Source organism: Citrobacter sp. Ce104, assembly GCF_030334595.1.
Taxonomy (GTDB): Bacteria; Pseudomonadota; Gammaproteobacteria; order Enterobacterales; family Enterobacteriaceae; genus Citrobacter; species Citrobacter europaeus.
This window is the reverse complement of sequence record NZ_JAOWDP010000068.1, coordinates 517566-748251: the sequence shown is the minus strand read 5'-3', so window position 1 is coordinate 748251 and position 230686 is coordinate 517566. Positions and strand designations below refer to the sequence as shown.

Annotated in this window: 208 protein-coding genes and 1 tRNA gene (2 of these 209 only partly in view); 80 read left to right on the top strand and 129 right to left on the bottom strand. The window is 52.9% G+C overall.

All coding sequences use genetic code 11. The features are described from left to right. The 3 genes from yehD to apbC all read right to left on the bottom strand — a co-directional run. Positions 1-17: the 5' end (the start) of a fimbrial protein YehD gene (yehD, locus tag OGW16_RS21975; protein ID WP_286518853.1), read on the bottom strand. The gene continues 523 nt to the left of window position 1, outside the view; the window shows 17 of its 540 coding nt (coding positions 1-17); its start codon is at positions 15-17; its stop codon lies off the left edge, out of view. A gap of 274 nt (positions 18-291) precedes the next feature. Next, positions 292-573, bottom strand: coding sequence for a DUF2574 family protein (locus OGW16_RS21970; RefSeq protein ID WP_075146373.1), 282 nt, complete (start codon positions 571-573; stop codon positions 292-294). A 261-nt stretch (positions 574-834) separates the two neighbouring features. Further along, on the bottom strand, positions 835-1944 hold the full coding sequence (gene apbC, locus OGW16_RS21965) for an iron-sulfur cluster carrier protein ApbC (RefSeq protein ID WP_043016929.1): 1110 nt from the start codon (positions 1942-1944) through the stop codon (positions 835-837). A gap of 164 nt (positions 1945-2108) precedes the next feature. Between apbC and metG the strand changes: the two genes are divergently transcribed. Beyond that, complete coding sequence (gene metG / locus OGW16_RS21960) at positions 2109-4142, top strand: methionine--tRNA ligase (protein ID WP_087051330.1); 2034 nt, start codon at positions 2109-2111, stop codon at positions 4140-4142. Positions 4143-4352: 210 nt separating this feature from the next. Then, positions 4353-4811, top strand: a complete 459-nt coding sequence (locus tag OGW16_RS21955) for a YehR family lipoprotein (protein ID WP_080624929.1) — start codon at positions 4353-4355, stop codon at positions 4809-4811. A gap of 44 nt (positions 4812-4855) precedes the next feature. Here the strand turns inward: OGW16_RS21955 and OGW16_RS21950 are convergent, their stop codons facing one another. The 3 genes from OGW16_RS21950 to OGW16_RS21940 are packed head-to-tail and all read right to left on the bottom strand — an operon-like array spanning position 4856 to position 7774. Then, the gene (locus OGW16_RS21950; RefSeq protein ID WP_043017948.1) at positions 4856-5326 is read right to left on the bottom strand and encodes a YehS family protein; all 471 of its coding nucleotides are present in this window, start codon (positions 5324-5326) and stop codon (positions 4856-4858) included. Positions 5327-5372: 46 nt separating this feature from the next. After that, the gene (btsR, locus tag OGW16_RS21945; protein WP_003840155.1) at positions 5373-6092 is read right to left on the bottom strand and encodes a two-component system response regulator BtsR; all 720 of its coding nucleotides are present in this window, start codon (positions 6090-6092) and stop codon (positions 5373-5375) included. Then, positions 6089-7774, bottom strand: a complete 1686-nt coding sequence (locus OGW16_RS21940; RefSeq protein ID WP_043016932.1) for a sensor histidine kinase — start codon at positions 7772-7774, stop codon at positions 6089-6091. Before OGW16_RS21940 ends, btsR begins: the two co-directional genes overlap by 4 nt. 225 nt (positions 7775-7999) lie before the next feature. Here OGW16_RS21940 and mlrA point away from each other — a divergent pair, with 225 nt between their 5' ends. Beyond that, on the top strand, positions 8000-8731 hold the full coding sequence (gene mlrA / locus OGW16_RS21935) for an HTH-type transcriptional regulator MlrA (protein ID WP_043016933.1): 732 nt from the start codon (positions 8000-8002) through the stop codon (positions 8729-8731). 259 nt (positions 8732-8990) lie between these two features. Continuing rightward, the gene (locus OGW16_RS21930; RefSeq protein WP_003027354.1) at positions 8991-9098 is read left to right on the top strand and encodes a protein YohO; all 108 of its coding nucleotides are present in this window, start codon (positions 8991-8993) and stop codon (positions 9096-9098) included. Here OGW16_RS21930 and OGW16_RS21925 read toward each other — a convergent pair. The 5 genes from OGW16_RS21925 to bglX all read right to left on the bottom strand — a co-directional run bounded on the left by OGW16_RS21925 (position 9079) and on the right by bglX (position 15362). Next, a complete protein-coding gene (locus OGW16_RS21925) occupies positions 9079-9810 on the bottom strand; it encodes an ABC transporter permease (RefSeq protein WP_286518851.1) in 732 nt (243 codons plus the stop codon). The genes OGW16_RS21930 and OGW16_RS21925 overlap by 20 nt on opposite strands. After that, positions 9794-10741, bottom strand: a complete 948-nt coding sequence (locus OGW16_RS21920) for an ABC transporter ATP-binding protein (RefSeq protein ID WP_286518849.1) — start codon at positions 10739-10741, stop codon at positions 9794-9796. The genes OGW16_RS21925 and OGW16_RS21920 overlap by 17 nt, the downstream gene beginning before the upstream one ends. After that, positions 10734-11900 carry an ABC transporter permease gene (locus OGW16_RS21915; RefSeq protein ID WP_043016936.1) on the bottom strand — a complete coding sequence of 389 codons (1167 nt, stop codon included), beginning with the start codon at positions 11898-11900 and terminating at the stop codon, positions 10734-10736. The genes OGW16_RS21920 and OGW16_RS21915 overlap by 8 nt, the downstream gene beginning before the upstream one ends. Before the next feature lie 15 nt (positions 11901-11915). After that, positions 11916-12833: a glycine betaine ABC transporter substrate-binding protein OsmF gene (gene osmF / locus OGW16_RS21910; RefSeq protein WP_075145921.1), complete on the bottom strand. Its 918-nt coding sequence runs from the start codon at positions 12831-12833 to the stop codon at positions 11916-11918. Between the two features lie 231 nt (positions 12834-13064). Then, positions 13065-15362, bottom strand: coding sequence for a beta-glucosidase BglX (gene bglX / locus OGW16_RS21905; protein WP_072033350.1), 2298 nt, complete (start codon positions 15360-15362; stop codon positions 13065-13067). A 232-nt stretch (positions 15363-15594) separates the two neighbouring features. Between bglX and dld the strand changes: the two genes are divergently transcribed. Then, a complete protein-coding gene (gene dld, locus OGW16_RS21900) occupies positions 15595-17304 on the top strand; it encodes a D-lactate dehydrogenase (protein WP_043016938.1) in 1710 nt (569 codons plus the stop codon). Between the two features lie 102 nt (positions 17305-17406). Here the strand turns inward: dld and pbpG are convergent, their stop codons facing one another. Both pbpG and OGW16_RS21890 read right to left on the bottom strand, forming a co-directional pair. Beyond that, a complete protein-coding gene (gene pbpG / locus OGW16_RS21895; RefSeq protein WP_043016939.1) occupies positions 17407-18354 on the bottom strand; it encodes a D-alanyl-D-alanine endopeptidase in 948 nt (315 codons plus the stop codon). Positions 18355-18534: 180 nt separating this feature from the next. Further along, a complete protein-coding gene (locus OGW16_RS21890) occupies positions 18535-19122 on the bottom strand; it encodes a Yip1 family protein (RefSeq protein ID WP_043016940.1) in 588 nt (195 codons plus the stop codon). A 162-nt stretch (positions 19123-19284) separates the two neighbouring features. Between OGW16_RS21890 and OGW16_RS21885 the strand changes: the two genes are divergently transcribed. Continuing rightward, positions 19285-19872 (top strand): DedA family protein, encoded by a 588-nt coding sequence (locus OGW16_RS21885; protein WP_043016941.1) that lies wholly within the window; start codon positions 19285-19287, stop codon positions 19870-19872. Between the two features lie 17 nt (positions 19873-19889). On the opposite strand, the gene mdtQ is transcribed toward OGW16_RS21885, so the two are convergent. After that, positions 19890-21329, bottom strand: coding sequence for a multidrug resistance outer membrane protein MdtQ (gene mdtQ / locus OGW16_RS21880; RefSeq protein WP_286518845.1), 1440 nt, complete (start codon positions 21327-21329; stop codon positions 19890-19892). Between the two features lie 169 nt (positions 21330-21498). Between mdtQ and OGW16_RS21875 the strand changes: the two genes are divergently transcribed. Both OGW16_RS21875 and yohP read left to right on the top strand, forming a co-directional pair. Next, positions 21499-22233 carry a class I SAM-dependent methyltransferase gene (locus OGW16_RS21875; protein WP_087051326.1) on the top strand — a complete coding sequence of 245 codons (735 nt, stop codon included), beginning with the start codon at positions 21499-21501 and terminating at the stop codon, positions 22231-22233. Between the two features lie 71 nt (positions 22234-22304). Beyond that, a complete protein-coding gene (yohP, locus tag OGW16_RS21870; RefSeq protein ID WP_015572324.1) occupies positions 22305-22388 on the top strand; it encodes a small membrane protein YohP in 84 nt (27 codons plus the stop codon). A gap of 103 nt (positions 22389-22491) precedes the next feature. On the opposite strand, the gene dusC is transcribed toward yohP, so the two are convergent. The 6 genes from dusC to mhbT form a co-directional block, all read right to left on the bottom strand. Continuing rightward, positions 22492-23436: a tRNA dihydrouridine(16) synthase DusC gene (dusC, locus tag OGW16_RS21865; protein ID WP_043016944.1), complete on the bottom strand. Its 945-nt coding sequence runs from the start codon at positions 23434-23436 to the stop codon at positions 22492-22494. A gap of 61 nt (positions 23437-23497) precedes the next feature. Next, complete coding sequence (locus OGW16_RS21860) at positions 23498-24691, bottom strand: 3-hydroxybenzoate 6-monooxygenase (RefSeq protein ID WP_075145916.1); 1194 nt, start codon at positions 24689-24691, stop codon at positions 23498-23500. Positions 24692-24705: 14 nt separating this feature from the next. Further along, positions 24706-25350, bottom strand: coding sequence for a maleylacetoacetate isomerase (gene maiA / locus OGW16_RS21855; RefSeq protein WP_043016946.1), 645 nt, complete (start codon positions 25348-25350; stop codon positions 24706-24708). Positions 25351-25358: 8 nt separating this feature from the next. Continuing rightward, the gene (locus OGW16_RS21850; protein ID WP_075145915.1) at positions 25359-26060 is read right to left on the bottom strand and encodes a fumarylacetoacetate hydrolase family protein; all 702 of its coding nucleotides are present in this window, start codon (positions 26058-26060) and stop codon (positions 25359-25361) included. A gap of 15 nt (positions 26061-26075) precedes the next feature. Beyond that, a complete protein-coding gene (gtdA, locus tag OGW16_RS21845; RefSeq protein WP_193145063.1) occupies positions 26076-27113 on the bottom strand; it encodes a gentisate 1,2-dioxygenase in 1038 nt (345 codons plus the stop codon). 11 nt (positions 27114-27124) lie between these two features. Continuing rightward, a complete protein-coding gene (mhbT, locus tag OGW16_RS21840; protein ID WP_200007798.1) occupies positions 27125-28483 on the bottom strand; it encodes a 3-hydroxybenzoate transporter MhbT in 1359 nt (452 codons plus the stop codon). A gap of 126 nt (positions 28484-28609) precedes the next feature. On the opposite strand from mhbT, the gene OGW16_RS21835 reads away from it, so the two are divergent. The 8 genes from OGW16_RS21835 to preA all read left to right on the top strand — a co-directional run bounded on the left by OGW16_RS21835 (position 28610) and on the right by preA (position 35608). Beyond that, a complete protein-coding gene (locus OGW16_RS21835; RefSeq protein WP_043016950.1) occupies positions 28610-29518 on the top strand; it encodes a LysR substrate-binding domain-containing protein in 909 nt (302 codons plus the stop codon). A 131-nt stretch (positions 29519-29649) separates the two neighbouring features. Continuing rightward, positions 29650-30048, top strand: coding sequence for a CidA/LrgA family protein (locus OGW16_RS21830; RefSeq protein ID WP_043016951.1), 399 nt, complete (start codon positions 29650-29652; stop codon positions 30046-30048). Beyond that, positions 30045-30740 (top strand): CidB/LrgB family autolysis modulator, encoded by a 696-nt coding sequence (locus OGW16_RS21825; protein ID WP_043016952.1) that lies wholly within the window; start codon positions 30045-30047, stop codon positions 30738-30740. The genes OGW16_RS21830 and OGW16_RS21825 overlap by 4 nt, the downstream gene beginning before the upstream one ends. A 148-nt stretch (positions 30741-30888) precedes the next feature. Continuing rightward, positions 30889-31773: a cytidine deaminase gene (gene cdd, locus OGW16_RS21820; RefSeq protein WP_043016953.1), complete on the top strand. Its 885-nt coding sequence runs from the start codon at positions 30889-30891 to the stop codon at positions 31771-31773. A 169-nt stretch (positions 31774-31942) separates the two neighbouring features. Continuing rightward, positions 31943-32662, top strand: coding sequence for an outer membrane permeability protein SanA (sanA, locus tag OGW16_RS21815; protein WP_043016954.1), 720 nt, complete (start codon positions 31943-31945; stop codon positions 32660-32662). Positions 32663-32664: 2 nt separating this feature from the next. Continuing rightward, positions 32665-32904, top strand: coding sequence for a DUF2542 family protein (locus tag OGW16_RS21810; protein WP_047409976.1), 240 nt, complete (start codon positions 32665-32667; stop codon positions 32902-32904). A 233-nt stretch (positions 32905-33137) separates the two neighbouring features. Then, entirely contained in the window at positions 33138-34379 is a 1242-nt protein-coding gene (locus OGW16_RS21805; protein WP_043016956.1) for an NAD(P)-dependent oxidoreductase, read from the top strand. Further along, positions 34373-35608, top strand: coding sequence for an NAD-dependent dihydropyrimidine dehydrogenase subunit PreA (preA, locus tag OGW16_RS21800; protein ID WP_075145910.1), 1236 nt, complete (start codon positions 34373-34375; stop codon positions 35606-35608). The genes OGW16_RS21805 and preA overlap by 7 nt, the downstream gene beginning before the upstream one ends. Positions 35609-35666: 58 nt before the next feature. On the opposite strand, the gene mglC is transcribed toward preA, so the two are convergent. From mglC to folE, 6 genes are all read right to left on the bottom strand, one after another. Next, positions 35667-36677 (bottom strand): galactose/methyl galactoside ABC transporter permease MglC, encoded by a 1011-nt coding sequence (gene mglC, locus OGW16_RS21795; protein ID WP_005129205.1) that lies wholly within the window; start codon positions 36675-36677, stop codon positions 35667-35669. Positions 36678-36692: 15 nt separating this feature from the next. Further along, a complete protein-coding gene (mglA, locus tag OGW16_RS21790) occupies positions 36693-38213 on the bottom strand; it encodes a galactose/methyl galactoside ABC transporter ATP-binding protein MglA (RefSeq protein ID WP_286518838.1) in 1521 nt (506 codons plus the stop codon). Positions 38214-38284: 71 nt separating this feature from the next. Further along, complete coding sequence (mglB, locus tag OGW16_RS21785) at positions 38285-39283, bottom strand: galactose/glucose ABC transporter substrate-binding protein MglB (protein WP_043016958.1); 999 nt, start codon at positions 39281-39283, stop codon at positions 38285-38287. Positions 39284-39576: 293 nt separating this feature from the next. Continuing rightward, positions 39577-40602 (bottom strand): HTH-type transcriptional regulator GalS, encoded by a 1026-nt coding sequence (galS, locus tag OGW16_RS21780; protein ID WP_043016959.1) that lies wholly within the window; start codon positions 40600-40602, stop codon positions 39577-39579. A 144-nt stretch (positions 40603-40746) separates the two neighbouring features. After that, a complete protein-coding gene (gene yeiB, locus OGW16_RS21775; protein ID WP_043016960.1) occupies positions 40747-41904 on the bottom strand; it encodes a DUF418 domain-containing protein YeiB in 1158 nt (385 codons plus the stop codon). A gap of 14 nt (positions 41905-41918) precedes the next feature. Continuing rightward, positions 41919-42587, bottom strand: a complete 669-nt coding sequence (folE, locus tag OGW16_RS21770; protein ID WP_003027410.1) for a GTP cyclohydrolase I FolE — start codon at positions 42585-42587, stop codon at positions 41919-41921. A gap of 321 nt (positions 42588-42908) precedes the next feature. On the opposite strand from folE, the gene fghA reads away from it, so the two are divergent. Next, positions 42909-43745 carry an S-formylglutathione hydrolase gene (gene fghA / locus OGW16_RS21765; RefSeq protein ID WP_087051322.1) on the top strand — a complete coding sequence of 279 codons (837 nt, stop codon included), beginning with the start codon at positions 42909-42911 and terminating at the stop codon, positions 43743-43745. Here fghA and OGW16_RS21760 read toward each other — a convergent pair whose 3' ends face one another. Both OGW16_RS21760 and OGW16_RS21755 read right to left on the bottom strand, forming a co-directional pair. Then, entirely contained in the window at positions 43746-44135 is a 390-nt protein-coding gene (locus tag OGW16_RS21760) for a helix-turn-helix domain-containing protein (RefSeq protein ID WP_286518836.1), read from the bottom strand. Further along, a complete protein-coding gene (locus OGW16_RS21755) occupies positions 44132-45496 on the bottom strand; it encodes an L-serine ammonia-lyase (protein WP_087051321.1) in 1365 nt (454 codons plus the stop codon). Before OGW16_RS21755 ends, OGW16_RS21760 begins: the two co-directional genes overlap by 4 nt. A gap of 216 nt (positions 45497-45712) precedes the next feature. Between OGW16_RS21755 and serB the strand changes: the two genes are divergently transcribed. The 3 genes from serB (at position 45713) to OGW16_RS21740 (ending at position 50273) form a co-directional block, all read left to right on the top strand. Then, a complete protein-coding gene (serB, locus tag OGW16_RS21750) occupies positions 45713-46600 on the top strand; it encodes a phosphoserine phosphatase SerB (protein WP_286518834.1) in 888 nt (295 codons plus the stop codon). Positions 46601-46631: 31 nt separating this feature from the next. Further along, positions 46632-47954 (top strand): MFS transporter, encoded by a 1323-nt coding sequence (locus tag OGW16_RS21745; RefSeq protein WP_181634542.1) that lies wholly within the window; start codon positions 46632-46634, stop codon positions 47952-47954. A 333-nt stretch (positions 47955-48287) separates the two neighbouring features. Next, on the top strand, positions 48288-50273 hold the full coding sequence (locus tag OGW16_RS21740) for a ligand-gated channel protein (protein ID WP_047409946.1): 1986 nt from the start codon (positions 48288-48290) through the stop codon (positions 50271-50273). A 72-nt stretch (positions 50274-50345) separates the two neighbouring features. Here the strand turns inward: OGW16_RS21740 and lysP are convergent, their stop codons facing one another. Together lysP and yieE are read right to left on the bottom strand one after the other, a co-directional pair. After that, a complete protein-coding gene (gene lysP, locus OGW16_RS21735; RefSeq protein WP_003027419.1) occupies positions 50346-51815 on the bottom strand; it encodes a lysine-specific permease in 1470 nt (489 codons plus the stop codon). A gap of 194 nt (positions 51816-52009) precedes the next feature. After that, complete coding sequence (gene yieE, locus OGW16_RS21730) at positions 52010-52891, bottom strand: DNA-binding transcriptional regulator YeiE (protein WP_043016966.1); 882 nt, start codon at positions 52889-52891, stop codon at positions 52010-52012. A gap of 315 nt (positions 52892-53206) precedes the next feature. Between yieE and OGW16_RS21725 the strand changes: the two genes are divergently transcribed. From OGW16_RS21725 to OGW16_RS21715, 3 genes are all read left to right on the top strand, one after another. Beyond that, positions 53207-54256 (top strand): YeiH family protein, encoded by a 1050-nt coding sequence (locus OGW16_RS21725; protein ID WP_043016967.1) that lies wholly within the window; start codon positions 53207-53209, stop codon positions 54254-54256. 71 nt (positions 54257-54327) lie between these two features. Beyond that, positions 54328-55185, top strand: coding sequence for a deoxyribonuclease IV (gene nfo, locus OGW16_RS21720; RefSeq protein ID WP_043016968.1), 858 nt, complete (start codon positions 54328-54330; stop codon positions 55183-55185). A 2-nt stretch (positions 55186-55187) separates the two neighbouring features. Next, the gene (locus OGW16_RS21715; protein ID WP_181634541.1) at positions 55188-56276 is read left to right on the top strand and encodes a sugar kinase; all 1089 of its coding nucleotides are present in this window, start codon (positions 55188-55190) and stop codon (positions 56274-56276) included. Positions 56277-56319: 43 nt separating this feature from the next. On the opposite strand, the gene OGW16_RS21710 is transcribed toward OGW16_RS21715, so the two are convergent. The 4 genes from OGW16_RS21710 to hypT form a co-directional block, all read right to left on the bottom strand. After that, positions 56320-57570 (bottom strand): NupC/NupG family nucleoside CNT transporter, encoded by a 1251-nt coding sequence (locus OGW16_RS21710; protein WP_043016970.1) that lies wholly within the window; start codon positions 57568-57570, stop codon positions 56320-56322. Between the two features lie 96 nt (positions 57571-57666). Continuing rightward, on the bottom strand, positions 57667-58602 hold the full coding sequence (locus OGW16_RS21705) for a pseudouridine-5'-phosphate glycosidase (RefSeq protein ID WP_286518831.1): 936 nt from the start codon (positions 58600-58602) through the stop codon (positions 57667-57669). Continuing rightward, a complete protein-coding gene (locus OGW16_RS21700; protein ID WP_286518829.1) occupies positions 58590-59531 on the bottom strand; it encodes a pseudouridine kinase in 942 nt (313 codons plus the stop codon). The genes OGW16_RS21705 and OGW16_RS21700 overlap by 13 nt, the downstream gene beginning before the upstream one ends. 303 nt (positions 59532-59834) lie before the next feature. Then, the gene (hypT, locus tag OGW16_RS21695) at positions 59835-60755 is read right to left on the bottom strand and encodes a hypochlorite stress DNA-binding transcriptional regulator HypT (protein WP_256145798.1); all 921 of its coding nucleotides are present in this window, start codon (positions 60753-60755) and stop codon (positions 59835-59837) included. 344 nt (positions 60756-61099) lie between these two features. Between hypT and cuyB the strand changes: the two genes are divergently transcribed. Beyond that, entirely contained in the window at positions 61100-61819 is a 720-nt protein-coding gene (gene cuyB / locus OGW16_RS21690; protein ID WP_043017952.1) for a cysteate racemase, read from the top strand. A 76-nt stretch (positions 61820-61895) separates the two neighbouring features. Then, a complete protein-coding gene (locus tag OGW16_RS21685; protein WP_043016973.1) occupies positions 61896-63194 on the top strand; it encodes an anaerobic C4-dicarboxylate transporter in 1299 nt (432 codons plus the stop codon). A gap of 61 nt (positions 63195-63255) precedes the next feature. Here the strand turns inward: OGW16_RS21685 and OGW16_RS21680 are convergent, their stop codons facing one another. The 4 genes from OGW16_RS21680 to fruB form a co-directional block, all read right to left on the bottom strand. Then, positions 63256-63492, bottom strand: coding sequence for a YgdI/YgdR family lipoprotein (locus OGW16_RS21680; protein ID WP_043016974.1), 237 nt, complete (start codon positions 63490-63492; stop codon positions 63256-63258). Between the two features lie 146 nt (positions 63493-63638). Continuing rightward, on the bottom strand, positions 63639-65327 hold the full coding sequence (fruA, locus tag OGW16_RS21675; RefSeq protein ID WP_043016975.1) for a PTS fructose transporter subunit IIBC: 1689 nt from the start codon (positions 65325-65327) through the stop codon (positions 63639-63641). A 16-nt stretch (positions 65328-65343) separates the two neighbouring features. Continuing rightward, positions 65344-66282: a 1-phosphofructokinase gene (gene fruK, locus OGW16_RS21670; RefSeq protein ID WP_003834544.1), complete on the bottom strand. Its 939-nt coding sequence runs from the start codon at positions 66280-66282 to the stop codon at positions 65344-65346. Continuing rightward, positions 66282-67412, bottom strand: a complete 1131-nt coding sequence (fruB, locus tag OGW16_RS21665; protein WP_043016976.1) for a fused PTS fructose transporter subunit IIA/HPr protein — start codon at positions 67410-67412, stop codon at positions 66282-66284. The genes fruK and fruB overlap by 1 nt, the downstream gene beginning before the upstream one ends. A gap of 368 nt (positions 67413-67780) precedes the next feature. On the opposite strand from fruB, the gene setB reads away from it, so the two are divergent. After that, the gene (gene setB / locus OGW16_RS21660) at positions 67781-68962 is read left to right on the top strand and encodes a sugar efflux transporter SetB (protein ID WP_043016978.1); all 1182 of its coding nucleotides are present in this window, start codon (positions 67781-67783) and stop codon (positions 68960-68962) included. Here the strand turns inward: setB and OGW16_RS21655 are convergent. Then, positions 68959-69213: a YkgJ family cysteine cluster protein gene (locus tag OGW16_RS21655; RefSeq protein WP_016153739.1), complete on the bottom strand. Its 255-nt coding sequence runs from the start codon at positions 69211-69213 to the stop codon at positions 68959-68961. The two genes, setB and OGW16_RS21655, sit on opposite strands and share 4 nt — an antisense overlap. Before the next feature lie 157 nt (positions 69214-69370). On the opposite strand from OGW16_RS21655, the gene yeiP reads away from it, so the two are divergent. After that, positions 69371-69943, top strand: coding sequence for an elongation factor P-like protein YeiP (gene yeiP, locus OGW16_RS21650; protein WP_005129255.1), 573 nt, complete (start codon positions 69371-69373; stop codon positions 69941-69943). Between the two features lie 462 nt (positions 69944-70405). Here yeiP and torD read toward each other — a convergent pair whose 3' ends face one another. Genes torD through torC form a run of 3 tightly spaced genes read right to left on the bottom strand, consistent with a single transcriptional unit; the run spans position 70406 to position 74669 of the window. Next, positions 70406-71038 carry a molecular chaperone TorD gene (gene torD / locus OGW16_RS21645; RefSeq protein WP_286518827.1) on the bottom strand — a complete coding sequence of 211 codons (633 nt, stop codon included), beginning with the start codon at positions 71036-71038 and terminating at the stop codon, positions 70406-70408. Then, entirely contained in the window at positions 71028-73526 is a 2499-nt protein-coding gene (gene torA / locus OGW16_RS21640; RefSeq protein WP_286518825.1) for a trimethylamine-N-oxide reductase TorA, read from the bottom strand. The genes torD and torA overlap by 11 nt, the downstream gene beginning before the upstream one ends. A 3-nt stretch (positions 73527-73529) precedes the next feature. Further along, positions 73530-74669: a pentaheme c-type cytochrome TorC gene (torC, locus tag OGW16_RS21635; protein ID WP_286518823.1), complete on the bottom strand. Its 1140-nt coding sequence runs from the start codon at positions 74667-74669 to the stop codon at positions 73530-73532. A 165-nt stretch (positions 74670-74834) separates the two neighbouring features. On the opposite strand from torC, the gene pdxR reads away from it, so the two are divergent. Then, positions 74835-76310: a MocR-like pyridoxine biosynthesis transcription factor PdxR gene (pdxR, locus tag OGW16_RS21630; protein ID WP_172863191.1), complete on the top strand. Its 1476-nt coding sequence runs from the start codon at positions 74835-74837 to the stop codon at positions 76308-76310. Positions 76311-76352: 42 nt separating this feature from the next. On the opposite strand, the gene uxuA is transcribed toward pdxR, so the two are convergent. Continuing rightward, positions 76353-77543 carry a mannonate dehydratase gene (gene uxuA, locus OGW16_RS21625; protein WP_043016983.1) on the bottom strand — a complete coding sequence of 397 codons (1191 nt, stop codon included), beginning with the start codon at positions 77541-77543 and terminating at the stop codon, positions 76353-76355. Between the two features lie 202 nt (positions 77544-77745). Here uxuA and OGW16_RS21620 point away from each other — a divergent pair, with 202 nt between their 5' ends. From OGW16_RS21620 to yejF, 9 genes are all read left to right on the top strand, one after another. Continuing rightward, complete coding sequence (locus OGW16_RS21620; protein ID WP_047409917.1) at positions 77746-79212, top strand: mannitol dehydrogenase family protein; 1467 nt, start codon at positions 77746-77748, stop codon at positions 79210-79212. Positions 79213-79331: 119 nt separating this feature from the next. After that, positions 79332-80324 carry a CobW family GTP-binding protein gene (locus OGW16_RS21615; RefSeq protein ID WP_286518818.1) on the top strand — a complete coding sequence of 331 codons (993 nt, stop codon included), beginning with the start codon at positions 79332-79334 and terminating at the stop codon, positions 80322-80324. A 28-nt stretch (positions 80325-80352) separates the two neighbouring features. Next, positions 80353-81072 (top strand): phosphatase PAP2 family protein, encoded by a 720-nt coding sequence (locus OGW16_RS21610; protein WP_087052512.1) that lies wholly within the window; start codon positions 80353-80355, stop codon positions 81070-81072. A gap of 413 nt (positions 81073-81485) precedes the next feature. Next, entirely contained in the window at positions 81486-82055 is a 570-nt protein-coding gene (mepS, locus tag OGW16_RS21605; RefSeq protein ID WP_003027474.1) for a bifunctional murein DD-endopeptidase/murein LD-carboxypeptidase, read from the top strand. A gap of 172 nt (positions 82056-82227) precedes the next feature. Next, entirely contained in the window at positions 82228-83787 is a 1560-nt protein-coding gene (locus OGW16_RS21600; RefSeq protein WP_043016987.1) for a cyclic di-GMP phosphodiesterase, read from the top strand. 99 nt (positions 83788-83886) lie between these two features. Beyond that, entirely contained in the window at positions 83887-85701 is a 1815-nt protein-coding gene (locus OGW16_RS21595; protein WP_199994368.1) for an extracellular solute-binding protein, read from the top strand. Then, positions 85702-86796 carry a microcin C ABC transporter permease YejB gene (locus OGW16_RS21590; RefSeq protein WP_043016989.1) on the top strand — a complete coding sequence of 365 codons (1095 nt, stop codon included), beginning with the start codon at positions 85702-85704 and terminating at the stop codon, positions 86794-86796. Continuing rightward, positions 86796-87821: an ABC transporter permease gene (locus tag OGW16_RS21585; protein WP_043016990.1), complete on the top strand. Its 1026-nt coding sequence runs from the start codon at positions 86796-86798 to the stop codon at positions 87819-87821. Before OGW16_RS21590 ends, OGW16_RS21585 begins: the two co-directional genes overlap by 1 nt. Before the next feature lies 1 nt (position 87822). Next, positions 87823-89412 (top strand): microcin C ABC transporter ATP-binding protein YejF, encoded by a 1590-nt coding sequence (yejF, locus tag OGW16_RS21580; RefSeq protein WP_047409904.1) that lies wholly within the window; start codon positions 87823-87825, stop codon positions 89410-89412. Positions 89413-89415: 3 nt separating this feature from the next. Here the strand turns inward: yejF and OGW16_RS21575 are convergent, their stop codons facing one another. The 3 genes from OGW16_RS21575 to rsuA form a co-directional block, all read right to left on the bottom strand. Beyond that, the gene (locus OGW16_RS21575) at positions 89416-89760 is read right to left on the bottom strand and encodes a YejG family protein (protein ID WP_087051313.1); all 345 of its coding nucleotides are present in this window, start codon (positions 89758-89760) and stop codon (positions 89416-89418) included. A 333-nt stretch (positions 89761-90093) separates the two neighbouring features. Continuing rightward, complete coding sequence (locus tag OGW16_RS21570) at positions 90094-91284, bottom strand: Bcr/CflA family multidrug efflux MFS transporter (protein WP_200000916.1); 1191 nt, start codon at positions 91282-91284, stop codon at positions 90094-90096. A 15-nt stretch (positions 91285-91299) separates the two neighbouring features. Then, positions 91300-92007 carry a 16S rRNA pseudouridine(516) synthase RsuA gene (gene rsuA / locus OGW16_RS21565; RefSeq protein ID WP_087051311.1) on the bottom strand — a complete coding sequence of 236 codons (708 nt, stop codon included), beginning with the start codon at positions 92005-92007 and terminating at the stop codon, positions 91300-91302. A gap of 151 nt (positions 92008-92158) precedes the next feature. Between rsuA and radD the strand changes: the two genes are divergently transcribed. Next, complete coding sequence (radD, locus tag OGW16_RS21560; protein WP_286518810.1) at positions 92159-93919, top strand: DNA repair helicase RadD; 1761 nt, start codon at positions 92159-92161, stop codon at positions 93917-93919. Between the two features lie 124 nt (positions 93920-94043). Continuing rightward, on the top strand, positions 94044-94328 hold the full coding sequence (rplY, locus tag OGW16_RS21555; RefSeq protein WP_003027502.1) for a 50S ribosomal protein L25: 285 nt from the start codon (positions 94044-94046) through the stop codon (positions 94326-94328). Between the two features lie 119 nt (positions 94329-94447). Here the strand turns inward: rplY and yejK are convergent, their stop codons facing one another. Next, on the bottom strand, positions 94448-95455 hold the full coding sequence (gene yejK / locus OGW16_RS21550; RefSeq protein ID WP_043016995.1) for a nucleoid-associated protein YejK: 1008 nt from the start codon (positions 95453-95455) through the stop codon (positions 94448-94450). Between the two features lie 134 nt (positions 95456-95589). Here yejK and OGW16_RS21545 point away from each other — a divergent pair, with 134 nt between their 5' ends. The 4 genes from OGW16_RS21545 to narP all read left to right on the top strand — a co-directional run bounded on the left by OGW16_RS21545 (position 95590) and on the right by narP (position 98615). Further along, positions 95590-95817, top strand: a complete 228-nt coding sequence (locus tag OGW16_RS21545) for a YejL family protein (protein ID WP_003027506.1) — start codon at positions 95590-95592, stop codon at positions 95815-95817. A 31-nt stretch (positions 95818-95848) separates the two neighbouring features. Continuing rightward, the gene (gene yejM / locus OGW16_RS21540) at positions 95849-97609 is read left to right on the top strand and encodes an LPS biosynthesis-modulating metalloenzyme YejM (protein ID WP_286518808.1); all 1761 of its coding nucleotides are present in this window, start codon (positions 95849-95851) and stop codon (positions 97607-97609) included. 74 nt (positions 97610-97683) lie between these two features. Then, positions 97684-97760 (top strand) — tRNA-Pro (locus tag OGW16_RS21535). Positions 97761-97967: 207 nt separating this feature from the next. Next, complete coding sequence (gene narP, locus OGW16_RS21530; RefSeq protein WP_016153764.1) at positions 97968-98615, top strand: nitrate/nitrite response regulator protein NarP; 648 nt, start codon at positions 97968-97970, stop codon at positions 98613-98615. Positions 98616-98711: 96 nt separating this feature from the next. Here the strand turns inward: narP and OGW16_RS21525 are convergent, their stop codons facing one another. The 15 genes from OGW16_RS21525 to napF form a co-directional block, all read right to left on the bottom strand. Further along, the gene (locus tag OGW16_RS21525; RefSeq protein ID WP_043016997.1) at positions 98712-99761 is read right to left on the bottom strand and encodes a cytochrome c-type biogenesis protein CcmH; all 1050 of its coding nucleotides are present in this window, start codon (positions 99759-99761) and stop codon (positions 98712-98714) included. After that, a complete protein-coding gene (gene dsbE, locus OGW16_RS21520) occupies positions 99758-100315 on the bottom strand; it encodes a thiol:disulfide interchange protein DsbE (RefSeq protein ID WP_043016998.1) in 558 nt (185 codons plus the stop codon). Before dsbE ends, OGW16_RS21525 begins: the two co-directional genes overlap by 4 nt. After that, positions 100312-102267 carry a heme lyase CcmF/NrfE family subunit gene (locus OGW16_RS21515; RefSeq protein ID WP_047409894.1) on the bottom strand — a complete coding sequence of 652 codons (1956 nt, stop codon included), beginning with the start codon at positions 102265-102267 and terminating at the stop codon, positions 100312-100314. The genes dsbE and OGW16_RS21515 overlap by 4 nt, the downstream gene beginning before the upstream one ends. Then, positions 102264-102743, bottom strand: a complete 480-nt coding sequence (gene ccmE, locus OGW16_RS21510; protein WP_080626297.1) for a cytochrome c maturation protein CcmE — start codon at positions 102741-102743, stop codon at positions 102264-102266. Before ccmE ends, OGW16_RS21515 begins: the two co-directional genes overlap by 4 nt. Continuing rightward, positions 102740-102952, bottom strand: coding sequence for a heme exporter protein CcmD (gene ccmD, locus OGW16_RS21505; RefSeq protein WP_016157004.1), 213 nt, complete (start codon positions 102950-102952; stop codon positions 102740-102742). Before ccmD ends, ccmE begins: the two co-directional genes overlap by 4 nt. Further along, positions 102949-103686: a heme ABC transporter permease gene (locus OGW16_RS21500; RefSeq protein WP_043017001.1), complete on the bottom strand. Its 738-nt coding sequence runs from the start codon at positions 103684-103686 to the stop codon at positions 102949-102951. The genes ccmD and OGW16_RS21500 overlap by 4 nt, the downstream gene beginning before the upstream one ends. A gap of 75 nt (positions 103687-103761) precedes the next feature. Continuing rightward, positions 103762-104421, bottom strand: coding sequence for a heme exporter protein CcmB (ccmB, locus tag OGW16_RS21495; protein WP_003027542.1), 660 nt, complete (start codon positions 104419-104421; stop codon positions 103762-103764). Further along, positions 104418-105038, bottom strand: coding sequence for a cytochrome c biogenesis heme-transporting ATPase CcmA (ccmA, locus tag OGW16_RS21490; protein WP_043017002.1), 621 nt, complete (start codon positions 105036-105038; stop codon positions 104418-104420). Before ccmA ends, ccmB begins: the two co-directional genes overlap by 4 nt. 20 nt (positions 105039-105058) lie before the next feature. After that, positions 105059-105661: a cytochrome c-type protein NapC gene (napC, locus tag OGW16_RS21485; RefSeq protein ID WP_006683729.1), complete on the bottom strand. Its 603-nt coding sequence runs from the start codon at positions 105659-105661 to the stop codon at positions 105059-105061. A 9-nt stretch (positions 105662-105670) separates the two neighbouring features. Further along, the gene (napB, locus tag OGW16_RS21480) at positions 105671-106120 is read right to left on the bottom strand and encodes a nitrate reductase cytochrome c-type subunit (protein WP_016153772.1); all 450 of its coding nucleotides are present in this window, start codon (positions 106118-106120) and stop codon (positions 105671-105673) included. Further along, positions 106117-106980 (bottom strand): quinol dehydrogenase ferredoxin subunit NapH, encoded by an 864-nt coding sequence (gene napH / locus OGW16_RS21475; RefSeq protein WP_286518806.1) that lies wholly within the window; start codon positions 106978-106980, stop codon positions 106117-106119. The genes napB and napH overlap by 4 nt, the downstream gene beginning before the upstream one ends. Further along, a complete protein-coding gene (gene napG, locus OGW16_RS21470) occupies positions 106967-107662 on the bottom strand; it encodes a ferredoxin-type protein NapG (protein ID WP_043017004.1) in 696 nt (231 codons plus the stop codon). The genes napH and napG overlap by 14 nt, the downstream gene beginning before the upstream one ends. Positions 107663-107668: 6 nt before the next feature. Continuing rightward, positions 107669-110155, bottom strand: a complete 2487-nt coding sequence (gene napA / locus OGW16_RS21465) for a nitrate reductase catalytic subunit NapA (RefSeq protein ID WP_043017005.1) — start codon at positions 110153-110155, stop codon at positions 107669-107671. Then, positions 110152-110415: a chaperone NapD gene (napD, locus tag OGW16_RS21460; RefSeq protein WP_080626296.1), complete on the bottom strand. Its 264-nt coding sequence runs from the start codon at positions 110413-110415 to the stop codon at positions 110152-110154. The genes napA and napD overlap by 4 nt, the downstream gene beginning before the upstream one ends. After that, positions 110405-110896: a ferredoxin-type protein NapF gene (gene napF / locus OGW16_RS21455; protein WP_181634536.1), complete on the bottom strand. Its 492-nt coding sequence runs from the start codon at positions 110894-110896 to the stop codon at positions 110405-110407. Before napF ends, napD begins: the two co-directional genes overlap by 11 nt. A gap of 413 nt (positions 110897-111309) precedes the next feature. Here napF and eco point away from each other — a divergent pair, with 413 nt between their 5' ends. Further along, the gene (gene eco / locus OGW16_RS21450; protein WP_075146372.1) at positions 111310-111807 is read left to right on the top strand and encodes a serine protease inhibitor ecotin; all 498 of its coding nucleotides are present in this window, start codon (positions 111310-111312) and stop codon (positions 111805-111807) included. A 95-nt stretch (positions 111808-111902) separates the two neighbouring features. Here the strand turns inward: eco and mqo are convergent, their stop codons facing one another. After that, positions 111903-113564, bottom strand: a complete 1662-nt coding sequence (mqo, locus tag OGW16_RS21445) for a malate dehydrogenase (quinone) (RefSeq protein WP_043017007.1) — start codon at positions 113562-113564, stop codon at positions 111903-111905. A gap of 278 nt (positions 113565-113842) precedes the next feature. Here mqo and OGW16_RS21440 point away from each other — a divergent pair, with 278 nt between their 5' ends. After that, entirely contained in the window at positions 113843-115090 is a 1248-nt protein-coding gene (locus tag OGW16_RS21440) for a SulP family inorganic anion transporter (RefSeq protein WP_286518804.1), read from the top strand. On the opposite strand, the gene mgtE is transcribed toward OGW16_RS21440, so the two are convergent. From mgtE to OGW16_RS21410, 6 genes are all read right to left on the bottom strand, one after another. Beyond that, positions 115053-116489, bottom strand: coding sequence for a magnesium transporter (gene mgtE / locus OGW16_RS21435; RefSeq protein WP_043017008.1), 1437 nt, complete (start codon positions 116487-116489; stop codon positions 115053-115055). The two genes, OGW16_RS21440 and mgtE, sit on opposite strands and share 38 nt — an antisense overlap. A 105-nt stretch (positions 116490-116594) precedes the next feature. Continuing rightward, positions 116595-118238 carry a multidrug ABC transporter permease/ATP-binding protein gene (locus OGW16_RS21430; protein WP_047409874.1) on the bottom strand — a complete coding sequence of 548 codons (1644 nt, stop codon included), beginning with the start codon at positions 118236-118238 and terminating at the stop codon, positions 116595-116597. Between the two features lie 75 nt (positions 118239-118313). Next, positions 118314-118964 (bottom strand): DNA oxidative demethylase AlkB, encoded by a 651-nt coding sequence (alkB, locus tag OGW16_RS21425; RefSeq protein WP_043017010.1) that lies wholly within the window; start codon positions 118962-118964, stop codon positions 118314-118316. Continuing rightward, positions 118964-120028 (bottom strand): bifunctional DNA-binding transcriptional regulator/O6-methylguanine-DNA methyltransferase Ada, encoded by a 1065-nt coding sequence (ada, locus tag OGW16_RS21420; RefSeq protein ID WP_087052503.1) that lies wholly within the window; start codon positions 120026-120028, stop codon positions 118964-118966. The genes alkB and ada overlap by 1 nt, the downstream gene beginning before the upstream one ends. A gap of 79 nt (positions 120029-120107) precedes the next feature. Beyond that, positions 120108-121160: an FAD:protein FMN transferase ApbE gene (gene apbE / locus OGW16_RS21415; protein ID WP_100194611.1), complete on the bottom strand. Its 1053-nt coding sequence runs from the start codon at positions 121158-121160 to the stop codon at positions 120108-120110. Between the two features lie 115 nt (positions 121161-121275). Next, positions 121276-122400, bottom strand: a complete 1125-nt coding sequence (locus tag OGW16_RS21410; RefSeq protein ID WP_043017013.1) for a porin OmpC — start codon at positions 122398-122400, stop codon at positions 121276-121278. A 739-nt stretch (positions 122401-123139) separates the two neighbouring features. Here OGW16_RS21410 and rcsD point away from each other — a divergent pair. Continuing rightward, on the top strand, positions 123140-125809 hold the full coding sequence (gene rcsD / locus OGW16_RS21405) for a phosphotransferase RcsD (protein ID WP_043017014.1): 2670 nt from the start codon (positions 123140-123142) through the stop codon (positions 125807-125809). Positions 125810-125825: 16 nt separating this feature from the next. Next, a complete protein-coding gene (rcsB, locus tag OGW16_RS21400) occupies positions 125826-126476 on the top strand; it encodes a response regulator transcription factor RcsB (RefSeq protein ID WP_003027592.1) in 651 nt (216 codons plus the stop codon). Positions 126477-126588: 112 nt separating this feature from the next. Here rcsB and rcsC read toward each other — a convergent pair whose 3' ends face one another. Further along, positions 126589-129435 carry a two-component system sensor histidine kinase RcsC gene (rcsC, locus tag OGW16_RS21395; RefSeq protein ID WP_043017015.1) on the bottom strand — a complete coding sequence of 949 codons (2847 nt, stop codon included), beginning with the start codon at positions 129433-129435 and terminating at the stop codon, positions 126589-126591. 120 nt (positions 129436-129555) lie between these two features. Then, positions 129556-132192, bottom strand: a complete 2637-nt coding sequence (gyrA, locus tag OGW16_RS21390) for a DNA topoisomerase (ATP-hydrolyzing) subunit A (RefSeq protein WP_047409857.1) — start codon at positions 132190-132192, stop codon at positions 129556-129558. 158 nt (positions 132193-132350) lie between these two features. On the opposite strand from gyrA, the gene ubiG reads away from it, so the two are divergent. The 4 genes from ubiG to yfaE all read left to right on the top strand — a co-directional run bounded on the left by ubiG (position 132351) and on the right by yfaE (position 137279). Further along, positions 132351-133079: a bifunctional 2-polyprenyl-6-hydroxyphenol methylase/3-demethylubiquinol 3-O-methyltransferase UbiG gene (gene ubiG, locus OGW16_RS21385; RefSeq protein WP_043017017.1), complete on the top strand. Its 729-nt coding sequence runs from the start codon at positions 132351-132353 to the stop codon at positions 133077-133079. 418 nt (positions 133080-133497) lie between these two features. Beyond that, entirely contained in the window at positions 133498-135783 is a 2286-nt protein-coding gene (gene nrdA, locus OGW16_RS21380) for a class 1a ribonucleoside-diphosphate reductase subunit alpha (protein WP_043017018.1), read from the top strand. A gap of 111 nt (positions 135784-135894) precedes the next feature. Then, a complete protein-coding gene (gene nrdB / locus OGW16_RS21375; RefSeq protein WP_286518799.1) occupies positions 135895-137025 on the top strand; it encodes a class Ia ribonucleoside-diphosphate reductase subunit beta in 1131 nt (376 codons plus the stop codon). After that, the gene (gene yfaE, locus OGW16_RS21370) at positions 137025-137279 is read left to right on the top strand and encodes a ferredoxin-like diferric-tyrosyl radical cofactor maintenance protein YfaE (RefSeq protein WP_043017020.1); all 255 of its coding nucleotides are present in this window, start codon (positions 137025-137027) and stop codon (positions 137277-137279) included. Before nrdB ends, yfaE begins: the two co-directional genes overlap by 1 nt. A gap of 172 nt (positions 137280-137451) precedes the next feature. Here yfaE and glpQ read toward each other — a convergent pair whose 3' ends face one another. Together glpQ and glpT are read right to left on the bottom strand one after the other, a co-directional pair. Then, positions 137452-138519: a glycerophosphodiester phosphodiesterase gene (glpQ, locus tag OGW16_RS21365; RefSeq protein WP_075145893.1), complete on the bottom strand. Its 1068-nt coding sequence runs from the start codon at positions 138517-138519 to the stop codon at positions 137452-137454. A 3-nt stretch (positions 138520-138522) separates the two neighbouring features. Next, on the bottom strand, positions 138523-139881 hold the full coding sequence (gene glpT / locus OGW16_RS21360; protein WP_043017022.1) for a glycerol-3-phosphate transporter: 1359 nt from the start codon (positions 139879-139881) through the stop codon (positions 138523-138525). A 270-nt stretch (positions 139882-140151) separates the two neighbouring features. Here glpT and glpA point away from each other — a divergent pair, with 270 nt between their 5' ends. The 4 genes from glpA to OGW16_RS21340 all read left to right on the top strand — a co-directional run bounded on the left by glpA (position 140152) and on the right by OGW16_RS21340 (position 145343). Continuing rightward, complete coding sequence (glpA, locus tag OGW16_RS21355; protein WP_075145892.1) at positions 140152-141780, top strand: anaerobic glycerol-3-phosphate dehydrogenase subunit A; 1629 nt, start codon at positions 140152-140154, stop codon at positions 141778-141780. Further along, complete coding sequence (glpB, locus tag OGW16_RS21350) at positions 141770-143029, top strand: glycerol-3-phosphate dehydrogenase subunit GlpB (protein ID WP_080626291.1); 1260 nt, start codon at positions 141770-141772, stop codon at positions 143027-143029. The genes glpA and glpB overlap by 11 nt, the downstream gene beginning before the upstream one ends. Further along, positions 143026-144216, top strand: a complete 1191-nt coding sequence (glpC, locus tag OGW16_RS21345; RefSeq protein WP_043017025.1) for an anaerobic glycerol-3-phosphate dehydrogenase subunit GlpC — start codon at positions 143026-143028, stop codon at positions 144214-144216. The genes glpB and glpC overlap by 4 nt, the downstream gene beginning before the upstream one ends. A 185-nt stretch (positions 144217-144401) precedes the next feature. Next, complete coding sequence (locus OGW16_RS21340) at positions 144402-145343, top strand: Rpn family recombination-promoting nuclease/putative transposase (RefSeq protein WP_286518797.1); 942 nt, start codon at positions 144402-144404, stop codon at positions 145341-145343. Positions 145344-145381: 38 nt separating this feature from the next. Here OGW16_RS21340 and OGW16_RS21335 read toward each other — a convergent pair whose 3' ends face one another. Then, the gene (locus OGW16_RS21335; RefSeq protein WP_286518795.1) at positions 145382-146578 is read right to left on the bottom strand and encodes a nicotinamide mononucleotide deamidase-related protein YfaY; all 1197 of its coding nucleotides are present in this window, start codon (positions 146576-146578) and stop codon (positions 145382-145384) included. A 79-nt stretch (positions 146579-146657) separates the two neighbouring features. Then, a complete protein-coding gene (locus OGW16_RS21330) occupies positions 146658-147200 on the bottom strand; it encodes a YfaZ family outer membrane protein (RefSeq protein WP_043017028.1) in 543 nt (180 codons plus the stop codon). Between the two features lie 317 nt (positions 147201-147517). Between OGW16_RS21330 and nudI the strand changes: the two genes are divergently transcribed. The 8 genes from nudI to arnF all read left to right on the top strand — a co-directional run bounded on the left by nudI (position 147518) and on the right by arnF (position 155605). After that, positions 147518-147943, top strand: a complete 426-nt coding sequence (gene nudI / locus OGW16_RS21325) for a nucleoside triphosphatase NudI (protein ID WP_043017029.1) — start codon at positions 147518-147520, stop codon at positions 147941-147943. Between the two features lie 282 nt (positions 147944-148225). Beyond that, complete coding sequence (gene arnB, locus OGW16_RS21320; RefSeq protein ID WP_200007917.1) at positions 148226-149365, top strand: UDP-4-amino-4-deoxy-L-arabinose aminotransferase; 1140 nt, start codon at positions 148226-148228, stop codon at positions 149363-149365. Positions 149366-149367: 2 nt separating this feature from the next. Then, entirely contained in the window at positions 149368-150351 is a 984-nt protein-coding gene (gene arnC, locus OGW16_RS21315) for an undecaprenyl-phosphate 4-deoxy-4-formamido-L-arabinose transferase (protein ID WP_043017031.1), read from the top strand. Then, on the top strand, positions 150348-152330 hold the full coding sequence (arnA, locus tag OGW16_RS21310) for a bifunctional UDP-4-amino-4-deoxy-L-arabinose formyltransferase/UDP-glucuronic acid oxidase ArnA (protein ID WP_220771528.1): 1983 nt from the start codon (positions 150348-150350) through the stop codon (positions 152328-152330). Before arnC ends, arnA begins: the two co-directional genes overlap by 4 nt. Then, positions 152327-153229 (top strand): 4-deoxy-4-formamido-L-arabinose-phosphoundecaprenol deformylase, encoded by a 903-nt coding sequence (gene arnD / locus OGW16_RS21305; RefSeq protein WP_075145885.1) that lies wholly within the window; start codon positions 152327-152329, stop codon positions 153227-153229. The genes arnA and arnD overlap by 4 nt, the downstream gene beginning before the upstream one ends. Beyond that, a complete protein-coding gene (gene arnT, locus OGW16_RS21300; protein WP_043017034.1) occupies positions 153226-154884 on the top strand; it encodes a lipid IV(A) 4-amino-4-deoxy-L-arabinosyltransferase in 1659 nt (552 codons plus the stop codon). Before arnD ends, arnT begins: the two co-directional genes overlap by 4 nt. Beyond that, the gene (gene arnE, locus OGW16_RS21295; protein WP_043017035.1) at positions 154881-155216 is read left to right on the top strand and encodes a 4-amino-4-deoxy-L-arabinose-phosphoundecaprenol flippase subunit ArnE; all 336 of its coding nucleotides are present in this window, start codon (positions 154881-154883) and stop codon (positions 155214-155216) included. The genes arnT and arnE overlap by 4 nt, the downstream gene beginning before the upstream one ends. Then, entirely contained in the window at positions 155216-155605 is a 390-nt protein-coding gene (gene arnF / locus OGW16_RS21290) for a 4-amino-4-deoxy-L-arabinose-phosphoundecaprenol flippase subunit ArnF (RefSeq protein ID WP_043017036.1), read from the top strand. Before arnE ends, arnF begins: the two co-directional genes overlap by 1 nt. Before the next feature lie 2 nt (positions 155606-155607). Here arnF and pmrD read toward each other — a convergent pair whose 3' ends face one another. The 9 genes from pmrD to OGW16_RS21245 form a co-directional block, all read right to left on the bottom strand. Next, positions 155608-155871 carry a signal transduction protein PmrD gene (gene pmrD, locus OGW16_RS21285; protein WP_043017037.1) on the bottom strand — a complete coding sequence of 88 codons (264 nt, stop codon included), beginning with the start codon at positions 155869-155871 and terminating at the stop codon, positions 155608-155610. A 95-nt stretch (positions 155872-155966) separates the two neighbouring features. Continuing rightward, complete coding sequence (menE, locus tag OGW16_RS21280) at positions 155967-157391, bottom strand: o-succinylbenzoate--CoA ligase (protein WP_286518790.1); 1425 nt, start codon at positions 157389-157391, stop codon at positions 155967-155969. Next, positions 157388-158350 (bottom strand): o-succinylbenzoate synthase, encoded by a 963-nt coding sequence (gene menC / locus OGW16_RS21275; RefSeq protein WP_087051299.1) that lies wholly within the window; start codon positions 158348-158350, stop codon positions 157388-157390. The genes menE and menC overlap by 4 nt, the downstream gene beginning before the upstream one ends. Then, the gene (gene menB, locus OGW16_RS21270) at positions 158350-159207 is read right to left on the bottom strand and encodes a 1,4-dihydroxy-2-naphthoyl-CoA synthase (RefSeq protein WP_003027671.1); all 858 of its coding nucleotides are present in this window, start codon (positions 159205-159207) and stop codon (positions 158350-158352) included. The genes menC and menB overlap by 1 nt, the downstream gene beginning before the upstream one ends. 14 nt (positions 159208-159221) lie before the next feature. Then, positions 159222-159980, bottom strand: a complete 759-nt coding sequence (gene menH, locus OGW16_RS21265) for a 2-succinyl-6-hydroxy-2,4-cyclohexadiene-1-carboxylate synthase (protein ID WP_043017041.1) — start codon at positions 159978-159980, stop codon at positions 159222-159224. Continuing rightward, complete coding sequence (gene menD, locus OGW16_RS21260; protein WP_043017042.1) at positions 159977-161647, bottom strand: 2-succinyl-5-enolpyruvyl-6-hydroxy-3-cyclohexene-1-carboxylic-acid synthase; 1671 nt, start codon at positions 161645-161647, stop codon at positions 159977-159979. Before menD ends, menH begins: the two co-directional genes overlap by 4 nt. An 84-nt stretch (positions 161648-161731) precedes the next feature. Next, positions 161732-163030 carry an isochorismate synthase MenF gene (gene menF / locus OGW16_RS21255; RefSeq protein ID WP_181634526.1) on the bottom strand — a complete coding sequence of 433 codons (1299 nt, stop codon included), beginning with the start codon at positions 163028-163030 and terminating at the stop codon, positions 161732-161734. Between the two features lie 104 nt (positions 163031-163134). Then, entirely contained in the window at positions 163135-163440 is a 306-nt protein-coding gene (gene elaB, locus OGW16_RS21250) for a stress response protein ElaB (protein ID WP_003027683.1), read from the bottom strand. Positions 163441-163503: 63 nt separating this feature from the next. Then, positions 163504-163965: a GNAT family N-acetyltransferase gene (locus OGW16_RS21245; RefSeq protein ID WP_043017044.1), complete on the bottom strand. Its 462-nt coding sequence runs from the start codon at positions 163963-163965 to the stop codon at positions 163504-163506. Positions 163966-164032: 67 nt separating this feature from the next. Here OGW16_RS21245 and rbn point away from each other — a divergent pair, with 67 nt between their 5' ends. Then, complete coding sequence (gene rbn, locus OGW16_RS21240; RefSeq protein WP_043017045.1) at positions 164033-164950, top strand: ribonuclease BN; 918 nt, start codon at positions 164033-164035, stop codon at positions 164948-164950. A gap of 64 nt (positions 164951-165014) precedes the next feature. Then, on the top strand, positions 165015-166019 hold the full coding sequence (locus OGW16_RS21235; RefSeq protein WP_043017046.1) for a chemotaxis protein: 1005 nt from the start codon (positions 165015-165017) through the stop codon (positions 166017-166019). A gap of 58 nt (positions 166020-166077) precedes the next feature. Here OGW16_RS21235 and nuoN read toward each other — a convergent pair whose 3' ends face one another. From nuoN to lrhA, 14 genes are all read right to left on the bottom strand, one after another. Continuing rightward, positions 166078-167535 carry an NADH-quinone oxidoreductase subunit NuoN gene (nuoN, locus tag OGW16_RS21230; RefSeq protein ID WP_003027689.1) on the bottom strand — a complete coding sequence of 486 codons (1458 nt, stop codon included), beginning with the start codon at positions 167533-167535 and terminating at the stop codon, positions 166078-166080. Positions 167536-167541: 6 nt separating this feature from the next. Beyond that, on the bottom strand, positions 167542-169071 hold the full coding sequence (nuoM, locus tag OGW16_RS21225) for an NADH-quinone oxidoreductase subunit M (RefSeq protein ID WP_003027692.1): 1530 nt from the start codon (positions 169069-169071) through the stop codon (positions 167542-167544). Between the two features lie 250 nt (positions 169072-169321). Next, entirely contained in the window at positions 169322-171163 is a 1842-nt protein-coding gene (gene nuoL / locus OGW16_RS21220) for an NADH-quinone oxidoreductase subunit L (protein WP_043017047.1), read from the bottom strand. Beyond that, on the bottom strand, positions 171160-171462 hold the full coding sequence (nuoK, locus tag OGW16_RS21215) for an NADH-quinone oxidoreductase subunit NuoK (protein ID WP_006683663.1): 303 nt from the start codon (positions 171460-171462) through the stop codon (positions 171160-171162). The genes nuoL and nuoK overlap by 4 nt, the downstream gene beginning before the upstream one ends. Then, positions 171459-172013, bottom strand: a complete 555-nt coding sequence (gene nuoJ, locus OGW16_RS21210; protein ID WP_043017048.1) for an NADH-quinone oxidoreductase subunit J — start codon at positions 172011-172013, stop codon at positions 171459-171461. Before nuoJ ends, nuoK begins: the two co-directional genes overlap by 4 nt. An 11-nt stretch (positions 172014-172024) precedes the next feature. Continuing rightward, entirely contained in the window at positions 172025-172567 is a 543-nt protein-coding gene (nuoI, locus tag OGW16_RS21205) for an NADH-quinone oxidoreductase subunit NuoI (protein WP_003028062.1), read from the bottom strand. Positions 172568-172581: 14 nt separating this feature from the next. Then, on the bottom strand, positions 172582-173559 hold the full coding sequence (nuoH, locus tag OGW16_RS21200; protein WP_003028063.1) for an NADH-quinone oxidoreductase subunit NuoH: 978 nt from the start codon (positions 173557-173559) through the stop codon (positions 172582-172584). Continuing rightward, the gene (nuoG, locus tag OGW16_RS21195) at positions 173556-176282 is read right to left on the bottom strand and encodes an NADH-quinone oxidoreductase subunit NuoG (RefSeq protein WP_047413421.1); all 2727 of its coding nucleotides are present in this window, start codon (positions 176280-176282) and stop codon (positions 173556-173558) included. The genes nuoH and nuoG overlap by 4 nt, the downstream gene beginning before the upstream one ends. A gap of 80 nt (positions 176283-176362) precedes the next feature. Continuing rightward, positions 176363-177700: an NADH-quinone oxidoreductase subunit NuoF gene (gene nuoF, locus OGW16_RS21190; protein ID WP_003834753.1), complete on the bottom strand. Its 1338-nt coding sequence runs from the start codon at positions 177698-177700 to the stop codon at positions 176363-176365. Further along, complete coding sequence (gene nuoE / locus OGW16_RS21185; protein ID WP_003028069.1) at positions 177697-178197, bottom strand: NADH-quinone oxidoreductase subunit NuoE; 501 nt, start codon at positions 178195-178197, stop codon at positions 177697-177699. The genes nuoF and nuoE overlap by 4 nt, the downstream gene beginning before the upstream one ends. 2 nt (positions 178198-178199) lie before the next feature. After that, on the bottom strand, positions 178200-180002 hold the full coding sequence (nuoC, locus tag OGW16_RS21180; RefSeq protein WP_075145879.1) for an NADH-quinone oxidoreductase subunit C/D: 1803 nt from the start codon (positions 180000-180002) through the stop codon (positions 178200-178202). A gap of 85 nt (positions 180003-180087) precedes the next feature. After that, positions 180088-180750 (bottom strand): NADH-quinone oxidoreductase subunit NuoB, encoded by a 663-nt coding sequence (gene nuoB / locus OGW16_RS21175; RefSeq protein WP_003028075.1) that lies wholly within the window; start codon positions 180748-180750, stop codon positions 180088-180090. A gap of 15 nt (positions 180751-180765) precedes the next feature. Next, a complete protein-coding gene (nuoA, locus tag OGW16_RS21170) occupies positions 180766-181209 on the bottom strand; it encodes an NADH-quinone oxidoreductase subunit NuoA (protein WP_003028077.1) in 444 nt (147 codons plus the stop codon). A 627-nt stretch (positions 181210-181836) separates the two neighbouring features. Continuing rightward, the gene (gene lrhA, locus OGW16_RS21165; protein ID WP_043017049.1) at positions 181837-182775 is read right to left on the bottom strand and encodes a transcriptional regulator LrhA; all 939 of its coding nucleotides are present in this window, start codon (positions 182773-182775) and stop codon (positions 181837-181839) included. A 928-nt stretch (positions 182776-183703) separates the two neighbouring features. On the opposite strand from lrhA, the gene alaA reads away from it, so the two are divergent. Both alaA and yfbR read left to right on the top strand, forming a co-directional pair. Continuing rightward, positions 183704-184921, top strand: a complete 1218-nt coding sequence (alaA, locus tag OGW16_RS21160) for an alanine transaminase AlaA (protein ID WP_003028082.1) — start codon at positions 183704-183706, stop codon at positions 184919-184921. Positions 184922-185004: 83 nt separating this feature from the next. Next, the gene (yfbR, locus tag OGW16_RS21155) at positions 185005-185604 is read left to right on the top strand and encodes a 5'-deoxynucleotidase (protein ID WP_003028083.1); all 600 of its coding nucleotides are present in this window, start codon (positions 185005-185007) and stop codon (positions 185602-185604) included. Between the two features lie 63 nt (positions 185605-185667). On the opposite strand, the gene OGW16_RS21150 is transcribed toward yfbR, so the two are convergent. From OGW16_RS21150 to yfbV, 4 genes are all read right to left on the bottom strand, one after another. Further along, complete coding sequence (locus OGW16_RS21150) at positions 185668-187500, bottom strand: SLC13 family permease (protein WP_043017051.1); 1833 nt, start codon at positions 187498-187500, stop codon at positions 185668-185670. A 77-nt stretch (positions 187501-187577) separates the two neighbouring features. Then, entirely contained in the window at positions 187578-188255 is a 678-nt protein-coding gene (locus OGW16_RS21145; RefSeq protein ID WP_087051296.1) for a sugar phosphatase, read from the bottom strand. Next, the gene (locus tag OGW16_RS21140) at positions 188248-188742 is read right to left on the bottom strand and encodes a YfbU family protein (RefSeq protein WP_003028086.1); all 495 of its coding nucleotides are present in this window, start codon (positions 188740-188742) and stop codon (positions 188248-188250) included. The genes OGW16_RS21145 and OGW16_RS21140 overlap by 8 nt, the downstream gene beginning before the upstream one ends. An 83-nt stretch (positions 188743-188825) precedes the next feature. Further along, positions 188826-189281 carry a terminus macrodomain insulation protein YfbV gene (yfbV, locus tag OGW16_RS21135; RefSeq protein ID WP_003028087.1) on the bottom strand — a complete coding sequence of 152 codons (456 nt, stop codon included), beginning with the start codon at positions 189279-189281 and terminating at the stop codon, positions 188826-188828. Positions 189282-189620: 339 nt separating this feature from the next. Here yfbV and ackA point away from each other — a divergent pair, with 339 nt between their 5' ends. The 4 genes from ackA (at position 189621) to OGW16_RS21115 (ending at position 196090) form a co-directional block, all read left to right on the top strand. Further along, the gene (gene ackA / locus OGW16_RS21130; protein ID WP_043017052.1) at positions 189621-190823 is read left to right on the top strand and encodes an acetate kinase; all 1203 of its coding nucleotides are present in this window, start codon (positions 189621-189623) and stop codon (positions 190821-190823) included. A 75-nt stretch (positions 190824-190898) separates the two neighbouring features. Further along, positions 190899-193043 carry a phosphate acetyltransferase gene (pta, locus tag OGW16_RS21125; protein WP_043017053.1) on the top strand — a complete coding sequence of 715 codons (2145 nt, stop codon included), beginning with the start codon at positions 190899-190901 and terminating at the stop codon, positions 193041-193043. A 200-nt stretch (positions 193044-193243) separates the two neighbouring features. Continuing rightward, positions 193244-194764 (top strand): putative basic amino acid antiporter YfcC, encoded by a 1521-nt coding sequence (yfcC, locus tag OGW16_RS21120; RefSeq protein ID WP_193145081.1) that lies wholly within the window; start codon positions 193244-193246, stop codon positions 194762-194764. A gap of 309 nt (positions 194765-195073) precedes the next feature. Further along, the gene (locus OGW16_RS21115; protein WP_199994355.1) at positions 195074-196090 is read left to right on the top strand and encodes a fimbrial protein; all 1017 of its coding nucleotides are present in this window, start codon (positions 195074-195076) and stop codon (positions 196088-196090) included. A 50-nt stretch (positions 196091-196140) separates the two neighbouring features. On the opposite strand, the gene yfcD is transcribed toward OGW16_RS21115, so the two are convergent. The 3 genes from yfcD to yfcF are packed head-to-tail and all read right to left on the bottom strand — an operon-like array spanning position 196141 to position 197994. Next, the gene (gene yfcD / locus OGW16_RS21110; RefSeq protein WP_043017056.1) at positions 196141-196686 is read right to left on the bottom strand and encodes an NUDIX hydrolase YfcD; all 546 of its coding nucleotides are present in this window, start codon (positions 196684-196686) and stop codon (positions 196141-196143) included. A 56-nt stretch (positions 196687-196742) separates the two neighbouring features. Further along, on the bottom strand, positions 196743-197294 hold the full coding sequence (gene yfcE, locus OGW16_RS21105) for a phosphodiesterase (RefSeq protein WP_172863209.1): 552 nt from the start codon (positions 197292-197294) through the stop codon (positions 196743-196745). 55 nt (positions 197295-197349) lie between these two features. Beyond that, positions 197350-197994, bottom strand: coding sequence for a glutathione transferase (yfcF, locus tag OGW16_RS21100; protein ID WP_199994354.1), 645 nt, complete (start codon positions 197992-197994; stop codon positions 197350-197352). Positions 197995-198128: 134 nt separating this feature from the next. On the opposite strand from yfcF, the gene yfcG reads away from it, so the two are divergent. The 4 genes from yfcG to OGW16_RS21080 all read left to right on the top strand — a co-directional run bounded on the left by yfcG (position 198129) and on the right by OGW16_RS21080 (position 200681). Further along, the gene (gene yfcG, locus OGW16_RS21095) at positions 198129-198764 is read left to right on the top strand and encodes a GSH-dependent disulfide bond oxidoreductase (RefSeq protein ID WP_043017958.1); all 636 of its coding nucleotides are present in this window, start codon (positions 198129-198131) and stop codon (positions 198762-198764) included. 54 nt (positions 198765-198818) lie between these two features. Then, a complete protein-coding gene (gene folX / locus OGW16_RS21090; protein WP_043017059.1) occupies positions 198819-199181 on the top strand; it encodes a dihydroneopterin triphosphate 2'-epimerase in 363 nt (120 codons plus the stop codon). Positions 199182-199200: 19 nt separating this feature from the next. Then, complete coding sequence (locus OGW16_RS21085) at positions 199201-200094, top strand: TIGR01777 family oxidoreductase (protein ID WP_047409779.1); 894 nt, start codon at positions 199201-199203, stop codon at positions 200092-200094. 71 nt (positions 200095-200165) lie between these two features. After that, positions 200166-200681, top strand: coding sequence for a GNAT family N-acetyltransferase (locus OGW16_RS21080; protein ID WP_072033921.1), 516 nt, complete (start codon positions 200166-200168; stop codon positions 200679-200681). Between the two features lie 33 nt (positions 200682-200714). Here OGW16_RS21080 and hisP read toward each other — a convergent pair whose 3' ends face one another. The 7 genes from hisP to OGW16_RS21045 all read right to left on the bottom strand — a co-directional run bounded on the left by hisP (position 200715) and on the right by OGW16_RS21045 (position 206803). Beyond that, entirely contained in the window at positions 200715-201488 is a 774-nt protein-coding gene (gene hisP, locus OGW16_RS21075; protein WP_043017062.1) for a histidine ABC transporter ATP-binding protein HisP, read from the bottom strand. A 13-nt stretch (positions 201489-201501) separates the two neighbouring features. Then, the gene (gene hisM, locus OGW16_RS21070; protein WP_043017063.1) at positions 201502-202209 is read right to left on the bottom strand and encodes a histidine ABC transporter permease HisM; all 708 of its coding nucleotides are present in this window, start codon (positions 202207-202209) and stop codon (positions 201502-201504) included. After that, positions 202206-202892, bottom strand: coding sequence for a histidine ABC transporter permease HisQ (locus tag OGW16_RS21065; protein ID WP_043017064.1), 687 nt, complete (start codon positions 202890-202892; stop codon positions 202206-202208). The genes hisM and OGW16_RS21065 overlap by 4 nt, the downstream gene beginning before the upstream one ends. 187 nt (positions 202893-203079) lie before the next feature. Then, positions 203080-203862 carry a histidine ABC transporter substrate-binding protein HisJ gene (gene hisJ, locus OGW16_RS21060; RefSeq protein ID WP_003028120.1) on the bottom strand — a complete coding sequence of 261 codons (783 nt, stop codon included), beginning with the start codon at positions 203860-203862 and terminating at the stop codon, positions 203080-203082. A 247-nt stretch (positions 203863-204109) separates the two neighbouring features. Beyond that, positions 204110-204892: a lysine/arginine/ornithine ABC transporter substrate-binding protein ArgT gene (gene argT, locus OGW16_RS21055; protein WP_043017065.1), complete on the bottom strand. Its 783-nt coding sequence runs from the start codon at positions 204890-204892 to the stop codon at positions 204110-204112. Positions 204893-205179: 287 nt separating this feature from the next. Then, entirely contained in the window at positions 205180-205749 is a 570-nt protein-coding gene (locus OGW16_RS21050; RefSeq protein ID WP_043017066.1) for a UbiX family flavin prenyltransferase, read from the bottom strand. A gap of 40 nt (positions 205750-205789) precedes the next feature. Further along, positions 205790-206803 carry a LacI family DNA-binding transcriptional regulator gene (locus tag OGW16_RS21045; protein ID WP_199994353.1) on the bottom strand — a complete coding sequence of 338 codons (1014 nt, stop codon included), beginning with the start codon at positions 206801-206803 and terminating at the stop codon, positions 205790-205792. Positions 206804-207142: 339 nt separating this feature from the next. On the opposite strand from OGW16_RS21045, the gene OGW16_RS21040 reads away from it, so the two are divergent. Continuing rightward, complete coding sequence (locus tag OGW16_RS21040) at positions 207143-208546, top strand: MFS transporter (RefSeq protein ID WP_075145873.1); 1404 nt, start codon at positions 207143-207145, stop codon at positions 208544-208546. A 7-nt stretch (positions 208547-208553) separates the two neighbouring features. Further along, positions 208554-210515: a glycoside hydrolase family 127 protein gene (locus OGW16_RS21035; RefSeq protein WP_286518781.1), complete on the top strand. Its 1962-nt coding sequence runs from the start codon at positions 208554-208556 to the stop codon at positions 210513-210515. 102 nt (positions 210516-210617) lie between these two features. Here the strand turns inward: OGW16_RS21035 and purF are convergent, their stop codons facing one another. The 9 genes from purF to pdxB all read right to left on the bottom strand — a co-directional run bounded on the left by purF (position 210618) and on the right by pdxB (position 219768). After that, positions 210618-212135, bottom strand: a complete 1518-nt coding sequence (gene purF / locus OGW16_RS21030; RefSeq protein ID WP_016153855.1) for an amidophosphoribosyltransferase — start codon at positions 212133-212135, stop codon at positions 210618-210620. Positions 212136-212168: 33 nt separating this feature from the next. Beyond that, positions 212169-212657: a colicin V production protein gene (cvpA, locus tag OGW16_RS21025; protein ID WP_005129678.1), complete on the bottom strand. Its 489-nt coding sequence runs from the start codon at positions 212655-212657 to the stop codon at positions 212169-212171. A gap of 220 nt (positions 212658-212877) precedes the next feature. Beyond that, a complete protein-coding gene (dedD, locus tag OGW16_RS21020; protein ID WP_043017070.1) occupies positions 212878-213540 on the bottom strand; it encodes a cell division protein DedD in 663 nt (220 codons plus the stop codon). Then, positions 213530-214798: a bifunctional tetrahydrofolate synthase/dihydrofolate synthase gene (gene folC, locus OGW16_RS21015; protein WP_043017071.1), complete on the bottom strand. Its 1269-nt coding sequence runs from the start codon at positions 214796-214798 to the stop codon at positions 213530-213532. Before folC ends, dedD begins: the two co-directional genes overlap by 11 nt. 192 nt (positions 214799-214990) lie before the next feature. Beyond that, positions 214991-215905: an acetyl-CoA carboxylase, carboxyltransferase subunit beta gene (gene accD, locus OGW16_RS21010; RefSeq protein ID WP_043017072.1), complete on the bottom strand. Its 915-nt coding sequence runs from the start codon at positions 215903-215905 to the stop codon at positions 214991-214993. A gap of 149 nt (positions 215906-216054) precedes the next feature. Then, entirely contained in the window at positions 216055-216714 is a 660-nt protein-coding gene (locus OGW16_RS21005; RefSeq protein WP_043017073.1) for a DedA family protein, read from the bottom strand. Between the two features lie 24 nt (positions 216715-216738). Continuing rightward, positions 216739-217551 (bottom strand): tRNA pseudouridine(38-40) synthase TruA, encoded by an 813-nt coding sequence (gene truA / locus OGW16_RS21000; RefSeq protein ID WP_047409760.1) that lies wholly within the window; start codon positions 217549-217551, stop codon positions 216739-216741. Continuing rightward, positions 217551-218564, bottom strand: a complete 1014-nt coding sequence (locus tag OGW16_RS20995; RefSeq protein ID WP_043017075.1) for an aspartate-semialdehyde dehydrogenase — start codon at positions 218562-218564, stop codon at positions 217551-217553. The genes truA and OGW16_RS20995 overlap by 1 nt, the downstream gene beginning before the upstream one ends. Positions 218565-218631: 67 nt before the next feature. Next, positions 218632-219768, bottom strand: coding sequence for a 4-phosphoerythronate dehydrogenase PdxB (gene pdxB / locus OGW16_RS20990; RefSeq protein WP_080626276.1), 1137 nt, complete (start codon positions 219766-219768; stop codon positions 218632-218634). Between the two features lie 108 nt (positions 219769-219876). Here pdxB and flk point away from each other — a divergent pair, with 108 nt between their 5' ends. After that, positions 219877-220878, top strand: a complete 1002-nt coding sequence (gene flk, locus OGW16_RS20985; protein WP_043017959.1) for a flagella biosynthesis regulator Flk — start codon at positions 219877-219879, stop codon at positions 220876-220878. Here flk and OGW16_RS20980 read toward each other — a convergent pair. Continuing rightward, entirely contained in the window at positions 220875-222053 is a 1179-nt protein-coding gene (locus tag OGW16_RS20980) for an MFS transporter (protein WP_003834805.1), read from the bottom strand. The genes flk and OGW16_RS20980 overlap by 4 nt on opposite strands. 289 nt (positions 222054-222342) lie before the next feature. Here OGW16_RS20980 and OGW16_RS20975 point away from each other — a divergent pair, with 289 nt between their 5' ends. Continuing rightward, entirely contained in the window at positions 222343-222861 is a 519-nt protein-coding gene (locus tag OGW16_RS20975) for a YqhG/Tai3 family protein (protein WP_087052484.1), read from the top strand. Between the two features lie 50 nt (positions 222862-222911). On the opposite strand, the gene fabB is transcribed toward OGW16_RS20975, so the two are convergent. Further along, complete coding sequence (fabB, locus tag OGW16_RS20970; protein ID WP_003028160.1) at positions 222912-224126, bottom strand: beta-ketoacyl-ACP synthase I; 1215 nt, start codon at positions 224124-224126, stop codon at positions 222912-222914. Positions 224127-224285: 159 nt separating this feature from the next. Between fabB and mnmC the strand changes: the two genes are divergently transcribed. Next, complete coding sequence (gene mnmC, locus OGW16_RS20965; protein ID WP_286518779.1) at positions 224286-226286, top strand: bifunctional tRNA (5-methylaminomethyl-2-thiouridine)(34)-methyltransferase MnmC2/FAD-dependent 5-carboxymethylaminomethyl-2-thiouridine(34) oxidoreductase MnmC1; 2001 nt, start codon at positions 224286-224288, stop codon at positions 226284-226286. Between the two features lie 110 nt (positions 226287-226396). Here the strand turns inward: mnmC and OGW16_RS20960 are convergent, their stop codons facing one another. The 6 genes in view from OGW16_RS20960 to prmB are tightly spaced (at most 39 nt apart) and all read right to left on the bottom strand, a layout consistent with a single transcriptional unit that may run on beyond the window. After that, entirely contained in the window at positions 226397-226675 is a 279-nt protein-coding gene (locus OGW16_RS20960) for a YfcL family protein (RefSeq protein ID WP_043017078.1), read from the bottom strand. A gap of 32 nt (positions 226676-226707) precedes the next feature. Then, on the bottom strand, positions 226708-227256 hold the full coding sequence (locus OGW16_RS20955; protein WP_181231221.1) for an elongation factor P hydroxylase: 549 nt from the start codon (positions 227254-227256) through the stop codon (positions 226708-226710). Then, a complete protein-coding gene (locus tag OGW16_RS20950) occupies positions 227256-228065 on the bottom strand; it encodes a sulfite exporter TauE/SafE family protein (RefSeq protein WP_043017079.1) in 810 nt (269 codons plus the stop codon). Before OGW16_RS20950 ends, OGW16_RS20955 begins: the two co-directional genes overlap by 1 nt. Next, positions 228065-228889, bottom strand: coding sequence for a penicillin-insensitive murein endopeptidase (gene mepA, locus OGW16_RS20945; protein WP_043017080.1), 825 nt, complete (start codon positions 228887-228889; stop codon positions 228065-228067). Before mepA ends, OGW16_RS20950 begins: the two co-directional genes overlap by 1 nt. 3 nt (positions 228890-228892) lie before the next feature. Next, positions 228893-229978: a chorismate synthase gene (gene aroC, locus OGW16_RS20940; protein WP_043017081.1), complete on the bottom strand. Its 1086-nt coding sequence runs from the start codon at positions 229976-229978 to the stop codon at positions 228893-228895. Positions 229979-230017: 39 nt separating this feature from the next. Further along, a protein-coding gene (prmB, locus tag OGW16_RS20935) for a 50S ribosomal protein L3 N(5)-glutamine methyltransferase (protein WP_043017082.1) crosses the window boundary here: on the bottom strand, positions 230018-230686 show its 3' portion. It continues 264 nt past the right edge of the window; 669 of the gene's 933 nt are visible here — the last part of the coding sequence; its start codon lies beyond the right edge, outside the window; its stop codon occupies positions 230018-230020.

The following is a 230686-nucleotide window of genomic DNA, read 5'->3' as shown; positions in this document are numbered from 1 at the left end:
ATAACTGAACGTTTCATAGTATCTTCCTTAATGAATTGAATTCTATTTATTAAGAGGGTTTAACTCTTGAAATTAAATTCGCACACCAGAAACGTTACCGCAATGTAAACACGTTGTTTTATTGATTTAAAACAAGTTGCAAAGAGCAATATAATTGCAACAAATAAATAGAGTTCTTTATTGTTTATAAATTAATAAATTTAGGAGATTAACTGCCGGAGTGAAATTCTTTGAGGAAATAATTAACCACGCATTATTCACCACAAAAATACATGGTTAATAAAAGACTTTTTAATCATAACGAGTCAGCACAATCTGCCGTGTAGCGTCGCCGGGAACAGTAACAATTTCCGTTACCGCACCTTTTGTTGGTTTGGAGACACCCTCTCTGACGTTTGAAAAGGAAACGGCATTGCCACAGCGTTGCTGCACTTCGTTATTGACAACATCAGTGCTGCAGGTAGGCTCGGTTACTCGACCACTTATATTCACGGTGGCAGTCTCTGCGGCAAAAACAGAAGCGCTCATTCCATACATCAGAGTAATAACTCCCAAGAATAAACTAATTTTCATAGCATTCATTATTCCTGTATTGGGCGGAAACAGCGTGCAAGCCGTCTGGCTGTGAGTAATGGTTAACTCTCTCACCAGAACTAATTGAGATTGTAGATTAATAGGATGAATTTGATCAATTCAAATGATGCATTGAAGCGATTTATTCAGAAAAAGACATGGATTATACAGGCAGGATAAACAATATAACGAAGTTTATTCACCCCATACATTCACCGCATCAATTTATTATGATGCGGTGAATATCTGTCACGCGGTTAATTACACGGCGCGAAAGGCAATCTCGCCCGGAATAACTTCACCCTGCCAGTAAAGCTGGGCAGCTACACGCCCAGCCAGGTCACGGTAAATGGCGGTAAATTCACTGTCAGGACGACTGATAACCGTCGGGGTACCACGATCGAGGTCTTCACGCAGAGAGATATGCAGCGGCATCTGTCCCAGCAGTTGGGTGTGATACTGCTCAGCCAGCTTCTGCGCGCCTCCGGTGCCAAAGATTGGCTCATGATGACCGCAGTTGCTGCAAATATGCATGCTCATATTCTCAACAATACCCAGCACCGGCACTTCGACTTTTTCGAACATCACGATGCCTTTTTTCGCATCGATAAGCGCAATGTCCTGCGGAGTGGTCACCACAACAGCCCCCGTGACCGGAATGTTCTGCGCCAGCGTCAACTGGATGTCACCGGTGCCCGGTGGCATATCCAGTACCAGGTAATCAAGATCCGGCCATAGGGTTTCCTGCAGCATCTGCAGCAGCGCTTTGCTGGCCATCGGACCACGCCACACCATTGCGTTATCGTCAGTGACCAGATAACCAATAGAGTTCGTCGCCAGACCGTGAGACATGATAGGCGCCATGTGGGTACCGTCTGGCGAGGTTGGCCGCTGGTTTTCCGCGCCGAGCATCGTTGGGATAGACGGCCCATAAATATCGGCGTCCAGAATCCCTACCTTCGCGCCTTCCGCAGCCAGCGCCAAAGCCAGGTTCACGGCGGTAGAAGATTTGCCCACGCCGCCTTTACCCGAACTGACGGCGATAATGTTTTTTACACCATTAATGCCTGGCTGGTTTTTCACGCGTTTCAGCGTCGCAATGTTATGCGACAGCTTCCAGTCGATCGCTTTCGCACCGGTAATACGCAACAGATCGGCGCTACATTGCTCTTTTAATTCCTCAAACGCGCTATGCCAGACAAACGGCATGACCAGCTCAACGTGCAACGTGTCATCCATCCAGGCGACGTGGTGCAACGCTTTAAGCGTCGTCAGATTATGCTTCAGGGTTGAATGCTGAAAATTCGCCAGCGTCCCGGCGACCATGGCGCGCAGGGTCTCTGGTGATTTGGCCTGGGATTGTGCGTTCATCCCGACTCCTTTTTGTTGTTCTGAATATACAATAGTCACCAGGTAGTTTACTCCAACCGCAACAATTATTCATTTACGGATAAATGCCCTTATCGCTTGGCGCAGTAATTACCATTTTGGTACTATCAAAGCCCTTTTCACTACAAAAGAAGTAATTGCCCACTATGACTCAAGTCGCGAAGAAAATTCTGGTAACGTGCGCACTGCCGTACGCCAACGGCTCAATCCACCTCGGCCATATGCTGGAGCACATCCAGGCTGATGTCTGGGTCCGTTACCAGCGAATGCGCGGCCACCAGGTTAACTTCATCTGCGCGGACGACGCACACGGCACGCCAATCATGCTGAAAGCGCAGCAGCTTGGGATCACGCCAGAGCAGATGATCGGTGAAATGAGTCAGGAGCATCAGACTGATTTTGCAGGTTTTGACATCAGCTATGACAACTACCACTCTACGCACAGCGAAGAAAACCGTGAGCTGTCTGAGCTGATTTACACGCGCCTGAAGGAGAACGGTTTTATTAAGAACCGTACAATCTCCCAGCTTTACGATCCGGAAAAAGGCATGTTCCTGCCGGACCGTTTTGTTAAAGGCACCTGCCCGAAATGTAAATCACCGGATCAATACGGCGATAACTGTGAAGTCTGTGGCGCAACCTACAGCCCGACCGAACTTATCGAGCCGAAATCCGTCGTTTCTGGCGCGACGCCGGTAATGCGCGACTCCGAACACTTCTTCTTTGACCTGCCGTCCTTCAGCGAGATGCTGCAGGCCTGGACGCGCAGCGGCGCGTTACAGGAGCAGGTTGCCAACAAAATGCAGGAATGGTTCGAGTCCGGCCTGCAGCAGTGGGATATTTCCCGCGATGCCCCGTACTTCGGTTTTGAAATCCCGGATGCGCCAGGCAAGTACTTCTACGTCTGGCTGGATGCGCCTATTGGCTACATGGGTTCATTCAAAAACCTGTGCGATAAGCGTGGTGACACCACCAGTTTTGAAGAGTATTGGAAGAAAGATTCCGACGCCGAACTTTATCACTTCATTGGCAAAGACATCGTCTATTTCCACAGTCTGTTCTGGCCTGCCATGCTGGAAGGCAGCAATTTCCGTAAGCCGACCAATCTGTTCGTACACGGTTATGTGACGGTGAACGGCGCGAAGATGTCCAAATCTCGCGGCACCTTTATTAAGGCCAGCACCTGGCTGAAGCACTTTGATGCCGACAGTCTGCGCTACTACTACACCGCGAAGCTTTCTTCACGCATTGATGACATCGACCTGAACCTGGAAGACTTTGTCCAGCGCGTAAACGCCGATATCGTTAACAAAGTGGTCAACCTGGCTTCACGTAACGCGGGCTTTATCGCTAAGCGTTTTGACGGCGTTCTGGCGGCTGAGCTGGCCGATCCGGCGTTGTATAAAACCTTCACCGACGCCGCAACGGTGATTGGCGAAGCGTGGGAAAGTCGTGAATTCGGCAAAGCTATCCGTGAAATCATGGCGCTGGCCGACGTGGCAAACCGCTACGTTGACGAACAGGCTCCGTGGGTCGTGGCTAAACAGGAAGGCCGCGATGTCGACCTGCAGGCGATCTGTTCCATGGGTATCAACCTGTTCCGTGTGCTGATGACTTACCTGAAGCCGGTTCTGCCAACGCTTGCTGAACGTGTAGAAGCGTTCCTGAACTGCGAACTGAGCTGGGATGCCATTGAGCAGCCGCTGCTCGGTCACAAGGTCAACACCTTCAAGGCGCTCTACAATCGCATTGACATGAAACAAGTTGAAGCGCTGGTGGAAGCATCGAAAGAAGAAGTGAAAGCCGCTGCCGCACCGGTAATCGGCCCGCTGGCGGATGATCCAATTCAGGAAACCATCACCTTTGACGATTTCGCCAAAGTTGACCTGCGCGTGGCGCTAATTGAAAACGCTGAATTCGTGGAAGGTTCCGACAAACTGCTGCGTCTGACGCTGGATCTCGGCGGCGAGAAGCGTAACGTCTTCTCCGGCATTCGTTCTGCTTATCCGGATCCACAAACCCTGATTGGACGCCAGACCATTATGGTTGCTAACCTGGCTCCTCGTAAGATGCGCTTCGGCATTTCTGAAGGGATGGTAATGGCGGCAGGTCCTGGCGGGAAAGATATCTTCCTGTTAAGCCCGGACGAAGGCGCAAAACCTGGCCAACAGGTGAAGTAAATCAGACATCTCAAGCGCTGCAACTGCAGCGCTTTTTTTGCTGAATGATTTTATCCCTAATCTTAAACACACTGCCTCACTCCATTTTCGGACTGCTCAGCCAACGCGATTAGATTTATTCTATACTGCTCTGCTATTAAGGCCGTTCGGTCCCATCAAATTCATTGGCGCTATTATTTAGCATCCAACATTCATGAAATGGAGTTTTACATGAAAGCGTTTCAAAAATTAGTTTCACTTGTCGCTGCGTCGGTTGTCGTTTTTTCTCTGACGGGATGTGGTGATAAAGAAGAGACAAAAACATTCAATGCCAACCTTAACGGTTCGGATATTACCGTCTCTTACACCTATAAAGGCGATAAGGTTCTGAAACAGATCTCCGAAAGTAAAATCAGCTATGCATCGATCGGCGCCAGCAATAAAGAAGAAGCCGCGAAAGTATTCGACGCGCTGAGCGCTAAATATCAAAATATCGCTGGTATAGAAGAAAAGCTCAGCTATACAGATACCTACGCGCAGGAAAATGTCACTATCGATATGGAAAAAGTTGATATAAAAGCATTGCAGGCAATTTCCGGGATGAAGCTTTCTGAGAGTGCCGATAAAAACATCAGCATGAAGCAAATGCAAACGGTAATGGAATCGGCGGGTTTTAAAGAAGTGAAGTAAACCACCGGCGACCCGATATTCATCGTGGTCGCCCGCTTTACGCTTTAAGACTTCGCGTTATGCACGTGGAAGGTCAAACCTCGCAGGAAATAACGTAGAAACTGATCGCCGCATTCGCGATAATTCTTATGGTCCGGCGCGCGCATCATGGCGGTGATTTCCGGCATCGACACACGAAACTTCTGCCCGGTCATAATGGCCAGAATATCATCGGTTTTCAGCGAAAAAGCGATACGCAGCTTTTTCAGTACCGTATTGTTGTTAACACGACGCTCAAGCGCCAGTTCCGGCGCAGAATCATCTTTACCACGCAGATGATAAATCAGTCCGTTTAAAAAACCGGAGAGAATGATATCCGGGCAGCGCACAAACCCGTCTTCATCTTCTTTTGTCATCCAGGTATCGAAACCTGCGGAGGTGGATTCCATGTCAGCAAGCGCAAGAATACGCACCATGTCGTTATTGTTCGCTTTCAGGGTGTAGCGCAGGCTACGAAGAATATCGTTACTTAGCATAGAGCCTTCAACTGTCGGTGATGCAATGGCGCGCAGTGTATCAGTTTTACAGTCCAATCGCCTCTTTTAGACTTTTAAGATAACGGCGGCTTACCGGAACGGTCAGGCCGTTACGCAAAATCAGCTCCGCCTGACCGTTATCTTCCAGACGGATCTCCTGCAATTGCGCCATATTCACCAGATATTGCCGGTGACAGCGCAGCAGAGGAGTACGACTTTCCAGCGTTCTGAGCGTCAGTTCGGTGAACCCCTCTTTACCATCGCTACTGGTCACATACACGCCGCTCATACGGCTGCTGATAAACGCCACATCATCCATTTGCAGCAGATAAATTCGGCTATGACCGCTGCACGGAATAAACTTCAGCGCCTGCTGATTCTCGGGCAGTAGTGATACATCCTGCTTGGTGCGCTCCTGGCGTAAACGGATCAGCGTTTTTTCCAGCCGCGCTTCTTCAATCGGTTTGAGCAGATAATCAAACGCGTGTTCTTCAAAGGCCTTCACCGCATACTCATCAAAGGCGGTAAGGAAAACAATGTACGGGCGATGCTCGGGATCAAGCATGCCGACCATTTCCAGGCCGCTGATACGCGGCATCTGAATATCAAGAAACAGGACATCCGGACGCAGCTTATGTACCGCGCCGATGGCTTCCACCGCATTCGAGCATTCCCCGACAATCTCGATGTCGCTTTGCTCCTGCAACAGGATCCGCAGATTCTCCCGCGCTAACGGTTCGTCATCGACAATCAGCACTTTGATCATGCCAGTTCCTCCAGAGGAAGTCGTAAAGTGATTCGGGTAAAACGGTCAGGTTCACACGCTACGCTGATGCCAAAATCGTCGCCAAACCGCTCGCGCAGTCGTTTATCGACCAGATTCATACCCAATCCGCTGGCCTCAGACGTTGGCTGATACAACCCGGCGTTGTCTTCAATATCCAGCATCAGATACAGCCCTTCGCGGCGGGCGGTAATCGACACTTCCCCGGTATCCAGTAGCTGAGAGGTACCATGCTTGATGGCATTCTCCACGATCGGTTGTAAGGTGAAAGCGGGTAATTGCTGATGAGCAAGCGCATCTGGCACCGTTAAGGTCACCTGCAGGCGCGACTGAAAGCGCGCCTTTTCAATTTGCAGATAGGCGTTAACATGCTCAATTTCATCAGCCAGCGTCACAATCTCCGACGGGCGCTTTAAGTTTTTGCGAAAGAACGTCGACAAATACTGCACCAGTTGACTGGCCTGCTCGCTATCGCGTCGGATCACGGCTTTAATGGTGTTGAGCGCATTAAACAGAAAATGGGGATTCACCTGTGCATGCAGGAGTTTGATTTCCGACTGCGTCAGCATCGCTTTTTGCCGCTCATACTGCCCGGCCAGAATCTGCGCCGAAAGCAGTTGGGCGATCCCTTCCCCCAGCGTGCGGTTGATCGAGCTAAAGAGACGGTTTTTGGCTTCATACAGCTTGATAGTCCCCATCACCCGCTGGTTTTCGCCCCGCAAAGGGATGACCAACGTTGAGCCTAATTTACATTGCGGATGCAAAGAGCAGCGGTAAGGGACTTCATTCCCATCGGCATACACCACCTCGCCGGTTTCTATCGCCCGTTGGGTGTACGAGGAGGAAATCGGTTTACCGGGCAGATGATGGTCGTCGCCAATACCGGTAAATGCCAGCAGCTTCTCGCGATCGGTAATCGCCACGGCGCCGATATCCAGCTCCTCATACAGCACCTGGGCAACCTTCATGCTGTTAACCTCGTTGAATCCCTGGCGCAATATACCTTCCGTGGAAGCAGCAACTTTTAGCGCTGTGGCGGAAAAAGCGGAGGTATATTTTTCAAACATCGCCCGTTTATCGAGCAAAATACGCATAAACAGGGCCGCGCCCACGGTATTAGTCACCATCATCGGCGCGGCGATATTGCTGACCAGTCGAAACGCGTCATCGAACGGACGAGCAATTAACAAGATGATCAGCATCTGCACCAGTTCGGCAACAAAGGTAATAGCCCCCGCGGTCAGTGGGCTAAAGACTTTATCGGTGCGACCGCGACGGGTGAGTACACTGTGCACCAGCCCGCCGAGTAAACCTTCCACAATGGTTGAAATCATGCAACTGAGCGCCGTCATTCCGCCCATGGAATAACGATGTAAGCCGCCGGTCAGGCCGACTAAACCGCCAACCACCGGGCCGCCAAGCAGCCCGCCCATCACCGCGCCAATAGCACGGGTGTTGGCAATAGAATCATCAATGTGCAGCCCGAAATAGGTGCCCAAAATGCAGAAAATGGAAAAGGTGACGTAGCAAAGCAGCTTATGCGGGAGCCGGATCGTGACCTGCATCAGCGGGATAAACAAACGCGTTTTGCTCATGAGCCACGCGATAACGAGAAACACACACATCTGCTGAAGCAGCAGCAACACCAGATTAAACTCGTACATACCCGCCAACCACATATCACTTAAAAGCGCGTAACATACATGGGCTGCGCGTAACTTTCTTTGAAGTGTTGCAAAAAAAAAGGAATTTGTGAGAACGATCACTCGAAAGCGCGAGCATGACTACAAATTCACCCATTCGTTGAACAAAAAACAGACAAAACTACCTGGTTCGCAAAAGAGCGTCTAAAGTAAAACTGGGACCTCGCGAGCATAAGTGAGACGACGATGGCGCTTTACACAATAGGTGAAGTGGCTTTGCTTTGTGATATCAACCCTGTCACTTTACGCGCGTGGCAGAGGCGTTACGGATTACTCAAACCGCAGCGGACAGACGGCGGGCATCGCCTGTTTAACGACGCGGATATCGACAGGATCCGTGAGATAAAACGCTGGATAAACAACGGCGTTCAGGTCAGTAAGGTAAAAATGCTGCTCAGCAATGAGAACATTGATGTCCATAACGGCTGGCGCGAACAACAAGAGACGCTGTTGAGCTATTTGCAAAGTAATAATTTGCATAGCCTCAGACTGTGGATCAAGGAGCGCGGTCAGGATTATCCCGCACAAACGCTCAATACCCATTTGTTCATTCCGTTACGCCGACGCCTGCAATGCCAACAGCCGATCCTGCAGGCGTTACTGGGGATCCTCGACGGCGTCCTCATCAACTACATCGCAATTTGTCTGGCTTCGGCGCGCAAGAAACAGGGTAAAGACGCCCTAGTTGTCGGCTGGAACATTCACGATACCACCCGTTTATGGCTGGAGGGTTGGGTAGCCAGCCAGCAGGGATGGCGCGTTGACGTCCTCGCCCACTCGCTGAACCAATTGCGACCGGAGTTGTTTGAAGGTCGAACCTTACTCGTCTGGTGCGGCGAGAGCCAAACGCCCGCACAGCAGCAACAGTTGAACGAATGGCGCGCGTTGGGTCACGATATTTATCCACTCGGTATTTAGAGCCTGGCCCATTAGGGCTATTTTGCTTGCCATTTCGAACCTGGGCAGTGCTCAGACAACACTCAGAGAGTTTTGAACGCCCTTTAGGGCGGCCCGGAGGGTGAGCGTAGCGAATAATCCTCACGTAGTACGTGTACGCTCCGGTTCTTCCGCGCTGTCCGTGTTCAAACTGTCTGCGCCAATAACGCCTACTGATCCAGGCTCTTAATATTCTATTAACAAAAGTGTACAATCCTTAAATTCACATAAGGAGTGCATAATGAGCGCAGCTAAAATCGGTGTTATCACCCTCTTTCTGCTAATGGCTATCGGCGGTATCGGCGGCGTCATGCTGGCAGGCTACACATTCATTTTACGTGCCGGGTAAGGCGGCTCGCTAATCGCTCAAACCCGCGATCAACTATCACTGCCGCCAGCGCGACCAGCAGCGCGCCCTGAATCACATAAGCGGTATTGAACCCGCTAAGCCCGATAATAATCGGCGTGCCCAGCGTGTTCGCCCCGACGGTTGAGGCGATTGTTGCGGTGCCGATATTAATAATCACCGACGTGCGAATCCCCGCCAGGATGACCGGTGCCGCCAGCGGCAACTCCACTTTGCGCAGCCGCTGGCTCTGACTCATTCCCATTCCGCTGGCTACCTCCATCACGCTGGGAGAAATGCCGCCGAGTCCCGCCAGCGTTGCCTGCAGGATCGGTAACACGCCATACAGGATCAGCGCGATAATCGCGGGTTCAAGCCCAAACCCCATCACCGGTACGGCGATTGCCAGCACGGCGACCGGAGGAAAAGTCTGCCCCACGGCAGCAATCGTTTCCACCATCGGCCTGAATTCCACGCCCCAGGACCGGGTTACCACAACTCCCGCCCCCGTGCCGATGATGACGGCAATAAGACTTGAAATCCCCACCAGCGCAAAGTGGCTTAACGCCAGCGCCGTAAAACTTTCCTGCTGATACACCGGTCGCGGCAACTCAGGAAACAGCGAACTAAACAGGGCCTGACTGTGCGGTAACCCGACCAACAGGATCAGAAACAGCGCAACAAGCCAAAGCAGCGGATCAGCAAGACGTTTCACGGGTCGGCATCTCCGAAAGCAGATCGCGAAAATGAAGCGTCCCGCAAGGCAACCCCTGCGGCGTCACAACCGGTAAAACCTCGCAACCGCGCGCCACAAACACCGACAACGCATCACGAAGCGTCATCTCATCCACCAGCGGTTCACCATCTGAGCGTTCGCCGCAACGGATAAAATCACCTACCGTGCGCAGTGACAACAGCCTTACGCCCAGTTCACTACGGCCAAAAAAGGTTTGCACGAAATCATTCGCTGGCGCAGTCAGCATCGACAGCGGCGCACCTTGCTGCACAACCTTTCCTGCATCCATCAGAACCAGATGCTCCGCCAGCCTCAGCGCCTCATCGATATCATGTGTGACCAGCACAATGGTACGCCCCAGCAGACGGTGAATGCGCGTCATCTCCAGTTGCAGCGCACCGCGGGTGACCGGATCCAACGCGCCAAAAGGCTCATCCATCAATAGCACCTGCGGGTCTGCCGCCAACGCACGCGCAACCCCGACCCGCTGCTGCTGTCCGCCGGAAAGCTGATGCGGATAACGGTGACGCAAACTCGCCTCAAGACCCAGCAGTGCCATCAGTTCATCTGTTCGGTCATCAATACGTGAGCGCGGCCACTTTTGCAGCTGTGGTACGGTGGCGATGTTCTGCGCAACGGTCCAGTGTGGAAACAAACCAATCGACTGAATCGCGTACCCCATACGTCGTCGTAACTCCAGCACCGGCAGGCTGCGGATCTCCTCCCCGGCAAATCGGATCTGCCCGCTGTCATGCTCAACCAGACGGTTGATCATCTTCAGCGTGGTGGACTTCCCCGAACCCGACGTACCAATTAATACCGAAAAGCTGCCCTCCCCTAACTTCAGATTAAGGTCATCGACGGCCCTGTGCTGACCATAGGTTTTACTGACATGGCGAAATTCAATCATTATTCGATACCTTTAGCAGCGCGAGACCTAAATCAAACAGCGCATCAATCAACACTGCCAGCACAACTACCGGGATCACACCCAGCAGAACTAAATCAACGGCGCTACTGAGCAATCCCTGAAAGACCAGCGCGCCAAATCCCCCTGCACCAATCAGCGCGGCAATCACCGCCATCCCCACTGTCTGGATCATGACCACCCGCAAGCTGCGCAAGAAGACCGGCAACGCCAGTGGAAACTGCACCGAGATAAACCGCTGCCGCGCGCTCATCCCCATCGCCCGGGCGCTTTCCAGCACATCGCGTGGAACCTGATTCAATCCAGCCACTACGCCGCGAACCAGCGGTAAGAGCGCATACAGCACCAACGCAATAAGCGCAGGCGTCAGACCGGTTCCGGCGACGCCAAGCGAACCCAACACCGGAAAGTGCTTCACCAGCCCGGCGAGGGGCGCAATTAACAGGCCAAACAGCGCGACGGAGGGAATGGTCTGGATGATATTCAGTGCAGCAAATACCGGCCCCTGGCGAGCGACAGAAAAAGCACACCAGACGCCCAGCGGCACGCCAATGAGCATCGCGGGCACCACGGTAGCGAACAGAATTGTCAGATGTTGCGCCAGTGCGTCATTAAAGACATCCTGACGGTTGGCATATTCTTTAAGCAGAGAAAGATCGTTAAACGTGCCGGAGAACAAAAGCACCAGCGGCAAAATAAACATTTGCGCATGCAACAGCCATCGCCATGATGCCTGTTCGGTGATGCGACGAATGGCGTCACTGGCGGCCAGCAGCATCAGCCCCAGTCCCAACCAGAACCCGCTGCCCAGACTGGTTCTGGCCAGCGGGCTACCGGTCTGGGCCAGATACGTTGCCGTTGCTCCTGCGGTTACCAGCGCCGCAATCACCAACAGCTGGCTAATAACAAGCGTCAATATATTGCCGGACTTTCCCGGTACAAAGCACAGAAGAAACAGCAGCAAGCAAGCCACCGCCAATCCCCACGCCATGTCGGGCCGGATATCCCAGAGTTGACGACCTTCGCCGGAAACCAGGCGATTGGGAGCATAGCTAATGAAAGGAAGCGCTGCCGCCGCGAAGGTAAGAAGCACCAGCAGCAGCAACACCCGATTTACTGAAATTTTCGACAAAACACCCACCCGCTGCAAACTCCGTTACTTCACCCATCCTTTTTGCTTCAGGTAGTCTGCTGCGACTTTTTTCGCATCCAGCCCCTCCACGGCAATACTGGCATTCAGTTGTTGCAGCGTTTTTTCATCCAGGCTGGCAAATACCGGTTGTAGCCATTCTCCCATTTGCGGGTAGTCCTTCAGCACCGATTCACGCACAACGGGCGCAGGGGCATAAATGGGCTGGACGCCTTTTGGATCGCTTAATGTTTGCAGACCGAGCGCCGCAACCGGACCGTCGGTGCCGTAGGCCATCGCCGCATTGACTCCAGAAGTCTGCTGCGCCGCCGCTTTAATTGTCACCGCGGTATCACCACCCGCCAGCGACAACAACTGATTTTGCTTCAGCTTGAAATCATAGGCTTTTTCAAACGCAGGCAACGCGTCAGCGCGTTCGATGAATTCCGCAGAGGCGGCAAGCTTGAACGTTCCCCCGTCTTTCAGGTAACGACCTAAATCAGCAAGCGACTCTAGCTTGTTCTTTTGTGCGATATCCTGGCGTATAGCAATGGTCCAGGTATTGTTGGCGGGCGCAGGCGTTAGCCAGACCAGCTTATTTTGCTCTGCGTCCAGCTTTTTCACTTTGTCGAAACCGGCCTGCGCATTCTTCCACGCAGGATCATTCTCATCTTTAAAAAAGAATGCCCCATTGCCGGTATATTCCGGATAAATATCCAGCTCACCGGAGGTGATGGCTCCACGCACTACCGGAGTGGTACCCAGCTGTACTTTATTGACGGTTTTCACGCCGTGACTTTCGAGCACCTGCAAAATAATGTTGCCGAGCAGCGCCCCTTCGGTATCTATTTTTGAACCGACCGTGACGGGTGACGCGGCCTGTAAGGGTAAGCTTATCGCGGCTAAAAGCGCCAGTGAGCCCACCCATACTTTTGAGATTATCATGCTGTACTCCTCATCCTTTTGCGGCCCTTTTCAGAGACTTGAGGAAAAAGCATAGTCGAAAAATCAAGCCTTAACCTGGCAATTGGGTAGTAACACTGAGAGTTATTAGCGGTAAGGCGATAATAAAATAAAAAAATCCGGCAAACCCAAAGTGAATTTGCCGGATGATTCTATTTAGTCAGCCTGGTAAGCGTAACGCCATCAGGCATGATGCGTGGCTTTATTCATCAATTACAGCAGCTCAAATTCGCCCTGCTTCACTCTGGCAGAATCAACGCCGATAAAGACGTTGAACTTGCCCGGTTCCGCATCGTATTGCATGCGCTGGTTCCAAAACTTCAGCGCTTCAACGTCAATCGGGAAGCTTACGGTCTGGGTTTCGCCCGGCTTAAGATTTACTTTCTCAAAACCTTTCAGCTGTTTTACCGGACGACTCATTGACGCGGTCACATCCTGCAAATACATCTGAATAACCGTCGCACCTTCGCGCTTGCCGGTGTTGGTCACCTGCACGCTGGCCGTCACTGTCCCGTCACGCTTCATCGTTGGGGAAGAGAGTTTCACATCAGAAACCGTGAACGTGGTATAGCTCAGGCCATAGCCAAAGGGATACAACGGACCATTCGCTTCATCAAAGTAGCGCGACGTGTACTTATTCGGCTTATCGGCATTATATGGGCGGCCGGTATTGAGATGGCTGTAATAGACCGGGATCTGTCCAACGGAGCGCGGGAAAGACATCGGCAGCTTACCTGACGGGTTGTAATCGCCAAACAGCACATCGGCGATGGCGTTACCGCCTTCCGTCCCGGCAAACCAGGTTTCAAGGATCGCATCGGCCTGTTGGTCTTCCTTAACCAGCGCCAGCGGACGTCCATTCATCAGCACCAGAACCAACGGTTTACCCGTGGCTTTCAGCGCGGCAATCAGGTCACGCTGACTCTGTGGAATAGTGATATCGGTGCGGCTGGAAGCTTCATGCGCCATTCCCTGCGCCTCACCGACGACCGCGACCACGACGTCAGACTGCTTCGCGGCGTTAACGGCCTCATCGATCATCGCCTGCGGCGAACGCGGGTCAACCTTCACCGCCTCTTCATACAGATTGAGGAAATCAACAATGCCTTTGTCGTTGGTGATGTTCGCCCCTTTCGCGTACACCACTTTACCCTGCTCACCGATGGCGTTTTTAATCCCCGTCAGCACCGTTACCGACTGATCGGCCACACCGGCAGCAGACCAACTGCCCATGACATCACGCTTGCTGTCAGCCAGCGGACCGACAACCGCCACGGTGGCGGATTTTTTCAGCGGCAATGTTTCCAGACGGTTCTTCAGCAGTACCAGACTTTCACGCGCCACTTCACGCGCTTCTTTGCGATGCAATCGGCTTTCAGCATTGGTGTCCTGCGGGTCAGATTCTTTGGCCCCCAGATGGCTGTACGGATCGTTAAACAGGCCCATATCATATTTCACGTTCAGCACGTGGCGCGCGGCGTCATCCAGTTCCGCCATCGTGACTTTGCCTGACTTAATCAACCCCGGCAGGTATTTGCTGTAATACTCATCGCTCATGCTCATGTTGATGCCGGACTTGATCGCCACGCGCACTGCATCTTCAGGATCGGAGGCGGTGCCGTGCTTAATCAGTTCCTTAATCGCGCCGTGATCGGAAACGGTGATGCCCTTAAAGCCCCACTCATCGCGCAGCACGTCTTTTAACAGCCAGGCATCCGAGGTTGCTGGCGTGCCGTTCAGCGAATTAAGCCCTACCATCACCGCACCGCTACCAGCATCCAGTCCGGCTTTGTACGGCGGCATGTAGTCGTTGAACAGACGCTGCGGGCTCATATCGACGGTGTTATATTCCTTGCCGCCCTCAACCGCGCCATAGGCGGCGAAGTGCTTAACGCTGGTCATCACCGAATACCTGTCGGCCGGGCTTTTCCCCTGCATCGCTTCCACCATGGTTTTGCCCATTGTGGCGGTCAAATACGTATCTTCACCAAATCCTTCTGAGGCACGCCCCCAGCGCGGATCGCGCGAGACGTCGACCATCGGCGCCCAGGTCATATTCAGACCATCATCGGCGGCTTCATACGCAGAAACCCGACCAACGGTTCTGACCGCATCGAGATTAAAGGAGGACGCCAGACCGAGGCTAATTGGGAACACGGTACGCTGACCGTGTAATACGTCGTAGGCAAAAAAGAGAGGGATTTTCAGGCGGCTGAGTTCCATCACCTGATCCTGCATTTTGCGAATATCCTGGCGTGTGACGGTATTAAAAATTGCCCCAACCTGCCCGTCTTTGATCATCTCGCGGATGGCTTCTTTCGGATTATCAGGCCCGACGCTTATCAAACGGAGTTGCCCAATTTTCTCATCCACGGTCATCTGCTTGAGTAAATCGGTAACGAAGGCATCCCGCGCTTCTGGCGTCAGCGGATGGTTACCAAACAGAGTGTCCGCCAACGCGGGTTGCAACGCCAGACTCACCGCGACACCTACAGAACATAGCCATTTCATGTTGATTCTCTCTTTATTTTTTCCCGACGAGGCAGCGAAAATATAACAAAAACCGCAGTTTGCCGTAAGACTAAACGGGAGCGATAAAGAAAGCTAAGGTTATTCTCCTAATTTTCAAAACCAGCGCGAATCAGTAGAAGACGAACCAGAGACATTATGAATGAGAAAGCGTATTGTCATACAAAGCGCTATGCTTGTTCCTGATATTGAGTCCCACCACAAGGAGTGGAGAATGTCTTCCATTACAACAGATAATAAAGCTTTTCTGAATGAACTGACCCGTCTGGTGGGTCATTCACACCTGCTCACAGACCCTGCTAAAACCGCCCGCTATCGCAAGGGCTTCCGCTCCGGCCAGGGCGATGCGCTTGCCGTCGTGTTCCCGGGCTCGCTTTTAGAACTGTGGCGCGTTTTGAGCGCCTGCGTCGCCGCAGATAAAATCATCCTGATGCAGGCCGCAAACACCGGTCTGACCGAAGGCTCTACGCCGAGCGGTAATGATTATGACCGCGAGATTGTCATTATCAGCACTCTGCGTCTTGATAAGCTGCACGTCATTGGCAAAGGCGAACAGGTTTTGGCTTACCCTGGAACCACGCTTTATTCGCTGGAAAAAGCGCTCAAACCGTTTGGCCGTGAGCCGCATTCAGTGATCGGTTCGTCTTGCATCGGCGCTTCGGTTATCGGCGGCATTTGCAACAACTCCGGCGGCTCGCTGGTACAGCGCGGTCCGGCATACACGGAGATGTCGCTGTTTGCGCGTATTGACGAACAGGGCAAATTACAGCTGGTTAACCATCTGGGTATCGAGCTGGGCCAGACCCCGGAGCAGATCCTGAGCAAACTTGATGACGAGCGGATTAAAGATGACGATGTCCGCCATGACGGGCGTCATGCGCACGATCACGACTACGTTACCCGCGTCAGAGATATCGAGGCGGACACGCCTGCACGCTATAACGCCGACCCGGATAGATTGTTTGAATCATCCGGTTGTGCCGGCAAGCTCGCGGTTTTCGCCGTGCGCCTGGACACCTTCGAAGCCGAAAAAAACCAGCAGGTCTTTTATATCGGCACCAACCAGCCAGAGGTATTGACAGAGATCCGCCGGCATATTCTGGCAAAATTTGAGCATCTGCCGGTCGCCGGTGAATACATGCACCGCGATATTTACGACATTGCTGAGCAATACGGCAAAGATACGTTTCTGATGATCGACAAGCTCGGCACCGACAAAATGCCGTTCTTCTTCACCCTGAAAGGTCGCACCGATGCGATGCTGGAAAAAGTGAAAATTTTCCGTCCGCACTTCACCGATCGCGCAATGCAGAAATTTGGTCATTTGTTCCCCAGCCACTTACCGGCACGCATGAAAAGCTGGCGCGATAAGTACGAACATCACCTGCTGTTAAAAATGGCCGGCGGCGGCGTGGCTGAAGCGCAAAACTGGCTTAGCGAATATTTCAAAACCGCTGAAGGTGATTTCTTTGCCTGTACCGCGGAAGAAGGCAGCAAGGCGTTTTTACACCGCTTTGCGGCGGCTGGCGCGGCTATACGTTATCAGGCCGTGCATGCCGATGAAGTGGAAGATATTCTGGCGCTGGATATCGCGCTACGCCGTAACGATACCGAATGGTACGAGCATCTGCCTCCAGAGATCGACAGCCAACTGGTGCACAAACTCTATTACGGTCACTTTATGTGCTACGTCTTCCATCAGGATTACATTGTGAAAAAAGGCGTGGATGCGCATGCGCTGAAAGAGCAGATGCTGGAACTCCTGCGCGAGCGTGGGGCGCAGTATCCGGCAGAGCACAACGTCGGGCATCTGTATCAGGCGCCGGAAACCTTGACCCGTTTTTACCGTGAGAACGATCCCACCAACAGTATGAATCCGGGTATTGGGAAAACGAGTAAGCAGAAGTTCTGGAAAGAGTCGTAAAGCAAAAAAAAGATAAGCGCCACCGGGCATGTTGCCGGGGGCGCTTCGCTTGCCCGGCCTACAGCCACATTAGTTTTGTGCAGGCCGGATAAGACGTCTTGTTTAATCGTTCTGTGCGATTTGCTCGCCCGTCGCCGAACCTGCCGCCGCCATCTGCGCGGCTTTTTGCTTTTTATAGCTCAGCGCCGCCGCCGGAACCGGCATCACCTTGCCCGTTTCAATCCAGGTACGTAAACGGCTGGCATCGGCAAAGTGGGTATATTTACCAAATGCATCCATCACCACCAGCGCCACCGGTTTGTTATTAATCACCGTGCGCATCACCAGACAGTGACCCGCCGCATTGGTAAACCCGGTTTTCGTTAACTGAATATTCCAGTTATCGCGGTATACCAAATGGTTGGTGTTACGAAACGGCAGCGTATACGCCGGATTGGCAAACGTCGCCATATCTTCGCGCGTCGTACTTAGCTGGCCAATCAGCGGATACTGTTTGCTGGCAATCAGCAGTTTGGTTAAGTCCCGGGCCGTCGAAACGTTATGAATCGATAAGCCGGTGGGTTCAACAAAGCGTGTCTGAGTCATACCGAGCGATTTCGCTTTGGCATTCATGGCTTTGATAAACGCGTTATATCCGCCCGGGTAATGATGCGCCAGGCTCGCCGCCGCGCGGTTTTCTGATGACATCAGCGCCAGCAACAGCATGTCTTTACGGCTAATTTCGCTGTTAAGTCGAACGCGAGAGTAAATGCCTTTCATTTCCGGCGTCTGGCTAATATCAACTTTCAGCTTTTCATTCAGCGGCAGTCGCGCATCAAGCACCACCATCGCCGTCATTAATTTGGTAATCGACGCAATCGGACGCACAAGGTCCGGATGGTTCGAATAGATAACTTTGTTGGTATTCAGATCAACAATCATCGCGCTACCGGATGCTATCTCAGGTTGAGAAGCCGCTGCGGTAGTTGCCGTTTTAGCCACGGCTTGGGGTGCAAAAGGAACGGCCAGCACCAGGGCAAGGCTTAATAATGAAACTCGGAATTTCAGCATGATGAGATTTCTGATAATGGTTCACGCACGTCACAACGCACACCGCCTGAGACTAAGTATTATCTCAAGCTAGCTCAGGCATCATAGCGATCCGGCAGGTTTGCCGCCACAGGAGAATCGTCTCGAAATGCTGCGTTGCTGACTTTTACGTCAACAACGCAGCGCAGACAGGTTTATCCGTCAGAATAACCGATAGCCGTAACCCCACAGGATTACCGTAATAGCCAGCAAAACTTCCAGTACCAGCACACCGATCGCCAGCGTCGAACTGGAAAAACTTAACCCTTCCTCACGAGTGATATTCAGGAACGTCGGTATACCGAGGTAAAGTAAATAGCCGGTGTAAAACAGCGCGATGGTCCCCACCAATGCGCACAGCCAGACCAGCGGATAAAGTGCGACGAGCCCGCTTAAAAACAGCGGCGTCGCGACATATCCGGCAAACACCATACAATGCGCCAGCGACGGACGCTGCGGGTAATTTCGCGCCATCCACCAGATAACCCGGCCCATGACGGCGACGCCTGCCAGCATCACCCCGTAAAACAGAATCGCCATCGCCAATCCGGTTAACAGGGATAATTTCAGGATATTGCCATCGCCAAAATTCCAGCCGATTTGCGTGGTGCCGATAAACGCGCAAATAACCGGGATTGCCGCCATCAGCAGTACATGGTGGGTATAGTGATGCGAAACACTTTCGTTTTCGCTGTTGATCACGTGCATTTCACGATCGGGATGGGAAAACAGCCCCCAGACATGGTTCATACCGCCCCCTTCTTGTCAGCTCCGGACCTCAACACTTCAAGTATAATTCAGCTTTTGATTATTTTATGTACACAGGAAAAATACCAAAGCGCCAGGTTGTGCTTTTCCGGCATCAAATATTCATAGGGTGTATGCTATTAGTAGTGGAGGTCATACAATCGTATGGATATAAATCATTATGTTGCGCAATACGGCTATGCTGCGTTAATCATCGGCAGCCTGGCGGAAGGCGAAACCATTACCCTGTTAGGCGGCGTGGCGGCACATCAGGGCGTTCTGAAATTTCCGCTGGTGGTACTCTCGGTCGCACTGGGTGGGATGATTGGCGATCAGTTGCTCTATTTACTCGGACGCCGTTTTGGCGGCAAAATTTTGCAGCGTTTCTCGCGCCATCAGGCAAAAATTGATTATGCACAAAAGATGATCCAGCGACGTCCTTACCTGTTTGTGGTCGGTACGCGCTTTATGTATGGCTTTCGCGTTATTGGTCCTTTGCTGATTGGCGCCAGTCACCTGCCGCCGAAGATTTTTTTACCGTTGAATATTCTTGGCGCATTTGTCTGGGCATCGCTATTTACCACTCTCGGCTATGTCGGTGGCGAAGTGATTGCGCCGTGGCTGCACAGCCTTGACCAGCATATCAAGCATGGCATCTGGCTGGTGCTGGTTATCGGGATAGTCGCGGGCGTCCGCTGGTGGATGAAACGGCGAAGCGCACGTAAGCGCAATGAAAATGGCCCGACAGCTTAACACCGCGGGCCGAACAGTCAGGACGCGTGATAACCACCACCCAGCGCGCTGGTCAACTGGATTGAGGCATCCAGCCACTGGCCTTGTAAAAGCAGACCGTTGCACTGCTCGCGTAAAGCCGGGATCTTTGCCTCGCTGACCCGGGAGCCAGCAATAATACCGGCATTAAAGCGCGCCTGCGCCAGACCCACGACGCGCTGGGCATCATGCTCAATCTGCTGCTGATGCTGATTTTTCTGCGCCAGTGTTTCCACCTGCGAAGCTGCTCGCGCCACGTCATTCACTGCATCTACCACGGCTTTATTGTAATTCGCCACCGTCAGGTTGCTTTGGGCTTTGGTTATGTCGAGATTCGCATTTAGTCTGCCGCTGTCGAAAATAGGCAGCGTGAGTCCGGCTGTGACACCCATTTGCTGTGCGGAATGGCGGAACAGGTCGCTCAGATGTAACGCATCCTGTTGTAAAAACGCCATCAGATTCACATCGGGATAAAACGCCGCTTTCGCCGCATCAATGCTGCTCAGCGATGATTCGATGTACCAGTGCGCCGCCTGTAAATCCGGTCGGCGGGCCAGTAGCGAGTAACCTAACTGGGACGGGAGCTGACTTTCGACCGCAGGCAGTTTGGTCGTATGGAGCTTCAGGGCAGTGGACTGGGCATTGGTCAGCGCGCTCAGTCGCGCCTCGATGACCTTCATTTTACCGCTGACGTCGTTTAACTGCTGCTCTGTCTTGCTGGAATCGATGTCGGTTTCAACGCCTTCCACTGAAGAAGTAAGACCGTTTTGATACAGCTGGCGATCGACGGTAATCACGTTTTGCTGCTCAGTTTCGATTTGCGTCAGCACGGTTTTCAGCGCGGCCTGCGTTTGCCATTCCCAGTACAGTCGAGACACGCCGCTCGCCAGCAGCTGTCGGGTTTGCTCACGCTCGGCTTCACGCGCCTTAACGGCCCCTATACGCGCCGTCACTTCAGCCCGATTCTTACCCCACAGATCCAGATTCCAGCCTGCGGTTAAACCAAAGGTGCCGTTGGTGTACCACGGCCCTGTCGTCCCGGCGGCCGGATCGGTAATGGCAAACGGTCCCATCAGCCCTTCGGCTGACATTCTCTGACGCTCAACGTCCGCGGAGAAGTCGATCTCCGGGCCATCCTGCGCCTCCACCGCCTTAGCCTGTGCCTCCGCCAGTTGAATGCGCTGTTCCGCTACCTGCATATCAGGAGAATTTCGCAACGTGCTGTCAATCAACGCATTAAGCTGGGGGTCATGGTATGCCTTCCACCACTGGCTGTCCGGCCAGCCATTTTTTAACGCTGCGGGCAATGTGGTATCGACATTCGCAGCAGGAGCCTGCTGCGACAGAGACTGGCGGTCATCATGCATAGGCGCGCAGCCTGACATCAGAATAAAAAGCGGCAACAATGCCGCCGGGACTAAAACGGAATTACGATTCATGGAGATATACAGGTAAGAAAAGATGTGCAGAGATTACGACTTGTCGTTCCTGCTTTTTTAGTTACGCGTGGCAATACATCTTTGGCAATAAAATTATATAATCGGAAAAATATACATCAGACAAATAATATAGATTAAATAATTTTAATAATTAATATATGGAGACGTTATGTCACAGAATATCTATGACGACCCTGAGTTCTTTGCAGGATACGCCACGCTGGATCGTTCGGTGAAAGGACTCGATGGCGCGCCAGAATGGCCGACAATACAAGCTATGCTCCCCTCTCTGCAGGGAAAAAACATTCTCGATTTGGGCTGTGGATATGGCTGGTTTTGTCGCTACGCGCGCGATAATCAGGCTGCCAGCGTAGTGGGACTGGATATTTCACAAAAGATGTTAACCCAGGCGCACAGTATGACTCAGGGTAGTGGCATCGTTTATCAGCGTGAAGATCTCGAAATGCTTACCCTGTCGCCAAATTCCTTTGATCTGGTTTATAGCTCGCTTGCCCTGCACTATTTGCGCGATATAGAACGATTATTGGTAACGATTTACCAGTCATTAACACCAGGCGGCATGTTAGTTTTTTCTGCCGAGCATCCAATTTATACCGCACCGCTTAACCAGGGCTGGATAAAAGATAAAACCGGGCAACAGTCCTGGCCGGTCAATCATTATCAGCAGGAAGGCGAACGCATCAGTAACTGGTTTGCTGAAGGCGTCAAAAAACAGCACCGTAAACTGGCGACCTGGATTAATGCGTTGGTTGGGGCCGGATTCGACATCGTCTGTGTCGATGAATGGGGACCGTCTGCGCAACAGATTGCTGAAAACCCGGCGCTGGATGAAGAAAAAGAGCGGCCAATGGTGTTTTTGCTCAGCGCACGTAAACCAGCATAACAGTCCCCCCAGGCAGAATGATTGATACTTTCCTATACTCAATCTGAACTTACCAAAAAAAGGGAAAATTAATGAAAATTCTGCTGTGGGTAATTCTGATTATTTTTCTGATTGGGCTGTTGGTGGTAACGGGCGTGTTTAAGATGATTTTCTGATGTTGTCATTTCGCCCAGGCCTGATAGCAGAAATGTCAGGCGATTATTCTCTCTGATGCCGGATGGCGGCGTAAACGCCTTATCCGGCCTACCGGAACTGACGTCAGGCGGTAATCTCGATGGCCTGAATCGCCCGAGCGATATCCGGCGAATTGTTTAACGCACGAATCTCCTGAAACAGTGCAGTTGCCTCTGAATATTCTTTTCGCAAATACCCCAGCCATTGTTTAATCCGCGCCACGTGGTACAGCCCGGTGTCCCCCTGCTTTTCAAGACGGGTATATTTTTGCAACAACCTCACCACATCAGGCCACGGCATACGCGGCTCGTTGTACTTCACCACGCGACTCAGGTTCGGAATATTTAATGCGCCACGTCCAATCATCACCGCATCGCATCCGCTGATGGCCATGCAATCCTGGGCGCTTTGCCAGTCCCAGATTTCGCCATTCGCGATAACCGGAATGGAAAGCCGCTGGCGGATCTCACCGATCGCCTGCCAGTTGATATGTTCGGCCTTATAGCCCTGCTCCTTGGTTCGGCCATGCACGGCCAGTTCGCTGGCGCCAGCCTGCTGGACGGCATCGGCAATTTCAAACTGCCGGTCGCTGTTATCCCAGCCCAGACGCACTTTCACCGTCACCGGGAGATGAGCCGGAACCGCTTCGCGCATGGCTTTTGCGCCCCGGTAGATAAGCTCAGGATCTTTCAATAACGTAGCACCGCCGCCGCTGCCGTTGACCAGCTTCGACGGACAGCCGCAGTTCAGATCGACGCCGTACGATCCCAGTTCAACCGCGCGCGCGGCGTTCTCCGCCAGCCACTGCGGATACTGCCCCAGTAGCTGTATGCGCACCCGCGTGCCGGATGGCGTCCGACTGTCGTTATGCAGTTCCGGGCAGAGCCGATGAAATACTTTTGCCGGCAAGAGCTGATCCACCACGCGCACAAACTCGGTGATGCACAGGTCGTAATCATTCACTTCTGTCAGCAGCTCGCGCACCAGTGAGTCGAGCACGCCTTCCATCGGCGCCAGTAAAACACGCATATCGTCACCCGCAAAAAAAGAGGCGCTATGGTAGCGCCTCCGTTAGGGAGATTAAAGAGGCTCAGCGCGGCAACAGGCAGTTATCTTCTTTCCAGCCATACAGCCATTCCATACCACGATAAAATTCAGCCTGTGATTTCCCTTTCCACAGCAGATTACGCACCTGACGTTCGACTCCCGCAGCGTGATAAACACGGCCCATTTCGCGCGTCGACCAGACAATCCTGGCGGTACGCGGAATACGCACCGACTCATACAGGGCAAAGGCATCAGCCGCATCGCCGTCACACTGCTGTAACGCCCTACCAAGCGTGACGGCATCTTCCAGCGCCATACAGGCTCCCTGCGCCATATATTGCGCCACCGGATGTGCGGCATCACCCACCAGCGTAATACGATCGGTGCCCCATTTTTCTACCGGTTCGCGGTCGGCAGTGGACCAACGCCGCCAGGACGTGGGTTTATCCAGCATCTGGCGCGGTCGCGCGTGAATTCCGGCGAAATAGGAGAGAACTTCCTCTTTACTGCCATCCTTCACTCCCCACTCTTCCTGCTGACGACTGTGGAAGGTCACCACCAGATTGTACTGCTTGCCGCCGCGCAGCGGATAGTGAACCAGGTGGCAGTGCGGTCCGGCCCACAGCACTGGCGCGTTAATGCGCAAATCTTCCGGCATATCATCGCAATCAATCACCGCCCGGTAGACCACATGCCCGGTCACGCGTGGCGCATCGCCAATCAGAGACTGGCGAACGACCGATTTCACACCGTCACAGCCCACCAAAATATCCGCCGTCCAGCTGTTGCCGTGCTCATCAAATACCGTCACGTCATTCTCGGTCTGGCGAATATCAACCACGTTCGTTGAAGTGCGATACTCAACGTTGGGGTGAACCAGCGCCGCTTCCCAGACAGAAGCATGAATATCAACCCGATGGATAACCGCATAAGGGCCGCCGAAGTGATCGCGAAACGCCTGCCCGGTTTCAATATGTACCACCTCTTTCGCGTTTACCGCATCCATCATGGTGATGTGATCGGTAAAAACGGCGCGCCGGCGGGCGACGTCACCCACGCCAAGGCTGTCCAGAGCAGAGAACGCGTTCGGTCCAAGCTGAATACCTGCGCCAATTTCACCAATCTCGTGCGCTTTCTCCAGCAACATCACTTTAATGCCCTGACGGGCCAGCGATAGCGCAGTCGCCGCGCCGCCAATCCCACCACCCACGATAATTGCGCGTGTCACTTTAGCCATTGTCGTTCTCCTTATCAGGCTGGAATTTTGTCTTGTTGATTCTCGGGCGCGGCGGCGATAAACGCCGGAAGCTGGATACAGGCATCATATACCGCCTTACAACGCGGATATCCGCTCAGATCGCAGCCCATACGTAACGCGTTCGCCCACTGTGGGATCAGACAGCAATCCGCCAGCGTCGGCGCATCACCCACGCAGAACGTCCCCGAATGACTCTGGCGCAGCATCTGTTCCACCGCGCTTAACCCCTGCTGGATCCAGTGCGCATACCAGCGTTTTTTATCTTCTTCACTGACCTTTAATTCTTCACTCAGGTAGCGCAATACCCGCATGTTATTCACGGGATGGATATCACAGGCGATGGCATAGACGATTTCCAGCACCTTACTACGCGCCGGGAAATCGGCAGGCAGCAGCGGCGACTGCGGAAAGTGGCCGTCCAGCCAGTCGGTTATCGCCAGCGACTGCCCGAGTGATTCTCCGTCGTCGGTAACCAGCGTAGGCACCAGCCCCACAGGATTCATCCGCCGGTAGGCCAACTCGTTCTGCTGACCAATTCGAATGTTGACGCCCACCGTCTGGTAATCGAGCCCCTTCAGCGCCAGCGCAATGCGTACACGATATGACGCGGAGCTATTAAAGAAACTGTACAGCTTCATCATCCACCTCAGACAATCTTCACGGCGATGGGGGTTAAACCGTCTACGTTTCCGGTGATCACATCCCCTTTCACCACCGCCCCCACGCCTTCTGGAGTACCGGTGTAGATCAAATCGCCCGGCTGCAGTTCGAAAAAGCCGGACAGATAGCTAATGGTTTCATTAACGGACCAGATGAGGTGGCGAATATCGCTCCGCTGATGATCGTCGCCGTTGACCTGCAGCCAGATAGGCGCATGGTTAACATCCACGCTTTCGCTGGCTTTATGCAGCGGCGCGATGGGGGCAGAGAGATCGAACGCTTTGCCGATTTCCCACGGACGCCCCATCTGGCGCATCTCCATCTGCCTGTCGCGGCGGGTCATATCCAGACCGGTGGCATAGCCCCAGATATATTCGTGCGCTTTTTCCAGTGGTATATCGCTGCCCTTTTTACCAATCGCCACCACCAGCTCTATCTCATAGTGATAGTTATCGGTCTGCGAAGGGTACGGCAGTTCGAGGGTTTGACCTGCCGCCACCGGAACCACCGCATCGGCAGGTTTACAGAAGAAGAACGGCGGTTCGCGATCAGGATCAAAGCCCATTTCACGCGCATGAGCGGCATAGTTGCGGCCCACACAGTACACGCGGCGTACGGGAAATTGTTCATCACTGCCAACCACCGGAACGGTAACAGGCGCTTGTGGTTCGAATACGTATTGCGTCATTTTCTCTCTCCCAAATTAATAACGTGCTTCACGGAACAACCCCAGCGCTTCCTGAACCGGTCTGTCCGAAAAACTAAATAAAACGGTATCTTCGTGGGTCTTGAACGACACGCCGTGCCAGGTTGGCACCACGAAGATATCTTTTGGTGAAAAATTGAAGGTTTCGTTGCCGATGGTGACCTGCCCGCTTCCTTCCACCACGTGGTAGATAGTACTGTCGGTGGTACGCGCCATCCGCGAAGCAAAGCCCTTCGGCAACAGTTGCAGGAAGGTCCCCATTGAAGGCATGGGATAACCACCGGTTACCGGGTTCACGTAACGCATCTTGTAACCGTCCCACTCATCGGCGTCGCCCATGTGGGTCAGGTCATGTAGCGCTTCACGGCTGCGATCGTAGCGATAGTTGAAAATGGGCGATGAGTTACCCTTCTGATGACGCAGCGGCAGCATATTGGCCGCATAGCGCGGTAAATAATCCCCTTCTTTGCGCGTGATCGGCTGTTGATCTTCCGGGTAGTCTTCTGCAAAGCCGCAGCCCAGCAGGTTCACCAGCGGCAGATCCAGACCGTCCAGCCACACCACCGGTTCGCTGCCTGGGTTGCCGTGATCGTGCCAGCGCCACTGCGGCGTCAGAATAAAATCGCCTTCATGCATCTGGGTACGCTCACCATCCACGGCGGTAAATGCCCCTTTCCCTTCGACAATAAAGCGCAGCGCAGACTGATTATGGCGGTGACTCGGCGCAACCTCGCCCGGCATGATTAACTGCAATCCCGCGTACAGCGTCGGGGTGATTGAAGACTGTCCGCGTAGCATTGGGTTTTCCAGCACCAGCACGCGGCGAATCGCCTCTTTCGCGCCAATCAGATCGCCGCTTTCCAGCAGTAGCGGACGGATCTCCTGATAGTTCCAGTACGCAGGCGCGCAATTCGCGTTCGGCGTTGACGGCACCAGACGATGCAGCGACTCCCACAACGGGGTCAGATTCTGCCCGGAAATATGCTGGTAAAACTGCTGACGGCTGTTCTTAACATCCTGATTCAGTTCAGACATAGGGATTCTCCTTATTCATTCACAACACTTGCACGTGGCAGAGTATTTGAGGCAGAGGCCGACTGGCGGATAACAACCGTCAGCAGGGCTAGCATCACCGCGCTGATGGCCGCCGGAACGGCGATAATGAAAAACAGGTTATCGAATGAGAAATTCATCGCCATCATCACGCCGCCGGATAGCGAGCCGACAATCGCGCCGCAGCGGCCAATCGCATTAGACCAGCTGACGCCCGTCGCCCGACTCTGCGTCGGATAAAGCGTGGCGGTTAACGCATTGAGGCCCACCTGAGAACCACTGATACCAATGCCGGTGCCAAAAATGGCCAGCGCCATCAGCCACAAGCCGTTTTCGCTCAGGCCAATCATGACAATACACACAGCACCCAGCGCATAGCTCACAGCCAGCACGCGGAAAGGGTTGTATTTATCCATCAGCACTCCCAGCGCCAGCGCGCCGAGCGTACCGCCAATCTGGAAGGCGGCGGTCACCCATGAGGCATGCTGCAGGTCTATTCCGCGATGGTTTAACAGCGTCGGCATCCAACTGGAGAGCAGATAAATAATCAGCAAGCTCATAAAGAACACCACCCATAACATCAGGGTAATGGGTAGCTGTCGCCCGACGAACAGCTGGCGAATGCTGCCTTTAGCAATCGCGGTGCCCTCGTTGAGATAAAATTGGGTATTTTCATAACGTTCCCGGGTGATGGCGCTAACGGTTCTGGCAATCACGTTTTGCGGCAACTGACGACGAACCTGCCAGCGTGGGGATTCCGGTAAGGCAAACAACAGGGCCACAAACAGCATCAGCGGTAGAACGCCTCCCAGCACCAGGATGCCGTGCCAGCCAATGACCGGCACCAGCTGCGCGCTGACAATCCCGCCCATCGCCGACCCCAGGGTAAATCCACAGAACATCATGGTAACCAGCGCGCCGCGCCGACGCGCTGGCAGGTATTCTGACGTCATGGTGATGGTATTTGGCATCGCGCCGCCCAGACCTAATCCGGTAAGGAAGCGCAAAATGACCAGCGTTTGTAGGTCGGGAGAAAAAGCCGATAAAAGGCTCAGTGCGCCGAACAGCGCCACGCAGAGTTCTATCACGCGTTTGCGACCAAAACGATCGGACAGCGGACCGCAGAGCAGTGCGCCAGCGGTCAGACCCAGCAGGCCCGCACCAAACAGCGGCGCCAAATCGCCGGCAGTCAGTTGCCAATGAGTGCGAATGTCGGGTGCGATAAAACCAATCGCCGCGGTATCAAAACCATCGAGCATGACGACCAGAAAACAACAGATGATAACGCGCCACTGGGTCTTGCCGACGGGGGCGGAATCGATCAGTGCTTGTAGATCACGTTGGTGAGTCATAGTGAATGCCTCAGTGCAGGTAGAGTAGATGTCTGTTTTGTTTTAGGTATGTTGCGACTTTGTATGTTTGGAGATGAAATGTACAATGGCTTTTCATGCAGAGGCATAACCTGGAGGTTATAGCAAATGGCTAACTGGGCGCAGAAACTGAAGTTGCACCACCTGCAAACGCTTATCGCGCTGGGCGAACAGGGGAATTTGACTCACGTTGCCCGGATGATGAATATCACCCAGCCAGCGTTGTCAAAATGGTTATCACAGCTCGAAGATGAGATTGGCATCACGCTCTTTGAACGTCACAGCAAAGGCTTGCGTCCTTCCGAAGGCGGTAAACTGCTACTGCAGCATGCCCAACGCCTGATCAATGATATGGAACGTTCGCAGTATGAAATCGCCCGTTTTAAGCAAGGCGGCCTGGTAGGGAGCCTGAAGATTGGTTGCTCGCCGGTGGCGACCGACTGCGTTTCACAGGCGATACTGGGTTTACTCACAGAACTGCCCACCCTGCATCTTAATATTGAAGAAAAGGTGATGACCCCGCTGCTGCACGATCTGCTTGCGGGTTCGGTGGATGTCGTCGTCGGTCGCGTCGGCGGCCGGGCGCTTCAGTTGCCGCTCAATTATCAGGTGCTGTATACCGAGCCGGTCTGCTTCGTCGCGCGTCCCGACCATCCGCTGGCAAAATATCCCCTACTCACCTGGCACGATCTGGCTAACTGGCGCTGGATTGTCTGGCCGACGGGAACGCCCATCCGGATAAGCATTGATAACGCGCTAGTAGATAACGGCGTCATGCTGCCGGAAAACATCATTGAATCGGCGTCGATCAACGTCAGCACCAACCTGCTGCAAAGTAGCGACATGATCTCTATTCTTTCTCTACGCCTGGCGCAGCGTTATGCCGCCCAGGGACAGTTGGCTATTCTGAATCTGCCGAAAATTGAACAAAAAGGCAGCGTAGGCGTATTCTGGCGCAACAATGAAACGCCCACTACCGCTTTGAATCGTTTTCTGTATTACCTGGCACAGGTTTAGCGTGGATAGTTAGGGCCATCGCCCGATGTTCCAGATATCTATTTCCTCTATGCTTAGAATTCATGATGTGATCGGTAGCACGTTTTGAAGTTTAATTGTATGATGAATCAGTCTCGTCAAGGGTTTCAACTATGAGCAAAGCACTGAACACTATCTGGCAATATTTGCGCGCATTCGTCCTGATTTATGCCTGCCTCTATGCAGGTATTTTTCTTGCGTCACTACTTCCTATCACCATTCCGGGCAGCATTATCGGCATGCTGATTCTGTTTGTTTTACTGGCTTTGCAGGTGTTACCAGCAAAATGGGTTAACCCTGGCTGCTACGTGCTGATTCGTTATATGGCCCTGCTGTTTGTCCCAATTGGCGTTGGGATCATGCAGTACTTTGATCTGCTCCGCGCACAATTTGGTCCGGTGGTGGTGTCCTGCACCATCAGTACGCTGGTCGTTTTCCTGGTGGTGAGCTGGAGTTCGCACATTGTGCACGGTGAGCGCAAAATCGTTGGGCAAAAAGGGTCTAAAGAATGATGTCGTATATATGGTGGTCGTTACCTCTGACGCTGGCGGTATTTTTCGGCGCACGTAAGCTGGCTGCACGATTTAAAATGCCGCTATTGAACCCGCTGCTGGTCGCCATGGTGGTGATTATTCCCATTCTGCTGCTGACCGGTATTCCCTACGATCACTATTTCAAAGGCAGTGAGGTGCTGAACGATTTGTTGCAACCTGCCGTGGTCGCGCTGGCCTATCCGTTATATGAACAGTTGCACCAGATCCGCGCCCGCTGGAAATCAATCATCGCTATCTGTTTTGTGGGAAGCATCGTGGCGATGGTTACGGGTACAACAGTCGCCCTGTTAATGGGCGCATCGCCGCAAATTGCCGCGTCTATCATGCCGAAATCGGTCACTACGCCTATCGCTATGGCGGTGGGAGGCAGTATTGGCGGTATTCCGGCTATCAGCGCCGTTTGCGTCATTTTTGTCGGTATCCTCGGAGCTGTGTTTGGACATACGTTGCTTAATGCGATGCGTATTCGCACCAAAGCCGCACGTGGGCTGGCAATGGGCACTGCTTCGCATGCCCTCGGCACCGCTCGCTGTGCGGAGCTGGACTACCAGGAAGGCGCGTTTGGCTCTCTGGCGCTGGTTATTTGCGGGATTATCACCTCGTTAGTCGCCCCATTCCTGTTCCCGATTATTCTGGCGGTGGTCGGTTAACCTTCATTTTTTGGTAATTTATTTGCGATGCGTTGCACATTTTTCATTTAAGTTTCATAAGTTGCACACGCAATGAGATTTGGATCACATATAAAGCCGTAACAGGCCCGTAAACTACGATTCCATTACATTGTTATGAGGCATCGCCATGCATCCACGTTTTCAAACTGCTTTTGCCCAACTCGCGGATAACTTGCAATCAGCCCTGGCGCCTGTTCTGGCGGATGTGCATTTCCCCGCCATGCTGACTGCTGAGCAGGTCTCTTTGCTGAAACGCGAATCGGGACTGGACGAAGACGCGCTGGCATTCGCTCTGCTGCCGCTGGCTGCGGCCTGCGCGCGTACCCCGCTGTCCAATTTCAACGTTGGGGCAATTTCTCGCGGCATCAGCGGTAACTGGTACTTCGGTGGGAACATGGAGTTCCTGGGCGCGACCATGCAGCAAACCGTTCATGCCGAGCAAAGCGCCATCAGCCACGCCTGGTTGCGCGGTGAAAAAGGGCTCGCCGCCATCACCGTCAACTACACGCCGTGCGGACACTGTCGCCAGTTTATGAACGAACTGAACAGCGGACTGGACTTACGCATTCATCTGCCGGGGCGTGCGCCGCACGTGCTGCGCGATTACCTGCCAGATGCCTTCGGACCGAAAGATCTGGAGATCAAAACGCTGCTGATGGACGATCAGGATCACGGCTTCGCGCTGCAGGGCGATGCGTTGACCCAGGCGGCAATTACCGCCGCCAACAGATGCCATATGCCGTACAGCAAATCCCCAAGCGGCGTTGCGCTGGAATGCAAAGATGGTCGAATTTTTAGCGGCAGCTATGCTGAGAACGCCGCCTTCAATCCGACCCTGCCGCCGCTGCAGGGCGCGTTAAACCTGTTGAATTTGAATGGTTATGACTACCCGGACATCCAACGCGCCGTGCTGGCTGAAAAAGCCGATGCGCCGTTGATTCAGTGGGATGCGACCTCCGCCACCCTGAAAGCGTTAGGCTGCGATAATATTGAGCGCGTTTTGTTAGCGTAAAAATTCGTACTGCAGGGCGGATCGGCCAATACCGCCGTCCGGCCTGCAAGACGACCATTCAATATGACCGTTTTGCTGAAAATCCCCTCAATCAGATTGCTGTTTCTTGCGCTACGTCTTCCGGTACAGTAGCCTGATTGAAATTCCATCCAAATAACGAGTTTTCTGCATGTTAAAGCGCGTGTTTTACAGCCTGTTAGTCCTGGTAGGCTTGCTGCTTTTGACTGTGCTTGGACTCGACCGGTGGATGAGCTGGAAGACAGCCCCCTACATCTACGACGAATTGCAGGATTTACCCTACCGCCAGGTTGGTGTGGTTCTGGGCACGGCGAAGTATTACCGCACCGGCGTCATCAATCAGTATTATCGCTACCGCATTCAGGGCGCATTGAACGCCTATAACAGCGGGAAGGTTAACTATCTGCTGTTAAGCGGCGACAACGCGCAGCAAAACTATAACGAACCCATGACGATGCGTAAGGATCTTATTGCCGCAGGCGTCGATCCAGCAGACATCGTGCTTGATTACGCCGGGTTCCGGACGCTTGACTCCATCGTGCGTACCCGCAAAGTGTTCGATACCAACGATTTCATCATTATTACCCAGCGCTTCCACTGCGAGCGTGCCTTGTTTATTGCGCTGCATATGGGTATCCAGGCTCAGTGCTACGCCGTACCTTCGCCAAAGGATATGCTCACCGTGCGGGTACGTGAATTTGGCGCCCGTTTTGGCGCACTTGCCGATCTCTACATTTTTAAACGTGAACCCCGCTTTTTAGGCCCACTGGTGCCTATCCCTACCATGCATCAGGTACCGGACGACGCACAGGGATATCCGGCGGTTACGCCTGAACAACTGCTCGAATTACAAAAGAAACAAGGAAAATAAGCATGGATGTACAAACCCTTTTCGTCGTGTTGGCCTTTCTGCTCATTCCCGTATTTTGTTTTCGCGAAGCCTGGAAAGGCTGGCGCTCCGGGGCCGTAGATAAAATTAAGAAGAATGCGCGCGAACCGGTCTACGCTTATCGCCATGAAGAGCCCCTGCAATTTTGGTCTTATGTACTGGTTTATGCCGGATGCGGATGTTTATCCTTCGGTATGGTTATTTACTTAGTTTTTTATCGTTAAGGATATTGCCTTTATATTAGCATTTGAGAATAGCTAATATTTTGATAATAGTTACCATTTCAATATAAGGGATTAATGCTGTCCCCCAGCATTTCCCTCAAACTATCTTCTATTTGTGAATTCTTTCACAGAATACTCTTCCTGCAGTGCTTAGCCTTAAGAATAGCCTTTCACTTTTTATATTTTGTTATTAACGGTTTGCCTTAATTTACTCAAGCATTAAGGAAGAAAATATGCCACTACAAAATTATCTGGATGAGCTCACGCCTGGTTTTACTCCATTATTAGCAATAAAAGAGGCTTCCCGCTGTTTATTATGTCACGATGCTCCCTGTAGTCAGGATTGCCCGGCGCAAACCGACCCGGGGAAATTTATTCGCTCCATTTATTTTCGTAATTTTAAAGGCGCCGCCGAAACTATCCGCGAAAATAATGCGCTCGGTGCGGTGTGCGCCCGGGTTTGCCCGACAGAAAAATTATGCCAGCGCGGATGCACGCGCTCAGGAATTGATAAGCCTATTGATATTGCGCGTCTGCAGCGTTTTATTACCGATTTTGAACAGCAGACTGCAATGAAAATATATCAGCCCGCAACAAAAACGTTGGGTAAGGTCGCCGTCATCGGTGCGGGGCCGGCAGGGTTACAGGCCAGCGTAACGCTGAGCAATCTGGGTTATGACGTCACCATCTTCGAAAAACAGGCCCAGCCAGGCGGCTGGTTGCGCCATGGCATTCCAGAGTTTCGTCTGCCGCACTCGGTTTTGGATCATGAAATTGCCCGTATCGTTGAAATGGGCGTGACTATCAAGTGCAATTGTGAAGTCGGCAATGCCCTTTCCGTTGAGCAACTCAAAGCAGAATATCGCGCCGTACTGGTTACCGTAGGCATGTCTTACGGTTCCACATTACCCATGTTTGACCATGCGGAAAACGTCGAAATTGCCGTCGATTTTCTGCAACGGGCCCGGCAAGCCAGCGGTGATATTACCGTCGCGCAAAGTGCATTAATCATCGGTGGCGGCGACGTGGCGATGGATGTCGCCAGTACATTGAAGCTGCTGGGTTGCCCATCAGTCACCTGCGTCGCGCGTGAAGAACTGGCCGACTTCCCGGCCAGCGACAAAGAATTCAGCAGCACTCAGGCATTAGGGGTATCGATTATTGACGGTTTCACGCCGGTAGCGGTTAGCGGAAATCGCGTCACCTTTAAGCACGTACGCCTGCCGGGCGAACTCACGCTTGAAGCCGAACACATTATTCTCGCCGTCGGCCAACATGCTCAGCTTGCTAATTTCGCCGCGTTAAAGCCGCAGCGTAATCTTATTGATACGCAAAACTACCAAACCGCCGATCCGGTCCTGTTTGCTGCGGGCGATATTGTTGAAGGCGATAAAACGGTGGTTTACGCCGTGAAAACCGGTAAGGAAGCCGCTCAGGCCATTCATCACTATTTAGAGGGAGCTTGCTCATGTTAACGAAAGATCTTTCTATTACTTTTTGCGGCGTCAAATTCCCCAACCCATTCTGCCTCTCTTCCTCGCCGGTAGGCAACTGTTATGAAATGTGCGCCAAAGCCTATGATAGCGGCTGGGGCGGTATTGTTTTTAAAACGATCGGTTTCTTTATTGCGAATGAAGTCTCCCCACGTTTCGACCATCTCACCAAAGAAGATACTGGCTTCATTGGCTTCAAAAACATGGAGCAAATTGCCGAGCATCCGCTGGAGGAGAATCTGGCCGCGATCCGCCGACTGAAACAGGACTACCCTGACAAGGTCCTGATTGCGTCGATCATGGGAGAAAATGAGCAGCAATGGCAGGAACTGGCCCGTCTGGTTGAAGAAGCGGGTGCAGATATGATCGAGTGTAACTTCTCGTGCCCGCAAATGACCTCACATGCCATGGGCAGCGATGTGGGGCAAAGCCCTGAGCTGGTTGAAAAATACTGTCGGGCGGTTAAACGCGGCTCTACCCTGCCAATGCTGGCTAAAATGACGCCAAATATTGGTGATATGTGCGAGGTGGCGCTGGCGGCAAAACGCGGAGGTGCCGACGGTATCGCGACCATCAATACGGTTAAATCCATCACCAATATCGACTTGAAGCGGAAGATCGGGATGCCGGTCGTCAATGGTAAATCCAGTATTTCCGGCTACTCCGGCAAGGCCGTTAAACCTATCGCCCTGCGTTTTATCCAACAACTGCGCATGCACCCTGAACTGCGCGATTTCCCAATTAGCGGCATCGGGGGAATTGAAACCTGGGAGGATGCCGCTGAGTTTTTACTGTTAGGCGCGGCCACGCTGCAGGTGACCACCGCGATCATGCAATATGGATATCGGATTGTGGAGGATATGAGCAGCGGATTGTCACATTACCTCGCCGATCAAGGGTTTGAGTCACTGGAGGAGATGGTGGGTCTGGCCAATGCCAATATCATCCCCGCTGAGGAACTTGATCGTAGCTACATCGTCTATCCGAACATCCATCTTGATAAATGCGTTGGCTGTGGGCGCTGCTACATCTCCTGCTATGACGGTGGGCATCAGGCGATGGAATGGAATGAGGAAACCCGCACGCCGCACTGCGACACGGAAAAATGTGTGGGATGCTTGTTGTGCGGTCACGTTTGCCCGGTTGCCTGTATTGATCTGGGCGAGGTGAAATTTAAAACCGGAGAGAAAGAACATGCGTTAACGCTGTAACGCTGATAAGAAAAGCCCGGTACAGATTGCGCTGTGCCGGGCTTTTTGCGTTGTACGTTTACTTCTTACGCGCGTACTTCAGTGAGTCCAGCGCGACAGCGAAGATAATAATGCCGCCCTTGATAATATACTGCCAGTATGGGTTCACGCCGATGTAGGTCAGACCATAGTTGATAACGGTGAAGATAATCACACCGGTCACCACGCCAAACACGGTCCCTACCCCGCCGCTGAACGACACGCCGCCAACCACGCACGCCGCAATCGCATCCAGTTCATACATAAAGCCGAGGTTGTTGGTCGCCGAGCCGATACGCCCGGCTTCGAGCAAACCACCGAAGGCATAGAACACGCCAGACAAGGCATAGATAATCAGCAGGTTCAGCGCAACGTTTACCCCGGACACTTTCGCAGCCTCCGGGTTTCCGCCGATGGCGAAAATGTTTTTACCGAAGCGGGTCTTGTTCCACAGCACCCACACAAAGGCTACGGCAATCAGCGCGTAGAAGGTGATGTAGGAGAGTCGGAAACTGCCTAGCGCAATAAAGCCCTGCGCAAAGGTTGAGAATCCGCTGTCAAAGCCAGAAATTGGCGATGCGCCGACGAAGTCGTAGTACAGGGAGTTGATCCCGTAAACGATAATCATCGTACCCAGAGTGGTAATAAACGGCGTCACGTTCAGATAAGCAATGATAATGCCGTTCACCAGACCGATAACGGCGCCAATCACGCAGACAATCAGCACCACTACGATGATTGGCATCGTAGCCATCTCAGGAAACACCTTATTGGCGTTCTCCATCGATTGCAGCAAGGTTGCCGCCACGACCGCCGCCAGGCCGACCTGACGTCCCGCAGACAGGTCGGTCCCCTGGGTAACGATCAGCCCGGCCACACCCAATGCGATAATAATACGCACCGAGGATTGCGTCAGAATATTACTCAGGTTCAGTAAGCTTAAGAAAGTGGGATCCTGGAAAATAATAATTGCCAGCAAAACTAAAAGAACAACGTAAATTCCGCCTTCTTTCAGGTAAGTAAGAAAACTTTTCTTATTTAACGCACTCATAAGGAGCCCCTAATCTTAAAGGTGCAAAGACGCAAGACGGAGGATTTCGTTTTGCGTTGTAGTTTTAGTGTCAACAATTCCGGCAACGAGACCATTGCTCATCACCAGAATACGATCGGTAATTCCCAGCAGCTCCGGCATTTCAGAGGAAATAATAATAATCCCCTTATCCTTTTTCGCGAGTTCGGCAATCAACTGATAAATTTCAAATTTCGCGCCAACATCAATACCACGCGTGGGTTCATCCAGCATCAGAATTTCTGGCTGGGTTAATAACCAGCGGCCAATAACGACCTTTTGTTGATTACCGCCGGATAGTGAACCGATTTGTGTACGATGGCCCGGCGTTTTCACCCTCATTGAGTCAATAACCCACTGGGTATCGCTCTTCATGCGGGAATTATCCAGCAGACCAACTTTATTTTTATAATTTTGGATATTGGAAATTAACGAGTTAAAACCAATATCCAGATACGCATAAATACCGGTTGAGCGGCGCTCTTCCGTGACCAGCGCAAAACCGTGGTTGATGGCTTCATTTGCGCTGTGGTTATTAATCTTTTTGCCGTGGAGCGTAATCGTACCCGATGATTTCTCACGAATACCAAAAAGCGTTTCAACGATATCAGTACGTTTTGCGCCCACCAGACCGGCAATCCCGAGAATTTCCCCTTTGTGCAAATCAAACGAGATATCACGAATCGACGGCTGACGCAGCGAAGTCAGGTTACGCACTTGCAGAATAACTTCACCGGGTTTGTTCTCTTTATCCGGAAAACGTTGGTTAAGTGAACGCCCAACCATCATGGCGATAATCTTATCCATATCCAGCCCTTCCAGTGGCTGAGTCGCTATCCACTGGCCGTCGCGCAGCACGGTAATTTCATCACACAGCTGGAAGATTTCCTCCATCTTGTGCGAAATATAAACAATGCCGCATCCACGCTCTTTCAGCTTACGGATGATGGTGAACAGATGGTTAACTTCTTTCTCGGTTAGCGATGAAGTCGGCTCATCCATGATGACGATTTTGGCGTCATAGGAGAATGCTTTCGCAATTTCAATCATCTGCATTTGTGAAACGGATAATGTGCCAACGCGCGCGCGCGGATCGATATCAATATCCAGTTCATCGAATATCGCTTTGGTATCGCGGTACATTTTTTCCTGATCGACAAACATGCCTTTGGTGGGATAGCGTCCCAACCACATGTTATCCATCACAGAACGTTGTAATACCAGGTTTAATTCCTGGTGGACCATCGAAATACCATTCTCAAGCGCTTCTTTAACAGAATGAAAATCGATTTCTTTACCCTGAAATAAAATACTGCCGGAATCTTTTTGATAGATGCCGAAAAGGCATTTCAATAATGTGGATTTCCCCGCGCCATTCTCGCCCATTAAGGCATGAATCGAATGCGGGCGGACTTTTAAATTGACATTATCAAGAGCCTTAACGCCGGGGAAGGACTTGTTGATGCCGGTCATTTCCAACAAGTATTCGCCTGACGACTGAGTATGTGTGCTGACCATAATTATACCTTGTTGGCCTTGCAGAGTGCATAATTAAGGGCGCAATGAAATTGCGCCCACATACGGAGTATTTATTTGTTGGTAAACTCTGCCAGATTATCTTTATCGACACCTACGTACGGAACGCGAACAATCTTGTTCTCAATTTTCCAGTTGGTGCCATCAGCCGCACCTTTGCCGTCAGCCAGATTTCTCGCCAGATCGAAGGTGGCTTTCGCCTGATTGTTGGCATCGTTCAGCACGGTACCGGCCATTGCGCCAGACTTCACCAACGCCAGTGCTTCAGGCAGCGCATCCACACCAAATACCGGTACGCTGGTTTTATTGTGTGCTTTCAGCGCTTCAACTGCGCCCATTGCCATCGCATCGTTGTTGGCGATAACCACTTCAATTTTGTTCGCGTTTGGACCGGACATCCACGCATCCATCTTATCTTTCGCCTGAGCGGTATCCCACATTGCAGTATCTAACTGCAACTGCTCAGTTTTAATGCCTTTGTCGTTCAGCTCTTTAATCACGTAAGTGGTACGCGCTTCAGCATCCGGGTGTCCCGGTTCGCCTTTCAGCAGAACAAACTGAATTTTGCCGTCTTTGTTCAGGTCCCAGTTCGGGTTTGCAGCCCAGTGTTTGGCAATCAAATCACCCTGAATAATACCGGATTCTTTAGAGTCGGTACCGACGTAATACGCTTTGTCATAGCTGTCCAGCGCCTTACGAGAAGGTTCTTTGTTGAAGAACACGATCGGTACGTTCTGTCCGCGTGCTTTTTCAATGACCGTGCCTGCTGCTGCAGGGTCAACCAGGTTAATCGCCAGTGCTTTCACGCCTTTTGCCAGCAGCACGTCGATCTGATCGTTTTGTTTGGACTGGTCGTTCTGCGAGTCATTCATCAGCAACTGGACATCTGGCGCCGCTTTAGCATCTTTTTCGATAGCCTTACGTACCACGGACATAAAGTTATCATCATACTTATAGATAGTTACACCAATGCGGGTATCAGCAGCGTGCGCAGCCGCGCCGAATAACATGCTTGCCATTACAGCAGACAGGGTCAACACCTTCTTATTCATGGTATCTCCGGTTTTATTATGCAGGGTAGTACTTGAGATAAATGCTCGGCAGGCAGAACGTTACTGAAGTGTTACTGAACGCCGAAGCTCACTTTTAAAAAATATTTCTTCCGTGTCTGGCAACGCTCCAAAAACAGGCTTTAATTTTTGTTTAAGGCACCTATACCTCGGTGAAAGTGATTATTCACCGTTACATAGTAGTTACAGCGCAACAAACAGTGTCATCATAGCTATCGCATTGTTAATATACTGTGAATTTACTCACATATTGAAAGCGGTTACATCGCGCAACGTTATGAGTTAGTGATCGGTGCCGCATTCTGCCGCAGCGCCACCGAATGGCGACGCACCAGCGTCGGCATAAAGCAATGCGTCGCCTGCGGATCCAATGTGCCTGCCGCGCCCTGCAGCGCGAGCTCCGTCGCCATTTTTGCCATTGAGGCAATGGGATAGCGCACAGTGGTCAGCTGCGGATCGGTGTAACGCGCGATGGGAATATCATCGAAGCCAATGATAGAAAGGTGTAATGGAATAGCGATGCCGTTATCTTTTAGCGCAGTCAGCGCGCCGGCAGCCATATTATCGTTGTAGGCGAAGACCGCCGTCAGTTGTAAGTTACGCCCCAACAGTTCCACCATCGCGGACTCTCCGCCCTGCATATCGGGCGAACCGGTGCCGACCCAGCTTTCTGCCGCAACAATCTCCTGCTCTTTTAGGGCTGTTAACCACCCTTCTTTACGCATGGCATCATCTTCAATGCGATGGCTTGATGCCAGATAACCGATGCGTTGGTGACCATTATTCAGCAGCATTCGGGTCGCCATTTTAGCCCCACTGATGTTATCCAGGCAGACGCAACGGTGAGCGTAGCCTGGCACCAGGCGGTTGATCAGCACCATGCCGGGGATCTGATCCATAAACTCGGCCAGCTCCCGATCGCTCAATGCTTTAGAGTGAACAATCAGTGCGTTACAGCGCTGGCGAATCAACACCTCAATGGCATGACGTTCTTTTTCCGCCTCATGATAGCTGTTGCCAATCAGGACGTACTTCTGATGCTGCTGGGCAACCATATCCACGGCTTTTACCAGCGCGCCAAAAAACGCATCTGATACATCCATGACCACAACGCCAATGGTGTCGCTTACCTGCGTCGCCAGCGCTTGCGCGTTGGCATTAGGTCGATAGCCCAATTGCGTGACGGCTTTCATTACCGCTTCACGCGTATCGGGACTTACCAGCGCACTGTTGTTTAATACGCGAGAAACGGTCGCTACAGAAACGCCAGACTGTCGTGCCACATCACGGATGGTTACCATATTCACTGCCCTGTTTTAGATTGTGGTTACCCACAGACACCCCAGGTTGGGTATTTTGTCAGCACAATGAAACGGACTGCGTGAGTGGTGTCACAGGAATGAAAGCGCTTACATCCATTTTGTTAATGAATGTGATCCAGATCGTTATCTGGATGTACGCGGCAATGATGTCCCCGCAGCACGCAGGGTTAATTGACGCCACAGCCATTCTACCGGGCCCTGGCGGTAAAAACGTAGCCATATGATGGAGAAAAGTAGATTCACGGCCCAGACCGGTATGACGAAAAACAGCAGCTCCAGCCGGTCATATTTCATAAATAAGCCGGCCTGGTAAAACAGCGTGGTGCAGATTAAGGTTTGTAACAGATAGTTGGTTAATGCCATGCGGCCCACACAGGCGATGGCAATGACCCATTTAAAGCGGCTAAGCTGCGGCCAGTAACCGAACATCAGCGCGGCGTAACCGATAGTCTGCAACGGCGCGCCCAGCTCTCGCGGGGCTTGCAGCAAGAAGGCACACCAGCGGTAGGTCCAGTCCAGTTGCCACTGAATGATAATAGCAGGCAGGTTAATCGCCATGCCGATAATAACCAGCAGCACGCCGGTGCGTCGGTAATGCTGTAAGCTGTACTGCCCTTTTAGCCAGCCGCTGCGCATTAATGCCGCGCCGAGCAGCATCATCCCCGCCAGTTGCCATCCGTATTGCGCGCCTAACGCCAGCAAGCTATTGGACATCATATCCACGCGATTGCTGACCGCTTCCATTCCGCCGTTCACTTTCCAGTATTTTTCATACAGCAACGCTGAGGCATCCGGCGTCCAGGCGCGACTGGTTTCACTCCCTGAGATAACCCCCAGCAGCAGCAGTACGCCAACCCCCACCAGATAAAGCAGTAAGCCGGTGTTAAACAAGCTTTTTATCGACGGCGCATCCCGGATCAGCCGCCAGCAAATCAGGCCAATTAAGCCATATGCCAGCAGGATATCGCCATCCCAGAAAAGTAAACCGTGTATAAAACCCAACAGCACCAGCAGCGTAAGCCGCGACTGGATCCAGCGTTTGCCGCGCGGGAGCAGCATTTGCAGACCGGCCCCGAACAGCAATGCAAACAGCGTGAGGAATTTTACCTGCGCAAAGAGATCCAGCAGCGCCCAGGTCCAGGCATCGGATAAGGTGATGTTGCCATACCACGCGGGATTGAGGTATGCCGCCTTTGGCAAGCCAAAGGCGCTAATATTGAGAAGCAGGATACCAAGAATGGCGACGCCACGAATAAAATCCAGCGTGACATTACGCTCCATGGTTCCTGCCCTAATCAGTTGTGATGACGTACTGCGCGCAGGAATTCCTGACGCGTGTTCTGGCTGGACTTAAACAATCCGCCAAGAGACGTGGTCGTGGTCGCACTGGTCGCATCACGAATGCCGCGCGCTTTCACACAGTAATGTACCGCATCAATCGACACCGCCACATTATTGGTTCCGAGCAGCGTTTGCAGCGCGGTGAGGATTTGCTGGGTCAAACGTTCCTGAACCTGCGGACGCTGTGCAAAGAACTGCACAATGCGATTAATCTTCGACAGACCAATGACCGAATCTTTCGGGATATACGCCACCGTCGCTTTGCCGTCGATAGTGACAAAGTGGTGTTCGCAGGTGCTGGTCAGCGTGATATCGCGGACCGTGACCATCTCGTCCACCTTCATTTTGTTTTCAATGACGGTGATTTTCGGGAAGTTGGCGTAATCGAGGCCGGAGAAAATCTCATCGACATACATTTTCGCAATGCGATGCGGAGTTTCCATCAAACTGTCATCGCTCAAGTCGAGATTGAGCAACTGCATAATCTCGGTCATATGGCCCGAGATAAGACGTTTGCGCGTTTCGTTATCCATCTCTTGCACGGGCGGGCGTAGTGGCGTTTCAAGACCACGCGCGACCAGCGCTTCATGAACCAGGGCCGCTTCTTTACTGAGTGATGACATTTCTTCTTCTCCTGCAGGTGGGGCGCCTCTGCCCTGCATGGGGCAAAGTTTTTAGGCTGTGTCACAGCCAGAACATTGTGCGTGAGGCGGCGCACATAATCCAGTATTCACCGCGATAATTATTGAAATTGGCGCAGCCTTTCAGCGTAGCGATTTCACTTTTCATTCAACCCGGTGACATCGAGTGTTAATGTAAAGTTATATAGATGATGAAGTATGTTTGCTCAATGCGGAAGTGAAAGTTACTCACAGTGCTATGAATAATCTGTATTATGGTGAGTTCGCAAACACATTCAGGTTCAACACAATAAGGAGCCACGCATGGAAATGCTTGAAGAGCACCGCTGTTTTGAAGGCTGGCAGCAACGCTGGCGTCACGACTCTACCACGTTAAATTGCGCCATGACCTTCAGTATTTTTCTTCCGCCACCCCGCGATAACGCCCCGCCTCCGGTGCTGTACTGGCTGTCGGGCCTGACCTGCAATGATGAAAACTTTACCACCAAAGCCGGTGCGCAGCGCATCGCGGCTGAGCTGGGCATTGTTCTGGTGATGCCGGACACCAGCCCGCGCGGCGAGCAGGTTGCCAACGATGACGGCTACGATTTAGGCCAGGGCGCGGGATTTTACCTCAATGCCACCCAGCCGCCGTGGGCAACGCATTTTCGCATGTATGACTATCTGCGTGATGAGCTGCCGGCACTGATTCAATCGCAGTTTAACGTCAGCGATCGCTGCGCCATTAGTGGACATTCCATGGGCGGTCACGGCGCGTTGATTATGGCGCTGAAAAATCCCGGGAAATACACCAGCATTTCCGCCTTTGCGCCGATCGTCAATCCTTGCCGCATTCCGTGGGGCGAGAAGGCGTTTAGCGCTTATCTGGGTGAAGATAAATCACAGTGGGCCGAGTGGGACAGCTGCGCGTTAATGTTGGCCAGCAAGCCCGCAGATGCGATTCCGACGCTAATCGATCAAGGCGACAGCGACCAGTTTCTTGCCGATCAGCTCCAGCCTGCGGTACTGGCCGAAACGGCCCGTCAAACCGCATGGCCGATGACGCTGCGCATCCAGCCAGGTTACGACCACAGCTATTACTTTATTGCGTCGTTTATTGAGGATCACCTGCGCTTCCATGCCCAGTATCTGCTGAAGTGATCACCAGTAAAGCGTATTTTCTATTGCCGCGCTGTAGCTCATCTCTTCTGACTGCGGCGCGGACGCTTTACGATTTAGATCGGTCGCCTGCTGGCGTACCTGTAATCGCCCCACGCTCTCACCGCCTTCATGACCTTCGTTAAAATTACGCACTTCAGACTCGAATAAGATTGCATCCAGGTGGTGCAACTTTTTCAGCGCCCGCAACAGGGAGATAAGCGTGTCCAGATTGAGGCCACCGCCTTTCTCGATGCGTTTAATGGTCGCAATGCCGACCTGTGCACTGTCAGCAAGCTGCTGCTGTGTTAGCGCCAGAGAAATCCGCGTTTCTCTAATGCGAGCGCATAATGACAAGATGATTTCATCATTATTCATGGTGTGATATTTCATGCCGCCCTCCCCCGATTTTTGGGCTGAATTTTCCCAAGGCAGCCGTGATACGTTTCGCGGTACTTCGCGCTCATGTCTTTACCCGTTTCATACATGGCTGCAATCACCTCATCGAGCGAAACGCATGGCTCGCTGACGCGGCTCATCGCCATCGTTGCGGCGTTAATCGCTTTTACGGACGAAATCGCATTTCGCTCGACACAGGGAATTTGTACCTGCCCGCCAACCGGATCGCAGGTCAGCCCGAGATGATGCTCCATGGTGATTTCTGCGGCATTCAGCACCTGAGCAACTGACGCCCCCATCAGTTCCGCTAACCCTGCCGCGGCCATCGAACTGGCCACACCGATCTCTCCCTGACACCCGACCTCAGAACCCAAAATAGACGCGTTTTGTTTGAACAGTAGCGCAATGGCGCCAGCGGTGAGGAAAAAGCGGATAACCGATGCGCTATCCAGCTTACAGACAAACTTATCGTACCAACTGAGGACCGCTGGGATGATACCGCTGGCACCATTGGTCGGCGCGGTCACCACCCGCCCTCCTGCGGCGTTTTCCTCGCTGACGGCAATCGCAAACGCATTCACCCAGTTGAGGTTGGTGAGAAAGTCGTTAGCAGAGGGTTTCATTGCCAGTAATTTATAGAGCGAGCAGGCCCTGCGCGGCACCTGATACGAGCCGGGCAGTAGGCCTTCAGTATGCAGACCACGATGGACTGCCTGCTGCATTACCGCCCAAACATGCGCGAAATAGTCATGCAACGCCGCCTGAGAATGCATCTGTAACTCATTTTTCATCATTAATGCCGCAACGGATAATCCATTACGCTGGCACAGCGCCTGCAGCTGCGCGGCATTTTGAAACGCAAACGGAAATGCGTTTTTTTGCGCGGCTCTCTCGGGCACCGACTCGCCGGGTTTGCGAACCTGGCCGGCGCCGGTTGAAAACCATGTTTCTTCATACAACGTAAAATAATCATCCCTGGCGCGAAACGTCATCGCATAGGGATGACCAGAATGCGGGTGTTGATTCGGCTTAATCGCGACCGTCACGGTAACTGAAGGAGAAAGCGTCAGGGTGCCGTCCTGTTCAGCACGTTTAATGAGATCCATCTGCTGGCGTAAATCAACATCATCCGGCTGGTTGCCCAACAGCCCCAGATAAAGAGCGATATCAACGTTATGACACTTGCGGCTTAATGAGAGCGCGCCATATAGCTCAACCTCGATTTCTCGCGTTAGCGGTAAGATCTCCTGTAGCTTTAATTGTGAAATGAAGTTAAACGCGGCACGCATTGGCCCTACTGTTCTTGAACTGGAAGGCCCAATAACGACTTTAAAAATATCAATACAACTTTCCATTTCAGACCCATCCCTGTTAGTCAAAATAGAATATACCGCCAGTAGCAGCAGACCGTGACGCGTATATCAAAAACGATACCTTTCAGACTTTGTTTATTTGTTGGTATAAAAAACAATACTATTTTATCTTTTTTTTAACATTCACATCTGTGATAAAGCAGGATTCAATCACCACCCTCTACTATTACAATAATCTTAATTTACAGGAGTGAGATAATGGCAATTATTTATTTTATTAGTGCAAAAGATCCTGAAAAACTTCAGGCATGGCTGCACAATACGTTTCTAAATACCGAGACCAAACAATATCCTTGCGCACTGGAACAGTTATCTATAGCCGCATTCAATAAACCGTATTTAAAATTATCAATACCCGATGAAGTATTCACCGATGACATATACAAGAAACTAAGAGCTACATCGTTCACTCAGCAATTTGATTTTTTCCTAAAACCGCAAATCATCCCGACGAACGGGATCATCGCCTTTGACATGGACTCGACGTTTATCGAGGAAGAAGGTGTGGATGAGATCGCCCACGCGCTAGGCATCACCGATCGGATAACGGAACTGACGCAGCAGGCGATGGAAGGAAAACTGGATTTCAATAGCAGTTTCACTCAGCGCATCGGAATGTTAAAAGGGACGCACATCGATGTCATCAATGCCGTATGCGATCGGATGACGGCCTCTCCCGGCATCACCACCATTTTGCCATTCCTCAAACAGAAGGGATTTAAAACAGCGATCATTTCCGGCGGACTGGATATTTTCACCCGCCGTTTACAACAGAAATATCAGCTGGATTATGTATTTTCAAATACCGTTGCAATCAGGGATGGCATGCTAACGGATAATATTTCCACGCCAATCATGAATGCAGAAAATAAGCAAAAAACGTTGGCCATACTTGCCGAATCTCTACAGATACCTCAGCATAACATTATCGCCTGCGGTGATGGCGCCAACGATATCCCCATGCTGACGTATGCTGGCACCGGTATTGCCTGGCAAGCAAAACCCGCCGTCAGGAATTTAATTGCCAATCAGATTAACTTTCACGGATTCGAGTCGCTTTTGTTCTTTATCGAAAATGGATTATAACCCCACGAGCACTGTCTGAAGGGAAAATCATATGAGCTTGAAATCATTTATATTCAGCCAGGCTGATAAGCCGGTTGTAAAAGAAAAAAAAGAGATCGACCATACTTACAAAAAATTCAGAATAGAGATTATTACCTCAGTTTTTATCTCTTACGCCGTCTTTTATTTAACACGTAAAAACTTCTCAGCCGCCATGCCGGCCATGCTGTCAGATACCGCTCTGACCGCTGAAGATTTTGCCATCATGTCTTCACTGTTTTACATTCTGTATGGCTCAATGAAGTTTGTTGGCGGCATGCTGGTTGATAAAATCAACCCGAAAGCCATGACCGGCCCGGTGCTCATTGGCGTGGGGATCGTTAATATTCTGTTTGGTTTTTCCGACAGCGTTACCGCGTTTTATGTGTTGTACAGCCTCAATGCTATCCTCCAGGGCACCAGTTTTCCGCCAATGGCAAAGATCATGGCATCCTGGTTTTCCAAGAATGAACGCGGACGTTGGTGGGCGGTCGTTGAAGCGGCGCATAATATTGGCGGTAGTCTCGCCCCACTGCTGACAAGTTTCGCGATTGTCTGGAGCGGTAGCTGGAAAATGGGTTTTTATGTGCCGGGCGCGATCTCCTTGCTGATGGGGGTCATTGCGCTCTTTACAATTAAAGACCGTCCCGGGACCTTAGGTTTGCCCAACGTTGGCGAATGGCGCAAGGATCCAACAGAGTTAGCCCAGGTTAAAGCCAGTCCGGTTAACCTCTCCTTTTGGCAGATTTTTGTTAAATATATCCTGATTAACCCGCTGGTGTGGATTATTATCATTGGCGATATGTCTGTTTATATTGCCCGCACCATCCTCAACGACTGGCCACAAATTTACTATTCTCAGGTACATGGCTGGAGCCTGATTAAAGCCAACTCCATTATCTCGTGGTTTGAAGCCGGAGGACTTGCCGGGGGGTTACTGGCGGGTTACTTATCGGACTTTATGTTTAAAAGTAACCGCTGGATGACAGGATTAATATTCGCATTAATGCTCTGCGTGTGTATTACCTTAATCCCACTAGTTCAGGATACTTCATATACCATTACGGCCATTCTCTTCACTATTATGGGTTTTGCCCTGTACGGCCCGCATATGCTTTTTGCCGTAGGTTGTCTGGATGTCACTCACAAAGATGCGGCGGGATCGATAACCGGTTTCCGCGGATTGTTTAGCTATGTTGGCGCGGCATTAGCAGGCGTACCGGTGATATTAGTAAAGAACAACTGGGAGTGGTCTGGAGTCTATCTCTATGCCGTGATCGCAATCCTGTTAACCACCTTGTCACTGGCCTTACTCGCCAAATTCCATCGGCTATAAGCCAGCCATAACAGGACGGTGGCACCATCGCCGCTGTCCTTCGGTTAGGCTCTTTCAGCGTCAAAAAGGTGTCCTTCCTCTTCATTCCTCCATCATTCCTTCACTTTTTCTCCTTTTTTCTTTCCACATTATCCTATTGATTAAAAAAGCTTTTATATCGAAACAATATCAAACACAAATGATTTCTATTATCATTTGTGTTTACAAATATTCATACTTTTGTACAATCCATTCGCTTCTTTACTGAAAAGAGTCCTTAAAAGACAAATACATACAATTGTCATGGCCTTTCATATGACACGCAGTTTGATTCATTTAAATGGAATGATACAAATGACTATACCTCACGTTAAGGCTGTAGCTGCCGCAGTATGCGTCGCCAGTCTCCCATCACTCGGCCATGCCGCTGAACAAGACACCGTAGTCGTTACCGCTACCGGCTTCGAGCAGAAAATTCAGGATGCACCCGCGTCGATATCTGTTATTACCAAGCAGCAGATTGAGGACAAAGCCTATCGCGATGTTACCGATGCGCTAAAAGATGTCCCTGGCGTCGTCGTCACCGGCGGGGGGAGCAGCAGCGATATTAGTATTCGCGGTATGGCTTCGCAATACACGCTCTTCCTGGTCAACGGCAAACGCATTAGCACGCGCGGCACACGTCCTAACAGCGACAACTCAGGTATTGAGCAAGGTTGGCTGCCGCCGCTGGAATCCATCGAGCGTATCGAGGTAATCCGCGGCCCGATGTCATCCCTCTACGGCTCCGATGCGATGGGCGGCGTCATTAACGTCATCACCAAGAAAGTGTCGAATACCAAAGCCTGGACCGGCTCTCTGCACGGCGATGCCACCTTCCAGGAAGACAGAGATTCCGGCGATATTTACCAGACTAACGCCTATGCGTCTGGGCCACTGATTGACGGATTACTCGGCGCGAAGGTGACTGGCTTATTCTCCCACCGGGCCGAAGATAAAATCCTTAATGGCTACAATGAACAGCGTATGCGTAACGGGGGTTTAACCCTGAACTTTACGCCAGATGATAAAAATGACATCGACTTCGATTACGCGCGTGAACTGCAGGATCGCGACAGTACGCCAGGCAAATCCATGGCCGAGGAAAACTGCCGTAACGGGAGCTGTAAGCCCAACAGTAAAAGCGAAAACAAGTATGTGCACACGACGTATTCCCTGACCCACAGCGGTTATTACGACGACTTCAACTCCACCAGCTATATCCAGCAGGAAGAGACCGACAACCCCGGTCGCCAGATGAAGTCTTATAACACGATTTTCAATAACCAGAACCAGGTCTTCCTTGGGGCGCACACCCTGACGTTGGGAGGACAATATCGTTATGAAAAACTGCGCGATAATGGCAACCAGCTACAAGCGGCTGATGGACTGAACAAACTGACTCGCTGGAGCTGGGCGCTATTTGCCGAAGATGAATGGGCCGTTACCGATACCTTCACGCTGACCGGCGGTCTGCGTATGGATAAAGATGAAAACTACGGCGACAACTGGACGCCACGCGGCTATGGCGTATGGCATCTGAGCGATCAATGGACCTTAAAAGGCGGCGTTTCTGCGGGCTATCGCGCCCCGGATCTGCGCCAGTCTTCTGCCAGTTGGGGACAGGTCACCGGCGGCGGTCGTCTGAACGGAATCATTGTCGGCAACCCGGACCTGAAACCGGAGAAAAGCCTCAGCGAAGAGATCGGTTTACTGTGGGATAACGGCAACGACCTCAATGCGGGCGTTACGCTGTTCAATACTGACTTCAAAAACAAAATCACCGAAGTTCGCCGTTGCAACAGCAGTTCCGATCCGGCCTGCACCATCGGCAATACCCATTATGACTTCGTCAGCGATCGCGTTAACGTCGATAAAGCCAATATGCGCGGCGTAGAATCCACCTTCGGCTGGAAAATCACCTCCGACGTCAACTGGACGGCGAACTATACCTATACGGAATCTGAGCAGAAAAGCGGTCAGTTCTCCGGCCAGCCGTTGAACAAAATGCCGAAGCATATGTTCAACACTACGCTGGACTGGCAGGCCACCCAGGATCTCGGTTTCTGGAGCCGTCTGAATCTGCGCGGGAAAACGTCTGAATACCTGAGCCGTACCTCCATGGCCCAGGGCACGCCGTCCTATACTCAGGTCGATGTTGGTTTACGTTACTATGCAACCAAGGATCTGTTGATGACCGCTGGCGTGTATAACGTGCTGGATAAACAAATCGATTACGATACCTACGACACCGTTCTTGATGGACGTCGTTACACGGTTGGCATGACTTACAGCTTCTAAGTCTGGCGCAATAAAAAACCCCGGCACTCATCATGCCGGGGTTTTGTTTTTTCTGCCGTAGCTGGTTAAGAATTATTTCTTCACGCGACCCGGGAATTTCATTTCGCTATAGCGAACAAAATGGGTTCCTTTCGTCAGCTTATAGCCAAACCAGATAATCAGGAACAGCGGGATACCGATATAGGTTGCCATCACGCCGCCCCAGTCAATGCTGTCTTTCAGGAACGCTTCGTAGTTCTGGCCGAGAGTGATAATCAGACACAGCACAAAGGCGAAGATCGGACCCAACGGGAAGAAGCCAGAACGGTACGGCAAATCCTTCACATCGTGACCCTGCAGCACATAACCACGACGGAAGCGATAGTGGCTAATGGCGATCCCCAGCCAGGCGATAAAGCCCGTCATCCCGGAGGTATTCAGCAGCCACAGGTACACGGTCTGGTTGCCAAACATCGAGGTCAGGAAGCACAGCCCCGCCACCACGGTGGTCGCATACAGCGCGTTACGCGGAACGCCGCCACGAGACAGTTTACCGAAAATACGCGGCGCTTTACCGTCGCATGCCAGGGTGTAAAGCATACGCGTGGAGGCGTACATCCCGGAGTTACCCGCAGACAACACTGCCGTCAGGATAACCGCGTTCATCACCGCCGCCGCAGACAGCAGACCCGCATGTTGGAATACCAGCGTGAATGGGCTAACGCTGATGTCTTTCACGTCGTTGCGCAGCAGGCTCGGATCGGTGTACGGAATGATCAGGCTAATAATCAAAATCGCGAACACATAGAACAGCAGGATTCGCCAGAACACCTGACGTACCGCACGTGGAATATTCTTTTCAGGATCTTCAGATTCGCCTGCCGCGATACCGATAAGCTCCGTACCCTGGAAGGAGAAGCCGACGATCATCGCCACGCCAATCATCGCGGCAAAGCCACCGGCAAACGGTGCATCACCGGTCGTCCAGTTACTCCAGCCCACCGGCTGAGCGCCTTTGAAGATACCGAAAATCATCATCACGCCAACCACGATGAAGATAATGACGGTGGTAACTTTGATCAGTGAGAACCAGTATTCCGCTTCACCAAATCCGCGAACGGAAATGTAGTTCAGCAGGAAGATAACGCCGAGGAACAGTGCGCTCCAGATCCAGCCTGGCGTGTCCGGGAACCACCAGCTCATCACCAGCTGTGCGGCCACCAGGTCAACGGCAATCGTTACCGCCCAGTTGTACCAGTAGTTCCAGCCCAGCGCGAAGCCAAAGCCTTCTTCTACGTAGTTCTGACCGTAGGTGGAAAACGAGCCGGAAACCGGCATATAGGCAGCCAGTTCACCGAGGCTGGTCATCAGGAAGTACACCATCAGACCGATCAGTATATAAGAGAACAACGCGCCGCCAGGACCCGCCGCAGAAATAGTTGCACCAGATGCAACAAAAAGACCTGTACCGATGGAGCCTCCAATGGCAATCATCGTCAGGTGACGCGCCTTCAGTTCACGACGTAGCGTGGGCGCTTCTGTGGTTTTAGTTTCGGAAACCATGTGAAAATGCTATCCATCCAAAAAATGAGGCGCGATTGTAGCAGACGAAATGGCATTCTTCTGGCACAAATACGCAGTTATAAGAGACCTTCATGACTGGCCGCGGATTATAAGTAAAGCAGAAAATGGGCGACGCAAGGCGGATAAAACGTAACCGCCAGCATGCTTAGAGGGACCTTTCGACAATCAGCGCTTTAATCGCCCAGTTCTACCTGGTCGCTGTAATGTAAAAAACGCGTAATGGCATTAGAGATATGTTTTTGCCGGTGATGAACGCGCCAGAGAGTGCGGACTAAACGCGGCAGCGGCACAGGAACTTCGCTCAACGTACCCGCCTGTAACTGCTCCGCTATAACCCGGCGCGACAAACAGCTGATCCCGAGACCATGGCGCACCGCATGCTTAATGGCCTCCGAGTTACCCAACTCCATTGCCATCTGAAATCTCGGCAGATGGGACAGCAGCAGGTAATCCACCAGTTCGCGCGTACCCGATCCTCGCTCGCGCAGGATCCACGGCGAAGCCGCCAGCTGTTCCAGCGTAACGGACCCCTTTGTGAGCGGTGACGAGGGTGCGGCAAACACCACCAGTTCGTCTTCCAGCCACGGCTCAGAGATGATTTCCGTGCTGTGACACGGCCCTTCGATCAGCCCAATGTCTACCCGAAAATCCAGCACCGCATTGATTACGTCCTGGCTGTTGCCCACGCTAAGCTCCAGCGGCAAATCAGGGAAATCCTGGCGATAACGGGCGATCATGGCGGGCAAAATGTAGTTGCCAATAGTGCTACTGGCGTAGACCCGAATAGCACCATTATCTTCGCGAAAAAGCTGTTCGATTTCGATCGTTTGCTCAAGCAGCGCCAGCGCGCGTGGATAAAGCAAGCGCCCGTGCTCGTTGACCACCAGCCGTTTGCCCACACGGTCAAACAGCTGCACACCAAGTTGCCCTTCGAGATCGGTTAGCGCCGCACTCACCGCCGACTGCGACAATGCCAACATGACAGACGCCTGGGTCGTTGAGCCGCTTTTTAGTACCTCAGCAAACACTTCAAGTTGTCGCAGGGTGATATGCATAGTCGTTTTCCACCGGATATCCGTTACTTATACCCTAAATAATTCGAGTTGCAGGAAGGCGGCAAGAGAGAGACAAATTCGTCAGGAACGAATTTGACCAGCCAAAGGCTGGCCTCTGGTGAGGGACATGGATGTCCCTCATTAATCCCCGGGAGCGTACTTAAGTACGTGACTGGGGTGAACGAGCGCAGCCAACGCACATGCAACCTGAAGTATGGCGGGTATACCACTTATATAGATTAATTATAAATATATAATCAATTTTATTTTTAAACCACTTCGCCGTACTCTTTTACCCAGATAAAGGAGAAGGATATGACAGAACTCACCTTGCAGACTCATCGTCGTACAGCGTGGCATTTTATTCCGGGGCTCGCCCTGAGTGCAGTTATCACTGGGGTCGCCTTATGGGGTGGATCCATTCCCGCCGTCGCAGGTGCCGGGTTCAGCGCCCTCACCTTAGCAATTTTGTTGGGGATGGTTCTCGGCAACACCGTCTATCCGCACATCTGGAAAAGCTGTGACGGCGGCGTGCTGTTTGCTAAACAACATTTATTACGTCTGGGGATTATCCTCTACGGTTTCCGCCTCACCTTCGCGCAAATTGCTGACGTCGGCGTCAGCGGTATCGTGATTGATGTGTTAACGCTAAGCAGTACCTTTATGATTGCCTGCTTCCTGGGGCAGAAAGTGTTTGGTCTGGACCGCCACACCAGCTGGCTGATTGGCGCGGGGAGCAGCATTTGTGGTGCCGCCGCCGTGCTGGCAACCGAACCGGTGGTGAAAGCGGAAGCCAGTAAGGTAACCGTCGCTGTCGCTACCGTGGTGATCTTCGGTACCATCGCTATCTTCCTGTATCCGGCGATGTATCCGCTGTTGGCGCACTGGTTTAGTCCAGAAACCTACGGCATTTACATTGGCTCCACCATGCATGAAGTGGCACAGGTAGTGGCTGCAGGGCACGCCATTAACCCGGATGCGGAAAACGCCGCGGTTATTGCCAAAATGCTGCGCGTCATGATGCTGGCACCGTTCCTCATCCTCCTGGCCGCTCGCGTAAAACAACTGTCTCCGGCCACAGGCGGTGAGAAGAGCAAAATCACCATTCCATGGTTTGCCATCCTGTTCATTGTGGTCGCGATTTTTAACTCGTTCCACCTGCTGCCGCAGTCGGTAGTGAACATGCTGGTAACGCTGGACACTATTTTGCTGGCAATGGCGATGGCTGCCCTGGGGTTGACCACTCACGTTAGCGCGCTGAAAAAAGCCGGTGCCAAACCGTTACTGATGGCCCTGCTGCTGTTTGTCTGGCTGATTGTGGGTGGTGCTGCGATTAACGTCGCTGTCCACGCCCTGATGGCATAAACGATCACGACTCACCTCCATTAACCCGCTATACTCTCCCTTTTTGTATTTGAGTATGGCGGGTTAAATTTATGAAATATATCGGAGCGCACGTAAGCGCCGCTGGCGGTCTGGCTAACGCCGCTATTCGAGCCGCAGAAATCGAAGCGACCGCATTCGCCCTGTTCACCAAAAATCAGCGCCAGTGGCGTGCCGCGCCGCTGACCACCGACATCATTGATGATTTCAAATCCGCTTGCGAGAAGTACCACTATACTTCCGCCCAGATCCTGCCTCACGATAGTTACCTGATTAACCTCGGTCACCCGGTCAGCGAAGCGCTGGAAAAATCCCGCGATGCGTTTCTCGATGAAATGCAGCGCTGTGAACTGCTTGGCTTATCCCTGCTGAACTTTCACCCAGGCAGCCATTTGATGCAGATCCCTGAAGATGAATGTCTGGCGCGCATTGCCGAATCCATCAACATCGCCCTCGCTCAGACTCAGGGGGTGACGGCAGTTATCGAAAATACCGCCGGACAGGGCAGTAATCTTGGCTTTAAGTTTGAGCACCTTGCCGCCATTATCGACGGCGTCGAAGATAAATCCCGTGTCGGCGTTTGTATTGATACCTGCCATGCCTTCGCCGCCGGATACGATTTGCGTTCCGCCGAGGAATGCGAAAAGACGTTTGCGGAATTTGAACGTATTGTCGGCTTTAAGTATCTGCGCGGTATGCACCTGAACGACGCCAAGAGCGCATTTGGCAGTCGCGTTGACCGTCACCACAGCTTAGGTGAAGGCAATATTGGCCACGATGCCTTCCGTTGGATCATGCAGGACAATCGTTTTGACGGCATTCCGCTGGTACTGGAAACCATTAATCCGGATATCTGGGCAGAAGAGATTGCCTGGCTGAAAGCTCAGCAAACAGAAAAAGCGGTGGCATAATCATGAACGACAGGGAAAAGCAGATCCTTAAGATCCTGCGTCGCAATCCGTTGATTCAGCAGAATGAAATCGCCGATATTCTGCAGATAAGCCGTTCACGCGTCGCTGCGCATATTATGGATTTAATGCGTAAAGGTATGATCAAAGGTAAAGGTTATATCCTTACCGAACAGGATTATTGCGTGGTTGTTGGGGCGATCAATATGGATATTCGTGGTGTGGCAGACATCCATTATCCTCAGGCCGCCTCTAACCCTGGCAGCATTCACTGCTCGGCAGGTGGCGTAGGACGTAATATCGCCCACAACCTTGCGCTGCTGGGTCGTGATGTCCACTTAATTTCCGCTGTTGGCAGTGACTTCTATGGCGAAACATTGCTGGAACAAACGCGTCAGGCTGGTGTTAACGTTTCCAGTTGCATACGTCTGCATGGACATAACACCTCAACTTACCTGTCTATTGCTAATCAGCAGGAAGAGACCGTACTGGCAATCAATGATACCCATATCCTGCAACAATTGACGCCGCAGTTGTTGAACGGTTCGCGAGATTTGATTCGTCATTCCGGTGTTGTACTGGCAGATTGCAATCTCACCGCCGAAGCCATTGAGTGGGTCTTCACTATAGCTGATGATATTCCGGTATTCATTGACACCGTTTCAGAGTTCAAAGCGGCAAAAATGAAGACCTGGTTTACGCGCATTCATACGTTGAAACCCACGCAAAAAGAGCTGGCGATTCTGTGGGGGCAACCTATCCATTCAGATGCCGATCGCATACTGGCCGTCAATAGTCTCCATCAACACGGGGTAAAACGGATCTTTGTCTGCCTGGAAGATGAATCCGTGTTTTGCAGCGAAAAGGACGGGGAACAATTTTTACTGACCCCTCCTGAGCATACGATTGTAGACAGTTTTGGCGCCGATGACGCATTTATGGCGGGATTACTGTACAGCTTTCTGGAAGGGAGCGAGTTTCGTGAAAGCGCTCACTTTGCCATGGCCTGCGCGGCGCTATCGCGAGCCAGCGTCAGTATCAACAACCCAACCCTCTCAGCAGATAACGCCTTGTATTTGCTACAAACAGCTTAAATGTCATGCCGGATGGCGCTACGCTTATCCGGCATGACTCTCGCTATGCTATACCGATAAAGAAACCGGCTATGGTGGCGCTCATCAGGTTTGACAACGTTGCTGCTGCCAGCGCCCGCATTCCAAGCTGCGCGATTTCCGGGGCTCGCTGGGGTGCTATCGCCGAAAACGCGCCGACAACAACGCCAATCGAACCAAAGTTAGCGAAACCGCACAGCGCAAACGAGATAATCGCAATGGTCTTCACATCCAGTGTCCCGCCGGTTTGCAGATACGGTGAGAAGTTGAGATACGCGACAAACTCGTTGATTGCCAGTTTCTGTCCGATCAGGCTACCTGCCAGCGTCGCATCGCTCCAGTCCACCCCCATAATCCACGCCAACGGGGCTAATACATAACCAAAGATCCCTTCCAGAGTGGCGTGTCCAAAACCAAACCAACCGCCAATCCCGCCGATAATGCCGTTAATCAGTGCGATAATGGCGACAAATGCCATCACTACCGTCGCCACGCCTGCGGCAATTTTCAGCCCGGTCATCGCCCCGCTCGCCGCTGCCTCGATGATGCTTTTCGGCGGCGTTTCAGTAAATGACAGATTCTCAAAGGTGACTTGGGATTCTTCAGTTGCCGGACTCAACATACGCGCGAACAAAATACCGCCCGGGATTGCCATCAACGATGCCGCCAGCAGGTAGTCAATCGGAACGCCCATTCCAGCGTAACCAATCATCATTGAGCCAGCAATCGAGGCCATCCCACTGCAGATAGCGGTAAACAGCTCATTGCGATTCAGCCGGTCAATAAACGGTTTCACGATTGCCGGGATCTCGTTTTGCCCGAGGAAAATCGTGGTAACTGCGACAAATGACTCGATTTTACTGATGTTCAAGGCTTTCTGGAAAATACCGCCGAGGATGCGGATCAACAGCCCCATCACGCCAATGTAGTAGAGCAGACTGATTAATGCAGTCACAAAAATGATGGCCGGGAGCACACGAAAGGCGAAGATAAACCCGGCCCCGTCAAACAACACATCCATTTTTGGCCCGACCAGGGAGCCAAAGATAAATGCGCTACCCGCATCACTATATGACATCACCTTGTGGACACCGAGAGCGGCCTGTTCAACCAGCCATTTTCCCGGTGGGAAATACAGCATGATGCCGCCAATTGCAATTTGCAGTACCAGCGCTGCTCCGACCGTACGCAGACTAATACGCTTTTTATTTACTGACAGCAGAAACGCGATGGCCAGTAATACCACCATACCCACTACACTTCTCATTATATCCATAATGAAATTCCCTTCATGCCAGGAAACCCGGCGTTATCGCCAGGTTTTGGTAGGTTTGATATTCGCGGGCGACCGCATGCTGCCCGGAAAATTCTGTCAGGCGAGACGTTGATACTCCTTCGCAATTTCACAGGCCAGTACCGCGTTGTTGAACACCAGTTGAATATTTGATTTCAGGCTGTCACCACCGGTCAGCTCCGCAACTCGCGCCAGCAGGAACGGCGTACTCTCTTTGCCCACAACCCCCTGCTCTTCCGCTTCTTTTACCGCCCGATCGATTGCCGCATTTATTTTCTCCTCTGCCATCGCAAACTGTTCTGGGATTGGGTTCGCAACAACCAAACCGCCGTCAAGACCCGTTTGCCATTTCACCGCCATCGCTCGGGCAATCTCTTTTGCGCTGTCCAGACGGATACTGACCTCAAACGGACTGGTACGGCAGAAAAATGCCGGCAACGCGTTGGTCTGATATCCAATTAATGGCACGCCAAAAGTTTCTAAATATTCGGTCGTTAAACCGAGATCAAGAATAGATTTCGCTCCTGCACAAATAACCGTGACATTGGTATGAGCCAGTTCTTGCAGATCGGCAGAAATATCAAAGGTATGTTCAGCACCACGATGAACACCACCAATGCCTCCCGTTGCAAATACTTTAATTCCAGCCAGTGCGGCAATAATCATGGTTGAGGCAACAGTCGTTGCACCATTTTTCCCTGCCGCGATCACAAACGGTAAATCACGACGGCTGACTTTAGTAACGCTATGACCTTCTCTTCCAAGCAATTCAATTTCATCTTTGCTTAAACCAACTTTCATTACCCCACCAATAATAGCAATGGTTGCAGGAACTGCTCCGTGCTTACGAATAGTTTCTTCTACTTCAATCGCTGTCTGGGCATTCTGCGGGAATGGCATACCATGAGAAATAATGGTTGATTCAAGTGCAACAATCGGTTTTTTACTGTTTAATGCTTCCTGTACTTCTGGAGATATTTGTAATAATTCAGAGGAAAGAGTTAATTCAGACATTCTGTGTTCTCCACTATTGAGCTAACATTCGCAACAGACAAATCAGGGTTATTGGTATATTCACAGGCTAACGCCATTGATGAACAACCCTGAGCAAATCGAACCGAATCAATAAAAGGCATACCGTCTAGCCAGCAGGAAGCCAGTCCAGCCATCATTGCATCGCCTGCCCCGGTAACATTAATGACGTGAGTTTTAATCGGCGGCGACCAACCACTATTCCCCGTAATATCGCTGTAATAAACGCCGTCCCCCCCCATGCTGAGCACCAGCCGATTTAAGCCGCGATCGTGAAACCACGCGGCGACGCTGCCAACGTCATCACGCCCGGAAAGCGCAATACCACTCAGCGTTTCGGCTTCAAGGCGGTTTGGTTTGAGGGTGTGGATTTGTCCCAGACGCTCGCGAATTTTGACGCACTTCCATGCCGACACAGGGTCAACAAACACCGGAACATCCCCGGCATTTTCCAGTACCCATGCCATGGCGTCTTCGCTGATATTGCAATCGGCGACGATCACTTTCGCCTGCCGAATAAAATCATAATGCTGCGATAAAAACGCTGCTGAAATATGTTCGGTAATGCTCATATCATTAATGGCCACCAACATTTCGCCGGTGTTATCAAGCAGTGATAAATAACTGGATGTATTCTCTCCGGAAACGATAAGGCACTTATCAACATGAACTCCGGATTGATTGGTTTGCGCCAATAACGATTGCCCGTAAAAATCATTACCAACCGCCGTTAGCAGCCAGGAATTTTTACCCAATAGCGCGAGATTATGTGCAATGTTACGCCCAACGCCTCCTGGGGTGAATTTTATCTTCCCTGGATTTGAATCCGCATAATTTATAGAAGCATGCGAACACCCGGCAACATCCATATTGGCCGAGCCAATAGTTACTATGTATTCCTTTTCACGCATAGCACGTCCCCTGGCAATTAACTTGCCACAAATGAGTTCGTTAAAAATAACCAACGCCACACACCAGGTTATTAGAGCAAATGTTCACTATCAAACATGTGTTCATAGTAAGCGTGTTTTTGATAAAGTAAATCCATCTGCAAGACCTAAAACCAATAGATATGAACAGAATCACAATTTTTTATAGATACAGTTTGTCAGGAGGAGAGAAAATGAGAGGTAGTACACAAATCAAGCAGGATGAAAAGTATCACTCCGGCATAACCGGAGATTTTTCAGGTGTGCCCGGTGAACAGGCGCATATCAGGTAAGCGAAACCAAATCTTCCGGCATATGGTTGTACAAAATCCGCCAGAAGTGCTCTGCGGTTTTATTTAACCGGGTATCCATCCGGTAAATGTAAGCCTGAATAGGCACCATCAACTCCGGCGTCTGCAGACAAACCAGCCGCTTATCACGCAGTTCGTTCACGATAGTCCATGCCGGCAGCCAGGCGATACCATGCCCATCCAATGCCATATTTTTCAATAACTCACTCATTGAGGACATAAACAGCGTACGAGCTGAGATACCGCCCACTTCCGCCAGATGACGGTTTACCAATCTTCCCATGTATGATGTGCTGGTATAATTCAGAATCGGCGCCTGCGGCTGATAGATATCAAACAACGCCTTACCCTGCGCATCAGCAGCACATACGGGATACAGTTCAGACTCAAAAACCTTCAAGCCGCAGAAAGGTGACTGCATTAAGTCCTCATCCCGAAAGGAGAAAATAAAATCACTTTTTCCCTCGCGCAGAGTATTCACCGCCTGAACCACATCAATAGCTTCGACGTGCCAGACAAACTCCTCCCCCCAGGCCGCCATTGAGTGCACTAATCTGGGCAACATCGTCAGTGACAAAGAATGTGCTGCCGCTATTTTGATATTGGGTACCCCAAGCAAATTGTGGCCGCTTAGCTCATCCAGATTGCACTCCAGCTGTTGCAGCAAGCTACGGGTTTGCGAATGGAATAGCTTGCCCTCCTCCGTGAGTTGCAGTGGGCTCGTCGTGCGATCAAAAAGCAGTACACCCACGGCAGATTCCAGCGCTTTGATCCTCCGGCTAAATGCCGGTTGAGATATGTTGCGCTCCTCAGCCGCCTGGGAAAAATGACGACACGCTTCCAGCGTCAGAAAGTCATATAACCATTTTGTCTCAATGTTTTTCATGCCTGTCACACAGATATTTAAATATGCCAATGAGTCTTTAGCATCATGCCTGAATATTTGCGCGGATGACATTCATCAACAACACCTGGTGATTCGTTTTTTGCATCATGCCTTCGTTTTTAACATTAACATGTTTCTCTCCCAATCGGCCACGACCGCTTCTCCACCGCAATACGTCAGGCCTATGGCTCAAAACCAGCCTGCAGAGGTGGCAAAACAAATCGCAGCTATGCGGTTTTTGCATTAAACCATACATTATTGCATTTCTCCTCACGTCTCACTGCTGTTAAACATTATCTACAGACACAACCCTGCTCTGAATATTAATGATCGGTGAAATTGAGGTATATATTGTGAAAGGTTTAATTGGCGTATTAGGTGGTATGGGGCCTGCTGCAACGGTCGATCTATTTAATAAATTCGTTACTTTTACTGCAGCACAGCGCGACCAGGAACATATCCCGTTAATTATTTCCTCTATCCCGGACATACCTGACCGAACCGATGCGTTAATGCATCATGGTCATTCCCCACTTCCGGCCATGCGCGATTATATGCATAAACTCGAAGATGCTGGCGCCGAGTGTATTGTGATCCCCTGTAATACCGCCCACTTTTGGTTTAATGAATTAAAAGAGTGCTGCCATACAGAACTGCTCAGTATCGTTGAAACGACCATCAACGAGGTTAAAAACTGTGGAAAAACGCGTATCGGACTGCTCGCCACCAACGCCACGTTGTACATGGGCCTCTATCAAAAAGGCATTGAATCTCTTGGGCTAACCTGCATCAGTCCTGACTCTGCCAGTCAGGAAAAAGTGATGGAAAGCATCTATTGCTTAAAGGCCGGTGATGCTAAACGGGCGCAAGTATTGATGAATGAACAGGCTCAAGCACTCTTCTCACGCGGTGCACAAGTCATCGTACTGGGATGTACTGAAGTTCCCGTCATACTTGCTGAAGCAATCAAAACGTCACCTGAAAAATATATTGACTCAACCGGTTCGTTAGTTCGTGCTGGTATTAAATGGTACGAGAAACGCGTTGGCAAAAATCATCTTTTGGCACAATGAAAGCCAACACATGGTTAATTATTGCATTAAATAAACATCCATTTTAATAACAAATTATTCTCTGGCGGAGGCCATTATGATTTGGCTGGAAATTATCGTAGTGTTGGGCGCAATATTTTTTGGCATCCGCCTCGGCGGAATTGGTATCGGTTTATGTGGCGGACTGGGACTGGCTATATTAACGTTGGGATTTGGGCTGCAAATTGGTTCTCCCCCCGTTGACGTTATTCTCATTATTATGACAGTGGTAGTGGCGGCATCAGCGCTACAGGCCGCCGGAGGTATGGATTATCTGGTTCGCGTTGCCGGTAATTTCATGCGTCGTAATCCTAAGTATATCAACATTATTGCGCCGATCATCACCTGGTCGATGACCATTATGGCGGGAACAGGATTTATCGTCTTTTCGACTCTGCCGGTAATTGCCGAAGTTGCCAAAGAGTCAGGTATCCGTCCTTCCCGTACGCTCGCAGGATCCGTAGTCGCCTCTCAGGTGGCGATATCCGGTTCACCGATCAGTGCCGCAATGGCGGCGATGCTGACCATTATGGAAGGTAACGGCGTCAGCTTTATTCAGGTCATGGCGGTATGTCTGCCAGCCTCATTTGTCGCCGCGATGGTCGCCGCTTTTATCGCCTCACGTCAGGGATGCGAACTACAGGATGATGAAGTCTATCTGGAGCGCTTGCAAAAAGGTTTGGTGCGTAAATATGAAGGGCAGAACAGCACCACGCCGGGAGCCAGATTATCAGTCGCCCTGTTTATGCTGGCAACGGTCGTCATCGTTATTCTTGCCGCATGTCCTCAACTACGCCCCGGATTCGATGCAGGTAACCCAATGAATACCCGAGATATTATTATTATCTGCATGCTGGCTGCCGCGTGCCTGATGGTGGTGCTGTGCAAAACATCAACCGACGCGATTGTCCTGACATCCACGTTCCGTGCAGGTATGAGTTCGCTGGCGGTCATTCTGGGGATTGTTACGCTGGGCACAACTTTCATTGACGCCCATTTAACGGGAATTAAGGATATCGCGGGCGATATTCTACGGGCTTATCCAATGCTGCTGGCGCTGGTGCTGTTTGGTACCTGCGCGCTTCTCTATTCGCAGGGAGCTACCACGCCGCTGATTATCCCTCTCGCCGTCGCGCTCGGCGTACCCACTTGGGCGATTCTGGCTTCCTACGTAGCAGTAACTGGCGTGTTTGTTCTACCAACTTACCCCACTTCGCTGGCGGCCATGGAGTTCGACACCACCGGGACAACGCGCGTGGGTAAGTATGTCTTAAACCATCCGTTTATGTTGCCAGGGCTTGGTGGGATCATCGCGGGCGTTGCCTTTGGTTTTATCATCGCGCCAATGATTGCCTGACCCGTTTGATCCAGGGGTGCGAATAAATTTCGCCCCCTGAATGATTACATATCTGGCCAGCTCACCACATCAAAACCGTCTTACCTTTATCTATTTGCTTCACATCGCTGCTCTTAATCACGCGGTGATAGCCATAGGCGTCAGCGTATTTTGTCAGTCCTGTCCCGGAGTCTTGCTCAGGCTTTCCCTGCGTCTCTATCGTTGAACCTGACGTTGTTGTCATCACCCAGGTGGTTGAGCACCCCGTAAGCAGCAGTGTCGCGAGTGACAGAGAGGCAACAATGAGCGTTTTTTTCATATTCGATTTCCGTGATCAGTTTGATTTAAGGGCACTTTATCGAATTTGCTTAAGGCTGGATGGATTATTGTGGCGATGCTGCAACGGTATGGGTAAATGCATAAAAAAGGGGCAGAGAAGTCTCTGCCCCGGCTATCAACGTTTAATCAGGCTGCCTTTGCCATAACCTCTGCTTCCGGGCGTTTCAGCACCGCGTAGGAGAGACCGGCGACCAGCGTACCGGCAATAATAGCCAGCAGGTATCCTACCACCGGCGTGATTGCGCCAGGGATTAACAGCACAAACAGACCGCCATGCGGCGCCATCAGCTTAGCCCCTACCGCCATCGAGATGGCACCGGTAATCGCGCCGCCAACGATACAGCAAGGCAGAACGCGCATTGGGTCACGGGCAGCGAACGGAATTGCCCCTTCGGTGATAAAGCACAGGCCCAGCACCAGCGCAGCTTTACCGCCTTCCTGCTGAGCTTTGTCGAATTTACGACGCGCAACCAGCGTTGCCAGACCCAGCGCCAGCGGAGGCACCATACCTGCCGCCATAATGGCCGCCATCGGCGCATAGGTTTGCGTACTCAGCAGGCCCACACCGAAAGCATACGCCGCTTTGTTAACCGGACCACCCATGTCGGTGCACATCATGCCGCCAAGAATCGCCCCAAGCAATACCGCATTCGCTGTACCCATGGTTTGCAGCCAGTGGGTCAGACCTTCCAGAATGCCGGCTACCGGTTTACCGATCAGGTAGATCATAGCCAGACCCACCACCAGGCTTGAGAGCAGCGGAATAATCAGGATCGGTTTCAGCGCTTCCATACTCTGTGGGAGTTTCAGCTTCGTGCTGATGAGCTTCGCCACATAACCGGCAAGGAAACCGGCAATAATCCCGCCAATAAAGCCAGAACCGGTGCTCACCGCCAACATACCGCCGATAAGACCTGGCGTCAGACCCGGACGGTCAGCGATAGAAAACGCGATATATCCCGCCAGAACGGGCACCATCAGCGCAAACGCTGAACCGCCGCCAATCTGCATCAGCGCCGCTGCCAGCGTCCCCTGCTCTTTGAACGCTTCAATACCAAAAGCGAATGAGAGTGCAATACACAAACCACCGGCAACCACCATCGGCAGCATGTAGGACACGCCTGTCAGCAGGTGACGATACGCACCCGCGCTTTCTTTCTTACCTTCTGTTGCTGAAGCCTGTGCTTTACCGGTTGGCTGGTACGGCGTTGCTTCTTCCAGCGCTTTGTCCAGTTCCTGCTTGGTTTTCTTCAGCGCAAGGCCAGTAGAAGTACGGTACATGGGTTTTCCGGCAAACTTCGCCAGATCAACTTCAATGTCAGCCGCTACAATCACCAGATCCGCCTGAGCCACCTCTTCCGGCGTAATGGCATTGCCTGCGCCAACAGAACCTCGGGTTTCAACCTTCACCCACCAGCCACGTTTTTTCGCTTCTGTTTCAATAGCTTCAGCGGCCATAAACGTATGGGCTACGCCGGTCGGACAAGCCGTCACCGCCACCACGCGTTTTGGACCACTGCTGGCCACAGGCGCTGTCGCAACCGGGGCGCTGTAAGGTTTTGCATGGCCTTTCGCTTCGCTAAGGAAGAGTTCCGGATGCGCTACCGCACGACCAATGTCGCCCAGCCAGACCTTTTTGCCGTTCAGCGAACTGTCGGCAGGAAGCGTGTCGCCCAGAACAATTGCCAGTTCGGCGTCATTAGGATTATCAATAATTTCCAGATGTGCTTTCTGCGCCGCCGCTCCAAGCAGGGTTTTCGCCATGTAAGCGCGAGCCTGGCCGAGATTAGCGTCAATAATCAGCAGCGTTTTCATTATGCCTCTCCTGCTGTCAGTTAAACGGTTTTAAGTCGACACGCGCCATCATTGCGGCCAACTGAGGACGATCGGTAATGCCCACATTGCTTTGGCTTACCGCCAGGGCGGCAACAGCCGTCGCCAGACGCAGGGTATGTTCGCTGGACTCACGCATCAGCAGGCCGTAAATCAGACCGCCAACCATTGAATCACCTGCGCCTACGGTGCTTACCACCTCAACTGACGGCGGTTTAGCAATCCACTCACCCGAAGCGTTAACCCACAGCGCACCTTCCGCACCGAGCGAAATCACCACGTGAGCAATACCCTGCTCGCGCAGCGCATGCGCCGCTTCGATCACATCTTTCATTTCCGGCAGCTTGCGACCTGCCCAGATTTCCAGCTCACGACGGTTTGGTTTCACCAGCCACGGTGCCGCTTTCAGACCCGCCACCAGCGCTTCACGGCTACTATCAAAGATAATGCAAGGACACTGACTGCGCAGGCGCGTCATCCAGTCGGTGAATGCTTCCGGGCTAACGCCGGTCGGCAAACTGCCGCTGACACACACCATGTCGAACTGACCCAGCCAGCTCAGTGAGTCATTCACAAAGCGTTCCCAGTCAGCCGGGGTAACTTCAAAACCGGAGAAATTAAAATCGGACACTTCGCCGTCTTTTTCGGTCAGCTTGACGTTGATACGGGTACGCCCTTGTACAACCTGAAAACGGTTGGCAATGCCCAGCTCGCTGAACAACTGCTGAAAACCATCCTGGTTGTCTTTCCCCAGGAAACCGCCCACAGTGACATCAATACCTAAATCTTTCAGAACTTTAGCGACGTTAATCCCTTTCCCTGCCGCATGCAGACCGGTAGTTTTTACCAGGTTCACTTCACCGCGTTCAATTTCCGGACAGAAACCCACCAGGTCGTAGGCCGGGTTAAGGGTGATAGTAGCAACACGTCTGCTCATTACGCGCCCTCCCCAAGACCTGCCGCAATGGCTTCGCCAATCGCTTTCAGCGCCTGTTCAGCATCTTCGCCCTGGGCGGTAAAGCGCAGGTGATGTCCTTTCTTCACGCCCAATGCCACAACTTTCATCAGACTGCGTCCATTCGCCGGTTTGCCGGTTCCATCAAGATTTGTCACGGTAATTTCACTGTTAAATTGTTTAATCGTATTCACCAGCATGGTGCCCGGACGGGCGTGTAATCCATGCTCGTTGCGCACAATAAATTCGGCGCTCAGTACATCATCAGTTAAGGCGTCATCGCTGGTCAGCAGCGCTAACACCGTGGCCGCATCGGCTTTCAACAAACGGTCAGCTTTGTTATTCAGCAGCAGATCGCCAAGGCGCTTCAGCACCGCAACCGGTTGATCGTCATTCATAGCGACGGTCACCAGCAGGGCTGCAGCTTCACCTTGTACATCGAATGCTGTTGCTGCGCGGCTAACCGCAACGGCGCTGCGTACATTGCCTTCAGCACAGTCATTCAGCCAGATACCCTGACCGAGATTCATCGGCAGTTCATTGATTGCTCTGGCCACAAAGGTGGCGTCAACCGCACCAACTTCTTTCAGTCGCGCCGCGTTGAGCGCCTGCAACGTTACCAGCGAATTAGCCACGACATCCAGCGACAGCGTTTCGTTATCAAGCTTCAGCTGTTCGCTTTGCTTTTCGCCCATCAGCAACGCGCGCAACTCTTCCGCCGTGGTCGCAGATTTCAGCTGTTCAGCGACGGAGTCATCGCTCAGCACGTGCGTCAGTTGACGCAGTAAACCGAGGTGCTCATCGGAACTGGCGGCAATGCCGATCGCCACATAAGCAACCTGACCTTCGCCCCAGGTCACGCCTTGCGGAAACTGGAACACCTGCACGCCGGTTTTCAGCACCCGATCGCGCGTGTCCGTCGTACCGTGAGGAATAGCAATACCGTTGCCGAGGAACGTGGACGTCTGTTGTTCACGCGCCAGCATGCCATCGACGTAGCCTTCCGCCACGTTACCCGCCTGTACTAAGGCAGCGGCAACCTGGCGAATAGCCTCTTCTTTATTCCCGGCCTGTTCGCCCGGGTGAATATCCTGAACAGATAACTGGAACATGGTTCTCCTCTCCCGCTGATTTGAAACGATTCAGCTAACATGAGAAAAAAGGCGTCACCTGACTCCATCAGTTATGGCGAGATGACGCTGAAACGTTTCAAGAAGTCTTGCTCTTTTTTCTTCAGCACACAAGTAAAGTTGACAAATTACTTGCTGAATTTAGAGATAACGCACATTTTCTCTGCGTCGGAGAAAAAAATGCTGACGAAAAATCGGCGTCAGCATGTCAGATTCAGCAGCGTCAGCAAACGGCATTCTCTGACTGAAATGCTATTTTGATTTTTGATGCCGATTTTGATTTGGCTCCCTGTTTATTTTCTGACAAGCAGCGTAAACTCCGCGTCTCTTCACATCATTGATATCAAAACATGCATAACACCCCCGTAGCCGCCACACCCAAGGCGTTTGATTTAACGTCTTCGGCGTTCCTGCTTGTCGCATTTCTGACGGGTATCGCCGGTGCGTTGCAGACGCCAACGCTTAGCCTTTTTCTGACGGATGAAGTCCATGCCCGTCCCGGCATGGTCGGTTTCTTTTTTACCGGCAGCGCCGTGATCGGCATTTTGGTGAGTCAGTTTCTGGCCGGACGCTCGGATAAAAAAGGCGATCGCAAAAACCTGATTGTGTTTTGCTGCGTGCTGGGGATGCTGGCCTGCGTGCTGTTCGCCTGGAACCGTAACTATTTTATTCTGCTGTTTATCGGGGTATTCCTCAGCAGCTTTGGATCGACTGCCAACCCGCAAATGTTTGCTCTCGCCCGCGAACACGCCGACCGTACGGGTCGGGAAGCCGTCATGTTCAGCTCAATATTACGTGCGCAGGTTTCGCTGGCCTGGGTGATTGGCCCACCGCTGGCCTACGCGCTGGCCATGGGTTTCAGCTTTACGGTCATGTATCTCAGTGCGGCAGTGGCGTTTATTGTTTGCGGCATAATGGTCTGGCTGTTCTTACCCTCAATGAGTAAAAACGTGCCTCTCGCGACGGGCGCGGTAGAGGCCCCGCGCCGCAATCGACGCGACACGCTTTTGCTATTTGTTATTTGCACATTAATGTGGGGCACGAACAGTCTCTATATCATCAATATGCCGTTGTTTATCATCAACGAACTGCATCTGCCGGAAAAGCTGGCGGGCATCATGATGGGAACCGCCGCAGGGCTGGAAATCCCAACCATGTTGATTGCCGGCTACTTCGCTAAGCGTCTGGGCAAACGCCTGTTGATGAGGATTGCCGTCGTCGCCGGATTCTTCTTTTATGCCGGCATGCTGTTGGCTCACTCTCCGGCGATATTGCTCGGCTTACAGCTGCTGAACGCGATTTACATCGGCATCCTCGGCGGGATTGGCATGCTCTATTTTCAGGATCTAATGCCGGGACAGGCAGGTTCAGCCACGACTCTCTACACGAATACCATTCGCGTAGGCTGGATTATTGCCGGATCGCTGGCGGGGATTGCCGCTGAAATCTGGAACTATCACGCAGTGTTCTGGTTTGCGCTGGTGATGATCGTCGCCACCGTCGTGTGCCTGGCGCGCATCAAGGACGTTTAAGGCGCGGTCAGCGCTTCAAGCTCAATAAGATAAACCATGGCCTGGTGCGTCGTCTGTCCGCACATTTCCGCACTGGGCTGTAAACCGGCGCACACTTTTGGCCGCAGCGGTGATGCAAAAATTTTACAGCGCAGGGATTCATCCAACTGAACGCATGGCGTATTAGCGGGTTTGCCATCAGGCATACCGGGGATGGGACTGGAGATTGAAGGCGCGGTGCAGCATGCACCACAATCCGGACGGCATTCCATACAGTACTCTCTTTATCGTAAACCATCGGATTGTGTGGGAAGCGCACAGTACCACCTTTTTTGCACCAGCAAAAGCATGAATTCCGCTTGCCTGAATGCCCCGGCGCGAGTAGTTTTACGCGATATTTTAGACACTCCTCACTACAGGATTTTTTCGATGCCAAGAGCGAACGAAATTAAAAAAGGTATGGTACTGAACTACAACGGCAAGCTGCTGATTGTAAAAGATATCGATATTCAATCACCGTCCGCACGTGGTGCAGCCACGCTGTACAAAATGCGCTTTTCTGATGTCCGTACCGGTCTGAAAGTTGAAGAGCGCTTCAAAGGCGACGATATCGTCGATACCGTCACCCTGAGCCGTCGTGGCGTTGATTTTTCCTACGTCGATGGCAACGAATATGTCTTTATGGATAAAGAAGACTATACCCCGTATACCTTCACCAAAGACCAGATTGAAGAAGAGCTGCTGTTCATCCCGGAAGGCGGGATGCCGGACATGCAGGTCCTGACCTGGGATGGCCAACTACTGGCGCTTGAACTGCCGCAGACCGTAGACCTGGAAATCGTTGAAACCTCACCGGGTATTAAAGGTGCTTCAGCGAGTGCGCGCAACAAGCCAGCAACCCTGAGCACCGGTCTGGTGATCCAGGTTCCTGAGTATCTGAGCGCGGGTGAAAAAATCCGTATTCATATCGAAGAACGTCGCTATATGGGCCGTGCAGATTAATCTCCTGTCGTTACAGGTGAACCAAAGATAATGACATGTTGTCTTTGGCAAAATGTTCCGTTCACTTTAGTGATATCACTTATCTGAAACAATACTGCCTGTGAACGTGTTAAGGGTACTATCGCCGTACCCTTAACAATCCCGGCTCCCGGCGGGAAAATTGCCACTTCGTGGTCCCCTCCGCTTATTTCTTCAGGCTACCGGGCCGGGCGCGAGGTAGCATCCCTGCAAAGCGCGCCCTGAACCCGCATCCCAGCGGGTTCTCCCGGACTTACGAAAACACGTCGGCAATTTTCAGCCGGACCAACCCATACCTGACCATCTGCGTTTTTTGTTTAAACAGCAAAAAAGTGTTAACTGGAAGTCAGAGCGTTGAAGCGATGAGCATGAGGTGAACGGAACTCTTTCTCCGAGATAGCCTGTTCTTTACCTCCGCCAGCACAGGTTGTCCCTTTGTCATATTCAGCGCTGGCTGCTGAGATAAAAATCATCCATCAGCAGTGATTCCAGATACTGTTCATCCTCGCGCATAAAACGCACGACCAGGTTAACCGCCTGAGGATAAAACCCCTCTTCATCACGCGCCAGGCAGCTATCGCGCAGCAACGACGCCCAGCACATAATATGATGATGCAAAAAGTAATATTGCGTGGAGAGCTTCTCCTCTTTAGCAACCATCCTCGCCATCAATGCCAGCTGTACAGCAATATGATCGGAGGATTCATTTTCCCGCGCCGCCAGCCCCTGCTCAACCAACAGCACATTCATTTGCCGACGTTCTGCCGCAGCTGTCGTATGTGGATAGTGCCCTGCATAGGGAGAAACACTGGCAGGCGGAGACAGCATAAACAGCGAGGCAAAATCTGCCGCCAGCTCCAACTGCCGGGAGTCACGCCGCAGAACCCACTCCAGGCTACGCACAAAATGTTTAACCTCGACAGACAATCCGGGAATTGCCGCCAGTGAGGCAATCCACGCCCGGTTATCACCATTTTCCAGGCTGGCGAGCTGTTTTTCGTCCAGCTCACGAAATAGCAACTGTGAAAACCACTGATAGATCGCCGTCCGTTGCTGATGAATTTGATTATGCTGCACTTGTCCCCTCCTCTTTCACTGTCTGCGGACCACCGAATGCCGTTACCTGCGGGGCTTTCTGCTGATAACGCTCGACCTCCACCAGCACGGTATGCGCTGAAGGGCCCTGCGCCAGCTGTGAAGTACCGATATCCGCGCTCAGCACATTCGGATCGCCATAGGTGCATAACGTCCCGGCTTTTCCTCCTTCCTGCGGGGAGTACCACGCCCCTTCATGAATGCGGACCACGCCGGGTGGAAAATCCGGACTGACAACCACGCCTGCCAGCACCTGGCCACGCGCGTTAAAGACGCGGGCAATATCACCGGCTTTCAAGCCACGCGCGGTGGCATCCTGTTCGCTGATATAAAGCGGCTCTCTCCCGGCAACCGCATAGGTATTGCGAAACGCCTCGCTTGAGCACAACTGGGAATGCAGACGTTTATCCGGATGGCAGGATTGCAGATGCAGCGGGAATTTATCTGTTTTGTCGCCATGGCTACGCTCAAATGGCTCCATCCACACCGGATGCCCAGGACAGTCCTCGTAGGCGAAGCCCGCGATGGTTTTACTGTAGATTTCAATCAGACCTGACGGCGTTCCCAGCGGATTAAGGTCCGGCTGGTCGCGAAACTCACCGTGACGCACCCACGGCTGCCCTGGCGGATATTCAATATATCCTTCCCCCTGCCAGAACGTTGTAAAGTCCGGTAAGGAGACGCTGAGTGATGCGCCCATCTTCACTCCTTCGTCATAAAGCGCCTGTATCCACTGCATTTCATCCCGGTTCTCACGGTACACAGCCTCCTTGTCAAAGCGCTTACACAGCCCGGCAAATACGTCGAAATCATGCCGCGCTTCATATTGCGGTTTGACTATTTGATGCAGCGCCATCAGCCCTTTATTCGAATGCGTACCGAACTGCTCAATATCGTTACGTTCAAAGCGAGTGGTAACGGGCAGGACGATATCGGCAAAACGGCACGACGCGGTCCATTGATGATCCAACACCACCACGGTTTCCAGCTTCTTCCACGCGTCGATCATGCGGTTTCTGTCCTGCTGCGCATGGAACGGATTGGCTGCGCTGTAGATCGCCATTTTGATGTCAGGCCAGGTTAACGTTGCGCCGTTGAAGGCAATTTTTTTGCCCGGCTCAAGCAGACAGTCCACGATGCGCGAGGTGGGGATATGATCAGACGCGCCGCGAAAATCCGCTTTATATTTCGCCGGTGGAGGATTAGCAATACTCCCCAACCCAGAAAGTACGGGACCGGCGGATGTCACCGTCCCCCCGCCGTTATAGTGCCAGCCAAACCCTACGCCGCCGCCTGGCAAGCCAATTTGTCCAACCATGCTGGCCAGCACCACCAGCATCCACGGATACTGCTCACCATGGTGCATGCGCTGTACGCACCAGCCGCCCATAAACTGTGTCCGGCCTTTGACCAGCAGGCGGGCAAAGTCACGGATCTGCCCGGCCGTCAGACCGCAGATTTCCGCCGCCCATTCGGCGTTTTTCGGCTGTTTATCGCTCTCACCCAGCAGGTACGGCAAAAACTGTTCAAAGCCGACGGTGTAATCGGTAATAAACGCCGTGTCGTGCAGTTTTTCTTCGTACAGGGTATGCGCCAGCGCCAGCATTAACGCGACATCCGTTTGCGGTCGCAACGCCAGTTGTTCACAGCCAAGATAGTTTTGCGATTTGCTGCGTACCGGATCAACGCTGATAACACGCATCTTCCCCAGCGCTACCGCCTCTTTAATTTGCTGCCAGTAGCCAAACGCATCGTGATCGGGAACCAAAAACTCGATCTGCAGATTCTTGATCGGATCGCATCCCCACAGCACAATGGTATTACTGTTCTCGATAACCAGCGGCAGTGACGTTTGTTGCTCATAAACTTCCAGCGAACCGATGACATGCGGCAAAATGACCTGCGCCGCTGCCGCAGAGTAGTCACCAACGGTCGTCACATAGCTGCCATGCAAGCCCAGTGCCCGGTCCATCGCCCCGCCCGCTTTATGGTATTTGCCCACCATTTGCCAGTCGGCGAGCCCGGTAAATACGCCTGATGAGCCATAGGTTTTTTGCACCCGCTCCAGCTCTTCGTAAAACAGATCCAGCGCCCGATCCCAGCTTACCCGCACAAAACGGTTATCTCCGCGCTGGTTGCGATCCGATTTCTCATGCTTACGCAGCCAGTCCAGACGTACCATCGGGTAGCGTACCCGCGAAGGGTTGTAGACCACTTCCCGCACCGCGTTCAGCATATCGCAGGGATATTTGTCATGTTTGAATGGGCGGGTCTCTGTCCACTCGCCGTTGACCACTTTGGCTTCAAAAGCGCCATAATGCGAGCCGGACTGGATCCACTGTTCGGGGTTTTCTCCCGCCGCCCACACTTTTGATATCAACGGATTGGGCGCCAGGGCGCTGGCAGCGCCCACTGCCAGCATACCGCTCAGAAAACGGCGGCGAGACGGATTAAAGTCATGAATGTCCATACATTATCCTGACTTTTTAATGGGTTGAGACACATCGCTGGCGTGGGTCTGGAGGTATTTCAGCAACGTACGCTCCTCCACCGGGTTAAGACGGTAATAGGTCGACATCGCTTTCAATCCGGCGATCCAGCCGTTAGCGGTATAACGGGTGGGAGGAGGAGTGCTATGGCAGGCACTACAGGTGGATTGCAGCATTTGATCTGAGTATTCCCAGATGGGCTCAAGCGTGCTGATAAGATCCTGCCCGGAGGTCCAGGCGGTGACGCTCACCTGCTGCCAGGCCTGATGTGAGTCAGGATCGACCTGGGTTTGTAGCACTTTTACGTTAGCCATCAGGGAGTCATCAAGAACGGCGGAAAACACGCGCTTACCCATATACTGGGTGATCACCCGCCCGCGTCCTTTGGTTTCACGCCAGCCCGTGATTTCGACCTGCACGTTACTGCCTTCTTTTTGCAGCACCTTGACCTCGGTGGCGGGAAATAACAGCGCTTTGCCTGCGGGGCTTCCTGCCGTTGCCGTCAGTGCTTTTTCACTTAACGAGAACAGCGTGCTCGCCTGCGATGACGACGCATCCTGACGCTGTAGCTGCTTAAAGCGATCGCGAAAACCGCTGCTCATATCGGGTTTGTGATGGGCAATTCCTTTGTGGCAATCAATGCAGTTGCTGTCTTTTGCCGCCGCCGCGGTCATTTGTGCCGCCGCATTTGCCGATTGTTTGCCGTGATCCATCGCCTCATAGCTGTGGCAGGATTTACACGCCGCTGAATTATTCGCGCTCATGCGCGCCCATTCCCGCTGGGCCAGCTCCGCCCGTTTTGCGGCAAATTTTTCGGGGGTATCGATCGAAGGAGAAATAAAGGTGTGGTAGAGATCGTTTAAGGCTTGCGTTTTACGAACCAACGTTGGCACGATGCCCGGCGGAATATGACAATCCTTACACTCCGCACGCACGCCAGAAGCATTGCGAAAATGCACGCTGGTTTTATATTCCTCTCCAGCCGTGCGCATCGAGTGACACGATAAACAAAACCCGGTAGTACTGGTGTAATGAACGCCTTGCCACGCTCCCCAAATCGCCAGGGCCATGACTACCGCTCCGACGAATGCGCACCACAGTGCATTTTTTCTTATCCACGACATGCTAGCCTCCATTTTTTTAATAGCGACACGCTAAGGGATAATAAAAATCAAAAATAGAGACAGCGCAGGCAGAGTATAGGAACAGCAATCACTCTATGATATTCGTCAAATAGTAAAGAGCAGAAATTCGTAATATAGTGACCATCTATAAATAAGGATTTTCTCATGCTCACACTGACTCTCAATAGAGAAAGCCGTACTCCGCTACAGTTGCAGATATTTCAATTTTATTTACAGGCTATTCAGCAGGGAGATTTGTTGCGTGGAGATAAACTCCCTTCTATTCGCGAGCAGGCTCAGGTATTGAATGTAGCCAAAATAACGGTCGTGATGGCCTATGATAAGCTTATGGCGGCTGGGTTAATTAAGAGCCGACACGGCATTGGCTATGAGGTGATATTCACCACGCCTGTTCGTATCCCGCCTGCGCATGTTCCCATGTCCCAGGGCTCTCCGCCAGTAACACCCAAAGCAGCCGGGGTCTCTACCGATGTTTACGCAGAGCCTGGGCGGGAGTGTTACTGCCGGATGGGCGTCCCCGATCCCAATGCTTTTCCCTGGGCCAGTTGGCGAAAATGGAATAACGCGCCAAGCGTACTTAAAGAACAATTGCTTACCAGGTATCATTCACCAAACGGATTATTTTCACTGCGTGAACAACTGGTCAGATACCTTAATTTATCTCGTGGCATTAATACCCGGGCAGAGAACATCATTATTACCAACGGGATCCAGGAAGGATTGTCGCTGTTGAGTCAGATATTTATTATTCATCATGCCGTCAGCCAGCAAAAAAAATGCCACGTTGTGACCGAATCTCCTTGTTATTCTGGCGCATGGCATCTGTTTAATTATTACGGCGCAAACATTACGTCAATTGCCGTAGATAACCACGGACTGCAAACAGATAATTTACCTGAATATGAAACTCAGCTTTGCTATGTGACGCCGGCCCACCAGTATCCGATGGGGAGCGTACTTTCGCTGGAGCGCCGTCAGGCATTATTAACGTGGGCACAGCGCGTCGGCGCTTATATCATAGAAGACGACTACGACGCTGTTTTTACCTATGGCGAGAATCACCTTCCTGCGCTGAAAGCCATGGATTATCACAACCGGGTTATCTACATGGGGACATTTTCTAAAACGCTGGGACCGGGGGCGCGTCTTGGCTACCTCATTTGCCCTGATGAATTGCTCCCGGCGGTACAGAATATGAAAGCGCTCAATAACAACGGCAGTCAGTGGTTGTTGCAGCAATTTTTAGCCGAATTAATGCAAAACCAGGTGTTTTATACGCATATCAGCAAGCTGGCCAGCAGCTATGCGGCGCGCCTCAACCAGTTACGCGATGGCCTTTCCGCGCTGTTTCCCACAGGGAAAATCGCTGGCGCAACGGCGGGTCTGCATCTCTCGTTACGCGTTGAAAGACACCCCGATACGATAGCCAGGCTGCAACAACGCTGCCTGCAGGCTGGGATCCGGTTTGACACTCTGGCGGATATAGAAAATGGATCAGAAACCGCATGGGGTAAGGAGAACAGCGACGTGGTGATGTTTTTTGGCTTTGGCGGGTTGCAGATACAGCAGATTAATAGGGTACTGTCGGTACTGGAGCAGGCGCTGACGCAGCCTTGCTGAATAACAGGGATCGCGCCGGTGGCGCAATCCCTGTGGTAAGTCTTACAGCAGATCGCGGAACTGAGTTTGTTTCAGCGCCAGCTCTACGCCGCGAACTTCCGCCAGCCCTTTCAGACGACCAATTGCGGAGTAGCCGGGGTTGGTTTTCTTGTGCAGATCGTCAAGCATCTGGTGTCCGTGATCCGGACGCATCGGGATAGGACGCAAATCACCCGCCTTTTTACGCCGCTGTTCTTCACTCAGGATGGCAGCGACCACCGATACCATATCCACATCGCCTTGCAGGTGCGCACCTTCGTGGAAGGTTTTCGGGTTATCTTCACGGCAGGTGGAGCGCAGATGCGTGAAGTGGATTCGATCGCCAAAGGTTTCGATCATTTTCACCAGATCGTTATCAGCACGCACGCCGTAAGAGCCGGTGCACATGGTGAAACCATTATTGATGCTGTCGACGGTTTCTTTCAGCCACTGCATATCTTCGATAGTCGAAACAATGCGCGGCAGGCCAAGGATCGGACGCGGCGGATCGTCAGGATGCACAGCCAGGCGCACGCCCACTTCTTCTGCCACTGGCACGATCGCCCGCAGGAATACCGCCATATTATCGCGCAGATCGTCTTTACTGATGCCGTCATATTCAGCGAGGCGCGCACGGAATTGATCCAGCGTATAGCCCTCTTCCGCGCCGGGCAGTCCGGCAATGATATTGCGGGTCAGCTTTTCAATTGCGGCATCGCTCATGGCATTGAAGTAGTCCAGCGCCTGACGTTGTTCTTCTGCGGTGTAATCCGCTTCAGCTCCCGGGCGTTGCAAAATATGCAGTTCGAAGGCCGCAAAAGCAATCTGGTCAAAACGTAGCGCTTTGGAGCCGTCTGGCAACTGATATTCCAGGTCAGTACGCGTCCAGTCGAGGATCGGCATGAAGTTATAGCACACAGTATCAATGCCGCAGGTCGCCAGATTACGGATACTCTGCTGATAGTTGGCAATCCATGTTTGGTACTGGCCTGAACGCGTTTTGATATCTTCGTGAACAGGAATACTTTCCACCACCGACCAGGTCAGCCCTTTTTCAGCCAGAATGGCCTGACGCTGTTGAATCTCTTCTACCGGCCACACTTCACCGTTAGGAATATGGTGCAAGGCAGTCACAACACCCGTTGCGCCAGCCTGACGCACATCATCAAGCGATACCGGATCGTTAGGTCCGTACCAACGCCAGGTTTGTTCCATTGCTTCACCTCACAAGTTGTTATACCAAATTAAACTACCTGAATGATGACTACCATACAGGCATCCCATGGATGATCAACAGATGGCCGGTCATTGATTGATCCAGCTCACATTCCCCTGATAAATGAGGCACACCAATTCAATTTGCTGTCATATAACTTTATACTGCCATTGTTAATTAATGGTTAATCAGGTGTATTAAATGAAAACTATTGCCTCAGCGCCACTGGCGGAAAATGTCATGATGCCGCAGTACGACCGCCAGCAATTAAAAACGCGGATTGTGCATTTTGGTTTCGGTGCTTTTCATCGCGCCCATCAGGCGTTATTAACCGACAGGGTGCTGAACGCGCAGGGTGGAGACTGGGGAATTTGCGAGATCAGCCTGTTCAGCGGCGATCGGCTGATGCGTCAGCTTCGCGAACAGGACCATTTATTTACCGTGTTAGAAAAAGGAGCAAACGGCAATCAGCCCATCGTCATCGGCGCCGTTAACGAGTGTCTGAACGCCACACTGGATTCGCTGGCGGCCATTATTGAAAAATTCTGCGAGCCTCAGGTGGCGATTGTCTCGTTAACTATCACCGAAAAAGGCTACTGTATCGATCCGGCGACGGGATCGTTGGATCTCTCTAATCCGCGAATTATTCACGATATGCAGACGCCGGCTGAACCGCACTCCGCGCCCGGAATCATTGTAGAAGCGCTGCACCGCCGACGTGAACGCGGGCTGCAACCATTTACCGTCCTCTCCTGCGATAACATCCCGGACAATGGTCATGTGGTAAAAAATGCCGTACTGGGAATGGCGGAAAAACGCTCACCTGAGCTGGCGCACTGGATCCAGGAGCATGTCAGTTTTCCGGGTACCATGGTAGACAGGATTGTTCCCGCCGCCACCGAAGAGTCGCTGGCTGAAATCGCCCACGAGCTGGGTGTTGCCGATCCTTGCGCAATCAGTTGCGAACCGTTTATCCAATGGGTGATTGAAGACAACTTTGTGTGTGGTCGTCCGCAATGGGAAACCGCGGGTGTCCAGATGGTCGAAAACGTGTTGCCGTGGGAGCAAATGAAACTGCGGATGCTGAACGGTAGCCATTCGTTCCTTGCTTATCTCGGCTATCTGGCCGGATTCCAGCACATCAGCGACTGTATGCAGGACAGCGCATTTCGTGAAGCCGCTTACCGGCTGATGCTCAATGAACAGGCCCCCACGCTGCAAATTACCGATGTGGATTTAGACCAGTATGCTTTAAGCCTGCTGGAACGCTTTGCCAACCCGGCGCTGAAACACAAAACCTGGCAAATAGCGATGGATGGTAGCCAGAAATTACCCCAGCGCATGCTGGAAGGGATCCGCGTACATTTAGCACGTCAAAGCGAGTGGCCGCTGCTGGCGCTCGGCGTCGCAGGCTGGATGCGCTACGTGAGCGGCGTGGATGATTCAGGCACTGCGATTGATATTCGTGACCCGTTAAGTGAGAAAATTGCCGCTCTGGTTAAACAGAGCACTGAATCAGAACGCGTCAGCGCCCTGCTTTCACTGCATGAGATTTTCGCCGCCGATCTCGTACAGAATCCGCAGTTTGTCGCGGCCATTCAGCAGGCCTGGCAGCGTATTGCCCAATACGGCGCGCATCAGGCTGTCATTGAAACGTTAAAAAATTAACGATTTCTGCCATTAAGCAGGACGAAGCACGTCTTCGTCCTCCCACCCCTTCTCTTTTCCCCCGTTTTTCGCCAGGATTGTTAAATGCCATTACGGTAATTTATGATTCTGGAGTAAATGTGACTAAAACCAATCTCATCACTGGTTTTCTTGGCAGTGGCAAAACCACCTCTATTCTTCATCTATTGGCGAACAAAGATCCCGCAGAGAAGTGGGCCGTGCTGGTCAATGAGTTTGGCGAAGTAGGCATCGATGGCGCACTGCTGGCCGACAGCGGCGCACTGCTAAAAGAGATCCCCGGCGGCTGTATGTGCTGCGTTAACGGTCTGCCAATGCAGGTAGGCCTTAATACGCTGCTGCGTCAGGGAAAACCCGACCGTCTGCTGATTGAACCCACCGGCCTCGGACATCCCAAACAGATTCTGGATTTACTCACTGCACCGGTTTACGAGCCGTGGATCGACTTGCGCGCAACTCTCTGTATCCTTGACCCCCGCCTGTTGCTGGATGAGAAAAGCGTCGCCAATGACAATTTCCGCGATCAGCTGGCCGCCGCAGATATCATTGTTGCCAACAAAGCCGACCGGGCCACGATGGAAAGCGAAAATGCCCTGCAAAGCTGGTGGCAACACTACGGCGGCAATCGCCAGTTGGTTCATGCCGACCATGGGAAAATTGACGGGCAGCTACTGGATTTACCCCGACTCAACCTTGCGGAGCTTCCGACAAGCGCGGAGCATAATCATCGTCATGCCGACAAAAAGGGGCTGGCGGCGTTGAGTCTTCCGGCGCAGCAGCGCTGGCGGCGCAGCCTGAACAGCGGTCAGGGCCATCAGGCCTGCGGCTGGATTTTTGACGCCGATACGGTATTCGATACCATCGGTCTGCTGGAGTGGTCGCGTCTTGCTCCTGTTGGGCGCGTGAAAGGTGTAATGCGTATAAAAGAGGGACTGGTGCGCATTAACCGCCAGGGAGACGACTGGCACATTGAGACGCAAAACGTCGCGCCGCCGGATAGTCGTATTGAACTCATCTCCGATACCGAGACCGAGACCGACTGGAATGCGTTACAGAGCGCATTGTTGAGACTTCGTTTAGACGCCAGCGCGTAAGGTTGCCTTCGTTTTATAGCAATGGTAAATGACGATGAAAACCCGATACCCTCTTATCCTCCTGCTTAATATCGCGGGCCTGGCGCTGTTTCTTTCCTGGTATCTTCCTGCCGGGCATGGGATCTGGTCTTCAATAGATACGGGCGTTTTCCGCTTCTTTAATCAGAAGCTGGTGGAAAGCCCACTATTCTTATGGATTGTTGCTATTACCAATAACCGGGCATTTGATGGCTGCTCATTGCTGGCAATGGGCGCATTGATGCTGCATTTTTGGCTGAAAGAAACGTCGGAAGGTCGCCGACGCATTGTCGCTATTGGTCTGGTTATGCTGCTCACCGCAGTGGTATTAAATCAGTTAGGTCAGGCGCTTATTCCGGTTAAACGCGCCAGCCCCACTCTGATGCTGGATAATATTTACCGCGTCAGCGAACTGCTGCATATTCCGACCAAAGATGCGTCCAGAGACAGTTTCCCCGGCGATCACGGTATGATGCTGCTTATTTTTTCCGCATTTATGCTGCGTTATTTCGGAAAAACCGCCGGAATAATCGGCCTTATTATTGCTGTGGTTTTTGCCTTCCCGCGCGTAATGATTGGTGCTCACTGGCTCACCGATATCGTGATCGGTTCCATGACGGTCGTCCTGATTGGTCTGCCCTGGTGGCTAATGACGCCTTTAAGCGACCGATTAGTGACTCTGTTTGCGAATTACCTGCCGGGCAAAAACAAACAATTTTTAAACAAATAACGCAGAGTAATTAACATCATCAGGGATACTTCTGATTCCCTGATGATGCTTACTGATATTTCATCATTGTGGCTGTCATTCTCCTGTCATCTTATTCACGTTAAAAATGAGTAAGTTGCGTCTTTTTTACCCCAATTGTTCTTAATTTATACAATACCGATTATTCACTTTCTGTATCAATTTTTCTTATAAAAAATCACGTAAAATCACTCGCAATGACCGGAACGATCGGGTAATCTCGAACTCGTTTTGCCTCGCGGGATAATTATTCTCTTTATGAATAAATTTGTGCGTTCTGCCACAGATTTGACCTTAAAGAATTGTCTCATCGTGCGAGGGTAATTAGTCTCGTCACGTTTGGCATTTTTTATAACGATATTTATCGTTAAGGACTTCAAGGGAAAACAAACAAAATGGTCAAATCTCAACCGATTTTGAGATATATCTTGCGGGGCATACCCGCGATAGCAGTTGCGGTTCTGCTTTCTGCATGTAGCACAACGAACACCGCCAGGAATATGCATTCTGAGACGCATGCTGTGGGCAATGGAGATAACTCTTCACTGCAAGCCTCTCAGGATGAATTTGAAAATATGGTGCGTAATATCGATGTTAAATCACGTATTATGGACCAGTATGCTGACTGGAAAGGCGTGCGTTACCGCCTTGGCGGCAGCACCAAAAAAGGTATTGATTGTTCAAGCTTCGTACAACGTACGTTCCGTGAGCAATTTGGTTTAGAGCTTCCTCGCTCAACCTACGAACAACAGGAAACGGGTAAATCCGTTTCGCGCACTAACCTGCGCACAGGCGATCTGGTTCTGTTCCGTGCTGGTTCCACCGGCCGTCACGTCGGTATTTATATCGGCAACAACCAGTTCGTACATGCCTCGACCAGCAGTGGCGTTATCATTTCCAGCATGAACGAACCTTACTGGAAAAAACGTTACAACGAAGCTCGCCGGGTCCTGAGCCGCAGTTAATTTCGTTTGGCAGCTATCCCTTGGCTATCCTGATGAGACATATTGAAAAGCACTGCTTCGGCGGTGCTTTTTTTTGGCTTCGCCTCGTGACTAAGAAAAATCTCACAAGGTGAGTCATTTCAGGTTATATTCATACAGAATAAGCGCTTAACTCAGGTAAACATAAGGAACTATGTTCAGACGCTCCTCTTCATCCGGTCGGAAAATCCTGCTTTCCTGTATGTTAACGGGGCTTATCGTCGCGCTCCTTGTGAGTACCCTGCAATTTTTCGTGACCTGGCATAAACGAGACGTTAAGTACGACACGCTCCTTACCGATATCCAGAATTATGTCAGTAGCTACTTTGCCGATCTCCAAACCACCACTGATGCCCTTCAGCCACTTGTCGCCAACAGTTGCCAACAAGTCGGCGCTAAACTGACCTCCAGCGCGGCCTTTAGCCTCAACGTCCGCGCATTTTTACTGGTCAAAAACGGCATTGCTTTCTGCTCCTCCGCAACGGGTTCAATGTTCACCCCGATTTTAGATCTGGTTCCAAGTCTTGATATCAGTAGAACTATTGACGTGGAATTACTCCCCGGCACGCCCATGATGCCGAACAAGCCGGCGATAATGATTTGGCACCGCAACCCATCGTTTACTGACAGCGGCGTGTTTACCTCACTGAATATTAATCTGGCTCCTTACCTGCTTTATACCGCCCGACAGGATGATTTTGACGGCATTGCCATCGTCGTCGGTGATAACGCAATTTCGACATTTTCATCACGGATTATTGATGTCTCCGCCCTGCCTAAATCTCGCTGGCGGCAGGCGAGTCTGGAAGGTATCCCGCTACAGATTCGTTTATATGCCGATGAGTGGACCTACACCGACGTCTGGTATTCGATTATGTTGGGGTGTATGGCGGGGATTATTGCCGCTCTTCTTCTCTGGTATTACATCTACACCATCCGTTTACGCCCGGGCAAAGATATCCTCAACGCTATCAAACATAACCAATTTTATGTGGTGTACCAGCCCGTTGTAGAGGTGCAAACGCTCGAGGTGAAAGGTGCCGAGGTGTTATTACGCTGGAATCATCCGACAACGGGTGAAATCCCGCCGGATGCCTTCATTCACTACGCCGAATCACAGAAAATGATTGTCCCGCTGACCCAGCATCTCTTTAAGTTGATTGCGCAGGACGCGCCGATGCTGCAAAAAGTCTTACCCGCTGGCGCAAAATTGGGGATCAACATCGCGCCAACGCATCTGCACGGCGAAACGTTTAAAGACGACATTCATCGCCTGCAGGCTTCGCTTCCCGCAAACCATTTCCAGATGGTGCTGGAAATCACCGAACGGGATATGCTCAATCAACACGAGGCCACGAAGCTATTTGAATGGCTTCATTCAGCAGGTTTTGAAATTGCCATTGACGATTTTGGCACCGGTCATAGCGCACTGATTTATCTGGAACGCTTTACCGTTGACTATCTGAAAATCGATCGCGGCTTTATTAACGCCATCGGAACAGAGACCCTGACCTCTCCGGTTCTGGACGCTGTGTTGACACTCTCTAAGCGTCTTAATATGCTGACGGTTGCTGAAGGGGTTGAAACGCCTGAGCAAGCCCGTTGGCTGCGCGATCGTGGGGTGCATTTTTTCCAGGGATACTGGATTAGCCGACCATTAAAGCTTGCTGATTTCGTGCGTTGGATGGCACAGCCCAATAAGCCGACGTGGTGATCGCAGTATGCGAATCATAAACTCTCACTCGCCGCTACATCCCTTATCTTTCAGGCATGATGCCCGTCGGGTTGTAGCAGGAAAAGGAAATCGCTTTTAATGATCCCTCGCGTATTGCTTCTGTTCATCGCCCTCATCGGGTTTAGCGCCGAGGCGCAGTCCATCAAAGAAAGCTATGCTTTTGCCGTACTGGGCGAACCGAAGTACGCGTTTAACTTTAATCACTTTGATTACGTGAACCCTGCTGCCCCCAAAGGCGGGCAAATCACCCTCTCCGCCATCGGCACCTTCGATAACTTCAACCGCTATGCGATGCGCGGTAACCCCGGTGCACGTACCGAAACGCTTTACGACACGCTGTTTACCACCTCCGACGACGAACCTGGCAGCTACTATCCGCTCATCGCCGACAGCGCACGCTATGCTGACGACTATTCCTGGGTAGAAATCGCCATCAATCCGCGGGCGCGTTTTCACGATGGCTCCCCCATTACCGCCAGCGATGTCGCATTCACCTTCCACAAATTTATGACTGAAGGCGTGCCGCAGTTTCGTCTGGTCTATAAGGGAACAACGGTAAAAGCGATCGCGCCATTAACCGTACGCATTGAATTAGCCAAGCCGGGTAAAGAGGACATGCTCAGCCTGTTTTCATTACCCGTGATGCCAGAGAAGTACTGGAAAGATCATAAACTCAGCGATCCCTTATCATCGCCTCCGCTCGCCAGCGGCCCTTATCGCATCGCGAAATGGAAGATGGGTCAGTATATAGTCTATTCACGCGTCAAAGATTATTGGGCCGCGAACCTGCCAGTTAACCGCGGGCGCTGGAACTTTGATACCATTCGCTACGACTACTATCTGGATGACAACGTCGCCTTTGAAGCGTTTAAGGCTGGGGCGTTTGACCTGCGTCTTGAAAACGATGCCAAAAACTGGGCAACGCGTTATACCGGGAAAAATTTCGCCAATCATTACATCATCAAAGATGAGCAAAAAAACGAATCCGCCCAGGATACCCGCTGGCTGGCATTTAATATTCAGCGACCGGTGTTCAGCGACCGGCGGGTGCGGGAAGCCATCACGCTGGCCTTTGATTTTGAATGGATGAATAAAGCGCTGTTCTATAACGCCTGGAGCCGGACCAACAGCTATTTTCAGAATACCGAATATGCCGCGACAAAATACCCCGATGCGGATGAACTGGTGATACTCGCGCCTTTGAAAAAAGATCTCCCCCCTGAGGTCTTTACCCAAATATACCAGCCGCCAAAATCAAAAGGCGATGGCTACGATCGTGACAACCTGTTGAAAGCCGATACCTTACTGGAACAGGCCGGATGGGTCTTAAAGGGACAGCAGCGCGTAAACAGCACCAGCGGTAAACCTCTGAGCTTTGAACTGTTGCTCCCGGCGGGCAGCAACAGTCAGTGGGTGCTGCCGTTCCAGCACAACCTGCAGCGCCTGGGCATTACAATGAATATCCGCCAGGTGGATAACTCACAAATCACAAACCGCCTGCGCAGTCGCGACTATGACATGATGCCAAGGTTGTATCGCGCAATGCCGTGGCCGAGCTCCGACCTGCAAATTCTTTGGGCCTCTGACTATATTGACTCCAGCTATAACGCTCCAGGAGTGCAAAGCCCGGTGATTGATAAACTGATCGGTCAGATCATCGCGGCACAAGGTGATAAAGCCAAGCTGATCCCGCTGGGCCGCGCACTGGACAGGGTATTAACCTGGAACTACTACATGTTGCCGATGTGGTTCATGGCAGAGGATCGCATTGCATGGTGGGATAAATTTTCGCATCCTGCTATTCGCCCAATTTATACTATTGGCCTCGACAACTGGTGGTATGACGTCAATAAAGCGGAGAAGCTGCCCGCAGCCAGGCGGCAGGGAGAATAAATGGGCGCTTATCTGATTCGACGTCTGCTGCTGGTGATCCCAACGCTTTGGGCCATCATCACCATCAACTTTTTTATCGTGCAAATCGCCCCCGGCGGCCCGGTTGAGCAGGCCGTCGCCGCTATTGAGTTCGGGCAAAGCGGGGCATTACCCGGCGCGGGCAGCGAAGGCGTTCGCGCCAGCCACGCGCAAACCGGCGTTGGAAACATCAGCGACAGTAATTATCGAGGCGGACGGGGTCTGGATCCGGAGGTTATCGCCGAAATCACTCGCCGCTACGGGTTCGATAAGCCTATTCATGAGCGTTATTTCAAAATGCTCTGGGACTATGTTCGTTTCGATTTCGGCGATAGCCTGTTTCGTAGCGCCTCAGTGCTGACGCTTATCAAAGACAGCCTGCCTGTTTCCGTTACGCTTGGGCTGTGGAGTACGCTCATCATTTATCTGGTGTCGATCCCGCTTGGGATCCGCAAAGCGGTACACAATGGCAGCCGATTTGATGTCTGGAGCAGCGCATTTATTATTATCGGCTATGCCATACCGGCCTTTCTGTTTGCCATTTTGCTGATTGTCTTTTTTGCCGGGGGAAGCTACTACGACCTGTTCCCGCTTCGCGGGCTGGTTTCCGCCAATTTTGACTCCCTGCCCTGGTATCAGAAAGTGACCGACTACCTTTGGCATATTACCCTACCGGTGCTGGCGACGGTGGTTGGCGGGTTTGCCGCGCTGACCATGTTGACCAAAAACTCATTTCTGGATGAGGTACGCAAGCAGTATGTCGTCACCGCGCGCGCCAAAGGTGTCAGCGAGAAAAATATTCTGTGGAAACATGTGTTTCGCAATGCCATGTTGCTGGTGATCGCTGGCTTTCCGGCGACGTTTATCAGCATGTTTTTTACCGGCTCACTGCTGATTGAAGTGATGTTCTCGCTTAACGGTCTGGGACTTCTGGGTTATGAATCCACCGTATCACGCGACTACCCGGTGATGTTCGGCACGCTCTATATTTTCACCCTGATCGGTCTGCTGCTGAATATCCTCAGCGACATCAGCTATACGCTGGTCGATCCCCGTATTGATTTTGAGGGACGCTAATGTCGCGATTAAGCCCCGTTAATCAGGCTCGCTGGGCGCGCTTTCGCCACAACCGTCGCGGCTACTGGTCGCTGTGGATTTTTCTGGTGCTGTTCGGTCTTAGCCTGTGTTCAGAACTGATTGCCAATGATAAGCCGCTGCTGGTGCGCTACGACAATAGCTGGTATTTCCCGCTGTTCAAAAACTACAGCGAAAGCGATTTCGGCGGACCGCTGGCGACCCAGGCTGATTATCAGGATCCGTGGCTACAGCAACGCCTGGAAAACCAGGGCTGGATCCTGTGGGCACCAATCCGCTTTGGGGCCACCAGCATTAACTTTGCCACCGATAAGCCCTTCCCCTCCCCGCCTTCGGCACAAAACTGGCTGGGCACTGACGCCAATGGCGGTGACGTGCTGGCGAGGATCCTCTACGGTACACGTATTTCTGTCCTGTTTGGATTAATGCTAACCCTGTGCTCCAGCGTGATGGGGATCATGGCTGGCGCAATCCAGGGCTACTATGGCGGCAAGGTGGATCTGTGGGGGCAACGATTCATTGAAGTTTGGTCAGGAATGCCAACGCTGTTTCTGATCATTCTGCTGTCGAGCGTGGTCCAGCCTAACTTCTGGTGGCTGCTGGGCATTACCGTGCTGTTTGGCTGGATGAGCCTGGTTGGCGTGGTGCGCGCGGAGTTTTTACGTACCCGAAACTTTGATTACATTCGTGCCGCTCAGGCGCTTGGCGTAAGCGATAGCAGTATTATTCTGCGTCATATGCTACCCAACGCGATGGTCGCCGCCCTGACATTTTTACCGTTTATATTATGTGCCTCGATAACCACCCTGACCTCGCTGGATTTTCTTGGGTTCGGTTTACCGCTTGGCTCGCCATCGCTAGGAGAACTCCTGTTGCAGGGTAAAAACAACCTGCAGGCACCGTGGCTTGGGATCACCGCGTTCATCTCCGTCGCTCTGCTATTATCGCTACTGATCTTCATCGGTGAAGCAGTACGCGACGCGTTCGATCCCAATAAGGCGATTTAAGATGACACAACCGCTGTTAGCTATTGAGAATTTATCGGTAGGTTTTCGCCAACAAGAGACCGTGCGCACCGTCGTCAACGCCCTCTCACTGCGGGTTGATGCCGGACAAACTCTGGCGCTGGTGGGTGAATCTGGCTCGGGTAAAAGCGTGACCGCGCTTTCTATTTTACGGTTATTACCCTCCCCTCCGGTAGTCTACCTTTCCGGCGACATTCGTTTTCATGGTGAATCATTACTTCACGCCAACGAGCAGACGCTTCGCGGCGTACGGGGGAATAAAATCGCCATGATTTTCCAGGAGCCGATGGTGTCACTGAACCCGCTCCACAACCTGGAAAAACAGCTTTATGAAGTGCTGTCGCTGCATCGGGGGATGCGTCGCGAGGCTGCACGGGCCGAGATTCTGACCTGTCTGGATCGCGTTGGCATCCGTCAGGCGGCCAAACGTCTTGCAGACTACCCGCACCAGCTGTCCGGCGGTGAACGCCAGCGTGTGATGATCGCCATGGCGCTGCTAACACGACCGGAGCTGCTTATTGCCGATGAACCGACCACCGCGTTGGACGTTTCGGTACAGGCGCAGATCCTGCAGTTGCTGCGAGAGTTGCAGCGTGAGCTGAACATGGGATTACTGTTCATCACCCACAACCTGAGCATTGTGAAAAAGCTGGCCGATACCGTTGCGGTCATGCAAAACGGCCAGTGCGTTGAGCAAAATCGAGCAGCACAGCTGTTGGCTGCGCCAACGCATCCCTACACGCAGAAATTGTTAAACAGCGAACCTTCCGGCGATCCGGTGCCTGTACCTGCTGGGCAAGCTCCGCTGCTGGAAGTGGAGAAACTGCGCGTCGCCTTTCCCATCCGCAAAGGTATTCTGAAGCGCGTGGTGGACCATAACGTCGTCGTTAATAACGTCAGTTTTTCCCTCCGGCCCGGTGAAACGCTGGGGCTTGTTGGGGAATCTGGATCGGGGAAAAGTACTACCGGACTGGCGCTGCTGAGACTTATCACCTCACAGGGTAGCATTGTGTTCGATGGTCTGGCGCTACATACGTTAAATCGTCGCCAGCTGTTGCCGGTCCGTCACCGCATTCAGGTGGTTTTTCAGGATCCCAATTCCTCGCTGAACCCGCGCCTGAGCGTGCTACAGATTATTGAGGAGGGGTTACGCGTTCATCAGCCAACCCTGTCAGCCGAACAGCGCGAAGCGCAGGTGAAAGCGGTAATGGCGGAAGTGGGTCTGGATAGCGAAACGCGGCATCGTTATCCGGCGGAGTTTTCCGGCGGCCAACGTCAACGTATAGCCATTGCCAGAGCGTTGATTCTCAAGCCTTCCCTGATCATTCTGGATGAACCAACATCGTCGCTCGACAGAACCGTACAGGCGCAAATCCTGACGTTGTTAAAGTCGTTACAGGAAAAGCATCGCCTGGCTTATATCTTTATCAGCCATGATTTGCACGTAGTACGCGCGTTATGCCATCAGGTTATTGTACTAAGGCAGGGAGAGGTCGTGGAACAAGGACAATGCGAGCACGTATTTAACGCGCCACAACAGGCATATACGCGTCAGCTGCTTGCGCTAAGCTGACGCTCAAAACGGATTGTTATTTGAAAACGGCTCTGCGATAGCCACGCCGAAATTTTTCAGCCTGCAGGTCGCGGCAAATTCATCCTGACGATTCACAAACAGGCACGGCTCTCCTTCGCATTCCAGTACAGAACAAGGTACCTCAATGTCGCTGAGGGCCTGGCTGAGTTTATGCATAACTGACCACGCGCTGTCACCATCAGGGCTAAGCAATTTGAGCGCCACCAGGCTGTTCTCATTGCTCTGACCGTTGTGCGGAATCGGTTCAACTTTTGAACCTGCGAAACCCACCGACCAACGATAGCACTGCGGCAGACGATGAACGATTGAGAGTTGTAATGTCATCACTTTCTTTCCCTGGAAGTACAGTTACTTCACAATTATTTTACATCAATATTAACACATCATTGACAATACGTCTTTAAACAGTTGGTAAACGTTTACACCCTGTCGTTATGCCGTTTTCCGAACCCACTATTTAAATTTATTCAACGGTTCTGGCATATTTCCGCGCTATATGTACTCGTTTCTGCGATCTAACTCAACCTTTTTAACTACAATGATGTGACTTTTTACATAAATTGATTTTACATAAAATAAACATAAGCAGGGAAAATGATAGATTTGCGGTTGATGTACATCAACTCTGGAGGCCTTATGACCCCCAGGTTGTGTAATAGATCACCGTTTTTTGGCGCGACTGGCGTAGAGATAGAAGAGAATTGAACTGGTAGCGCAAAACGCTATCGACCATATCATTGGCCAGGCCGAGTTAAAGGTTGCCAGAGATAACAGCGCCCCAACGATAGCGCCAATGCCGAAGCGGAATGTCCCAGCCAACGATGACGCCGTTCCCGCCATATGCGGAAATTCATCCAGAATAACCGCCATGGCGTTGGATGACACCATCGACACACAGCCAACGAACGCCGCAACACCCAGCACCAGCGCCCAGAAACCAACCCCGAACAGTGCGCTAAAGACCATCCAGCCCGCCATCACGAACTGGATCCACAGGCCGGTACGGAACATATTCAATGCGCCAACCCGACGAACAAAGCGGCTGTTGATGATGGTCATCACGAACAGGAAAACAATATTCAGCGCGAAGTAATAACCGAAATGCTGCGGCGAAACGTGGTTGATCTCAATATAGACAAAAGGTCCCGCGCTCAGGAACGAGAACATCCCGGCAAAGCTGAACCCACTGGCCAGCATATAGCTCAGTACGCGTTTATGGCGAAACAGCGAGGCAAAATTGCCAAGAGTAGTACGCAGGCGAAACGGCTGACGACGCTCTACCGGTAAGGTCTCTTTAATCAGCGTAAAGATCATCACCGATGCCAGAATAGCCGCCACGGCGAGGATCCAAAAGATGTAGTGCCAGCTCAGCCATACCAGCACCCAACCGCCTACGATGGGCGCTAACAGCGGCGCAATTGTCGTGACCAGCATGACAAATGACATCATGCGTGAAAACTCTTCCTTCGGATAGATATCGCGCATCAGGGCGTTGATAACCACGCTCGCCGCCGCAGCCGCCAGACCATGGAAGAAACGCATGACGATCAGTTGATCGATAGTTTGCGCCAGCGCACAGGCAACTGCCGCCGCCGCAAATACCAGCGTCCCGCCCAGAATAACCGGCTTGCGCCCAATGCTGTCAGCCATTGGACCATACAGCAACTGCCCCACCGCGAACCCAAGAATATAGGTGCTGAGGGTCATCTGCGCGCTACCTGCAGGCACACCAAACTGTTCAGAGATAACAGGCAGCGCCGGAAGATACATATCAATCGACAACGGCATCAGCATGGCTAATAAGCCAAGGATAAAGACAATGGCAATTGACGAGTTCTGCCGGGTGGTCACATTTAGCTCCTGAAATTAACGCGGGGTTAAGTTAACGCTGGCGATTTCTTCTTCGGTCAACGGACGGTATTGACCCGGCTCCAGATCATCATCAAGCCTGATGTCACCAATCCGTTCACGGTGCAGCTCCACAACGTGGTTACCCACGGCGGCAAACATACGTTTAACCTGATGATAGCGCCCTTCACTGATGGTCAATCGCACCTGAGTTGGCGTAATGACTTCCAGCACGGCCGGTTTGGTCAGGTCTTTTTCGTTATGCAACTGTACGCCACGAGCAAACTGTTCGGCGGTATCGTCTGCCACTGGCGACTCCAGCGTCACCAGATAGGTTTTCTCACAATGGTGACGTGGCGACGTGATGCGATGCGACCACTGTCCGTCATCGGTCATCAGCACCAGTCCGGTAGTGTCGATATCCAGACGCCCTGCCGCATGCAGTTTGTAGGCAACCGGTTCATCAAGGAAATAGAGGACCGTCGGGTGATCGGGGTCATCCGTTGAGCAAACATAACCCTGAGGCTTATTCAGCATAAAATAGCGCGGGCCATTTTGCTGAGCCAGGGAATTACCGTCATATTCTACGTCGTGTTCTGGCAGCAGCTTAAAAGCGCTATTTCTGACGATTTCACCGTCTACGGTAACGCGGTTAGCACGGATCTCACGCCCGGCAATAGCGCGGCTGACGCCGAGTTGCTGAGCGATAAATTTATCAAGTCGCATGAGTGTGATTTTTGCCTGTAAAAATACGAGAAGCGGGTTTGCGCCCGACAAGTGGGACTATTATCCGCCCAGTATAGCGGCGTTACATCATCCCTCAAGGGAAATGATTCATGGCATACTATACATTGTTGCTGTTTACCTTAATGAGCCCATGATTTTTACTCTTCGCCCGTACCAAAAAGAAGCCGTGGATGCCACGCTCAACTATTTTCGCCACCATCGCACGCCGGCGGTTATCGTCCTGCCAACCGGCGCGGGCAAAAGTCTGGTGATTGCCGAACTGGCCCGCGTGGCGCGTGGCCGCGTACTGGTACTGGCGCACGTCAAAGAGTTGGTTGCACAAAACCATGCCAAATATTGCGCACTGGGGCTGGAAGCCGATATTTTTGCCGCAGGTCTGAAGCGTAAAGAGAGCCACGGGAAAGTGGTGTTTGGCAGCGTACAGTCGGTGGCGCGTAATCTGGACGCCTTTCAGGGAGAGTTCTCGCTGCTAATCGTCGATGAATGCCATCGCATTGGCGATGATGAAGAGAGTCAGTATCAGCAAATCCTCACTCACCTGACTAAAGTAAATCCCCACTTACGCCTGCTCGGGCTTACCGCCACGCCTTTTCGTTTGGGTAAAGGCTGGATTTATCATTTTCATTATCACGGTATGGTGCGCGGCGATGAAAAAGCGCTGTTTCGCGACTGCATTTATGAATTACCGCTGCGTTACATGATTAAACACGGCTACCTGACGCCGCCAGAACGCCTCGACATGCCGATAGTACAATATGACTTCAGCCGCCTGCAGGCGCAGAGTAACGGCCTGTTTAGCGAAGCGGACCTGAATCAGGAATTGAAAAAACAGCAGCGAATAACGCCGCATATCATCAGCCAGATTGTCGAGTTTGCCCAGACGCGCAAAGGGGTGATGATTTTCGCCGCCACCGTTGAGCACGCCAAAGAAATTCTGGGCCTGCTGCCCGCTGAAGACGCCGCGCTAATCACCGGAGATACGCCAGGCGCTGAGCGCGACGTGCTGATTGAAGAGTTCAAAGCTCAGCGCTTTCGCTATCTGGTGAATGTGTCGGTCCTGACCACCGGCTTCGATGCCCCGCACGTCGACCTTATCGCTATTCTGCGCCCAACAGAGTCAGTTAGCCTTTACCAACAAATTGTCGGTCGTGGGCTGCGCCTTGCTCCGGGTAAAACCGACTGTCTGATCCTCGATTACGCCGGCAACCCACACGATCTGTACGCGCCGGAAGTGGGAGCGCCGAAAGGAAAAAGCGACAACGTTCCGGTACAGGTATTCTGTCCTGCCTGCGGGTTTGCCAACACCTTCTGGGGCAAAACCACGGCAGACGGCACGCTGATTGAACATTTTGGCCGCCGCTGCCAGGGATGGTTTGAAGATGATGACGGCCATCGCGAACAGTGCGATTTTCGTTTCCGTTTTAAAAACTGCCCACAGTGCAATGCGGAAAATGATATCGCCGCCCGCCGTTGTCGGGAGTGCGACACGGTGCTGGTCGACCCGGATGATATGCTGAAAGCCGCGCTCAGACTCAAAGATGCGCTGGTTCTGCGCTGTAGCGGCATGGTGTTACAAAATGGCCTGGATGAAAAAGGCGAATGGCTGAAAATCACCTATTACGATGAGGATGGCGCCGACGTCAGCGAACGCTTTCGCCTGCACACTCCCGCGCAGCGAACGGCCTTCGAACAACTGTTTATTCGCCCGCACACCCGAACGCCTGGCATTCCCTTACGCTGGATAACCGCCGCCGATATCCTCGCCCAACAGGCGCTGTTACGTCATCCTGATTTCGTGGTGGCGCGTATGAAAGGTCAGTACTGGCAGGTGCGTGAAAAGGTCTTCGATTATGAAGGTCGCTTTCGCCGGGCACATGAATTACGCGGTTAATCGTACTTTTGATTGATGTACCAGCCGTTTGAGTATAGAATCTCGCCCGCTTTTGCATACGCAAAGCAGATCACTTACCTGTTGCTGGGTCGCCTGTAGCAGGAATTATTAAAGAGAGATTTAAATGTTTACTATCAACGCTGAAGTACGTAAAGAGCAGGGTAAGGGTGCGAGCCGCCGCCTGCGTGCCGCTAACAAGTTCCCGGCAATCATCTACGGTGGCGCAGAAGCCCCGATTGCTATTGAACTGGATCACGATGCAGTTATGAACATGCAAGCTAAAGCTGAATTCTACAGCGAAGTTCTGACCATCGTTGTTGACGGTAAAGAAGTTAAAGTTAAAGCTCAGGCTGTACAGCGTCACCCGTTCAAGCCGAAGCTGTCTCACATCGACTTCGTTCGCGCGTAATCGCCTGGAAGTTGAAGAAAAACCCCGCCCCGGCGGGGTTTTTTTATGGGATTTTGTTGGCGGTAAAGAGGAATCATGCAGGCCGGACAGGCGTTAACTGGCCTATCCGGCAAACGGCTCTATTTCCCGCCCGACGTGCGACGCTGGAGCTGATCGCGCAGGTTCGGCGGCGTACCTTTGATGGTCAAGGTGTCTGTCGCCGGATCCCAGAAAATACGCTCGCCCAGTAACATGGCGTCGAAGTTAATGGTTAACCCACCGCCGCTGCCGGCAAATTTGGTTAATTGACGCAACGTGCTGCGATCCGCCGGGAAGCTCTCTTCCAGCTCGTAGCCTTTATCAGCGGTAAATTCGCTGAAGCTAATTTCACTGACGCCGGAAAGCTCTTTGGACAGCGATTCCAGCTCAATCTCTTCACCAGCCTGCAACTGCTCGTTACAGTAGCTGTACACCTGCTGACGCACGTTCTGGCGTTCGGCTTTATCGAGTTGCGCCTCATTGGTAAAGTCATCGACCGCCTGCAGCAGCCCACGGTTTTGCGCTTTGGCATTAAGACCTTCGCTGGCACCGAGGAAGTCCATAAAGAAATCGGCGACTTTGCGCCCTACCCGCCCTTTCAGGAACGTCAGATAGCGCGTGGACTCCGGGTTGGTTTCCCACTCGGTTAAATCAATACGCGCCACGATATCCGCATGATTGATATCCAGATAATGCGTTGGGTTGATATCCAGATTTTCATTGACGCGCATACTGCTTAAATTGTTCAGCACGGCGACCAACAGATACTCTACCGCCAGATAGCGGTAATGGCAGAACAGAACAATACCGCCGTCGGCAAAAGGATATTTCGCCAGTTCGTCCCGCAAACGCCCTGTCGCTGCACGACTAAAGGCCAAAAAATCCTCTTCGCCCTGACGCTGTAAACGCAGCGTTTGCGCCAGTTCACTCTCTTCGCTAAACAGGCCATAAGCTTTATTCTTGGCGCTATATACCCGATGCAGCTCAGCCATCATATCGACAACGGTCGCTGTCGGTTCCAGTAATGAATCGCGCAAGACCAGCTCAAGGTTCTGCTCGTCGCGTTTGATAAGCTGGTGCAGGGCAATCTGGTTGATATCCAGACTCATGATAAACTCTCCTTTTAGACCGGGCGGTATTCAACCACCTGCCGGGCAGTGACGCAATAGAAGATAAAAAAGCAGAAAAAAAACTGTCCGTACGGTAATATGTTGCCCTTTCATGAACAGACTGATTTCGATTTATGCCACAAATTTCCCGCTATAGTGACGAACACGTTGAACAACTGCTGAATGAGATGCTCAACGTACTGGAAAAACATAAGGCGCCGACCGACCTTTCCCTGATGGTACTGGGAAATATGGTGACTAACCTTATCAATACAAGCATCGCACCGGCCCAGCGCCAGGCGATTGCCAACTCTTTTGCCCGCGCATTGCAGTCTTCGGTAAACGACGACCAAGCGCATTAAGAGCCTGCTCCGGGGAAACGAACAACAGTTTATGGTAACTCATCGTCAGCGCTACCGTGAGAAAGTCTCCCAGATGGTTAGCTGGGGGCACTGGTTTGCCTTGTTCAACATTCTGTTGGCCATGGTGCTCGGTAGCCGTTACCTGTTTGTCGCCGACTGGCCGACAACCCTTGCAGGTCGTGTATATTCCTATCTGAGCGTTGTCGGGCATTTTAGCTTTCTGGTGTTCGCCACCTATCTGCTGATCCTGTTTCCCCTGACGTTTATCGTCATGTCCCAGAGACTGATGCGATTCTTATCAGCTATTCTGGCGACGGCAGGCATGACGCTGTTGCTCATCGACAGCGAAGTCTTCACCCGCTTCCACCTGCACCTCAATCCGATTGTCTGGGAACTGGTCATCAACCCTGACCAGAACGAAGCGGCGCGTGACTGGCAACTGATGTTTATCAGCGTGCCGGTTATCCTGTTAATTGAAATGCTGTTTGCGACCTGGAGCTGGCAAAAGCTGCGCAGCCTGACGCGTCGTCGCCATTTTGCTAAACCGTTAGCCGCATTCTTCTTCGTTTCCTTTATCGCCTCGCACGTGGTGTATATCTGGGCGGATGCCAATTTCTATCGCCCGATTACAATGCAGCGCGCGAACCTGCCGCTCTCCTACCCGATGACGGCACGTAAGTTCCTGGAAAAACATGGCCTGCTGGACGCGCAAGAGTATCAGCGTCGCCTGATCGAACAGGGCAATCCGGAAGCGGTTTCCGTGCAATACCCGCTTAGCGAACTGCGCTATCGTGATATGGGCACTGGTCAGAACGTCCTGCTGATCACCGTCGACGGCCTGAACTACTCACGCTTTGAAAAGCAGATGCCTGCACTGGCTGAATTCGCCGGGCAAAATATCTCCTTTACGCGTCACATGAGTTCCGGCAACACCACGGATAACGGGATCTTCGGCCTGTTCTACGGTGTCTCACCAAGCTACATGGACGGCATTTTGTCGACCCGAACGCCTGCGGCGCTGATTTCTGCACTGAATCAGCAGGGTTATCAGTTAGGGCTGTTCTCCTCGGATGGCTTTACCAGCCCGCTTTATCGCCAGGCGCTGCTGTCAGATTTCTCCATGCCGAGCGTGCAAACACAATCTGATGAACAAACCGCAAGCCAGTGGATTAACTGGCTGGGACGCTACGCGCAGGAAGATAACCGCTGGTTCTCGTGGGTCTCCTTTAACGGCACGAACCTTGATGACAGCAACCAGAAGAACTTTGCCAGACGCTATGCCAACGCCGCTCAGGATGTGGATGCCAACATCAACCGCGTGCTTAGCGCCCTGCGAGACTCCGGCAAACTGAACAACACGGTGGTGATTATTACCGCAGGCCGCGGTGTGCCGCTGACGCAGGAAGAGAACAATTTTGCCTGGTCACGCGGTCATCTGCAGGTGCCTCTGGTTATTCACTGGCCGGGAACGCCTGCCCAGCGCATCAATAGCCTGACCGATCATACAGACCTGATGACAACGCTTATGCAGCGCCTGTTGCACGTCAGCACGCCAGCTAACGAGTACTCGCAGGGGCAGGATCTGTTCAATGCAACCCGCCGCCATTACTGGGTTACCGCCGCCGACGGCAGCACGATGGCCGTTACCACGCCAGAAATGACGCTGGTGCTGAATAACAACGGTAATTATCAGACCTATGATTTACACGGCGAGAAAATAAAAGATCAGAAACCACAGCTAAGCCTGCTGCTACAGGTTCTGACGGACGAGAAACGATTTATCGCTAACTGATTAATTATAAATCAGTTAGCGAAGCATCCTCTTGCATTCGCAGCGGAAAGCAGTAGTATTAGCAGCCATAGCGTCGGCACGTAGCGCAGCCTGGTAGCGCACCGTCATGGGGTGTCGGGGGTCGGAGGTTCAAATCCTCTCGTGCCGACCAAAAATCCCAAAAAAACCAACCTTTATGGTTGGTTTTTTTATGCCTGCGATTCAACATTCCTTATTATTACTCCGGCCTTCAGCACAGGTTTTACTACTTACCCATGCACAAATTGGGGTAAAATTTATCCTCTCATCAGCGTGATGAATCTGGACGATTGATGCGCTGAAAACAATAATGATACTAATAAAAACTCAGGAGAATAGTATGCCTGAAGCAACGCCTTTTCGGGTGCTGATTGTTGACGACCACCCACTAATGCGGCGAGGAATTAGTCAATTATTGCAACTGGATCCCGCATTTAACGTAGTCGCGGAAGCGGGTGATGGTGCCAGCGCTATCGATCTGGCAAACCGCCTGGACCTTGATGTGATCCTGTTAGATCTCAATATGAAAGGGATGAGCGGACTGGATACCCTGAACGCGCTGCGCCGGGATGGCGTCACCGCGCAGATTATTATTCTTACCGTTTCGGATGCCGCCAGCGATGTGTACGCCCTAATTGATGCCGGCGCGGATGGTTATTTGCTTAAAGACAGCGATCCTGAAGTCCTGCTGGAGGCCATTCGCAGCGGAGCCAAAGGCGGTAAAGCTTTTAGCACACGCGTCAGTGAATATCTGCGCGAACGCGACCTGTTCGGCGCTCAAGAAGATCCGTTCAGCATTCTCACCGAACGTGAACTGGATGTGTTGCATGAACTGGCTCAGGGGCTGTCGAATAAACAGATTGCGTCAGTGCTGAATATTTCCGAACAGACGGTGAAGGTGCATATTCGCAACCTGCTGCGCAAACTCAACGTGCGCTCTCGCGTTGCTGCCACCATCCTGTTTTTGCAAACGCGCGGCATGCAGTAATCAATGAGATGCCGGATGGCGACGCAGCAGCGTCTTATCCGGCCTACAAAGCCCGCACAGGCCCGAAAGCAACACGCCTTCGGGCAATCTGGACTCTTACTTCTCCTGCGGCGTTAGCTGCTCCATCGCCTGCTTAATACTGCGTTCTATTACCGCCCGACGGGTATCGTTGGCGGGTAATAATTTCAGCATCATCTCCCACGCCGCAACCGCCTCGCCGAAGCGCTGCTGTTCAAAAGCGTTAAACGCGTACATGCTGAGAACCCGCACGTTAGCATGCTCGCCACGCACCAGTTGACGTAACAGCTCCCCTCCCCGACGGTTATCATCAGGATCGGATGAACGGGTCAGCGCTTCCGCGTAGCCCAGCGCCGCATCGCTATTTTTAGGATCCAGTCGATAGGCATTGGCATAGGCTTCAGTGGCTGTACTGGCGTTACCGAGTACCATGCCAATACGCCCAAGCATGATCCAGCCTTCAACATTTGCGGGATCGGCTTGTAAACGCGTGCGCAGTCCCAGCGCCAGACGTGTCATATCCTCTTCATTGAGCGGGTCAGCTTTCGGATCCAACGCGCGTTCCAGCAGGGCCGGAGCCTGAGCGGTGGCCTGCTGCCAGACCTGAACCTGCTTATAGCTGCCGATTTCATAATAGCTCACTGCGCCAACCACCAGCGCTACCACGATACCAGGCACAAACAGCCCAAATCCACCGCGCTTGCCTTCCGGAATAACGTCGTCAGGAAACGCTTCCTGTTTCACCCGGACACGTCGGCGGGTACGGGCGAAAATAATCCAGCCACCCAGACCAATCGCTACCACCGGCATCACCCACAGCAGCACGGTAAGCGGTGTTAAGGGTGGATCGTAAGTGACGAAGTTACCGTAGCGCGCCACCATATAATCAACAATTTCTTTCTGACTTTTCCCTTCCTGCATCAGTTCATACACTTTCTGGCGCAGGTCAGTGGCAATCATCGAGTTAGAATCGGCAATACTGTTGTTCTGGCATTTAGGACAGCGCAATTGTTCGGTAAGCTGACGGAACTGCTGCTCCTGCGCTTCATCCTTAAACTGCATCACGTCGATAGTCGCAAGCGCAGATCCCGAGATAACCAGCATCAGCAGGCCCAGTAAAAATCTCATTGCTCAGCCTCCTTACTGTACTTATCCCACAACGGTTTGATCTCGCTCTCCCACACCCGGGCATTCAGATCACCCGCATGGCGATAGCGAATAATGCCTTTGCCGTCGATCAGAAACGTCTCCGGCGCGCCGTACACGCCCAGATCCAAACCGAGCATACCGTCGCCGTCAAACAGACTTAATGCGTATGGATTGCCCAGCTCTTTCAGCCAGACAATAGCTTTCTGACGATCGTCTTTATAGTTCAGGCCCACTACCCGCACACCTTGCGCAGACAGCTGATTCAGATACTGATGCTCGGCGCGACAGGTCGGGCACCACGTCGCCCAGACGTTCAGCAATACTGGCTTGCCCTGCGTCAGCACATCGGCCTGATAGTGCTGACCCGGATTTTCCAGCGACTCCAGGCGGAATGTCGGAACAGGTTTGCCGATCAGCGCCGATTCCAGATTCGTGGGATCGTCCCCCTGAGCGTTACGCGCTAACTGCCACAGCAATGCCGCTGCAATAATGAGAAAAATAATAAACGGAATTAACAGTGCATTGCGCTTCATACAGCCTCCGACGCATTTTTTTGCACCGCAGCGCGAGGACGTGTGCGCTGGCGATAGCGTGGATCAAACAGGCAGAACAACCCGCCCAGCGCCATCAGCAATCCTCCGGCCCAAATCCAGCGAATAAACGGTTTGTAGTACAGACGCACAGCCCATGCGCCGTTATCCAGTTCTTCCCCCAGCGCAGCGTACAGATCGCGTGTGAATCCGCCGTCAATTGCTGCTTCGGTCATCATCGAGCTGGTGCTGTTATAGAAGCGTTTTTCCGCATGCAGCGTGGCTTCCGGTTTGCCATCACGGGTAACGCCGATAATGGCAACGCCACCCCGGTAGTTTGGTCCGGTAATGTCTTTCACTTCGCGGAAAGTAAACTGATAGTCATGGATACTGACGCTATCACCTGCTTTCATGCGCACATCGCGTTCTACACTGTAGTTCTGGCTAAAGGCGATACCGACAATGGTAACCGCCAGCCCAACGTGACCCGATACCATGCCCCAGTAGCTGGCCGTCAGTTTTGTCCCGCGGGAAACACGCAGGTACGCTTCGGACATCGCCAGCACGAATATCCAGCACGCCATCGCCAGCCCCACCACCGTCATAGCGGCAATGCGATCTTCAAATAGCCACGGCAGCAGCAGCGACAGAACAAGCGTGGTGACAAACGCGATAATCAGTAACGTCTTCAGTTTACGCGGTCGGTCCCGGCCCCAGCGCACTAATGGCCCAATCCCCAGCAGCAGTGCGAACGGCGCCATCAGCCAGGTGAACATGGTGTTGAAGAACGGTTCGCCAATCGAAATGCTGCCCAGCCCCAACTGTTTGTGCACCAGTGGCAACAGCGTGCCCAATAGCACGACCAGCATGGCAGCAATCAGCAGGACGTTGTTGCCCAGTAGTAGCGATTCACGCGACCACAGCGCGTTGTTTACCCGTGAGCGAACCTTGTGACCGCGCACCGCAAACAGCAGCAGGGAACCGCCAATGACCAGCACCATAAAGGCCAGAATAAACATTCCGCGCGACGGATCGGAGGCGAAAGCATGCACCGACACCAGCACGCCGGAACGCACCAGGAAAGTACCTAACAGGCACAGCGAGAACGCACAGATTGACAGCAGCAGCGTCCAGGCTTTAAAACTGGCGCGCTGTTCAGTTACCGACAACGAGTGCATCAGCGCCGTCCCCACCAGCCATGGCATAAATGAGGCGTTCTCAACCGGATCCCAGAACCACCAGCCGCCCCAGCCCAGCTCGTAATAGGCCCAGGCCGAACCGAGCACAATGCCCAGCGTCAGAAACACCCAAGCCGCCAGCGTCCATGGACGCGAAAAACGGGCGAAGGTACTGTCCAGTCGTCCGCTCATCAGCGCGGCAATCGCAAACGCAAAGGCTACAGAGAAGCCGACATACCCCATATACAGCAACGGCGGATGGAAAATCAGCCCCGGATCCTGCAATAGCGGGTTCAGATCGCGCCCTTCAATAGGGAAGTCAGGTAACGTGCGGGCAAACGGGTTAGAGGTAAACAGAATAAACAGCAGGAAGCCAACGCTCACCATCCCCATCACCGCCAGTACGCGGGCGACGATATCCAGCGGCATACGCTGACTGAACGCCGCAACGGCGAACGTCCAGCCGCTCATCAGCAGCACCCATAGCAGCAGTGAACCTTCATGCGCACCCCACGTCGCCGCCACCCGATACCAGACCGGAAGCTGGGTATTGGAGTTACTGGCTACATAGGTGACGGTAAAGTCATTAACCACGAAAGCGTTGACCAGAATCAGGAACGCCCCCATCACGCAGATAAACAGAATCCAGGCAAAGGGCCGCGCGGAGGCCATCATCCGCACATCACCGCGCGCTACGCCCCACAGCGGATAGACCGACAGCAGTAATGCAACGCCAAGCGCAAGGCACAACAGCGCATTGCCAATTTCAGGCATCATGACGTTTTATCCTTATACACGCTTTCCGGACGACGATGGTTTTCCTGCATCGCCTTTTCGACTTCCGGCGGAGTGTAATTTTCATCATGTTTGGCGAGCACTTCTTTGGCCTGCACATGATTTCCATTGTCCAGCTCGCCCTGAACGACGACGCCCTGCCCTTCGCGGAACAGATCCGGCAGAATGCCTTCATAAGTTACATCCACCACACCTTCGGCGTCGTAGATGCTGAAATTCACCTTCAACGACTGCGGATCGCGCTTCACGCTACCGGGCATGACCATGCCCCCCACGCGCAGGCGCTGACCGACTTCGGGCATCTGCTGCGTCTCGCGCTTACCGTAGAGTATCTCTCCCGGCGTATAAAATAGATCGATATTGGAACGCAGCGCGTAGAGCACCAGCGTAATGGTCAAAGCCAGACCCGCCAGGACCGCGCAGGCAATCCATAGCCGATTTTTACGTCGAATATTCACGCCGCCTCCCGTTGCACTTGCGCCGCACGCATGCGCGCTTCTCTCGCCCGCTGCTGCGCCACACCGCGTAAGATTGCGCGATGCTGTAACGCAGAATGCAGCACCAGCGCCACCAGTGGGATAACGCTCATGGCTACAGCCAGCCAGACATACAAGGCGTAACCGCCCATCGCGAAAAAATCACTCCATGATGCAAATGCAGGGGTCATTGGCGGCCTCTTTTTAAGATCAGTTCGCTCACCCACGGGCGGCGTTTTTCCATCATCAAAATCAGGTTACGCATGCGCATTAGCGCCAGCGTGACAAACAGTAACAGGTAGCCGACGATCGCCAGACGCAGCGGCGCGCGCATTGCCGGATCGATACTCTGCTGCATACGGGTCGACCCCTGATGCAGCGTATTCCACCACTCGACCGAGTAATGAATGATCGGTAAGTTGACCACGCCAATCAGCACCAGAATACCGGCAGCGCGACCTGCCAGACGACGGTCGTCAAAGGCATGCCACAGTGCAATGGCGCCAACGTAGAGAAACAGCAGCACCAGTTCCGAGGTGAGTCGGGCATCCCAAACCCACCAGGTTCCCCACATCGGTTTGCCCCATGCGGACCCCGTAACCAGCGCAATAAAGGTAAACACTGCACCAATCGGCGCCATCGCAGCCAGCGCCAGATTAGCCATTTTCATCTGCCAGACCAGGCCGATAAACGCGGCAACGGCCATCGAGGCGTAAATACCCATCGACCAAATCGCCGCCGGAACGTGCAGATAAATAATGCGATAGCTTTGCCCCTGCTGATAATCCGCCGGCGCGAAGCCAAAGCCCCAGATCCATCCTGTTATCAGTACCACCGCGCTGGCAATTGCCAGCCACGGGATAAACCAGCCACAGATCTGATAGAGCCGAGGAGGCATCGCCAATTGATGAAGTGTTTTCCACATAGTTCAGTCACCAGACTCCATAAATTAATATCCGTTTTGCCGGAGCGCCTTGCCCGGCCTGCACATCTAACTGCACTACTGCACGCTTATCCGTAACGCCGCGGCTGTGGCAAACGGGCTTAACGTAGCGCTGCCTACCAGCAACGCGCCCAGAATCGCCATATACCCTTCGACCGGTAGGTGCATGGAAGCCGCATCCATCGCGGCGGTCGCAAAAATCAGTAAGGGTATGGTAAGCGGGAGTACCAACACGCTTAACAGCACGCCGCCGCGCTTTAAGCCCACCGTCAACCCCACACCCGGCGCGCCGAGAAAGCCCAGCGTCGGTGTTCCGAGTAACAAGGTCAGCGCCATAATTTTCCAGCCGTACATATCCATGCCCAGCAGCAGCGCCACCAGCGGCGAGAGGATTAACAGCGGCAGGCCGGTCACGACCCAGTGCGCCATCACTTTCGCCAGCACCACGGCCGGTAGCGGCAGCGGCAGCAGCATCAGTTGCTCAAGGCTGCCGTCCTGTAGATCATCACGAAACAGGCGTTCCAGCGCCAGCAACGACGCCAGCAGCGCCGCAACCCAGATGATGCCCGGCGCAATACGTGCCAGAAGCTGCGGCTCCGGCCCAATGCTCAGTGGGAACAGTGTGATAACAATCAGGAAGAACCATAAAGGATTAGCGATTTCCGCACTATGACGAAACGCAACTCGCAGTTCTAAACGGAAGATTCGCCACATCATTGCGTTGCCCTCTCGCTGGTCAGCGCAATACGTCGCACTTTATCGGTCTCGACATTGAGCGGTTGATGAGTGGTGAGAATAACAATACCGCCCTGCTCAGTATGCTGCGCCATACGCTGAGTCAGTCGCTCAACGCCGTTCACATCAATGGCGGTAAAAGGTTCATCGAGGATCCACAGCCGGGCGCGGGTCAGCCACAAACGAGCCAGCGCCACGCGCCGCTGTTGCCCGGCGGAAAGTTGGTTCACCGGGATATCTTCATATCCGGCAAGTCCCGCCTGCGCCAGCGCAGCCAGGCACTGTGCGATGTCGCCATCATGGTGGAAGAAACGCAGGTTCTCCAACGCCGAAAGCCGGGTTTTTATCCCCGGCTGATGTCCGATCCACAGCAATTGCTGATGGTAGCTGTCCCGTACGTGATGCAGCGGTTGCTCTTGCCAGCAAACCTCCCCTGCATCGGGACGCGCCAGCCCGGTAAGCAACCGCAGCAGAGTGGTTTTTCCTGCGCCGTTGCTGCCGGTAATTTGTACCCATTCCCCTGCGTTAACGCGAAATGACAAATCGCTGAACAGTATTCTGTCATCCCGCTCGCAAAGTAATTCTCTGGCTTCAAGCATACCTGGTTATCTACATCCTGTTAAAAGCCCGGTTTGACTTCGCGCATATCAGGCAGTTTGTGCGCTATCCCTTTATGACAGTCAATACAGGTTTGCCCGTCTTTCACGGCCTGGTCGTGCATTTTGGCCGCAACGCCTTTCTGGGCGGTTAAATCCATAAACTCGAAGTTGTGACAATTGCGACACTCTTGCGAATTATTATCTTTCATACGCCGCCACTCATTTTGCGCCATCGTCAGACGATGGTCTTCAAATTTTTGCGGTGTATCTATTAACCCCAGTGCTTTCGCGTACAGCTCTTTACTGGCCTTGATCTTACGGATCATTTTCGGAGCCCACTCATGTGGGACGTGGCAATCAGGGCAAGTTGCTCGCACACCACTGCGGTTGTTGTAGTGTACGGTTTCCATGTATTCCTGGTATACCGTATTGCGCATTTCGTGACAGCTAATGCAGAACTCTTCTGTATTGGCCTTTTCCATACCGGTATTAAAGCCGCCCCAGAAAATAATGCCGCCCACAAAGCCGATTAACAACAGCGTGCCGAGCGCCAGACGGCTGGGGCGACGCCACCATTGCCAGACGCGCTTAATCCAGCCTGGTTTACGGTTAGAATTTTCCATAATGACCTCTTATTTCCCGTAACCTTTCGAGGGGGTGAAGGTATTTTCAACAATCGGCGCGGCGTCAGCCTGCGGAACGTGACATTGCAGGCAGAAATAACGACGCGGCGCGACTTCAGCCAATACCTTGCCGTCGCTATCCATAAAGTGCGTCGGACTAATGCGCGGCGCACCGGTGGTGCGATAGCTTTCCACACCGTGGCATTGCAGGCAGCGGTTAGTGTTCGTCGTCACCTGATACCCTTCAACGCTGTGCGGAACCATCGGCGGCTGATTCACATAGTTCAGCGGCATACGCACTTGCTCTTTCGGCATGCGAATCGCCCCTTCCTGTGTCCCTGAGACTTCCGGTGACTGGCTCAGATCCACTCCGTTTGCAGCCCAAACGGCCCCACTGACTACCAGGGCCAGCGCAGCCGTCCATTGACTCAGCGCTTTAATCAGGTCATGGCTTTTCATGATTTCGCTCCCGAACTCCATCGTGTTGTTATTGTAAAAACATCCTCAGAACAGACATCCACGCAGCGACCGCAGGCCATGCAATCGCGGCTGGTTACCTGCACCGGACTTTGCTCATCCAGCACCGGCGCACGTAGCACATGCGGTTCCGGGCAAACATGAAAACAATCCATACAGCGGTTACATCTGTTACGTTCTTTTGCCGAAACGGTTAATGCACCCTTACTCCCCACCACGCTATACAGCGCACCCAGTGGGCAAAGATGCCCGCACCAGCCATGCTCAACGACCAGTAGATCAAATAAAAACAGCGCGAGGATCAGCAGCGCTCCGCTGCCAAATCCCATTACCAGGCTACGTCCGAGCAGCGAGACTGGATTTATCCACTCCCACAGCAGCGTACCGGTCAGCGCAGAACCGACCAGGATAACCACCAGCAGGACGTACCGTATATGGCGCGGCAGGGTTGCGGACTGATTCAGGTCAAACCTTCTGCGCAACCAGCTGGCTAAATCGGTGACCGGGTTCATGGGACAAACCCAACTGCAAAACAGTCGCTTACCGGCCAGGGCATACAGCACCGTGATGATGGCCGCCCCCGTGATTGCCACCGTCGCCGGCAGGTGTCCGCTGGCCAGGCTTTGCAGGGTAATCAGCGGATCGGTGAACGGAATGGCGTCCAGCAACAAACTACTGCTGTAGTTACCATGCAGGATCCACACGCCAAGCAACGGGCCGCTCAGGAACATCGCCAGTATCAGGAACTGACTCAGACGTCGCAGTAGCAGCCAGCGATGGCTCTTCCACCATCCTTTTTTTGCCTGCGCCTCACGCCCGGCATCACGTTTACGATTTGCCATTGTTCCCCTCCAGCCAACCGAAGCGGTAATGGTGTCCTAACTCCCCTTTCGCCAGCGACAGCGGCAGCACTTTTATTGCCGGCTGTTCCAGTACGCAGACTTTTTCGCATTTCCCACAGCCGGTACAGGCATCGCTGTGTACGGTTGGAATAAACCGCGCATGCTTGCCGGTACGCATGTTGCGGTCCAGCTCCAGGGTGATCGCCTCATCAATTTTCGGACACTCGCGATAGCAAACATCGCAGCGCAACCCTTGATAGTTGAGGCAGTTTTCGTGATCCAGCAGTACCGCCAGTCCCATACGCGAGTCGTCGATGGATTCAATTTCCCTGTCCAACGCGCCGCTGGGGCAGACTTTGGCGCACGGAATGTCCTCACACATTTCGCAGGGAATATCGCGGGCGACAAAATACGGCGTACCGGCTGCCAGCCCGGAGGCCAGCGTCGCCAGTTTCAGCGTGTCATATGGACATGCCTGAACGCACTGACCGCAGCGCACGCAGGCGCTGGCGAATGCTTCCTCGCTCAGAGCGCCTGGCGGACGCAACCGCACGCCGCTTGCACGAGCGGTTTGTTGTTGCAACCCCAGCGCCACGCCAACGACGGCCAGCCCGCCCGCTGCACGAACCATGTCGCGCAGAAAGCGGCGGCGGCCATTTTGGGGTTTTGCTGACCGGGACATAACGCGTTACACCTTCGCCAGTTTCACGGCGCACTTCTTGAAATCCGTCTCTTTGGAGAGCGGATCCGTCGCATCCAGCGTCAGGTTGTTCACCAGCTGTGCGGCGTCGAAGAACGGCATGTACACCAGCCCCTGTGGCGGACGGTTACGCCCGCGCGTTTCAACAATCGAGATAACTTCGCCACGACGGGAAACCACTTTGACTTTATCGCCACGGCGCAGATCGCGTGCTTTTGCATCCAGCGGATGGATAAACAGCACGGCTTCCGGGAAAGCACGGTGCAGTTCAGGCACGCGACGCGTCATGCTGCCGGTATGCCAGTGCTCCAGCACACGTCCGGTAGACAGCCACAGGTCGTACTCTTTATCCGGGGCTTCTGCGGCAGGCTCAAATGGCAGCGCGAAGATAACCGCTTTGCCGTCCGGCTTACCGTAGAACTTGTAGCTTTCACCCGCTTTCACATAAGGATCGTTGCCTTCGCTGTAACGCCACTGGGTCTCTTTGCCCTCAACAACCGGCCAGCGTAAACCGCGCGCTTTGTGGTAATCGTCAAACGGTGCGAGATCGTGTCCGTGGCCACGACCGAACCAGGCGTACTCTTCGAACAACCCTTTCTGCAGATAGAAGCCCAGCTCGCGGGATTCATCGTTAAGTTGATCTTCAGCCAGTTCAGCCACCGGGAATTTCGTCACTGCAGGCGTAGCAAACAGCACGTCATACAACGTTTTGCCGCGCAGCTCTGGTTTCTGCGCCAGCAGCTCTTCCGGCCACACTTCTTCGGTTTTGAAGCGACGGGAAAACTGCACCAGTTGCCACAGATCCGATTTCGATTCGCCCGGCGCTTTAATCTGCTGACGCCAGAACTGTGTACGACGTTCCGCATTCCCGTAGGCGCCTTCTTTCTCTACCCACATCGCGGTCGGCAAGATCAGGTCAGCTGACAGGGCGCTGACCGTCGGGTACGGATCGGAGACAATGATGAAGTTGCGCGGATCGCGCCAGCCCGGCATACGCTCTTCGTTGATGTTTGGACCGGCCTGCATATTGTTGGTACACATCGCCCAGTAGACATTGAGCTTGCCATCTTTCAGCGCACGGTCCTGTGCTACGGCGTGCAGACCAATTTTTGCCGGAATGGTCCCTGACGGAATATTCCAGTGCTTCTCGCAGATATCGCGGTGTTTTTCGTTCGTTACCACCATATCCGCAGGCAGACGGTGGGAGAACGTCCCGACTTCACGCGCGGTACCGCATGCGGAAGGCTGACCGGTCAAAGAGAACGGGCCGCAGCCTGGCTGGGAAATTTTGCCGGTCAACAGGTGCAGGTTATAGACCAGGTTGTTGGCCCACACGCCGCGTGTGTGCTGGTTGAAGCCCATCGTCCAGTAGGAGATGACTTTTTTCTTCGGATCGGCATACAGCTGCGCCAGCTGTTCCAGTTGATCTTTTGGTACGCCGGTCATTTCGGCGGTTTTATCCAGCGTGTACTCAGCAACGAAGGCTTTGTAATCCTCAAAGCTCATCGGTTCAGAGGCATCAGATCCCGGGTTCTTCGCCGCTTTTTCCAGCGGATGGGTTGGACGCAGACCGTAGCCGATGTCCGTCACGCCTTTACGCAGGTTAACGTGCTTGCTAAAGAAATCCTGGTTTATCGCATTGTTTTGAATGATGTAGTTAGCGATGTAGTTGAGGATCACCAGATCGGTTTGCGGCGTGAACACCATACCGTTATCCGCCAGCTCAAAGCTGCGGTGCTGGAAGGTGGAGAGAACCGCGACGTTCACGTTAGGATCGGACAGACGACGGTTGGTGATGCGCGACCACAGGATCGGGTGCATCTCCGCCATATTCGCGCCCCACAGGACAAAGGCGTCTGCATGCTCGATATCGTCGTAACAGCCCATCGGCTCATCCATACCAAAGGTACGCATAAAGCCGACTACCGCTGAGGCCATGCAGTGACGCGCGTTCGGGTCGATGTTATTGGAACGGAAACCCGCTTTAAACAATTTGGCAGCGGCATAACCTTCCCAAATCGTCCACTGGCCAGAGCCGAACATACCGATAGACTCTGGGCCTTTCTCTTTCATCGACGTTTTGAATTTCTCTTCCATCACGTCAAAGGCCTGGTCCCAGCTAATCGGGGTAAACTCGCCTTCTTTGTGATACTTACCGTCCTTCATGCGCAGCATCGGCTGCGTTAAACGGTCTTTTCCGTACATGATTTTCGGCAGGAAGTAACCTTTGATGCAGTTAAGCCCACGGTTAACCGGCGCATCCGGATCGCCCTGGCATGCCACAACACGCCCTTGCTGCGTCCCGACCAATACGCCACAGCCCGTCCCGCAAAAACGGCACGGGGCTTTGTCCCATTTGATGGCTTCTTGCTGACCGACTACCGCGCGGGCTACGCCCGGCACGCTTAACCCGGCAGCCGCCGCAGCGGCCGCAACGGCGTTAGCTTTCATAAAGCTACGACGACTGAGTTTCATGGTGTTTCCTCACCTTGCTCATCCTGCTGGTGATAAACCAGCGACACCGCCAGTACGCCCGCAACGTTGCGTACTGACTCAATAGTTTTCATTAACGTTTCGCTGTGCTCAGCTTCCACCACCACGATCAACTGACCGCTTTCGACATCGCTGAGTGCAACTTCGCAACCCGGAAACAAACGCAACTGGGTGGCGATATCATTGATATGCTGACTTTTGGCCTGAACGACCAGGCTGCAGACCTGCCAGTTATTGTCCATGGTTGTACTCCGCGTTAATGGCTGATACCGGGCAGATAGCGACACATGCGCCACATCCGTTACAGGCCTGATTGTCGAGCTGCGGCTGATAAATGCCGGACAGCGTGGGGCGAAAGGTTATGGCCATGGGTTCACAGCTATCCTGACAGCGATGACATTCAACGGACTGATGTGCGAGACAGTTTTCCCCAATCGTAAAATTCAGATCCCATGCCCTGGTGTGGCGCGGAAGAAAAAGTGATTCGGGACAGGCTTCTGCGCAGGCATAGCAAAAGCTGCACTCGCCGTGTTTGAAATTTACGCTCGGGTAACCACCCTGGCCTCGCTGCAGGATGTCGGTTTCACACGCCTGGACGCAGGCGTCACAACGGAGGCAATGGGCGAGAAAGTAAGAGTCTTCCTTGCTCCACGGCGGACGGATCCCCGCGCTGGCGTTTCGCCAGCTACCTGTCAACATGCCTCGACGGGATAAATCAACCATGACATTGTCCTTCCATAATGACGCCCTCCCTCGGCGGGTTGAACGACATAAAAAACTGCACTATTTATGAGTAGTTATTTTTAGCCGTAAGATATTTCAGGATGTGTTAGAGGTGCATACCCCAATCGGGGTAAATGCTGTTGCCGGATCAAAGGAGTGTTGAGTTGGCGGAAAAAAATGCGCTTTTGCTCACATTTCAATGAGTTATATAACAGTTTATATAACGGTTAACTCAAAAAGATAAAGATCTCAATATTAGGATAATTCCTGGAACATATCGCTACTTTGATAGTAAACCACTACCCAATACACTTTAAATATAAGTAAATCCAGATTAATAGATTATACAAATATGTTAACCTGCTACAGACTCGTTCATAAGACAGAAGAAAGGAAACACTGTGAACAATAAGATGAAGACAATTGTCCCTGCCGTACTTTTCGCCGCCTTTGCCAGCACCTCTGCATGGGCTGCCAGTAACGATACCGCCGCTCAGCCGCTGGAAAAAGTCGCCCCTTATCCCAAGGCGGAAAAGGGTATGAAGCGCCAGGTTATCCAGCTTACCCCTGAGAAAGATGAATCTACTCTGAAAGTAGAACTGCTGATCGGACAAACGCTGGAAGTTGACTGTAATCAACACCGTCTGGGCGGTGAACTGGATAGCAAAACGCTGGAAGGTTGGGGATATGATTACTATGTTTTTGACAAAGTTACCTCTCCGGTTTCAACCATGATGGCCTGCCCGGACGGTAAGAAAGAGAAGAAATTCATTACTGCACATCTGGGTGATGACGGCATGCTGCGTTACAACAGCAAGTTGCCGATTGTGGTCTACACCCCGGAAAACGTGGAAGTTAAATACCGTATCTGGAAAGCGGAAGAAAAGATTCAGGACGCTGTGGCGCGCTAAGTGTGAATGTGCCGGATGGCGGCGTACCGCCTTATCCGGCCTACAGACGCATAAACCATGCCGGATAAGCGCAACAGCGCCATCCGGCATTTTATTTACAGTGCAATATCCGCGACGGCTTTCTGCTCAGGCTGCGGTTGTGCCTGAGGTTTCAGCTGTGGTTTCGGCGCTTCATCAGCAACCTGCGGCTTGTCATATTTCAGCCCCAGTACTTCACTGGTGTATTGCAGTTCTTGTTCCGTAGCCGCAACGTTACCGTTCAGCCTGGTACCATAAGACGGAATAATGGTTTTCAGTTTCGCCTGCCACTCGGGGCTGGCCACTTTATCTTTAAACACTTTTTCCATCAGATGCAGCATAATCGGTGCCGCGGTTGACGCACCCGGGGAAGCCCCCAGCAGCGCAGCAATCGTGCCCTCTTTATCGCTAACAACTTCGGTTCCCAGACGCAGCACACCGCCCTTCTCCGCATCACTTTTGATGATCTGCACACGCTGACCCGCCTGCCATAAACGCCAGTCTTCTTTTTTCGCCTGCGGATAGTACTCTTGCAGCGCGGCGAAACGGTCGTCATCGCTGAGCATCACCTGGCTTACCAGATATTTGACCAGATCGAAGTTATCCAGACCCACGTTGACCATCGGCATAAAGTTCGAGGTGGTGGTCGAACTGAGCAGGTCCCACAATGAACCGTTTTTCAGGAATTTGGTGGAGAAGGTTGCAAATGGCCCAAACAGCACGACGCGTTTGCCATCAAGGATACGCGTATCGATGTGCGGTACGGACATCGGGGGCGCGCCAACGGAGGCCTGACCGTACACTTTCGCCAGGTGGCGATTGACCACGTCCGGATTGTCCGCAACCAGGAACTGCCCGCCCACCGGGAATCCGGCATAGCCTTTCGCTTCCGGAATGTCGGTTTCCTGCAACAACTTCAGCGCAGCGCCACCGGCACCGATAAAGACAAACTTCGCCTTGATATCGTGTTCCGTTTCGTTATTTTTCAGATCGGCGACCGTAACCGTCCAGCTATTATCGGCATTACGCTTAAAGCCACGCACTTCGGTACTCAGTTGCAGCGCAAAGTTGGGCTTTTTCTGCAACGAAGCAATCAGCTGGCGCGTGATTTCGCCGTAGTTTACGTCAGTACCAATCTCGGTACGCGTTGCCGCGACTTTCTGCTGCGGATCGCGGCCTTCCATGACCAGCGGCGCCCACTCTTTAATCTGCGCATGATCTTCGGAATAACGCATACCGCGGAATAACGTGCTCTGCTGCAGTGCGGCGTAACGTGCGCGCAGGAAGTTCACGTTCTCGTCACCCCAGACAAAACTCATGTGTGGGACCGTGGTGATAAAAGAGTGTGGTTCATGCATCACGCCATTATTGACCTGATAGGCCCAGAACTGGCGGGAAATCTGGAAGGCTTCGTTGATTTCGACTGCCTTTTCAATGCTGATGCTACCGTCGGCCTTTTTAGGCGTGTAGTTCAGCTCCATCAGTGCGGAGTGGCCGGTTCCGGCGTTATTCCAGCCGTTTGAGCTTTCCTGCGCTACACCATCCAGTCGCTCTACCATGGTCATTGACCATTGCGGCTCCAGCTCCTGTAAATAGGTTCCCAGCGTGGCGCTCATGATGCCGCCGCCAATCAACAGTACATCCGTTTCCTGCTCTTGCGCCGCTTTCGCTTTTGCTGCCATTGAGACAACGTTCAGCCCTACAGCCATGGTGAAGAGCATGGCAGTCACTTTTTTCATAATGTTAATGCCTTACTTTTAGTATCGCTTTTTTGCTTTTAATGCAGGTGAAAATCGAGCGGCATCAACGGTAACACTTAAGTAAAAATAATTAAATATTGTTTATAAATTATATTTAATTTTTAAAAATGTTATTAATACGTTGATAGTTTATACGGTGATTGACAATCATTTCTGGAAACCAGTCCGTCAGACAGGTACTATGCTGCGCTTTGCTATTCACCGCACGGATGCCTGTCGGTCTGCTGTATCAGGCCATTTTTGACCTGAGTGTAACTATGTCTGCAAATCATCCTTCCTCTGTCGCTGTCGCGGAACACACGACCCGTGCCGTCCTGCGCCAACCCCGTCTGCTGGTTCGCGAAACGCTGGCCGGTGTGGTAACCGCCCTGGCGCTGATCCCGGAAGTGATCTCTTTTTCCGTTATCGCCGGCGTCGATCCTAAAGTCAGCCTGATAGCCTCGGTCGTACTATGCCTGGCGATGTCATTTTTAGGCGGACGTCCGGCAATGGTAACCGCCGCTGCAGGATCGGTTGCGTTGGTAATAGGCCCGATGGTGCATCAATTCGGTGTGCAATATATTCTGCCTGCGGTGGTGCTGGCCGGGATGATTCAGATCCTGTTTGGCGTATTAGGAATGGCGCGTCTGATGCGATTCATCCCTACGGCCGTCATGACCGGCTTTGTGAACGCGCTGGGTATTTTAATTTTCTTTGCCCAAGTCCCGCATTTCTGGAGTAAAAGCCCGCTAATCTGGGGGCTGTTTGTCCTGACGCTGTTGATTGTGCTTTGGGTTCCGCGTTTTATTAAAGCAATCCCCGCACCGCTTATCGCCATCGTGCTGCTGACCCTGTTCACTGTCACCAGCGGGCAACTGTTACCGACCGTCGGTGACGAAGGTTCAATGAGCGGCGGCCTGCCGGGATTAACGCAGCTACTCGTCCCACTCAACCTGCACACGCTGGCGATTATCTGGCCCTGCGCGTTGAGCATCGCTTTTGTTGGTTTGATGGAGTCATTGTTAACCGCCCGTCTGGTGGATGATCTGACGGTTACGCCGTCGAATAAGAATCGCGAGAGCGCCGGGCTGGGGATAGCCAATATTCTGGCCGGATTTTATGGCGGTATTGCCGGGTGCGCGATGATTGGTCAAACCATCGTTAACGTTGAGATGGGTAAAGGACGCAGCCGCGTCTCAACGTTTGCCGCAGGGCTGGTATTGTTACTGCTGGTCACCGCCTTAAGCGAAGTGATGGCGAAAATCCCCATGTCGGTGCTGGCGGGGATTATGGTGATTGTGGCGGTGAAAACCTTCAGTTGGCACAGCATCCATCCCACCACGCTGACGAAACTCCCCGTCACTGAAACCCTGGTGATGCTGGTGACCGTCGCGGCCACGGTGTCGACCGGCAACCTGGCGATTGGCGTGGTTGCCGGGGTAATGACGATGCTCATTTTGCCGCGTATCGTCAGACGCCAACGTGCGGCTACATCAGAAACAGCGTCGCCAGACCGAGAAAAATAAAGAAACCGCCGGTATCGGTGATGGCCGTAATCATGACGCTCGAGCCGACCGCCGGGTCGCGCCCGAGCTTCACCATCGTCATCGGAATAATAACGCCCATCAACGCCGCCATCAGCAGATTGAGCATCATCGCCAAAGTCATCACGGCGCCGAGCGCCATGTCATCATACAGCCACCAGGTAATGCCGCCCATGATTCCGCCCCACACGAGGCCATTAATCAACGCTACGCCCATTTCGCGCAGGATCAAAAACGTCAGGTTTCCCGGCTGAATATTTTGTAGCGCCAGCGCGCGAACGATCATGGTGATGGTTTGATTCCCGGTGTTGCCGCCGATCCCCGCCACAATCGGCATCAGCGAGGCCAGCGCCACCAATTGCGAAATAGTATGTTCAAAGCCGTCGATCACTCGCGAAGCGATAAAGGCAGTACAGAGGTTAACGGCCAACCATGCCCAGCGGGTTTTTACCGCTTTCGTAACGGGAGCAAACACATCTTCTTCGGCGCTTAAGCCCCCCATTCGACGCAGATCGGTATCGGTTTCTTCATAAACCACATCAACGATCTCATCAATGGTTAAGCGACCCATCAGTTTACCTGAAGGGTCAACTACCGCGGCACTGACAAGGTTGTCACGTTCGAAGGTACGCGCAGCGTTTTCGGCGATATCTTCCGGAGAAAAGGTGAGCGGGTCATCTTCCATCACCTCGCTGACTTTTCGCTGCACATCATTGAGCAGAATACAGGTTAGCGTCAGTTCACCGACCAGCACTTTATTACGATCGGTCACGAAGAGTTTATCGGTGTTCTCCGGCATTTTCCCCAGTCGTCGCAGGTAGCGTTGCACCACTTCCAGCGTCACGTCCGGACGCACGGTGATGACCTCGAACTCCATGATCGCACCGACGCGGTTCTTCTCGTAGTGCAGCACCTGACGGACGCGCGCCCGCTCCTCGGCCGGTAACGTCGCCAGCAGTCGTCCCGTAAGGTTACGAGGGAGATGCTGGACCAGATAAATCTGTTCGTCGATATCAAGATATTGCAACGCATCCAGCAGCTCGCGGTCGCTCATCTCATCGATCAGATCGTCCCAGACGTTCTCTGACGCCTCAAGCAGTACGTTACCGCGCTTTTCACTTTCGACCAGTCGCCACAGGGCGTGGCGCTCTTCAGAGGGTAAGGCTTCCAGGGTATCGGCCAAATCGGGCGGCGGCAGGTGAGCTACCAGCGCCCCTACCTCAGCAATATCGTCGGCTAACGTACCGACGTCATATTGCTCAGCCAGGGTAAGCTTGCCCAACAGGGTTGAAATAATGGCTTTATCTGTGGTCAGCAGCCAGATTAGACGCGCACGCTCTTCATCACGCAGCCTGGCGCTGTTTTTGTTTGTAACGGACATTAATCATAAATCCATGATATGAAATATCATTAATCATGATGCCGATTTATGTAAATAACAATAAACAGTGCCGCCGGGTGGATAAAAAACCAGCGGCATGTGGGATCATGCCGTGCGCGCCACCGCGTCACGAGAGGCAGCATCACGCTCATCGCCCAGCAGTTCACTCAACTGTCCGTTGCGCATTTCCAGCAGGCGATCGGCATGAATAAAGTAGTGATCGTCATGACTAATGGCGAAGATGGTTTTACCCATTTCCTGCATCAGCGGTAACAGGACCTGATAAAACTCCCGGCGGAAATGAGGATCCTGATCGGCAGCCCATTCGTCCAGCAGAATGATGTCGCGCTCCTCCGCCAGGGCCAGCAGCAGCGCCACGCGTTTCTTCTGCCCTTTCGACAACTTCAGATTGAGGATACGGCCATCGCTCAGCTCCAGCTTGTGACCCATCTTCAGATGTTCCAGCCACTTCGCAACCAGCTGCGGATTAGCCTCTTTACCTTCCGGCCCCAGCAGTTTGTCGAACAGCCAGACGTCGGTAAACACGGCGGAGAACAGCTTGCGATAATCCTCCGGCTTTTCAACGGCAACGGCCTTACCATCAAGCAAAATCTTACCTGACTGCGGCTGGTATAGTCCGGTCAGTAACATCGCCAGCGTAGATTTCCCACTACCGTTACCGCCAATCAGAAAGATCAGTTCACCACGATGAATAGTCAGATTCACCGGCCCTACGGAAAATGCGTTGTCCTGATAATGGAAAACCACGTTACGCAGCTCCAGCGTTTGCCAATTAGGAAATGCGGTTGGACGCGGGAACTCTGCTTTAAAAGGTGCCAGTGCGAATTTATTCAGCTTGTTGAACGCCACCTGCGCGGTGAGCAGCGTCGGCAGTGCGCCAACGGCAGAGAGCAGCGGCGTACGCAGGAATAACAGTGTCAGAGAATAGGTCGCCGCCACGGCGGTATCCGCCCAGCCCAGACTGTTGGCCATCCAGAACACCAGGCCAATGGCGCCCAGCATCATGATGTTCGACCAGTTAACCGCGCTCAGGTGGAAAGTATCGGCACGGATAATATGATGACGGTACTCTTTGGCATCCGGGACGTACATCTGATTAAAGATATGCTCGGCGCGCTCGCGGTTGAGCGTCAGCTCTTTGCGCCCTTCCAGCACCGTCTGATAATCGTTGTACAACTTGTCTTCTGTTTCACGCAGGGTGGCCATGTGTTTATACACTCGCGCCACCAGTACAAATCCGCCCCAGATAGTGATTGCCATCCAGATTGCCGTCACCAGCAGCATTTTGGTCGACAGCATCGCCAGATACGCCGCCGACCCGACGGTCAGGATAATTCCCTGCACCAGTTCAGGCAGACGAACAAAGGCGATGGTGATATTGCGAATATCGCTGGTTAAACCGGCCAGTAACGAGGCACTACCAAGCTGTTCTATACGCTCGACGTGGGTATCCAGAATACGTTTGATAAATTCGCTACGCAGTCGGTAGACAAAGTGGTGGCCAAGCGTGGTCAACGCCAGCTGAGAGCCGAGAGTGACAACCATCAATAGCAGCAGCAGGCCAAGAAACTCCGGCAGCACCATCAGCGTGGTGTCGACCGTTTCAATCAGGCGCTGGTTGATAAACGCAATCAGCCCAATTCCCAACGCGGCGCTGGCGAGGCTGAGCGCCATAACGCTGATAAATGGCCAGCGATACTGCCGCCAGACAAGAAGTAAAAGTTCCATGCACACAACCCGGACAAGTAATAACAGCCCGCAGTTTAAACATCTCTTCGCTGACAGCAATAATAATTCTTATTTTTATTCTTTTTTACCCGCCTGGCGAAACGTCAGATTGTAGCGACAGTCTCCGGTCAACGGATGATACCCCGTTTTAAGCGGCTGGATCCCATGATAAAACAGCCGCGAATTACCGCCCCACACCACGACATCGCCATGTTCCAGCAGCAAACGCTTTAAGGGATCATTACGGCGCAATCCGCCAAATTGAAAGATGGCCGGCAGCCCCAGCGACACCGAGACAATCGGCGCCCGCAGGTCAGGCTCGTCTTTATCCTGATGTAAAGACAGTTTTGCCCCTGGCGTGTAGCGGTTAATCAGGCAGGCATCGGGTTGAAAATCAGCATAGCCCGCCGCCGTCGCCGCCTGTTGGCACAAGTCAGCAAATGCGTCCGGCAGCGGCGGCCAGTGCGCGCCGGTGAGTGGATCAAACGGAGAATAAAGATAGCCATGCTGATCCGTCGTCCACCCCAGACGACCACAGTTGGTCATCGCCACCGACATCGTGTAACCGCCGGGCGTCACCATCTGGCGAAAAGGCGACTGTCTGGCGACAGCCGCAATCGCCTGCAGCAAAGGGGGCGCGGAATCAAAAGCGAAACGTCGCAGAATAACCGCACCTGAAGCCAGCGGCTCCTGCCAGGGTTTAGCATCCGCAAAGAGATCGAGCATTATGTTTCCTCGCCAGTAGTTTCACGTTGCAGTAACTGCGCTTTGCGCGCAATGCCCCACCGGTAGCCCGAAAGCGCCCCGTCGCCGCGAATAACCCGGTGACACGGGATAACAATCGCCAGTTTGTTGGCCCCACAGGCACTGGCCACCGCGCGTACCGCCTTCGGTTTACCGATAGCGCTGGCCAGTTGCTGGTAGCTCATCGTTTCGCCGCATGGAATTGTGCGCAGCGCCTGCCACACCTGCTGCTGAAATGCGGTGCCCCGGATATCCAGGGGCAGCGATAGCGACGCGTCACGCGAATTGATCGCGGCGATCACTTCGCGCACGCGCTGCTGAAAATCGGCATCTGCAGGAACATCCTGCGCAGCGGGAAACAGCTCATGCAGATCCGCAACCAACGCCGTATCATCATCACCAAGTAAGATCGCACAGATACCCCGCTCGCTTTCCGCCACCAGACAACGACCCAGGGAGCAATTTGCAAGGGTATAGCGTACAGAAACGTTGTCGCCGCCTTTACGAAATTGTTTTGCGGTCATGCCTAGCGCCTGATCCGCTTGTCGGTAGTAGCTGCTGCTGTCGGGGAATCCGGCGTTGAGAATCGCCTGCGTTACCGGATCGCCTTTTGCCAGGGCATCGCGCAGACGGCGGGCACGCCAGGACTGCTGCCACGCTTTCGGGGTCATGCCTGTCGTAGCTTTGAACAAGCGATGTAAGTGATAGGGGCTCATTGCCACCTGCCGCGCCAGTTCGTCCAGCGTAAGGGGGGGTTCCTGCTCCAGCAACTGGCAGGCGCGGGCTATTTTCTCCAGCCGATGCTGCTGTGCGCTGTCTTTATCTGGCTGGCAACGTTTACAGGGACGAAAACCGGCGGCCAGCGCCTGCCTGGCATCGGCAAAGAAACTGACATTTTTGCGTAGCGCATGTTTCGCCCGACAGGACGGACGGCAGAAAATGCCGGTAGTCTGGACGGCGAAAACAAACTGGCCGTCAGCGTCGGCGTCACGAGCCAAAACGGACTGCCAGCGGTCATCATCAGTTACGCGTAAACGATTTTTCATTATGGACTCCTTTGTTAAGCATAGCGCTTAGCCTCAGTGTGTCCCCATAGGCGGATACAAAAACCCGCAATCTTGCTTTTTAATTTTTCTCGCTGACCAGAAAGCTTTTGAACTGCGGCGACATCCAGGTTTTAAACCCCTCACCCTCTTTCATAATCATATAGACCGCCAGACCTTCACGACGTACCACCTCTTTGGCCTTTTGCGGGCCGAGGACCATCAATCCGGTATCCCAGCCGTCAGCCTCCAGCGCCGTTGGGGCAATCACCGTCACGGACACCAGGTTGTGTTCAATCGGACGACCGGTTTGAGGATCGATAACATGGGAAAGGCGCTTACCATCCAGCTCATAATAGTTACGGTAGCTGCCGGAGGTACTAATGCCATGCCCGTTAATGTCGACAATCGCCTGCACCGCGTTTTCACGATCGGTAGGCTTCTGAATCGCGACTCGCCACGGATGTCCTTCTGCATTCATACCGCGGCTGTTCAGCGCGCCGCCAACGGAAACCAGATAACGGGCGATCCCTTCCTGCTCCATTAATCGTGCCAGATGATCGGCGGCATAACCTTCACCAACGGTCGAGAGGTCCACATACAGCTCGGGCAAATCTTTTTGCAGATAGTTCCGATGAGCCTCATTAACAACCTTCAGATGTGAAAGCCCGGTTTGCGCTTTGGCTGCGTCAATTTGCGCCTGAGTGGGAATATGCACCGGTTGCTTATCCGGGCCAAATCCCCACAAATTGACCAACGGTCCCACGGTAATATCCATGGCCCCATCGGTTTTTGCGCCAATGCGCAGCGCCGAAGTCACGATATCTGCCATGGCATCATTAACCGGCCATGGCGACAGGCTTGTCGACAGGTTAAAGCGCATCAACGCAGAATCATTTTTATAGGTAGAGAGAAGTTGATCGTCGGCATCCAACTGAGTCTGGATCTTCGCCTGCAGTTCCCCGACGCGTTTGGCATCTACGCCCACCGCACTGACCCGCCAGAAAGTGCCCATCGTTTTACCTTCCAGAACGGTGGCAGGTGTCGTGGTCTGAGCGGGTTTCGGGGCCTCATCGCACCCGACTAAAAAGATCGTCACAGCCAGTAACGCTGCGCGATAAAAATTCACTTCCATACGTAATTATCCTCATGCGAACGGGCGCAAGAGTACACCAAAAATCGTTGTTTGTACGACGAAAAAACGGCATTAAAAAAGGCCCCGCAGGGCCTTTTAACGACATGAGCGCAGATTAGAACTGGTAAACCAGACCCAGTGCTACGATATCATCGGTAGCAATACCTGCTGCCTGGGTAAACGCATTGTCATCCAGCAGGTTGATTTTGTAATCAACATAGGTAGACATGTTTTTGTTGAAGTAGTAAGTCGCGCCAACATCAACGTATTTCACGATATCCTGGTCACCGTAGTTGGTGAAGCCATTGCTGATGTCTTTGCCTTTTGACTGCAGGTAAGCCACGGAAGGACGCAGACCGAAATCGAACTGGTACTGTGCCACAACTTCAAAGTTCTGAGCTTTATCTGCGAAGCCATATGCAGCAGTGCGGTTGCTACCGTTAGAGGTACCGAAACGGGTTGCGTTATAGGACTGGGAGTACTGTGCGGCCAGGTAAACGTTGTTAGCGTCGTATTTCAGACCACCGGTATAAACCGTTGCACGGTCACCGTTACCGTACACGCCAAGAGCATTCTGATCAGCGGTACGTTTAGAGGTAGTGATCGCACCACCAATACCAAAGCCAGAGCCGAGATCGTAAGTCAGGGAGCCGCCGTAACCATCGCCATTCTGGGTCAGCAGGCTACGACCAGCTTCGTTTTCACCGCTTACGCTGCCATTTTTACCCTGGTACTGCAGGGCAAAGTTCAGACCATCAACCAGGCCAAAGAAATCTGTGTTACGGTAGGTCGCATAACCGTTACCACGCTGCTGCATGAAGTTGTCCGCACCGTAGGTATCACCGCCGAATTCTGGCAGGACGTCGGTCCAGGACGTTACATCATAAGTTACACCGTAGTTACGACCGTAGTCGAAAGAACCTGCATCAGCGAATTTCAGACCTGCGAATGCCACACGCGTCCAGGCGTCGTTGCTGGATTCACTCTGGTTGCCTTGAATCTGGTATTCCCACTGGCCGTAACCGGTCAGTTGGTCGTTAACCTGGGTTTCGCCTTTGAAGCCGATACGCATGTAAGTCTTGTCACCATCATCACCTTTGTTGTCGGAGAAATAGTGCAGACCGTCGACTTTGCCGTACAGGTCTAATTTGTTGCCGTCTTTGTTATAAATTTCAGCCGCATTTGCTGCGCCTGCTACCAGCAGTGCTGGTACCAGGAGGGACAGTACTTTAACTTTCATGTTATTAACCCTCTGTTATATGCCTTTATTGCTTTTTTATGCCACTGCATACTGATTAAGGTCATTAACCAGTCGGCAACTTCATTCTCCGCAAAAACACAGAATAATCCAACACGAATATGATACTAAAACTTTTAAGGTGTTTCATTTATCCACATAGGTGTTTCTAAATGTTAATAAGAGGGAACTTTTTAAAATTCAAAAAACAGGAAAAATAAGCACAAATAATCAAGAATTATTGAAATTTAATTCAAAATCAGAAAGTTACAATGCAATTAGTTATAGCACTGAATGACAAAACAAAATCTTCACTCGCAACTAAAATAGACTCGCTATCATCATTAACTTTATTTATTACCGTCATTCATTCATGAATGTCTGTTTACCCCTATTTCAACCGAATGCTTCGCGTTCGGTTTTTTTTTACTCTTCTTTACACAAAACTTACCGTTCTGTGCTACCGATGAAAAACCATAACGACTATTAACTATCTCATAGAGTCGTATCCAGATATAAATCTGATTAATAATTTCTTGTTATTTAATGCTAAATGTATACATTCCGTACAAATATTTGTACTCGCTTTTATCCACTGTACACCTTTGCATCATGATGGCTGCAACAAAATGAGGGGCGGAAAAATGCGGGCCATGCGGCGTGGTGTAAGTGTGGCAATTCATACATTACCCTTTATACTGCCCCTTCATCTTTGGCGTCGTTTAACAGGTCATAAACACGAATGAGTCAGTCTGACACAACGGCTTCTACCCGATTCTCCCTGCTACCGGGAAGTATTACCCGTTTCTTCTTATTACTGATCGTTGTGCTGTTGGTGATGATGGGCGTTATGGTCCAAAGCGCCGTCAACACCTGGTTAAAGGATAAGAGCTATCAGATTGTTGATATCACCCACGCCATTCATAAAAGGGTCGATACCTGGCGATACGTGACCTGGCAAATCTATGACAATATTGCCGCCTCAGCCAGTTCGTCGGGCGCTGAAGGATTACAGGAAACGCGTCTGAAACAAGACGTCTACTATCTTGAGAAGCCGCGTAGAAAGACCGAGGCGCTGATTTTCGGCTCGCATGATAGTTCGACGCTGGAGATGACCCAACGCATCTCAAGCTATCTGGATACGCTATGGGGCGCGGAAAATGTTCCGTGGTCTATGTATTACCTGAATGGCCAAGACAATAGTCTGATCCTTATCTCAACGTTGCCGCTAAAAGATCTGACTTCCGGATTTAAAGAATCGACAATTGGTAATATTGTCGATTCACGGCGCGCGGAAATGCTACAGCAGGCCAATGCGCTGGATGAACGCGAAAGCTTCTCTTCACTGCGCCGGCTGGCCTGGCAGAACGGGCATTACTTCACGCTACGCACGACCTTTAATCAACCAGGACATCTGGCAACGGTTGTCGCCTTTGACCTGCCGATTAATGACTTGATCCCGCCCGGCATGCCGCTGGATAGCTTCCATCTCGAACCTGACGCCACGTCCACGACCGAGCACCTGAATGAAAAAGAGTCGCCTGACAGCGTCAGCATTAATTTCAACAACAGTAAAATTGAGATCTCTTCGGCACTAAATTCAACGGATATGCGCCTGGTGTGGCAGGTTCCGTTTGGTTCATTGCTGCTCGATACATTGCAAAGCATTTTGCTACCGCTGTTGCTTAACATTGCGTTGCTGGCCCTGGCGCTGTTTGGCTATACCACCTTTCGCCACCTCCCTGCCCGTTCCACCGAAGTGGCGCCAAACCTTGCGGCCAATAATGAATTGCGCGTTCTGCGCGCGATCAACGAAGAGATTGTCTCTCTGCTGCCGCTGGGCTTGCTGGTGCACGATCAAGAAGCAAACCGCACGGTTATCAGCAATAAAATTGCCGACCACCTGCTGCCGCATTTAAATCTGCAAAACATTACCAGCATGGCGGAGCAGCATCAGGGGGTGATTCAGGCCACCATCAATAATGAACTGTATGAAATCAGGCTATTTCGCAGCCAGATCTCATCAAGAACGCAGATCTTTATTATTCGTGACCAGGATCGGGAAGTGCTGGTGAATAAAAAGCTGAAGCAAGCGCAGCGACTGTATGAGAAAAACCAGCAGGCCCGCGCCGCCTTTATGCAGAATATCGGCAGCGCACTGAAAGACCCGGCTAAAACCCTGGCCGCTAATGCCGCCGCCCTTAATAGCCCTGACAGCCAGAAACTGGCAAATCAGGCAGACGTTCTGGTGCGTATGGTAGATGAAATCCAGTTGGCCAACCTGCTGGAAAGCGACGCCTGGAAAGGGGAATCGACGCTATTTTCCGTGCAGGCGTTAATTGATGACGTGGTTCCTGAGGTTCTGCCCGCTATCAAACGTAAAGGGCTGCAACTGCTGATTAAAAATCACCTTAGCGCCCATGATGAACGCCGCGGCGACCGTGATGCCCTGCGCCGTATTTTGCTGCTGTTAATCCAATATGCGGTAACCACCACGCAAATCGGCAAAATCACGCTGGAAGTCGACCAGGATGAGTCGGAGGCTGAACGCCTGACCTTCCGCATTCTGGATACCGGAGAAGGCGTCACGTTGAATGAAGTCGATAACCTGCATTTCCCGTTCATCAATGACACGCAGGGCGATCGATATGGCAAGGCCAACCCGCTGGCGTTCTGGTTATGCGATCAGCTCGCCCGCAAGCTGGGTGGACACCTGAACATTAAAGCGCGGGAAGAACTTGGAACACGTTATATAGTCCATGTTAAAATGCCGCTGCACGATCAACATGCTGAAAGTGAAGAACGTTTGTTAGATGACGTCTGCATAATGGTTGATGTCACCTCTAATGACGTACGCAGCATTGTATTACGTCAGCTGGAGAACTGGGGCGCAACCTGCATCACGCCAGATGAACGGTTGAATAGTCAAGAATATGATCTCTTTTTAACAGATAATCCGTCTAATCTTACTGCCTCAGGCCTTCTTTTAAGCGATGATGAGTCTGGCGTGCGGAAAATTGGCCCTGGCCAGCTGCGCGTCAACTTTAATATGAGCAATGCTATGCAGGAAGCTGTCCTCGAGCTGATAGAAGAGCAGCTGGCACAAGAAGAGATCCAGGAACTCCCCCTCGGCGGAGATGAAAACGCCGAACTTCATGCCAGTGGTTACTATGCACTCTTTGTAGACACAGTACCGGATGATGTTAAGAGGTTGTATACTGAGGCAGCAACCAGCGATTTCGCTGCGTTAGCCCAAACGGCCCATCGCCTGAAAGGCGTGTTTGCCATGCTTAATCTGGTACCCGGCAAGCAGTTATGTGAAGCGCTGGAACATCTTATTCAAGAGAAAGATGCTCCAGGTATAGAAAAATACATCAGCGACATTGACGATTACGTCAAGAGCTTGCTGTAGCAAGGTAGCCCAATACATGAACACTATGAACGTAATTATTGCCGATGACCACCCGATTGTACTGTTCGGTATTCGTAAATCACTTGAGCAAATCGAGTGGGTAAACGTTGTCGGCGAATTTGAAGACTCCACTGCACTGATCAACAATTTGCCTAAGTTAGATGCTCATGTGTTGATTACCGACCTCTCCATGCCGGGAGATAAATACGGTGACGGGATCACGTTAATTAAGTATATCAAGCGCCATTTCCCGAGCCTGTCGATTATCGTTCTGACGATGAACAATAACCCGGCAATCCTGAGCGCGGTGCTGGATCTTGATATTGAAGGGATTGTCCTGAAGCAAGGTGCGCCAACCGATCTGCCGAAAGCGCTTGCCGCACTGCAGAAAGGTAAGAAATTCACCCCGGAAAGCGTTTCTCGTCTGTTGGAAAAAATCAGCGCCAGCGGCTACGGTGACAAACGTCTGTCTCCGAAAGAGAGTGAAGTTCTGCGTCTGTTTGCCGAAGGTTTCCTGGTTACTGAAATCGCGAAAAAACTCAACCGCAGTATTAAAACCATCAGCAGCCAGAAAAAGTCGGCAATGATGAAACTCGGTGTGGAAAACGATATCGCCCTGTTGAATTACCTCTCTTCCGTAACGCTGAGTCCCTCAGACAAAGAGTAATTCTATTAGCACAAAAGTGCCTGATGGCACGCCGTTTATCAGGCCTACGAATGACACTGCGTGGTGCGTGTTCCGTAGGCCGGATAAGGCAAACGCCGCCATCCGGCATCTGTTATTCCCGCGCCTTCCTCACCCTTTCCGCATAGACCGTCAGCGTTTGCTTCAATACGTCCAACGTCACTGGCTTAGACAGACAGCTATCCATACCTGACTCAAGACAACGCTGCTTCTCTTCGGCCAGCGCGTTGGCCGTCACGCCGACAACCGGCAGCGTTAACCCTAGCTGGCGAATACGCTGCGTCAGGCGATAACCATCCATGTTCGGCATGTTGACGTCGCTCAGTACGATGTCGATATGGTTTTTACTCAGTACATTGAGTGCATCCACGCCGTCATTCGCGGTTTTACACTGGTATCCCAACGATCCCAACTGATCGGCCAGTAAACGTCGGTTGATCGGATGATCGTCGACCACCAGAATCATCATGTCATCGTTCGTTGCCCCTACTTTATCCGGGGCTGGTAGCGCAGTGGAAAGCTCTTCACTGTTCAGCTCAACGCTGTAGATATGCGCCAGCAGCGCAGGCAGCTCGTGAGGTGATGCCACGCTGTGCACCCACTCCCCAGGCACTCTTTCCAGTGGAATACCGATATGACGGCGGCAGAAAATCACCGCGGCGCGTCCCTGCCACGGCTGGTCCAGCACATCGTCAGCAATTAGCAGGTCATCCGCATCCGGTTGTTGCCCCTCATAACGCAGTACGGTCATCCCGTTACGCGTCAGGCTGGATTCAACAAACTGGTACAGCGACGCGTTACGCACCGCCAGCCAGCAACGCTTGCTGACAAGCCCATCGATACCTTTATTCAGTGGATACTGCGCGCCATAAAGCGGAATACGCAGCATAAACTGACTCCCCATTCCCGGTTCAGAATCGACGGAAATGTCTCCATCCATCATGCTGATCAGTTTTTCACAGATAGCCAAACCAAGTCCGGTTCCCTGGAAATTACGCTGGACGCCGGTTCCCACCTGGAAGAAAGGATCGAACAACCGGACGACCTCTTTGGCAGGGATCCCAACCCCGGTATCACGTACGCGAATACTGAGATAGTCGCCGTTACACTGCACGTGCAGCACAATGCAGCCGGTATCGGTAAACTTGATAGCATTACTCAACAGATTGGAAATTACCTGCTGTAAACGCATCGGGTCGCCATTGAGCACCACCGGTACATTTGGGTCGATAAAGCAGTACAAGCCCAGTTGCTTGCGGACCACCAGCGGCAGATAGTTAGCCGTAATATGATTCATGACTTCACGCGGTGAAAACTCGCGCGGTTCAATCTTCAGCTGTTCAGATTCAATTTTCGAGAAATCGAGAATATCGCTGATAATTTTCAACAGCAGGCTGGAAGAGTTGTTCATCGCCGTCACCAGGCGATCCACCCCGTTGGGTAACTCTTTGGTTTGCAACAAATCGAGGTTACCGATAATACCGTACAGCGGCGTACGCAGCTCGTGGCTCACCGTCGCAAGGAACATCGATTTGGACTGGCTCGCCTGCTCCGCCGCCTGCGCCATCTCCTGCAACGACTCTTCCATTTTTACGCGCGCGCTGACGTCAACCAGCACGCAAATCGCTACGTTTTCATTACGATAGCGCGAGTGCACAAAGCTGATTTGCAGATTGGTATTGTTACTGGTCAGTACATCGACAAAATTGACCTGCTGGCCGCAGATAATTTGCGTCAACCGCTGCCGGTCTTCATGCGTCAGCATGTTGAGATAGGTGTGCGCCAGCTCATTACTCAGGATGTTAATGCCATCTATCGTACGCAGAATACAAATACCAACCGGCGCGGAAGCCACGATTTTACGGTTAAACTGCTCGTGCTCTTCCAGGCGCTGAGCATCGCTTTCCGCCGGAATAAAAATACGTCGCTCATACATACGCGTGAGCATAAATAACGCCGCACCAACCAGCACATTCAGTAGGATCGCGTTCAGGATCATCATGCGGATCCGCTCCAGCACCAGGTCGACCGGTACGGAATACACAATGCTCAGCGATGAAGGAGGCAGGTTTTTCTTCAGCACCAGATCGCGAAAACCTGGGGTATAACCAAACCAGGAGCGCTCCTGCATCCAGCGTGGTTCAGCCTTAATATTGCCCTCAGGGCCGGTGAGCGAAATGAGCGCGTGACCATTTTCATCAAGAATGGTCACGCCCATTGGCAAACTGCCCGGCGTGAAGAAGTTTTCCATACGAATAGGTTGTTCGACGCCGAGCAGCGCTTGCAGACGATTGGCGAGATAAACCGGCGTCAGCGCATAGAAATACCCCACGCCCGGACGCGGCCCCTGGCTAATCCAGAACAAGTTATTACCATTTTCGTCCTGCGTAGCATTGCGATACTTAATAATGCGCTCGTGTAGCGCCTTCAGCGCCTCGTCACGTTCAACCGGCATATCACGCAGGCCGAAATTAGCCATACAAAGGTTGTCGCTGCCGATCAGGAACACGCGATTCAAATCATAGGCGGCGGAAAAGTTGTCGCGCCAGTAGCGCATAAACCACGCCAGCGATTCCAGCGATCCCCGCCAGGCGTTGCCCATCACCGAGCAGTCGGAGTCGGCAAACAGCGGCTCAAAGTTTGGCACAACGGTTTTATCATCACGCGACCGCAACGACATCACGCCGTTTTCCGCCGTTAAACGATTCTCAGCGATATATTTCAGCTCTTTAATTACATCAGAGGTGCGCTGAATGTAACGTTGGGCCTGATCGGAGCTGAGGTTAAGCTCCTGATGGATCTCAGATTCTCTCTGGTGCAGCGCATTCACGATGTAGAAAACGGAAGCGAACGCAATTAAAAACCAGATCAGGAGCGCCAGGGCTCTGAACAGGTAGCGTGAGACTTTTAGCGTTGAATGAACGGAAGCAAGGTATTTCAAAGGGGCGAAGCTCCGCCTCAGGGCATTAATAGAGTGTGGTTAAGGTAGCGGTAAATGTCTTTTGTCGCAATGCCATTAAAAAAAGGGCCGGATTTCTCCGGCCCCCTTATAACATCTCAATTACTCTTCAGCGTCGTCCGCTGCATCGTCATCGCTTTCCGCTTCAGGCGCGATATCCTCGTCCCCTTCAGCAGCACTGCCGTCGATGGAGTCGAGCTCTTCATCATCAACAGGTTCAGCCACGCGTTGCAGACCCACTACGTTTTCATCTTCCGCAGTACGGATGAGGATAACACCCTGGGTATTACGCCCTACTACGCTGATTTCCGACACGCGAGTACGCACCAGCGTACCTGCATCGGTGATCATCATGATCTGGTCGGTATCTTCAACCTGCACTGCGCCAACAACGGAACCGTTGCGCTCGGTGACTTTGATGGAGATAACGCCCTGGGTCGCACGAGACTTGGTCGGATACTCTTCCGCCGCCGTACGTTTACCGTAGCCGTTCTGGGTAACGGTCAGAATTGCGCCTTCACCGCGTGGAACGATCAGCGATACCACGCTGTCGCTTTCCGCCAGTTTGATACCACGTACGCCGGTCGCGGTACGACCCATTGCACGAACGGCATCTTCTTTAAAGCGCACAACTTTACCCGCGGCAGAGAACAGCATGACTTCGTCACTACCGGACGTCAGGTCAACGCCAATCAGTTCGTCGCCTTCGTTCAGGTTAACCGCAATGATACCGGCAGAACGCGGACGGCTGAACTCGGTCAGCGCCGTTTTCTTCACGGTACCGCTGGCGGTTGCCATGAAGACGTTAACACCCTCTTCGTACTCGCGTACCGGCAGAATTGCGGTGATACGCTCGTTCGCTTCCAGCGGCAGCAGGTTGACGATTGGACGTCCACGCGCTCCACGGCTCGCTTCCGGCAGCTGATAAACCTTCATCCAGTACAAACGACCACGGCTGGAGAAGCAGAGGATCGTATCATGGGTGTTAGCCACCAGCAGGCGGTCGATAAAGTCTTCTTCTTTAATACGTGCTGCAGATTTGCCTTTACCGCCACGACGCTGCGCTTCGTAATCGGTTAACGGCTGATATTTCACGTAACCCTGATGAGACAAGGTCACGACAACATCTTCCTGGCTAATCAGATCTTCGATGTTGATGTCAGCACTGTTCGCGGTGATTTCGGTACGACGTTCGTCGCCGAACTGCTCGCGAATCAGCTCCATCTCTTCACGGATAACTTCCATCAGACGATCGGCGCTGCCCAAAATGTGCAGCAGTTCAGCGATCTGCTCCAGCAGCTCTTTGTATTCGTCGAGCAGTTTTTCATGCTCAAGGCCAGTCAGTTTCTGCAGACGCAAATCCAGAATCGCCTGGGCCTGCTGTTCAGTCAGGTAGTACTGACCATCACGCACGCCAAATTCCGGCTCCAGCCACTCAGGACGCGCGGCGTCATCACCGGCACGTTCCAGCATGGCAGAAACGTTGCCCAGCTCCCACGAACGCGCGACCAGCGCTGCTTTCGCTTCTGCCGGAGTCGGCGCTCGGCGGATCAGTTCGATGATCGGATCGATGTTCGCCAGCGCAATCGCCAGTGCTTCAAGAATGTGTGCACGGTCGCGAGCTTTACGCAGTTCAAAGATAGTACGGCGGGTTACGACTTCACGGCGGTGACGTACGAACGCGGCGATAATATCTTTCAGGTTCATGATCTTCGGCTGACCATGGTGCAGAGCAACCATGTTGATACCGAAGGAAACCTGCAGTTGAGTCTGGGAGTAAAGGTTGTTCAGAACCACTTCCCCGACCGCGTCGCGTTTCACTTCAATCACGATGCGCATACCGTCTTTGTCAGACTCGTCACGCAGCGCGCTGATACCTTCAACGCGTTTGTCTTTTACCAGCTCGGCGATTTTCTCGATCAGGCGCGCTTTGTTCACCTGATACGGAATTTCATGGACTATGATGGTTTCGCGGCCAGTTTTGGCATCCGCTTCGACTTCTGCGCGTGCGCGAATGTACACTTTGCCACGGCCGGTACGGTAGGCTTCTTCGATACCACGACGACCGTTAATGATCGCGGCGGTCGGGAAGTCCGGACCCGGAATATGTTCCATCAGCCCTTCAATGCTGATGTCTTCATCGTCAATGTATGCCAGACAGCCGTTGATCACTTCCGTCAGGTTGTGCGGCGGAATGTTGGTTGCCATACCTACCGCGATACCGGACGAACCGTTCACCAGCAGGTTAGGAATTTTGGTCGGCATGACGTCAGGAATTTGTTCGGTGCCGTCGTAGTTATCGACGAAATCAACCGTTTCTTTTTCCAGGTCAGCCATCAGCTCATGGGCGATTTTCGACATACGGATTTCCGTATAACGCATCGCCGCTGCGGAGTCGCCATCGACAGAACCAAAGTTACCCTGACCATCTACCAGCATGTAACGCAAGGAGAATGGCTGCGCCATACGAACAATGGTGTCGTAAACGGCGGTATCACCATGAGGGTGGTATTTACCGATTACGTCACCAACGACACGGGCAGATTTTTTATAGGCTTTATTCCAGTCGTTGCCCAATACGTTCATGGCGTAAAGTACGCGACGGTGAACCGGCTTCAGGCCATCTCGGACGTCTGGCAGCGCACGGCCAACAATGACCGACATCGCATAATCCAGATACGAGCTCTTCAGCTCTTCCTCAATGTTGACCGGTGTAATTTCTCTCGCAAGGTCGCTCATCTAACCGCTATCCCTCTACTGTATCCCGGATTCAAAGGTCGCAAATTATAACACATTCGCACAGATTCAGGTAAATGGATTCCCCCAGACAGAGGCTTTATTCATCCCGCCAGGCTGATATACTCATTTGCATCGCAAATTTAGGAGTAGAAGCCCCAATGAATGCCGAAAAACCCCCGGTAACTCACAACGTTGACCATGAAGAAATTGCCAAGTTTGAAGCAGTCGCGTCACGCTGGTGGGATCTTGAGGGTGAATTTAAGCCACTGCACCGTATTAACCCACTGCGTCTGGGCTATATTACTGAGCGCTCAGGCGGCCTGTTTGGTAAAAAGGTACTCGACGTCGGCTGCGGCGGCGGCATTCTGGCGGAAAGCATGGCGCGCGAAGGCGCAACCGTCACCGGGCTGGACATGGGTTTTGAACCGTTACAGGTAGCAAAACTGCATGCGCTGGAGAGCGGCATCCAGGTGGAATACGTACAAGAAACCGTTGAAGAACACGCGGAAAAACATGCGCATCAGTACGACGTTGTGACCTGCATGGAAATGTTAGAACACGTGCCGGACCCGCAGTCGGTGGTCAGGGCCTGCGCCAGACTGGTCAAACCGGGCGGCGAAGTGTTTTTCTCCACGCTTAATCGTAACGGCAAATCCTGGCTGATGGCCGTAGTTGGAGCGGAATATGTTTTGCGTATGGTGCCAAAAGGCACCCATGATGTGAAAAAATTCATTAAGCCCGCTGAACTGTTGGAGTGGGTTGACCAGACCGTGCTGAAAGAGCGTCATATGACCGGCCTGCACTACAACCCGATCACCAACAGCTTTAAACTCGGCCCAGGGGTTGATGTGAATTATATGGTGCACACTACCGCCAGGGTTGATTAACCTCTCCTGTAGGCCGGATAAGGCGTCAACGCCGCTATCCGGCATGCTCACGGGAACAATGCCTGATGACGCTCCGCTTATCAGGCTTACAAATCCTGTGCCAGATCATAAGAACTTTCTTCGCCTTAGATGAAGAAATCAGCACTCGATCAAATTTTCTATTTTTTTTCTCAATTATTGACATCCTCGCCAGGCCTTATAAGACGCGCACTTAGCGATTATTACCCTTTTGCAACCTCAATTTAACCTCAAAATCAACTCTTGTACTGAAAAGAATCCCTACTAGAATACTCACCATATAGCGTCTACTTTATCAAACAACCCCTACATATAGTATTTATCCACAGACTTAGTCACAACATGACTTTGTGGATAATATGGGGGATATTTTTTCTTTCACGGACAGGTAAAAAACCACATGAATCAGAGTCTGCTGGTGACAAAGCGTGATGGTAGTACAGAGCGCATCAATCTCGACAAAATCCACCGAGTTCTGGATTGGGCGGCAGAAGGACTGAATAACGTATCGATTTCTCAGGTCGAGCTGCGCTCCCACATTCAGTTTTATGACGGTATCAAGACCTCCGATATCCATGAAACGATCATTAAAGCTGCCGCCGATCTGATCTCCCGCGAAGCGCCAGATTATCAGTACCTGGCTGCTCGCCTGGCAATTTTCCATCTGCGCAAAAAAGCCTACGGCGAGTTTGAACCGCCGAAACTGTTCGACCATGTCGTGAAAATGGTTGAAATGGGCAAATACGACAATCATCTGCTGGAAGACTACACGGAAGAAGAGTTCAAGCAGATGGACTCGTTCATCGTACACGACCGGGATATGACCTTCTCCTACGCGGCGGTAAAGCAGTTAGAAGGCAAATACCTGGTACAAAACCGTGTTACCGGTGAGATTTATGAAAGCGCGCAGTTCCTCTACATACTGGTAGCGGCCTGCCTGTTCTCTAACTATCCACGCGAAACACGTCTGCAATATGTAAAACGTTTCTACGACGCCGTTTCTACGTTTAAAATTTCGCTGCCTACGCCGATTATGTCCGGCGTGCGCACCCCTACTCGTCAGTTCAGCTCCTGCGTGCTGATCGAGTGCGGCGACAGCCTGGATTCCATCAACGCCACCTCCAGCGCGATTGTGAAATACGTTTCTCAGCGCGCCGGTATCGGTATCAACGCCGGTCGCATCCGCGCACTGGGCAGCCCGATCCGCGGCGGTGAAGCGTTCCACACCGGCTGTATTCCGTTCTACAAGCACTTCCAGACTGCGGTGAAATCCTGTTCCCAGGGTGGCGTACGTGGCGGTGCAGCCACGCTGTTTTACCCAATGTGGCACCTGGAAGTTGAAAGCCTGCTGGTCCTGAAAAACAACCGTGGCGTTGAAGGCAACCGCGTGCGTCACATGGACTACGGCGTACAGATCAACAAACTGATGTACACCCGTCTGCTGAAAGGCGGCGATATCACGCTGTTCAGCCCGTCCGACGTCCCGGGCCTGTATGATGCGTTCTTCGCCGACCAGGACGAGTTTGAACGTCTGTACACCAAATATGAAAACGACGACAGCATTCGCAAGCAACGCGTGAAAGCAGTCGAACTGTTCTCCCTGATGATGCAGGAACGTGCCTCTACCGGCCGCATCTACATCCAGAACGTTGACCACTGCAACACCCACAGCCCGTTTGATCCGGTTGTCGCGCCGGTGCGCCAGTCAAACCTGTGCCTGGAAATCGCCCTGCCGACCAAACCGCTGACCGACGTTAACGACGAAAACGGCGAAATTGCGCTGTGTACGCTGTCCGCATTTAACCTCGGCGCTATCAATAGCCTGGACGAGCTGGAAGAGCTGGCCGTACTGGCGGTGCGCGCGCTGGATGCGCTGCTCGATTACCAGGACTATCCAATTCCTGCCGCCAAACGCGGCGCGATGGGCCGTCGTACGCTGGGTATTGGCGTGATCAACTACGCCTACTGGCTGGCGAAAAACGGTAAGCGTTATTCTGACGGCAGCGCGAACAACCTGACTCACAAAACCTTTGAAGCCATTCAGTATTACCTGCTGAAAGCCTCTAACGAGCTGGCAAAAGAGCAAGGCGCGTGCCCGTGGTTTAACGAAACAACTTACTCCCAGGGCATTCTGCCGATCGATACCTATAAAAAGGATCTCGATGCTATTGCCAACGAGCCGCTGCATCTGGACTGGGAACAGCTGCGTGAATCCATCAAGACGCACGGTCTGCGTAACTCCACGCTGTCTGCGCTGATGCCGTCCGAGACCTCTTCGCAGATCTCCAACGCCACCAACGGTATTGAACCGCCGCGCGGCTACGTGAGCATCAAAGCGTCGAAAGACGGTATTCTGCGCCAGGTCGTGCCGGACTACGAACACCTGCACGACGCGTACGAACTGCTGTGGGAAATGCCAAACAACGACGGCTATCTGCAGCTGGTAGGTATCATGCAGAAGTTTATCGATCAGTCGATTTCCGCCAACACCAACTACGATCCGTCACGTTTCCCGTCCGGAAAAGTACCGATGCAGCAGTTGCTGAAAGACCTGCTCACCGCCTACAAATTTGGTGTTAAAACGCTGTATTATCAGAACACCCGTGACGGTGCGGAAGATTCTCAGGACGATCTGGTGCCGTCCATTCAGGACGACGGCTGCGAAAGCGGCGCATGTAAGATCTGATGAATGTTGCCGGGTGGCGCTACGCTTACCCGGCCTACGATTGCACGGTTTGTAGGCCGGATAAGGTTTTTATACCGCATCCGGCGCTCATCCCACAAAGGATTCACATCAATGGCATACACCACTTTTTCACAGACGAAAAATAACCAACTTCTGGAGCCGATGTTCTTCGGCCAGCCGGTGAACGTTGCCCGCTACGATCAGCAAAAATATGACATCTTCGAAAAGCTGATCGAAAAGCAGCTCTCTTTCTTCTGGCGTCCGGAAGAGGTCGATGTTTCTCGCGATCGCATCGACTTCCAGGCGCTGCCGGAACATGAAAAGCATATCTTCATCAGCAACCTTAAGTATCAGACGTTGCTGGACTCCATTCAGGGACGCAGCCCAAACGTAGCGCTGCTGCCGTTAATCTCGATCCCTGAGCTGGAAACCTGGGTGGAAACGTGGGCGTTTTCTGAGACGATCCACTCCCGTTCTTATACTCATATCATTCGTAACATCGTGAACGATCCGGCGATGGTGTTTGACGATATCGTCACCAACGAACAGATCCAGAAACGCGCGGAAGGCATTTCCAGCTACTACGACGAATTGATCGAGATGACCAGCTACTGGCATTTGCTGGGCGTTGGCACACATACGGTCAACGGTAAAACGGTTGTCGTTAACCTGCGTGAGCTGAAGAAGAAGCTGTACCTGTGCCTGATGAGCGTTAACGCGCTGGAAGCCATTCGCTTCTACGTCAGCTTCGCCTGCTCCTTCGCCTTCGCTGAACGTGAACTGATGGAAGGCAACGCGAAAATTATTCGTCTGATCGCCCGTGATGAAGCGCTGCACCTGACCGGTACCCAGCATATGCTGAATCTGCTGCGCAGCGGCGTGGACGATCCGGAAATGGCGGAAATTGCCGAAGAGTGCAAACAAGAGTGCTACGACCTGTTCGTCCAGGCCGCGCTGCAGGAAAAAGAGTGGGCAGATTATCTGTTCCGTGACGGCTCAATGATTGGCCTGAACAAAGATATCCTGTGCCAGTACGTTGAGTACATCACCAACATTCGTATGCAGGCTGTCGGGCTCGATTTGCCGTTCCAGACGCGCTCTAACCCAATCCCATGGATCAACACCTGGCTGGTGTCTGATAACGTGCAGGTTGCGCCGCAGGAAGTGGAAGTCAGCTCCTATCTGGTTGGGCAGATTGACTCGGAAGTTGATACTGACGATCTGAGTAACTTCCAGCTCTGATGGGCCGCGTTACTCTGCGCATCTCTGGCACACAGTTGCTGTGCCAGGATGAACACCCTTCCCTGCTTGCTGCGCTCGAATCGCACAATGTCGAAGTAGAATATCAGTGCCGTGCAGGTTATTGCGGCTCCTGTCGTACCCGCCTGGTAGCGGGACAGGTCGACTGGATTGCCGAACCTCTGGCCTTCATTCAACCAGGTGAAATTTTGCCCTGCTGCTGTCGGGCAAACGGCGATATTGAAATAGAAATGTAGCGCATCGTGGGGAAAAATCGTTACTGACAAAAGAGCCGCCGGTGAACGGCAGCTCTTTATTTCTCCTGCAGGCAGGTATGAAAACGTTGACAGCAGACGGCCTTATCTAGCGGTTTATAACGTTTCATCCTATATGGCCCGTGACCGGAGGTGCGTCACAGGCCTTGTGCCATTACTCTTTATTCAGGAACTTCACTGCTTTGTCGGGGAAGTCGGTGAACAGCCCGTCAACGCCCGCCTTGTTATACAGAATGTCATACAACTGGTTTACGTCAGTAGTGTAATCCGGCAACTGATCGGCACGAACGGTATAAGGATGCACCACCATCTTGTTCTGATGCGCATCCTGTACCATGCCAGTTAACGAGATATTGCCTTTCTTCGACTTCTCATCAACCAGCATGTGGTAGTCCGGCCCAATGCCGTCCGCATACTGCGCAACCTGCTTCATGGCACCCGGTTTAAACATCCAGTCGTAGTTGTAATTAACCCAACTGCCGTCCGGCTTTTTCTCCTGTGTTTCATTCCAGTCAGTGTACGCAATCAACTGTACCAGATTGAGATCCATCCCCATCTTCGGTTCCAGCTCATTCTTAATGCGCTTTAACTCTGCGACATCAAAACACTGCAGATAGACCTTGTCGTTCTTGTCGGTATACCCGTACTTTTTCAGTACTTCCAGCGTTTTAGCCGCAATGTCCTTCCCTTCCTGATGATGGAACCACGGTGCTTTCATTTCCGGATAAATACCGATGTTTTTACCGGTTGAATGATTTAATCCCTGAACAAACTCAATCTCTTCTTCGAAAGTGTGTACGCGGAAGTCAGATTTACCCATCGGGAAACGCCCTGGGTAGGTCTGGACCTTTTTGCCATTTTCGATATCAAAACCTTCGGTAAATTTCAGCGATTTAATCTCATCCAGCGTAAAGTCGATAGCGTAATAACGCCCGTCTTTACGCGCGCGATCCGGGAAACGCTCGGCAACATCGGTGACGCGGTCAAGATAGTGGTCATGCAGGACGACCAGATGGTCGTCCTTGGTCATCACCAAATCCTGTTCCAGGTAATCTGCGCCCTGAGCATAGGCCATCGCTTTCGCAGGCAGCGTATGCTCCGGTAGATAACCGCTGGCGCCACGGTGCGCAATCACGATTTTATCAGCGGCAACCGCTGCGCTGCTAACCACCATACCTGCCAGCATTAGCGCCACGCTGAGACTTTTCAATGTGGTTTTCATCTATTAGCCCCCGTTACGCTTCAGTAACATCTCTTCGTGATGACGTTTTTCGCCAATCATAACGACCACCAGCAGAATTACCGCCAGCACGCTACCGCCAATCATCACCATAAAGCCGCCGTCCCAACCGAAGAAGTCAACGGTGTAGCCGACAATGGCGCTCGCCGCCACAGAACCGCCGAGATAACCGAACAGTCCGGTGAAGCCTGCCGCCGTACCCGCCGCTTTTTTCGGCGCCAGTTCCAGCGCGTGCAGACCAATCAGCATGACCGGGCCGTAGATCAGGAAGCCGATGATAATCATACAAGCCATATCAACGTTCGGATTTCCTGCCGGGTTCATCCAGTAAACGATGGTCGCAATCGTCACCAGCGTCATAAAGAACACGCCGGTCGCACCACGGTTGCCACGGAAGACTTTATCCGACATCCAGCCACACAGCAGCGTGCCCGGAATACCCGCATATTCATACAGGAAGTAGGCCCAGGAAGATTTATCCAGTGCGAAATGCTTCACTTCTTTCAGATAGGTCGGTGACCAGTCGAGGATGCCGTAGCGCAGCAGATAAACAAACACGTTGGCGATAGCGATGTACCACAACAGTTTGTTCGGCAGTACGTATTGCATGAAGATCTGCTTCGCAGTCAGCTCTTCTTCCGCTTTCTCGTTGTAATCGTCCGGGTAGTCGTTCTTGTACTCTTCGATAGGCGGCAGGCCACAGGATTGCGGCGTGTCGCGCATCAGAGCAAAAGCAAACAGCGCGACGACGATCGCACCGAAAGCAGGCATGTACAGCGCCGCTTTCCAGTCATTAAACCAGGCCATGCCCAGCAGGAACAACAGAGGAGGCAGACCGCCGCCCACGTTGTGCGCACAGTTCCAGACGGAAACTATGCCCCCACGCTCTTTCTGCGACCACCAGTGCACCATGGTACGACCACACGGCGGCCACCCCATTCCCTGGAACCATCCGCAGAGGAACAGCAGCACAAACATAATCGCAATGCTCGACGTCGCCCACGGCACAAAGCCCATGAACAACATCACAGCGGCGGCCAGTATCAGACCCGCTGGCAGGAAAACGCGCGGATTCGAGCGATCCGAGACGGATCCCATGATGAATTTCGAAAATCCATAAGCAATGGAGATACCGGACAAGGCAAAACCCAGATCGCCACGCGAAAAGCCTTGCTCAACCAGATACGGCATCGCAAGGGCAAAGTTCTTACGTACCAGATAGTACGCGGCATAACCAAAAAATATCCCCAGAAAAATCTGCCAACGTAATCGACGATATGTCGGGTCGATCTCCGCTGCAGGCAAACGCGCCGTGTGTGACGCTGGTTTAAAAATGCTCAACATAGTGTAGCCTCCGTGGCCGTCTTTCATTCGAAGTAAACACTGCAGTTCGTCATTACTACCCTACCGCTCCCAGTGTGGCCGCGATGTTAAGGAAAGATACATAACAAAAATGTGAAACGCAGCACATATTGTTACAGATTTATGACAAATGTTCATAAAAGCGCATGAAATCACGTTTCATTTTCGAATAATGAGCGATTATGCGCGAAATCAAACAATCCATGTTTTTTATGTGGCTAAATGATAAAAAACGAACTGTGAGGAAAAACAATGAAAACTCGCGACTCGCAAACAAGTGACGTGATTATCATTGGTGGAGGAGCAACTGGTGCAGGGATCGCACGTGATTGTGCGCTGCGCGGGTTGCGCGTCATCTTAGTGGAGCGCCACGATATCGCCACAGGGGCGACCGGACGTAACCACGGCCTGCTGCACAGCGGTGCGCGCTACGCCGTCACCGATGCTGAATCTGCCCGTGAGTGCATCAGCGAAAACCAAATTCTGAAACGTATCGCCCGTCATTGCGTTGAGCCGACGGACGGTCTGTTTATTACCCTGCCGGAGGATGAGCTCTCCTTTCAGGCTACCTTTATTCGCGCCTGTGAAGAGGCCGGTATTCGCGCAGAAGCGATCGACCCTCAGCAGGCCCGCATTATTGAACCCTCCGTTAACCCACAGCTGATTGGTGCGGTAAAAGTGCCGGACGGCACGGTTGATCCTTTCCGCTTAACCGCCGCCAACATGCTGGATGCGCGTGAGCATGGCGCGGTTATCTTAACAGCGCATGAAGTGACGGGACTGATTCGCGAAGGGGCAACGGTTTGCGGCGTTAACGTGCGTAACCATCTTACGGGTGAGATGCAGTCCCTGCATGCGCCAGTAGTGGTCAACGCCGCCGGGATCTGGGGCCAGCGGATCGCGGAATATGCCGATCTGAGCATCCGTATGTTTCCGGCCAAAGGTTCACTGCTGATTATGGATCATCGTATTAACCAGCATGTCATCAACCGCTGCCGTAAGCCGTCTGACGCCGATATTCTGGTGCCCGGTGATACCATTTCGCTAATCGGTACTACCTCGCAGCACATTGATTACGACGATATAGACAGCAACCGCGTCACCGCAGAAGAGGTCGATATTCTGCTGCGTGAAGGTGAGAAACTGGCGCCGATTATGGCGAAAACGCGCATTTTACGCGCCTACTCAGGTGTGCGTCCGCTGGTGGCCAGTGACGACGATCCAAGTGGACGTAACGTCAGCCGCGGAATTGTGCTGTTCGATCATGCAGAGCGTGACGGACTGGACGGATTTATCACCATTACCGGCGGCAAACTGATGACCTACCGCCTGATGGCGGAATGGGCTACCGATGCGGTTTGCCGTAAGCTGGGTAATACCCAACCTTGTACAACGGCAGACACCGCGCTGCCTGGCTCACAGGATTCTACCGAGCATACGCTTAAACGCGTGATCTCGTTGCCCGCACCACTGCGCGGCTCGGCGGTCTACCGCCACGGCGATCGCACCCCTGCGTGGCTTAGTGAAGGTCGTCAACACCGCAGCCTGGTCTGTGAATGCGAAGCGGTCACTGCAGGCGAAGTGCAATACGCCGTCGAAAATTTAACCGTCAACAGTCTGCTGGATTTGCGTCGCCGTACCCGTGTTGGAATGGGGACCTGCCAGGGCGAATTATGTGCCTGTCGCGCCGCAGGTTTGCTGCAACGTTTTAATGTCACCACCGCCGCGCAATCTATCACCCAGCTTTCCGATTTCCTCAACGAGCGCTGGAAAGGCGTGCAGCCTATCGCCTGGGGAGATGCGCTGCGCGAAAGCGAATTCACGCGCTGGGTCTATCAGGGATTGTGCGGTCTGGAAAAGGAGCACCAGGATGAAATTTGATACCGTCATTATCGGCGGCGGTCTGGCCGGACTGCTGTGCGGCCTGCAACTGCAAAAAAGCGGTTTACGCTGCACGATTGTCACGCGCGGCCAAAGTGCCCTGCATTTTTCTTCCGGCTCACTGGATTTGCTCAGTAACTTACCCGATGGCCAACCGGTGACCGATATAGAAGCGGGCCTGAATGCGCTGCGCACTCAGGCACCCACACATCCGTATAGCACCATCGGAACCCGCAACGTTCTGGAACTGGCCCAGCAGGCGCAAAATCTGCTGGAAGAATGTGGAACCCATTTGCAGGGCAAGGTACATCAGTCACATCAACGCGTAACCCCGCTGGGAACACTGCGCTCAACCTGGTTAAGTTCCCCGGAAGTTCCGGTCTGGCCGCTGCCCGCGCAGCGTATCTGCGTGGTAGGTATTAGCGGCTTACTGGATTTCCAGGCGCATCTGGCCGCGGCCTCACTGCGTCAACGCAATCTCAGCGTCGAGACGGCAGAAATCGACCTGCCTGAGCTGGACGTCCTGCGTGATAACCCAACCGAGTTTCGCGCCGTCAATATAGCGCGCCTGCTGGATAACGAAGATAAATGGTCACTACTCTATGACGCTTTATTACCGGTCGCAAAAACCTGCGACATGATAATCATGCCAGCCTGCTTCGGTCTGGCGGATGAACGACTCTGGCAGTGGCTTAACGAGCGCCTCCCCTGCTCGCTGTCGCTGCTACCGACCCTACCGCCTTCGGTTCTGGGTATGCGTTTGCACAACAAATTGCAGCGCAAGTTTGTGCGTCAGGGCGGCGTCTGGATGCCGGGTGATGAAGTGAAGAAAATCACCTGTCAGGATGGCGTGGTCAGCGAAATCTGGACCCGTAATCATGCCGATATTCCTTTGCGACCACGCTTCGCCGTGCTCGCCAGCGGCAGCTTCTTCAGCAGTGGACTGGTCGCCACGCGTGAGGCTATCTATGAACCGATCCTGGGGCTGGATGTACAGCAAACCACCACTCGCGCCGAGTGGTATCAGCGTGACGTCTTCGACCCACAACCATGGCAACAGTTTGGTGTTACGACCGATGCCGGATTACGCCCGTCACTGGCGGGACAAACGATAGAGAACATGTATGCCATCGGTTCGGTTCTCGGCGGATTCGACCCTATCGCCCAGGGTTGCGGAGGCGGCGTGTGCGCTGTCAGCGCTTTACATGCCGCACATCATATTGCGAAACGTGCAGGAGGCCAGCAATGAGCGACACACGTTTTGAAAGTTGTATCAAATGCACGGTGTGCACCACGGCCTGCCCGGTAAGTCGCGTCAATCCGAACTACCCTGGTCCTAAACAGGCCGGCCCGGACGGTGAGCGTCTGCGCCTGAAAGATGGCGCGTTATATGACGATGCGCTGAAATACTGCATTAACTGTAAGCGTTGTGAAGTAGCTTGCCCGTCAGACGTGAAAATTGGCGATATCATCCAGCGCGCGCGCGCCAAATACGACACTACACGTCCGTCGTTACGTAACTTTGTCCTGAGCCATACCGATTTGATGGGTAGCGTATCCACCCCCTTCGCCCCGATAGTGAATACCGCCACCTCGCTAAAACCGGTGCGTCAGTTGCTGGATTACGCGCTAAAAATCGATCATCGCCGTACGCTGCCGAAGTACTCCTTTGGTACTTTCCGCCGCTGGTATCGCAGCGTTGCCGCACAGCAGGCGCAGTATCCGGATCAAGTCGCCTTTTTCCATGGCTGTTTTGTGAATTACAACCATCCCCAGCTCGGCAAAGATCTGATCAAGGTGTTGAACGCGATGGGAACCGGGGTGCAACTGCTGAGCAAAGAGAAATGCTGCGGCGTGCCGCTGATTGCCAACGGCTTTACCGATAAAGCGCGTAAGCAGGCGGTGAGCAACGTGGCTTCGCTTAGGGAAGCGATTGATGGCAAGGGCATTCCGGTGATCGCCACCTCATCCACCTGCACCTTTGCGCTGCGTGATGAATATCCGGAAGTGCTGGATGTCGATAACTCAGGCCTGCGCGAGCACATTGAACTGGCAACCCGCTGGCTGTGGCGCAAGCTGGATGAAGGCAAAACGCTACCGTTGAAAACGCTGCCGCTGAAGGTGGTCTATCACACGCCATGCCACATGGAGAAAATGGGCTGGACGCTCTACACGCTGGAACTGTTGCGGCAAATTCCAGGTCTGGAGCTAACGGTGCTGGACTCGCAGTGCTGCGGGATTGCCGGGACATACGGCTTTAAAAAGGAAAACTACCCGACATCGCAATCCATTGGCGCACCGTTATTCCGCCAGATTGAAGAAAGCGGCGCTGATATCGTCGTCACCGACTGCGAAACCTGTAAATGGCAGATTGAGATGTCTACCAGTAAGCGTTGCGAACATCCCATCACCCTGCTTGCCAAAGCGTTAGGTTAACTCTGTTGCCCGGTGGCGTCCTGCTTACCGGGCATTTTTGCGCATCATGTTCCGCTTAACTGAATACGTTGCAATTGGACGTATTTATCTCTGATTCATCTACGCAAAGCCCCCATTCTCCACATGCAACGTATGTTAGAAGCGGATACCGTCACGCCATCTTCTCTTTCTGGTGACGGACTACCATGGCTAAATCCACCACACCTACACCGCACGATGCGGTTTTTAAAAAGATAATGTCTTACCCCGAGATGGCTCGGGATTTTCTGGATATTCACCTCCCTGTCGCATTACGTGAGATATGCGATATGCAAACGCTGAAGCTGGAGTCCACCAGTTTTATCGAACAGGATCTCCGTGCTTACTACTCAGACGTATTGTGGTCACTAAAAACACGCGAAGGTCAGGGGTATATCTATTGTGTTATCGAACATCAGAGTACCGCGGTACAGCACATGGCATTTCGCCTGATGCGTTATGCCACTGCTGCGATGCAGCATCATCTTGATGCCGGGCATAAAACGCTGCCGCTGGTGATCCCCATGCTGTTTTATCACGGTCAACAAAGTCCCTATCCCTGGTCGCTCAACTGGCTGGATGAATTTGATAATCCGCAACTGGCGCGCCAACTGTATTCAGAGGCTTTTCCGCTGGTCGACATTACCGTAATACCTGACGATGAAATCGCACAACATCAGGGGATTGCGCTGCTTGAGTTGATGCAAAAACATATCCGCGATCGTGATTTAATGGGGTTAGTGGACCGACTGGTCTCGCTATTAGTTACAAGTACCGCTAATGACAGCCAGCTACAAACGCTATTTAATTATCTGCTACGGTACGGTGACGCTTCTCACGTCAGCGGATTTATCCATGAAGTTGCCGAAAGTTCCCCACATAACAAGGAGAGGTTAATGACAATAGCAGAGAGGCTGAAACAGGAAGGTCACCACAATGGGCTGCAACAAGGAATTGAACAAGGGATACAACAAGGATTAGCGCAAGGAGTACGCAAAGGTACACAAGAAGAAGCCTTGCGCATCGCGCGCATGATGCTGGAAAATGGAATTGATAGAGATTTGATTCGGTTAATTACTGGGTTATTGCCTGACGATGTCACCAAATGAGTCAGACAGGGAAGGTTTGTAGCCTTCCCTATCAATCATTAAATCGTGAGCGACTCAACGACTTCGATCCAGCCGTGCTCGCTGGCAACATCCTGGCCGTTGAGCCAACGGCGCAGCATATTGAGGGCCATCATCGCGCACACTTCCTGGCGAATCGGCAAGCTGTAGCGATTAGCGTTCAACCGTACGCGTAAGGCATGCGTCCCGTTAGGCGTGGCCAACGCAAAGTTAATATGTTCGTTTTCGAAAGCCGATATCGCCAGTGCCAGCCCGGCATAGTGATTGCCGCGTCGCTCGGTTACCCAATGCGCCGTTTGCGCCAGCGTTTCTTCCTGGGGAGGCACCACTTCACTTGCCAACAAAGGAGCATTTGCACGCGAAAGCTGTAGCGCCACCAGACCACCGGTGAATTGTTCGCTCAGCGTCAGGCTGTATTGTCGTTCCTGCAATGTGCGGGCGATTTGCGCGGGCAAACCTTCCGTACCTTCGAAAATCATATTCTGCCCGGCAACCCGCTTAACTTCGGGCCACAGCGCCAGCATCGCTTCGCGTTGGGAATCCGGTCCGGTCAGCTTCAGCTCAATAATCGGCATTGAGGAGCGGTAGCCCATTGTCACTCCCGGAGGCAATGGCAGCGGGTCCAGGCTTTGCGCCAGATCGCTTTCTGAGCGACCAAAAGTAGTTAATCGCAGGCATAGCGGAGGTTGAGACAGCGAATAACGCTCACGCAAACGCGGCAGGATTTCATGCTCAACCATGACTTTAAATTCAGATGGTACACCCGGCGTAAAGAACATCAGGCAGCGGTTAAGCTTCAGGGCAAACCCGCACGCGGTCCCCACCGGATTATTGATAAACTCCGCGCTGGCAGGAAGTTCAGCCTGTTTGCGGTTGCTCGGCGCCATTACGCGTCCACGATCGCGGAAATAACGCTCCATCTCGGCGAGCCATGCTTCATGCAGCACCAGCCCTTCGCCTTTTGCCGTTGCCGCCGCCAGCGTGCTCAAGTCATCGCTGGTTGGCCCCAGACCGCCGTTAACGATCAGTACATCGGCATGTTCGCTACGCTCACGCAAGACGGCGACCAAATCGTTAAGATTGTCACCTACCGTGTTGCGACGCGTTAGCGGTAAACCCTGATTAAAGAAAAAATCGGCCAGCCAGGCGGCATTGGTGTCGACGATTTGTCCGTGCAACACTTCATCCCCGGTGGATAACATCTCCACGTTTAACATCGTGTTCTCCTGCTTTTATGATGAAAACACTATAACGCATGGAGGGGGGAAGGCGCGACTGAACGCCGCGCCAGAAATATCAGAAGCTGGCATTAACCCCAACGTACGGGCCGTCAGCAATCGCATTATCACGGTTGCCGTCTTTACCCGCCAGGTTCAGATAGCGATAGCCGGCTTCAATACTCAGCGGGCGCAGGATAGTCAGACGCGCACCGGCATTCGCTTCTTCATAGCTGTCGATACCGCTGGAAAGCGAATCCGGCGAGTAATAGTACTCACCAAACAGACGAATGCTGTCGCCGATCGGCCACTGCAGACCGCCACCTACCGCCGCCGCATAACCTTCATCACCATCGTTTGGATTGGTATAAACGCCTTTACCGCCAACGGTCGCTAACAGTGGACCCAGTGGGATATTCAGACCCAGGCCCAGTCCGGCAACATCACCGTCGTCATCGTTATGCATCCAGTTACCGCTGACAGCCAGACCGGTGGTCTCAGTACCCATACCGAAACCCAGGTTGGTGTAGTCTTCGCCCGCCTGGCCGCTGATGCTAATCGCGCTCGCCGACGCGGAAAAAAACAGCATTCCGGCAAAACCCAACATTAAACTTTTTTTCATTTTCTATCCTTTCCAGCAAGAATCAAAACATAGCCCCAAAACCGGTGAATTGTACTGTCAGATGACGAGGAATCAATGAGCTAAAAAAGCGATGCAACGACATATTGTAACTAAATACTACTCAGAAGATGTGGATAAGGTTAAATTCTTGTGTCATTTATACATGTGAACGTAGCAAATGGCCGTTTTCAACAAACATCCTGTTTTCCCAGCCAAAGTGGCGTTATTCATTGATGAAGCATTTTTTCTAGCGTCAGCAAAAGGTAAGATGCGTGCATGATGGAATTTTTTTCTACCTCCCCTAAAGGACTGAACTTATGCGCCAAAGAACGATTGTTTGCCCATTAATTGAAAACGATGGCTGTTATTTGCTGTGCAAAATGGCTGACGACCGCGGTGTGTTTCCCGGTCAGTGGGCGCTGTCTGGCGGCGGTGTTGAACCAGGCGAACGCATCGAAGAAGCTCTGCGCCGGGAAGTGAGAGAAGAACTGGGTGAACAGTTGGTGTTATCAGAAATTACGCCATGGACCTTCAGTGACGATATTCGTACCAAAACTTATGCCGATGGCAGCCAGGAAGAGATTTATATGATTTATCTCATCTTCGATTGTGTGGCGGCGAATCGCGAAGTGAACATTAACGAAGAGTTCCAGGCATTCGCCTGGGTTAAAGCGGAAGATCTCCGCACCTACGACTTAAATATCGCCACGCGTAAAACGTTAACTTTGAAAGGGTTACTGTAAATCCCACAAGTTTAAACGTAATATAAACAATGTGCACAATAGCGGTATTGTTCTCAGCATTCAGCAACAGAGGTCATTACCGCCATGAAGACTAAAAACACTTTATATTCAAACAAATAAATCACCGCCCCCTCTTTTTATCTTTGAATTTCAAACCTTAAACTCTTAAGGATAAATTAACCTTCAGTCATTAACCTTTGAAGCCTGATTAAATAATTAACGCCCCCTGTTTATCACGAAAAATAAAACTTCGGTGGCGTTAAATGGCTTGAAGGAATAATGATGTCTGACTTTTTGCCTTTCTCTCGCCCGTCCATGGGCGCTGAAGAACTTGCCGCTGTGAAGACGGTTCTGGACTCTGGATGGATAACCACCGGCCCGAAAAACCAACAACTGGAAGAAGCATTCTGTCAGCTCACCGGAAATCAGCACGCCGTCGCCGTCTGCTCCGCTACGGCAGGGATGCACATCACGTTGATGGCGCTGGGCATAGGCGCAGGCGATGAGGTCATTACGCCGTCAATGACATGGGTTTCGACCCTCAACATGATTGTTTTGCTGGGTGCGGCGCCGGTCATGATCGACGTCGACCGCGATACGCTGATGGTCACGCCGGAGCAGATTGAAGCCGCTATCACCCCGCGTACCAAAGCCATTATTCCGGTACATTACGCAGGCGCCCCCGCCGACCTTGACGCAATTTATGCCATTGGCGAGCGCTACGGCATTCCGGTTATAGAAGATGCGGCTCACGCCGTAGGGACGTTGTATAAGGGTCGCCATGTCGGCGCGCGCGGCACGGCAATCTTCTCGTTTCACGCCATCAAAAATATCACCTGTGCAGAAGGTGGGCTAATCGTCACCGACGACAGTCAGCTTGCCCAGCGTCTTCGCAGCCTGAAGTTTCACGGTCTGGGCGTCGATGCATTTGATCGACAAACCTATGGCCGGGCGCCGCAGGCCGAAGTACTTACGCCAGGATACAAATACAACCTCACAGATATCAATGCCGCCATCGCGCTGGTACAGCTGAATAAGCTGGGACAACTGAATTCACGCCGGGCGCAAATTGTCCAGAAATATCAACAGGCGCTGGCCGATACCCCGTTTCAACCGCTGGGCCTGCCCCAGTGGTCGCACGTTCACGCCTGGCATCTGTACATCATTCGCGTTGACGAAGCGCGCTGTGGCCTGAGCAGAGATGCCCTGATGGAGGCGCTAAAGGCCAAAAATATCGGCACTGGTCTGCATTTTCGTGCGGCCCATACACAAAAATATTACCGCGAACGCTTCACTACCCTTTCGCTCCCAAATACTGAATGGAACAGCGCGCGCATCTGCTCGCTGCCGCTATTCCCCGACATGACCGAAGCGGACACCCAGCGGGTGATTACGGCACTTCGCGAGATTGCAGGACAATAACCATGTTTGAAGCAGCACCGATCAAAAAAGTCTCGGTGGTCATTCCCGTTTTTAATGAACAGGAAAGCCTGCCAGAGCTAATCAGACGTACCAGTGCCGCCTGCGAAAAATTGGGCAAAGACTATGAGATTCTACTAATCGATGACGGCAGCAGCGACAACTCCGCGCAGTTGATGATGGACGCGTCTCAGGCACCGAACAGCCATATTGTCTCTATTTTACTGAATCGAAATTACGGGCAACACTCGGCAATTATGGCCGGTTTCAGCCATGTCACCGGCGACTTGATCATCACGCTGGATGCCGATTTGCAAAACCCGCCGGAGGAGATCCCCCGACTGGTTGCCACCGCAGATGAAGGCTTCGATGTGGTGGGTACGGTACGTCAGAACCGCCAGGACAGCGTATTTCGTAAGACCGCCTCGCGCATGATCAACCATCTTATTCAGCGCACCACCGGTAAAGCGATGGGCGACTATGGTTGCATGCTACGCGCCTATCGCCGTCACATCGTCGATGCCATGCTGCATTGCCAGGAGCGCAGCACCTTTATCCCGATTCTGGCCAATATTTTTGCCCGTCGTGCCACCGAAATCCCGGTACATCATGCAGAGCGTGAATTTGGTGACTCTAAATACAGCTTCATGCGTCTGATCAACCTGATGTATGACCTGGTGACCTGTCTGACCACCACGCCGCTTCGTATGTTGAGCCTGTTGGGCAGCGTGATTGCCGCCACCGGCTTTACCTTATCCGTTGTGCTTGTTGTTCTGCGCCTGACGCTCGGCCCACAGTGGGCCGCGGAAGGGGTATTCATGCTGTTTGCCGTCCTGTTTACCTTTATCGGCGCACAGTTTATTGGCATGGGTTTACTCGGCGAATATATCGGTCGCATCTATAACGATGTCCGCGCCCGCCCCCGCTATTTTGTTCAACACGTTATTCGCCCACAAACCACACAGTCAAACGAGGAAAACCGCGCATGAAAACCGTCGTATTTGCCTATCACGATATGGGATGTCAGGGTGTCCAGGCTTTATTAGATGCAGGTTATGAAATCGCTGCAATTTTTACACACACCGACAACCCGGGTGAAAAAGCGTTTTTTGGATCTGTTTCCCGCCTGGCGGCCAGCGCTGGTATTCCGGTTTACGCCCCGGACGAGGTCAATCATCCCCTGTGGATTGAGCGCATTAGCCAACTGGCGCCAGATGTCATCTTCTCATTCTACTATCGTCATTTACTGAGTGATGAGATCCTCAGTCTTGCGCCTAAGGGGGCATTTAATCTGCACGGTTCGCTGCTGCCGAAATACCGTGGTCGCGCGCCTCTGAACTGGGTATTGGTTAATGGCGAAACCGAAACCGGCGTCACGCTTCACCGCATGGTCAAACGCGCGGATGCGGGTGCCATAGTTGCCCAGCAGCGCGTTGCTATTTCGCCGGAAGACGTGGCGTTAACGCTGCACCATAAATTATGCCAGGCTGCGCGTCAGTTGCTGGAACAAACGCTGCCTGCGATTAAAACGGGAGATTATGCAGAACGCCCCCAACAGGAAGCAGAAGCCACCAGCTTTGGTCGCCGTACGCCGGAAGATAGCCTCCTCGACTGGAACAAGCCTGCCGCAGAGCTGCATAACCAGGTTCGCGCCGTCAGCGATCCGTGGCCGGGCGCATTTAGCTACGTCGGCACGCAAAAGTTCACCGTCTGGACATCTCGGGTTTGCACAAACGATTTTGCGGCCCAACCGGGCACCGTCGTCTCCGTATCCCCTTTGCTGATCGCCTGTGCCGATGGCGCACTGGAGATTATTACCGGACAAGCTGGCGATGGTATTGCAATGCAGGGGTCACAACTGGCGCAGGTTCTGGGCCTGGTACCAGGTTCTCGTCTGAACAGCCAGTCAGTTACCGCCAGCAAACGTCGTACTCGTGTGCTAATCCTCGGCGTTAACGGCTTCATTGGTAACCATCTGACCGAACGCCTGCTGCAAGAAGATAATTATGAAGTATATGGACTCGATATTGGTAGCGACGCCATTGGGCGTTTTCTGCAACATCCGCGATTCCATTTCGTCGAAGGTGACATCAGCATTCACTCCGAATGGATTGAGTATCATGTGAAAAAATGCGACGTCGTGCTGCCGCTGGTGGCGATCGCAACGCCAATCGAATATACCCGCAACCCGCTGCGCGTGTTTGAGCTCGATTTCGAAGAGAACCTGAAAATCATTCGCTACTGCGTGAAATACCATAAGCGCATTATTTTCCCGTCAACCTCCGAAGTCTACGGCATGTGTACCGATAACGTCTTCGATGAGGACAGCTCGAATCTGATCGTCGGCCCGGTGAATAAACCGCGCTGGATCTACTCTGTTTCTAAGCAGTTGCTGGATCGCGTTATCTGGGCGTACGGCGAAAAAGAGGGATTACGCTTCACCCTGTTCCGCCCGTTTAACTGGATGGGGCCGCGTCTGGACAGCCTTAACGCCGCGCGTATCGGCAGCTCACGCGCCATCACCCAGTTGATCCTCAATCTGGTGGAAGGGTCACCGATCAAGCTGATTGAAGGCGGCAAGCAGAAACGCTGCTTTACCGACATTCGCGATGGTATCGAAGCCCTGTACCGCATCATTGAAAACGAAGGCGGACGCTGCGACGGCGAGATTATCAACATCGGTAACCCGGAGAACGAAGCGAGTATTCAGGAACTGGCAGAAATGCTGCTTTCCTGCTTTGAAAAACATCCATTGCGTAACCACTTCCCGCCGTTTGCCGGTTTCCGCGACGTCGAAAGCAGTACCTACTATGGTAAAGGTTATCAGGACGTTGAGCATCGTAAGCCCAATATTCGCAACGCAAAACGCTGCCTGAACTGGGAACCTGGCATTGAGATGCAGGAAACGGTAGAAGAGACGCTGGACTTCTTCTTACGCAGCGTGGATATCACGGAACACACATCATGACCAAAGTCGGCTTGCGCATTGATGTCGATACGTTCAGGGGGACGCGCGAAGGCGTGCCCCGCCTGCTGGAGACATTGAACCGACATCGCGTCCGGGCAAGTTTTTTCTTTAGCGTTGGACCTGACAACATGGGGCGCCATCTCTGGCGTCTTGTGAAACCACAATTTCTGTGGAAGATGCTGCGCTCAAACGCGGCATCACTCTACGGATGGGATATTTTGCTGGCGGGAACCGCATGGCCGGGTAAAGAAATCGGCCAGGCTAATGCGGCGATCATTGCACAAACCGCCCTGCTTCATGAAACCGGTTTGCATGCCTGGGATCACCATGCCTGGCAGGCGCGAAGCGGAAACTGGAATGATAAACAGTTAATTGATGATATTTCACGAGGCATATCCGCCCTTGAAGCCATCATCGGACAGCCTGTCACCTGTTCTGCGGTTGCCGGATGGCGTGCCGACAACCGCGTCATCCATGCCAAAGAAACGTTCCATCTGCGCTATAACAGCGACTGTCGGGGAACATCGTTATTCCGTCCTGTGCTGGCGTCCGGGAAAACAGGTACACCGCAAATTCCCGTCACGTTACCAACATGGGATGAAGTGGTTGGTCAGGAGGTCCAGGCGGTGGACTTCAACTCTTATATTCTCTCCCACATCCAGATGAGCAGAGGAACACCGGTGTACACCATTCATGCGGAAGTTGAAGGCATCGCCTTTCATCAGGACTTTGACGAGCTGCTTATTCGCGCCGCAGACATGGGGATCACATTTTGCCCGCTCGGCGAGCTGTTACCAGACGATATTAATACGCTGCCAACAGGACAGATCGTGCGTGGCAAAATTCCCGGCAGAGAGGGGTGGCTCGGCTGCCAACAACCGGTGAGTGTGACACAATGAAATCTGCTGCCCGCTACACTCTGGCGTTCATCGCTTTTATTGCGCTGTATTTTATTCTTCCCATCAACAGTCGCCTGCTCTGGCAGCCAGATGAGACGCGCTATGCCGAAATCAGCCGGGAGATGCTGACCTCTGGCGACTGGATCGTTCCTCACTTTTTAGGGCTGCGTTATTTTGAAAAACCGATTGCCGGATACTGGTTAAACAGCATCGGGCAATGGTTGTTTGGCGCCAATAATTTTGGCGTCAGAGCGGGGGCCATTTTTGCCACCTTGCTGACGGCGCTACTGGTAGCCTGGCTTGCCATGCGGTTATGGCAGGATAAGCGTACCGCCGTACTCTCATCAGTTATCTTTTTAACGTTTTTTTTGGTATACAGCATCGGCACCTACGCGGTACTTGATCCTATCATCGCGCTCTGGCTAATGGCGGGCATGTGTTGTTTTTGGCAGGGGATGCAGGCCACCACCAGAACGCGCAAAATGACTGCCTTTTTGCTGTTAGGGTTAACCTGCGGCATGGGCGTAATGACCAAGGGTTTCCTGGCGCTTGCCGTTCCGGTGCTCAGCGTACTGCCGTGGGTTTTCGCACAAAAGCGCTGGAAAGATCTCATACACTACGGTCTGCTGGCGGTCGTCGGCTGCGTCGTGATTGTGCTGCCGTGGGGAATAGCGATTGCCCGGCGTGAGCCGGATTTCTGGCATTATTTCTTCTGGGTCGAACACATTCAACGCTTCGCGCAGGATGATGCTCAACACAAGGCTCCAGTCTGGTACTACATCCCGATATTTGTAGCGGGCGCATTACCGTGGCTCGGGCTGCTTCCCGGCGCACTGCGTACGGGCTGGCGTGAGCGAGATGTTCCGCGCAGCACACTGTACCTGCTAAGCTGGATTATCATGCCAATCCTTTTTTTCAGCATCGCGAAAGGAAAATTGCCAACCTATATTCTTTCCTGCTTCGCGCCGCTGGCGATATTGATGGCGCGTTTCGGCCTACAGGCCGCGGAAAAAGGCTCAGCCGCGCTGCGCGTCAATGGCTGGATCAACGTTCTGTTCGGTGTGACCGGGATTGTCGCCACGTTTATTGTTTCCACGCTGGGCCCGTTAAAGACGCCGGTCTGGTCGCATATAGAAACGTATAAGGTGTTTTGTGCGTGGGGTATTTTTATCGTCTGGACGCTGTTCGGCTGGTATACGCTAAATAACCGCGAGAAGAACTGGCCATTCGCAGCGCTGTGCCCATTGGGACTGGCACTGTTGTTTGGCTTTTCCATTCCTGACCGGGTGATGGAATCTAAACAGCCACAGTTTTTTGTCGAGATGACCAAAGAGTCGCTGGACTCGAGCCGTTATATTCTCACCGATAGCGTTGGCGTCGCCGCGGGGCTGGCCTGGAGCCTGAAGCGTGACGACATCATGATGTACGGACAAACGGGCGAGTTAAAATATGGCCTTAACTACCCGGATGCCCAGGGGCGTTTTGTCAGTCGGGAAGACTTTGCCGACTGGTTAGCGCAACATCGTCAGCAAGGAAACATTACGCTCGTGCTCTCGATTGATAAGGATGAAGATATTAATCAACTTGCCATCCCTCCCGCTGATTACATTGATAATCAGGGGCGCTTGGTCCTGATTCAGTATCGACCCAAATGATCTGGATAGCCTTAGTTCTCGCCAGCATGCTCAGCGTCTGCGGCCAGTTATGCCAGAAGCAGGCGACCCGACCGGTGTCCGCACGAGCGCGAAAACGTCATATTTCGCAATGGATTGGGCTTGCTCTGGCAAGTCTCGGTTTGGCCATGCTGCTCTGGCTCGCGGTACTGCAGAACATTCCTGTCGGCATCGCCTACCCCATGCTGAGTCTTAACTTTGTCTGGGTGACGCTGGCCGCATGGAAAATCTGGCGTGAACCCGTCACCACGCGCCACTGGCTGGGGGTTGGGCTCATCATCACCGGCATCTTTATTCTTGGGAGTGCGGTGTAATGGGCATATTTTGGGGATTATGTAGCGTTATTATCACCTCCGCCGCCCAGTTGAGTCTCGGCTTCGCGATGGATAATCTGCCGCCAATGCTGCGGCCGCAGGAATTCATCACAGCCGTATTTTCTCTTAGCATCGGGGCGTTTGCTCTGTATGCCGGGCTGGCCGGCTATTTACTGTCGGTTATTTGTTGGCATAAAGCCCTGCACCAGCTCGCACTGAGCAAAGCTTATGCTCTGCTCAGCCTGAGCTATGTGCTGGTGTGGGTTGCATCCATGATTCTGCCCGGCTGGCAGGGAACATTTTCATTGAAGGCACTTGCCGGAGTGCTGTGCATCATGGCGGGGCTAATGACGATTTTTCTGCCTTCACATCAGCGCCAGCAGCCCTGAGACTATTTATCTTCGGACAGTCGTAACACGCGTTCCCATTCGTCGCAAATATACTGTCTGGCATCAATTATCTTAATCATCCGGGATAAATCGCGATTAATACAATACTGCGCGTCTTTTAAGGGAGAAAGGAGATCTCCGGGCTTAACCCGCTCAGAAGATTGCGCCTCGGCAAGCATCTTTAACGAACCGCCGCTATCACAAAGCACAACATAGAGCCTCCTTGCTTTTTTGTGACAGCAAGTCTTCTTCACATGCCATTCCATAGCGCACCTTTTGCTAATGAATTTCACACAAGGTTACACATTAGCAGATAAACAAAAGGACAATGGCTACGCAACGGCGAAAGTGAGAAATGTAATTACTGTTTTCTTAATGTTAACAATGAAGCAGTTACCCAATCCGACAGCGCGCGGCGAGAGATTTTAATCCCTCCAGCTTTGAGTTCGGGAGGCAACATCAACCAACACACCGGTTGTTGAAAGCGAGCCAGCTTATCTTTAACCCACTCTGCCAGATTGGTTTCTCCAGCGTTGGCGTCATACTCAATGACCGCCACCGGGCGATGCCCAAACTCCTGGTCTTCTATCGGCACAATAAAGGCTTGCAGAACATGCGGATGCGCTGCAATTACGCGTTCCACCTCTTCCGGCTGAATGCCTTCCCCGCCGCTAAAGAACAGATTGTCCATACGACCGACAATGGTCAACTTGCCGTCCTTCAACACGCCGCGATCGCGGGTCGCAAACCAGCCTTCCGCGTTCACTAAGGGAATAAGCTTACCGTTACGCCAGTAACCTTGCGCCATGCTGGCGGCACGCAGCCAGATTTCATCATCAACGATTCTGACTTCTCTGCCTACCAGCGGGGAACCCACATCCGCCAGACCATCCGCCTCTTTCGCGCAGACCGTAGAAGCAAACTCCGTCAAACCGTAACCGCACCAGCAGCGAATCCCCTGCTCGCGCGCCTGTTCCGTTAATTCAACAGGAATTGCCGCACCGCCCAGCAGTACCGCTTTGAGCGTGACCGGCCTGTTGTTGACCAGCAAGCGCCACAACTGCGTAGGCACCAGCGAAGCGTGGGTGCACCCAGCCAACATGTGCTCAAGCGGCTGCTTGTCGCGCACGGTCATTCGCGCCCCGGCAAACAACCAGCGCCACAATATGCCCTGACCGGAAACATGAAACAGCGGCAGTGAGAGTAGCCAGTCATCTTCAGCGCCAAACGGCATTAACGACAGCACGCCCTGCGCGCTCGCCAGATGCGCCTGACAGGTATGCACCGCCGCCTTCGGCAATCCGGTAGAACCAGAGGTTAACGTCATCGTGCTCAAACGTTCGGGTAACCACGCGGCGGCATGCGTGCCTGGCACTACCTGCATCTGCAACGGACTGAGCCCTGAAAGTGCGTTAGCGGCTTCCAGATCGAGCGCAAAACGCAGCGTTAAGTCCGGGACCAGCGCATCTAGCAGCGGCTGGGGCAACTGTGGATTCACAGGTAAAACCCGCGCCCCACATTGCAGCAATGCCAGCCAGGCCAGCAAAGCCCGCGGATGGTTCCAGGCACGAAGCAGGACACCATCGCCTTCTTCCACGCCCTGAGCGGCAAAACCGCAGGCCAGATGGTCAACGCGCGTGCAGAGCTCGCTCCAGTTTAATACCTCATCGTTGAGGCGCAGGGCTGGCGCCTTCGCACACACTTGTCGCCAGTGGCGCCACGGCCAGTCACCCGGTTGTATCAGGCCCGATAAGCTCACGCTATCGGGCATGTCCTGCTGGGTCATAGCAGACGTTCCAGCGCTTCAACGTCAATACACGGCAACGCGCTACCCGGCCAGGTGCGTACCTGCTGGCACTGCATCAGACTCAGGGTATCCAGACCTGGAATGGTCTGCGGCGTCAGCCAGGCGGCAATTCGCGCCAGCTGAGTTAAGCCCAGGCTCGACTCAATCGACGAGCTAATAACAGCGGTGAGACCAAGCGCATGCGCCGCTGCCACCTGTTCGCGTACTTTATCGAGACTGCCCGTCAGCGTAGGTTTGATAACCACAGCCTTGACGCCCTCTTCGGCTTCGAAGGTGAAATCCGCTTCACGCAGACTTTCATCCCAGGCGATGGCAATACCAGTTTCACGCGCAAAAGCACGGGAGTCATCGCGGGTTTTGCACGGTTCTTCGAGGAAAGCGATGCGGCCGCGATACTCCGGATTAACGTATTTTGCAAACTGCTGGGCTTTCAACGGCGTCCAGGCTCGGTTGGCGTCAAGACGCAAATGCAGCTCTGGGATAGCCTCAAGCAGCAGGTTGGCTACCATACCGTCGCGAACCGCTTCATACAGTCCGACCTTGATCTTCGCCACTTTTTCACCTGGCATATCCGCCAGTTGCAGTACCAGATCGTCAGGATCGCCCGTACACAGCGGTGCAGCACGGTAATCTGCGTCCTGTGGCAATGCGCCGGCCAGTTCGGCCAACGCACAGCTTGCGCCAAAGGCGACCGAAGGCAGTTGCGGTAAAGAGGCATCGCCTTGCAGCCAGCCTTTGACCCAGACCAGCAGTTCGGTTTGCGCCTCTTCCCAGCTTTCCTGACTAAAGCCCGGCAGTGGGGAGATCTCTCCCCACCCTTCGCGCTCGCCGTCACGAAGACAAACGTACAGCCCGTCACGCGTTTTTAACCGCCTGTCGCGCAGAATCACCCCCGCGTCCATGGGGATCTGCCAGCGGTATACCTGCGCGCTACGCATTACGGATTCCGTTTGAATTTGCTGAAATCAGGCTGACGTTTCTGGTTAAAGGCGTTACGACCTTCCTGACCTTCTTCCGTCATGTAGAACAGCATAGTGGCGTTACCCGCCAGCTCCTGCAGACCAGCCTGACCATCGCAGTCAGCGTTCAGCGCGGCTTTCAGGCAGCGCAGCGCCATTGGGCTGTTTTGCAGCATTTCGCGACACCAGCGTACGGTCTCTTTTTCCAGATCGGCCAGCGGAACCACGGTGTTTACCAGGCCCATATCCAGCGCTTGTTTTGCATCGTACTGACGGCACAGGAACCAGATTTCACGCGCTTTTTTCTGACCGACGATGCGCGCCATGTAGGAAGCGCCCCAACCGCCGTCGAAAGAACCGACTTTCGGACCGGTCTGACCAAAGATGGCGTTTTCAGCCGCAATGGTCAGGTCGCACATCATATGCAGCACATGCCCGCCGCCGATGGAAAAACCGGCAACCATCGCCACTACCGGTTTCGGACAGGTACGAATCTGGCGCTGGAAGTCCAGTACGTTCAGGTGATGCACACCGGAATCATCCTGGTATCCGCCGTAGTCGCCACGCACTTTCTGATCACCACCTGCGCAAAACGCTTTGTCGCCCGCACCAGTCAGAATAATCACGCCGATGTTGTCATCATAGCGGGCGTCCGCCAGCGCCTGGATCATCTCTTTCACGGTAACCGGACGGAAGGCATTGCGTACCTGCGGACGATTAATGGTGATTTTTGCGATACCGTCGGTGGATTTCTCATAAAGAATATCGGTGTAGCCTTCAGAGCAATCGTGCCATTCTACCGGTGCGTAAAGCATTGTTTCATCAGGATAGATCATAAAATGTCCTATAGTCAGCGACGCAGAATCTGAGCCAGACAGTCCACCACGCCAGCGGGATTATCCCGATGCGCGTTGTGTCCGGCATTACGAATCACATGGTTTGGTACTGATATTTCCGCCGCTAAAGCGCGGAATTTATCGTCACGTTCACCACATAAATAATAAAACGGAAATGTGCGCGTATGGAGTTGCGCACGTAAATCAGGTTGTACGGCAAGCGAGGTTGCCTCAAGCATTGCCGCCAGCGTATGCCCATTATTCTGGCTACGCAGAGCGACCAGCGCCTCTCTTTGCGCCGCATTCAGCGAGGAAAAAACCGGTTGTTGGTACCAGTCATTAAACACCTCGCGCAGCGGCTCAGCGCGAAAACGCGCAGCCCAGCGACCATCCGAGAGACGACGCTGCACACGCGCCTCCTCGCTTTGCAAGCCAGGATGTCCACCTTCAACCACCAGACCACACAGTCCCGGCATCTCCTGACAGGCTGCCATCATCGCGACTCTGCCGCCAAGAGAGTATCCTACCAGCCAGTAGTTAAGTATGTTGTAACTAAGAAGAGTATTATGCAGCAAAGCGTTTACGTCATCGAATCCGCTCACGCTAATGTCTGCGGACCCGCCGTGTCCTGGCAGGTCGATGTACAGCCGCGAATAATTCTGAAACGCTTCGCCAACCGTCTGCCATTCGCGATAATCGCCGGAAAAACCGTGCAGGAAAACCAGCCAGGGAAATCCTGGCTGGCCCTCGTTTGCCTGCGCGTGCAGGATCATAGATGGCTTACCTGCGCCAGCAGTTGCTGCAGGGTTTGCGCCCCGTCAGTTTCATTTACCACCAGCTCAATCACCGTTGCCGCCGGAGTACGCCAGGCGTTATTCAACGCGCTCTCCAGTTGCTCCCAGTTTTCCGGACGCTGGTATTTAAGGTCAAACATGGCGGCAGCATGCTCAAAATGCACGTTCTGCGGCATCAGGTAGAACCGTTCGCGTTCGCTTGCCGGCGTCGGCAGCAGGGAGAAGATCTGCCCGCCGTTATTGTTGACCACTATCAGGACAAACGGCGCGGATACCTGGCGCAATAACGCCAGGGCATTGAGGTCATACAACGCAGATAAATCGCCGACGATAGCCAGCGTCGATTTTGCGCTGGCGCGCTGTACGCCTGCAGCCGTTGACAACAGACCGTCGATACCGCTCGCGCCGCGGTTGCTATAGACCGGGAAACCCGCCGGAAGCTGTGACAGCGCATCAATCAGACGCACCACCAGGCTGTTGCCCACGAACAGTTGTCCCTGCTCCGGCAGGTATTCGCGGATACGGTGGGCTAATTGCGCTTCACCAAACGCGTCGCGGCGGGCTTCTACCGCCTGCCAGGCCAGCTGCGCCAGGCGTGGGATTTCTACGCACCAGGGCTGACGTTTCTCCGCCGGATGCAGCTCCAGCCAGTCGCCAACCTTTGCTACCAACCTGCGCCCACGATGATGAGCCGGATCGAGGCGGCCTTCGAGATTATCGACAATCCAGTATTCCTGCGGATCACAGCTGGCCTGCCATTGCAGGAGTCGTTTTCCAGTCAGGCTACTGCCAAGCTGCACCACAATCTGCGCCTGCTGTAATTCAGTTACCGCTTTCGCATTCCCGAGCCACAGGTCGGCGCACGGCAACGGCTGTCCGGTTTGCGACAGAACATCGCCAATCAACGGCCAGCCTAGCATCTGCGCCCATTGCGCAACCTTCTTGCCCTCTTCGGCACTCATGCGACCTGCAATCACGACGCCGCGTTTTTGTCGCCAGAAAAACCAGTCACGCTGTTTGTCACTTTCCAGCCGACGCGCTTCACGCAGCCAGGGTTTATCGTCCTGCCACCAGTCGCCAAGGCGCTGCTGCCAGGCAATCCCCGTTTCGTCCATATCGCCATACAGCGGTTCCGCAAACGGACAATTAATATGAACCGCCCCGCTATGCAGCGCGGCTAAGGCGTTATCAATGGTGGACACCAGCCAGCTCGCCGGGATGTCCTGGGTCGGACGCGGTAAGGAGAGCGTTTGCGATGGATGCGAGGCAAACATTCCGGCCTGACGAATCGCCTGGTTAGCGCCGCAGTCGATAAGTTCAGGCGGTCGGTCAGCGGTAAGTAAAATCAGTTTTTCACCGGTCAGGCCCGCTTCGATCAACGCGGGATACAAATTCGCCACCGCCGTACCGGACGTCACAATCACGGCGACAGGCTGCCGGCTGACTTTTGCCAGACCTAAAGCCAGATGCCCAAGACCGCGCTCATCAAAATGAGTATGGTGGATAAAAGCCGGGTTTTCCGCTGCCGCCAGCGTCAACGGTGTAGAACGAGAGCCAGGGGCAATGCAGACATGCCTGACGCCGTGGCGAGTGAGTGCTTCCAGAATGACCGCCGCCCAGCGTCGGTTAAATGCGCTTACTGACATGAGATTGTCCGGTATCAATATTGCGACACAGTATAAAGAATCGAATAAATGGATTTTTGATATGAGTCGGTAATATACAACTCATTACCCTTCCATCTGTAATAAAGTGCGCAGTCCTGCCGCTTTATTGTCTATTTCTTGCCATTCCTGCTCAGGATCTGAACCGCGAACGATCCCTGCCCCGGCATACAGGCGCACCACGTTTGCGCTAATTTTCGCCGAACGTAATGACACGCAAAACTCGCTTTGGCGCAGAGAAAGGTAACCCGCAGAACCGGCATACCATTCGCGTTCAAAGGGTTCATTATGTTGGATAAATTCACGCGCCAGCTCACGCGGAATGCCTGCGACTGCCGCCGTAGGCTGAAGCTGCATCAGGCAAAGCGTATCGTCGGCCTGATTCAGTTCCGTCCAGATACAGCGACGCAGGTGCTGCACTTTACGCAGTCTGAGCACCTGCGGCGGCAGCACGTCAAGCGTTTGCGTACAGCCCTGCAAGCGCTGGCAAATATCTTCGACCACCAGCATATTCTCGCGCTGGTTTTTATCATCTTTCATTAGCCATTCACCCAACTGCCATGCCCGATGATCCTCAGGGTGATTGGCAACGGTTCCGGCCAGCGCCTCGGTGCGCAGCGCCGTGTCACGCCGTCGATACAGACGTTCAGGGGAAGAGCCAAGAAACGCGCACTCTGCAGAGAATGCCATAAAGAAATGGTAGCAGTTCAGGTTCAAGCGACGGCTGGAGGCCATCACGGCCGCGGCATTAACCGACTGAGAAAACTGTAAGTCGGTCGCCCGCGCCAGCACCACCTTCTCAAGCGCTTCCGCATTGATTGTTTGCGTGGCGAGTTTTATCAGATCTGTCCAGCCTGCTTTATCCGGCCAGTTCTGTTCTCCCGTCAAATGCAGGCGCAATGCGGGTAGCGGCTTTACGTTGGCGAGCGATGTGATAAACGCCATCGCCTGCGCGGCGTCTTCACGCAGCGACACGTCGCTATAGAGATATAAGCGTAAGCTCGCCGCCCCGGCGCAACGTCGCCACTCCAGCCGTGGTAATAACAAATTACCGCGCAGGGGCTCAAAGGCATTCAGGCCCCAGATACGCAGGTCGGGATGATTATCATGCTGGCGTAAAAAGTGCTGAGCTGATTCCAGCGAGGAAAATGCGGCGACAGCGCCCAGAACGGCGGCTTCTTCGTCGCCGTTACGCTGCTGCCAGTAAAACTGGGGCCAGACGGGTTGACTGGCCAGCCATCCTAAAGCATCAAACGCATCATTCAGTGGGAAAGGTATATCGTAAATACGAATTCCAGGTGCTGCCGGTATCTCTTGCGACAAATGACGCATCAGACTTTCCAGCGCAGTAGTGATTGAATGCACGCGGACCTCTCCCTGTTAAAAACCTCACATTATACGGGGTACTGAGCAGAAAAAGCAGTACCCCCAGTTAGGGAGTACGTACAAATGCGCTGACGGAATGGAATTTATCGCCGTGCTAACAATAATCCCATCACTAAACCGACCGTGGCACCAACGCCAATTCCGCGCCAGGGTTTTTCATGCACATAGTCATCGGCCCGGCAAACGGCTTTTTTCGCGCGGTAATAGTAGCTGTCAGAGGCGTGGCTGACGCGATTTCTCACCTCTTCTAACGCCCGCTCTGCCCGCGCTTTTAACTCAAGGTATTTTTGATCGGCTGGATCGCCGGAAGAACGCAGCACCTCCTCCAGCGTTTCACTCAACAATTCCAGATCATCATCGATGCGTGATTCATAAGAATGAAAAGACATTTTATTCTCCCTTTCTATTGACGTACCCGCTAACTATAGACAATCAGGCGTGTTTGCGCCTGTTTATGCCTGATGCGCTTCTCGCGCCATGCCGATGTGCGGAATACCGTCTTCGTCATAGATATCCGTGACCGGAACAAAACCAAAGCGCGCATAGAACGATTGCAGATGGGCCTGCGCCCCCAGATACAGCGCCTTATGCGGCCAGTGCTGGGTACAGGATGCCAGCGTTTGGGTCATCAGTTGCTGCCCCAGTTTTTCACCACGCAGCGCTTCGCTTACAATCACCCGGCCAATGACCACCGGCTCCAGCTCGTCATCGCTTTTCAGAATCCTCGCATACGCCACCAGCTCATCGTTATGCCAGCCCAGAATGTGCCGGTTTTCCCCAACCAGGTCATCACCATCCACATCCTGATACGGACACTGTTGTTCAACAACAAACACCGCACAGCGAAGCTGAAGAATGGCGTACAGCTGCTGGGTATTGAGCTTTGCATGGTGGAGATCTTGCCAGTGGATCATTGTCTGCCCCTTTGTTGTGATAACCTGAACACCCTGCCTTGTTGATGGCGAAAAGTGTAACGCGAAGATGGAATTACTATTTTTAGGCACGTCTGCGGGTGTCCCCACGCGCTCCCGCAATGTAACGGCAATTTTACTGAATCTGCAACACCCGACTCAGGCGGGGCTGTGGCTTTTTGATTGTGGTGAAGGAACGCAGCATCAGTTGCTGACCACGCCGTTTAACCCAGGAAAACTCGATCGTATTTTTATCAGTCATCTGCACGGCGATCACCTGTTTGGTTTACCGGGGCTGCTGTGCAGTCGTTCGATGGCCGGCAATGTCCAGCCGCTGACGCTATACGGCCCGAAGGGGTTGCGAGAGTTTACCGAAACCGCTTTGCGCTTAAGCGGCTCGTGGACCGATTATCCGCTGGATATTGTAGAAATCACAGCAGGTGAGATTGTCGATGACGGCCTGCGTAAAGTAACGGCGTACCCGCTGGCGCACCCGCTGGAGTGCTACGGTTTTCGTATTGAAGAGCACGACAAACCAGGGGCGCTCGACGCCAGCGCCCTGAAGGCGGCAGGCGTTAAATCGGGCCCGTGGTTTCAGGATTTGAAAGCCGGGAAAACCATCGTACTGGAAGATGGTCGCGCGATTAACGGCGCCGAATTTCTCGCTCCGGCCACCAGGGGAAAATCTGTGGCTATTTTCGGCGACACAGGCCCCTGCGCGTCCGCCATTGAACTGGCACGAGGTGTGGATGTAATGGTGCATGAAACCACGCTGGACTCCTCAATGGAGGAAAAAGCCAACAGCCGCGGGCACAGCTCGACCCGACAAGCCGCAAAGCTGGCGCTTGAGGCCGGAGTGGGACGCCTGATCATGACCCACGTTAGCTCACGCTACGATGAAAAAGGCTGTCAGCGGTTACTCGAAGAGTGCAAAGCAATATTTCCAGACACGGAACTGGCTCACGATTTCGCCATTTTCACCGTTTAATGCTCCATTTTTCCGCCTCAGTGCCGATAACAGTGGAAAGGCTGGCTTTCACACTGAGGACAGGATGAACAATTTCCAGAAAGATATTGATGACAGGACAAACCTAACCCTGTCTAACCGTTTTGAACTGCTGCTGTTTCGCCTTGGCAAATCTGTTGAGGAGCAGAAATCAGAGCTGTTTGGCATCAACGTATTCAAGCTGCGTGAAATCGTACCGATGCCGACCTTTACGCGTCCGGCAGGTATGAAGGCCCCGCTGCTGGGTATGGTTAACATTCGCGATCAGGTGATCCCTGTGATTGACCTGCCCGCCGTCGCGGGCTGTAAGCCAGAGACCGGGCTTAACATCCTGTTGATCACGGAGTATGCCCGCAGCGTCCAGGCATTTGCGGTGGAATCAGTGGAAAACATTATGCGTCTGGACTGGCAACAGGTGCATACCGCTGAGAAAGCCGTCAATGGTCGCTATATTACCAGTATCGCCTGTCTGGACGATAACAAAGAGACCAATAACCTGGCGCTGGTGCTCGACGTCGAACAGATTCTGTACGACATTGTACCGTCGAACCATGACCTGCGCGCAACGAACCTGAAAACCAATAAATTCAACATTACGCCGGGTGCGGTGGCGATTGTGGCAGATGATTCCAAAGTGGCCCGCGCGATGCTGGAAAAAGGGCTTACCGCCATGGAGATCCCGCACCTGATGCATGTGACGGGCCAGGATGCGTGGGAGAAGATCCAGCAGTTATCTGAGGAAGCTGAAGCGGAAGGTAAGCCAATCAGCGAGAAAATAGCCCTGGTGCTCACCGATCTGGAAATGCCGGAGATGGACGGTTTTACGCTTACCCGTAAGATAAAAACCGACGAACGCCTGAAGAAAATCCCGGTCGTTATCCACTCTTCACTTTCCGGTAGCGCCAACGAAGATCACGTTCGCCGAGTAAAAGCGGATGGCTACGTGGCCAAATTCGAAGTCAATGAGCTTTCTTCGGTGATCCAGGAAGTGATGGATCGCACAGCGAAAGGCATCAGCGGTCCGCTGGTGAGCCGTCAGCTATTGAACTGACCGTATTGCACGCATAAAAAAACCCGCCTTGGCGGGTTTTTTCGTTTCTGCATTTCGATTACATCAGCGGAGTCGCTAACTGCACAATGCTGATCAGCGGTTGCGGGTAGATACCCAGCACCAGTACCAGCAGAGCTGAAATCAGCACCACGATACCGCCCGCGCTGTACTGCCAGTTGGACGGCGCATCGCGGTTCAACTGCTGCGGTGCGCTCAGGTACAAGCTTACGGCAACGCGCAGGTAGTAGTACAAACCAATCGCAGAACCTACCACCACAGCGGCAACCAGCCACCACAGGTTAGCCTGCACACCGACAGCCAGTACGTAGAACTTACCGATAAAGCCCAGCGTCATCGGAATACCCGCCAGAGACAGCATCATCACCGTCATCACCGCCGCGAGGATCGGACGATGCCAGAACAGACCACGGTAGGAGAACAGAGAGTCTGCATCCGGACCGCGGTACGGGCTGGACATCAGGCTGACCACACCGAACGCGCCGAGGCTGCTAAACAGGTAACCGGCCAGATAAACGCCAACCGCTTCCATCGACATTTCGCCGCTCTGCAGGGCAATCAGCGCCACCAGCAGGTAACCGAGGTGAGAGATAGAAGAGTAACCAAGCAGACGCTTGATGTTGGTCTGGCTCAGCGCCATCAGGTTACCAAAGATGATGGAAGCAAAGGCGATCACGCCCAGCACGATACGTACCGCTTCGCTATCACCTACCGGTGCGTACAGGAACAGACGCATCACCACGCCGAAGATAGCGATTTTGCTCGCCGTCGCCAGGAAGGTGGAAACCGGAGCCGGAGCGCCCTGGTATACGTCTGGCGTCCACAGGTGGAATGGAACCAGCGAGAGTTTAAAGCCGAGGCCAACAATCATCAGACCGAAGCCCGCCAGCAGCAGCGGTTCGTGTAGCATGCCATCGCCAAGGCTCTTACCGAGTGCGACAAATGACAGGTTGCCAGACTGCGCGTACACCAGCGCCATACCGAACAGCAGGAAAGAAGACGCTGCGGCAGACAGAATGGTGTATTTGATACTGGCTTCAAGCGAACGTTTCTGACGGAACGCATAGCCAACCAGACCAAACAGCGGCAGAGAGATAAGCTCAATACCAAGGAACAGCGCCGCCAGATGGTTAGCGTTAGCCAGCAGAATACCGCCGAGCGCGGCAATCAGCACCAGCAGATAGAACTCTTCCCGGTTGTCGTCGTAGCCTTCCAGCCACGGGTAAGCGAAGGTACAGGTGGCAAGACTCGCCAGCAGCACCAGCCCGGTGTAGAGCATAGCGAAACCGTCAACCCGCATCAGCGGGGTGACGTCCATGGCGCCCGCCTGGCCAACAAACCAGAGCGAAACCAGCGCGGCGTTAAGCCCAATGACCGACAACGTGGCATTGAGGAAGTGATTGCGTCGCCACGCAATGGAGAGCATCACAACCACCACCGTCAAGCCGACGATCAGCAGCGGTAGCAGCGCAATCAGGTGTTGTGGAGTTATTGTCATGGCGATTTACGGCCTTGTAGTAGTAACGGAATTAACAAACCACTGCTGGATGTTGCTCATCGCAGAATGCGAGGTATCCAGAATCGGCTGCGGATAGAAGCCAAGCAGTACCAGAAGCACAACCAGCAACAGGATGATAAACAGCTCACGCAGCGACATCCCTGGCAGTTCAACACTGGCAATCTGGCTCTTCGCCTTACCAAAGTAAGCGCGATGCAGCATCGCCAGCGAGTAAACAGAGGCAAACACCAGACCAAAGGTCGAGATCACGGTAATGACCGGAACCACCTGGTAGCTGCCGAACAGAATCATAAATTCGCCAACGAAGTTACCTGTACCCGGCATACCCAGCGTACACACTGCGAAGAACATTGACAGCGCAGGCAACCATTTCATTTTGCCCCACAGGCCGCCCATCATACGCATATCACGCGTGTGCAGACGTTCGTACAGCTGACCACACAGGATGAACAGACCGGCTGCAGACAGACCGTGCGCGATCATCTGAATAACCGCACCCTGGTAAGCCAGCTGGCTGCCGGTGTAGATAGCAATCAGTACGAAGCCCATGTGCGATACGGAGGTGTAGGCAATCAGACGTTTGATGTCGTACTGATTAAAGGCCATCCACGCGCCGTAGAAGATGCCGATTACGCCAAGCCACATTGCGATAGGCGCAAACTCCGCCGACGCGTTCGGGAACAGCGGCAGGGAGAAGCGCAGCAGACCGTAGGCTGCGGTTTTCAGCAAAATCCCCGCCAGGTCAACGGAACCTGCGGTCGGTGCCTGAGAGTGCGCATCCGGCAACCAGCCGTGCAGCGGAACCACCGGCATTTTCACCGCGAAGGCGATGAAGAAGCCCAGCATCAGCAGGTATTCCACGCCGTGGGACATCGGGGTATTCAGCAGCTCTTCATAGTTGAAGGTCCACACGCCGGTCGCTTTGTAGTGCACAAACACCAGCGCCAGGATGGCAATCAACATCACCAGACCACTGGCCTGGGTATAAATGAAGAACTTGGTTGCCGCCGTGATACGCGTTTTACCGTCAGAGGCTTTATGCCCCCAAAGTGCTATCAGGAAGTACATCGGCACCAGCATCATTTCCCAGAAGAAGAAGAACAGGAACATGTCGATGGCAAGGAATACGCCGATTACGCCGCCTAAGATCCACATCAGGTTCAGGTGGAAGAAGCCCTGGTATTTTTCGATTTCATTCCAGGAGCAAAGGACCGCCAGAACACCGAGCAGACCGGTCAGGACTACCATTAGCAGCGACAAGCCGTCGATGGCTAAATGGATAGAGATGCCAAAACGTGGGATCCACGGCAGGACAAACTCAGACTGCCACTGCGGAATACCCGCGGATTGCGTCAGTGAATAGCCGCCCTGCAACCACAGTTGCAGGCCTAGCGCCAGCGTCAGTCCCATGGTAATCAGCGCTATCCAACGCGGCACCTTCACGCCAAAGCGTTCGGTCTGCCAGCACAGGAAGCCACCGATGAAAGGGATTAATATCAACCAAGGTAATAACATGGTGATCTTTGTTCCTTGTTTAAGTCCCGTTCAGGCTATCTCACTCGTCATAGCGAACCCCGGCTGTGCTCGCAACCCTTACGTACTTCAGTACGCTCCGGTTGCTGTGCGCAGGCGGTGTCCACTCTGACTTCGCCGATAACGCCTGTCCTTTTGGACCTGATTTTCAACGAATTTTAAAAATTCTCTTTGGGTTTGTAGGCCGGATAAGCGAAGCGCCATCCGGCAATCGTTCATCCAGCCAACAAACTCAACGCAGTACCATCAACAGTGCCAGCACAACGACAGCGCCGATGCTCATTGAGGCCACATACCAGCGCAGATAACCGTTCTCGCTTAACAGCAGGCCTTTACCTGCAAAGCGGGAAAGGATGGCCGGAATGTTCATCATTGAGTTCAGCGGATCGCGTTTCAGCAACCAGGCAACGCCCAGGAACGGCTTGACGAACACTTTGTCGTACAGCCAGTCGAAGCCCCAGGCGTTATACCACCAGGTCCCCAGCAGACGACCTGGCGCACTGTTGGCAATCGATGTCACCAGCGTGCGTTTGCCCAGCCACAGCCATGCTGCGATCAGGATGCCCGCAATCGCTACGATACCGGAGGTAATTTCCAGCGTCATGACGCGACCATGTTCAAGCTCGGTCGTCGCAGGCAGTACCCCCTGCAGAGGTGGCACAATCAGCGCGCCAACGAAGGTGGACAGGATCATCAGCACAATCAGCGGCAGATGATGGGTAATCCCCTTCCCTGCGTGAGCGTGAATTTGTTCTTTACCGTGGAACACGATGAAAATCATACGGAAGGTATACAGAGAGGTCATGAACGCACCGACCAGACCTGCAACCATCAGATTGATATGACCGTTCGCCATCGCACCGGCCAGAATCTCATCCTTACTGAAGAAGCCTGCGGTAATCAGCGGCAGAGCCGACAGCGCCGCGCCACCAATCAGGAAGCAGAGATACACCAGCGGAATAGACTTACGCAGGCCGCCCATCTTGAAGATGTTCTGTTCGTGGTGACAAGCCAGGATAACCGAGCCGGATGCCAGGAACAGCAGCGCTTTAAAGAAGGCGTGCGTCATCAGGTGGAAAATCGCCGCATCCCACGCCTGAACACCCAGCGCCAGGAACATATAACCAATCTGGCTCATGGTGGAGTAAGCAAGAACGCGCTTAATGTCGGTCTGTACCAGCGCGGCGAAACCCGCCAGCACAAGCGTGATAGCACCGATAATTCCCACCAGATGCAGAATTTCCGGGGTCATCAGGAACAGGCCGTGCGTACGTGCAATCAGGTAGACACCGGCGGTAACCATCGTTGCGGCGTGGATCAGCGCGGAGACAGGCGTCGGGCCGGCCATCGCGTCAGCAAGCCAGGTCTGCAACGGCAGCTGCGCGGATTTACCCACCGCACCGCCCAGCAGCATCAGGGTTGCCCACATCAGCATGTTGTTACCCGCTTCGAAGTGCGCAGGCGCCAGTTCGACCATTTCGCGGAAGTTCAGCGTGCCCAGCTCGTTATAGAGGATGAACAGCGCGAAGGCGAGGAACACGTCACCGACACGGGTTACCACGAAGGCTTTCATTGCCGCAGCGCCATTCTTCGGATCGGTGTAATAGAAACCGATCAGCAGATAGGAGCACAGGCCCACGCCTTCCCAGCCGAGGTACATCAGCAGCAGGTTGTCCGCCAGTACCAGAACTACCATGCTGGCGATAAACAGGTTGGTGTAGGCGAAGAAACGAGAGTATCCCTCTTCACCGCGCATATACCAGGAGGCGAACATGTGGATCAGGAAACCGACGCCGGTCACCACGCTGAGCATGGTCAGCGACAGGCCGTCCAGCACCAGGTTAAAACCGATGTTGAAGTCACCAACGGACATCCACGTCCACAGCGGCTGGCTGTAGGCCTGTTGGCCATTGGCAAAGAAGTCAACGCCAACAAACGCCGTCACCAGCGCCGCCAGGCCAATCGACCCGACGCCCACGGTAGCGGACAGATTTTCTGACCAACGACCGCGAGAGAACGCCAGTAATACAAAGCCAATAAATGGCAGAATAATGGTTAAGGCAAGCATGTTCATCCACGCATCTCACTTACTGAATCGATGTTCAGGTTCTGGCGACGGCGATGAAGTTGCAGCAACAGCGCAAGTCCAATGCTCGCTTCCGCAGCCGCAAGGCTGATGGCGAGAATATACATCACCTGACCATCGGTCTGGCCCCAGTAGCTTCCGGCGACCACAAAGGCCAGCGCGGAGGCGTTAATCATGATTTCCAACCCGATCAGCATAAACAGCAGATTGCGGCGGATAACCAGACCGGTTAAACCCAGTACGAATAAGACAGCCGCGAGGATCAGTCCATGTTGTAAGGGGATCATGCGTGCTCCTCCGTTTTTCTTTTCGCGCGGTCATCGGCGCGGTTGCTCAGCACTTCACCTGAACGCTCTTCGCGTCCAACGTGGAAGGCCACAACCAGACCCGCCAGCAGCAGCATCGAAGCCAGTTCGACCGCCAGTACATACGGACCAAACAGGGAAATACCGACTGCTTTCGCGCTGATTGGCGTACCGTCAATGCCCTGATCGTTAACGCCCAGAATGGCGTACACAATGACCACCAGCATGATGGCCGACAGAATCGCCGGACCAATCCACACCTGCGGTTTCAGCCACTGGCGTTCCTGTTCAATTTCAGAACCACCGAGGTTGAGCATCATTACCACGAACACGAACAGCACCATGATGGCGCCCGCGTAGACGATAATTTCCAGCGCACCGGCGAAGTAAGCGCCTAACGAGAAGAACACCCCGGAAATCGCCAACAGCGAAATAATCAGATACAGCAACGCGTGTACCGGATTGGTGTGGGTGATCACCCGCAAGGTTGCGAGAATGGCTATCAGGCCACAGATATAAAAAGCGAACTCCATTGCCCCTCTCCTTACGGTAACAGGCTCTTGACGTCGATAGGCTTGGCTTCGTTCTCTGCTTCGCCCTTATCTTTGCCGTCGATTGCCATACCTGCCATCCGGTAGAAGTTATATTCCGGGTATTTGCCCGGACCGGAGATCAGCAGATCCTCTTTCTCGTAAACCAGGTCCTGGCGCTTGTACTCACCCAGCTCGAAATCTGGAGTCAGCTGAATAGCCGTTGTCGGACAGGCTTCTTCGCACAGGCCGCAGAAAATGCAGCGTGAGAAGTTAATGCGGAAAAACTCCGGATACCAGCGGCCATCTTTGGTCTCTGCTTTTTGCAAAGAGATACAGCCTACCGGACACGCTACCGCACACAGGTTACAGGCAACGCAGCGCTCTTCACCGTCCGGATCGCGGGTCAGAACGATACGACCACGAAAACGGGGCGGTAGATAGACCGGCTCTTCCGGGTACATCTGCGTTTCGCGTTTCGCGAACGCATGCAGGCCGATCATCCAGATACTGCGTACCTGGGTGCCGAAACCTACGAACAATTCTTTTAAGGTCATGGTCTTTGTGTCCCTTATTGCGCCTGCCACAGAATGACAGCCGCCGTTACCAGCAAGTTGACGAGCGTCAGCGGCAGACAGACTTTCCAGCCGAAGGACATTACCTGGTCATAACGAGGACGCGGTAACGACGCACGAATCAAAATGAACATCATCATGAAGAACGCGGTTTTCAGCGCGAACCAGACGAATGGCGGTAAGAACGGGCCATGCCAGCCACCGAAGAACAGGGTAACCATCAGTGCAGAAATGGTGACGATACCGATGTACTCACCCACGAAGAACAGACCGAATTTCATACCGGAATATTCAATGTGGTAACCGTCGGCCAGTTCCTGCTCGGCTTCTGGCTGGTCGAACGGATGACGGTGACACACCGCCACGCCCGCGATGGCAAAGGTGACAAAACCAAAGAACTGCGGAATTACGTTCCAGATATCAGCCTGGTTGTTGACGATGTCGGTCATGTTAAATGAGCCGGCCTGCGCCACCACGCCCATCAGGGAAAGTCCGAGGAACACTTCATAGCTCAGCGTTTGCGCAGACGCACGCATCGCACCGAGCAGGGAGTATTTGTTGTTACTGGACCAGCCGGCGAACAGTACCGCGTATACCGCGAGGCCTGCCATCATCAGGAAGAACAGGATCCCGATGTTCAGGTCAGCGACCACCCAGTTCGGACTCACCGGCACGATGGCGAAAGCCAGCAGCAGCGAGGTGAAAGCGATCATTGGTGCCAGGGTAAAGATGACGCGATCCGAGAATTTCGGGATCCAGTCTTCTTTAAAGAACATCTTGATCATGTCCGCAACCAGCTGGAGCGAACCGCCCCAGCCAACACGGTTCGGTCCGTAACGGTTCTGGAACAGACCCAGCAGACGACGTTCGCCAAAGCTCATGAATGCCCCGCAGGTGACCACCACCAGCAGGATCACGACCGCTTTGAGAATGCTCAGCAGGATCTCAATCAGATCGGGTGTAATCCAACTCATTGTTGTGCCTCCTGCAGATCCTCAAGACGCGCACCTGCCAGTACCGGCGCGATGCCAGGCATACCCATCGGCAAACCAACCTGCCCTGCCGTTAATCCTTCAGCGATTTCAACCGGCAGCGTAACCGTGTTGCCATCGTAGCTGAAAGAAACGCGCGTACCGGCATTAACCCCCAACTTCGCGGCATCAGCCGGATTGAGTTTAATGTACGGCTGCGGCATACGGGTCTGGAAGACCGGCGCACGTTGTGACATTTCGTCGCTACCAAACAGATGGTAGTAAGGCGCGATACGCCACTGACCATCCTGAGCCTGGAAGCTCGCCGGAACGGTAGTGAAGTAATCCATCCCATCCGCAGAAGCTTCGATCAGACGCACGCCTGGGTCGCCATGACGCAGTTTACCGCCCACTTCATCCTGGAACTTATTCCACGCCTGTGGGGAGTTCCAGCCTGGTGCCCAGGCAAACGGAATTTGTGAACGCGGCGCAGACGGTTGGTTGTTCCCTTCCATCGAGAAAGCGAACATGGTGTCTTTGTCCTGCGGCTGGCGCGGTTCGTGTACGCTGATGTTGGCGCGCATTGCGGTACGACCGCTGTAGCGGTGCGGTTCACGTGCCAGTTTCTGTCCACGAATACGGAAGGTTGCATCCGGCGCGGCATCTTTAATACCCGCCAGTTGCGGCAACTTCTCAACGACCGCGTCGATGACGTGGTCAAGCTGCGTCCAGTCCACTTCACGGCTCTGCACGGTGCTGTGCAGCGAGTGCAGCCAGCGCCAGCTTTCCAGCATGACGGTGTTGCTGTCGTAGTAGGACGGGTCGTAGACCTGGAAGAAGCGTTGGGCGCGGCCTTCGTTGTTAATCACCGTACCATCGCTTTCGGCGAAGCTTGCGGCGGAAAGCACCAGATGGGCGTTTTCCATAATTGCCGTACGCTGATGGTCAACGACCAGTACCAGTGGCGCTTTCGCCAGCGCAGCGTTCACACGCGTAGCTGAAGCATGGCGATGCAGGTCATTTTCCAGCACCACAACGGCGTCAGCACGACCTGTTTCCAGCTCGGTCAGCGCATCGTCAAGGGAACCACCGCCAATCATACCCAGGCCCATGCTGTTAACAGAGCGAGCAATCATGGTGATGCCGACGTCAGCGCCCCGACCTTTCAGCGCCTTCGCCACGTTGGCAGCCGCCTGAATCACCTCGGCGCTACCGGCGTTGGTACCGGAAATAATCAGTGGTTTCTTCGCTCCGGCCAAGGCCTGAACGATAACGTCAATTTTGTTCTGCAGGTCACGATCGATACCGTCAACCGCCGGGGCGTTGTTATCCAGCGCGTGGGCGATAGCGAAACCTAAACGCGCCTGATCTTCAACCGGCGCACGGTAGGTCCATGCGGCGATATCATCCAGACGGGTGTTATCGACGTTGGTGACGAACAGCGGATGCTTGGCGCGCTGGCCGATGTTGAGGATGGCCGCAATCTGCCAGTCGGCCACTTTCTGCGCCGCCGCCATTTCGCGTGCTTTACCTTTCACCGCCTGACGCACTGCCAGCGCAACGCGCGCGCCGGTCTGGGTGACATCTTCGCCCAGCACCAGAACCGCATCGTAGGATTCGATTTCGCGCAGTGCCGGAGTATGAATACCGCCGTCACGCAGTACGCTCAGCGCCAGCTGCAGACGTTCCTGCTCGCCCTGGGCAATACCGGTATAGAAGTTATCCGCACCGACCAGTTCGCGCAGTGCGAAGTTGCTTTCAACGCTGGCGCGCGGGGAGCCGATACCAATCACTTTCTTCGACTGACGCAGAATATCTGCCGCGCCCTGCATCGCCTGTTCGGCGTTCAGCGTGATCAGGTCATCGCCACGACGCTGTACCGGCTGACGCGGACGGTCTTTCAGGTTCACGTAACCATAGCCAAAACGACCACGGTCGCAGAGGAAGTAATGGTTAACAGTACCGTTATAACGGTTTTCGATACGACGCAGTTCACCGTAGCGCTCGCCCGGGCTGGTGTTACAGCCGATGGAACACTGCTGGCAGATGCTCGGCGCAAACTGCATGTCCCATTTACGGTTATAACGCTCGGAGTGCGTTTTATCGGTGAAGACGCCGGTCGGACAAATTTCGACCAGGTTGCCGGAGAATTCGCTTTCGAGCGTACCGTCTTCCGGACGACCGAAGTAGACGTTGTCATGTGCGCCATAGACGCCCAGATCCGCGCCATCGGCGTAATCTTTGTAGTAACGTACGCAGCGATAGCAGGCGATGCAGCGGTTCATTTCATGAGAGATGAACGGCCCCAGGTCCTGGTTGCGGTGCGTACGCTTCGTGAAGCGGTAGCGACGGAAGCTATGACCGGTCATGACGGTCATATCCTGAAGGTGGCAGTTACCGCCCTCTTCACAGACCGGACAGTCGTGCGGGTGGTTAGTCATCAACCACTCCACTACGCTTTCGCGGAACTGCTTCGCTTCTTCGTCATCAATAGAAATAAAGGTGCCTTCGGTGGCCGGTGTCATACAAGACATCACCAGGCGACCACGCGTGTCTTCCGCGTTTTGATATTGCTTCACCGCACACTGGCGGCAAGCACCGACGCTTCCCAGCGCCGGGTGCCAGCAAAAGTACGGAATATCAAGGCCGAGAGACAGACAAGCTTCCAGCAGGTTGTCCGCTCCGTTGACCTCATATTCTTTGCCGTCTACATGAATCGTAGCCATAGTCAGCATGCTTCCAGTTGGCTCGGTCGTAACCGAGCGTTAATCGAATTACTTATCGCGATGCAGGGGTTAACCTGCAATTACCAGCGCTCTTTCAGCAGGTTCGGCTGAATACCACCAATCTGATGGGTATTGCTGAAGGACTGCTTGATGCCAGCTTCGAATTCTTCGCGGAAATATTTAATGGCGCTCTGCAGCGGTTCCACCGCACCCGGTGCGTGTGCACAGAAGGTTTTACCCGGGCCGAGGAAACGACACAGTTGCTCAAGTGTCTCGATATCCCCTGGCTGGCCTTCGCCACGCTCCAGCGCGCGCAGAATTTTCACACTCCACGGCAGACCGTCACGGCACGGCGTACACCAGCCGCAGGACTCGCGGGCAAAGAACTCTTCAAGGTTACGCACCAGTGGAACCATGCCGATCTCGTGATCGACGGCCATTGCCAGCGCGGTACCCAGACGGCTGCCTGCTTTACCGATGCTTTCGAATTCCATTGGCAGGTCAAGGTGCGCCTCGGTCAGGAAGTCAGTACCCGCGCCGCCAGGCTGCCAGGCTTTAAACTTCAGGCCATCGCGCATGCCGCCCGCGTAATCTTCGAGGATCTCACGCGCGGTAGTACCGAAAGGCAGTTCCCACAGGCCAGGATTCTTCACACGACCGGAGAAGCCCATCAGCTTGGTGCCTGCGTCTTTGCTCTTCGAAATGTTCTGGTACCACTCCACGCCGTTCGCGAGGATAGCCGGTACGTTACACAGGGTTTCAACGTTGTTTACGCAGGTCGGCTTACCCCATGCGCCAGAGCTTGCCGGGAACGGCGGCTTGGAACGCGGGTTAGCACGGCGACCTTCGAGGGAGTTAATCAGCGCGGTTTCTTCACCGCAGATATAACGCCCTGCCCCGGTGTGGACAAACAGTTCGAAGTCAAAACCGGTGCCCATGATGTTTTTGCCAAGCAGACCGGCTTCGGTCGCTTCGGCGATCGCGCGACGCAGATGCACGGCCGCTTCGATATATTCACCGCGCAGGAAGATGTAACCACGGTACGCTTTCAGCGCAAACGCGGAGATCAGCATGCCTTCCACCAGCAGGTGCGGCAGCTGCTCCATCAGCAGACGGTCCTTATAGGTGCCCGGTTCCATTTCATCGGCGTTACACAGCAGGTAACGGATGTTCATGGATTCGTCTTTCGGCATCAGGCTCCACTTCAGACCGGTGGAAAAGCCCGCGCCGCCGCGCCCTTTCAGGCCAGCGTCTTTTACCTGATTAACGATTTCATCCGGTGACAGCCCGGTCAGGGCCTTTCGCGCACCTTCGTAGCCGTTCTTGCTACGGTATTCGTCCAGCCATACCGGCTGTTTGTCATCACGCAGACGCCAGGTCAGCGGATGCGTTTCGGGAGTACGGATAATGTCTTTCATTTATACCGCTCCAGCAGTTCGGGAATGCCTTCCGGGGTCAGGTGAGCGTGAGTATCCTCATCGATCATCATGTTTGGCCCTTTATCGCAGTTCCCCAGGCAACAGGTTGGCAGCAGCGTAAAACGACCGTCAAAGGTCGTCTGCCCCGGCTTGATGTTGAGTTTTTTCTCAAGCGCAGCCTGGATCCCCTGGTAGCCGTTGATATGGCACACCACGCTGTCGCAGTAGCGGATCACGTGGCGACCTACCGGCTGGCGGAAGATCTGGCTATAGAACGTGGCAACACCTTCTACGTCGCTTGCCGGGATACCCAGCACATCCGCGATCGCATAGATCGCGCCATCCGGCACCCAGCCACGCTGTTTCTGAACGATTTTCAGCGCTTCAATGGACGCCGCACGCGGGTCTTCGTAGTGGTGCTTCTCGTGCTCAATCGCTTCACGCTCAGCCGCACTCAGCTCAAAAGCCTCGGTTTGTGGTTGTTGATTCTCGTGCATAATTAGCGGTCCACATCTGACATAACAAAATCGATACTACCCAGATGGACGATCAGGTCGGACACCAGGCTGCCACGTACCGCTACCGGGATCTGCTGCAGGTGTGCATAGCTCGGGGTACGGATACGGGTACGATAACTCATGGTGCTGCCATCGCTGGTCAGGTAGTAACTGTTGATACCCTTGGTCGCTTCCACCATCTGGAAGGACTCGTTTGCCGGCATAACCGGTCCCCACGAAACCTGCAGGAAGTGGGTGATCAGGGTTTCGATATGTTGCAGCGTGCGCTCTTTCGGCGGCGGCGTCGTCAGCGGATGATCCGCTTTGAACGGGCCTTCCGGCATGTTATTGAGGCACTGCTCAAGGATGCGCAGACTCTGGCGCAGCTCTTCAACTTTCAGCATCACGCGGGTATAGCAGTCGGACACACCGCCGCCAACCGGAACTTCAAAGTCAAAGTTTTCGTAGCCAGAGTACGGACGCGCTTTACGCACGTCGAAATCAATACCAGTCGCGCGCAACGCAGCACCGGTACAACCCCAGTCCAGCGCTTCTTTCTTGCCGTAAGCGGCAACGCCCTGCGAACGACCTTTCAGGATGGTGTTACGCAGCGCCGCTTTCTCGTAGGAATCCAGACGTTTTGGCATCCAGTCGAGGAAGTCACGCAGCAGCTTGTCCCAACCGCGCGGCAGATCGTGCGCCACGCCGCCGATACGGAACCAGGCCGGGTGCATACGGAAACCGGTGATCGCTTCCACGACGTCATAGATTTTCTGACGGTCGGTAAAGGCGAAGAATACCGGAGTCATTGCGCCGACGTCCTGAATGAACGTGGAGATATACAGCAGGTGGCTGTTGATACGGAACAGTTCAGACAACATCACGCGAATCACGTTGACGCGATCCGGCGTGGTGATACCAGCCAGCTTCTCAACGGCCAGTACGTAAGGCATTTCGTTTACGCAGCCGCCGAGGTACTCAATACGGTCGGTGTACGGAATGTAGCTGTGCCAGGACTGACGTTCACCCATCTTTTCAGCACCACGATGGTGGTAGCCGATGTCAGGTACGCAGTCGACGATTTCTTCGCCATCAAGCTGCAGCACAATACGGAAAGCACCGTGAGAAGACGGGTGGTTAGGACCGAGGTTGAGGAACATGAAGTCCTCGTTTTCGGTACTACGCTTCATACCCCAGTCTTCTGGTTTGAAGGTCAGCGCTTCCATTTCCAGATCCTGCTTGGCTTTGGTCAGCTCAAACGGATCGAATTCGGTCGCACGCGCCGGGTAGTCTTTACGCAGCGGATGACCTTCCCATGTAGACGGCATCAGCAGACGCGTCAGGTGCGGGTGGCCTTCGATATCGATGCCAAACATTTCCCAGGTTTCACGCTCATACCAGTTGGCGTTCGGGAACAGTTTGGTGAAAGTCGGTACGCGCAGATCGTTTTCAGACAATGCCACCTTGAGCATGATATCGCGATTGCGTTCAATGGAGATCAGGTGATAGAAAACGGAAAAATCCGCGGCAGGTAACCCTTCGCGGTGCGTACGCAGACGTTCGTCCATGCCGTGTAAGTCAAACAGCATGACGTAAGGTTTCGGCAGTCTCTTTAAGAAATCGCCAACTTCCAGTAGTTGTTCACGCTTGACCCAAACAACGGGTACCCCGGTGCGAGTCGCCTGAACGGTAAAGGCATCCGGCCCAAAACGGTTGCGCAGTTCGCCAATGACCGGGTCATCAAGGTGATCCCGTGTTTGCCATGCGGCGTCTTGCGCGGTTAAGTCGGTCATATTGTTCACCATTGCAAATGGTCCGTGGTGGTCGGCAGTGCTTCGCGCTATTTATGTAGTGATAAGCGAAGGAAGTGCTGCTGCCGACAGGCGCAAATTAAATCTCGTCTGGTGTACGAAGATTCGTTACAGCAATACGTTCGCCGCGTTTACGCTCGCGTTCTGACTGCATATTGGCGCGATAAACGCCCTGATCGCCAACCACCCAGGAGAGCGGACGGCGTTCTTTGCCAATCGAATCTTGCAGCAGCATCAGAGCCTGCATATACGCTTCCGGACGCGGCGGACATCCCGGGATGTACACATCAACCGGAATAAATTTATCAACGCCCTGCACAACAGAATAGATGTCGTACATACCGCCGGAGTTGGCGCATGCGCCCATGGAGATAACCCATTTCGGTTCCAGCATCTGATCGTAGAGGCGCTGAATAACCGGTGCCATTTTGGTAAAGCAGGTTCCGGCTACCACCATCAGGTCAGCCTGACGCGGCGATGCACGCAGTACTTCCGCACCGAAACGGGCCACATCGTGCACGGCGGTAAACGAGGTCACCATCTCAACGTAGCAGCAGGAAAGGCCAAAGTTATATGGCCAAATTGAGTTTTTACGGCCCCAGTTAACCATGTCATGCAGCTTGCCCATGAACACGTTTTTGTTAACTTCTTGCTCCAGGGGGTCGGTTACGATCTCCTGTTTTTGCAGGGGGTAACGGTCGTTCTCACCGTTAGGATCTATGCGGGTGAGCGTATAATCCATCTTAATGCCTCGCGGTTAGCGTTGACGATTAGCGATACTGTTCGTTTCCGGGTTCATACGCTCGCGGCGTGAACGCGCGGGCGTCCAGTCCAGCGCGCCAATACGCACCAGATAAACCAGACCTGCCAGTAACACAAAAATAAAAATTGCAGCTTCCACAAAGCCAATCCAGCCGCTTTCACGGATAGAAGTTGACCATGCGAACAGATACAGCGCTTCAACGTCGAAGATAACGAAGAACATGGCTACCAGATAAAACTTGGCAGACAGGCGCAAGCGGGCGGTGCCGACCGAGTCGATACCTGATTCAAACGGCACGTTTTTAGATCTCGCGCGCGCGCGACCACCTAAAAACCAGCCGCCGACGAGCATCAGGCAGCACAGGCCAATGGCAACAATAAGAAAGATAGCGAATGCCCAGTGATGAGCGATGATTTCAGTGGATGTTGACATACTCATTGCTTACTCATCAAAAGTAGCGCCAAATTCTCTGCTCTTTTCGGCAGATGAACGCCACATCGATTCATGGGGAGGAATAAAAAAAACCTTACAATCACTGTGAAAAACCATTTTATACAGCTAATTGATGGGGTTTTTTACTCCTTTCTATAACCTTTTGTCAACTTTAACAAAAGTTTCCTCACATTATTTTACACCAATCCAACTTCATTAACATAAAGTGCTGTTTAGACCAATTTCGATCGCATCATCGGTCATTTTTAACGTTGTTGAATCGTGTCCGTAGTGAAGTAAAAAAGATAATACTCGTCTATTTTGACAGGAATTCACCCAGATGCCTCCCCCTAAATGGGAGTATTTTCTTGATCTGTGACACGCTTTTGTTAATTCACCATAAAAAACAGCAACAATTTCTCTAGTTTTTTAACATGGAAACAATTAGCAATGCTGCTGATTATTTTTTAGTCTAACATCAGGCCATTTTTTTACCTTCTGATTTTGTTAAGTTTTAGTATAGCAAATGACATAAAGCGGCAATATTTGCATAAAAAAAGAGCCGCTGGATGTTCTTTCAGCATCAGCGGCTCTTTTTTACACTTACATTTTAAAACTGTTTTTTGTGACGGGTTACTCAAAGTCGCCTTCAACAATCAGCGAGTCATCTCCCCCTTCAGGGGTAAACTGATTGTATTGCCAAGGATTTTGATACGTTTGCATCGACTTAAAGATAACGTCTGCCAGCTCATTTTGCGTGGACGGATCGCAGCACAACAGATACTCAGTATCAGGCAATGGCGGCAATCCGTCGGCGGCACCCAGGACGCGCAAATCCGGACTCATCATTTCAACAGGACGCGCAGTGACGCCGAGCCCTGCTTTTACCGCCGCACGAACCGCGGGTAATGTTGAAGCGACATATGCCAGACGCCATGGAATCTGTGCAGCGTTTAATGTCGCCAGCACGATATCGCGAAACGGACTCGGATCGTCCAGCAGAACCAACGGTACCGGCTCACCCTTTTGCAGGATATATTCGGCAGCGCAGTACCAGTGTGTTGGCGAGGTACGCAGATTCAGACATTCAAAATCGCCTGGTCGGTTGGTGGTAACCACCAAATCCACTTCTTGCGACTTTAGCATATCCACCATATAAGCGTTACGCTTGACTCTCACATCCAGCGCAAGCTTCGGATAAACCGAACTTATACGGTTGAGCAGGAAAGGCAGTATGGTATCGGCGGATTCATCAGAAGCACCGATAGTTAACACTCCCTGAAGATTATTAAACATTAATGATGAGCATGCCTCATCATTAAAACGCAGTATTTTTCTGGCGTAACCCAACAGTTGTATACCATGTTCGGTCAGTAGCTTGTTGCGTCCATGGCGTGCGAACAACTCTTTCCCCACGAGTTGCTCAAGACGCTGCATTTGCTGACTCACCGCAGACTGAGTTCGACATACCGCAGCTGCCGCAGCCGCAAAGGTATTCAGGTCGGCAACAGCAACGAAGGTTCTCAGCAGATCGAGGTCGAGGTTAATTATCGGACGATTTGCATTTATCATAGTTTTTCACTTACTCGCGGGTCATACCGGGTTAATGCTGTGCATTTGGAATCAAACAACTCCATTTGTAATGTGCCTCCCTCGCAGTTTCGCTTAGTGTAACCAAGTGAAAATAAGGATGTATTTGGTTTAACAAACGAAACAATTCTCTTTCTGAGCTATTTTAATACCCGTGATATTCATCGGAATATAGCAACGAGAAAGAGCCGGATTTTTAGCTGCTGGATGATTCTGACTTATGGAAAACATGTAAATTTTGTAAATTTAAAAAAAAGTTAACGAACAATAATTTACACATTAAGAACTATCTTTTCAGTATGTTAGGAACAACCAACCAACATTTGAATTATCTTAAAATTCAGACTACTTACCATTTCATGGGACTTATCTTAACCTAAAACCACTATATTTATAAGTGTTATCGTGAATAATTCCAGGCAAATTCGTGTTATGTCCTGACAGCAGTTTCCCTATTATTAGCCCACTCAATTTGATGCCATTTAAATATTAAATAATAATTAATTAAGAATCCCTCAATTCATTAATTATGCTTAACAATGGATTTACACCGTATCACGGACGGATCAGACCGATAACAACCCCCGCAGCTAAAACCTCAGTATTTTCGAATTGCCTCATCCAGCTTAGACGTCGGTGACATTTCGCTTTACAACCTTAACTTTTTTTGACCAGACAAATCACCACAACCAAACCTTCATAGCAAATCATATAACTAATAAAATACAGTTAACCAGATTATTATTCTATGATAATTGCATCATTTAGTTGTTAACAGTTAATTATAACTTCATGGCTTTTCAAAATGTTCTACTAAAGACCCTTCAAAACTCACCGCCGTGGGAGTACATTGTGCTGGGCTGACTTCCATGGCAGGGAGTGGCATTCACAGCTAAAAAGGTCAACGTTCATGTCCCCCATTGAAAAATCCAGCAAATTAGAAAACGTCTGTTATGACATTCGCGGCCCGGTTCTGAAGGAAGCAAAGCGCCTGGAAGAAGAAGGCAATAAAGTTCTGAAACTGAACATCGGCAACCCGGCGCCATTCGGGTTTGAAGCGCCAGATGAAATTCTGGTGGATGTGATCCGCAATTTGCCAACAGCGCAAGGATATTGCGACTCAAAAGGTCTTTATTCCGCCCGTAAAGCGATTATGCAGCATTACCAGGCCCGTGGTATGCGCGACGTCACCGTGGAAGATATTTATATCGGTAACGGCGTTTCTGAATTAATTGTGCAGGCTATGCAGGCATTGCTGAATAGCGGGGACGAAATGCTGGTTCCTGCCCCTGATTATCCACTGTGGACGGCGGCGGTTTCGCTCTCCGGCGGTAATGCCGTTCACTACCTGTGTGACGAATCATCAGACTGGTTCCCGGACCTCGATGATATCCGCGCCAAAATTACACCGCGTACCCGCGGGATCGTCATCATCAACCCAAACAACCCAACCGGCGCTGTTTATTCTAAAGAGCTGCTGATGGAGATTGTTGAGATTGCTCGCCAGAACAACCTCATCATCTTTGCGGATGAGATTTACGACAAAATTCTCTACGATGACGCTGAACACCACTCCATCGCGGCAATGGCTCCGGACCTGCTGACCATCACCTTCAACGGCCTGTCAAAAACCTATCGCGTCGCTGGTTTCCGTCAGGGCTGGATGGTGCTGAACGGACCGAAAAAACATGCCAAAGGGTATATTGAAGGTCTTGAGATGCTGGCCTCTATGCGCTTATGTGCCAACGTTCCGGCGCAACATGCTATTCAGACCGCGCTGGGCGGATACCAGAGCATCAGCGAATTCATCATGCCTGGTGGGCGTCTGTATGAACAACGCAACCGTGCATGGGAACTGCTCAATGACATTCCCGGCGTCTCTTGCGTAAAACCGCGCGGCGCACTGTATATGTTCCCGAAAATTGATGCTAAACGCTTCAACATTCATGACGACCAGAAGATGGTGCTCGACTTCCTGCTGCAGGAGAAAGTTCTGCTGGTGCAGGGGACGGCGTTCAACTGGCCGTGGCCGGATCATTTCCGCATCGTTACGCTGCCGCGAATTGATGATATCGAAATGTCGTTGAGTAAATTTGAGCGTTTCCTGTCGGGTTATCGCCAGCTGTAACCCCGCAAAGTGCTACCGGGTTTGCATCCGGTAGCACTCTCTGCGCAAAATACCGTTACTGAAGTCACTGAGTAAGGGTCGTTATGAAGCAGAGCCACTTTTTTGCCCACCTCTCCCGTCTGAAACTCATTAATCGCTGGCCACTGATGCGCAATGTGCGCACCGAAAACGTGTCTGAACACAGTCTGCAGGTTGCCATGGTTGCTCATGCGCTGGCCGCGATCAAAAACCGTAAATTTGGTGGTCAGGTGAATGCTGAGCGTATTGCCCTACTGGCGATGTATCACGATGCGTCAGAGGTGTTGACCGGCGATCTCCCTACCCCGGTGAAATACTTCAACTCGCAGATTGCCCAGGAATATAAAGCGATAGAGAAAATTGCCCAGCAAAAGCTGGTCGATATGGTTCCTGATGAACTGCGCGATATTTTTGCGCCTCTCATTGATGAACATGCCTTGAGTGAAGAAGAGAGATCGATTGTTAAACAGGCCGATGCCCTGTGCGCATATCTGAAGTGTCTGGAGGAACTCTCCGCCGGTAACAACGAGTTTCTGCTGGCTAAAACGCGTCTGGAAAAAACGCTGGAATCGCGACGCAGCGAGGAGATGGACTACTTTATGGACGTATTCGTCCCGAGCTTTCACCTCTCATTAGATGAAATAAGCCAGGATTCACCATTGTAAGTTTGCACCGACATTACCTTTATATGCCGGACAGGATGTTAGCCTCCATCCGGCATATAAAAATCAAAACGGGAACAGCATCGGGATCATCACCACGCACACCACCATCACAATGATGGTAAACGGCACGCCAATCTTCACAAAATCGCTAAAACTGTAGTTGCCAGGCCCGAGCACCAGCGTGTTTACTGGCGAAGAAACCGGCGTCATAAAGGCCGCGGATGCCGCCATCGCAATCACCATCGCAAAAGGATAAGGCGAAACACCCATCGACTTTGCTGCCGCCAGCGCGATTGGCGCCATCAGCACCGCCGTCGCGGTGTTGGAGATAAATAACCCGATGGTCGCGCACAGCACGAACAGGCAGCCCAGCATCATATACGGACCATACCCACCGCCGACGTCCATCAGCCCTTTCACCACCAGATCGACACCGCCGGTTTTTTGTAAGGCCAGCGCGAAGGGCATCATCCCGACAATCAAAATAATGCTCGGCCAGTGAATCGCTTTATAGGCGCTTTCGGCATCGATACAACGAAATTTCCCCATCAGCAGACAGGCGATGATCGCGGCAACCGTATTGGGAATTTCATCAGTGAGCATCAGGGCGACCATCAGCACCAGGCAGAAAATCGCATGCGGCGCCTGGCTGTGCGCCGGAGAAGCTTCACTGACTTCCACGGGCATATTCAGCACCACAAAATCGCGCCCTTTTTGTCCAAGCAGCGTGATAAGCTTCCAGTTTCCCACCACTAAAATGATATCGCCCATCAACAGCGGCTCATCAACCACCGCTCCGGCCAGCGCTGTACCATCACGCTTCAGCCCAACGACATTCAGCCCGTAACGCGTACGAAAAGCGATTTCCCGTACCGTTTTGCCGATCAATTCCGACTCAGGGATCAGAGAGATTTCGGCCATCCCCACGTCAAGCGCCTGCTCGGAGAAGTATTCGCCGCGCAGTACCATCGGCTCCAGCAGTTGCTCACTGCAAAACTCTCGCAGATCGACATCCGCTGCAGACATATCAATCAGCAGCACGTCACGGGCGCGAAACTCAGAAACCCCGTTTACGTCAACGATCACGCGACGAAAACGACGCCAGCGCTCCACGCCAATCACGTTTGCCCCGTAGCGCTCACGCAGTTTCAGGTCGTCCAGACGCTGGCCTATCATAGGAGAACCCGGACGAATCGCCAGGCGACGCGCGCGCCCGGTCAGGCGATATTCTTTAATCAGATCGCGAAAGGTCCGGCGTTTCCAGCCGTCTCCCGGCTGGCCGGAATCTTCCCCCTTGAGCATAAAGCGCATCAGCAGCATATAAATTATGCCGAGCACCAGAACTACCAGCCCCATCGGGGTAACGCTAAAAAAACTGAAACCGTTAAGTCCTTCGCGCAACAATTCACTGTTGACGACCAGGTTGGGCGGCGTCGCCACCAGCGTCATCATGCCGCTGATTAGTCCTGCAAAACTCAGTGGCATCATCAGGCGTGAAGGGGAAATTTCCATGCGCATGGAAACGCTTAGGACCACCGGAATAAAGATGGCGACCACGCCGGTCGAACTCATAAACGCACCAAGCCCGGCGACGGTAATCATCAGCAACACCAGCATTTTGACTTCACTGCTGCCAGCCACCTTCACCAGCCAGGCTCCCATTACCGTCGCCACCCCAGTACGCACCAGGCCATCGCCGATAATGAATAAAGCCGCTATCAAAATAACGTTAGGATCGCTGAATCCGGAAAAGGCTTCTGTGATGCTCAATGTTCCGCTGAGAACAAAGGCAATAATGACCAGCAAAGCGACCGCATCCATACGCACTCTGCCAGTTGCAAACAAAACGACGGCAATCGCCAGCAATGAGAGAACCCATATCAATTCACCGTTCACAACATATCCTTGTTAAATGAGAGGGATGAGTCGATTCTGCCATAAAAAAGCCCCAACAATCTGGGGCTAAATCATGATCAGGTATTTCTTACCACGACCACATTTCCGTTGGGTTGTTTGGTCACAGAAATATGTTCCAGACTGGTCAGCGAAAAATCGACCTCATCCAGACGCGGCGTATCCGCAGGCGCGTTGACCGCTATCACATGACACCCTGCTGCCAGTCCTGAGAGCACTCCGGCAGGCGCATCTTCCACCACCGCGCATTCCTGTGGCGCAAGACCCAGAAGCTGCGCGCCGAGCAGATAGGCGTCTGGCTCTGGCTTCCCTCTTTTTACCCGCTCGGCGGTGACAAACACTTCAGGAGCAGGAAGCCCCGCGACACGGTGGCGCGCCCGCGCGACTGGCATAGATCCAGAGGTCACAATCGCCCATGGAATACCCGCTTTATTGAGGTGGTTGAGTAAATCAACCGCCCCCGGCAGCGCGGTGATCCCAGCGGTTTCCGTCGCTTCGATCTGCTCCAGGCGGGTGAATTCCGCGGCGATCTCAGCCTCAGATTTTCCCACCATAAAGTGTCGCAGGGAGGTAATGGCCTGCTTGCCATGAATAAAGCCGAGCACCTCGGCATGATCGAGGCCAAAACGATCGGCCCAGTTGCACCACGCGCGTTCTACCGCGGGTAAGGAATCGACCAGTGTCCCATCCAGATCAAACAGAAAACCTTTGCACTGCACGCTCGCCCCCTCAGGCATTAATGATTTGGTTAATTTCATTCGCGCTCAGGTGATACTGGCGCGGGCAAGAGTGCCAGACATTCAGCATACGCTGATATTTTTCCCACATCGGGGTCTGGGCGTTGAAGCCATGCGTACCCGCATCGAAGTGGGTATAACGACCTTCCACATTGACCATAAAACGAACGTACCCGAGGAAACGGGCTTCCGTTGCGGCGTCAAAACCGAGGAAGGTCACGCGACGCTCATCAATGGCCTGCGCGTCTTTAAGGTTAGTCCAGGACACATGTAATGCGTGATACATCTCCATAATATCGATAATCGTACGACAGGTTTCTTCCGTCAGCTCACCAAACTCACGATCCAGCTCGCGCATCTGCAAGCCGTAACCGCGTTCAATAATCGTCTGCAAACGACGATAACGCTCGGCGTTAGTTGGATCGAGCATAGTCATCATTTTGTACTGATTCGACAAAATCAGACGTTGAGCGTTGGTCATTTCCATTTGGGACTCCTGTATCACTGCTACTGCGATGAAAAAAAAGAAGGCATCTTGTGCCTTCTTTTATATGCGTAATCAGGGGTCAATTACAAATCATCGAGGAAAGTTTTATCCAGTTGTTTGAAGGCGCGCTTAAGCGTGTCAGCCAGCGCCTGGTAATCAGGCTTTCCTTCTACCGGAGAGAGCGCCTGCCCGGCCTCTTGCAATTTACCCCGAACTTCGTAGAACCAGTTGAGTATTGAAGGCGGCAGCGGCGTTACAGAACGTTTACCCAGCCACCACATGCCCTGCATCGGCAGGCTGAGCGCAAACAGCGCAGTCGCCACGGCCGGTCCCAACTGCCCGCCGAGCGCAATTTGCCAGCATAAGGTGAAGACAGCGATGGGTGGCATAAAACGGATTGCGTAACGCGTCATGCGAATCACGCGGTTCTCAACAAACACGGGCGCGAGGCGCTTTTCCATTGGCCACGTCTTCGCATAGTGCTGCCCCCGGCGAAACAAGCTAAAAAAATTGACGGAACGATTATCCGGTGTCGACATGGCGGTTACCTCAACTTCACATATAAAAATTAAAAAATTTGTGCAAAACAACAACTACAAGGGACATCGTTCAAAACATTTTGTCTTTGATACCCACATTCAGGTATCCTGTGCCGGCCTGTAAGGCCTTTAGTCCAAAATCATTGAGTCGTCAAATTGGCATATAGTATGCCATTGCCTGAAAAATACGCAAAATGACATAGACTCAAAGGTATTTATTCCATCGTGCCCAAAAAGACAATGGCGCATGATGTTAATCATAAACGTCGGTGTCATCATGCGCTACGCTCTATGACTCCCTGACGTTTTTTTAGCCACGTATCATAAATAGGTACTTCCATGTCGAGTAAGTTAGTACTGGTTCTGAACTGCGGTAGCTCCTCACTGAAATTTGCCATCATCGATGCAGTAAACGGTGAAGAATACCTCTCTGGTTTAGCCGAATGTTTCCATCTCCCAGAAGCACGTATCAAGTGGAAAATGGACGGCGGTAAACAAGAAGCGGCTTTAGGTGCAGGCGCCGCTCACAGTGAAGCGCTGAACTTTATCGTTAACACTATTCTGGCACAAAAACCAGAATTGTCCGCGCAATTGACCGCTATTGGTCACCGTATCGTACACGGCGGCGAGAAGTACACCAGCTCCGTGGTTATCGATGATTCTGTTATCCAGGGCATCAAAGATTCCGCCTCTTTCGCACCGCTGCATAACCCGGCTCACCTGATCGGTATCGCAGAAGCGCTGAAATCCTTCCCGAATCTGAAAGACAAAAACGTGGCTGTATTCGACACCGCGTTCCATCAGACTATGCCGGAAGAGTCTTACCTCTATGCTCTGCCGTACAGCCTGTACAAAGAACACGGCGTTCGTCGTTACGGCGCGCACGGTACCAGCCACTTCTTCGTCACTCAGGAAGCGGCAAAAGTGCTGAACAAACCGGTTGATGAGCTGAACATCATCACTTGCCACCTGGGCAACGGCGGTTCTGTATCTGCTATCCGTAATGGTAAATGTGTTGATACCTCCATGGGTCTGACCCCGCTGGAAGGTCTGGTGATGGGTACGCGTTCCGGTGACATCGACCCGGCGATCATCTTCCACCTGCACGATACCCTGGGCATGAGCGTTGACCAGATCAACAAAATGCTGACCAAAGAGTCCGGCCTGCTGGGTCTGACCGAAGTCACCAGCGACTGCCGTTATGTTGAAGATAACTACGCCACTAAAGAAGACGCTAAACGTGCAATGGACGTTTACTGCCACCGTCTGGCGAAATACATCGGTGCTTACACCGCGCTGATGGATGGTCGTCTGGATGCCGTTGTCTTCACCGGTGGTATCGGTGAAAACGCAGCGATGGTTCGTGAACTGTCTCTGGGCAAACTGGGCGTTCTGGGCTTTGACGTTGACCACGAACGTAACCTGGCCGCACGTTTCGGCAAATCTGGTTTCATCAACAAAGAAGGTACCCGTCCTGCGCTGGTTATCCCAACCAACGAAGAACTGGTTATCGCGCAAGACGCGAGCCGCCTGACTGCCTGATTTCACACCGCCAGCCTAGCTGGCGGTGCTGTTTTGTAACCCGTCTAAATTGGCGGTAACGAAAGAGGATAAACCGTGTCCCGTATTATTATGCTGATCCCTACCGGAACCAGCGTCGGTCTGACCAGCGTCAGCCTTGGCGTGATCCGCGCAATGGAACGCAAAGGCGTTCGTCTGAGCGTCTTCAAGCCGATCGCTCAACCGCGTGCCGGTGGCGATGCGCCAGACCAGACTACCAGCATCGTCCGTGCTAACTCTTCTCTGCCAGCCGCTGAGCCGCTGAAGATGAGCCACGTTGAGTCTCTGCTGTCCAGCAATCAGAAAGATGTGCTGATGGAAGAGATCATCGCGAACTACCACGCGAACACCAAAGACGCTGAAGTTGTACTGGTTGAAGGCCTGGTCCCAACCCGTAAACATCAGTTCGCACAGTCTCTGAACTACGAAATCGCGAAAACGCTGAACGCGGAAATCGTCTTCGTGATGTCTCAGGGCACCGATACCCCGGAACAGCTGAACGAGCGTATTGAACTGACTCGCAGCAGCTTCGGCGGCGCGAAAAACACCAACATCACCGGCGTAATCGTTAACAAACTGAACGCACCGGTTGATGAGCAGGGCCGTACTCGCCCGGATCTGTCCGAGATTTTCGACGACTCTTCCAAAGCGAAAGTGATCAAAGTTGATCCGGCCAAACTGCAAGAATCCAGCCCGCTGCCGGTTCTGGGCGCGGTGCCATGGAGCTTCGATCTGATTGCTACTCGTGCAATCGATATGGCGCGTCACCTGAACGCCACCATCGTTAACGAAGGCGATATCAATACCCGTCGCGTGAAGTCTGTGACTTTCTGCGCACGTAGCATCCCGCACATGCTGGAGCACTTCCGCGCAGGCTCCCTGCTGGTAACTTCCGCAGATCGTCCTGACGTGCTGGTTGCAGCATGCCTGGCGGCCATGAACGGCGTGGAAATCGGCGCCCTGCTGCTGACTGGCGGCTATGAAATGGACGCGCGCATCACTAAGCTGTGCGAACGTGCATTTGAAACCGGCCTGCCGGTATTCATGGTGAATACCAACACCTGGCAGACCTCTCTGAGCCTGCAGAGCTTCAACCTGGAAGTTCCGGTTGACGATCACGAGCGTATTGAGAAAGTTCAGGAATACGTTGCTAACTACATCAACGCTGACTGGATTGAATCCCTGACCGCGACCTCTGAGCGTAGCCGTCGTCTGTCTCCGCCGGCGTTCCGTTATCAGTTGACTGAGCTGGCACGTAAAGCCGGCAAGCGCGTTGTTCTGCCTGAAGGCGACGAACCGCGTACCGTTAAAGCGGCGGCTATCTGTGCCGAACGTGGTATCGCAACCTGCGTACTGCTGGGTAACCCGGATGAGATCACTCGCGTTGCGGCCTCTCAGGGTGTTGAACTGGGCGCTGGCGTAGAAATCGTTGATCCAGATGTGGTTCGCGAAAGCTACGTTGCTCGTCTGGTCGAACTGCGTAAAAACAAAGGTATGACCGAAACCGTTGCCCGCGAACAGCTGGAAGACAACGTGGTTCTCGGTACCCTGATGCTGGAGCAGGACGACGTTGACGGCCTGGTTTCTGGTGCTGTTCACACTACCGCGAACACCATCCGTCCGCCGCTGCAGCTGATCAAAACTGCGCCGGGTAGCTCCCTGGTGTCTTCCGTGTTCTTCATGCTGCTGCCGGAACAGGTTTACGTTTACGGCGACTGCGCGATCAACCCGGATCCGACCGCAGAGCAGCTGGCAGAAATCGCGATTCAGTCCGCAGAATCCGCTATTGCCTTCGGTATCGAACCGCGCGTAGCGATGCTCTCCTACTCCACCGGCACCTCTGGTGCAGGTAGCGACGTAGAGAAAGTGCGTGAAGCGACTCGTCTGGCGCAGGAAAAACGTCCTGACCTGATGATCGATGGTCCGCTGCAGTACGACGCCGCTGTTATGGCTGACGTAGCGAAATCCAAAGCACCGAACTCTCCGGTTGCAGGTCGCGCTACCGTGTTCATCTTCCCGGATCTGAACACCGGTAACACCACCTACAAAGCGGTACAGCGTTCTGCCGACCTGATCTCCATCGGGCCGATGCTGCAGGGTATGCGCAAGCCGGTGAACGACCTGTCTCGTGGCGCGCTGGTAGACGATATCGTCTACACCATCGCTCTGACCGCGATCCAGTCTTCCCAACAGCAGCAGTAATCTGCCGGGTGTGCCGGATGCCTTATCCGGCAACACCTGTGCTTATCAAACCGGAAATAGATGATATTTCCGGTTTTTTTATCTCTGTTTTTCCCTGTGGCATATTCTGAAACATTTGTCAGGATGCGCTGCATCAATGAATAACTATTCTCCTGTTTGCATACTTACTCTCTTTTGCATTGCAACAGGGATAGTCTTTCATGTCAGAAGTAACAGAATCACAGCCAGCCAGAAAATGGGCGATGCCCGATACGCTGGTGATTATTTTTTTCGTCGCCATTTTAACCAGTCTGGCGACATGGGTTGTTCCCGTCGGGATGTTCGACAGTCAGGAAGTGCAGTATCAGGTTGATGGACAAACCAAAACCCGTAAGGTGGTCGACCCCCACTCTTTTCGAATTCTGACCAACGACGCGGGTGAAGAGCAGTATCACCGGGTGCAATTTTTCACCACCGGTGATGAACGCCCGGGCCTGATGAATTTTCCATTTGAAGGGTTAACCTCCGGATCGAAATTCGGCACCGCCGTCGGCATTATTATGTTTATGCTGGTGATTGGCGGCGCATTCGGCATCGTTATGCGTACCGGAACCATCGATAACGGCATCCTGGCGCTGATCCGCCATACGCGCGGGAACGAAGTCCTGTTTATCCCGGTGCTGTTTATTCTTTTCTCCTTAGGTGGCGCAGTGTTTGGCATGGGGGAAGAGGCCGTCGCCTTTGCCATTATCATTGCTCCGCTGATGGTGCGCCTGGGTTACGACAGTATCACCACCGTTCTGGTTACCTATATCGCGACTCAGATTGGCTTTGCCAGCTCGTGGATGAACCCGTTCTGCGTGGTGGTCGCGCAGGGTATTGCGGGCGTGCCGGTGCTCTCTGGTTCCGGTCTGCGCATCGTGGTGTGGATCATTGCCACGATGATTGGCCTGACCTTCACGCTGGCCTACGCGGCACGCATCAAAAAGAATCCGCTATTGTCCCGGGTTCATGAGTCCGACCGCTTCTTTCGCGAGCAGCAGGACGAGGTTGTGGAACGACGCTTCACGCTGGGCGACTGGCTGGTGCTGCTGGTGCTGACAGCGGTGATGATTTGGGTGGTCTGGGGCGTTATCGTCAACGCGTGGTTTATTCCGGAAATCGCCAGCCAGTTCTTCACCATGGGGCTGGTGATTGGCATTATCGGCGTGGTCTTTCGGCTCAACGGCATGACGGTCAACGTCATGGCCTCCTCGTTTACCGAGGGGGCGCGCATGATGATTGCCCCTGCCCTGCTGGTCGGTTTTGCTAAAGGCATATTACTGCTGGTCGGCAACGGTGAGGCGGGCGAAGCCAGCGTGCTAAACACCCTGCTAAACAGCATTGCCAACGGCATTAGCGGGCTGGATAACGCCATCGCGGCGTGGTTTATGCTGCTGTTCCAGGCGGTATTTAATTTCTTTGTGACTTCCGGCTCTGGTCAGGCCGCGTTGACCATGCCGTTATTAGCGCCATTGGGCGATCTGGTTGGCGTAAACCGTCAGGTCACCGTGCTGGCCTTCCAGTTTGGCGACGGTTTCAGTCATATTATCTATCCAACGTCAGCATCGCTGATGGCAACGTTAGGCGTTTGCCGGGTGGATTTTCGAAACTGGCTGAAGGTTGGCGCCACGCTGTTGGGACTGCTGTTTATTATGTCCAGCGTGGTGGTGATCGGCGCACAGATAATGGGCTACCATTAATTTAATCTTTATATATTTAATATCGGAAGCATTCATCACGCTTCCGATATTTATCATTACTTAATAAAAAAACTTCGCTAATAACATTATAAAATACAACCATCAATATATATTAAATTAAAGCATTCACAAAAATTATATTTATAAAATCATAAAATAAGACTTCATCAATAGATTTTTGAAAAACCGCCATGTTACCCTGCTTCCTCAATTCACTCTTATAAAAACATCATGACGCGAAATACATTTATTATGCTAATGCTGCTTATTGCCCCCTTACGTGCGGTATGGGCAGCAGGTTGTACGTTTATGATTGGCGATACTTCCGACCAAAATGCTACTGTCAATGCAGATATTGGCATCGCTGCCAGCGGGCAAAGTTATTTACCCAATACCGCCGACGTCCTGGTAAAAACCAATAACACCGGAATTTCCTACTGGGGAAAAAACGAAAACAAACAAAGCTCTAAAGTCATTTTTACCCGCGTCGACAATACCACTTTCCCGATGGACCCTAACAACAATAAAGGTGCACTGGTAGACAAATCTATTCCCGGTCTCTACTTTACGCTTGCCGCGAATTTAACGCCGCCTGCTGGCTACTGGACCGGCTGGGAAAAAATGCCCATCTACATGTCCAATGACAGCAGCGTAAACCAAACTGACCCACAGTTCATATGGGGTTGTGCAAACAACTCAAGCGCACAGTGGCTGATGAATGCCACCGCGACCTTTACGCTGACATTCTATACCACCGCCGAGTTCGATCCGGCCCAGGCAGCCGGCAAGCAGGTATTTGCCACCCGGCAAAAAGTAGGCGAAGTGGCCAACAGTACCGGGGCCGGAGGACAAATCGATGTCTATTTAAACGGACCGGTCACCATTACTACCGCCGGATGCGGCGCATTTAAAGCAGATGAAGTAGTCAATCTGGGTGAAGCCAAACTCGATGATTTGTATGCCTCACCACAATTGGTTTTTAATGAAACACGATTTTCGATTAAACTACAAAATTGCTACGGCAAACCCAACCTGGTTGTAAATCTTTCAAGTAACCTGGTGAAAAATAATATGCTCGTGAATACCAACGGCAGTGCTAAAGGGGTTGGTGTGGGATTAAGCTATATTCTAACAACTGGGGGAACGGACTATCTCTTTGATCTCGATTTAACTAAGGCAGTTACATTTGAGCCCCGATATTTGAATTACGATAGTTCGTCCAATGGCACGTTAAATCTGTCTGCCCATCTCGGTGTTATCGATAAAAATGCCTTATCCGGAGGAACGATCAACATACCTGCTGTCATCACCCTGACTCATCCGTAATAAACATCGCTACCGCAACAAATTTTAGCATTGCGGTAGCGGTTAACGTCTTATTCCGTTTCTTCTTCTTTCAGCGATTCATTCTTGGCGTTGCGGGTCATCCACAGCGCCAGGGCTTTCAGTGAGTCCGGCGTGAACTCGTCGCAGCGCGCGGTAATTTCTTCCGGCGTCAGCCAGCAAACTTCACTTACTTCTTCTTCCTGAAGCGCAAACGGCCCGTGGGAGACGCAGCTAAACAGCCCGCCCCACACGCGACAGTTCTGGTCTTCAAAATAAAACTGCCCATGCTCGGCAAACGGCACGCCCGCAATCCCCAGTTCCTCTTCCGCTTCACGGCGCGCTGAGTCCAGTAACTGCTCGTCAGCCTGCACGACACCGCCTGCGGTGGCATCCAGCATGCCGGGCAAAAAATCTTTTGTCTCAGTGCGACGCTGAACCAGAATTTTGCCCATACCATCGTGCACAACGATATACGTCGCACGATGGCGTAAGCGTTGCGCCCGCATTTGTTCCCGGCTGGATTGTGCAATGACTTCGTTGTCTTCATTCACAATATCCACCCATTCCGTACTTGCCAAACGACGCTGTTCCACCATCAGGAAACCTTCTTTTTTCTGGCGCTCTTACGGCGCGTTTATGTTTGTGGGGTAAATTACGGATTAATCTCGACCTGTGCAATAACACTTTGATCATTGAGTGCCATTACGCTGAGAACATTATCATCCAGAATCCCGTAACTTGCCGCAAAGCCCCCTTTCGGGATGCTTACCGAGCCGGGATTGAAGTGGTAAACATCCCCCTGCCGCTCGGCGACCGGCAGATGAGTATGCCCGTAAACCAGCACATCTCCTGCGTTGAGCGCCGGCATATTTTGCGGACCAAAAAGATGCCCGTGCGTCAAAAAGAGCCGCTGATTTTCGGTCAGAATTTGCTGCCACGGCGCGGTCATCGGAAAATGCAGGAGCATCTGATCCACTTCGCTGTCGCAGTTGCCACGCACCGCGATAATTCGCGTGGCCTGCTCATTCAGCCGCTCTGCAACCTGTGCTGGCGCATAGCCCTGGGGTAGCGCATTACGCGGCCCATGGTTTAAAACATCACCCAATATCACCAGCCATTGCGCACCGCTTGCGCTAAACAGTTCGAGTACGCGTTCCGTGGCTGGCAACGAACCATGAATGTCCGATGCGAACATCAGTTTCATCACTCACTCCTCGTTGAAAATTACCTTGTAATGATACTGGATTACGCCCCGTTTTTCAGCAGGAACGCTTCGCCGAAAGCGCGATAAAACGCTGGACAGAAGCGCGCTGCCACTGGAAGGCGGCGTATTCCGCAAGCGCCTGCGGAACCTCATCGCCGTTAAGGACCAGACGATTAAGCATTAGCGCTAAATCGCAGTCAGCGATACACCATTCGCCAAATAAATTCTGCTTACCGTGGCTCAGTAAACTGCTCGCAGTAGCGAACAGTTTTTCCGCACTGGCTTTTCCCGCGTCGCTTAATGGCCCCTTCTTCACGCCAGCAAAAACCACATCCGTTGATCGTTCTTCACGGATAGGCATTAGATCGCTGCGGATCCACGCCTGAACCTGACGCGCCCGCGCGCGCTTTTGTACATCGTGTGGGTAAATACGCTCCCACTGCGGTGGCGCAAAGCGCTCTTCCAGGAACTCAGTAATCGCTGATGATTCGCTCAGCTCGAAACCGTCGATTTCAAGAACCGGCACGCGGCGCGTCAACGCATAGCCTTGCCATGAAGGTTGCAAGTGTTCACCGCTGTTGAGATCAACGGTTCTCAGCGTAAAAGGCAGCCCTTTCTCTTGCAGAGCGACATAAACAGACAGCACGTAAGGGGAGAAAAAATTGGCATCTGACCACAGCGTAATTGCAGATTTGCTCATAATGTCCTCTGAAGTGTATTGGCTTGCCTTCAAAATATAGAGTCTTTCTCTCGCTGTCACTTGATGAAAACTCACGCACGCCAACAGGCTCTATACTTGTTATGACCCGGTTCATGACAAAACGGACGCTGAAAATGATCGATCTCTATTACACGCCATCGCCAAACGGTCACAAAATCACGCTTTTCCTTGAAGAGGCGCAGCTGCAATACCGTCTGATTCATGTCGATATCAGCAAAGGCAGCCAGTTTCGCCCTGACTTTCTGCAGATCTCGCCGAACAATAAAATCCCGGCCATTATCGACAGCGCCCCGGCGGACGGAGGAAGACCTATCAGCCTGTTTGAGTCCGGAGAAATTTTGCTCTATCTGGCGGAAAAGAGCGGTAAGCTGCTGAGCGGTGAGTTGCGTGAGCGCCACACCACGCTGCAGTGGCTATTCTGGCAGGTCAGCGGGCTGGGCCCCATGCTGGGTCAGAATCATCATTTCAGCCACTACGCCCCACAAACGATTCCCTACGCCATTGAAAGATACCAGGTAGAAACCCAGCGCCTGTACAACGTGATGAATAAACGCCTGGAAACGTCCCCCTGGCTGGGAGGGGATCACTACAGCATTGCCGACATTGCCTGCTGGCCGTGGATCCACGACCATCAGCGTCAGCGCATCGACCTCGACAACTATCCGGCGGTTAATAACTGGCACGAACGCATCCGTACGCGTCCCGCTACGGAACGCGCCATGCAGCAAGCACAGAGTGAGAAGCGGTGACGCGAATCGGTTCTCGTGTATCATGCAAAGGTTCATACATGGAGGAAACCTGCAATGTCACAACCTGACGCTATTATTCGTATAAAAAACCTTCGTCTGCGCACCTTTATCGGCATCAAAGAAGAGGAGATCCTTAACCGCCAGGATATCGTCATCAACATTGCCATTCACTATCCGGCAGACAAAGCCCGTGCCAGCGAAGATATCAACGACGCGCTGAATTATCGCACTATCACCAAGAGCATCATTGCCCACGTGGAAGGTAACCGCTTCTCATTGTTGGAAAAATTAACTCAAGATGTGCTCGATATCGCACGCGAACATCACTGGGTCACTTATGCTGAAGTGGAGATAGATAAACTTCACGCATTGCGTTACGCCGACTCAGTTTCTATGACGCTGAGCTGGCAGCGCTAAACGTAACCCGGGAGGCGACATGCAGATTCTGATTACCGGCGGTACTGGCCTGATTGGACGTCATCTGATCCCCCGCCTGCTGGAACTGGGGCATCAGATAACCGTAGTGACACGTTCCCCTGATAAGGCGCGTCAGATCCTCGACTCCCGGGTCACGCTGTCCAAAGGCCTGGCTGAGCGGCAAAACCTCAATGATGTTGATGCCGTGATTAACCTTGCCGGGGAGCCTATCGCAGATAAGCGCTGGAGCGCACAGCAAAAGGAACGCCTGTGCCAGAGCCGTTGGGGTATTACGCAGAAGCTGGTCGATTTAATCAATGCCAGCGAGACGCCGCCCGCGGTGCTCATTTCCGGTTCCGCAACCGGTTACTACGGTGATTTGGGCGAAGTTGTGGTCACGGAAGAAGAGCCGCCGCATAACGAATTTACCCACAAGCTGTGCGCCCGCTGGGAGCAAATTGCCAGCACTGCGCAGAGCGATAAAACTCGCGTGTGTATGCTGCGTACCGGCGTGGTACTGGCCTCTGCTGGCGGTATTCTGGCAAAAATGGTCCCGCCGTTTCGTCTTGGCTTAGGCGGCCCCATTGGCAACGGACGGCAGTATATGGCCTGGATCCATGTTGATGATATGGTCAACGGAATTATCTGGCTGCTGGATAACGATCTGCGCGGTCCCTTCAATATGGTTTCACCCTATCCGGTACACAATGAGCAGTTTGCCCATGCGCTGGGCCACGCGCTGAACCGTCCTGCCATTCTGCGCGTTCCCGCCAGCGTAATGCGTCTACTGATGGGTGAGTCTTCAGTGCTGGTTCTCGGCGGGCAGCGGGCGTTGCCAAAACGCCTGGAAGCGTCTGGTTTCGCCTTTCGTTGGTACGATTTAGAAGAAGCGCTGGCGGATGTCATTCGATAACCCTTAAGCGCTATTCACAGTCGCCGTTGCGGTGGTAAGGTTATAGACCAGATATCCGCAATGGCGACGTTATGGCGATAATTTCGACTCCCCGACTTACCCTCTCTTTGTTTCAGTTTTCTGACTGGTCATTTTTCCAGAGACTACGTGAATGTCCTGACGTCATGCGTTATATGGGCGATATCGCCCCAGCGAAAGATACGCGTCTGTTATTCGCCAGACGCCTTGCCGCACAGCACACTTTCGTCATCCGCGAGCATAACAACCCCACGCCGCTCGGCGATATTGGCCTGCAAATCAGTCACCTGTACCCGCACGAGGCCGACCTCGGCTACGCCATTATGCCGCAGGCTCAGGGGAAAGGTATTGCCAGCGAAGCCGTACGCGCGGTGTGCCAGTATGCCTTCGAGCAGACATCCGTCACGGCGATAAATGCTTACGCACTTGCGGAGAATAAGGGCTCAGTGCGGATTCTGGAAAAAACGGGCTTTGTGCGTACGCAGGTGCTGGAAAAAGCATATGAGATTGACGGCATCGCCTACGACGACTGGGTGTTTCGGCTGGAGCGCGACGCGCTAAAATTGTAAGCCCGGAAAGCGTAGCGCCTCCGGGCAGGTGATTTACTTCAACGAACCTTTGAGGAACTGCTGCAAACGTGGGCTTTGCGGATTACCGAATACCTGCTCCGGGTCGCCCTCTTCCTCAATTTTCCCCTGATGCAGGAAAATCACGTGCGTGGAGACATGACGGGCAAAACCCATTTCGTGGGTCACGACCACCATGGTTTTTCCCTCTTCGGCCAGTTGCTGCATAATGCGCAACACTTCGCCCACCAGCTCCGGATCAAGCGCCGAGGTGGGCTCATCAAACAGCAACACTTCCGGTTCCATCGCCAGCGCGCGGGCAATAGAGACGCGCTGCTGCTGACCACCGGACAGGTGCACCGGATATTTTCCCTGTGCGCGCTCATCAATGCCCACTTTAGCCAGATACTTCACCGCACGTTCGCGGGCTTCCTGCTTGCTCAGCCCCAGCACCTGGATCGGCGCTTCCATCACGTTTTCCAGCACCGTCATGTGGCTCCACAGATTAAAGTGCTGAAAGACCATCGTCAGTCGCGTACGCAGCAGGCGCAGCTGATTTTTATCTGCAACTTTAAGCTGACCGTCTTTGTCGCGCACCAGACCAATATTCTGGCCACTGACGACAATCGACCCTGCGCTCGGTTTCTCGAGAAAGTTAATGCAGCGCAGGAAGGTACTTTTACCGGAACCTGATGAGCCAATAATACTGATAACATCACCCGCGTTGGCCTGCAGCGATACCCCTTTCAGCACTTCATGTTCGCCGTAGTGCTTATGTAAATCGATAACGTTTAATTTATTTTCAGACATCGTGTTACTCGAATCATTTAGAGGATACATGCTGCAACCAGCGTTTTTCCGCTCTACGGAACAGACTGATCAGGACATACGAAATAATCAAATACAGTACAGCGGCAATACCGAATGCGGTAAACGGCTGATACGTTGCCGAGTTGATATCACGGGCGATTTTCAACAGGTCAGGCACCGTTGCGGTAAACGCCAGCGCCGTGGAGTGCAGCATTAAAATCACTTCATTGCTGTAAGCCGGCAGCGCAATACGCAGCGCGGAAGGCAAAATAATGCAACGATACAGTTTAAACGACGAGAACCCGTAAGCGCGCGCGGCTTCAATCTCACCATGGGGCACGGAACGAATGGCCCCGGCGAAGATTTCAGTCGTATAGGCGCAGGTGTTCAGCGTCAACGCCAGCACGGTGCAATTCAGCCCGCTGCGGAAAAACGCGTTGAGGAAATCCGTGCCTTTAACTATCTCCAGCGTATACATCCCGGAATAAAACACCAGTAGCTGTACGTACAGCGGCGTCCCACGAAAAATATAAGTGAATAGCCAGATAGGGAACTGGATAAATTTATTACTGGAAACACGACCAATTGCCAAAAACAGCGCCAGTATCCCGCCCATCACCACTGATGAAATCAGAAGCCACAGGGTGATAGCAACGCCGGTGTAGCGATATCCGTCGGTCCACAGCAGGGACTTCCAGTATTCCTGAATAATCTCGATCACAGGTCAGCCCTCTTCACACCCACGGAATAGCGGCGCTCAAGGTACAGCAGCACACCATTAGAAACAGTGGTAAACACCAGATAGATGACCCCGCACACTACGGCAAAATAGAACGGCTCCCAGGTACTCTTCCCGGCAAGCTGAGTGGCTTTCACCACGTCTTCAAGTCCAAGCAACGATACCAGCGCGGTGGCCTTAAGAATGACCTGCCAGTTGTTGCCAATTCCCGGTAAGGCATAGCGCATCATCGCCGGGAACATTATGCGGCGAAATATTTGTGAGCTGGTAAAACCGAATGCCGTCGCGGCTTCAATATGGCCTTTTGGCACGGCCATAAATGCGCCACGAAATGTTTCGGTAAAATAGGCGCCGTAGATAAACCCGAGCGTAATGATACCCGCGACCATTGGATCGATATCAATCTGGCCGATACCGATGGCATCGGTAACGGTGTTCAGCGCGATTTGTAATCCGTAGAAAATGAGCAGCATTAAGACCAGATCGGGCACGCCGCGGATAAGCGTCGTGTACCCTTCGAATATAAGCGCCAGCGCCCGGCTTTGCGACAGCTTTGCTGCCGCGCCGACTAAGCCTATCAGAACCGCCAGTACCACCGAGCTGAGTGCCAGCTCGAGCGTAACAATTGCGCCCTGTAAAATAACACCTGAAAAGCCATACAACATGCTGCCTGTCCTGTTGTGTGTGTGGTGAAGTAAGAAGCCTCTTTTGATTTCAGACTCACCGTTAAATGCCGGATGGCGGCTTTGCCTTATCCGGCCTACAAATCAACGTAGGCCGGATGAGCGCAGCGCCATCAGGCATAAATTCAACGTGTCAAAAATCTACGGGCTTTATCAGCACCTGCGGTGATTAACCGCCGTAAACATCAAAATCGAAGTACTTTTTCGCCAGCTTCTCGTAAGTACCGTCAGCTCGCATTTCGGCAAAGGCTTTGTTCAGCGCTTCGCGCAGCTCGTTGTCGTCTTTGCGCAGTCCCATACCGGTACCCACACCGAACAACTTCTCATCTTTCACAGACGGGCCGCCGAATTTGTAATCTTTACCAACTGGCTGCTTCAGGAAGCCTTCGCTGGCTGCGACTTCATCCTGGAATGCGGCATCAATACGCCCGGCAGTCAGGTCAGAATAGATATTGTCTTGCCCCTGATAGGAGACAATTTCAATACCTTTTGGCGCCCAGTGTTCGTTGCCGAACGTTTCCTGAGTCGTGCCCTGCAGCACGCCAACACGTTTGCCTTTCAGCGACTCAATGGTCGGCTGAATCGCAGAATCTTTAGCGACAACCAGACGTGAGTCCGCTGCATAAAGCTTGTCGGTAAAGGCAATTTCCTGCTGGCGTTTTTCAGTAATGGAAAGCGAAGACATAATCGCATCAATTTTCTTCGCTTTTAGCGAAGGGATAAGCGCGTCCAGCGGGTTTTCCACGAAGGTACATTGTGTATTGATACGTTTGCACAGCTCTTTAGCCAGATCGATATCAAAACCGACTAATTCACCCTGCGCATTTTTCGATTCGAACGGCGCATAAGTAGGATCGGTACCAATACGAATTTTTTGCGGAATGGCTGCAAATGCTGCGGTAGCACTGGAGAAAGCCAGGACCAGAGAAAGAGACAACACCAGTTTTTTCATAACTATCCTCAACAGACTGTCTTTTATAGGGGATCTTTACAGGACCAGGTGCAGTTATCGTGCCATTAATCAGGCCGACAAGGCAAAGCATTCTACCCTGTCGGCGGTATTTATTTGCATGAAAAGCGCTTAAGTATGCACTCATGCTTATTAAGTCAGCGATAAAAGCACTAAAACAGTGCACTGAATTTATCATGCACCGTAATGGTTACCCGCAATGGTGCAGTCAATTCCCCGCTGCGGCGTATTAATCGCCGTAGACATTGAAGTTAAAATACTTGCTCGCCATTTTGTCGTAGGTGCCGTCTTTGCGCAGTTCGCCCAGCGCTTTATCGAAAGCGGCTTTCAGCTCTGCATCATCTTTGCGTAAGCCAATCCCGGTTCCGTCGCCAAAGTATTTTTTATCTTTTACTGATGGACCGGCAAAGACGTAGTCCTTACCAGCAGGCTGCTTCAGGAAGCCTTCGCTGGCCGCGACTTCATCTTGCAACGCCGCGTCCAGACGGCCCGCCGTCAGGTCAGAATAGATGAGGTCCTGGTTCGCATAGGCCACCACGTCCACGCCTTTGCTGCGCCAGTTGTCATTGGCATAGGCTTCTTGAGTCGAGCCTTGCAGGACGCCAACGTGCTTGCCCTTCAGGGAGTCCAGAGTCGGTTGAATCGGGGAACCTTTCGCGGCGATCAGACGTGAGTCTGCAGCGTAAAGTTTGTCTGAGAATGCAATCTCTTGCTGACGCTTCTCGGTGATAGAAAGCGAGGAGATGATGGCATCGATTTTTTTCGCTTTCAGCGACGGGATCAGCGCATCAAAGTCGCTGGCAACCCAGGTACATTTGATCTGCATGCGCTTACACATCTCATTTCCCAGATCGATATCAAAGCCGACGAAGTCGCCTTTGGCATCTTTAGAGGAAAAAGGTGCGTACGTTGTATCTGTACCAATACGAACCGTCTGCGGAAGTGCTGCGTAGCTGGCCGCGGTGGCGGAGAGTCCTACCAGCAAAGACAAAGCAAGAACCGTCTTCTTCATACATAACCCTCAAGTGGCGTAATTTTATTATGTTTTACGTTGTGTTGTGTGTTTGCAGACTTTTTCATGCAGGTCTTATGCCATTTTCGCGCCGATGAGGATATTCGACGTTAAATATGTTAATAAAACGTTGCAATAATGTCCTGATTTTGAAGATAGCAGGTCTGACGGTTGAACCGCAGCGTTTCGTTGAGTTTTAACGAATTAAATGTTGAGGATATGATCGCGGTTACAAAATTGCCCTGAAACAGGGCAACGGATGTTTCTATGCACGCTGATGGAACGGCTTACGCCCCTTGCCAGCGGGTGAACAGATCCTGCGGAAGGGAGATATCAAACTGATCAAGTACGCGGTTAACCGTTTGATTAATCACATCATCCAGCGTTTGAGGGCGATGATAGAATGCCGGGACAGGCGGCATAATCACCGCGCCAATTTCCGCCGCCTGCGTCATCAGCCGCAGATGACCCAGATGCAACGGCGTTTCACGCACGCACAGCACCAGCGGGCGACGTTCTTTTAACACCACGTCTGCCGCACGGGTAAGCAGTCCATCGGTGTAGCTGTGAACGATGCCAGAAAGCGTTTTGATTGAACACGGCAGAATAACCATTCCGGCGGTCTGAAAAGAACCGGAGGAGATACTGGCGGCGATATCGCGCGTATCGTGATTCACATTCGCCAGGGCCTGCACATCGCGTACAGAGAGGTCCGTTTCCAGCGCCAGTGTCTGCCGGGCAGCGGCACTCATCACCAGATGGGTTTCCACATCGCTAACGTCACGCAAAACCTGCAGCAGGCGCACGCCGTAAATTGCCCCGCTTGCGCCAGAAATACCAATGATGAGTCGTTTCACTGTGTGAGCCTTTTCGTCGTAATGGCGAGACTTTGCCGGATTACGGCGTCGGGCGCAACTGTGAATGTGGCGCTGAACTGAGCGAGCTTTCACGAACCACCAGACGAACCGGCTGCAGCAGATTTCGTTCCCCTTGCTCATTGAGCAGCAAACGAAACGCATCCTGTCCAAGCTCGCGCTTATCAACCGCAACGGTGGTTAACGCCGGATGCGCCCAGGCCGCTGCATCAATATCATCGAATCCAACAATGGCGATATCTTCCGGCACCCTGATTCCTTTGCGCGCACAGACCCGCATCGCCACCAGCGCGGCAATATCGTTATAGGCAAAAATCGCGTCTGGCGGCTGGGCCAGCGCCAACAGTTTGTCCATCCCCTCAATCAGCGCATGCTCAATATTTTTGACCGGCGGCGCTTCAACCTGATATTCCTCAGGAAGCGAGAGTCCGGCGTCAAACAGCGCCTGCTGATACCCTTCTACACGCTGGCGAATACTGTAATGTCGTTGCGAATGTCCAAGAAATGCAATGCGCTTGCGTCCCTGTTCAAGCAAGTGACGTGTAGCAATAAATCCGCCATGAAAATTATCCGGGTTGACGCAAGGAAAGTCGGCGGCCCACAGATCCACCAGCGCCACAGGCAATGCCAGCTTCCGCAATTCAGCAAGTATTTCAGCTTCCAGATAACCGGCGCAGATAAGCGCATCGGGCTGGTGCAGGTTAATCATCTCCGCCACCGAGTCTTCCGGTCCGATGGGTAAGAAACTCATCGCAATGTCATTTTCCCGACAAGCTTCAGCCACGCCAAGCATCACCGTGGAATAGAAAGGTAACGCGCTGGCGATATTGTGTTCGCGATGCAGCAAAAAAAGTAAGCGTTTAATACGACCGCTACGCAAACGGCCAAAATCGTAGCCCTCAGCCTGCGCAATCGTCAGTATTCTCTGACGCGTCTCCTCGCTAAGACCGGGTTGCCCTTTCAGCGCCCGGGAAACCGCAGCAATAGAAACGCCGCATGCCGCTGCAATGTCTTTAATTCGGGTCTTTTTCGCCATTCCGTTTGTTTGCACCTGTCACGCGTTCTTCAGTCGACGTCTGATTCCATTAGCCGTAAGAATATCACTCTCACAGCAGACGATTAACAATACGTAATTTCCCCACAGAGTCACTAGCAGAACCGCTAATCCTGCTCTTCCACCCTGTATTTGTGATTAAAATCACTATTAATGATATTTTTCTAGTAAAAATCACGATCATTTTCACAGAGAAAGAAACACGCCATATACCAATACTCCATAGCAGATCTATGCTCACCGCCGTTACTTGTTTAGTAAAAACTGTCAGAGATAAGCCGTAATGACTCTTTAAATCATCCCCCTGTTCGAGGATTGGTTATGACAATTGCTGATAACCTGGATACTGATGTACAGACAATTGACGCGGGCGAGACGCTTTCGACCCGCGAAAAGATAGGCTATGGATTAGGCGATGCCGGCGGGCACTGCATCTCAGATTTGATAAGCGGCTTTTTGCTCTTTTTCTATACCGATGTTTTTGGCTTAAGCCCGGCCATTGTGGGGGCGATGTTTTTTGTTCTGCGTATTTTCGATGCCGTTTCTGACCCGGTGATGGGCGTGATTGCCGATCGTACCCGCAGCCGCTGGGGCCGTTTTCGTCCGTGGCAACTGTGGACCGCAGTACCGCTCGGCGTAATCGGCATTCTGACTTTCACGGTGCCGGATATGGGGCCAAACGCGAAAATTGCCTGGGCCTTTGGCACCTACTTCCTGCTCTCCATCGGCTATACCGCTAACAACGTTCCATACTGTGCGCTGATTAACGCAGTGACTAATCGACACGATCAGGTGATGTCTTGTCAGTCCTGGCGCTTTGTATTAAGCGGCATTGCGGGTTTCCTGGTCGCGGTAGGATTACCGTGGATGGTGGAGGTCTTTGGGCAGGGCAATCTGGCAAAGGGCTACCAATACGGTGTAACGGTACTGTGTACCGTGGGCGTGGTGATGTTTCTGCTGTGCTTCTTCTGGGTCAAAGAGCGCGTACCGTTATCGCTGGCGGGCAGCTTTACGTTGCGCGAACATCTGGCCGGGCTGCGTAAAAACGATCAGCTCTTGATGATGCTGGTGATGTCCTTCCTGCTGGTGAACATTCTGTGTATTCGCGGCGGCGGCTACATGTACTTTATCTCTTATGTCCTGCAGGGCAGCGCCGGGTTTATGTCGCTGTTTTTTGGCGTGGTGACCGTGGCATCCATTGCCGGGGCGATTATCGTCAATCCCCTCTCCCGCCGCTTTGATATGGTGAAATTGTATTTTTACACCAACCTGGCGCTGGTCGTCTTCGGTATCGCCATGTACTTTCTGCCGACCGGGCCGCAGTACCAGACCCTGTGGCTGGTTTGTATCTTAATCAACAACGTGGTGCTGGGTTTCACCCTGCCGCTGCACTTCTCCATTATGGCCTTTGCCGATGACTACGGTGAATGGAAAAACGGCGTTCGTTCATCCGGCATGAACTTCGCCTTCAACCTCTTTTTTATCAAGCTCTCTTGGGCATCGTCCGGGGGCATTATCAGCCTGATTCTGATTATGGTGGCCTATCGACCGGGGCTGGAAAACCAGACCGCGGCATCGATTCAGGGCATCACCCTGCTGCAAAGCATCGTACCCGCAATTTTCCATCTCGCGCTGGCGCTGTGCCTGCTCAAATGCCGTCTCAACGGCCCGATGATGCAGCAAATCTCAACCGATCTTCACCAACGACATTCACACATTTCCTGAGGTAAACATGATGCAGTCTGATGTGATTGAAGCCGACCTGAATAACATCACCATCACCGACCCATTTTTAGGAGAGTATCAGCGTCTGATCCGCGACGTGGTTATCCCCTATCAATGGCAAGCGCTGAACGACGAGATCCCTGAAGCGGAGCCAAGCCACGCGCTAATGAACTACCGCATTGCCGCCGGACTTGAGCACGGTGAGTTTTATGGCATGGTATTTCAGGATAGCGATGTGACTAAATGGCTGGAAGCCGTGGCCTGGTCACTCAGTCAAAAGCCGGACGCACAGCTTGAGAAGACCGCCGATGAGGTCATCGAGCTGCTGGCAAAAGCACAGTGTGAAGATGGTTATCTCAACACCTGGTACACCGTTAAAGAGCCGGGGCTGCGCTGGACCAACGTTGCGGAATGTCATGAGATGTACTGCGCCGGGCATCTGTTTGAAGCCGCAGTGGCCTTTTTTAACGCCACCGGCAAGCGTCGGCTGCTGGAGATAGCCTGCCGCTTCGCCGACCACATCGACACCGTTTTCGGTCCAAACGAAGGCCAGCTGCGCGGCTATCCGGGTCATCCGGAAATTGAGCTGGCGCTGATGCGCCTGTATGAAGTCACACAGGAACCACGCTATCAGGCGCTGGCACGCTTCTTTCTCGAAGAGCGCGGCCAGCAACCGTACTATTACGATATTGAGTTTGCTCAGCGCGGGGGCACCTGGCACTGGGATAACTGGGGCGAGGCATGGATGGTCAAAGATAAAGCCTATACCCACGCCCACGAACCGCTGGCGCAACAGAGCGAAGCCGTCGGCCATGCGGTACGTTCGGTGTATCTAATGACCGGGCTGGCGCATATCGCCCGCATGACGAACGACGAAGAAAAGCGCCAGACCTGCTTGCGCATCTGGAATAACATGGTGCAGCGCCGAATGTACATCACCGGCGGTATTGGCTCGCAAGGGATCGGCGAGGCCTTCACCAGCGATTACGATTTACCGAATGATACCGCCTATGGAGAAAGCTGCGCCTCCATCGGCCTGATGATGTTTGCCCGCCGCATGCTGGAAATGGAAGGCGACGCGCACTATGCCGATGTCATGGAACGCGCGTTTTACAACACGGTGCTGGGTGGGATGGCGCTGGACGGCAAACATTTCTTCTATGTGAACCCGCTGGAAACGCAACCCAAAAGTATTCCGCATAACCATATTTACGACCACATTAAGCCCGTGCGCCAACGCTGGTTCGGCTGCGCCTGCTGCCCACCAAACATCGCCCGTACGCTGGTCGCCATTGGTCACTATATTTTTACCCCACGCCCGGACGCGCTGTTTATTAACTTCTATGCCGGTAGCGAGGCGCAGTTTACGGTTGACGCTCAGAAGCTGGCGCTCAAGATTGAGGGTAACTATCCGTGGGACGAGCAGGTCTCGATTCGCTTTAACCAGCCGCAGGTAGTCGAGCACACGCTGGCGCTGCGCCTGCCAGAGTGGTGCGCGGCACCAACTGTGCAGGTAAACGGCGAAGCGGCTCAGGGCAAAATGGTGAAAGGTTATCTGCACCTGCATCGCCAGTGGCAGGAAGGAGACATCATTACCCTAAATCTGCCGATGCCCGTTCGTCGCGTGTATGCCAATCCGCTGGTGCGCCATGCGGCGGGTAAAGTGGCGATTCAGCGTGGGCCGCTGGTCTACTGTCTGGAAGAGGCGGATAACGGCGCACAGCTGCACAACCTGTCGCTACCGAAGGCGAGCGCGTTTCGTGAGGTTCAGGGCGTGGGCTTACTGAAAGGGAAAGTGCTGCTACAGGCGGAAGGCGTACGCGTGTTGACCGCGCATGAGGATAAGCCGCTATACAGCTTTGATAATCGCCAGACGGCGGTTGAGAAGCAGACGCTGACCTTTATCCCGTGGTTTAGCTGGGCCAACCGCGGCGAAGGCGAAATGCGAATTTGGGTCGACGAGGTGTAGCCATAAAAAAGCCGGATGGAGGCTACGCCTTATCCGGCTTACAACGATGATGGACTGTAGGCCGGATAAGACGCAATGCGTCGCCATCCGGCATGTCCAGTTTTAACCTTCGTTGTGCATCTCAAGGTTTTCCGCTTCGTTCTGACGCAACACCGCTTTGGCATCGTCATTACGCAGGGAGTCGAGGAAATCGAGATATTGCTGGTCGACGTCTTTAGTAACGTACACGCCGTTAAACACTGAACATTCAAACTGCTGAATATCCGGGTTTTCCGCGCGGACCGCTTCAATCAGATCGTTCAGATCCTGGAAGATGAGCCCGTCTGCGCCGATTATCTGGCGAATCTCGTCGACTTCGCGACCATGAGCAATCAGCTCCGTCGCCGTAGGCATATCGATACCATAAACGTTCGGGAAGCGAATTTCCGGGGCAGCAGAAGCCAGATACACCTTCTTCGCTCCGGCTTCACGCGCCATCTCGATAATCTGTTCTGAGGTGGTGCCACGTACGATAGAGTCATCCACCAGCAGCACGTTCTTATCACGGAACTCCGCACGGTTGGCGTTCAGCTTACGGCGCACGGATTTACGGCGCAGCTGCTGGCCCGGCATGATAAAGGTACGCCCTACGTAGCGGTTTTTCACAAATCCCTGACGGTACGGCTTGCCGAGGATACGGGCAATTTCCAGCGCGATATCACAGGAGGTTTCCGGAATCGGGATCACCACGTCAATGTCCAGATCTTCCCACTCACGAGCAATTTTTTCGCCAAGCTTAGTCCCCATATTCACACGGGCGCTGTAGACGGAAATCTTGTCGATAAAGGAGTCAGGACGTGCGAAGTAAACATATTCAAACAGGCACGGATTGCTGACCGGGTTATCGGCACACTGGCGGGTAAACAGCTGACCTTTTTCGGTGATATACACCGCTTCGCCGGGTGCTACGTCGCGCAGGAATTCAAAGCCCAGCGTATCCAGCGCTACGCTCTCGGACGCCACCATGTACTCGGTACGACCATCGCCGATATCGCGTTTACCCAATACCAACGGGCGGATACCGTTAGGATCGCGGAAGGCAACCATACCGTGGCCGATAATCATCGCCACGCAGGCATAGGCGCCGCGGATCTGGCGGTTGGTTGCGGCAATAGCAGCAAAAATATTGTCGGCTTCCAGCGGATAGTGGCGGAAGTTATCCAGCTCGCTGGCGAAAATATTCAGCAGAATTTCAGAATCTGAAGTGGTATTGATGTGGCGGCGCTTTTCTTCGAACAGCTTTTTACGTAGCTCATGCGCGTTGGTCAGGTTGCCATTATGGGCAAGCGTGATGCCATACGGTGAGTTGACGTAAAAAGGTTGAGCTTCGGAGGCGCTGGAGCTGCCAGCCGTTGGGTAACGCACATGACCGATGCCCATATTGCCCTGCAAACGCTGCATATGGCGAGCTTCAAAAATATCGCTCACCATTCCGTTTGCTTTACGCAAGCGGAAGCAGTTATTGGCATCAATGGTGATGATGCCTGCGGCATCCTGACCACGATGCTGGAGCACCGTTAACGCGTCATAAATCGACTGGTTTACCGGCATAACACCGGCGATACCGACAATACCGCACATACGTCTTTTCCTCGTTCAGCAACAACCCAAAGTTTATACTTTGGGCAAGAAACTTGACGAGCTTTGCAGATAGTCAAAGAACCATCTGATGATGAAACTGAACTGCGGGATCAGCTGCGACTTACTCCAGTCTTCACTTTTCGACAGACCGGTAAAGGTATCGAGAAAGAACAGTATGGCGGCGACGATCAGCGCTCCTCGCAGAGCACCAAAGCAGATCCCCAACACCCTGTCGGTACCCGACAAGCCTGTTTTCTCTACCAGTTGGCCTATCACAAAGTTAACGATAGCGCCGACGATAAGTGTCGCGATAAACAGTATCGCGATAGCAATCCCATTTCGAACCAGTTCGTCTTCAAAGCCCGTAAACCAGACAGACAGGTAAGTGTAGTAATGGCTGGCGACAAAGAAAGCACAACCCCAAGTCACCAACGATAATGCTTCACGAACAAAGCCACGGATCAGGCTAACCAGACAGGAAAAACCAATCACCGCGATAATGGCGTAATCAATCCAGACCATAAGTGTCCCACGATTTTACGCCCTGTCGTCCTGTTCGGGGCGCATTCTAACAGAAAAAGAAAACGTTTGCGTAGGGATTTCCTTTCCACGCGTAAATAAAAATGGCGCTGAAAAAATCTTCAACGCCATACCGTTTTATGCCTCTTCGGGCACTGCCGGATAGCGGTGAAAACACCCTATCCGGCCTGAATAAGAGCAGCGCCGAGAACAGCGCAATCCCTTAATTAGGGGTGTACCCCATCACGACGCCACTCAGACCAGAGATCTTCTGCAGCTCGCCCAGCGAGTTCTTTAGCTTATCTTTGGAGGCGTCAGGCCCTACGAGAATACGGGTTATTTTACCCTGCACCGGCGTCGACGGGGAAGTATATACCCGGAAGCCCGCGCCACGAAGTTTACCCACGATCTCATTGACCTTATCCGCATTTTTCAGCGCACCAAGCTGTACAACGTACGCTTTACCAGTCGGCGCTGGCGGTTCCTCAACAGCCGGTTTAGGCGCTGGGGTCGGTGCAGGCGTCGGAGCGACGGCAACAGGCTGCGGCTTCGGTTTGGGCTTCGGCTGCTCTACGGGCGCAGGGACAGGATCTAACTCCGCGCTGTTTGCCGTCGTCAAACGTGACGGATCCAACGATGGCGCGGCAGCATCACCCGCCCGCACCTCTTCTGCCGCCCCTTCCGGCGGCTGGGTCGGCAGCGCCTGCGTTGCCGCAGGCATCATGTCTGGTTCATCGCGATCGCCGGGTTTCGGCACCAGAGGGATCGCCGCAAACTCATCCTGATAATGCTTTTTCTGCCCGTCAAGCAGCCCGGGGAGCACAATCACCCCCAGCGCGACCAGCACAATTGTGCCGACTAATCGATTCTGAAACTTACTCGCCACCGCTTCTCCCCACGTCTATCACTTCCATGACATGTGCGACAGTGTGAAACGATCCACACACCAACACGGTATCTTCTGGCTTCGCCTCAGCGAGTGCTGCAGACCATGCCTGCGCCACGCTGTCATAGGCGTTGCCTTTGCCCAGGTGCTCCAGCAGTTGTTCTGCCGTTGCACCACGCGGCCCTTCCAGGGGCGCACAGTACCAGGCGTCAACCACGCTTTTTAACCAGGCTAACGTACCGGCAATATCTTTATCATGTAGCATACCGATAACCGCAAGTACACGCCCGCTTTTCACTAACTTTTTCAGACGTCCGGTCAAATACTCCGCCGCATGCGGGTTATGGGCGACATCAAAAATCACCCGCGGCGACTCGCTCACAATCTGAAAACGCCCCGGTAAAATCGCTTTTTCGATACCCTCACGAATCGCCTGCTCGCTGACGTTAAGCCCGCTTGCGCGAAGCGCGGCCAGTGCGGTAGCGGCGTTAGGTTGTGGAACCTGCGGCAACGGCAGGTGCGACAACGTTCCATGAGCGTCAGTAAACGACCAGTCATTCTCCGTGACCGCATAGCGCCAGTCCACGCCGCAGCGTTGCAAAATCGCCCCGCTCTCTTGCGCGACATCGGCGATGGTGTAAGGCATTTCCGGTTCGCCGACGATAGCCGGTTTCTCTGCGCGGAAAATTCCCGCCTTCTCACGACCGATGCTTTCGCGATCCGGGCCCAGCCAGTCAGTATGGTCAAGTGCAATGCTGGTCACCACAGCGACATCGGCATCAACGATATTGGTCGCATCAAGGCGGCCGCCTAACCCCACTTCCAGAATGACGACATCCAGTTGAGCCTGTTTAAACAGCCAGAGCGCTGATAACGTACCGTATTCAAAGTAGGTCAGAGAAATGTCGCCACGCGCGTCTTCAATCTCAGCAAATGAGGCGGTATGCGCGGATTCCGGCAGTTCACGTCCCTGCACGCGCACGCGTTCCGTGTAGCGCACCAGATGGGGTGAACTGTAAACGCCAACTTTATAACCTGCTGCGGTCAGCACAGATTCCAGCGTACGGCAGGTTGTGCCTTTCCCGTTGGTTCCCGCCACTGTAAAAACAAATGGCGCGGGTTTCAACACACCGAGTTTGCGCGCCACCTGACTGACGCGTTCAAGGCCAAGATCGATGGTTTTACTGTGCAGGTTTTCCAGATAAGAAAGCCACGATGCCAGGGGCGACGCGGCTTGAGGAATACGTTTATTGTCCATGATGGCTGTAGATTCTTTACGTTGAGGAAAGCAAAAGGGCAGCGCCAACCGGCCTGCCCTTTTTTACACGTCGTTTTTCACGTTGCAGATGCGTTGGCTGTACTCGCTCTCCCGAATCACTTACCGGTGTAAGCTCATCGGGATCAACGCTTTTATCGCCTGCCTGCAACCCGAAACCCATAGAGTAAACTATCAGGCCTCTGGTTCCTGCTCGGGAACCGGAGGTACCACCTCGCCTTCACGCGGCTCATCCGGATTCGGCGCAGGCAGATTCATCAGCTTCGCCAGAATGCTTGCCAGTTTCAGGCGCATTTCCGGACGGCGGACGATCATATCGATAGCGCCTTTTTCAATCAGGAACTCGCTGCGCTGGAATCCCGGCGGCAGTTTCTCACGTACGGTTTGCTCGATAACACGCGGACCCGCGAAGCCGATCAGTGCTTTCGGTTCTGCAATGTTGAGATCGCCCAGCATCGCGAAGCTCGCGGAAACACCGCCCATCGTTGGGTCGGTCAGTACAGAAATATACGGTAAACCGCGTTCCTGCATTTTCGCCAGCGCGGCAGAGGTTTTCGCCATCTGCATCAGAGACATCAGCGCTTCCTGCATACGCGCCCCGCCAGAAGCGGAGAAGCAGATCAGCGGACAGTTATCTTCCAGCGCCTGCTCAACGGCGCGGACAAAACGCGCACCGACCACAGAGCCCATGGAGCCGCCCATAAACGCGAACTCGAATGCAGCAGCAACGACCGGCATACCGTGGAGCGTGCCTTTCATCACCACCAGCGCATCTTTCTCACCGGTTTCTTTCTGCGCAGAAGCCAGTCTGTCTTTGTATTTTTTGGAGTCACGAAACTTCAGCACGTCTTTCGGCTCAAGCTCGCTACCCAGTTCCACAAGAGAACCTTCATCTAACAGGCTATGCAGGCGATTGCGCGCCGACATGCGCATATGATGGTCACACTTCGGACAGACCTCAAGATTACGTTCCAGCTCAGCACGGTATAAAACCTGACCGCAGCTATCACACTTGGTCCACACCCCTTCAGGAATGCTTGCCTTGCGGGTGGGAGTAATGTTGCTTTTAATTCGTTCAATCCAGCTCATTGGTGACCTTTCTGCCTGAACCCTAGTCAGCTTTGTTATAAGGGGCGCATAATGCCATTTTTGCCCCTAACAGACCATGAATGTTGCACATTAAAACATAACAGCCCGAAACTTTGGATAAAAAAGTGGTCGAACCGCTGAGTTACTTTCTATTTTGCAGCCCGTGACGCAGCACGTTTATGGCGAATCACTTCAATTACGCCCGGCAATACGGAAAGGACGATAATCGCCACAATCAGTAATTTCAGGTTTTCCTGAACGATCGGCAGATCGCCGAACAGATAGCCTGCATAGGTGAACAGCAATACCCACAGCAGCGCGCCTGCGACGTTATACATCGCAAAATGACGGTAGGACATGTGCCCCATCCCGGCAACAAACGGCGCGAATGTACGCACGATAGGCACAAAACGCGCCAGGATAATCGTTTTGCCGCCATGACGCTCGTAGAACGCATGGGTTTTATCCAGGTAACTGCGACGGAAAATTTTAGAGTTCGGGTTACTGAAAAGTTTTTCACCGAACAACCGGCCAATCGTGTAGTTCACCGCATCGCCGATAATCGCCGCCACAATCATCAACATCACCATCAGATGAACGTTGAGATCGTTAGTTGGCAGCGCAGAAAGCGCACCAGCGACAAACAACAGCGAGTCTCCCGGCAGGAACGGCGTTACCACCAGTCCGGTTTCGCAGAACAGGATCAGAAACAGAATCGCGTATACCCAGATACCGTATTCCGCAACCAGCTCCGCCAGATGCACATCAATGTGCAAGATAAAATCGATAAGAAAGTAAATCAGGTCCATAGTTTTGCCTTTATACGACTCAAATTAGTCCGCCAGAAATAGCGGGCCCATAGGCGGTTTTGGCAGGTCGAACCGTTCCGGGTAATCTACCGCAACCAGATACAGCCCTTCCGCTTTCGCCGTTGCCGCTGCCAGCGTTCTGTCCTTCGCCGCTAACAGTTCTGCTATCCAGCTCTCCGGCTGGTTGTGGGCGCCTACTTCCATCAGGCTGCCGACAATATTCCTGACCATATGATGTACAAAGGCATTCGCTTTAATATCCACCACCACATATGCACCGAAACGTTCGACGTTAATGTGCATCACGTTGCGCCACGGTGTGCGCGACTGACACTGCACCGCCCGAAACGAGGTAAAATCATTTTCGCCAATCAGACACTGGGCAGCACGATGCATACGCTCAGCGTCCAGCGGTTCATAGTAATGGGTTACCCCTTTACCCAAAACCGCAGGGCGCAACCGATGATTGTAGATGATGTAGCGATAACGGCGAGCCGTGGCGCTAAAACGGGCATGAAAATCATCGGGTACAGCTTTCACCCAGCGTACAGCGATGTCACCAGGTAAATTCGCATTTACCCCCAGTGTCCAGGCCGCATCTTTACGCAGGGCGGTCGTTTCAAAGTGCACAACCTGCCCCGTGCCATGAACACCTGCATCCGTGCGTCCGGCACAAAAGACATTGATACGCTCATTCGCCACCTGAGAGAGCGCTTTTTCCAGTTTTTCCTGAACGCTACGCACTTCGTTCTGGCGCTGCCAGCCATAATATTTGCTGCCGTCATACTCAATACCCAGCGCAATTTTATGGGTTGCAGGCTGTTGCTGGTCAGACATTAGTACAGGTACTCCTGTACCAGTTTTTCCGCAATTTTCACCGCCATCAACGCGCCGCCGAAGCGTACGTTGTCTGCCACAGACCAGAACTGAACCTGCTCCGGCATACCGTAATCGTTATGCACACAGCCAATTGACAGGTGCGGAGTGCCCGAGGCATCGCCAACCTGGGTCGGGAAATCAGTCTCTTCCGACAACACCACGTCCTCACCGCGTGAAAACGCATCACGTGCTTCTTCCGCTGCCAGCGGACGCAGAGCTTCAAAATTCACCATCTGCGCATGGCCATAAAACACGGGCGACTGCACGATGCTGGCGGAGATCAGCAGTCCGTCGTCCTGCATAATTTTGCGCACTTCATCGACAATACGACGCTCTTCCCGCACGCTACCTTCGCGATCTGGCAGCAGCGGCAGCATGTTGAACGCCAACTGACGGCCAAAGAAATCATCTTCGTCAATCGGGATGCCGTTAAGCAGTTTCGCACTCTGTCCGGCCAACGCATCGACGGCTTTTTTACCGTGAGCGGAAGCCGAAATAATATTGGTCACCGTAATACGTGACAGACCGCCGTCATCAATCAGCGGCTTCAGCGCAGACAGCAGTTGGCTGGTCAGGCTGTCAGGGACCGCAATCACATTACGGTTGCGGTAATCCGCCAGCACGAACGGGTTAACGTCCGGAACCACCAGCGGAACGTCCGGCTCAAGCGCGAACAGGCCACTGCTGTCGATAACCAGACAACCGGCATTGGTCGCTTCTTCGACCCATGCGGCGGTGGCTTCTGCGCCCGCAACGAAAAATGCTAACTGCGCCTGCGTCCAGTCAAAGTCTGCAACGTCCTGCACAATGACCGATTTACCGTTAAAACGCAGATGCTCGCCGGCGCTTTCATTACGCGCCAGCGCATAAATTTCACCGACCGGGAACTGGCGTTCAGCCAGCGTATCGAGCAGGGCTTCGCCTACGGCGCCCGTAGCGCCAAGAATGGCAATATTCCAGCCTTCAGACATGGTGATTTACTCCAGAAATACGTAAGCGTCCCTGTCGTATTATTCGACAGGGAGCATTAAGAAGACATTAATGTGCCGGGTGGTGAACCGCGTTAAAACCCAGCTTACACAGCAAGGCCGCAGCCGTTGCGTCGTCACACATCACGTATAAAGACGACCATTCACGGCGCTCAAGATAATTTTTACGCAGTTTATCAAACTCACCCGGAATTCCAGCGACTTTACGCAGCGGCGCATCATCGCGGCGCACATCATACACTAAATGCGCCAGCCTTTTCAGCGTTGGCTGATCTAACGGGCCATGCAGAGTGATACGACCAAATTCAGGCGCCGGTAACAGGGTATTCAGCGCCACGTGCTGTTCGCGACCAATAAACTTGCTATAGGCCTCAAAGACCTGCGTGGTGCCACGCGCTTTTCCTTCCAGGGTGTACCCGGCAATGTGTGCTGTGCCGATATCGGCTTTCTCCAGCAATGCCACATTGAGATCCGGCTCCCCTTCCCAGACATCCAGTACGACGCTCAGCGACTGACCGGCATTCAATCGGTTCAGCAATGCCGTATTGTCGATAACTGGCCCGCGGCAGGCGTTGATCAGAATGGTGCCCGGCTTCAGTCGGCTAATCAGCGCGTCATCCGCGAGGTGCAACGTCTTGTACGGTCCGTCTTTGAACAGCGGAGTATGGAAAGTCAGTACATCGGCTTGCTCTACCAGTTCATCCAGCGAGCAGAAATTGCCTTCGTCACCGCGATCGGCTCGCGGTGGATCGCACAGCAGCGTACGGATCCCCAGCGCTTCCAGGCGCGTCTGCAAACGTCCGCCCACGTTACCCACGCCCACGATGCCCACTGTACGATCGCGTAACGCAAACCCGTCACGCTCCCCCAGCATCAGCAGTGCGGAAAAGACATACTCAACCACCGCAATCGCGTTACAGCCGGGGGCGGCGGAAAAACCGATCTTCGACTGCGCAAGCCAGGCTTCATCCACATGGTCCGTGCCTGCGGTTGCCGTACCGACAAATTTAACCGGTTTTCCGCTAAGCAGTGATTCATTTACTTTCGTCACCGAGCGCACCATTAAGGCATCCGCATCATCCAGTTCAGCAACGGGAATCGGGCGACCGGGAACCGCTTTGACCTCCCCCAAACGACTGAACAGTTCGCGGGCATAGGGCATATTTTCATCAACGAGGATTTTCACGTCTTTCGCACCTATTTGAGAACGAGAGTTAACCGGGCAAGTGTGCCATAATCTCGCCGCCAGGCATACTGCGAGACCTGGTCAGCACAGATTTAAGGAACAGAGATGATGCAGCCCATTTCAGGTACGCCCGCTCGCCCTCCCGGCGAAGGCCAAAATGCCCCTTCCGCGGCGGGTGAACAACCGTTATCCACACAACAACGTACCGTGCTGGAGCGACTGATTACCCGTCTGATTTCACTCACCCAACAGCAAAGCGCCGAGGTGTGGGCCGGAATGAAGCACGATCTGGGCGTTAAAAGTGATACGCCGTTGCAGTCACGTCACTTTCCTGCCGCTGAGCAAAACCTTAACCAACGGCTGGGGGTTGCTCAGCAAAATCATGCTAATCGTCAGGTGCTGTCGCAGCTCACTGAATTACTGAGTCAGGGAAATAACCGCCAGGCGGTAAGTGATTTTATCCGTCAGCAGTATGGGCAAACGGCGCTCAGCCAGCTCACGCCTGAGCAGTTGAAGAACGTGCTCACGCTGCTGCAGCAAGGGCAACTTTCGATACCGCAACCGCAGCAGCGCCCGGCCACCGATCGTCCGTTGCTCCCCGCTGAGCACAATACGCTGAACCAGTTGGTTACCAAACTGGCGGCGGCCACGGGAGAATCCGGAAAGATGATCTGGCAGTCGATGCTGGAGCTGTCTGGCGTAAAAAGCGGAGAGCTGATCCCCGCCAAACAATTTACGCATCTGGTCACCTGGCTGCAGGCGCGCCAGACGCTCAGCCTGCAAAGCGCCCCAACACTGCAAACGCTCCAGGCGGCGCTAAAGCTGCCATTAGAGCCGAATGAGCTGACGGCAATAAAAGAGTACGCGCAGCAGACGTATCAGATCCAACCACAAACGATTCTGACCACGGTGCAGGTGCAGGACTTGCTGAATCAAATCTTCCTGCGCCGCGTGGAACGAGAACGCGAGCTCAGCGATCCGCGTCATCTGCAGCCCATTTACAGCCCGTTCGCACCGATGATTGAAACGGTTAAATCTCTGTCGGCACGACCGGGACTGCTGTTTATTGCATTGATGATTGCGTTAGCCATTTTCTGGCTGGTCGCTTAACCTTTACGCAGCGTTAGCAGCGTCACAATAATGCCCACCACGGCGGATATCGCCCCGGCAAGGAATACCGAGGGATAACCGTATGCGGTGGCCAGCACCCCGGCGACCGGACCACTTATGCCGTAGGAGATATCCTGAAACGCGGCATAACCGCCCAGCGCTGTACCGCGAACCTGCGCGGGCACTCGCTTCACGACCTCGACGCCCAATGCCGGGAAGATAAGCGAACACCCGGCCCCGGTTAATGCCGCCCCGAGCAGCGCAATCCAGGCCGATGGGGCCTGCCACAACAGAATCAGTCCTGCGGTTTCCACCAGCAAGGAGACAACGGCGACCTTCACGCCGCCGAACCGGTCTGGCATCCAGCCAAACAGAATGCGCATCAGCACAAACGCCCCACCAAACGCGGTCAGGGTGAACCCCGCCATCGTCCAGCCGTTGCTGACAAAATAGAGTGAAATAAACGTACCGATCACCGCAAAGCCAACGCCCTGCAGCGCAAGGCCCAGGCCTGGTTTCCAGATAAGCCCTACCACGCTCCATAACGAAGGACGTTCTCCTGCATGAGCAGGCACTTTGCGCACGGTGCCGTTGAATGCCCAGGCCAGCAGCGGTAAAACCATCGTCGTCCCCGCCAGCGCCGCAAAACCAAAGTGGCTGTGGATCAACAGGCCCAGCGGCGCACCGGCAGCCAGTGCGCCGTAAATCGCCATCCCGTTCCACGACATCACCTTACCCGAACGTGTTGGCCCGACCAGCCCAAGTCCCCAGGTCAGCGTCCCGGTGAGCAACTGGCTTTCGCCAAAACCGAGGATCAAACGACCGACGATTAACAACGCAAATTTTACGGGGACAGAAACAGGCAATAGCGCGGCTAAAAGCCACGCCGCGCCCGCCAGCCCACAGGCAAACATCCCCTGTAGCGCCGAACGTTTAGCGCCATATTGATCGGCCAGGCGCCCGGCGTAGCCGCGCGTTAATACCGTTGCCAGAAACTGTACGCCTACGGCGATACCGACCATGGTATTGCCATAGCCGAGCTCCTGGTGCACAAACAGAGGAATGACGGGCAAAGGTAAACCGACCGTCATATAGGTCAGGAAAACCGCAAAAGCGATGCGAAACAGCGAAAAGTTCGCCGAAGGTGTTTTTTCTTGTTGGGTTACAGCTGTCATGCGTTACTCCAAAATGCAGAGTAAGGCGAGGAATGCCCACGCCCCCTCTACCTGACTATCAGGATTAAGGTGCGTTGGATAACGTTAAACGCTTACGCATTATCAAGAGGATAATGTTGAAGCTGGAGTCTGCCTGCGAGGGGCTAAACTTGTCAACCTTGAAATCACTGAACGCCACACAAAACAAATGGTTACTCTCTCGAAGAAAAGCACAAACAATGAGGAAAAAGTTGTCAATCAGGAAGACACTCAACGATCAGTTTCGCCAGAATATTTTAGGGACACGGAAATGAAAGCATTTTCGCTTATTGCTCTCATCCTGGTGCTTTGCGGCTGCTCTGCGCCTCATCGGGACAGCACACAAGATGTAAAACAGTTCTATCTCGCGTGGATGTCCGCCTACACACAAGATCGGGATACGTCCGCACTCATGCAACTTTATGTGGCGAAAGACGTTATCGACCGTCTGGCGCTGATTGACAGTCTTTACGAGCAGGAAATAATGGATTCTGACTACTTTATGTACGTGCAGGATTACGCCCCTGAATGGATCCCACTGTTACGGGTTGGGGCGGCCCAGCCCTTTCTCGGTGGCGAAAAGGTGGAAGTACAATTAGGTGGACCGACAGGCGAAGCGCCCATGCAGTTGGAAGTGTATACCCGTTGGGAAGAGGGTCGCTGGAAAATTTATCGCGTGCGGGATCTGGGCAATCAATTTGAACAGCCAATCTACAGCGCCGGTAATATTGCGCAAGCCAGGGCATGGTCTGCGGAGATCGCACCGGAGTACGAAAAGATGAAAAAATAAAAAAGGGAGCCATCAGGCTCCCCTTTGCATCTCATTTTGTAGACTTACACTTACAGCTTACGCATGACCAGCGTTGCGTTGGTGCCGCCAAAGCCGAAGCTGTTGGACATCACGGTGGTCAGCGCCTGCTCGGTCGGTTTGGTCACGATGTTCAGACCTGCCGCCTGCTCATCCAGCTCTTCAATGTTGATGCTTGGCGCGATAAAGCCGTGTTCCAGCATCAGCAGAGAGTAGATAGCTTCCTGTACGCCAGCCGCGCCCAGGGAGTGGCCGGTCATCGCTTTGGTCGCAGAGATTGCCGGGCTGTTGTCGCCAAACACTTCACGAATTGCGCCAAGCTCTTTCACGTCGCCTACCGGAGTAGAGGTACCGTGGGAGTTCAGGTAGTCGATCGGCGTGTCTACGCCGTGCATCGCCATCTGCATGCAACGTACTGCGCCTTCGCCAGACGGAGCAACCATGTCAGCACCATCGGACGTTGCGCCGTAACCGACGATTTCCGCATAGATATGCGCGCCACGGGCCAGAGCGTGTTCCAGTTCTTCGACGACAACCATACCGCCGCCGCCTGCAATAACGAAACCATCACGGTTTGCGTCATAGGTACGGGAAGCTTTGGATGGATCGTCGTTATATTTGGTAGACAGCGCGCCCATTGCGTCGAATTCACACGCCATTTCCCAGCACAGCTCTTCGCCGCCGCCAGCAAAAACGATGTCTTGTTTGCCCAGTTGAATTTGTTCTACCGCATTGCCGATGCAGTGCGCGGATGTCGCACAGGCAGAGCTGATGGAGTAGTTTACGCCGTGGATTTTGAACGGCGTTGCGAGGCAGGCTGAAACGCCGGACGCCATCGCTTTGGTGACCACATACGGGCCAACCGCTTTCAGGCCACGCGGGCTACGCATTGCGTCAGCGCCGAATACCTGAAAACGTGGGGAGCCGCCGCCGGAACCTGCAATCAGGCCAACGCGCGGATTATTCTGGTAATCTTCTGCAGCAAGGCCAGCATCAGCCACAGCCTGCTCCATTGAAAGGAATGCATAAATGGATGCGTCGCTCATGAAGCGCACTACTTTGCGGTCAATGAGGCCAGTGGTATCCAGTTTTACGTTGCCCCAAACGTGGCTACGCATGCCGGAGTCCTTCAGCTCCTGAGAGAAAGTGATCCCTGAACGTCCTTCACGCAGAGATGCCAGGACTTCCTGCTGGTTATTACCGATGCTGGAAACGATGCCCAAGCCAGTAATCACTGCACGTTTCATTCAATACCTCTGTAAGTCGCACTATTTTAAAGTTTCGAGTGGCACAATAGCGTACACTTGTACGCCGAACAAGTCCGATCAGCCAATTTATGTGGAAATTTGCGCAGCCAGGCACTCATCGCTAAGATCGGGGCACAGCCTGCCAGACGAGTAACTTACGTGAAACAATACGCTATACAACCTGCCAACCTTGAATTCAACTCTGAGGGTACACCTGTTTCCCGAGATTTTGACGATGTCTATTTTTCTAATGATAACGGGCTGGAAGAGACACGTTACGTCTTTCTCGGCGGTAACCATCTCGCACAGCGATTCCCTTCACATTCACGCCCCCTCTTCGTGGTGGCAGAAAGTGGGTTTGGCACCGGACTTAACTTCCTCACGCTCTGGCAGGCATTTTCCGAGTTTCGCGATACTCACCCTGACGCTACCCTGGAAAGATTACATTTCATCAGTTTCGAAAAATATCCGCTTACGTGTGAAGATCTTACTTTAGCCCACCAGCACTGGTCAGAACTTGCGCCGTGGGCCTCGGCGCTGCAAGAGCAATGGCCGCTGCCGCTGGCGGGATGTCATCGTCTGCTGCTTGATGAAGGGCGTGTCACACTGGACCTGTGGTTTGGCGATATTAACGAGCTGACCTGCAAACTGGATGATTCTCTTAATCAAAAGGTGGACGCCTGGTTCCTGGACGGTTTCGCGCCGGCAAAAAACCCGGATATGTGGACGCCAACACTGTTTAACGCGATGGCCCGACTGGCTCGTCCCGGCGGTACATTAGCGACCTTCACATCGGCAGGCTTTGTACGTCGGGGGTTGCAGGAAGCCGGGTTTACAATGCAAAAATGCAAAGGCTTTGGCCGCAAGCGCGAAATGCTCTGTGGCGTAATGGAACAGACTCAGGCGCTCCCTTCCTCAGCGCCATGGTTTGCACGTACGGGAACAGATAAACGTGAAGCCGCCATTATTGGCGGGGGGATTGCCAGCGCATTGTTGTCTCTGGCGTTACTGCGCCGTGGCTGGCAGGTCACGCTGTATTGCGCAGACGAAAAACCCGCCGGGGGCGCATCCGGCAATCGCCAGGGCGCGCTCTATCCGCTACTCAGCAAGCATGACGCGGCCATTAATCTGTTTTTCCCCACCGCGTTTACCTTCGCCCGTCGACTGTATGACGCCCTCCCCGTTGAGTTCGCGCATGACTGGTGCGGCGTGACGCAACTGGCATGGGATGAGAAAAGCCAGCAAAAAATCGCGCAGATGCTGTCCCTTGAACTGCCCGATGCGCTCGCCATCGGGGTTGACGCACAGCAGGTTTTACAAACGACAGGCGTGGAAACCGGATGCGGCGGGATTCAGTATCCGAGCGGAGGATGGTTATACCCGGCGCAGTTAACCGCCGCCGTACTGGACTATGCCGCAACGCTGGGATTACGCACCCGCTATCAACATACGCTGACCTCACTGACACGCCACACGGCAAGCTGGCAATTGCAGTTTGCCAGTGGTGAAACCGCCACTCACGCAGCTGTCGTTCTGGCTAACGGTCATCGAATTAACAGCATTGAGCAGACGCAGTCGCTCCCGGTGTACTCCGTGGGCGGTCAGGTGAGTCATATTCCCACCACGCCTGCGCTTTCAGCGTTGCGTCAGGTGCTGTGCTATGACGGCTACCTCACGCCGCATAACCCGCAAAATCAGCAGCACTGCATTGGCGCCAGCTATCATCGAGGGAGCGAGGAAACCGCATATCGCGAGGACGATCAGCAGCAAAATCGTCAGCGCTTAATCGACTGCTTGCCTAACGCTGCGTGGGCAAAAGAGGTGGACGTCAGTGCGCATGCCGCCCGCTGTGGAGTGCGCTGCGCCACGCGCGATCACATGCCGATGGTCGGTAACGTCGCGGACTATGACGCCACGCTCAGCCAGTATGCCACTCTTGCCGAAGACAAAGAGCACGCCGTAAACGCCCCGGTGTATTCCGATTTGTTTATGCTGGGCGCGCTGGGCTCGCGCGGGCTGTGTACTGCCCCGCTATGTGCAGAAATTCTGGCATCACAAATGAGCGATGAACCTATCCCTATGGATGCCAGCACGCTGGCGGCGCTGAATCCGAATCGGTTGTGGATCAGGAAGTTATTGAAGGGAAAAGCGGTGAAATAAGATACCCTCTCATCATTGCCTGATGCACTGCGCTTATCAGGCCTACAACTCCCGTCCTTGTAGGCCGGATAAGACGCCTTAGCGTCGCCATCCGGCACAATCCACTGCAATTATTGTTTTGTCGCCTTCTGGAACAACATGTCCCACATCTCTTTCACTAACGCCTGGTCACGCGGCGAAAGTTCGCCTGCGCTAATCGCTTTTGCCAGGCTGCTGGTCACATTGGCGTACAATGCCTCAGCGGAATGGTCCTCGCCAGCGTCCAGTTCAGCCACGGCCAGCGTCAGGTGCCCACGCAAATAGCCACTGGCAAACAACTCATCATCGCTGGCGTGCTCTACCATATCGTCGATTAATGCCAGAATGCGTGATTCAAACTCCGCGATCATCTTCTTTCCTCATTGTAAACGTGGTAGCGGCTTCAGTTGAGCGCTTCGGGCCACGGGAATTGTTCCGCCTTAAGTTCAGGCGTGTGATAATAATTTTGTAACGCGTTAATGAAGCGCGCCGGACGTTCGGGGATGCCCTTATCCAGATACTCCATCACCTGGGCATGAACACGGCGCTGGAATACCACGCGATCCGGTTCAAAGTCCCCTTCCAGGTTGTCGCAACTGACATTAAACGGGTAGCCCGCCGCCATGCAAAACAGCCAGTCAAACGCCTGCGGCTTCACTTCCACATCTTCAAACTGGCATTGCGTCTTCGCATCGCGTCCATCAGGGCAGTACCAGTAACCAAAATCGACCAGCTCACGACGCGCCTTACCGGCGATGCACCAGTGTGAGATTTCGTGTAGCGCGCTGGCATAATAACCATGCGCAAAAACGATACGGTGATACGGTAATTCCGCATCAGCAGGAAGATAGATCGGTTCGTCTTCGCCTTTAATCAGACGGGTATTAAATTCATCGGCAAAGCAGCCGTTAAAAATCTCAATTAACTGTTCATAGTGATGGGTATTATTCATTAGTTCATCCCCAGCCAGTGGAGAATCTCCTGTCCATGATTATCATAAAGTAGCTTGGCGCTCATCACGGCGGAGACAATAACAATCATTGGCCGTATGAGTTTTTGTCCTTTGCTGAGCACCAGCCGCGAGCCCATCCGTGCGCCAATAAACTGGCCAATGAGCATCACAAATCCGGTCGCCCAAATCACTTTGCCGCCGAGGGCAAACAGCAACAGCCCACCGATATTCGATGTGGCATTTAATACTTTGGCGTGGGCCGTCGATTTCGCCAGGTTATAGCCGCATAACATGACAAAGGCCAGCGCGTAAAACGATCCCGCCGCCGGACCAAAAAAGCCATCGTAAAAGCCAACGCAGCCACCGGCCACCAGCGCGAAAGGCAACCCGTGCAATCGACGCTGACGATCTTCTTCGCCCACTTTCGGCATTAACAGAAAGTAAAGGCCAATACAGATAACCAGAACCGGCAGGATCTGGCGCAGAATATCTGACTGCACGTGCTGAACCAATAGCGCGCCGCTCATTGACCCGATAAACGTCATGAAGATATTGAGCTTCTGATCCGCCAGGTTAACCACGCCCCGACGAATAAAATAGAGGGAAGAAGAGATAGATCCGCCACAGGCCTGCAACTTATTGGTAGCCAGCGCTTGCGCGGGTGGCATCCCGGCCGCCATCAATGCCGGGATGGTGAGTAAACCACCGCCTCCGGCCAGAGAATCAATAAAACCTGCCAGCATCGCCACGAAAAAAAGCACGCCTAACAGCAGTGGCGACACCATAAACACAGAGGCAAAATGATCCATTAGAGTACATGCTCGTCCAGTAGCGCCTGGCAGGAAGGCGGCAACGGGGGCGGTGTCTTCTTCTCAGGCTTGGTGGTTCCAGGTTTTGGAGGTTCGAACCAGCTTTGCAGCTCCGCGCCACAGCCGTCACCCGGTGGCGGTAACGGTTGATCTTCGCACTCAAGACTGTCGGCAGGACAACGTAACCGTACATGCATATGCGCACGATGCTGGAACCATGGCCGCACTTTACGCAACCAGTCCCTGTCGGTACCCGCATCCAGACAAAGTTGCTGCTTAATCGCCGGGTTCACAAAAATACGCGTGACTTCATTATCTTTTGCCGCCAGCCTTATCAGGCTGAAAATCTCCGGCTTCCACAGTGACGGCACGACACGTTTACCGTCCTGTGAGACCAAATCTAACGCCTGCGGTCGCAGCAGTTGCGACTGGGTCCAGCGCGTTTTTGGCAGCTGCAGGAAAATATCGACATCCAGTCCCGTCTGGTGGCTGGCGTGACCGCCATTGAACCGCCCACCGGCCGGCATGCCCATATCGCCAATTAACACCGTGCCCAGCCCCAGATTATTAGCCTGATTACTCAGACGCTGGATAAACATCACCAGGTCCGGATGACCAAAGTAACGACGCTGATCGGTGCGCATCACCTGATAGTGTTCTGACTGTACAGGCAGCGTATCTGCACCAACAATGCAGCCATTGGAAAACGCGCCGATAGACTGCGCGCTACCTGCAACCGGATGGGTAATTTTCTGCCAGGGCGTCGCCGCCAGACAGGCGGTGCTGGCAAACAGAGCCAGCGCCACAAGTGCCGTTTTTTTCATCTCTTACCAGCGTGGAATATCGGTCTTCACGTCCGCATTCTGCGCCCGCTGACGCAGCAGGTGATCCATCAATACGATCGCCAGCATCGCCTCGGCGATCGGCACAGCGCGGATCCCAACACATGGATCGTGACGACCTTTAGTGATCATGTCGACTTCTTCACCGAAGCGGTTAATGGTACGACCTGGAACGGTAATACTGGACGTCGGTTTCAGCGCCATATGAGCAATGATTTGTTGCCCGCTGCTGATCCCACCCAGAATGCCGCCCGCATGGTTACTCTGGAAACCTTCTTTGGTGATTTCATCTCGGTTCTGGCTGCCGCGCAGCGCAACAACGTCAAATCCGTCGCCAATCTCAACGCCCTTAACGGCGTTAATGCTCATTAGCGCATGGGCGATGTCGGCATCCAGGCGGTCGAATACCGGTTCGCCGAGACCCGCAGGTACGCCGCTTGCAACAACGGTCACCTTCGCTCCGATGGAGTCACCCTCTTTCTTCAGCCCACGCATCAGTTCGTCCAGCGCGTCGAGTTTATCCGGGTCCGGACAAAAGAACGGGTTAAGTTCCACCTGGGACCAGTCTTTGATCTCCAGCGGAATATCACCCATCTGCGTCAGGCAGCCGCGAATTTCAACGCCGAATTTTTCTGCCAGATACTTTTTGGCAATAGCTCCGGCCGCCACGCGCATCGCCGTTTCACGTGCGGATGAGCGTCCGCCACCACGGTAGTCGCGCAGGCCATATTTCTGCTCATAGGTATAGTCGGCGTGTCCTGGACGAAAAACGTCCTTAATCGCGCCGTAATCCTGTGAACGCTGATCGGTATTTTCAATCAACAGCCCAATGCTGGTGCCGGTGGTAACGCCCTCGAACACGCCGGAGAGGATTTTCACCTGATCCGGCTCACGACGCTGCGTAGTGTAGCGCGATGTGCCCGGACGGCGTCTGTCGAGATCGTGCTGCAGGTCAGCTTCTGTCAGAGAAATGCCCGGCGGAACACCATCGACAATACAACCGAGCGCCAGCCCGTGTGATTCGCCGAAAGTGGTTACGCGAAAGAGTTGCCCAATTGTGTTTCCTGCCATCACGGCTCCGTTATGAGTGTTGTGTATGTGCGCGTGTATTTAGTCTTTATAAATGCTGAAGTGCTCGCGAGCAGCGATTAACTGCTCTTTGGTCAGCATGAATACGCCGTCACCGCCGTTGTCGAACTCCAGCCAGGTGAACGGTACATCCGGATACTGCTCTATCAGATGTACCATGCTGTTTCCGACTTCACAAATCAGAATACCGTTATCTGACAGGTAGTCCGGGGCGTTCCCCAGAATGCGGCGGGTCAGTTTCAGCCCATCGCTGCCAGACGCCAGACCCAGCTCAGGTTCGTGGCGATATTCGTTTGGCAGGTCTGACATATCTTCCGCATCGACATACGGTGGGTTGGTCACAATCAGGTCATACTGGACTTTCAGCAGGTCGCGGAACAGATCGGAGCGGATCGGCGTTACGTGATGGATCAGGCCGTGCTCTTCAATGTTGTGTTCGGTCACCGCCAGCGCGTCCGTGGAAATGTCCACCGCATCGACTTCGGCTTCCGGGAACGCATAGGCGCAGGCAATGGCAATACAGCCGCTGCCGGTACACATATCGAGGATATGCTGCGGCTGCTCATTGATAAGACCCGCAAAGCGATTATTAATAAGTTCGCCAATTGGTGAACGCGGAACCAGCACGCGTTCATCTACATAAAACTCATGCCCGCAGAACCAGGCTTTGTTGGTCAGATAAGCAACGGG

Excerpts from the sequence above, each read along its gene's own strand:
- OGW16_RS21970 (WP_075146373.1), bottom strand. The coding sequence starts at position 573 with ATGAAAATTAGTTTATTCTTGGGAGTTATTACTCTGATGTATGGAATG.
- apbC (WP_043016929.1), bottom strand. The coding sequence starts at position 1,944 with ATGAACGCACAATCCCAGGCCAAATCACCAGAGACCCTGCGCGCCATG.
- metG (WP_087051330.1), top strand. The coding sequence starts at position 2,109 with ATGACTCAAGTCGCGAAGAAAATTCTGGTAACGTGCGCACTGCCGTAC.
- OGW16_RS21955 (WP_080624929.1), top strand. The coding sequence starts at position 4,353 with ATGAAAGCGTTTCAAAAATTAGTTTCACTTGTCGCTGCGTCGGTTGTC.
- OGW16_RS21950 (WP_043017948.1), bottom strand. The coding sequence starts at position 5,326 with ATGCTAAGTAACGATATTCTTCGTAGCCTGCGCTACACCCTGAAAGCG.
- btsR (WP_003840155.1), bottom strand. The coding sequence starts at position 6,092 with ATGATCAAAGTGCTGATTGTCGATGACGAACCGTTAGCGCGGGAGAAT.
- OGW16_RS21940 (WP_043016932.1), bottom strand. The coding sequence starts at position 7,774 with ATGTACGAGTTTAATCTGGTGTTGCTGCTGCTTCAGCAGATGTGTGTG.
- mlrA (WP_043016933.1), top strand. The coding sequence starts at position 8,000 with ATGGCGCTTTACACAATAGGTGAAGTGGCTTTGCTTTGTGATATCAAC.
- OGW16_RS21930 (WP_003027354.1), top strand. The coding sequence starts at position 8,991 with ATGAGCGCAGCTAAAATCGGTGTTATCACCCTCTTTCTGCTAATGGCT.
- OGW16_RS21920 (WP_286518849.1), bottom strand. The coding sequence starts at position 10,741 with ATGATTGAATTTCGCCATGTCAGTAAAACCTATGGTCAGCACAGGGCC.
- osmF (WP_075145921.1), bottom strand. The coding sequence starts at position 12,833 with ATGATAATCTCAAAAGTATGGGTGGGCTCACTGGCGCTTTTAGCCGCG.
- bglX (WP_072033350.1), bottom strand. The coding sequence starts at position 15,362 with ATGAAATGGCTATGTTCTGTAGGTGTCGCGGTGAGTCTGGCGTTGCAA.
- dld (WP_043016938.1), top strand. The coding sequence starts at position 15,595 with ATGTCTTCCATTACAACAGATAATAAAGCTTTTCTGAATGAACTGACC.
- pbpG (WP_043016939.1), bottom strand. The coding sequence starts at position 18,354 with ATGCTGAAATTCCGAGTTTCATTATTAAGCCTTGCCCTGGTGCTGGCC.
- OGW16_RS21890 (WP_043016940.1), bottom strand. The coding sequence starts at position 19,122 with ATGAACCATGTCTGGGGGCTGTTTTCCCATCCCGATCGTGAAATGCAC.
- OGW16_RS21885 (WP_043016941.1), top strand. The coding sequence starts at position 19,285 with ATGGATATAAATCATTATGTTGCGCAATACGGCTATGCTGCGTTAATC.
- mdtQ (WP_286518845.1), bottom strand. The coding sequence starts at position 21,329 with ATGAATCGTAATTCCGTTTTAGTCCCGGCGGCATTGTTGCCGCTTTTT.
- OGW16_RS21875 (WP_087051326.1), top strand. The coding sequence starts at position 21,499 with ATGTCACAGAATATCTATGACGACCCTGAGTTCTTTGCAGGATACGCC.
- yohP (WP_015572324.1), top strand. The coding sequence starts at position 22,305 with ATGAAAATTCTGCTGTGGGTAATTCTGATTATTTTTCTGATTGGGCTG.
- dusC (WP_043016944.1), bottom strand. The coding sequence starts at position 23,436 with ATGCGTGTTTTACTGGCGCCGATGGAAGGCGTGCTCGACTCACTGGTG.
- OGW16_RS21860 (WP_075145916.1), bottom strand. The coding sequence starts at position 24,691 with ATGGCTAAAGTGACACGCGCAATTATCGTGGGTGGTGGGATTGGCGGC.
- maiA (WP_043016946.1), bottom strand. The coding sequence starts at position 25,350 with ATGAAGCTGTACAGTTTCTTTAATAGCTCCGCGTCATATCGTGTACGC.
- OGW16_RS21850 (WP_075145915.1), bottom strand. The coding sequence starts at position 26,060 with ATGACGCAATACGTATTCGAACCACAAGCGCCTGTTACCGTTCCGGTG.
- gtdA (WP_193145063.1), bottom strand. The coding sequence starts at position 27,113 with ATGTCTGAACTGAATCAGGATGTTAAGAACAGCCGTCAGCAGTTTTAC.
- mhbT (WP_200007798.1), bottom strand. The coding sequence starts at position 28,483 with ATGACTCACCAACGTGATCTACAAGCACTGATCGATTCCGCCCCCGTC.
- OGW16_RS21835 (WP_043016950.1), top strand. The coding sequence starts at position 28,610 with ATGGCTAACTGGGCGCAGAAACTGAAGTTGCACCACCTGCAAACGCTT.
- OGW16_RS21830 (WP_043016951.1), top strand. The coding sequence starts at position 29,650 with ATGAGCAAAGCACTGAACACTATCTGGCAATATTTGCGCGCATTCGTC.
- OGW16_RS21825 (WP_043016952.1), top strand. The coding sequence starts at position 30,045 with ATGATGTCGTATATATGGTGGTCGTTACCTCTGACGCTGGCGGTATTT.
- cdd (WP_043016953.1), top strand. The coding sequence starts at position 30,889 with ATGCATCCACGTTTTCAAACTGCTTTTGCCCAACTCGCGGATAACTTG.
- sanA (WP_043016954.1), top strand. The coding sequence starts at position 31,943 with ATGTTAAAGCGCGTGTTTTACAGCCTGTTAGTCCTGGTAGGCTTGCTG.
- OGW16_RS21810 (WP_047409976.1), top strand. The coding sequence starts at position 32,665 with ATGGATGTACAAACCCTTTTCGTCGTGTTGGCCTTTCTGCTCATTCCC.
- OGW16_RS21805 (WP_043016956.1), top strand. The coding sequence starts at position 33,138 with ATGCCACTACAAAATTATCTGGATGAGCTCACGCCTGGTTTTACTCCA.
- preA (WP_075145910.1), top strand. The coding sequence starts at position 34,373 with ATGTTAACGAAAGATCTTTCTATTACTTTTTGCGGCGTCAAATTCCCC.
- mglC (WP_005129205.1), bottom strand. The coding sequence starts at position 36,677 with ATGAGTGCGTTAAATAAGAAAAGTTTTCTTACTTACCTGAAAGAAGGC.
- mglA (WP_286518838.1), bottom strand. The coding sequence starts at position 38,213 with ATGGTCAGCACACATACTCAGTCGTCAGGCGAATACTTGTTGGAAATG.
- mglB (WP_043016958.1), bottom strand. The coding sequence starts at position 39,283 with ATGAATAAGAAGGTGTTGACCCTGTCTGCTGTAATGGCAAGCATGTTA.
- galS (WP_043016959.1), bottom strand. The coding sequence starts at position 40,602 with ATGGTAACCATCCGTGATGTGGCACGACAGTCTGGCGTTTCTGTAGCG.
- yeiB (WP_043016960.1), bottom strand. The coding sequence starts at position 41,904 with ATGGAGCGTAATGTCACGCTGGATTTTATTCGTGGCGTCGCCATTCTT.
- folE (WP_003027410.1), bottom strand. The coding sequence starts at position 42,587 with ATGTCATCACTCAGTAAAGAAGCGGCCCTGGTTCATGAAGCGCTGGTC.
- fghA (WP_087051322.1), top strand. The coding sequence starts at position 42,909 with ATGGAAATGCTTGAAGAGCACCGCTGTTTTGAAGGCTGGCAGCAACGC.
- OGW16_RS21760 (WP_286518836.1), bottom strand. The coding sequence starts at position 44,135 with ATGAAATATCACACCATGAATAATGATGAAATCATCTTGTCATTATGC.
- OGW16_RS21755 (WP_087051321.1), bottom strand. The coding sequence starts at position 45,496 with ATGGAAAGTTGTATTGATATTTTTAAAGTCGTTATTGGGCCTTCCAGT.
- serB (WP_286518834.1), top strand. The coding sequence starts at position 45,713 with ATGGCAATTATTTATTTTATTAGTGCAAAAGATCCTGAAAAACTTCAG.
- OGW16_RS21745 (WP_181634542.1), top strand. The coding sequence starts at position 46,632 with ATGAGCTTGAAATCATTTATATTCAGCCAGGCTGATAAGCCGGTTGTA.
- OGW16_RS21740 (WP_047409946.1), top strand. The coding sequence starts at position 48,288 with ATGACTATACCTCACGTTAAGGCTGTAGCTGCCGCAGTATGCGTCGCC.
- lysP (WP_003027419.1), bottom strand. The coding sequence starts at position 51,815 with ATGGTTTCCGAAACTAAAACCACAGAAGCGCCCACGCTACGTCGTGAA.
- yieE (WP_043016966.1), bottom strand. The coding sequence starts at position 52,891 with ATGCATATCACCCTGCGACAACTTGAAGTGTTTGCTGAGGTACTAAAA.
- OGW16_RS21725 (WP_043016967.1), top strand. The coding sequence starts at position 53,207 with ATGACAGAACTCACCTTGCAGACTCATCGTCGTACAGCGTGGCATTTT.
- nfo (WP_043016968.1), top strand. The coding sequence starts at position 54,328 with ATGAAATATATCGGAGCGCACGTAAGCGCCGCTGGCGGTCTGGCTAAC.
- OGW16_RS21715 (WP_181634541.1), top strand. The coding sequence starts at position 55,188 with ATGAACGACAGGGAAAAGCAGATCCTTAAGATCCTGCGTCGCAATCCG.
- OGW16_RS21710 (WP_043016970.1), bottom strand. The coding sequence starts at position 57,570 with ATGGATATAATGAGAAGTGTAGTGGGTATGGTGGTATTACTGGCCATC.
- OGW16_RS21705 (WP_286518831.1), bottom strand. The coding sequence starts at position 58,602 with ATGTCTGAATTAACTCTTTCCTCTGAATTATTACAAATATCTCCAGAA.
- OGW16_RS21700 (WP_286518829.1), bottom strand. The coding sequence starts at position 59,531 with ATGCGTGAAAAGGAATACATAGTAACTATTGGCTCGGCCAATATGGAT.
- OGW16_RS21685 (WP_043016973.1), top strand. The coding sequence starts at position 61,896 with ATGATTTGGCTGGAAATTATCGTAGTGTTGGGCGCAATATTTTTTGGC.
- OGW16_RS21680 (WP_043016974.1), bottom strand. The coding sequence starts at position 63,492 with ATGAAAAAAACGCTCATTGTTGCCTCTCTGTCACTCGCGACACTGCTG.
- fruA (WP_043016975.1), bottom strand. The coding sequence starts at position 65,327 with ATGAAAACGCTGCTGATTATTGACGCTAATCTCGGCCAGGCTCGCGCT.
- fruK (WP_003834544.1), bottom strand. The coding sequence starts at position 66,282 with ATGAGCAGACGTGTTGCTACTATCACCCTTAACCCGGCCTACGACCTG.
- fruB (WP_043016976.1), bottom strand. The coding sequence starts at position 67,412 with ATGTTCCAGTTATCTGTTCAGGATATTCACCCGGGCGAACAGGCCGGG.
- setB (WP_043016978.1), top strand. The coding sequence starts at position 67,781 with ATGCATAACACCCCCGTAGCCGCCACACCCAAGGCGTTTGATTTAACG.
- OGW16_RS21655 (WP_016153739.1), bottom strand. The coding sequence starts at position 69,213 with ATGGAATGCCGTCCGGATTGTGGTGCATGCTGCACCGCGCCTTCAATC.
- yeiP (WP_005129255.1), top strand. The coding sequence starts at position 69,371 with ATGCCAAGAGCGAACGAAATTAAAAAAGGTATGGTACTGAACTACAAC.
- torA (WP_286518825.1), bottom strand. The coding sequence starts at position 73,526 with ATGGACATTCATGACTTTAATCCGTCTCGCCGCCGTTTTCTGAGCGGT.
- torC (WP_286518823.1), bottom strand. The coding sequence starts at position 74,669 with ATGTCGTGGATAAGAAAAAATGCACTGTGGTGCGCATTCGTCGGAGCG.
- pdxR (WP_172863191.1), top strand. The coding sequence starts at position 74,835 with ATGCTCACACTGACTCTCAATAGAGAAAGCCGTACTCCGCTACAGTTG.
- uxuA (WP_043016983.1), bottom strand. The coding sequence starts at position 77,543 with ATGGAACAAACCTGGCGTTGGTACGGACCTAACGATCCGGTATCGCTT.
- OGW16_RS21620 (WP_047409917.1), top strand. The coding sequence starts at position 77,746 with ATGAAAACTATTGCCTCAGCGCCACTGGCGGAAAATGTCATGATGCCG.
- OGW16_RS21610 (WP_087052512.1), top strand. The coding sequence starts at position 80,353 with ATGACGATGAAAACCCGATACCCTCTTATCCTCCTGCTTAATATCGCG.
- mepS (WP_003027474.1), top strand. The coding sequence starts at position 81,486 with ATGGTCAAATCTCAACCGATTTTGAGATATATCTTGCGGGGCATACCC.
- OGW16_RS21600 (WP_043016987.1), top strand. The coding sequence starts at position 82,228 with ATGTTCAGACGCTCCTCTTCATCCGGTCGGAAAATCCTGCTTTCCTGT.
- OGW16_RS21595 (WP_199994368.1), top strand. The coding sequence starts at position 83,887 with ATGATCCCTCGCGTATTGCTTCTGTTCATCGCCCTCATCGGGTTTAGC.
- OGW16_RS21590 (WP_043016989.1), top strand. The coding sequence starts at position 85,702 with ATGGGCGCTTATCTGATTCGACGTCTGCTGCTGGTGATCCCAACGCTT.
- OGW16_RS21585 (WP_043016990.1), top strand. The coding sequence starts at position 86,796 with ATGTCGCGATTAAGCCCCGTTAATCAGGCTCGCTGGGCGCGCTTTCGC.
- yejF (WP_047409904.1), top strand. The coding sequence starts at position 87,823 with ATGACACAACCGCTGTTAGCTATTGAGAATTTATCGGTAGGTTTTCGC.
- rsuA (WP_087051311.1), bottom strand. The coding sequence starts at position 92,007 with ATGCGACTTGATAAATTTATCGCTCAGCAACTCGGCGTCAGCCGCGCT.
- radD (WP_286518810.1), top strand. The coding sequence starts at position 92,159 with ATGATTTTTACTCTTCGCCCGTACCAAAAAGAAGCCGTGGATGCCACG.
- rplY (WP_003027502.1), top strand. The coding sequence starts at position 94,044 with ATGTTTACTATCAACGCTGAAGTACGTAAAGAGCAGGGTAAGGGTGCG.
- yejK (WP_043016995.1), bottom strand. The coding sequence starts at position 95,455 with ATGAGTCTGGATATCAACCAGATTGCCCTGCACCAGCTTATCAAACGC.
- OGW16_RS21545 (WP_003027506.1), top strand. The coding sequence starts at position 95,590 with ATGCCACAAATTTCCCGCTATAGTGACGAACACGTTGAACAACTGCTG.
- yejM (WP_286518808.1), top strand. The coding sequence starts at position 95,849 with ATGGTAACTCATCGTCAGCGCTACCGTGAGAAAGTCTCCCAGATGGTT.
- narP (WP_016153764.1), top strand. The coding sequence starts at position 97,968 with ATGCCTGAAGCAACGCCTTTTCGGGTGCTGATTGTTGACGACCACCCA.
- OGW16_RS21525 (WP_043016997.1), bottom strand. The coding sequence starts at position 99,761 with ATGAGATTTTTACTGGGCCTGCTGATGCTGGTTATCTCGGGATCTGCG.
- dsbE (WP_043016998.1), bottom strand. The coding sequence starts at position 100,315 with ATGAAGCGCAATGCACTGTTAATTCCGTTTATTATTTTTCTCATTATT.
- OGW16_RS21515 (WP_047409894.1), bottom strand. The coding sequence starts at position 102,267 with ATGATGCCTGAAATTGGCAATGCGCTGTTGTGCCTTGCGCTTGGCGTT.
- ccmD (WP_016157004.1), bottom strand. The coding sequence starts at position 102,952 with ATGACCCCTGCATTTGCATCATGGAGTGATTTTTTCGCGATGGGCGGT.
- OGW16_RS21500 (WP_043017001.1), bottom strand. The coding sequence starts at position 103,686 with ATGTGGAAAACACTTCATCAATTGGCGATGCCTCCTCGGCTCTATCAG.
- ccmB (WP_003027542.1), bottom strand. The coding sequence starts at position 104,421 with ATGATGTGGCGAATCTTCCGTTTAGAACTGCGAGTTGCGTTTCGTCAT.
- ccmA (WP_043017002.1), bottom strand. The coding sequence starts at position 105,038 with ATGCTTGAAGCCAGAGAATTACTTTGCGAGCGGGATGACAGAATACTG.
- napC (WP_006683729.1), bottom strand. The coding sequence starts at position 105,661 with ATGGAAAATTCTAACCGTAAACCAGGCTGGATTAAGCGCGTCTGGCAA.
- napB (WP_016153772.1), bottom strand. The coding sequence starts at position 106,120 with ATGAAAAGCCATGACCTGATTAAAGCGCTGAGTCAATGGACGGCTGCG.
- napH (WP_286518806.1), bottom strand. The coding sequence starts at position 106,980 with ATGGCAAATCGTAAACGTGATGCCGGGCGTGAGGCGCAGGCAAAAAAA.
- napG (WP_043017004.1), bottom strand. The coding sequence starts at position 107,662 with ATGTCCCGGTCAGCAAAACCCCAAAATGGCCGCCGCCGCTTTCTGCGC.
- napA (WP_043017005.1), bottom strand. The coding sequence starts at position 110,155 with ATGAAACTCAGTCGTCGTAGCTTTATGAAAGCTAACGCCGTTGCGGCC.
- napD (WP_080626296.1), bottom strand. The coding sequence starts at position 110,415 with ATGGACAATAACTGGCAGGTCTGCAGCCTGGTCGTTCAGGCCAAAAGT.
- napF (WP_181634536.1), bottom strand. The coding sequence starts at position 110,896 with ATGGTTGATTTATCCCGTCGAGGCATGTTGACAGGTAGCTGGCGAAAC.
- eco (WP_075146372.1), top strand. The coding sequence starts at position 111,310 with ATGAAGACAATTGTCCCTGCCGTACTTTTCGCCGCCTTTGCCAGCACC.
- mqo (WP_043017007.1), bottom strand. The coding sequence starts at position 113,564 with ATGAAAAAAGTGACTGCCATGCTCTTCACCATGGCTGTAGGGCTGAAC.
- OGW16_RS21440 (WP_286518804.1), top strand. The coding sequence starts at position 113,843 with ATGTCTGCAAATCATCCTTCCTCTGTCGCTGTCGCGGAACACACGACC.
- mgtE (WP_043017008.1), bottom strand. The coding sequence starts at position 116,489 with ATGTCCGTTACAAACAAAAACAGCGCCAGGCTGCGTGATGAAGAGCGT.
- OGW16_RS21430 (WP_047409874.1), bottom strand. The coding sequence starts at position 118,238 with ATGGAACTTTTACTTCTTGTCTGGCGGCAGTATCGCTGGCCATTTATC.
- alkB (WP_043017010.1), bottom strand. The coding sequence starts at position 118,964 with ATGCTCGATCTCTTTGCGGATGCTAAACCCTGGCAGGAGCCGCTGGCT.
- ada (WP_087052503.1), bottom strand. The coding sequence starts at position 120,028 with ATGAAAAATCGTTTACGCGTAACTGATGATGACCGCTGGCAGTCCGTT.
- apbE (WP_100194611.1), bottom strand. The coding sequence starts at position 121,160 with ATGGAAGTGAATTTTTATCGCGCAGCGTTACTGGCTGTGACGATCTTT.
- OGW16_RS21410 (WP_043017013.1), bottom strand. The coding sequence starts at position 122,400 with ATGAAAGTTAAAGTACTGTCCCTCCTGGTACCAGCACTGCTGGTAGCA.
- rcsD (WP_043017014.1), top strand. The coding sequence starts at position 123,140 with ATGAGTCAGTCTGACACAACGGCTTCTACCCGATTCTCCCTGCTACCG.
- rcsB (WP_003027592.1), top strand. The coding sequence starts at position 125,826 with ATGAACACTATGAACGTAATTATTGCCGATGACCACCCGATTGTACTG.
- gyrA (WP_047409857.1), bottom strand. The coding sequence starts at position 132,192 with ATGAGCGACCTTGCGAGAGAAATTACACCGGTCAACATTGAGGAAGAG.
- ubiG (WP_043017017.1), top strand. The coding sequence starts at position 132,351 with ATGAATGCCGAAAAACCCCCGGTAACTCACAACGTTGACCATGAAGAA.
- nrdA (WP_043017018.1), top strand. The coding sequence starts at position 133,498 with ATGAATCAGAGTCTGCTGGTGACAAAGCGTGATGGTAGTACAGAGCGC.
- nrdB (WP_286518799.1), top strand. The coding sequence starts at position 135,895 with ATGGCATACACCACTTTTTCACAGACGAAAAATAACCAACTTCTGGAG.
- yfaE (WP_043017020.1), top strand. The coding sequence starts at position 137,025 with ATGGGCCGCGTTACTCTGCGCATCTCTGGCACACAGTTGCTGTGCCAG.
- glpQ (WP_075145893.1), bottom strand. The coding sequence starts at position 138,519 with ATGAAAACCACATTGAAAAGTCTCAGCGTGGCGCTAATGCTGGCAGGT.
- glpT (WP_043017022.1), bottom strand. The coding sequence starts at position 139,881 with ATGTTGAGCATTTTTAAACCAGCGTCACACACGGCGCGTTTGCCTGCA.
- glpA (WP_075145892.1), top strand. The coding sequence starts at position 140,152 with ATGAAAACTCGCGACTCGCAAACAAGTGACGTGATTATCATTGGTGGA.
- glpB (WP_080626291.1), top strand. The coding sequence starts at position 141,770 with ATGAAATTTGATACCGTCATTATCGGCGGCGGTCTGGCCGGACTGCTG.
- glpC (WP_043017025.1), top strand. The coding sequence starts at position 143,026 with ATGAGCGACACACGTTTTGAAAGTTGTATCAAATGCACGGTGTGCACC.
- OGW16_RS21340 (WP_286518797.1), top strand. The coding sequence starts at position 144,402 with ATGGCTAAATCCACCACACCTACACCGCACGATGCGGTTTTTAAAAAG.
- OGW16_RS21335 (WP_286518795.1), bottom strand. The coding sequence starts at position 146,578 with ATGTTAAACGTGGAGATGTTATCCACCGGGGATGAAGTGTTGCACGGA.
- OGW16_RS21330 (WP_043017028.1), bottom strand. The coding sequence starts at position 147,200 with ATGAAAAAAAGTTTAATGTTGGGTTTTGCCGGAATGCTGTTTTTTTCC.
- nudI (WP_043017029.1), top strand. The coding sequence starts at position 147,518 with ATGCGCCAAAGAACGATTGTTTGCCCATTAATTGAAAACGATGGCTGT.
- arnB (WP_200007917.1), top strand. The coding sequence starts at position 148,226 with ATGTCTGACTTTTTGCCTTTCTCTCGCCCGTCCATGGGCGCTGAAGAA.
- arnC (WP_043017031.1), top strand. The coding sequence starts at position 149,368 with ATGTTTGAAGCAGCACCGATCAAAAAAGTCTCGGTGGTCATTCCCGTT.
- arnA (WP_220771528.1), top strand. The coding sequence starts at position 150,348 with ATGAAAACCGTCGTATTTGCCTATCACGATATGGGATGTCAGGGTGTC.
- arnD (WP_075145885.1), top strand. The coding sequence starts at position 152,327 with ATGACCAAAGTCGGCTTGCGCATTGATGTCGATACGTTCAGGGGGACG.
- arnT (WP_043017034.1), top strand. The coding sequence starts at position 153,226 with ATGAAATCTGCTGCCCGCTACACTCTGGCGTTCATCGCTTTTATTGCG.
- arnE (WP_043017035.1), top strand. The coding sequence starts at position 154,881 with ATGATCTGGATAGCCTTAGTTCTCGCCAGCATGCTCAGCGTCTGCGGC.
- arnF (WP_043017036.1), top strand. The coding sequence starts at position 155,216 with ATGGGCATATTTTGGGGATTATGTAGCGTTATTATCACCTCCGCCGCC.
- pmrD (WP_043017037.1), bottom strand. The coding sequence starts at position 155,871 with ATGGAATGGCATGTGAAGAAGACTTGCTGTCACAAAAAAGCAAGGAGG.
- menE (WP_286518790.1), bottom strand. The coding sequence starts at position 157,391 with ATGACCCAGCAGGACATGCCCGATAGCGTGAGCTTATCGGGCCTGATA.
- menC (WP_087051299.1), bottom strand. The coding sequence starts at position 158,350 with ATGCGTAGCGCGCAGGTATACCGCTGGCAGATCCCCATGGACGCGGGG.
- menB (WP_003027671.1), bottom strand. The coding sequence starts at position 159,207 with ATGATCTATCCTGATGAAACAATGCTTTACGCACCGGTAGAATGGCAC.
- menH (WP_043017041.1), bottom strand. The coding sequence starts at position 159,980 with ATGATCCTGCACGCGCAGGCAAACGAGGGCCAGCCAGGATTTCCCTGG.
- menD (WP_043017042.1), bottom strand. The coding sequence starts at position 161,647 with ATGTCAGTAAGCGCATTTAACCGACGCTGGGCGGCGGTCATTCTGGAA.
- elaB (WP_003027683.1), bottom strand. The coding sequence starts at position 163,440 with ATGTCTTTTCATTCTTATGAATCACGCATCGATGATGATCTGGAATTG.
- OGW16_RS21245 (WP_043017044.1), bottom strand. The coding sequence starts at position 163,965 with ATGATCCACTGGCAAGATCTCCACCATGCAAAGCTCAATACCCAGCAG.
- rbn (WP_043017045.1), top strand. The coding sequence starts at position 164,033 with ATGGAATTACTATTTTTAGGCACGTCTGCGGGTGTCCCCACGCGCTCC.
- OGW16_RS21235 (WP_043017046.1), top strand. The coding sequence starts at position 165,015 with ATGAACAATTTCCAGAAAGATATTGATGACAGGACAAACCTAACCCTG.
- nuoN (WP_003027689.1), bottom strand. The coding sequence starts at position 167,535 with ATGACAATAACTCCACAACACCTGATTGCGCTGCTACCGCTGCTGATC.
- nuoM (WP_003027692.1), bottom strand. The coding sequence starts at position 169,071 with ATGTTATTACCTTGGTTGATATTAATCCCTTTCATCGGTGGCTTCCTG.
- nuoL (WP_043017047.1), bottom strand. The coding sequence starts at position 171,163 with ATGAACATGCTTGCCTTAACCATTATTCTGCCATTTATTGGCTTTGTA.
- nuoK (WP_006683663.1), bottom strand. The coding sequence starts at position 171,462 with ATGATCCCCTTACAACATGGACTGATCCTCGCGGCTGTCTTATTCGTA.
- nuoJ (WP_043017048.1), bottom strand. The coding sequence starts at position 172,013 with ATGGAGTTCGCTTTTTATATCTGTGGCCTGATAGCCATTCTCGCAACC.
- nuoI (WP_003028062.1), bottom strand. The coding sequence starts at position 172,567 with ATGACCTTAAAAGAATTGTTCGTAGGTTTCGGCACCCAGGTACGCAGT.
- nuoH (WP_003028063.1), bottom strand. The coding sequence starts at position 173,559 with ATGAGTTGGATTACACCCGATCTGATTGAGATCCTGCTGAGCATTCTC.
- nuoG (WP_047413421.1), bottom strand. The coding sequence starts at position 176,282 with ATGGCTACGATTCATGTAGACGGCAAAGAATATGAGGTCAACGGAGCG.
- nuoF (WP_003834753.1), bottom strand. The coding sequence starts at position 177,700 with ATGAAAGACATTATCCGTACTCCCGAAACGCATCCGCTGACCTGGCGT.
- nuoE (WP_003028069.1), bottom strand. The coding sequence starts at position 178,197 with ATGCACGAGAATCAACAACCACAAACCGAGGCTTTTGAGCTGAGTGCG.
- nuoC (WP_075145879.1), bottom strand. The coding sequence starts at position 180,002 with ATGGTGAACAATATGACCGACTTAACCGCGCAAGACGCCGCATGGCAA.
- nuoB (WP_003028075.1), bottom strand. The coding sequence starts at position 180,750 with ATGGATTATACGCTCACCCGCATAGATCCTAACGGTGAGAACGACCGT.
- nuoA (WP_003028077.1), bottom strand. The coding sequence starts at position 181,209 with ATGAGTATGTCAACATCCACTGAAATCATCGCTCATCACTGGGCATTC.
- lrhA (WP_043017049.1), bottom strand. The coding sequence starts at position 182,775 with ATGATAAATGCAAATCGTCCGATAATTAACCTCGACCTCGATCTGCTG.
- alaA (WP_003028082.1), top strand. The coding sequence starts at position 183,704 with ATGTCCCCCATTGAAAAATCCAGCAAATTAGAAAACGTCTGTTATGAC.
- yfbR (WP_003028083.1), top strand. The coding sequence starts at position 185,005 with ATGAAGCAGAGCCACTTTTTTGCCCACCTCTCCCGTCTGAAACTCATT.
- OGW16_RS21145 (WP_087051296.1), bottom strand. The coding sequence starts at position 188,255 with ATGCCTGAGGGGGCGAGCGTGCAGTGCAAAGGTTTTCTGTTTGATCTG.
- OGW16_RS21140 (WP_003028086.1), bottom strand. The coding sequence starts at position 188,742 with ATGGAAATGACCAACGCTCAACGTCTGATTTTGTCGAATCAGTACAAA.
- yfbV (WP_003028087.1), bottom strand. The coding sequence starts at position 189,281 with ATGTCGACACCGGATAATCGTTCCGTCAATTTTTTTAGCTTGTTTCGC.
- ackA (WP_043017052.1), top strand. The coding sequence starts at position 189,621 with ATGTCGAGTAAGTTAGTACTGGTTCTGAACTGCGGTAGCTCCTCACTG.
- yfcC (WP_193145081.1), top strand. The coding sequence starts at position 193,244 with ATGTCAGAAGTAACAGAATCACAGCCAGCCAGAAAATGGGCGATGCCC.
- OGW16_RS21115 (WP_199994355.1), top strand. The coding sequence starts at position 195,074 with ATGATTGGCGATACTTCCGACCAAAATGCTACTGTCAATGCAGATATT.
- yfcD (WP_043017056.1), bottom strand. The coding sequence starts at position 196,686 with ATGGTGGAACAGCGTCGTTTGGCAAGTACGGAATGGGTGGATATTGTG.
- yfcE (WP_172863209.1), bottom strand. The coding sequence starts at position 197,294 with ATGAAACTGATGTTCGCATCGGACATTCATGGTTCGTTGCCAGCCACG.
- yfcF (WP_199994354.1), bottom strand. The coding sequence starts at position 197,994 with ATGAGCAAATCTGCAATTACGCTGTGGTCAGATGCCAATTTTTTCTCC.
- yfcG (WP_043017958.1), top strand. The coding sequence starts at position 198,129 with ATGATCGATCTCTATTACACGCCATCGCCAAACGGTCACAAAATCACG.
- folX (WP_043017059.1), top strand. The coding sequence starts at position 198,819 with ATGTCACAACCTGACGCTATTATTCGTATAAAAAACCTTCGTCTGCGC.
- OGW16_RS21085 (WP_047409779.1), top strand. The coding sequence starts at position 199,201 with ATGCAGATTCTGATTACCGGCGGTACTGGCCTGATTGGACGTCATCTG.
- OGW16_RS21080 (WP_072033921.1), top strand. The coding sequence starts at position 200,166 with ATGGCGATAATTTCGACTCCCCGACTTACCCTCTCTTTGTTTCAGTTT.
- hisP (WP_043017062.1), bottom strand. The coding sequence starts at position 201,488 with ATGTCTGAAAATAAATTAAACGTTATCGATTTACATAAGCACTACGGC.
- OGW16_RS21065 (WP_043017064.1), bottom strand. The coding sequence starts at position 202,892 with ATGTTGTATGGCTTTTCAGGTGTTATTTTACAGGGCGCAATTGTTACG.
- hisJ (WP_003028120.1), bottom strand. The coding sequence starts at position 203,862 with ATGAAAAAACTGGTGTTGTCTCTTTCTCTGGTCCTGGCTTTCTCCAGT.
- argT (WP_043017065.1), bottom strand. The coding sequence starts at position 204,892 with ATGAAGAAGACGGTTCTTGCTTTGTCTTTGCTGGTAGGACTCTCCGCC.
- OGW16_RS21045 (WP_199994353.1), bottom strand. The coding sequence starts at position 206,803 with ATGGCGAAAAAGACCCGAATTAAAGACATTGCAGCGGCATGCGGCGTT.
- OGW16_RS21040 (WP_075145873.1), top strand. The coding sequence starts at position 207,143 with ATGACAATTGCTGATAACCTGGATACTGATGTACAGACAATTGACGCG.
- OGW16_RS21035 (WP_286518781.1), top strand. The coding sequence starts at position 208,554 with ATGATGCAGTCTGATGTGATTGAAGCCGACCTGAATAACATCACCATC.
- purF (WP_016153855.1), bottom strand. The coding sequence starts at position 212,135 with ATGTGCGGTATTGTCGGTATCGCCGGTGTTATGCCGGTAAACCAGTCG.
- cvpA (WP_005129678.1), bottom strand. The coding sequence starts at position 212,657 with ATGGTCTGGATTGATTACGCCATTATCGCGGTGATTGGTTTTTCCTGT.
- folC (WP_043017071.1), bottom strand. The coding sequence starts at position 214,798 with ATGGACAATAAACGTATTCCTCAAGCCGCGTCGCCCCTGGCATCGTGG.
- accD (WP_043017072.1), bottom strand. The coding sequence starts at position 215,905 with ATGAGCTGGATTGAACGAATTAAAAGCAACATTACTCCCACCCGCAAG.
- OGW16_RS21005 (WP_043017073.1), bottom strand. The coding sequence starts at position 216,714 with ATGGACCTGATTTACTTTCTTATCGATTTTATCTTGCACATTGATGTG.
- truA (WP_047409760.1), bottom strand. The coding sequence starts at position 217,551 with ATGTCTGACCAGCAACAGCCTGCAACCCATAAAATTGCGCTGGGTATT.
- OGW16_RS20995 (WP_043017075.1), bottom strand. The coding sequence starts at position 218,564 with ATGTCTGAAGGCTGGAATATTGCCATTCTTGGCGCTACGGGCGCCGTA.
- flk (WP_043017959.1), top strand. The coding sequence starts at position 219,877 with ATGCAGCCCATTTCAGGTACGCCCGCTCGCCCTCCCGGCGAAGGCCAA.
- OGW16_RS20980 (WP_003834805.1), bottom strand. The coding sequence starts at position 222,053 with ATGACAGCTGTAACCCAACAAGAAAAAACACCTTCGGCGAACTTTTCG.
- OGW16_RS20975 (WP_087052484.1), top strand. The coding sequence starts at position 222,343 with ATGAAAGCATTTTCGCTTATTGCTCTCATCCTGGTGCTTTGCGGCTGC.
- fabB (WP_003028160.1), bottom strand. The coding sequence starts at position 224,126 with ATGAAACGTGCAGTGATTACTGGCTTGGGCATCGTTTCCAGCATCGGT.
- OGW16_RS20960 (WP_043017078.1), bottom strand. The coding sequence starts at position 226,675 with ATGATCGCGGAGTTTGAATCACGCATTCTGGCATTAATCGACGATATG.
- OGW16_RS20955 (WP_181231221.1), bottom strand. The coding sequence starts at position 227,256 with ATGAATAATACCCATCACTATGAACAGTTAATTGAGATTTTTAACGGC.
- OGW16_RS20950 (WP_043017079.1), bottom strand. The coding sequence starts at position 228,065 with ATGGATCATTTTGCCTCTGTGTTTATGGTGTCGCCACTGCTGTTAGGC.
- mepA (WP_043017080.1), bottom strand. The coding sequence starts at position 228,889 with ATGAAAAAAACGGCACTTGTGGCGCTGGCTCTGTTTGCCAGCACCGCC.
- aroC (WP_043017081.1), bottom strand. The coding sequence starts at position 229,978 with ATGGCAGGAAACACAATTGGGCAACTCTTTCGCGTAACCACTTTCGGC.